Genomic DNA, 181,834 nt, shown 5'->3' on the forward strand with positions numbered 1-181,834 from the left:
GTGACGTAGGCGGGGTGCCGGAAATCGCGGGATTGGCGCGGTCCACCGGGTTTGCGGGCATGCAACAAATCTGCGAATGCAGATGCTTGTTTGAGGAAAGCGCTTACCCGTAGCGTGGGCTACGTCGCTCGGTCTCCTGCTCGAGACCGAGAAGTGCAGATGGGGGCGGCCGGCATGCCGCCCCCATCTTCTTCCGGGGACGGGGTGGATGGCCGAGCTGCTCGCACTGGTCGACCGGGGCAAGCCCTACCCCTTGGCGGTGGCGGGCCCGGCCGACCTGCGCTGCGAACGAGCGGGCTCCGTCGACGCCCGGATCGTGGTGACCGACCCGGCGTACAGCCTGTACTGCCTGGACCACGACAACCGCCGGGCGTTGTTCGTCAGGACCGACACCGAACCCGCCCACGCGCCGTTCTACTTCCTCGCCCAGTACGAGCACGCCACCGGTGCCGTCGCGCTGTCCTACGACGAGCTGCACGCGCTGGAGACGCCGGAGCCGCGCGGGGTGTTCCTCCACTCCACCGGCCGCTGCGGCTCTACCCTGGTCGCCGCCGCGCTGGCAGGGCCGGGCGGCATGGTGGGGGTGTCCGAACCGGACGCGCTCACCCAGCTCGTCACCCTCTCCCCCCGGCTGGCCGAGCGCGAGCTGCGCGAGCTGGCCCGCAGCTGCGTGCGGGTGCTGTCGCGGGGACGCCCCGTGGTGATCAAGCCCCGCAGCTTCGTCATCGAGCTCGCCGCGCTGCTGCACGAGGAGTGCCCCGCGTTCGCCGCCGTCTTCCTCTACCGCGACCCGCTGGCGTGGGCCCGCTCCACCGCGCGGGCGTTCGCCGGATACGACCCGGCGCTGGTCACCGACCCGGCGGCGGTGCAGGACCGGCTCGGCACCCTGATCCCGCTGGTCGCCCGGTGGCGCGCCCGGACGGGACGGCTGCTGTCGCCCGAGGAGGTGATGGCCTGCCAGTGGGTGTCGCAGCTGGAACGTGCGCTGGCCCTGCGCCACCGCGGCGTGGACCTGTTCACCGCGACGTACGAGGACCTGCAGGCTGATCCGCACACGGTGCTGACGGCGCTGTTCGCGCACTGCGGCCTGCCCGCCCCGGACGGGCTGGACGCGATCCTGGCCGAGGACGCGCAGGCCGGGACGGCACTGTCCCGCGCCGCCACGTCCGCCCGCGACGCGGGGTCCGGTGACGGGGCGCTGTTCGACGAGGCCGCGCTGACCAGAGCAGTGGCCGGGCTGTGGGCGGAGGCGCTGCGGTGAGGGCACGGGAGCTGATCGGCCGTGGCACGCGACTGTGCGGCCACATGATCCGGTCCGAGCCCCGGCTGTTCGCCGTCTCGCTGGGCGGGGCGTGCCTGGTGGTGGGCCTGTCCATCGGCAGCGCGTTCGTCATCGGCGCCGTCGTGGCCGATGTGGTGGCGCCGATGCTCGACCGCGGCCGGGTCGACGCCGGGCTGCTGGCCGTGGCCGCCGCCGCGCTGCTGGGGGTGAGCGCGCTGAAGGTGCTGGGCATCTTCAGCCGCCGGCTGGGCGCGGTGCACCTGCAGCAGAGCCTGCAGGCGCGGCAGCGCAAGCAGATCGTGCGCAAGTACCTCAGCCTGCCGCCGGCCTGGCACCGGGACAACCCGACCGGTGCGCTGCTGTCCAACGCGTCGTCGGACGTGGACGCCGCCGCGTCGCCGGCGGGCAGCCTCGCGTACGCCATCGCTACGGTGTTCCTGCTGGCCGGGGCGCTCACCGCGCTGTTCGCCGTCGACTGGACGCTCGGCCTGGTCGGGGTGGTCGTCTTCCCGGGGCTGGTCACGGTGTTCGCCGCGTACTCGCGCCTGGTGGCCCCGCGCCACCGGCGCAGCCAGGCGATCCGCGCCCAGGTCACCGCGCTGGCGCACGAGAGCTTCGACGGCGCGCTGACGGTCAAGGTGATGGGCCGTGAGGAGCACCAGACGGCAAGGTTCGCCGCGCAGGTCGGCGAGCTGCGCGGCACCCTGGTGTCGATCGGCCGGGCCCGCGCCTGGCACGACCCGGTCATCGACGCGCTACCCCAGCTCGGCACGGTCGCGGTGCTCATCGTGGGCGCCTGGCGGTGCGAGCAGGGCGCGCTCGGGCTGAGCGAGCTGACCACGGCGGCGTTCCTGTTCGCGCTGCTGGACATGCCGATCCGGGCCATCGGCTGGCTGCTCGGGGCGCTGCCCCGGGCGGTGGCGGGGGCCGAGCGGGTGGACCGGGTGCTCGTCGCGCCGGACGCGCCGCCGTACGGCTCCGCCGAGGTGAGCGGGCCGGCCGAGCTGCGGTTCGCCCGGGTGGGTGTGCGAAGCCTGGACGACGTGTCGTTCCGGGTGGCGCCCGGCCGGGTGGTCGCGGTGGTCGGCCAGACCGGCGCCGGTAAGTCGAGCGTGGCGGCCGTCGCCGCGCGGCTGCTGCCGCCCGAGTCCGGGGCGGTGCTGCTCGGCGGCGTGGACGTCCGCGAGCTGAGCGCCGCCGCGTACGCGCGCGCGGTGGCCTACCTGCCGCAGGTGCCGTTCCTGTTCCAGGACAGCGTGCGGGCCAACGTGACGCTGGACCGGCCCGGCCTCGACGACGACGCGGTGTGGCAGGCGCTGGCCGTGGCGCAGGCCGACGGCTTCGTACGGGCGCTGCCGGACGGGCTGGACACCACGGTCGGCGAGCGGGGCGCGGCGCTGTCCGGCGGACAGCGGCAGCGGCTCGCGCTGGCCCGCGCGCTGGCCGGGCGGCCCCGGCTGCTCGTGCTCGACGACGCCACCAGCGCCGTCGACCCGGTGGTGGAGGCGGACATCCTGGCCGGGCTGCGGGCCGCGCACGGCCCGGCGATGCTCGTGGTCGCCACCCGCCGGCCCGCGATCGCGCTGGCCGACGAGGTCGTCTACCTGGAGGGCGGCCGGGTCGCGGCGACCGGCACGCATCAGGAGCTGATGGCGGGCGAGCCGGGCTACCGGGAACTGCTGGCGGCGTACGACCGGAGGGTGGCGGCGTGACGGACGGCTCCATGTGGGACACGCTGCGCCGGGCCCTGCGGCTGTCGCCCGAGCTGCGCCGCGGCCTGGCGGTCACGCTGCTGCTGGCGGTGGGCATGACGGCGGGCCGGGCGGCGGTGCCGGTGGCGGTGCAGCGGGCGATCGACGACGGCCTGCGCGGTCCGGGCGGCCCGGACTTCGGCGTGGTCGCCGCGATCGGCGCGGCGGGGCTGGGCGTGCTCGCCGTGTCGATGCTGTGCGGGTACGCGATGATGCTGCGCCTGTTCGACGTGAGCGAGACGGCGCTGGCGGCGGTCCGGGTGAAGGTGTTCCGGCACATCCACGAGCTGTCGGTGCACCACGTCGCGGCGCAGCGGCGCGGCGCGCTGGTTGCCCGGGCGACCTCCGACGTGGACCAGGTCACCTCGTTCCTGCAGTGGAACGGCGTGGTGCTGTTCATCTGCGCCGGGCAGACGCTGGTCACCGGGGCGGTGATGTTCTTCTACTCGTGGCCGCTGGCGCTGGTGGTGCTCGCCGTGTTCGCCCCGGTCGGGTGGGTGGTGCGGGCCTGCATGCGCAACCTCGCCGCGGCGTACGGGACGGTGCGCGAGCGCTCGGCGGAGATGCTCGCGATGGTGTCGGAGAGCGTCACCGGCGCTGACGTGATCCGCTCCTACGACGTCGCCGACCGCGCCGTGGGGCGCCTGGACCGGGCGGTGGACGCGCACCGGCACGCCTCGCAGCGCGCCTCCCGGCTGACCGTCACCGCGTACTCGGTCGGCGAGCTGGCCACCGGGGTCGCGCTGGCCGCCACGGCCGTGCTCGGGGTGGTGCTCGGCGTGGCGGGACGGCTGACGGTCGGCGAGATCGCGGCGTTCCTGTTCCTGGTGGCCCAGTTCGCGCTGCCCGCGCAGGTGGCCGGGGAGATGCTCAACGGGCTGCAGAACGCGGTCGCCGGGTGGCGGCGGGTGCTGGACGTGCTCGACCTCCCGCCGGACGTCACCGAGCACGCCGAGGCGGTCGAGCTGCCGCCGGGCCCGGTGCCGGTGTCGCTGCGGGGCGTGGGGTTCACCTACCCGGGCGGGGCCGAGCCGGTGCTGCGTGAGGTGGATCTCGACATCGCGGCGGGCAGCCGGGTCGCGGTGGTGGGCCGGACCGGGGCCGGCAAGACCACGCTGGCCAAGCTCGTCGCCCGGCTGGCCGACCCGTCGTCCGGCCGGATCCTGCTGGCGGGGGTGCCCGTGGACCGGGTACGCCTGAGCAGCCTGCGCGAGCGGGTGATCCTGGTGCCGCAGGAGGGTTTCCTGTTCCGGGGGACGCTGGCCGACAACATCCGGTTCGGGCGCCCGCTCGACTACGACGACGTGGCAGACGTCCTGCGCGAGCTGGGACTGCTCGACTGGGCGGCTCGCCTGCCGGAGGGGCTGGACACGGTCGTCGGCGAGCGTGGCGAGAGCCTGAGCGTGGGCGAGCGGCAGTTCGTGGCGCTGGCCCGCGCCCACGCGGCCGGCGCGGACCTGCTGATCCTGGACGAGGCGACCAGCGCCGTCGACCCGGCGGCCGAGGTGCGGCTGCGCACCGCGATGGCGCAGGTGGCGCACGGGCGGACCACGATCACCGTCGCGCACCGGCTGGCCACGGCCCGCGAGGCCGACGAGGTGATCGTCATCGACGGGGGCCGGGCGGTGCAGCGCGGCCACCACGACGAACTCGTCGCGGTGGCCGGTTCGGCGTACGCGAAGCTGCACGAGGCCTGGCTCGCCGGGGAGCGGGCGCTGGCCTGAGCTGCGGCTAGCGGGGGTCGCCGCAGGCGATCTTCGCGCCGGGCCGATCGCCCTCGGGCAGCTGCAGCACGGTCACCTGGTCCACCCCGGGCAGCTTCCACAGCGGCGCGAGCTGCTCGCAGTCGAACCAGACGGCCGTGACGACGGCCCGCCAGGACTCGGGCATGTTCGACGCGTCGCCGGTGAGGAGGTCGGGGCGGTCCTTGAGCATCCCCTTGAACTTCGCCCACGCCTGCTCGCGGCTCTCGTAGCCGAGCTCCTCCGGTTCAAGCGCCGCCAGCGCGCGACCCACCGCCTCCCTCTGCTCGGCGGACGGGTCGCGCTTGAGGTAGACCGCCACGTCGAACCGGCCGGCCGGGGCGAACCGCCCCGTGAACACGATCGCCCCGGTGGCCACCAGGGCCCCGGCGAGCACGCCCGCCAGCGCGGCGAACACCACGAGACGTCCTCGCCGGGCAGGCGGGTGCTCGGTGCCCGGCGCGGCGGCCACCTCGCCGGGCTCGGCGGCCGTCACCTCGCCGGGCACGGGGGTGGGCACGGGCTCGGGCACGTCAGGCAGGGATTCATTACTCGGCTCGGACACGAGGAACAGTTCTACCATCATGATCCGCTTCGTGGGGGGCGGCCGGTTCGCCCGTCAGCGCAGGCAGTCCTCGATGACGTCGGCGGCCCGCGCCGCGCCGCCCGCGGTGGCGACCGCGCGGCGCAGGTGGTCCACGCCGTCGCCGATCGCCGGGTCCTTGACCATCAGCTCGACGGTGTCCTTCAGCCCGCCGGGATCGGTCAGGCCGGCCGGCAGCCGTACGCCGAGGCTCAGCTCCTCCACCCGCAGCGCGTTGGCCTCCTGCTCCAGGGTCTGCGGCGCGGCGAGCACCGGCACGCCGTGGCTCATCGCCTCCATGATCCCGCCCATGCCCGCGTGGCAGATCAGCGCGGTGGCGTGGGCGAGCACGTCCAGCTGCGGCACGAAGCGGTGCAGCTCGACGTTGCGCGGCAGGCGGCCGAGCGCGGTCAGGTCGATCCGCTCCCCGACGGCGAGCACCACGTGCCAGTCGCTGCCCGCGAACGCGTCGGCGCAGTAGCGGTAGAAGTCGGGCCGGGCGTTGTAGATCGTGCCGAGGGTGACCAGGATGACGTCCCGGTCGCGGGGCGGCTGCCAGCGCAGCGGCGTACGCCGCAGGCACGGCCCGACGAACCGGTAGCCGGGGCCGAACCGCTCCCCGGCGTACTGGAACGCGCGGGGGTAGAACGCGAGCTGCGCCTCGGGCTGCGGGGTGAGGAACTCCTCCGGGGCCAGGGCCGGGCAGTGCGTGCCGAGGAACCGCTCCAGCTTGGCGAGGTAGGTGTGCAGGACCGGGTCGGCGGGGTCGAACGCGTCCAGCGCCTGCCCCATCGACCAGTGCTCGTTGGAGACGAGCATCGGCCACAGCTGCACCGACGGCAGCTCCATCCGGGCGGCCAGGACCCGCCCGGCGAACGCCATCCGGTCGAACACGACCAGGTCCGGCGGGTCGTTCCGGTAGACGGGCGCGAGCTGCTCGTACGCGGCCTCGGCCTCTTCCAGGAAGCTGAGCAGGCTGTGGCTGATGTAACCGGCGCGGTCGGGCGCCCGTACGGTCGGGTCGCTGTCCGGCGGGCGCAGCGACCGGTACGCGTGCACGGCCGCCCCCGCCTCGGCCAGCGCCGCGCGGCGGCTCTCGGAGGTGCCGTAGGTGACCCGGTGCCCGCGGCGCGTCAGCTCCTGCACCACGGCCAGGGTGGGGAACACGTGCCCGATCGCGGGGATGTTGACGAACGCGATGTGCCTACCCACGGAGTGCCCCCAGCTCGGAGAGGCGGTCCCCCGGCCGGGCGACCGCGGCGGACAGGATCTGCTCGTAGCGTTCGGCCAGCTCCGCGACGGTGTCCGGCCGGAACAGCGCGGTGTCGTAGCGGATCCCGGCGCGCAGTCCCGCCTCGTCCAGCCGCCAGATGTCGAACACCAGGTCGTGCAGCACCTTGGCGTGCCCGTGCGGGAAGCCTTCGATCTCCAGCGGGCCCAGGTGCGAGGCGAGCACCGGGTTGTCGTTGCGCATGCTGAACACGACGTCGAACAGCTGGGTGCGGCCGGGGTCGCGGGGCACGCCCAGCGTCGAGATGATCTTCCCGAGCGGTACGGACTGCCGCTGGAGTCCCCCGATGACGCCGGTCCGGGTGCGCCGGAGCAGGTCGGTGAAGGTCGGGTCGCCGGACAGGTCGGCGCGCAGCGCGAGGGTGTTCGCGAACAGCCCCACCACCGGCTCGAACTCGGCCCGCACCCGCCCGGCGACCGGGGTGCCGACGCAGAAGCCGTCCTGGCCGCTGCGCTCGTGCAGCAGCACCTGCAACGCCGCGAGCAGCACCATGAACGGGGTGCACCGGGCCCTGCGGGACAGCTCGATCACCTGCGTGGCCAGGTCCGGGCCCATCTGGTGGATGTGCTCGGCGCTGTGCGCGGACTTCTCGGCCGGGCGGGGCGAGTCGGTGGGCAGCTCCAGCGAGGTGGCGCCGGCCAGCCGCTCGCACCAGTACGCCAGGTCGGCGGCCTGGTCCTGGGCCGCCTGCCACTGCGCGAAGTCGCCGTACTGCAGCGTCAGCTCCGGCAGGTCGGGTTTGGTGCCGTCGAGGGCGGCGAGGTAGGCGGCGCGGATCTCGCGGCCGACGATGCGCAGCGACGCGCCGTCGGCCAGCAGGTGGTGCATGGTGAAGCAGAAGACGTGGTGGTCGTCGTCCAGCCGCAGCAGGCACGAGCCGACCAGCGGGTCGGCGGTGAGGTCCAGCAACCGGTGGGTACGCGCGCGCAGCAGCTCCCCGGCCCGCGCGTCCCGCTCGTCGCCGGGCAGCTCCCGCAGGTCCACCAGCTCGGTGTCCATGCCGGCCGGCGGCATGACGACCTGCACCGGCTCGCCGTCGCGGAGCACGAAGCCGGTGCGCAGGCTCTCGTGCCGGTCCACGACGGCGTCCACCGCCGCCCGCCAGGCGGCCACGTCCAGCGGGCCGCGCAGCCGCCAGTTGAGCACCAGGATCGGCGACGCGTCGCCGGGGTACGCCGTGCACAGGTACCAGAAGCGCTGTTGCAGCGCCGACAGCGGCAGATGCCTCACAGCCGTTCCTCCACCATCCGGGTGATCGCGTCGAGGGTGTCCGCGCCGGGCCCGTCACCGAGGTCCACCTCGACGCCGAACTCCAGGTCGATGGCGTCGATGAGCCGCAGCGCGCCGAGCGAGTCCAGGCCCAGCGCCCGCAGCGAGCCCCCGGCCAGCGCCTGCTCGGCGGTGACCGTGCCCGTGGTGGCGTCGTGCACCAGCGCGGCTAGGCGGCCGCTCAGCTCCGCGCTCACGGCTGCTCCCGCAGGTACTGCGCGATCTCGGCGATGGTGGGCGTGTCGAAGAAGACGTCCAGCGGCACGTCGCGGCCGAGCTGCTGGGTGATCCGCACACTGATCCGGGTGATGGTCAGCGAGTGACCGCCCAGGTCGAACAGGTCCTCGTCGTCGCCGACGTCCTCGACGGACAGCACCTCCTGCCAGATCGCCCGCAGCGTCTCGACCAGCTCGTCGTCACCGGAGGCGCGCGTGTCGCGGACCGGCGCGGCGGTGCGGGACAGGACCGGCTCGGGCAGCGCGGCGCGGTCGAGCTTGCCGCTCGGGGTGAGCGGCAACCGGTCCAGGACCGTCCAGGAGGTCGGCACGGTGGCGGCGGGCAGCCGCTGGCCAAGGTGGCGGCGCAGCTCGGCGGCGTCGGGGGCGGTGTCCCGGGGCACCAGGTATCCGGCCAGCTCGCCGCCGCGCAGGGTCACGGCCGCCTGGGCCACGCCGGGGTGCTCGCGCAGGTGGGCCTCGATCTCCTCCAGCTCGACCCGGTGCCCGCGTATCTTGACCTGGCCGTCGTCGCGGCCGCCGTAGACGAGCCGCCCGTCCGCCGACCACCGGCACCGGTCCCCGGTGCGGTAGAGGCGGCCGGGTCCGAACGGGTCGGGCACGAAGCGCTCGGCGGTGAGATCCGGGCGGCGCAGATAGCCGTCGGCCACGCCGTCGCCGCCGATGCACAGCTCGCCCCAGACCCCGGCGGGCAGCGGCCGCCCGGCGGGATCCAGCACGTAGGTGCGGGTGTTGGCGATCGGGCGGCCGATGGTGACCGTGTCCGGCTGGTCGGGGATCTCGTCGGCGGTGGACCAGATGGTGGTCTCGGTCGGGCCGTACACGTTGATCAGCCGGGCCGTCCGGGCGCGCAGCCGCCGGGCCAGGTCCGGCGGCAGCGCCTCGCCACCGGCCAGCGCCGTGACCGCCGGGCCGTCGAAGCCCGCCTCCAGCAGCACCTGCCAGCCGGACGGGGTCGCCTGCACATGGGTCACGCCCTCGCGCTCGATCAGCGCGGCGACGGCGCGGCCCTCCAGCGCGCTCAGATCGCTGGCGATCACCAGGCGACCGCCGGTGACCAGCGGCAGGAACAACTCCAAACCGGAGATGTCGAACGACAGCGGGGTCAGCCCGAGCCACCGGTCCCCCGGCCGGCTGCCGACCGCCTCGGCCATGCCGAGCAGCAGGTTGGCCAGCGCGGAGTGCGGCACCACGACACCCTTCGGCCGCCCGGTGGTGCCTGAGGTGTACATGACGTACGCCGTCCCGGCCGGGACCGCGCCGCCGGGACGCGCCTGCGGGACGGCGTCCAGGCCCTCGAGGATCAGCGCCGGGTCGGCGTCGGCGAGGATCAGCTCCTGCCGGGCCTGCGGGTAGGACGGGTCGACGGGCACGTACGCCGCGCCCGCGCGCAGCACCGCGAGCATCGCGACCAGCGCCTGCCAGCCGCGCGGCAGCCGGACCGCGACCAGCGCGCCCTCCCCCGGCAGCCGCGCGGCGAGCGCGGTGACGGCGCGGTCGAGTTCGGCGTAGCTCAGGCGCACGTCGCCGTCGACGACCGCCGTCTCGTCCGGGTGCAGCCCGGTCTGCGTGGCCAGCAGCCGGACCAGGCTCTCGCGCCGGGGGCGGGCGGTGTCGTTCCAGCGGTGCAGCACGGTGTCGGCCTCGGCGGCGGGCATGATCGGCAGCGTCGCGACGTCGGCGTCCGGGTCGGCCGCGACGGCGGTCAGGACCGTGCGCAGGTGCTCGCCGATCCGCCGCGCCGCGGCCACGGGCAGCCGGGCCGGGTCGTGCTGGAGGCTCGCGATGAGCCCGTCCGGGCCATCGACGAACTGCAGGTGCAGCGCGTTGCGGGCACTGCCGCCGAACAGCGCCCACTGCACCTCGGCGGCCAGGCCGGGGAACTCCGGCGCCGGGCCGCGCCGCCGGTAGCCCACCGACACCGCGGTCAGCGAAGGCGCGGCCCGCAGTCCGCCGCTGACCTGCGCCAGCGGCACGGCCCGATGCCGGTACAGGTCACGCAGGCGCGACCGCAGCGCCGTGGCGTAGTCCCGGAACCGCCCGGCGGCCGGTGCGACGGTGACGGGCAGCTCGTTGACGTGCAGGCCGATGTGGCGCGCGGTGTGCTCGGTGCGGGTGGACAGCCCGATCGCGACGGGCAGGCCGGTGTTGCCGTAGCGGGCCAGCAGCACGTGGATCGCGGCGAGCAGCACCTCGAACCGGGTGAAGCCCGCGACGTCCACGGTTGGCAGCTCGACCTCCATGGCATGTCCGGGCTCCGCCGCGATGGGGACACCGGTCAGGTCGGGCAGCACCACCTCGCCGCCGGGGCTGACGGCCTGGTCGGTCCAGTAGGCGCGCGCGGCGGCGACGGCCTGCTCGCCGGGCGCGCCGTCCGTGGCAGCGGGGAGCGGGGCGAGTTCGGTCCCGGCGTACGCGGCGGCTAGGTCGGCCAGCAGCAGGTCCTTGGACATGCCGTCGAAGACCAGGTGGTGGGCGGTGAACAGGAGCAGGTGCCGGGTGGGCGTCTCGCGCAGCAGCAGGAACCGGGCCAGCGGCCCGCGCGCCAGGTCGTACGGGCGGGCGATCTCCTCGCGCACCCGCTGCTCGCTGTACGCCGCGTCGGTCAGCGTGACCTTCTCCGCGGCGGGGACCAGCTCCGGCAGGTCACCGGCGAGCGTCACCGCACTCGACAGCATCGGATGCCGGGCGACGACCGCCGCGCACGCCTCCCCCAGCGCGTGCCGGTCGAGGTCGCCGTCGAGCCGGACTCCGAGCGCCATGTGGTACGCGGTGCCCGCGACCTGTGCCTGCTCGGTGAACCACACGCCGTGCATGATCGGATTCACGCGTCACCTCCGGTGCCGGCGGGGAACAGCGCCACCAGCTGTCGTTTGAGGACCTTGCCCGCGTCGTTGCGCGGGAGTTCGTCGAGCACGAGCAGGTCGCCGGGCAGCTGGTGGTCGGCGAGCCGGGCGGCGAGGAAGGCCCGGACGGCGGGCAGGTCGAGCCGGGCCGCGTCCGGGCGGGGCACGACCACGGCGGCCAGCCGGGTGCCCAGCACCGCGTGCGGCACGCCGAGCACGGCCGCGGCGGCGACGCCAGGGTGCTCGTGCAGCGCGTTCTCGACCTCCAGCGTGGAGATCTTGTAGGCGCCGGATTTGACCACGTCGCCGTCCCGGTCGGACAGGTAGAGGAAGCCCTCGTCGAGGCGGCCCAGGTCGCCCATGCGCACCCAGCCGTCCTGGAAGGTGTCCCGGGTGGCGCGCTCGTCGCCGAGGTAGCGGCGGGCGAACGGCGAGCGCAGCCATACGTGCCCGGTCTCGCCGTCGGGCAGAGGGCTGCCGTCGGCGCCGGTGATGCGTACCGCGCCACCGGTGACGCGGCCGACGGCGTCCGGCCGCCGGGGGTCGAAGATGGTGGTGGTGTGCGCGGGCGCGGCCTCGGTGGACGTGTAGTGGTTGACGATCGCGGCGTTGGGGAAGGCGCGGGCCAGCCGCAACGCGACAGCGGGCGGCAGCGGCGCGGCGGTCGAGCCGACCAGGTGTACGCCGCCCAGGTCGACGCCGTCCAGCGCGCCGGAGTCGAGCAGCTCGATGGCCGTCGCGGGGACCAGGAACACGGTGCCCGCCTCGGGCAGCCGCGCGGCGAATCGGCGCGGGGTGAAGCGGGGCAGGGTCAGCGCGGCGGGCCGGGCGGTGAGCGCGTTGACGAGCATCGTCTGCGCGGCGTTGGTGCCGATCGGAAAGGCGTGCAGGAACCGCCGGGAGTGGGCCAGCGGCATCCGGTTCGGGTGAGTGGGCGCGCCCGAGGTGAGGTTGGCGTGGGTCGCGGCGACCGCCTTGGGCACGCCGGACGTGCCGGAGGTGAACAGGATCTGGGCGGCGTCGGCCGGGCGGGACAGGTCCACGCCGTCGGGCGTCCCGGCCGCGACCAGCGCGTCGACGTCGTCGCGGCCGTTGACGACCAGCTGCGCGCCGCACGCGTCCAGCAGCTGCGCCAGCCGGGCCGGGGGCAGCTGGTCGGGCAGCGGCACGGCGATCCCGCCGGCCAGCTGCACGCCGCAGTACGCGACGGCGAAGGCGGTCCAGTCGCGGCCCGCGAACGCCAGCCCGACGGCGGTGCCCGGCGTGACGCCCCGGTCGCGCAGCGCCGCGGCAAGGGCGGCGGAGCCGTCGGCCCACTGCGCGAAGGTGAGCGTGTCGACGCCCGCGACCTCGATGGCGATCTGGTCCGGGTGCCGGGCACGCCGCGCGGCCAGCAGGCCGGGCACGGTGCACGGTCGCGGGGGGTGCTCGCCGATCCCGGGCATGGGAGAACGTCTCCTAACACGACGGAGAAGCGGGGATCGGCATCTCGCCCGCACATCGACACGAGTCTGCATCCGGGCCGCCGGGCGGGGCATCGTCCGAACGGAGGAAAGCGCTTTCCATCGGCCCCGGCCTACGCTGTCGTGATGTCCATCCACGGTCATCACATCGATGCCGCTCCGGCGGACCTCGCCCGGCGGTGGCGGGCGACGCAGGTGAGCACGCCGTTCGCCGGGCCGCCCGACCCCGGCGCGCCGCTCACCTGGGGCCAGCGGGCACTGTGGATCGCCATCCGCCGGCACGGCGCCGCGCAGGCCATGTTCAGCCTCCGCCGGGTCGTCGCCGCACCCCGCCGCACCCCGCTCGGCGTGCCCGCGGCGCTGCGCGCCGTCGGCGCCCTCGTCACCCGGCACGGCTCGCTGCGCACCCGCGTCCGCGCCGTGGACGGCGAGCTGCGCCAGGTCGTCGCCGCGTCAGGCGAGCACCCGGTGCTGATCGTGCCGATCGGCGACGCCCCGGCCGACGACGGCGCGGCGCTGGCGCAGCAGCTCGCCGCCGACCTCGCCGCGACCCCGTTCGACCACGCCGAGGAGTGGCCCCAGCGTTTCGCGCTGCTGGTCGCGGGCGAGCGGGTATGCCAGGTGGCCGTCGTGCTCAGCCACACCACCGTCGACTTCCGCGCAGCCGAGCTGGTCCTGCGCGACCTGCGCCTGCTGCTGGTACGCGGCGGCGTGCCCGCCCCCGCCCCGCCCCAGTCGGCCGACATCGCCCGCCTCGAACAGAGCGAGCGGCACCGGCGGCGCTGCGAGCGCGCCGTACGCCACTGGATCGACAGCACGCGGCGGCTGCCCGCCGAGACGCTGCCGGCCGTCGGGCCGGCGCTGGTCCCGCGCTTCCGCCGGTGCGTGCTCACCTCGTCGGCGGCAGGCGCCGCGGCCCGGCTGATCGCCCGCCGCGAGCAGGTGTCCAGCTCCACCGTGCTGCTCGCTGCGGTCGCCGGGGTGATCACCGCCTGGTCGGGCGAGCCGGTCTGCGGCGTGTACACGATGGTCAACAACAGGTCGGCCGACGACTACCGCGAGGCGATCTCGAAGCTCAACCAGCTCGGCCTGCTCGTGATCGACCTCGGCGACCGGCCGTCGTTCGCCGCGGCGCTGCCCCGGGTGTGGCACGCGGCCGTCGAGGCGTACCGGCACGCGTACTACGACCCGGAGGAGATGGCGCGGGCGCACGAGGCGGCCGGGCTGCCCTACGCCACCGGCGTCAACCGGCACTGCTACTTCAACGACATCCGCCTCGCGCCGGAGTCCGAGACGGCAGGCGACGCCGTGGACCCGGCGGACCTGCGCGCGGCCATGGCCCGCACGACCTTCGCCCCGGCCGAGGAGCTGGACACCTTCACCTGGCTGATGCGGGTCGAGGTGATCGACGCGCCGGGCGCGCTCGGCCTGGCCGTCACCGGCGACACCGCCCACCTGCCCCCAGCCGTTGCCGAGCGCTTCCTGCGCGCCCTGGAACGGCTGCTGGTCGACGCGGCCCTCGGCGACCTGCCGTGGCCCTGGAGCGCACCGGCGGACGCCACCGGCTGACCGCCCCCACCGAATCCCCGGCCCGGGTCGTCCTACCTGACGGGTTCGCGTGGGGGGCAGCCACTGCCGAGCACGCTCTCTATTGTGGACCGTTGTCGTCGACCAAGGGGAGGACCTATGAGCGGAGTGGGACCGGCCGCGACGAGCCCGGGCGCCAAGGGCGCCAACGGAGGCGGCTGCCTGTCCGGCGTGCCGCTGCTGCTCTGCATCGGCGGAGCGGTCTTCGGCGTGCTGATGATCCTGTGCACGGGCGGCAAGCTCGCCGCCGACCAGTCGGGGCCGGGGGTGTGGGTGATCATCGTGAGCATCAGCCTCGGCACCCTGATCGTCGGCTGGGTGATGCGCGGCAGTCAGGCCGCCGGGAAGACCGGCGCCGGGGTCGCGGCGCTGCTGCTGCTCGCCCTGTCGGTCGGGGTGACGCTGGCGGCGGTCACCGGCCTGCTGGTCCGCTGGCAGGCGCCCGCCTCGTACCACGCGCGGGTCGGCACGCTGGTGACCGCACAGCTGCCCAACGGCTGCGCGGCGGACGTACCCACCAAGATCGGGCGCGGCACCCGGATCGACATCGAGTGCGAGGGCGCCCGCTGGCAGGACGGCGGGCAGGACCGGAGCGGCACGATCGTGATCGCGAGCGCGGACATGGGCAGCGGCTACAAGGCGCCCGCACAGATCGACGCGTACGTGATCGACGACCAGGGCTACAGCATCGCGGAGGCGGGCCGCCAGCCCAGCATCGGCGGCTGGGGTGCGATGCCGCTGTGGCCGCTGCTGCCCGCGCTGCTGGCGGGCGCCGGGGCCGGATACCTGCTGCGCCGCATCCGGTGGAGCGCCGACGCCCCGGCCTGACCGGGCGTCCCTGCCCGCTTCGTGACGGGTGCCGTCGCGGAGCGGGCAGGTCCCGCGGGTGAGCGCGGTCGTCCCCCAGAACGACGGCCGCGTCCGCCCCGAGACCGACGCACGTGTCCGTCGCCGGGCTGACGGCAGGAACCTGCGGCTGGGGCAGCATGGCAGGTGTCCAAAGGGGAGGTTTGATGACCAGAAGAACCGTTCATGCCGCCTTCGGCGCGGCTGTCGCCCTCGTCCTGCTGGCCGGGGCCGTGCCCGCCCAGGCCGCCACCGGCACGCTGCGCCCGCAGCTGGAGGCAATCACCGCCGCCGGGATGCCGGGCGTGTTCGCCCAGGCCGCCGACGGCCGCCGCCGGGAGTCCGCCGCCGCCGGGGTCGCCGACGTCACGACCGGCGCGCCCACCACGCCGGGCATGCGCCACCGCGTCGGCAGCATCACCAAGACCTTCACCGCGACCGTGCTGCTCCAGCTCGTCGGCGAGGGCCGGCTGCGGCTGGACGCCCCGATCGGCCGCTACCTGCCCGATCATGCGGCGGCCGGGGTCACCGTGCGGATGCTGCTCAACCACACCAGCGGGATCGCGGACTACGACCACGTCATCTTCGCCACCGACGCGTCGCTGGAGGAGAACCGCCACCGCACCTTCGCCCCGGCCGAGCTGGCCGCGATCGGGCTGCAGCAGCCCCGCACCGGCGAGCCGGGCGCGGCGTGGGCCTACTCGAACACCAACTACGTCCTGGCCGGGATGATCCTCGAGCGGATCACCGGGCGGACCGTGGCGCACGAGATCGACAAGCGGATCATCCGCCCGCTGGACCTGCGCCACACCTACCTGCCCGGCACCGCCATCCGCATCCGCGGCCCGCACGCCGCCGCGTACATCCCTTGGTACGGCGGCGTCCTGCTCGACTTCGCGGACTACAACATGTCCTGGGCGTGGGCCGCCGGGGAGCTGGTGTCCACCACGGGCGACCTGAACACGTTCTACCGGGCGCTGCTGACCGGCCGGCTGCTTCGGCCGGCGCTGCTGGCCCAGATGCAGACCACCGTGCCGTGGGTGCCGGGCGCGCCGGAGTACGGCGGCTACGGCCTCGGCCTGTACTCGAACCTGCTGTCCTGCGGGCTGGTGTGGGGCCACGACGGGCTCGTGCTGGGCCACAGCGCCATCTCCTGGCACACCGCCGACGGCCGCCGCCAGGTCACCGTCGCGCAGAACATGACCCACTACGTCGCCCCGGGGCAGCCCGACCCGATCACCGACGCCACGATCGCGATGCTGAACACGCAGCTGTGCGGCGAGCAGCCCGCCACCGCCCGGGCCGCGGTCCGCCCGCACCTGGCCGACCAGGCGATACTCCGCTGACCCCCGGTGTCCGGGCGGCCGCGTCGGCCGCCCGGACACACGTCTGTGTGATCAGGCGCAGGGAGCCGGGTATGGGAGCGCCATGACTTCCACCCTCGTTCCCGCCGACGTGCCCGCTCCAGGGCTGCCCGGCCCCCCGCAGAACCCGTCCGGCGACGACGCCACCCGCCTTCGCATCGCCATGGTGGCGCCGCCGTATTTCGACATCCCGCCGGCGGGATACGGCGGCATCGAGGCGGTCCTGGCCGATCTGAGCAACGCGCTGGTCGCGGCAGGTCACCGGGTCACCCTGGTCGCCGCGGGCCGCGACGGCACCCGCGCCGACTTCCGCCCGGTGCTGCCCGCCGCCGTCCCGGAGCGGCTCGGCGAGCCCGGCCCGGAGATCATCTACGCGGCGCAGGCGCGGCGCGTGGTCGAGCAGCTGGCCGCCGAGGACGCGATCGACCTGGTACACGACCACACGTTCGCCGGTCCGCTCAACGCCCCGGCGTACGCGAAGCTCGGGCTGCCCACCGTGGCCACCGTGCACGGCCCGGTGAACTCCGAGCTGCGCGACTACTACCGGGCCCTGGGCGCGGACCTGCCGCTCATCGCGATCAGCAACCGGCAGCGCGCGCTGGCCCCGGAGCTGCACTGGATCGACACCGTGCACAACGGCCTCGACCCGGCCGACTGGCCGTTCCAGCTGATGAAGGGCGACTACGCGCTGTTCCTGGGCAGGTTCAGCCCGGACAAGGGCGCGCACACCGCGGTCACCGCCGCGCACGAGGCGGGGCTGCCGATCATCCTCGCCGGCAAGTGCAACGAGCCGCCCGAGCGCCGCTACTTCGCCGAGCAGGTGGAGCCGCTGCTCGGCCCCCGGGACCGCATGTTCGGCCCCGCCGACGCGACGGCCAAGCGCGAGCTGCTCGCCAACGCCCGCTGCCTGCTGTTCCCGGTGCAGTGGGAGGAGCCGTTCGGCATGGTGATGATCGAGTCGATGGTGTGCGGCACGCCGGTGGTGGCGCTGCGCGCCGGTGCGGTGCCGGAGGTGCTGGAAGACCGGGTCACGGGTCTCATCTGCGACGACCCGGGCGAGCTGCCGCAGGCCCTGGCCGACGTCCGGGAGCTCGACCCCGCCGACTGCCGCGCCCACGTGGTGCGCAACTTCAGCGCCAAGCACATGGCGCTGGGGTACGCGCGGGCGTACCGCCGTGCGCTGACCTCGTTCGAGACGCCGCTCTACATCACCACCCCCTGAGCAGAGCTCCCACCATGCTCCTGTACCGGCATGGTGGGAGCTTGCTCCGGTAAGGGAGCCGGTCAGCGGCCGGAGCGACCGCGGTTGGAGCTGAGCCTGGAGCTGAGCTTGGCGCCGAGCTTGTGCTTGGGCTTGGGCTTGGCGCTGGCTTTGGGGCTGGGCTTGGCGCTCGGCTCGGGTGCGTCGCGGCGGCTTTCGAGGCGGCGCTGCTCGCGCTGGGCCTCGGCGTAGGTCTCGCGCTCGCGGGTCAGCCACTCCGGCGGGTCGGCGGCCAGCGCGGCGATCTCCTCGCTGGTGAGCGCCTCGGTGACGCCCGCGCGGGCCAGGCCGCTGTTGGACACGCGCAGCCGCGCGGCCACCACGGAACGCGGGTGTGGGCCGTTGCGGCGCAGGTCGGTGAGCCACTGGGGCGGGTTCTGCTGGAGCTCGTCGAGCTCCTCGCGGGACACCATGCCCTCCTGGAACTCCCGAGGTGTGGCCGGCAGGTACACGTCCAGCTTCTGCGCCGCCGTGGCGGGCTTCATCACCTGGGGCTTCTTAGGCTTGCTCACCGCGTCAGGATAGCGGCCGCCCGATGGGCCGGACATTTCACCCGGGCCGCGGGGTGCCTCCGGTCACCCGCCCCGAGATCGGCGGCCGGTACGCTGGGGCCGTGCCTGCCGAGAATGACCTGCCCAACGTGTTCCGTCTGGTGGTCGTGCCCGGCGTCACCCCCGACAAGTGGGCCCGCGTCTGGTCGGAACGGCTGCCGGACGTCTCGCTGGAGCTGGTGCCCGCCACCGCCGCCGACGCCGCCGCGCTGCTGCGCGAGCAGGCCGACGCCGGGCTGGTCCGGCTGCCGGTGGACCCGGAGGCCTGCCACGCCATCCCGCTCTACACCGAGACCACCGTCGTCGTGGTGCACCGCGAGCACCTGCTCGCCGCCGCGGACGAGGTCACCGTCGCCGAGCTGGCCGACGAGACCGTGGTGTGGCCGCTGGACGACGTGCTCGGCTGGCCCGGCACCCCGGCGGCGCCCGCTCCCGTGGCCGAGTACCGCCCCGAGACCACGGCCGAGGCGGTCGAGCTGGTCGCGGCGAGCGTCGGCGTGCTGCTCGTGCCGCAGTCCCTGGCCCGCGCCCACCACCGCCGCGACCTCACCTACCGCGTGGTCACCGACGCCCCCACCGCCTCGATCGGGCTGGCGTGGGACCGCGACCGGCACACCGACCTGGTCGAGGAGATGATCGGCATCGTCCGCGGCCGGACCGCGAACAGCACCCGGGGTCGCGGCCCCGCCCCGGCGGACAAACCGGCGGCCGCGAAGGCTCCCGTCAAAGCCGCCGGCCGCGCCACGCCCGGCCGGGACGGTGGACGCCGCGGCGCCGCCGCCCCGCGCACCCCGGCCAAGAAGCGGCGCGGCCGCTGACCACGGCTCAGCCCCGGCCCACGCCGGTGAGCAGGTAGTCGTCGGTCTCGGTGTCCCAGCGCAGGTCCACCGCCCCGGCCGTCGCCGCGGCCTTGCAGAACTGCAGGAAGCTCCGGTAGCCGAGCTTCTTCTCGCTGAAGTCCGGCTGCACCCGGCGCAGCTGGTTCTTCAGCCCCGACAGCGCCACCGGGCCGGCGTTGCGGTCCAGGTCGGCCACGACCGAGCGGAGCAGGCCGAACGCGGTCTCCCGCTCGCCGTGCTCGGGCAGCGTCACCTCGGGGTCGCCCTTGGCGGGCCCCTCCCCCAGCTCGACGACGTTGCGCTCGGCGAGGTGGCGCAGCAGCTCACCGAACGTCCGGAAGCCGAAGTCGCCCTCGTTGAAGGTCGGGTCCTTGCGCAGCAGGGTGCGCTTGAGCGTGGACGCGCTCACCGTGCCGCCGGAGCTGCCCTGCAGGCCCGCGACGGTCTGCGCGACCAGCACCGCGAGGGCGTCCGCGTCGCGGCCCGGCCCTTCCGGAGCGGCCACCGGTTCGAGATCCTGCTCCAGCGGCGGCGGTGCGGTCTCCGGCTGGCGGGCCGCGGCCGTGGGGGTACGCCCACCGCGGCTGCGCGCTGGACGGATCTCCACGCCTTCGAGCCGGTCGTAGTAGAGGAACTCGTCGCACGCGGGCGGCAGCAGAGCCGAGGTGGAGTGTTCCACGCCGACGCCGATGACCCGCTTGTTCAGCTCGCGGAGCTTGTGGACCAGCGGAGTGAAGTCGCTGTCGCCGGTGCCGAACACGAACGTGGAGATGTAGTCGCGCTCGAAGGCCAGCTGCAGGGCGTCGACGGCCATCTTGATGTCGGCGGCGTTCTTGCGCGAGGCGCCCATCTTCTGCGGAATGTCGATCAGCTCCACATGCGACCTGGTCAGCAGGCGCCGGTCCTCGTCGAAGTACGACCAGTCGGCGTAGGCGCGGCGCACCACGACCCGCCCGCGCTCGGCGAGCGCGTCGGTGATCGGCCTGAGGTCGAAGGTCATGCCGCCGAGATGCTCCCGCGCGCCGATGGCGAGGTTCTCGTAGTCCAGGAACAGGGCGATGCGATCCTCTTGATCCACGCACCCAGCCTACCGAGGTGTGGCGGGCCGGGGTGGCACCCCCGGCCCGCCACGGCCGGTCAGTAGAGCAGGTACGGGCGGCGCTGCTGCTCGAACGCGGCCAGCTCCGCCGACCAGGCGCCGACCACGTCGGCCACGTCGGCCCCGGCGTCGATCATGGTGCGCAGCCGGGTCGAGCCGGTGAGCTTGTCCACCCAGTACGGCCGGACCGGGTCGTAGGAGTCCGCGCGCCACGCGAACGCCGGGTACTTACGCGCCTCGACCAGCATCGCCACGGCGGTGCGGATCGGGTCGTACGCCGCCCGGTCGGTCACCTTGACCTCGACGCCCGCGCACAGCTTGTTGAGCAGCGGCGGGTGGTGCCCGGCGATCGTCGGCACGAAGTACGCCTCCCGGAACCGCACGCCCGGCAGCTCGCGGGCGTTGAGCCGGTCCGCCCAGTGGTGGTCGAAGTCGGTGGCCAGGCCGCCCACCAGCTCGAACGGGCGGGTGGTGCCCCGGCCCTCGCTGATCGAGGAGACGCCCTCGAACAGGCCCGTGCCGGGGTAGACCAGCGCGGTGTCCGGGGTGGGCATGTTGGGGCTGGGCATCACCCACGGCACGTCGGTGTCGGCGGCGAACATGTCCCGCTTCCAGTGGCGGCAGGCCACCACCTCCAGGTCCACCGCGCGCCCGGCCTCGGCGGGCAGGAACACGGCGTTGAAGTAGCGCGCCAGCTCGCCGACGGTCATGCCGTGCTGCTGGATGATCTCCTTGAGGCCTACGCCCGAGGTGAACGGCGTGGTCATCATCGGGCCGTAGGCCTTGCCGCCGATCGGGTTCGGCCGGTCGAGCACGACGTACCGCCTGCCCAGCCGCGCTGCCGCGCACATCGAGACGTACATGGTCCAGATGTAGGTGTAGAAGCGGACGCCGACGTCCTGGATGTCGAACACGACCGTGTCCACCCCGGCCCGGGTGATCAGCTCCTCCCACTTGGCCTGCGAGGCGCCGTACGCGTCGTACACCGTGATGCCGGTGCGGGCGTCCACGCCGGTGCCCTCGCTGCCGCCGGCCTGCGCCGAGCCGCGGAAGCCGTGCTCGGGGCCGAACGCCGCGACCAGGTTCACCCGGCCGGACTCGTGGATGAGGTCGACCAGGTGGCGGTAGTCGGCGTCCACGCCGGTCGGGTTCGACACGACGCCGACCCGCTGCCCGGCGAGCAGCGCGTAGTCACCGGCGACCAGCCGGTCCAGTCCGGTCTGGACGCGGTGGGGCTTGGGCGCGGCGCCGGCGGGCAGCGCCAGCCCCGTCGCCCCGAGCGCGCCCGCCGCGGCGGCTCCGGTGAGCAGATTCCTGCGTTCCAAGGGGTCCTCCTACCAGGTGATGCGGTGACCGATGGGGTAGAGCGCGGTGCCGGGGCCGCCGGCGGTGACGATGGTGACCGGCAGGCGCCCCTGCGGGGACAGCTCGCCGTGCAGCGCCCGGACCAGGGTGTCCATCGCGGCCGGGGTGTAGGTGTACGCCGCCAGGTAGGTGCTCGCGCCCGGCAGGTACGCGATGTCGTACGGGTCGCGCACCGCGACGACGACCACTGGGCGGCCGGTGGCCAGCAGCGCCGCTACCAGCCGCTGCTGGCTGGCGCGCGGATCGCCGACGGCGGTGTCCCAGGCCTTGTTGACCAGCACCACGGTGAGGTCGTGCCCGGCGGCCCGCGTGGCGGCGTTCGCGATCGCCTGGTCGGACGGCAGCGTCGCGGGCAGCGCGGTGGCGCGGGAGCCGCGGTCGGCGAATCCCTTCGCCAGATTGCCGATCGGGTTGAAGGCGGCGTTGTTCCAGCCGGTGACCAGCACGGACCGGTCCGTCCCGGACAGCGGCAGCAGCCCGGCGTCGTTGCGTACTGCCGTCAGCGTCTGGTCGGTGACCTGGGCGACCGCGGCCAGATGCGGGGCGGAGCCGACCAGCGCGACAGCCGCGTCGGCATCGACCGACTGCGGGCGGGCCAGGCCCTGGCGGTACTTGAGCGCCAGGATGCGGCGCACCGACTCGTCGATGCGGCGTTCGGTCAGTTCGCCGTCGCGCACGGCCTGGAGCACCGAGCGGTAGGCCAGGTCGAGGTCCGGCGGCATGAGCAGCTGGTCCGCCCCGGCCTTCAGCGCGAGCACGGGCACGCGGGCGTCGCCGTACTTGGTCCGTACGCCGGCCATGTTGAGCGCGTCGGTGACGACGACGCCCTGGTAGCCGAGCTGCCCGCGCAGCACGCCGTCGAGGATGACCGGCGACAGGGTCGCGGGGTCGCCGGACGGGTCCAGCGCGGGCACCACGATGTGCGCGGTCATGATCGAGTCCACGCCCGCGGCGATGGCGGCCCGGAAGGCCGGGGCGTCGATCTGCTCCCACTGCTCCCGGGTGTGGTGGATGACGGGCAGGCCGGTGTGGCTGTCGGTCGCGGTGTCGCCGTGGCCGGGGAAGTGCTTGGCCACGGCGGTGACCCCGGCGTCCTGCTCGAACCCGGCGACCTGCGCTGCGGTGAGTTCGGCGACCAGCGCCGGGTCCGCGCCGAAGGAGCGCACCCCGATCACCGGGTTGGCCGGGTTGACGTTGACGTCGGCGATCGGGGCGTAGGGCTGCCGGATGCCGACGGCCGCCAGCTCACGGCCGGTGATCTCGGCGGCCAGCCGGGCGGCGGCGTCCGAGCGCGACGCGCCCAGCGCCATCGCGCCCGGGAACTGCGCGGACGGGGTGGGCATCCGCTGGACCACGCCCTGTTCCTGGTCGGTGGAGATGAGCAGCGGCACCTCGCCCTTGGCTCCCGTGCCCACGGCGGCGGTCTGCAGGCCGTTGGACAGGGTCGCGATCTGCCGCACGTTGTCGAGGTTGTGCGACCAGGCGAAGTAGACGACGCCGCCGAGGTGGTAGCGGTCGACGACCTCGGCCGGGGTCTCCACCCCGAACGCCGCCCGGTTGGCCGTGCGGTCGGCGGCGGCCGGGTTCACCGCGTCGTTGCCGTAGACGTAGGTGACGAACAGCTGGCCGACCTTCTGTTCCAGGCTCATGTGCCGCAGCGTCGAGGTCACCCAGCCGTGCTCGGCGTTCGGCGGGCGGGCCGGTTCGGCGTACCCGGCGCTGGGGAGCAGGACCGCCACGGCCGCGACGGCGGCGACTAATTTCCTCATCGTTGAAAGTTAGCTACGACTCAAGGCAAGGTCAAGAAGCTAACTTTCAGTAGCCGGACACGAGAAGGCCGTCTGGATCGGAGTCGCTGAAGGCCGGATCAGCCGGTGCGGCGCGCCAGCCAGAGATCGGTGGTCAGCTTCTGCTCGACCACGCCGCCGTGCGCGTCGACCAGGTCGGCCAGGGCCCCGTGCAGGCGCACGCGCTGCGGCTCGGGCAGCATCCGATGTGGGGAGAACGTCGTCAGCAGGGTCAGGTAGCGGGCGGTGGGATACGGCACCACCGTGACCACCTGCTGCAGCTCGACGTCGGTGAACCACGGTGACCCGCGCAGTTCCTCAGGGCGGAACGCGCCGGGATGGCGGTTGTTGACCGGCCGTCCGGGCTGGTCGGCGATCTCCGGCGCGTGCTCCTGATAGACCGCGTTCATCGCGGAGCGCAGATCCTCGTCGGCGAAGCCGAAGTCGTGCCCGAACACGGCGAGCACCCCGCCCGCAGCGAGCGCGTCGGCGGCCAGCCGGGTGCGCCGGGTGTGGTCGACCCAGTGCCACGCCTGCGCGCTGGCCAGCAGGTCCACGCCGCCGGCCGGGGGCGTCCAGTCCTCGAACCGGCCCACCGTCACCGACACCAGCGGGTCGCCGCCGAAGCGGCGGGACAGCACGGCGGCCATCGCCGGGTCCGGCTCGACGCAGGTCAGCGGTGCGTCGAGGGTACGCAGCAGCGCCGTGCCCTTGCCCGTGCCGGCACCCGACTCGGCCACCGTCCGCGGTGCCCGGCCCGCGTACCCGACGATCAGGTCCAGGATCTCGGCCGGGTAACCCGGCCGCACGTCGTCGTAGTCCTCCGCGACCTCACCGAACACCCGCTGCTGCTCCCGTGGCACAGTCACACGGGAACCCTACCGGCCCGGATGCGTCGGGCCGCCCGCCGCGCTATCGTCCCGAGGGTCGGTGGCGCCGTGACATCCGGTGACGCCCGAAGATGCGCACCGGCCCGTCCTGGTGCTGTCCGTTCGTCTGCTCGCGAGCCTGGTACATGGCGGTGTCCGCGCGGGCGATGAGGTCTTCGACCGTGCCGGGCGTCTGATGGTCGAAGACGGTCGCCCCCACCGTGACGGCGAGCCGCTGCTCCTGCGGAACCGACTCGTTGTGCCGGGCGACCTGCTCCCGCAGCCGTTCCGCCCACAGGTCGGCGTCGGCCAGCGTGCCCGCCTCGGTCAACAGCACGCAGAACTCGTCGCCGCCGATCCGGCCCAGCACGTCCCGGCGGCGGGTGTTGGCGCGCAGCAGCCGGGCGGTGGCGCGCAGCGCCTCGTCGCCGACGCGGTGGCCGTGCGTGTCGTTGATCCGTTTGAGGCCGTCGAGGTCGATGAAGAGCAGCACCCCGGCCCGGTGCGCCTGCCGCGCGGACGCGATCTCGGTACGGGCGGCCAGCAGGAAGCCGCGCCGGTTGTTGACACCGGTCAGCTCGTCGATGACCGAGAGCTGCCGCAGTTCCTCGGCCATCTCCCGCTCGTCGGTGATGTCGGCGAACGCGGTGAGCACGTACTGCACCTGCTCGCCGTCGCGGATCGGGGTGGCGACCACCCGCAGGTGGCGGCGCTGCGCGTCGCGATCGACCGCTATGTCGTCGACGCTCGCGACGTGCCCCTGCCGGGCCTTGTTGATGGGGAAGCGCTCCGGCGGGAACGGCTCCCCCGTGCCGGTGGCATAGAGGTTGGGCAGCTGGTCGAGCGACGTGTACCGGCCGGGGTCGTAACCCAGGATCCGGCGGGCCACGCCGTTGACGTACACCGGCTCGCCGGTGTCGGCCGCGCGCACGTCGACGCCGACGGGTATGGCGTCCAGGAACCGCTGGAGCCGCCCGTGCTCGCGGCGCCCGGCGGCGACGATCTTCGCGAGCAGGTCGCTGACCCGGAGCATGAGCAGGAGGAACATGACCGCCGAGGCGCAGGACAGCACGATCGGCTCGATGCGCTGACCGTGGCGCACGGTCTGCACCACCAGCACGGGGACCGCGAGACCGCACACGGCGAGCGCCATCAGCCTGATCCGCCCGGCGCTGTGCAGCCGCTCCCGCTCCGCGGCGACGTCGCGCATGGTCGGATGCAGCGCGGCCACGCCGACGAACAGGAACGACACCAGGTAGCCGTAGAACGCCAGATCCCCGTCCGCCTCCACACCGCGGACCTGTTCCAGCCCGTAGACGGTGTCCGCGACCAGCAGCGCCGCCGCCCACCCGGCCAGCGGCACCAGTGCGCCCCGGGTGCGCCCGGCGCCGAAGAACAGCCGGGTGGCCAGCATCAGGATGATCATGTCGAGGAACGGGTAGACCCCGGCGAGCACCTGGCCGTACCTGGACAGCCGCGAAGCGTCCAGCAGTGGCGCGACGAGCAGCACGAAGTTGGCACTGGTGACCGCGACGGTCACGATGAGCGCGTCGAGCAGCGCCGACCAGTCCCCACCGGACCGTCTGGCTCGGATGAGCTGGAGCAGGGCTAGCGCGCTGAGCAGGTAGGACAGCAGGAAGATCTCGGCCGCGGGTGAGGGGAAGACGGTCTGCCGCTGGGCGGCGGCGGGCGCGACGTACCAGTACACGTTGCCCACCAGGTACGCGGCCTGACCGGCGGCGAGCAGATACCAGGCGACCGGGCGGGCCGGCCGGTGCACGGCGATGCCGACGAGGATCGCGATGAGGGCGGCGAGATTGGCGCCCGCGAAGATGACCGCCTGGACCAGCTCGTCACCCGCGGCGGCCAGGTACGCCGCGATGAGCGCCAGGACCACCCCCAGGTAGCCCAGCCACATCCTGTCGCTGATGCGCCGGCACCGATCTTTGCTGGTATCGCTCACGGCAGAGCCGGAGCCTACGTCTGTGGACATAAGGTAACGCCTCCGACCACGGCCGTCTTGCCACCAGCATGCCCTACTCACCGCGAGGGGCCAAATGTGACAAAAACGGTCACATTGCCGTTAACGGCGCGGCGGCGGCCGCCGTCCCGCGTGCGGGCGTTGGCTAGCGTGTGTGGCCATGACCGGGTTCCTGATCACCGTCATCGTGCTGCTCGTCTGCGCGCTCGGCGTAGTCCTCGCCCGCCGGGGCCGCGCCGACCCGAAGGACCTGCTCCAGTCGGCGCTGGCCGCCCGCGAGGCCGAGCCCGCCCGCGCCCCCTCCCCGGCACCCGACTCCGAGACCCTCACCCAGCAGGTGTGGGTGCTGATGAGCCAGGGCAGGAAGATCCCCGCGGTGAAGCTGTGGCGGGAGGCCACCGGCGTCTCCCTCGCCGACGCGGTACGAGCCGTCGAGCGGATCGCGGCCGCCGGCACCCCGCCGCGCCGGCTCCCACCGGCCGATCCGCAGATCGCCGCCCTGCTCGGCCCGCAGGTGCTGGCGGATGCGCGGCATCTCAAGGGGCAGGGCCGCGCGATTCAGGCGATCAAGCTGGTCCGCGAGCAGACCGGCCTCACCCTGCGCGAAGCCAAGGACTTCGTCGACCACCTCTGACGGTCGAAGCTCGCGGCTTCGATCACGGCAGGGACGGGACGCCGCTCAGCCGCCGGCGCGCGGCGTCCCACCCTGAGCGGTCCGTCCCAGGCAGGTGGACCCGCGGCGCGGTGTGGGCCCGCAGCAGCGCGCGCAGGTCGGTCAGCGTGCCGTGCAGCGTGCCCAGGGCCCTCGCCTGGACCAGGGCGTTGCCCAGCGCGGTCGCCTCGACCGGCCCGGCCACCACGGGCAGCCCGCACGCGTCGGCGGTGAGCCGGCACAGCAGCTCGTTGCGCGCGCCGCCGCCCACCACGTGCACCACCTCGACGGACCGCCCGGCCAGCTCCTGCGCCTGCTCGACCGCGCGGGCGTGGGCCAATGCGAGGCTCTCGAGAATGCAGCGCACCAGCGCGGGACGCGAGGCGGGCACCGGCTGGCCGGTACGGCGGCAGAACGCCGCGATCCGGCCCGGCATGTCCCCGGGCGGCAGGAACGCCGCGTCGTCGGGATCGACCAGGCTCACGAACCCGGGCTCCCGCGCGGCGGCGGCCAGCAGCTCGCCCAGCTCGGCGGGCTCGCCCTGCTCCTGCCAGCCGCGCAGGCACTCCTGCAGCAGCCACAGGCCCATCACGTTGCGCAGGTAGCGCACCGTGCCGTCCACCCCGGCCTCGTTGGTGAACCCGGCCCGGTGGCTCGCCGCGGTGCGGACCGGCGCATCGAGTTCGAGGCCGACCAGCGACCAGGTGCCGCACGAGATGTACGCGAAGCGCTCGCCCTCGGCCGGGACGCCGACCACCGCCGAAGCGGTGTCGTGCGAGCCGACCGCCAGCACCGGCACCGTCGCGTCCAGGCCGGTCCGGGCCGCCGCGTCCGGCGTCAGCGTGCCGATCAGGTCCCCCGGCCGCCACAGCGGCGGCAGTGCCCCGGGAGCCAGGCCCACAGCGGTGGCCAGCTCTGCCGACCAGGCGCCGGTCCCCGCGTCGAGCAGCCCCGTGGTGGACGCGTTGGTCAGCTCCGCGCCCTGCTGCCCGGTCAGCCAGTAGGCGAGCAGGTCGGGTATCAGCAGCAGGCGGCGCGCCGCCGCAGCAGCGGGGGTGCCGTGCGCGGCGGCTACCTGGTAGATCGTGTTGAACGGCAGCTGCTGCACGCCGGTGACCTCATACAGGCGCTCCGCGCCGAGCCGGGCGTGCACCCGCTCCGGCACGCCCTCGGTGCGCCGGTCGCGGTAGCAGACCGGGTTGCCGATCAGCGCGCCGCTGGCGTCGAGCAGCCCGTAGTCCACCGCCCACGAGTCGATGCCGATGCCGTCCAGACCCCGCTCCGGTCCCCCGGCGGCACGGGCGGCCCGCCCCGCCTCCCGCAGCCCGGCGAGCACGCCCCGATACAGGGCGAGCACGTCCCAGTACAGGGTGAGGCCGAGCTGCACCGGCTCGTTGGCGAACCGGTGCACCTCGGTCAGGTCGAGCAGGTCGCGGCCGACCCTGGCCAGCATCACGCGGCCGCTCGCGGCGCCCAGGTCGGCGGCGGCGACGGTGGCGACGGTCATCGCGGGGTCCCCTCTCCCGGTCAGCGCAGGAACGCCGCGGCGACGCCCCCGTCGACCGGCACGTGCAGGCCGGTGGTGTGCGACAGCTCGCCCGCGGTCAGCACGAACACGGCGTTGGCCACGTGCTCGGGCAGCACCTCGCGTTTGAGCAGGGTGCGCTGGGCGTAGAAGGCACCCAGCTCGGCTTCGGGCACGCCGTAGACGGCGGCGCGCCGGGCGCCCCAGCCCCCGGCGAAGATGCCCGAGCCGCGTACCACGCCGTCGGGGTTGACGCCGTTGACGCGGATGCCGTGCCCGCCCAGCTCGGCGGCCAGCAGCCGGACCTGGTGCGCCTGGTCGGCCTTGGCGGCGCTGTAGGCGACGTTGTCCGGGCCGGCGAAGACCGCGTTCTTGCTGGCGATGTAGACGATGTCGCCGCCCATGCCCTGCGCGGTCATCAACCGGGCGGCCTCGCGGGAGACCAGGAACGAGCCCCGGGCCATCACGTCGTGCTGCACGTCCCAGTCGGCCAAGGTGGTGTCCAGCAGCGGTTTGGACAGCGACAGCCCGGCGTTGTTGACCACCAGGTCCACCCCGCCGAAGGCCAGCGACGCCGCCGCCATCGCCGCGCGGATCTGGTCCTCGTCGGTGACGTCGGCGGTCACCGCGACGGCGTGGTCGGCGGTGCCGATCTCGGCGGCGACCCGTCCCGCGGCCTCGGTGTCGCGGTCGGCGACCACGACGCAGGCACCCTCGGCTGCCAGGCGCAGCGCGATGGCCCGGCCGATGCCCGAGCCGCCACCGGTCACCAGCGCGACCCGCGCGGCCAGCGGTTTCGGCCGGGGCATCCGGGCCAGTTTCGCCTCCTCCAGGGCCCAGTACTCGATGCGGAACTTCTCCGACTCGCCGATGGGCTGGTAGCGGGAGACGGCCTCGGCGCCGCGCATCACGTTGACGGCGTTGACGTAGAACTCCCCGGCCACCCGCGCGGTCTGCTTGTCGCGGCCGAAGCTGAACATGCCGACGCCGGGCACCAGCACGATCGCCGGGTCGGCGCCGCGCATCGGCGGCGAGCCGGGCTCGGCGTGCCGGTGGTAGTAGGCGGCGTACTCCTCCCGGTAGGCCGTGTGCAGCTCCCGCAGCCGGGCGACCGTCTCGTCGAGATCGGCCGCGGGCGGCAGGTCCAGCACCATGGGGCGGACCTTGGTGCGCAGGAAGTGGTCCGGGCAGGAGGTGCCCAGCGCGGCCAGCCTCGGGTGCTCGGCCCGGTGGAGGAAGTCCAGCACCACGTCGGCGTCGGTGAAGTGGCCGACCTGCGGCCCGTCCGTGGAGGCCAGGCCGCGCAGCACCGGGGCGAGCGCCGCGGCGCGGGCCAGCCGTTCCGGGACGGGCAGCGGCGCGAACTGCGGCAGTGCGGGCCCGAACGGCTCCGGCCGGCCGCGCTCGTCGAGGAACTCCTGCGCAGTGTGGATGATCTCCAGGGAGCGCCGCTCGCACTCCTCGCTGGTATCGCCCCAGGCGGTGATGCCGTGCCCGCCCAGGATCACGCCGATCGCCTGCGGATGCGCCCTGCGTACCGCGGCGATGTCCAGGCCGAGCTGGAAGCCGGGCCGCCGCCACGGCACCCAGCACACCCGGTCGCCGAAGCACTCCTTGGTCAGCGCCTCGCCGTCGGCGGCGGCGGCCAGCGCGATCCCGGCGTCGGGGTGCAGGTGGTCGACGTGTTCGGCGTCGAGCAGGCCGTGCATCGCGGTGTCGATGGAGGGCGCGGCACCGCCGCGGCCGTGCAGGCAGTAGTCGAACAGGGCGACCATCTCGTCCTCGCGGTCGGCGCCCGGGTAGACGCCGGCCAGCGCGTGCAGCCGGTCCAGGCGCAGCGCGGCCAGACCCGCCTCGGTCAGCGTGCCCAGATCGCCCCCGGAGCCCTTGACCCACAGCAGGCGCACCGGCTCGCCCGTCACCGGGTCGGTCTCGGTGCCCTTGGCGGAGGTGTTGCCGCCCGCGTAGTTGGTGTAACGCGGGTCGGCGCCCAGCCGCCGCGAGCGGGCGAGCAGCTCGTCCTTCTCCCCCATCAGGCGCCCCACCCGGCGGCCTGGCCGACGGCCCGCTCCTCGCGGATCCGCTCGAAGTAGCCCGAGCCGCGGTAGGCGGCGATCGGGTCCGGGTCCAGGCCCAGGTCCGCGCGCAGGTCACGCAGCAGGGGCCGCACATCGGTGTGGTACGCGTCCATCAGCGCCGCGTTGGCCTCCAGCACGTCGCCGGCCTGCTGCGCGGCACGCAGCGCGGTGTGGTCGACCAGCAGCGCCTTGGCCGTGGCCTCCTGCACGTTCATCACCGAGCGGATCACCGCGGGGATCTTCGGCTCGATGTTGTGGCACTGGTCGAGCATGAACGCGATGCCCTTGTCCAGCTCGTCGGCGAGCACGATCTCGTGCATGATCCGGAACAGCTGGAACGGGTCGGCGGCACCGACCATCAGGTCGTCGTCGGCGTAGAAGCGGGAGTTGAAGTCGAAGCCGCCGAGGCGGCCGGCGCGCAGCAGCATCGCGACGATGAACTCGATGTTGGTGCCCGGCGCGTGGTGGCCGGTGTCGATGACGACCTGGGCGCGCTCGCCGAGCTGGACGCAGTGCAGGTAGGCGGTGCCCCAGTCGGGCACGTCGGTCATGTAGAAGGCCGGTTCGAACAGCTTGTACTCCAGCAGCATCCGCTGGTCCCCGGTGAGCCGGGCATACGTCTCGGCCAGTGCTTCGGCGAGCCGGTCCTGGCGGGTGCGCACGTCGTCCTGGCCGGGGTAGTTGGTGCCGTCGGAGAACCACAGCTTCAGGTCGCGCGAGCCGGTGGCGTCCATGACGTCGACGCATTCGAGCAGGTGATCGGTGGCTTTGCGGCGGACGGCCGGGTCGGCGTTGGTGACGCTGCCGAGCTTGTAGTCGTCGTCCTGGAACACGTTGGCGTTGATCGTGCCGAGCGTGACGCCCAGGTCCTTCGCGTGCCGGGCCAGGTCGGCGTAGTCGTCGACCCTGTCCCAGGGGATGTGCAGGGCGACCGTGGGCGCGACGCCGGTGAACCGGTGCACCGTGGCCGCGTCGGCGACCTTCTCGTACGGGTCACGCGGCACGCCCTGCTGGGCGAACACCTTGAACCGGGTCCCCGAGTTGCCGTAGGCCCAGGATGCCGTCTCGATGCGCTGTGTGCGCAGGCTCGACAGGACGCGCGACCGGGTCTGCGGCGCGAGGTCAGTCATGGCTTTCTCCCAGCTGGTCGTCCAGGTTGAACACTTCGGTGAGCACGTGCATGTGCTGGTCGGGGCGGCCGGTGTCGAAGAACCCGGCCATCTCCGCCTGCCAGCGGGCGTTGACGTCGGTCACGTCCATCGCGGCGAGCGCCGCGTCGAAGTCGTCGGTGTGCAGGTAGCCGACGAGCAGGCCGTCCTCGCGCAGGAAGAGGCTGTAGTCGTGCCAGCCGGTTTCGCGCAGGGCGGCCAGCATCTCCGGCCACACCCGGGCGTGGCGGCGCCGGTACTCCTCCAGCCGGTCGGGTCTGACCTGAAGGGTGAAGCAGATCCGGCGCACGCCATACCTCCCTGGGGAATCGATCAGAAGTCGAACTGGTCGATGTTGGACGCGTTGAACGTGTACGGGTCGCCCAGCAGCACGGTGGCGTCCTTGCCGACCGTGAACTCGCCGAGCTTGCCCGCCTTGAACCTGTCGCCCTCCTTGCCGGTGATCAGCCCGGAGGACAGCGCGCCGCCCGCGTACGCGGCGAGGTAGCCCAGGTCGGCCGGGTTCCACAGGGCGAACGCCTTGACCGTGCCGTCCTTGACGAACGCGCGCATCTGGTTGGGCGTGCCCAGGCCGGTGAGCTGCACCTTGCCCTTGTACGTCGAGCCGGACAGGTAGCGGGCGGCCGCGGCCACGCCGACCGTGGTGGGCGAGATGATGCCCTTCAGATTGGGGTGCTTGGCCAGCAGCGCCTGGGTCTCGGTGAACGACTTCTGGTCCTGGTCGTCGCCGTAGACGGTGTCGACGAGCTTGAGCTTGGCGTACTCGGGCTGGGCCAGCTCGGCCTTCATCAGCTCGATCCAGGCGTTCTGGTTGGTGGCGTTGGCGGTGGCCGACAGGATCGCGATCTCGCCGCCGTCCGGGCCGACCGCCTCGGCGATCAGCTTGACCTGGTTCTGCGCGATGCCCTCGGCGGTGGCCTGGTTGATGAACAGGTCCCGGCAGGACGGGTTGGTGTCGGAGTCGAAGGTGACCACCTTGGCCCCGGCGGTGCGGGCCTCGTTCAGCGCGCCGCAGATGGCGTCCTTGTCGTTGGCGGACACCACGATCACGTCGGTGTTCTGCTGCGACAGCGTGTTGATGTAGCTGACCTGCGCCGACGGGCTCGCCTCGGACGGCCCGGTCTCGCTGTAGACGCCCTTGAACTCCTCGACCGCGGCCTTGCCGCCGTTGTCGGAGGTGGTGAAGTACGGGTTGTTGACCTGCTTGGGCAGGAAGGCGATCTTCAGGCCGGTCTTCATGCCACCGGCGCCGGTCTCGCTGCCGGGGTCGCCGCCGGTGTCCTCCGCGCACGCGGCGGTGCCGAGGGCGAGCGCCGCCAGCACGGCCGCCGCGACCAGGCGGGCCCGTGTATTACCTGCTCTCATCGTTGAGTTCCCTTCGCTCGGAAGCCGCGATCACCTGCGGCATCAGGTGGTGGGCGTAGCGGTTGGTGCGGTGGAGCGCCGCCGGCGCAGCCGCTCGCGCAGCATCCCGGCGACATTCGGTCCGACGACCGAGGCGATCAGCAGTGCCCCCGTGATGACCGTGAGCGTGTTCGCCGGCACGTACGCCAGTTGCAGCGCGTTGCGCAGCACGCCGAGCAGGGCCACGGCGGCGAGCACGCCCAGCAGCGCGCCGCGCCCGCCGAAGATGGACACGCCGCCGAGCAGGACCGCGGCGACCACGGCCAGCTCCAGGCCGCTGCCGTTGTCGGCGCGGGCGCTGGCGAACCGCAGCGTCCAGAAGACCCCGGCCAGCGCGGACATCGTGCCGGTCGCCACGAACAGCCAGAACTTGGTGAGCCGGACGTTCACCCCGGCGAAGCGGGCCGCCTCGGCGTTGTTGCCCATGGCGTAGAGGGCGCGGCCGACGGGGGTGGCGTGCAGCACGACGGCGAACACCACGGCGAGCGCGGCCAGCACCAGGATCATCCAGGGGATGGTGGTGCCGGGGATCGGCGCGATCGCCGAACTCGTCCACTCCCGGGGGTAGTTCGCCACCGCCCGGTCGCCGAGCACCACGTACGCCAGGCCCCGGTACAGGGCCAGCGTGCCGATGGTGACGGCGAGCGAGGGCAGCCCGAAGCCGGTGACGAACAGCCCGTTGACCGCGCCCAGCACGGCGCCCAGCAGCAGGCAGAGCGCGATCAGCAGCGGCAGCGACGTCACCCCGGACACCCACAGCTGCCCCATGACCGTGCAGGTCAGGCCGAGCACGCTGGCGACGGACAGGTCGATCTCGCCGGTGATGACGACCAGCGTCATCGGCAGCGCGATCAGCGCGATCGGCAGCGCCTCCAGCGCCACGAACCGCCAGAAGCGGGGACTGGCGACGCCCTCGATGGTGAACGCGCCGACCGTGGCGACGGCCACCACCGCGAGCAGCACGATCACGTCCCAGGAGCCGAGGACGCGGCGGACCGGGGCGATGCGCTCAGCCATGGGCCTTCCCTTCGCGCAGGCTGCGGCCCACCCGGGCGGACAGGGCCCGGTCGAGGCCGATCGAGGCGAGGATCAGCGCGCCGACGGCGGCGTCCTGCCAGAACGGGTTGACGCCGAGCACCGGCAGGGCGGCGCGGATCGTGGTCAGCAGCACGGCGCCCAGGGCCGCGCCGTACACCGAGCCGCTGCCGCCGAAGATGGCGACACCGCCGACGACCACCGCCGCGACGACGTTCAGCTCGATGCCGAGCCCGGCGTTGGCGTCGATGGTGCCGAACCGGGCGGCGTGCAGCACCCCGGCCAGCCCGGCCAGCGCCCCGCTCGCGACGAACGCGGCGAACACGCGCCGCCCGCCGGGGATGCCGGACAGCCTGGCCGCGGCGGGGTCGGAGCCGATCGCGTACAGCTCCCGCCCGCCCCGGTAGTGGCGCAGGTAGTAGCCGACCGCGACGAGCACGGCCACCGCGAACAGCGCCAGCACCGGCACCCCGAGCACGGTCTCGGTGCCCATCCGCAGGAACGCGGGCGGCATGTCGGCGGCGTTGATCTGCCGCGAGGTGGCCCAGGTGTAGTCCAGGCCCCGGAACATGTACAGCGTGCCGAGCGTGACCACCAGCGCGGGCACCTTCGCCGCCGCGATCAGCCCGCCGTTGACGGCGCCGAGCACCGCGCCCAGCGCCGTGCCGATGACCAGCATCAGCGGGATGGGCAGCCCGGGGGCGGCCACGAACACGGCGCCGGTGGCGAACGCGGACAGGCCCAGCACGGACCCGGCGGACAGGTCGACGTTGCGGGTGATGACGACGACGGCCTGCCCGACCGCGAGGATCGCCAGGATGGTCGAGCCGAGCAGCAGGTCCTTGATGTTCTGCGCGCTGAGAAAACGCGGGTTGACGGCGTAGGTGACCGCGATCAGCAGCACCAGCGCCAGCCCGATGCCCAGCTCGCGGACGAGGAACGCGCGCCGGGCCACCCGGGTGCCCTGGGTCGCCGCCTCGGCGGGCGGGGAGTCGACGAGGGTCATGCGGCGGCCGCCTGCCCGGTGGCGGCGCGCATGACCGTCTCCTGGTCGGCGCGGGCGCGCGGGATGTCGGCGGTCAGCCTGCCTTCGTGCATCACCAGGACGCGGTCTGCCATGCCGAGCACCTCCGGGAGTTCGCTGGAGACCATGAGCACCGCGACGCCGTCGGCGGCCAGCTCGGACAGCAGCCGGTGCACCTCGGCCTTGGTGCCGACGTCGATGCCGCGGGTGGGTTCGTCGACGATGAGGACCTTCGGCTCGGTGGCCAGCCACTTGGCCAGCACGACCTTCTGCTGGTTGCCGCCGGACAGGGTGGACACGGGGTCGGTGAGCCGTCCCGCCTTGACCTGCAGGCGCTGCGCCCAGCCCACGGCCGCGCGCCGCTCGGCGCCGCCGAACAGCAGGCCGCCGCGGGTGAGCCGCCACCGGCGGGGCAGGTTGGTGTTGCGCTCGACCGACAGCTCCATGACCAGGCCCTGCTGGCGGCGGTCCTCGGGCACCAGCGCGAGGCCGGCCCGGATCGCGGCGGCGATGTCGCCGGGCGGCAGGCGTACACCGTCGACCAGCACCTCGCCGGAGTCGTACCGGTCGACGCCGAAGATCGCGCGGCTGACCTCGCTGCGCCCGGCCCCGACCAGCCCGGCCAGCGCGACGATCTCGCCCGCGTGCACCGTGAAGCCGACGTCGGCGAACGCCCCCCGCCGGGTCAGGCCGCGCACCTGGAGCCGGGGCGCCCCGGCGGCGGAGTCCTGCCTCGGGTACATGGCCGAGACCTCCCGGCCGACCATGCGCCGCACCACCTCGTCCACGCCCAGCGCGGACGCGGGATCGGTGGACACCCACCGGCCGTCGCGCATGACGGTGATCCGCTGGCACAGCGCGAAGACCTCGTCGAAGCGGTGCGAGATGAACAGCACCGCGGTGCCCGCGTCGCGCAGCGACCTCGTGACCGCGAACAGCCGCTCCACCTCCACTCCGGACAGCGCGGCGGTCGGCTCGTCCATCACCAGCACCCGCGCGTCGAGCGAGATGGCCTTGGCGATCTCGACGAGCTGCTGGTCGGCGATGGACAGGCCGCGCGCGGGCCGGTCCGGGTCGAGGCGTACGCCGAGGCGGTCGAACAGCTCGGCGGCGCGGGCGCGCATCAGCGCGGTGTCGATGCGGCGCAGGCTGCGCAGGGGCTGGCGGCCCATGAAGATGTTCTCCGAGACGCTGAGGTCGGGGAACAGCGTGGGCTCCTGGTAGATGACGGCGATCCCGGCGGCGCGCGCGTCGGCGGGGCCGGCCGGGCGCAGCGGGCGGCCGTCGAGGGTGATCGTGCCGGTGTCCGGGGCGTGCACCCCGGCGAGGATCTTCACCAGGGTGGACTTGCCGGCGCCGTTCTCCCCCACCAGCCCGTGCGCCTCGTGCGCGTGCAGCTCGAGGTGCACGTCGCGCAGCGCGGCGACGGCGCCGAAGGACTTGCTGACCCCTTCGAGTGCGAGCACCGGTGTCGGCACGGGTTCCCCTTTCGGCGACGTGCCTGAAACGTTTCATCGTGTCGTACGAAGACGTTAGGAGATCGACGGATGTGCCGTCAAGGATTCCGCCCGCGTTACCGAGTTGTTACGTGCCAACGGATTCAGCCGGCCTCGACGGCCGCCTCCCACCAGCGCCGGCCTATGCACAGAAGTTGTGCAAAGGAGATGTGCACAGTTATTGTGCATCCATGGTCGAAGAGTCGAGCAGTCCCACCCACCGCGTCGTGCGGCTGAGCGCGACGCAGATCCGCACCCTGGCCCACCCGCTGCGCGTCCGCCTGCTCGGCATGCTGCGCGTGGACGGCCCCGCCACGGCCACGACCCTCGCCCGGCTGCTCGACACGAACACCGGCGCCACCAGCTACCACCTGCGCCAGCTCGCCGAGGTCGGCCTGGTGACCGAGGAGACCGACCGGGGCACCGCCCGGCAGCGCTTCTGGCGCGCCGCGCACGAGGCCAGCACCTGGCAGCCCACCGACTTCGACGACGATCCCGACGCCCGCGCCGCGGCCGACTGGATCGGCGGCGAGCAGCTGCGCTTCCTCAGCGAGCAGGCCGAGAAGTGGTTCACCGCGCGCGACACCGCCGACCGGGCCTGGCGCGAGGCCGCCACGATCGGCGACGCGCTGCTGACCCTGTCCCCCGCCCGCCTGCGCGCCCTCAACGACGAGATCTGGGATGTGATCGTGAAATACCGCCAGGACGCCGCCTTCGCCGAGGAGGAGGACGCCAGCCAGGTGCACGTGTTCCTGGCGAGCTTCCCCCGGGCGGAGGAGCTGCGATGAGTGCGCTGACCGTGACGCAGGTGCGCCGCCGCTACCTGCTCCTGCACGGCCTCCGCTGGCTGCCCACCGGCCTGATGATCCCCGTGCTGATCCTGTTCATGCAGGAGCGGGGCCTGTCGCTGCCCGAGATCGGCCTCGCGGCGACCGCGCAGGGGCTCCTCGTGCTCGCCCTCGAACTGCCCACCGGCGGCCTCGCCGACGCGATCGGCCGCAAGCCCGTGCTCGTGGCCTCCTGGACAGTGAACCTGCTGTCGCTGGCCGTGCTCCTGACCGCCGGCTCTTTCTGGATGTTCTTCCTCGCCTGGGCGCTGCAGGGTGTGCACCGGGCACTGGACAGCGGCCCGCTGGAGTCCTGGTACGTCGATGCCACCCTGGCCGCCGACCCCGAGGCGAACTACGAATCAGGGCTCGGCCACGCCGGCACCGTCATCGGCGTGGCCATCGCGTCCGGTGCGCTGCTGGCCGGCGGTCTGGTCGCCCTGGGCCCGCTCGGCCCGTTCAGCGCGCTCACCGTCCCCCTGGTCGCGGCGACCGTCCTGCAGGTCGTCGCGCTGATCGTGCTGCTGGTGCTGCTCACCGAGCACCGCCCCGCGCGCGGTGCCGCCGCGCTGCGGGCGTCCGTACGCGAGGCGCCCCGGATGGTGGGGCAGGCGTTCGGCCTGCTGCGCCGGTCGCGGGTGCTGCTGGCGCTGGTCTGCGTGGAGCTGTTCTGGGGCTTCGGCATGGTCACCTTCGAGTCCCTGCTGCCGGTGCGCCTGGCCGAGGTGACCGCCGACGCCGACCGCGCCGCCGCGCTGCTCGGCCCCGCCAGCTCGGCCGCCTGGCTGATGTCCGCGGCGGGCGCGGCGCTGACCCCGCTGCTGCTGCGCTGGCCCGGAGCCGCTCCCGGCGCCGCGCTGCTGCGCATCCTGCAGGGCCTGACCGTGGTCGGCATGGGACTGTTCGCCGGCCCGGCCGGTGTCCTGGTCGCCTACCTGTGCTGCTACGCCGTGCACGGAGCGTCCAATCCGCTGCACACCGGCCTGCTGCACCGCCAGGTGGACGGCCCCTACCGGACCAGCGTGATCTCGCTGAACTCGATGATGGCGCAGCCCGCGGGCGCGCTCGGCGGCGTCGTGCTCACCGCCCTGGCCGCCGGGACCAGCGTCAGCACGGCGATGCTGGTCGGCGCGGTGGTGCTGGCCCTGGCCGCCCCGCTCTACCTGCCCGCCTGGCGCGCGGCCCGGCGCGCCCCGGCGCCCGCCGCGGACCCCGCCGAGCTGGTGGCCGCTCGCTGACCGGGAGGGCGGGGCCGTGGGCACCGCGGAAGCCATTGGCTTGTATCGTTTCAGCAACCGGGGTGTACGGCGAGGAGGGGCGAGCGGTGACCGCGAGCATCAAGGAGGTCGCCCAGCGCGCGGGAGTGTCGCTGGGCACGGTCAGCAACGTGCTCAACCGCCCCGACGCGGTCGCCCCGCAGACGCGGCAGCGGGTGCTCGACGCGATCAGGGAGCTGGGCTACGTCCGCAACGACTCGGCCCGGCAGCTGCGCGCCGGTCGCAGCCGGACGGTGGCGATCGTCGTGCTCGACGTGTCCAACCCGTTCTTCACCGACGTGGTCCGGGGCGCGGAGGCCGTGGTCGAGGCAGCAGGCGGCATGCTCGTGGTGTGCAGCAGCGGCGAGGATCCCGCCCGCGAGCGCCACCACCTGGATCTTCTGGAGGAGCAGCGGGTACGCGGCCTGCTGATCACGCCGGTCGGCGACGACCACCACCGCCGCCTGGAGCGGCTGGTGGCGCGCGGTATCCCGGTGGTGCTGGTGGACCGGGGGTCCGGCCAGTCCAACCGCTGCTCGGTGGCGGTGGACGACCGGCTCGGCGGGCGCCTGGCAGCCGAGCATCTCGCCGCGGCCGGGCACCGCAGGATCGGGTTCGTCGGCGGTCCGCTCGCCATCCCGCAGGTCGCCGACCGGCACGCGGGTGCGTCGGAGGCGCTGGCCGCGCACGGCGACGGGGTCGAGCTGCGGATGTTCGAAACCCGCTCGCTGACCGTCGCGGCGGGGCGGGAGGCCGCCGAGCGCGTCTGCGCGCTGCCCGCCAAGCAGCGGCCGACCGCGCTGTTCTGCGCCAACGACCTGCTGGCGCTGGGCGCGCTGCAGGGCCTCACTGTGGGCGGGCTGCGCGTGCCGCAGGACATCGCGCTGGTCGGCTACGACGACATCGAGTTCGCCGGTGCGGCCGCGGTGCCGCTGACCTCGGTACGCCAGCCGCGCGAGCAGCTCGGCCGCACCGCCGCGCAGATGCTGCTCGAGGAGGCGGAGAACGACGGCGACCACGGCCACCGCCACGTCGTCTTCCAGCCCCAGCTCGTCGTCCGCCAGTCCACCTCGGGTGTGGGCCGGCCGCAAACGACCTGACACCCCTACCCCCTCGGGAAACCGGGCCGGTCACCCGAACGTGCTGTATTCGCTTTTCCCCGGCTCAGCTCTGAAATATGTTCGGCGGGGCTCGTCTCGGGAGGACCAGTGGTGGCGTTCAACGAACAGTTTAGGCACTTCCTTGTGCCGTCCAAAGATGACATTCAACAGGCGTTCTCCTCGGGCCTCGTCGTGCTGGACACCAATGTGCTGTTCAGCGCCTACCGATATACCTCGGAGGCGAGTGAGCAACTGCTGACGGTCATCGAGAAGATGCGCGATCGCGTATGGATCCCGCATCAGGTCGGTCTGGAGTTCTACCGCAACCGGGTCAACGTCGTGTCAGACCTGCGAAACGGCTACTCGTCGCTTCTCGCGCACGTCAATCAGACTAGCGCCAAGGTCACCAAGGAGCTTCAGGAACGGGTGAACGAGCTTTTCAAGCGAGTCTCACTTTCCGAAGAGGAACGAAGCCTGCTCACCTCCTCCCTGAACAGCGCGTTCGATCCTCTGCTCGAGGCGATCGAGACACTCCGAAAGAAGCACGCGCAGGCAGGCTCGCTCGACGACGATCCCATTCTCCGCCGCATCGAGACGATGCTGGAAGGCCGTATCGGCGCACCGTTCGGCGCGGACACGGAAGCCCATATGGCCGAGGCTGCCCGCCGGATCGAGAACTCCGTTCCGCCTGGGTTCCGCGACGCCGAGAAGGTAGAACCCTACGGCGACTACTTCGTGTGGGCCCAGACGCTCAGCAGAGCCAAGGAGATCAATGCGCGCGATCTGCTGTTCATCACCGGCGACGAGAAAGAGGACTGGTACCGCCAGGTCAATCGCAAGAACGTCTCCGCCCGGCCCGAACTGTCCGCCGAAGCCAGGGAGGTGGCCGGTTGCAGTCTCGTCATGATGAACGTCGGGGACTTCCTGAAGAACGCTCGTCGGTACCTGGACGCAACGGTGAGCGAGGAGACGATCCGGCAAGCCGAAATCCATGCCACGGAGATCGGCACGATGTTCCACTACCCATCGCAGATACAGCGGCTCGATGAGGCCGAGGCAGATCTAGGCCACCGGCTCGCCAACGCGCGCGCCAGATTCTTCGAAGCCAGGAACAGGGTGGCCGTGACGAACCGCAAGTATGCCGATGCCCGGGAGCGAGAGGTCGGGTTGAAAGAACTCATGTCTTCCGGCGAAGCCCACGACGCCGACATGCTCCGCCACCTTGCCCACGAGGCCGAGCACGCGCTCGATGCCCGGGAGATCGCACACGCCCAGTTTCGGGAAAGCCAGGTAGAGGTCAACTCGCTGGAGTTGCAGCTCGATCAGCTACGCATGCTTGCGACGCTAGCTCGGTCCGCCAGCGAAGCCACCTGGCGAGATGCGGCAGCTCAGGCTCTATTCCTCAATGGCCACGACGATTCGCTCACGCATCTGGAGGTGCTCCGGCAGGCCCTGGCCAACGTTCACCGAACGTGACCGAAGGCCCGCCAACGGGCAGACCGGCTGCTCGCCTCACCTGGCCGAACCCAGGTGAGGCGAGCAGCCGGCAGACTGCTTCAGCCCTCGACCCGCCGGATCACGCCGGGGCGGTGAACACGTAGCTGCCCGAGGGCAGGTGGTACGCGGCCGCGCCCGAGGCGTAGCCGAACGGCACCGCCTGCGCCGGTGCGGTCACCGCCGCGGCCGAGGCGGCGGGCACGCGTACCGTCGCCGAGGTCCCCGCCGGGACGGTCACCCGCAGCGTGAGCACGCCCCCGGAGACCGACCAGTCGCTGACCGCCTGCCCGTACGGCGTCTGCAGCGCCGTGCGGGCCGAGGTCAGGCCGCCGCCCAGCCGGGGTGCGACCAGCTGCGACTGGTAGCCGGGGCTCGCCGGGCTGAGGCCGCCGACCTGCCGGTAGAGGAAGTCGCCGACCGAGCCGAGCCCGTAGTGGTTGAAGGAGTTCATCGACGGCGTGTTGAACGCGCCGTCGGTCATGATGCCGTCCCAGCGCTCCCAGATGGTGGTGGCGCCCTTGCCCAGCATGTAGCCCCAGCCGGGGAATCCGGGCTGCAGCAGGATCTGGTACGCCAGGTCGGCCCGCCCGTTGTCGGCCAGCACCGGCAGCAGGTTCTCCACGCCGAGGAAGCCGACGGTCAGGTGCCCGCCCGCGGCGGAGACCTCCCCGGCGAGCTTGTTCACGGCCGGGGCCACCAGGTTGGCGGGCAGCAGCCCGAACGACAGCGCGAGCACGTACCCGGTCTGGGTGTTGCCCGCCACCGTGCCGTCGCCGGACACCCAGCGGTTGCGGAACGCCGCCGCGACCTGGTCGGCGAGCGTGCCGTAGCTGCTCGCCTGCGCGGTGCGCCCGGTGGCCGCGGCCATCCGCGACACCAGCCGCGCCGACCAGGAGAAGTACGCCGTGGCGATCAGGTCCCGGGCGGTGTCGTCGTTGACGTTGAGCCAGTCGCCGTAGCCGCCGGTGTTGCGGATCAGGTCCGCGCCGGAGGTGGCGCGCAGGTAGTCCACCCAGCGGGCCATCGCGTCGAAGTGCTCGTCGACCACGCGCAGGTCGCCGTAGCGCTGCCACAGGGTGTACGGCACGATCACGCCCGCGTCGCCCCATCCGGCGGTCCCGGCGCCGCAGCAGGCGTCGGGCGCGGTGTCGGTGAACGCCCCGTCGGCGTGCTGCGCGTCGGTCAGGTCGTCGGCGAACTTGTCCAGGAACGCCTGCATGTCCACGTTGAACGTGGAGGTGCCCGCGAACGCGGCGATGTCGCCGGTCCAGCCCAGCCGCTCGTCGCGGTTGGGGCAGTCGGTGGGGATGGACAGCATGTTGGACCGCTGCCCCCAGACGATCGCCTGCTGGAGCTGGTTGACCAGGCTGTTGGACGTGGTGAGCGTGCCGAGCTGGGCGCCCTTGGTCCAGGCCGCGAGCCCGGTCACGGTGTCCAGGTTCGGCGTGCCCGGGAAGCCGGTCAGCTCGACGTAGCGGTAGCCGTGCACGGTGAACCGCGGCACGTACACCTCCTGCGCGCCGGTGCCGGCCAGGGTGTAGCGGTCGGTGGCCAGGCCGGCCACGCGCAGGTTGTCGGTGTAGAGGGTGCCGTCGGCGTTGAGCACCTCGGCGTGGCGCATGGTGACGGTGGTCCCGGCCGGGCCGGTGACCCGCAGCCGGTTCCAGCCCGCGAAGTTCTGGCCCAGGTCGAGAACCCATACCCCCGGCTTGGGTTGGCTCACCGAGACGGGCCGGATCTCGGCCTGCACGGCGACGCCGTTGTCCACCTGGGACACCAGCCGGGGCGCGGTGCCGGAGCGCACGGCCGCGGCGGGCCAGGCGGAGTCGTTGAAGTCGGGCCCGTCCCAGCCGCTGACGGCCAGCCGGGCGTCGTAGTCCTCCCCGGTGTAGAGGTCCTCGGCCCGGATCGGGCCGGTGACGGTCTTCCAGGTGCCGTCGGTGCGGATCACGGTGCTGGTGCCGTCGGTGTACGAGATGTGCAGCTGCGCCGAGTACCACGGCTGGGTGCCGTAGCGCTGCGAGCCGGCCATGCCGAGGCTGCCGGAGTACCAGCCGTTGCCCAGCCAGGCCCCGAGCGCGTTGGTGCCCTGCCGCAGCTGGCCCGTCACGTCGTGGACGTGGTACTGCACCCGTTTGTTGTAGTCGGTCCAGCCGGGGGCGAGCACGTCGTTGCCGACGCGGGCGCCGTTGAGGCGGGTCTCGTGCAGGCCGAGCGCGGTGGTCAGCAGCCGGGCCGAGGCGACCGGCTTGCTGATGGTGAAGCCTTTGCGCAGCAGCGGGGCCGGTCGGCGGACCACCACGTTGGCGCCCCACGGGCCGGTGCCGTACGCGGTCAGCGCCCGCGCCGCGGCCCAGCCGGAGTCGTTGAAGCCGGTCTGCTGCCAGCCGGACGGGCCGCTCTGGAACGCCTTCCAGCCCGCGTCCGTGACGATGGTCGGGCCGCCGCCGACGGTGAGCTTGGCGATGAGCCCGGCCGGGGACTGGGTGGTGTTCTGCGCCGAGACGGCGATGACGTTGGTGCCGCTCGTCAGCCGTCCGGCGAGGTCGAGCACGGCGGCCTGTTTCCACGAGTCGGTGACCCGCGGCGAGCTGCTGACCTGTGTGCCGTTGACCCACACGTCGGCGGTGTCGTCGCCGGTGACGACCAGGCTCGCCTGCGTGGGCGCGGCCGAGAGGGTGAACGTGCGCCGGTAGTAGCGGGTCATCGGCGGCAGCCCGGCGATCGGGTCGCCCTCGGGATACCAGATCCAGCTCGCGCCGGACAGGCCGTCGGTGACGGCGGGCTGGCCGATGAACGCGCCCTGCCACTCCGTGCCGGGGTTGCGCAGGCCGGTCTCGAAGAACTGCACGGCGCTCCAGCCGCCGGTGCGGCCCTGGGTGTCCCAGACCCGCACCCGCCAGTGGTATCGCCGCAGCGAGGTGAGCGCGGGACCGGCGTACGCGACGTCGACCGCCTGGCGGCTGCCGACCCGGCCGCTGTCCCACACGTCGCCCACCCCGCTGTTCGCGTTGGCCGCGCTGCTCGCCACGATCACCTGGTACGCCGCCTGGTACTGCTGCGCGGTGCCCGAGCTGAGCTTCCAGCCGAACCGGGGCACGGCGGCGTCCACGCCGAGCGGGTTGACGCGCCGTTCCGTGGTGGCCTCGGCGACGGCCAGCGGTGAGACCGCGCCCGTGTCAGGGCCGACCACCTGGCTGTTCCATGGTGCGATGCCGTAGGCGCCGAGGTCGGCGGCGGCCGGCCAGGACCCGTCGCCGAAGCCGGACTGCTCCCATCCGGACGGTGAGCTCTGGAACGCCTTCCAGCTCGCGTCGGTGATCAGGTCGACGGTGCCGCCCGCCGTGGCGACGCGCACCCGGCCGAGCAGGCCCGCCGGTCCGGAGGTCGTGTTACGCGCCGCCACGGCCAGCGTGTTGACGCCCGTGACCAGGGCGGGCGCGAGGTCGACGTAGACGGCGCTCTTCCAGGAGTCGACCGCGCGGGCGGAACCGGCCAGGGGCTTGCCGTTGAGCCAGACGTCCACGGTGTCGTCGCCGGTGACGACGAGCTGGGCGTCGGTGACCGCGCCGGCGGCCACGGTGAAGGTCTTGCGGAAGTAGCGGTTCGCGACCGGGGCTGTGGTGCGCGGATCGCCTTCGGGATACCAGATCCAGTGCGCGCCGCTGACGCTGACCGGGGCCGCGGCCGCGGCGGGGGGCGGCGCGGACAGGGCGGCGGTGGCGCTGAGCAGGACGGTGACCAGCGCGGCGGTGCGGGCGCGGGCACGGGCGAGAGGGACGTGATCGGGCATGGCGACTCCTCGGACGGGATCGCATGGATTAAAACGTTTCAATTGCCCATGGGTGTCCAGACCCTATGACCCGCTTTCAAGACTGTCAATGCATGCCGGAAACCTGCCCGACACATTCCGGCCGCGCCCACCCGGGTGCGCGCCCACCCCGTGCGGGCGGGCGCACCCCCGGGGTCCGCTCAGGAGGCCTGCGCCCGAGCCATGGCGGCGCGTGCCCGCATCATGCCGGGGACCAGCTCACCCTCCGCACGGGCCTTGTCCAGCGCGGTCGACCACCAGGCCAGGTCGTCCAGCAGGACGCCCATGCCGATGTCGGCCGCCGGGTTGACCGGCTGCCCCTGCTCGTCGAACGCCTGCCCGACGAACGGCAGGATCACGGTGTTGCGCAGCGGCACCGACTCGGTCTCGACGAACACGTGCGCCAGGTGCTCGATGGCACGGATGCCGCCGCCGATGCCGTTGCTGTATCCCACGGCGGCGACGGGCTTGTTGCGGAAGCCGAAGGAGAGCCAGACGCTGTCGATGGCGTTCTTCAGGCCGCCGGGGATGCTGTGGTTGTACTCCGGCGTGACGACGATGAAGGCGTCCGACTCCTTGATCTTCTTGTTCCACGCCCGCACGATCGGCTCGGAGTACGTCGGGTCGTTGATGTCGCCGAGGCTGCCCGGGTGTTCGGCGAAGATGGGCAGCGGCCAGTCCCGCAGGTCCGCGACCTCGACCTCGAAGGACCCGTGGGCGCTCGCCCGGGACACGACCCAGGGTGCCACCGTGTCGGCGGCCCGGCCGGGCCGGATGCTGCCGATGATGACCAGAAGTTTCGACATGGCTGTCTCCGTGATCAGGTGCGGTGCCGGGCGGGCGCCCGGCTGATGTTCAGGAAGCGTACTGTACGCGCCGCGTACTATCCGCGACGTGTACAGTAGGCGGCGTGAGTGAGACAGCGCAAGCCGCCACCGGCACGCCGGCCGGGGCAAGGCCGCGCTGCGACTCCGGCCCGGACTTCCTGGCCCACGGCCCCGACCTGGCCGTGACCGCCGGGTTGGTGCAGCTCACCGCTCTGGTGCAGAGCGTCTACACGCGCGTGTCCGAGCGCCACGACCTGACCCCGGTCCAGGCGAAACTGCTGTGCGTGCTGCTCGCCGGCCCCCGGGGCATGGCCGAGCTGGCGCAGATCCTGGGCGTCGAGAAGGCCGCGATGACCGGGCTCATGGACCGGGCCGAGCGGCGCGACCTCGCGCGCCGGCAACCCGTGCCGGGCGACCGGCGCGCGGTTCAGGTCACGCTGACCGGCGACGGCCGCCAGGCCGCCACCGCCTTCCACACCGAGGTCGGCGCGGAGCTGGACGATCTCGTCGCGGCCCTCGGCGCAGCCGGGCGGGAGCAGTTCCGCCAGGCAATGGCGCAGATCCTGGCGAGCTGCCGCGACGGCGGCCGCTGAGGCGCGGTCAGACCGCGGCGAGCACCGCCGGGATCTCGTCGGCCAGTTCCCTGGCCAGGAAGCCGATGCGCCCGAAGCGCGGCGCCAGCCGCTGGGCGCTGCCGGCGTGGGCGTACGCGGCCCAGCACGCCGCCTGTGCGGGGTCCGCGCCGCGCGCCAGCAGCCCGGTCACCAGCCCGGCGCGCACGTCGCCGCTGCCGGAGGTGCCCAGGCCGCTGCCGCCGGTCTGCTCCCACCAGATGCGCCCGCCGGGGTCGGCGACGCGGCCGAACAGCGACACCACCGCCTGGTAGCGCTCGGCGATGCGCAGCGCCGTCGCCGCGAGATCGTCGCCGAGATCGTCCACGCCCAGCAGGTAGCGCGCCTCCTCCAGGTTGGGGGTGAGCAGGTAGCGGCCGGGGCGGCCGGCGAGCACCGACGGATCGCGGCTGAGCGCGCCCAAGGCGTAGGCGTCCAGCACCACGGTCGTGTCGGCGGGCGCGGCGTCGAGCACGTACCGCATGATCTCGGCGGTGTGGTCGATGTCGCCCATGCCCGGCCCGATCGCGATGGACGACGCGTGAGCGGCCAGCTCCGCCAGCCGCTCGGGCAGCCCGCCCGGGGTCTCGGGCAGGTCGAGGACCAGCGCCTCGGGCATCTGGATGCTCAGCGCCGCCGCGGTGGACTCGGCCACGGCCAGCTGCAGCACGCCCGCCCCGGCACGCAGCGCGGCGACCCCGGCCAGCAGCACCGCCCCCGGCGTGTGCCGCGAGCCGCCGACGATCAGCGCGGTGCCCCGGCTGTCCTTGGCCCCCTCCGGTTCGGGCAGCGGCCAGTCGCGCAGCAGCTGCACGGTGACGACCGTGGGTTCAGACGGGTTCGGCACGCACACCCTCCTCGGCGGTGGGCTCGGTGTCCTGCGCGCGCAGGTGCGCGATGTCGTTGAAGGCCCGCGCGGCCAGGCGCCCGCCGCCGTCGCCGGTCCAGGTGCTGACCGAGGCGTTGGCGATGGCCTGCCGCCGGGCGGCCTCCATCAGCTCCTGCTCGGTCATGTCCTCGACGAGGTAGCGCACGAGCTGCACGACGACGTCGTGGGTGACCAGCAGGACGCGCCCGCCGGGATGGTCGCGGCGCAGGTCGGCCAGCAGGGCGCGCAGGCGCAGCGCCACGTCGGCCCAGGACTCGCCGCCGGGCGGGCGGTAGTAGAACTTGCCGAGCCGGGCCCGGCGCTCGGCCTCCTGGGGATAGAGACTGCGTACCCCGTGGGTGGTCAGCAGGTCGAGCTGGCCCAGGTCACGGTCGCGCAGGCGCTCGTCGCAGGAGGTCGGGAGATCAAGCCCGGCGAGCGCGGCGCGGGCCGTCTCGACGGTGCGCAGGTACGGGGAGATCAACACGAGGTCCGGTTGCGGGACGGTGCGCAGCCAGCGCCCCACCGCGGCCGCCTGCTCCCGGCCCAGGGGCGACAGCGGCACGTCCGGGTCGCGCGGGGCGAGGTCGAGCCGTTCGGCGCCCTCCTGCTCGGCGCGCAGCGCGGCCAGGTTGCCGACGCTCTCCCCGTGCCGCACCACACCCAGCCAGCCGAGTTCGTTCATGAGTCCCTTCCCCCACCGTGCCGCAAGCCCGGCATACCCCGTCGTGGCCGCGCGCAATCGGGCGATGTGGGTCCCGCTTGACACCACCTGGCTTGGGACATAGCCTTCCGTCGAACTGGTAAGACACTTTACCGTTCTGCTGGGAGGTCGCCGTGTACCGTCGCGCCCGTCAGATGCGGACCGCCTGCGCGGTCGCCGCCGCCGTCACCGCCTTCGCCGCCACCCTGCTCATCGCGCCGGCATCGGCCCAGGCCGCCCCGTCCGCCCTCGGCAGCGTGGTGCCCGTGCCGGTGTCGGTGCAGCCGGCCGCCGGAGTCGTGCACACCATCGCGTCCGGTGCCGCGATCCAGACCCAGGCGGGCTCGACCGCCGCGACGGACGTCGGCAACCACCTCGCCGCACTGCTGCGCCCCTCCACCGGGTACGCGCTGCCCGTCACCGCCGCGAGCGGCACCCCCACCAGCGGCATCGCGCTGCTGCTGTCCGGCGCCGACCCGAGCGTGGGCAGCGAGGGCTACCAGCTCGACGTGACCGCCGCGCTGATCACCATCCGCGCACAGACCGCGGCGGGGCTGTTCCACGGCGTGCAGACGCTGCGCCAGCTGCTGCCGGCCGCCGTCGAGGCGCGCACCGTCCAGTCCGGACCGTGGGAGGTCGCGGGCGGCCGGATCGTCGATCACCCCCGCTACGGCTACCGCGGGGCGATGCTGGACGTGTCCCGGCACTTCTTCGGCGTGGACGTCGTCAAGCGCTACCTCGACGAGATCGCCCAGTACAAGGTGAACGTGCTGCACCTGCACCTGTCCGACGACCAGGGCTGGCGCATCGTGATCGACGCCTGGCCCCGGCTGGCCACCTACGGCGGCAGCACCCAGGTCGGCGGCGGCGCGGGCGGCTACTACACCAAGGCGCAGTACAGCGACCTCGTCGCGTACGCCGCGGCGCGGCACATCACGATCGTGCCCGAGATCGACATGCCTGGCCACACCAACGCCGCGCTCGCCTCCTACGCCGAGCTGAACTGCAACAACACGGCGCCGGCGCTGTACACCGGCACCGCCGTGGGCTTCAGCTCGCTGTGCGTGGGCAAGGAGGTCACCTACACCTTCGTGCAGCAGGTGCTCGCCGAGCTGGCCGCGCTCACCCCGGGGCCGTACCTGCACATCGGCGGCGACGAGGCCAGCAGCACCTCGGACGCCGACTACCGCACCTTCATGAACCGCATCCAGCCGTACGTCACCGCCAACGGCAAGACCGTCATGGGCTGGCACCAGCTCGGCCAGGCCGACCACTCCCCCGGCCGGATCGCGCAGTACTGGGGCACCTCGACCTCCGACGCCGACCTGAGCGCCGCGGTCAGCAAGGGCGCGAAGGTGCTGATGTCGCCCGCCAACAAGGCCTACCTCGACATGAAGTACACCAGCCAGACCCCGCTCGGGCTCAGCTGGGCGGGCCTGATCGAGGTGCAGACGGCGTACAACTGGGACCCTGCCACGCTCGTGCCGGGCGTCCCGGCGAGCGCGATCATCGGCGTCGAGGCGCCGCTGTGGTCCGAGACGCTCACCAAGCTCGCCGACATCGAGTTCATGGCGTTCCCGCGCCTGCCCGCACTCGCCGAGCTGGGCTGGTCGCCGCAGTCGGCGCGCACCTGGGACACGTTCAAGGTGCGCCTGGGCGCGCAGGGCCCGCGCTGGACCGCACAGGGCATCAACTTCTACCGCTCGCCGCAGGTCCCGTGGGCCACCCCGCCGGTGACCGGCCGGGTCGAGGCGGAGTCGTACACGTCGCAGTCGGGTGTGCAGATCGTGGCCGACGCGGCGGCCAACGGCGGCAACCGCGTCGGCTACATCGACAACGGGGACTGGATCGGGTTCTCCGGCGTCAACGTCTCCGGCAAGACCGGCTTCACCGCCCGGATCTCGTCCGGCGGCACGGGCGGGACGATCCAGATTCGCGCCAACTCGGCCACCGGCACCCTGCTCGGCTCGGTCGCCGTCGCGAGCACCGGCGGCTGGGGCGTCTACGCCGACGTCAGCACCACCGTGAGCGCCGGATCAGGACCGCTGTACCTCGTGTTCACCGGAGCGGGCACCGGCCTGTTCGACGTGGACTCATTCGCCCTCACCCCCTGATCAGACCTGCCTCTGCCCGCAGACTCCGGCCGCTGTGCCGCAGTCGATGAGAACGGACTAGATTCACTCCCGTGATCGAGAAGATCCATAGCGACGATATCGCGTCCCTGCCGGTGCCCCTGTCCCACGCGACGCGGGCCGGAGACTACGTCTTCGTCTCCGGCCAGGTGGCCGTCCGGCCCGACGGCAGCACCGTCACCGGCGACTTCGAGGCCGAGGTCCGCCAGGTCCTCGACAACCTCCAGGCGGTCTGCCGGGCGGCGGGCGGGGACCTCGGCGACGTGTGCAAGGTGACCGCGTTCCTGCTCAGCGCCGCCCTGTTCGCGCCGTTCAACGCGGTGTACCGGGAGTACTTCGCCGAGCCGCTGCCCGCGCGGTCGACGGTGCTCGCCGCGCTGGCCAATCCGGACCTGCGCGTCGAGGTCGAGGCGATCCTCTACCTGCCCCGCGAGGCGTAACCACCGGACGTTCCCGTCGGCGCGGGCCTCGGCCTGCACCGAGTGACCGGCCGCACGCTCTCTACATCGTCCTAGGAGACTGTCCTGGCAGCGCGGCCATGATGGTCACCAGATGGGCCGCCCACGTGCGGTAACCGTCGGCGCCGGGGTGGAAGCCGTCCTCGGCGTAAAGGCCGCTCGTGTCGATGCCGAAGGCGGGCGCGTGCACGGCCCACGGCGTGTCCGCGGCGACCCGGGCCAGGCCCTGGTCCAGGTGCCGGGCGTGCAGGCCCAGCACGGTCCGGGTCGGCTTCGGCAGCGCCGGGAAGCCCGCCATGTCCGGCACTCCCGCCAGGACGACCCGGCCGCCGGGGCGCAGGCGCGGCCGCAGGGCGCCCAGCAGCGCGGCGATGTCGCGCCGCCACCCGCGGCCCGAGCGCATCTCCAGCACGTCGTTGACACCGAGGACGACCACGACCACGTCGTACGTCTCATCGGGCAGCTGCGGGACGAGCCGGCCGAGGACCTTGCGGGCGCTGTACCCGGTGTGTGCCGCGACCCGCCAGGTCACCGGCCGGCCGCTGTGCCCGGACAACCCGGCCGCGAGCGCCGGCGCCAGGCCGTCGGCCTGGGTGGCCACGCCGACCCCGGCCGCGGTCGACTCGCCCAGGACCAGCAGCGACAGCGGGTCACCGGGCGCATCACCCCGCACGCCTTCGCGTGCACCGGCGGCCTCGGGCAGCACCGGGGTCCGGCGGCGTACGCGTGCCCCCTGCACCAGCAGGACCGGTGCGATCGCCAGGGCGAGCGGGCGGCCTGCCCAAGTCATGATCCGGCGCATCCCGCGGATGCTAGCGACGAGGCTCCCCCGCCTGGCCACCGGGTGGCGGGACCGCGTCGCCGCCGTCTTGGCGCGGCACACCTCGACACCCCATCCTGTCAGGATGACGATCACCACGCGTGCCCGCCCACGGCTGCTCCTGCTCCGTGCCGCCCGCCTGTTCGACGGCGAAGCCCTGCTGGACGACCCGGCCGTGCTGGTGGACGGGGCCCGGATCGTATCGGTCACGCAGGGCACGGCCGGAGTGCCGGACGGCGCCGAGGTGGTCGGCCTGCCCGGCGCGACGCTGCTGCCCGGCCTGATCGACACGCACGTGCACCTGGCGTTCGACGCGTCCGCCCAGCCGGTCACGCGGCTGGGCGAGCGCGACGAGGCGGCGGCGTACGAGGCGATGTGCCGCGCGGCGCGCTCGGCCGCGGCCGGTGGCGTCACCACTGTGCGCGACCTCGGCGACCGGGGATACCTCGCGCTCGGCGTCCGGGCCGCGGCGCGCGACGGCGACCACACGCTGCCGGAGATCGTGGCGGCCGGAGTGCCGATCACGACGCCCGGCGGGCACTGCCACTTCCTCGGCGATGCCGCGGGCGACGTGGCGCAGCTGCGCGAGGCGGTGCGGGCGCGGGCCGCGCGCGGCGTGGACGTCATCAAGGTCATGGCCAGCGGCGGCCACATGACCCCGGGCAGCCGTCCGGAGGTGGCGCAGTACACCGTGGCCGAGCTGCGGGCGGTGGTCGAGCAGGCGCACGCGCTGGGGCTGCCGGTCGCCGCGCACGCGCACGGCACGGCGGCGATCGCCGCCGCGGTCGAGGCCGGGGTGGACTGCCTGGAGCACGCCACGTTCATGACCCCGGACTCGGTCGAGGACGTGCCCGCCGAGCTGCTGGACGCGATCGTGGCCCGGCGTGTCGCGCTGAGCCTCACCTTCGGCACCCGCCAGGTCGAGGGGCACGCGGTGCCGCCGAGCATCGCCACCCGGATGACCGGCTTCATCCGCAACGCGGGCCGGATGCACCGGGCGGGCGCGCGGATCGTGATCGGCACCGACGCGGGCATCGCCCCGGTGAAACCCCATTTCGTGCTGCGCCATGCGGTGCCGCAGCTGGCGCCGCTGGGCATGAGCGGCGCGGAGGCGCTGCACGCGGTGACGGCGCGCGCGGCCGAGGTGATCGGGCTGGGCCACCGCAAGGGGCGCATCGCGGCCGGCTACGACGCCGACATCCTGGCGGTCTCGGGAGACCCGGTCGCCGAGCCGGCCGCGATCCACCGGCTGCTGACCGTGTACGTGCGCGGCCGGCAGGTGGTGGGTGGTCCGGCGGCCTAGGCGATGTCGATGGAGAAGTCCGCGACGACGCCGTTGTGGTCGGAGTTGGTGCCGGTGACGATCCGGTAGTCGGTCATCCACATCACCTGGGAGCTCTCGACCCGCTTCCAGAAGTACACGTAGTCGATGTGCCGGTTGCCGTGGGTGCCGGTGCCCTTCTCGCCGTACAGGTTGTAGACCGAGCGCAGGTTGGGCAGCTGGTTGGCCTCGAAGGTCTTCCACGGGAACTTCGCGTACCCGTAGGCGCGGTCGGCGCTGAAGTCGACGTTGAGATCACCGCTGACGATAACCTGGCCCTCGTCCTTCTTCCGGGCGGCCAGGTTCTTGATCTCCTGGAACTGCTGCTCGGCGCACTCCGTGCGCGGGATGTCGATCGGCCGGCCGTTGTCCTCGATGCTCGCGTTGGCGTGGAAGTTGATGTGGAACACCACCCGCCCGCTGGCCTTGTGCCGGTACTTGACCCAGTTGTTGTACCGGGCCGGGGGCACCTCGCCGGGGCCGTTGGTGTCGCACACGAAGATCGAGTCCTTGTCCAGCACGTCGAACATGCTCTTGCGGGCGAGCAGGGCCTCGTTCTCGGCCTGGGACGGCGCGGGGGCGTAGAACCACCAGCCGTTGTTCGCGGCCCAGGTGGTCAGGAAGTCCTTGCGGCCGTTGACCTCGTTCAGGCCGACCAGGTCGGCCTTTGCCGTGATCGACTCCAGGTCCTGCACGAACTGGGCCTGGGTCAGCCCGTAGTAGATGTTGAGCGTGCCGGCCCGGAAGGTCGCGTTGGCGGCCGCGGCCGGGGTCGCCGGGACGAGCGTGGCCAGGAGGGTGGCCGCTGCCGCCAGCGCGACGGCCGGCCGGAATCTGCTGCGCTGCATGGGATGTCTCCTTGAATCCGTCAGAGGAACGCGCCGACGCTCGGGGTGGCGCCGTCCGCGCCCCAGCCGAAGACCGCCGCGTACAGGGCCCGGCGCTTGGCGGCGCCGTTGCTGATCTGGCTCGGGGTGCATGCCTGGGTGCCGGTGCCGCAGACCCAGCCGTGCAGGAACAGCCGCCAGCCGCCGTCCAGCGACGGGGTGACGTCCGCGCCGCCCGGCCCGCAGATGCCGGTGCCCGCCGTGGTCAGCAGGGTGTGCTCGGTCGCGCCCGCGAAGTGCCAGCGGTCCGCCGAGCGCAGCCACACCGTGGCGTAGCTGCAGTTGTCGTAGCCGTAGCGCGACGCGAGCAGGACGAACTGGCTGCCGCGCTGCACCAGCACCGGGTTCTCGATGATGCCGTCGCGCTGCAGCAGCTCGCCGCTGTCGTTACCGAACCAGTGCGTCCCGTCGGCGGTCAGCCGGACCATCCGCAGCGAGGACGGGGTCTGCTGGGTCTTGTACAGCAGGAAGCGCTTGCCGTCGCTGTCGGCGAACGGGGACGGGTCGATCACGCCCGCGTCGGCGACGGGCCGTCCGGGCACCCGGTCCTCACCGCCGTGCCTGCCGCCGGGGCAGACCAGCGGCGCGGCGGTGGGCCGGAACAGCGCGCCGGGGTCGGCGGTGGTGTTGACCGCGACGCCGATGCACCGCTGGCCGCCGAAGTCCTTCGCCGGGGCCGAGAAGTACATGACGAGTCCCGCGCTGGTCCGCCATACGTCGGGCGCCCAGACGTCGTCGGACGCCATCCAGCCCGGCATCGGGTCGAGGTCGAGCCCGGCGCCCTCGGCGTTCCACGGCCCGGCCGCCTCGTCGCCCCGGCTGACGCGGGCGCCGCCGCCGGTCGAGTACGCGTAGAAGTCGCCGTCCTCCCGGAACACGCCCGGGTCGGCGATCGAGTGGGCGGGGGCGTACACAGGCTGCGGCGCGGCCGCGTGTGCCGGCCTTGGAGTGACGAGCAGCAGTGTCGTGAGCAGCATCGTGCCGAGCGCCGCCGATCCGGGCTTCCTCATGCGCCGCACGGTAGGCGGCTTATCTACATGAATCCCACAATTTCATTCCAGAGCCGCGCATCGCGCCTGACCAGTTGCGTATTGGTAAGCAGAGCAAAGCCGACGGGTCAGCGGCTCAAGCCGACCGTGACCTCGCGCAGATACGCCAGACCCGCGGTGGCCAGTTCGTCCTGGCTGGGTGCGAGCGGCCGCCAGATCGCGGCGGCCACGGCGATGGCCTCGTTCTCACCCGTGAACGACTCGATGCAGATCGGCCCCCGGTAACCGGTCCCGGCCAGCGCGCCCAGCCAGCGCGGCCAGTCCAGGTGGTCGCGGCCGGGTGCGCCGCGGTCACTGCCGGACACCTGCACGTGCACGATGCGCGGCCCGGCCAGGGTGACCGCGGCGTACGGATCGGACTCCTCGATGTTCATGTGGTAGCTGTCGAGCATGATGCCGACGTTGCCGGGCAGGCCGTCGAGCGCCTCCATGGTCTGCGCCATGGTGTTGACGACGGAGGTCTCGTAGCGGTTGAGCGCCTCGACGCCGATGGCGACGCCCCGCTCCCCCGCGTACCAGGCGACCGGCTCCAGCGCGGCGCGCAACTGCCGGTAGCAGTCGCGGCGCTCGGCGGCGTCCATTCGCCACAAGCGGCCGACGGCGGCGTAGACAGGCCCGCACACGCTGGGCGCACCCAGCACGGCCGCCGCGTCGACCAGGCCGCGCAGGTACGCCTGCGACCCGGCTACCGTGGCGGCGTCGGTGCACACCAGGTCACGGCCGGGAGGGGTGACCGCGAGCACCGCCGCCGCGGCCAGCCCGTGCTCGGCGAGCAGGTCGCGTACGCCCTCGGCGGACCAGTCGCCGGGCTGCTCGACCGGGATCTCGATCGCGTCGAAGCCCCAGGCCGCGATGCGGGGCACGAGTTCCCGCAGGGCGCGGTCGTCGACGGGCGAGGTCCAGATCCACGGGTTGGCGCCGATGGCGAACATGTCACCTCTCCTGGAGAGCGAAGGGCGGCTGCCCGCGAACGGGGCAGCCGCCGGTTCGAGCCGGTTACTTGCCGCCCCAGTCGCCCGGATAGCCGGGCAGGGTCGAGCAGCCGCACATGGCGTAGTGCAGCGGCGGCATGTCCTTCTGCACGAAGTTGCTCAGGTTGTCCTGGGTGATGGTGGGCTGGGGCAGCTTCCAGGGGCTGGGCACCGGCTGGCCGCCGAGGATCTGCAGCGCGGCGATGACCGGGGTGCGCCACTGGTAGGTGGGGTAGGTCGGGGCGATCGCGGTGAGCTTCTTGTCCTGCCACATCTTGAGGAAGTCCTGCTGGTCCTCACCGACGATGGCCGGGAACGGCTTGCCCGCGTCCTCGAACGCCTCGGCCGCGGCGACGGCGGTGGCGCCGGCGTCCATCCAGATGCCGTCGATGTCGCCGAAGCGCTGGAGGTAGTTGGTGACGATGGTCTTGGTCTTGGCCGCGTCGCCGTCGGTGAACTCGACGCCGACGACGTCCAGGTCGGACTTGTCGAAGACCACCTTGGCCGCGCCCCAGCGGGCTTCGAGCACGTCGACGCCGGGCAGGATGCGCAGCGCCAGGATCTTGCCCTTCGGCTTCACCTTCTCGACGAGGAACTCCGCGCCGGTGGCGCCGAACGCGTACCCGCCGATGGGGTTGATGAAGGTGACCGGGCACTTGGTGTTGACGCCGCGGTCGAAGACGATGACCGGCACCTTGGCGCAGGCCTGCTCGACGGCGGGGGTCAGCGTCGCGGTGGTGTTCGGGGAGACGATGAGCGCGTCGCAGCCCTTGCCGAGCAGGTCGGTGATGTCGGAGATCTGCTTGTCGTCCTTGCTCTCCGCGTCGGCCACGGTGAAGGTCTTGATCTCGGGGTGCAGCTTGACCTCGGCCTGCATGTTCTTGAAGCCGACCTGCCGCCACGGATTGCCGACGCCCGCGTTCGAGAAGCACAGGTGGTACGGCCCGGCCTTCTTGTACTTGGCGGTGTCCACGGTCTTCGGGTCGAGGGCCTGCTCCCACGGCTTGTCGGCGGGGCCGGTGGCTGCCTTGGTGCGCAGGGCCAGCTCGTTGTCGTGGTCGGCCTGGACGAAGAACTTCGACGTCTCGCCGGTGCCGGCGCCGCTGGGCCCGGCGCTGGGCGACGCGCCGGGCACGTCGCTGGTGCAGCCGACCACGCCCACCGCCAAGGCGGTGCACACGGCCAGCAATACGGGGGTGCTTCTCCTCATGTGCGTTCCTCTCTGGTGCGGATCAGGGCGTTTCAGGTACGGCGGCGCAGCGTGCCGACCGCGACCGCGGCGAGGATGATCAGGCCCTGCACGGCGGAGCTGAGCGCTCCGGACACGCCGAGCAGGTTGAGCAGCGTGAGCAGGGTCTGCAGGGTGAGCGCGCCGAGCATGGCCCCGGCGACCGAGCCGCGCCCGCCGCCGAGCACCACCCCGCCGAGCACCACCGCGGTGATCGCGGTGAACTCCAGCCCGGCGCCGACCTGGAAGGACACCCCGCCGAAGCCGCCCAGCAGGATCGCCGCGACGGCGGCGCAGGCGCCGCTGACCAGGAAGGCGATGGTGCGAACGCGCGCCGTCCGCACCCCGGTGAGCCGGGCCGCGCGCGGGTTGTCCCCGACTGCCAGCAGCACCTTGCCGAAGTCCGCCCGCATCGCCAGCACCGCGAGCACGGCCACCCCGGCCAGCACGAGCACCGCGTACGGCAGCTGCCCGAGCACGGGTACGCCGTCGACGCCGCGGCGGCCGAGCATCCGGAACTCCTCCGACAGCGCCCCGCGCGGCGAGCCGCCGGTCCAGGTGTAGACGGCGCCGACGAGCACCAGGTACATGCCGAGCGTGGTGATGAACGACGGCACCTGCAGCAGCGTGGTGACCACGCCGTTGACCAGGCCGACGAGCAGCCCGAAGGCGAGCAGCAGCGCGACGACGGGCCAGGTCGCGGCGGGGTCGCCGTCGATGAGCCGGGCGGCGATGACCACCTCGGCGGTGACCAGCGAGCCGACCGACAGGTCGAAGTCGCCCGCGACGATGACGAAGTACTGCCCGGCGGCGAGGATGATCAGCGGGGCGGCGCGTTTGAGGAACGCCAGCAGCACGGGCGGGTCGTAGAAGTCGGGCTGGCGGATGCCGACCGCGATCAGCAGCAGCACCAGGATGATCAGCACGGGCCGGATGCTGCCCGCGCCCCACCCGCCGCGCCCGCCGCCGCCCAGCCCGGCGGGGACGGCGGGCGCGGAGCCGGTGGGGCTCGCCACGTCGGTGCTCATGCCACGGCCGCCTTCCGCCGGTCGGAGGTGCGGCGCAGGCGCAGCGCGTAGACCGCGACCGCGGCGACGATGACCACGCCGCGCACCATCTGCTTGAAGAAGGAGTCCACTTCGAGCTGGTTGAACACGCCGTCGATCACGGCCAGCAGCAGGACGCCGCCGACCGTGCCCGCCACGCCGCCGCGGCCTCCGGCGAGCACGGTGCCGCCGAGCACGACCGCGGCGATCGACTCCAGGTCGTAGCCGCCCTCGGCGCCGACCCGGGGTGCGCCCGCGCCGAGGCGGCTGGCCAGGTAGAGCCCGGCGATCCCGGCGCACAGCGAGCAGATGACGTGGGTGCGGATGAGAACCCGGTCGGTGCGCACCCCGGACAGCCGGGCCACGTCGAGGTCGCCGCCGGTGGCGATCAGGTGGTGGCCGTAGCGGGTGCTGCGCAGGGTGAACCAGGCCGCGGCGGCGACCGCGGCGAACAGCACGAACGACAGCGGCACCGGTCCGATCCGGTCGTAGCCCAGGTGCTGGAAGGACGTGGGCACGCTGCCGGCCGGTCCGGCGTAGCCCTGTTCGAGGTAGCCCTTGATGAGCAGGCCGACGCCGAGCGTCGCGATGAACGCGTTGATCCGCAGCTTGGTGATGAGCAGGCCGTTGAGCAGCCCGATCGCGGCGGACACGGCGAGGACGGCGGCGATCGCGGGCAGCACCATGCCGTCGGATCCGGCCATGGTCTCGGCGGCGACGAGCGAGGTCAGGCTGATCACGTACGCCACCGACAGGTCCAGCGACCCGGCGAGGATGGCCATGGTCTGCCCGACCGCGACGATGCCGAGCCCGGCCGCCCGCTGCAGCAGGCTGATCGTGCTCGACTCGCTGAACAGCGACCCGCCGTCCAGGGCGACCAGGGTGCCGCCGAGCATCAGCGCGAGGGCGAGCGCGGCCCAGACGCCGCTGGTCGCGTCGAGGGCGGGCAGGCGCAGCCTCGTGCGCGCCCCGTCTGTGCTCATGCGGGCACCTCCGTACTGGTGGCGGCGCCGGTGGCCAGGCCCATCACGGCTTCCTCGCTCGCTCCGGCGGGCAGCTCGCCCGCGATCGCGCCGTCGCGCATGACGACGATGCGGTCGCTCATGCCGATCAGCTCGGGCAGCTCCGACGAGATCATCAGCACCGCCGCACCGTCGGCGGCGAGCCTGCGGATCAGGTCGTGGATCGCGGCCTTCGCGCCGACGTCGATGCCCCGGGTGGGTTCGTCGAACAGCAGCACCCGCGGGGTCATCGCCAGCCAGCGGGCCAGCACGACCTTCTGCTGGTTGCCGCCCGACAGGTAGCGGATCTCCTGCTCGGTGCCCGCGGCGTGCACCTCCACGGCGTCGAGCAGCTCGCGCACGGTGGTGGTGCGGGCAGCGCGGCCGAACCAGCGGGGCCGTACGGCGCGCTGCGCGAGCAGGGCGTTGTCCAGCACCGACTGGCTGAGCGCGAGGCCCTCGCCCTTGCGGTCCTCGGTGACGTACGCGATGCCCGCCCGGACCGCCTGGCGCGGCGAGCGCACCCGCACCGGCTCGCCGTCGAGCAGCACGCGCCCGGTGCGGAAGCCGTCGATGCCGAACACGGCGCGGGCCAGTGCCGAGCGCCCGGAGCCCTGCAGCCCACCGACGCCGAGCACCTCACCGGCGCGCAGCTCCAGGTCGACCGGGTGCAGGCGGCCGTTGCCGGCGGCGGACAGGGTGAGCCGGGCCGCTCCCGCGCTGCCGGGGGCGGCGCGTTCGGGGTAGTAGTGCGACAGCTCGCGGCCGACCATGTGCCGGACCAGGGTGTCGGCGGTTGCCTCGGCGGTGTCGAGGGTGGTGACGCGCCGGCCGTCCTTGAGCACGGTGATCCGGCCGGACAGGTCGAAGACCTCGGTGAGCCGGTGCGACACGTACAGGATGCCGATGCCGCGCTGCTGCAGCCGCCGGACCAGCTGGTAGAGCAGCTCGACCTCGTGCTCGGCCAGCGAGGCGGTGGGCTCGTCCATGATGAGCACCCGCGCGTCCAGCGCGAGCGCCTTGACGATCTCGACGACCTGCTGCTGGGCGACGCTGAGCCGGCCGACCCTGGCCTGCGGCGTGATCGCGTCCTCGCCGATGCCCGCGAGCAGCTCGGCGGTGCGGGCGTGCATGGCCCGGCGGTCGACCAGGCCGCGGCGCATGGGCTCGCGGCCGAGGAAGACGTTCTCGGCGACGGTGCGCTCCGGCAGGAGGTTGAACTCCTGGTGGATGATGCCGATCCCGGCCGCCTGGGCGGCCCGCGGGTCGGGCAGCGTCACCGGCTGCCCGGCCAGCTCCAGGGTCCCGGCGTCGGGCTGGTACACCCCGCTGGCGATCTTCATGAGGGTGGACTTGCCGGCGCCGTTCTCGCCGACGAGGGCGTGCACCTGTCCGGAGTGGAGGTCGAGGTCGACGTCGTCGAGCACGCGTACCCCGAAGAAGGCCTTGCCGACGCCGCGCATCCGCAGCAGGGGGCCGTCGCTGTCTGGCGGCACCGCACCTCCTCGATCGTTCCGGCACACTTTCGCTGACGTCACAAGAACTTTTGCTCTGCGTACCGGAAGTCTTGGCGTCGGACGTTAAACGGCGCCGCTCGATCTAGCAAGCCTGTAACGAGCGGGAAATGATAACGGTTCGGCATTGGTGCATCCACCAGCCGCGATGTGACCGCTCACGGGCTTTCCACCAGAGCGACCCTAGTTTTGCCCGGTCAACAAGAAACTTTCAGTGATTCTTCTAAAACTGGCATCGCCTGAATATTGACGTTGCCCACTTGCACGGGCCATGCTCGGCTTCGCACTCAGGTAACAACACCGACACATTTCGATGTGTCGACGAGTGCTGCACAGTCGTGCGTCGCGGCGGGCGCATGACGGACCGACCGTCCTTTTCCGCGTACCAAGGAGACGGCATGAGCCGCCGCAAACCTGTCCTCGGCGCGTTCCTCGCGCTGGCCACCGCAGTCGCGGTGAGCCTGCTGCCCGCGGGACCCGCCACCGCCGCACCCGCGTTCCGCGCACTGGTGTTCAGCGAGACCGCCGGCTACCGGCACGGATCCATCGCCGCCGGCGTCAGCATGTTCACCCAGCTCGCCGCGGCCAACAACTTCGAGGTCGTGTTCAGCGAGGACTCCAGCGTGCTGAACACCGCCAACCTCAGCACCTTCGACGTGCTGGTCATGTTCCAGACCTCCGGCATGGTGTTCGACAACGACGCCCAGCGCACGGCCACCCAGAACTTCCTGCGCAGCGGCAAGGGCATCGTCGCCATCCACAACGCCACCGACATGGGCATCGAGTCGGCGTTCCCCTGGTGGGACGCGACGATCAACGGCGGCGCACACATGCCCGAGCACTCCCCCGGCTCGCTGCAGGGCTGGGCGCGGGTCGCCGACAAGGTGCACCCGTCCACCTCGCACCTGCCGGACAACTGGCAGCGCACCGAGGAGTGGTACAACTTCGACGTCAACGCGCGCGGCAACGTGCACGTGCTGGTCACCGCCGACGAGCGCACCTACAACCCGGGCGGCGCGGCGATGGGCCCCGACCACCCGATCTCCTGGTGCCGCGAGGCCGAGGGCGGCAAGGTGTGGGCGACCGCGATGGGCCACGACGACGCGTCGTACAGCGAGACGAACTTCCGCAACCACATCCTGGGCGGCGTGCGCTACGCGGCGGGCAACCTGGCCGGCGACTGCGGCGGCACGGTGTGGGGCAACTTCGAGAAGGTCACCCTCGACTCGAACACCGTCGACCCGATGGCCATGGACATCGCCCCCGACGGCCGGGTGTTCTACGTGCAGCGCGGCGGCAAGATCGCCGTCTTCAAGCCCGCCCAGCAGCAGACCGTTACCGCCGGGCAGCTCTCGGTGTACACGGGCGGTGAGGACGGCCTGGTCGGCATGGTGCTCGACCCGAACTTCGCCACCAACGGATGGATCTACCTCTACTACTCGCCGGCGTCCAGCTCGACGGATGTCAACAGGCTGTCCCGGTTCACGGTCAGCGGCGACACCGTCAACCTCTCCAGCGAGCAGGTGCTGCTCAGCGTGCCCGCGTACCGGGACCGGACGTTCAGCGAGCCCGGCCACACCGGCGGCTATCTGGCCTTCGGGCCGGGCGGCAACCTGTTCCTGTCCACGGGTGACGACACCCCGCCCAACCTCGACCCGGCCTGGCAGGGCTACGCCCCGCTGGACTGGCGGTCCGGCAAGAGCTTCCTGGATGCGGCCCGCAGCGCCGGCAACACCAACGACCTGCGGGGCAAGTTGCTGCGCATCCACCCGGAGAGCAACGGCACCTACACCATCCCCAGCGGCAACCTGTTCGCGCCGGGCACGGCGCAGACCAAGCCCGAGATCTACGCGATGGGCTTCCGCAACCCGTTCCGGTTCGAGGTCGACATGCAGACCGGCTGGGTGAACCTGGCCGACTACGGCCCCGACCGCGGCGGCGCGACCACCAACCGCGGCCCGGAGGGCCTGGTCGAGCTGAACGTGATCAAGCAGGCGGGCAACTTCGGCTGGCCGTTCTGCCACGGCAACAACCAGGCGTACGCGCCGTACAACCCGGACACCGGCGTGGTCGGCGCGAAGTTCAACTGCAACGCGCCGGTCAACGACTCCCCGAACAACACCGGCCTGCGCACCCTGCCGCCGCTGGTCCAGCCGCAGATCTGGTACGGCTACGGCGTCTCCCCCACCTTCCCCGAGATGGGCGAGGGCGGCTCGGCGCCGATGGGCGGCCCGGTCTACCGCTACAACGCAGCCAGCACCTCGGCGACGAAGTTCCCCGCGTACTACAACGGCGTGCACTTCTTCTACGAGTGGTCGCGCAACTACATCAAGGAGATCCACTTCGACTCCTCGGGCAACCTGGTGAAGATCAACCCGTTCCTGCCCGGCGGCGGCTACATCAAGCCGATGGCCATGCGCTTCGGCCCGGACGGCTCGCTCTACCTGCTCGAATGGGGCTCCGAGTTCGGCGGCGGCAACAACGACTCCGGGCTCTACCGCATCGACTACATCCACGGCGGGCGCGCTCCGATCGCCAAGGCCACCGCGACCCCGACCAACGGCCTCGCCACGCTCAACGTGACGTTCTCCAGCGCCGGCTCCTACGACCCGGACGCCGGGGACACCATCTCCTACGCGTGGGACTTCGACAGCAACGGCAGCACCGACTCCACCGCCGCGAACCCGACCCGGGCGTACACCAGCAACGGCAACTACGTCGCGAAGCTGACCGTCACCGACAACACCGGCCGGTCGTCGTTCGTCAACGTGCCGATCACCGTCGGCAACAACGCCCCGGTGGTCACGATCAACTCACCGCCCAACGGCGGCATGCTCGACTTCGGGCAGAACGTCGCCTACAACCTCACCGTCACCGACGCGCAGGACGGCACCATCAACTGCTCGCAGGTGTTCACCAACCCGGCACTCGGGCACGACGACCACGCCCACCCGACCACCGACCTGCCCGGCTGCTCCGGCACCGTCAACACCGGCAACCTCGGCGGCCACCCCGACGGCGCCAACCTGTTCTACCTGCTCAACTCCCGCTACCAGGACAACGGCAACGGGACGGTGGCGCGGCTGACCGGATACGCCAACGTGGTCCTGCAGCCCAAGCACAAGCAGGCCGAGTACTTCACCAGTCAGTCCGGCGTGCGGGTGGTCGCCCAGTCCGGGGCCGAGAGCGGCAACCGCATCGGCGACGTCAGCAACAACGACTGGATCATGTTCGACCCGATGAGCCTGCAGGGCATCACCAGCGTCAGCTACCGGGTGTCCTCGCCGAGCGGCGGCGGCAGCATCGAGCTGCGCGCCGACTCGCCGACCGGCACCCTGCTGGCGACCAACCCCGTCGCGGCGACCGGCGGCTGGGACACCTACGTCCAGCAGGCCGCCGTCAACGTCGGGGCCCTGTCCGGCACGCACAAGCTGTACATGGTGTTCAAGTCGAGCGCGAACAACAGCTTCGACGTCGACTCGTTCACCTTCGCCGGGACAGGGGTCGGCACCAACCCGACCGGCGGCATCGCGGGTAAGACGTACACCCTGACCGCGCAGCACAGCGGCAAGCTCGCCGATGTCAGCGGGGTCTCCACCGCGGACAACGCGACGGTCGTGCAGTGGCCCGCCACGGGCGGCAACAACCAGAAGTGGCAGGCCGTGGACGCGGGCGGCGGCTACGTCTACCTCAAGGCGCTGCACAGCGGCAAGTGCCTGGCCGCGAGCGGCGGGTCCACCGCCGACGGGGCGGCGATGGTGCAGCTGACCTGCACCACGAACAACAACATGAAGTGGCAGGCGGTCACCACCTCGACCGCCGGGGTGTACCAGCTCAAGGCCGTGCACAGCGGCAAGTGCCTGGACGTCAACGGCGCCTCCACGGCCGACAACGCCGCACTCATCCAGTGGGCCTGCCACACCGGCAGCAACCAGCTGTGGCGGCTCACGCAGGTGTGAGAACCCGCCGGCCCGGTCACACCTGGGTGATCGGGCCGGCGCGAGCGGCGGGCGGGACTTCCGTGGTCCCGCCCGCCGCCCTGTCCGTGGACGGCCCGACCACGTGTCCGGTGTCGTCCGGCAGACCGGGCTTGGCGGACCCGCCGGACCAGCGCTGCCGGCCCCCGTGGCCGGAGTGTGCCGGAATCGGGCCGTCCACGCCGCACGAACGGGTCTGCTGAGGGGCACACGGCGCGAGCCTCAGCCCATCTCGGGAGGTGAAACATGACCCTGTCCATCAACTGGCGCCAGGCCGCCTACGCGATCCTCACGCTGGCATCGCTGGCACTGCTGCTCTACACGATCGGCGCACCGGCGACCGAGGGCAGCTAGGAGCCCGCATGAGAGTCCGCATTCTGGTGGCGCTCGTCTCGCTGGCCACGCTGCTCTACACGGCAGGCGCGCCATACGAGCACGGAGGCTGATCCGAGCGCTGCCCGGCAACCGGTGCGAGCAGCGATGCCGCTGCTCGCACCGCGGCCGGACCCCGCTCAGCTCCTAGTACCAGCCCGTGTAGGCGTACCCGGCGCCCACGTTGGGGAGCACGATGGTGCCGACCGCTTGGGCGACGTAGCCACCGTCGTACACCATGGGGGTGAAGCAGGTGTACGCGCCGACCACGTCGCTCCACGTGATCTCGTCGATGCAGACCTGCGTACTGGCACTGTCGTTGTACCGGTAGACCGCCGCGTCACCCTCTGACGGGATCGTGTAGACCAGCACGCGGCCCCAGACGGTGCGGCACGTCGAGCTGTAGCGCAGCTCGATCTTGCCGGTCCGCGAGCCGTTGACTTTGATCTCTGCCGATGTCGGCGTCGACACCGCCGAGGAGCCGTCCGACCGCCTCTGGCAGACCGAGGCACGAGAGTCGGTCGGGCTGATGCCGTCCCAGCCCTTGCCGGTCGGCCCGGCGGCGTGCGCCGCGGCCGGGGGCAACACGGCCACGCCGACTACCGCGACGATCACGACGACGGCGGATCGAATCCGTCCACGAATCATTCCGAGTTCCTTTCGACTTGCCGGCCTGTGTGCCGTGAGTCAACCGGCACCGGGCATCGTCGCGGGCCGACGTCGGCCGAGTCCGGATCGGCCCCAGGAACGTCCTGGTGACAGCAGCGCCGACGGGGCCGGAAACCGGACGGCACCGGACGCTCCAGCCGGTCGGGGCGACCTGTGGGCCGACGTGACCCGCGGCTTCCCGGGCGTGAGAACCCGCCGGCCCGGTCACCACCTGGGTGACCGGGCCGGCGCGAGCGGCGGGCGAGGGCTCCGGGCCCCGCCGCTTCGGTGCGGGTACGGTCAGCAGGCCTGCATGGATCCGTACCCGGAGAGGTGATAGTCGGAGACCCAGCCGAAGTATCCGTTGTAGTGGACAGCCGTCCAGGTGGTGACGCCGTTGACCGAGTCGCCGTACCGGTAGCAGTTCATGGGGAGCCAGGCGCCCCACGGCGGCCGGACGAGGATGGAGCAGTTGTGACCCGGCCCGGTCCGCATCGCGGGCCCGACATACCCGCTGACCGAGTTGATTACCTGGGCCGACGTTCCGTCCTTGTCCGGTGCGGGCGGCCCGCACGTCACGGCCGCGGACGCGGGCGAGGCGGCTACGACCAGACCACCGGCGATGGCCAGCAGGACGGCCGCGGATCCGACTCCGATCCTTTGCAGGAACTTGCTCATGGGACCTCCTGAAACATGGATTGGTTTCCCCTGGCCTGAGTCAACCGGGCTGGGCGTCGCCGGAGGGCGGATGCCGACGGATCCCGGATCGATGCCAGCAGATGTGCTGGCGGAAACCCTGTGGGGCGGACCGGAAACCGGACGTCACCGGACGCCGAGAGCTGCGGCGCGGCCGGAGTCAGGCGTGCGCGGTCCGATGTGCTGCGAAGAGCGGGGTAAAGTGACCTATGTGGACGATCGTTTGAATCCGGTCGCGCAGTTCTGTACGGACCTGCGCGTCCACTGGCAGGCGTCGGGAAGGGATCTGCCGAGCATCGCCCGGGATGTGCGCATCAGCCGGACTCAGCTCTACGCGATCCTCAACGGGGAGATCAAACGGCCGCCGGACTTCGCGGCACTGGTGCGCCCGTTCCTGCTCGCCTGCGGCGCGACCGAGGCCGAGCTCGCCGACTGGCGCCGCCGCCACGACGTACTCGTCGGCGTGCACCAGGGGTTGGCGCAACAGTCCCGGCTCCGCCCGGCCCCGCCGAACCTGCTGCCGGCGGTGAGCGGCGGTTTCGTCGGCCGGACATCGCTGCTGGCCGCCCTGGACACCGCGGCGTCACCTGCCGTGGTGACCGGGCCGCCCGGCGTCGGGAAGACCGCGCTGGTCCTGCACTGGGCGTACGGCCGGGCCGCGGCGTTCCCCGACGGCCGCCTCTACGCAGACCTGCGGGGGTATGCCCGTGACGGCGCTCTCGACCCAGCGGACGTGATCCGTGGCTTCCTCGACGCGCTGGGCGTGCCCGCCCGGGAGATCCCGCCGGACCCGGCCGCACAGGCGGCCCGCTTCCGGAGCCTGGCCGCCGACCGGCGCCTGCTGGTGGTCCTCGACAACGCCCGCGACGCGGACCAGGTACGCCCGCTGCTGGCTGGCGGATCCGGCGTGCGCACCGTGGTGACCAGCCGCAACCCGCTGACCGCCCTCGTCGCCGACTACGCCGCCACGCCCGTCGTGGTCGGCCTGCCGACGGAGGCCGAAGCGGTCGAGCTGGTCCGGTCCCGCCTTGCCGGATCTGCCGACGACAGCGCGGCGGCGGACGCCGTCGCCGCCTGCGGGCGCCTGCCCATGGCGCTGGCCCTGATCGCCGCACGGGTACGCCAGACCGGGTTCCCGCTGGCGACGGCCGCCGCCGAGCTGCGCCAGGCCGGTTCGCGCAGTCACCACGACCTGCGCACGGTGTTCTCCTGGTCATACGCGGCGGTGAGCCCGCCCGCCGCGCGGCTGTTCCGCCTGCTCGGCCTCCCCGCCGGAGCCGACATCGCCGCCGATGCGGCCGCCGCGCTCGCCGACGTCCACGACGCCGGCGCGTCACTCGACGAGCTGGTCCAGGCGGGCCTGCTCGTCGAACACCGCCCCCACCGCTACCTCCTGCACGATCTGCTGCGCGACTACGCGCGCGAGCAGGCCCAGGCCACCGACACCGACGCCGAGCGCCGCGCCGCGCTGACCCGCCTGCTCGACCACTACACGAGCACGGCGCACGAAGCCGACCGCGTCCTGAACCCCATACGCCCGCCGATCCCGCTGCCCGTGCCACCGCCGCCGGACAGCCGCCGCCCTGACTATCAGACAGCGCTGACCTGGCTGAAAGCCGAGAGGGCGGTGCTGCTGGCGACCCTGCGCCAGGCCCGCGACGACGGCCTCGACCGGCACGCCTGGCAGCTCGGCTGGGCCTTGGACACCTTCCTTTACGAGGAGCACCGCTGGCACGACGAGGGCGCTGCCTGGGCGGTGGCGCTGCGGGCGGCCACCGCCTCGATGGACGACGCGGCGGCCGCGCACGCCCACCGGTTCCTCGGCGCGGTCGCCGGACGGCTCGACCGGTTCGCCGAGGCGTACGCCCACATGCACGACTCCATGCGGCTGTGCCGGGCCGCAGGCGACCGCCGCGGCGAGGCCGAGACCGAGTTCGTCCTGTCGTACGTGTGCTTCCTCCAGGACGACATCACGACCGCGCTGGCCCACGCCGAACGTTCGCTCGAACTCTGGGCCGGCCTGTCCGACCTCGCCTGGACCGGCCGTGCCGCCAACGGTGTCGGCCTCTACCACGCCTTTCGCGGGGACGCCCCCGCCGCGATCCGCCTCTTCCAGCGTGCCGCCGACCTCCAGCACGAGGCCGGCGACGTCGCCAACGAGGCCGTCAGCCGCGACAACCTCGGCAAGGCGCACCACGCGCTCGGCGCCTACCCCGCCGCCGTCGAACAGTTCGACACCGCCGGTGACCTGGCCCGGCAACTCGGCGACCCCGTTCTTGAGGCGCAGACGGCCCATCATGCGGGCGATGCATACCAGGCGCTCGGCGATCACGCCACCGCCCGCGAACGGTGGGAGCACGCCTACAAGCTCCTCACCGACGCCGGGCACCCGATGGCGAACGACGTCGCCCGCAAACTCGCCGCGCCGCAGCCGGGCGACGCGGCAGGCGCCGCCGGGGAGTGAGGCGGGCGTCACCACGCGGGCACGGGTACGGGCGGCCGGCCGTGGCCGAAGGTTAGGTTGGCTCATGTTCTCGGACAGGTCCCGGGTCGCGGCCGGGCTCGCCGTGGTGTGCGCCGCGGCGGGGACCGGCGCGGTGATGTATGCGCTCGGCGTGCTCCCCGAGCCCTGGACCCGCGGCTACATCAGCGAGGGCGGCGTGGCCACCAGCCCGCGCGACGGGATCTACCGCGCCGGGATCGTCGCCCTGGCCGCCTCGCTGGCCCTGCTCGGCACGGCGCTGCGGCGGCTGGTGCCGTTCGTCTTCGCGATCCTGGCGACGGCGGGCGTCTTCGGCACCGCCTCGGCGGCGGTGTCGTGCACGCCGGGTTGCCCGCTGCCGCCGTACGAGCCGTCCACCCCCGCCGACCTGGTGCATGCCGGGGCGAGCGTGCTCGGCGTGGGGCTGGCGGTGGTCGCGATGACCGCCGTGGCACTGATCTCGCTGCAACCGGTGCTGCGCCGCACCGCGCGGATGTTCGCCGCAGTGACGCTGCCCCTGGCCGTGCTGCTGGTGTTCGGGCTGCTCGCGATCGGGCGCGGCCTGTTCACCAGCGTGCTGGAGCGGGTCGCGCTGGTGCCGGTGGTGCTCTGGATCGCGGTGACCGGGCTGCAGCTGCTGCGCCGCCCGGCCGCCGAGCGGGCTTGACCTCGCCCCAAGGGCACGCCGCAGACTGACCGCGTGGAGAAGAAGTTCCTGCTGGCGGGTGAGTTCGGGGCGGCCGCGCGGCTGTCGCCGAAGGCGCTGCGCCTCTACGCCGAGCTGGGCCTGCTCCCACCGGCCCGGATCGACCCGGGGACCGGATACCGGCAGTACACCGCCGACCAGCTGCCGCGTGCCCGGCTGCTGGCGCGGCTGCGCCGCCTCGGGCTGCCGCTGGCCAGGATCGGGCACCTCGCCGATCTGACGCCGCAGGCCCGCGCGGTCGAGCTGCGCGGCTGGCTGCACGGCCAGCGGGAGCTGCTCGACGAGCGGGCGGCGGTGGTCGAGGCCATGCAGTCACCGGTCGACGGCTCGCTGCTCGCCGCGGTCGCGCTGCGCGAGGTGCCGGTGGCCAAGGTGCTCTGCCGCACCCGCCGGATCGCCTCCGGCGGCCTGGCGGACCTGGTCGCCACCGCCCAGCGCGACATCCGCGCGCACCTGCGGGCCTCGGGGCTGCCCGGCGACGGCACGCTGCTGGTGTTCTTCCAGGACCTGGTGACGCCGGACAGCGAGTCCCCGGTCGAGGTCGCGGTGACGTTCGAGGGCAGCGCCGAACCGGCCGGCGACCTGTACATCCGCCTCGTGCCCGCGCACACCGCGGCCTACCTGCCGGTGCCGGCCGGATACGAGGACCTGCCCGAGATCCTGCGGGTCTACGACGCGGTGGAGGCCTGGACCGAGGCACACGGCCTGGCCTGCACCGGGCATCCGTACGAGAGCTATCCCGGCACCGGGGCGCGGTTCGACGTCGCGTACCCGGTCGCCGCCTGACCGAGAGGTTTCCTGTGCGCCACCTTCCGTACGTGGGCAGCGGCCCCTACTGCTACTCCAACTCGTTCGCGATGCTGCTCGGCGAGCAGGCCCCGTCGACGGCCGTGCTGGAGGTCGCCACCGGCGGCCCGTTCGGCATGCAGCTCGTCGGGGGCACGCTGGTGTTCTTCGACGCCTACGGCTGGGACCCTGAGCAGGGTTTCGACGACGCGCTCGGCGCGCTCGGCTGGACCTCCACGGTCTGCAAGGGCGGCGAGGCGGCCGAGGCGCTGGCCCGGCTGCGGGCCGCCGCCGAGCAGGGCCCCGTCTGGGTCGGGCCGGTGGAGATGGGGCACCTGCACCACCAGCCCGAGATGACCGGCCCGATCGGCGCGGACCACTTCGTGGTGGTGCTGGACGTGAACGACGAGCGGGTGCTGATCCACGACCCGCACGGGTATCCGTACGCCGAGGTGCCGGTCGGGGACTTCATGACGGCGTGGCGCGCGGAGACGGTCAGCTACGGCAGCGCGTACACGATGCGCACCGGTTTCACGAAGGTCGCCGAGGTGAAGGACGCCGACGCGATCCGGTCGGTGACCCCGGCGGCGATCCGGTGGCTGTCCATGTCCCCGGCGCTGGAGATGCCGCCGGGCAGCCTGGGCAACGGCGAGGCCGCGGAGCGGACCGCGCAGCTGATCGAGGCGGGCGCCGGTGACGGCCTGCGCGAGCACCTGATCTACTTCGCGATCCGGGTCGGGGCCCGGCGGCTCAGCGACACCGCCGACTGCCTGCTGCTCGCCGGCTACGGCGAGGCGGCGGAGATCGCGGCGGGGCAGGCGCGGCTGGTCGGCTCGTTGCAGCACCCGATGGTGACCGGGAACCTCCCGGCCGCGGCGGCCGCGCTGCGCGAGCTCGCCCCTACCTACGACCGGCTGCGCGCCGCCCTGGGCTGACGCACCCCGCACACGGAAGCGGCCGGGCGCCGGATCCACCTGTCCGACGCCCGGCCTCACCTCAGCGGGAGGTGGCCTTCAAGTCCCTGGGCTTTGCAAACCCGTCCGGGGCTACGGCGAGATGCTCTCGGCGTAGTCGAACAGGCTCTTGATGTCGTTGTCGTAGTACGGGCCGTCGAACTGGCCGTTGCCCGGGTTGTCGCCGTGGCTGACCGTGCTGTTGATGTAGCCCAGACCGGTCTGGTCGTTGTACTCCTGCAGCCAGGGTCCGCCGCTGGAGCCGTAGGTCATGTTGCACCACATCCGGATGACCTGGTCGTGGGCGTACCAGGTGCCGCTCTGGCAGTACTGCTGGCTCTCGCCGCCGCCGAGGTTGCCCGGGTAGCCCAGTGCGGTGACGTTGACGCTGTAGCCGTAGTTCCACCGCAGGCCGTTGCCGCCGACGACGTCCACGATGCGCTGGCCGGCACCGTTGGTGTTCATGACGGCGATCGCCATGTCCTCGCTGTAGCTGCTGCTGTTGATCCACGCGGTGCGCGCGGACAGCGTGTACGCCGTCCAGGTGCCGAACGGCCGTACCCCGTTGCGGTAGCGCGGGACGAACTGCCAGTTGGTGTACCACTGGCCGCCGGCTCCCTGGTGCACGCAGTGGCCGGCTGTCACGACCAGCCGGCGCTTGCCGCTGGCCACGGTGGCGGCCGAGCAGCTGGCGGACCCGCCGCCGGGGACGGTGAAGTACACCTTGCCGACGGTCTGCGACTCGTTGAGCAGCGTGCCGAAGCCGCTGCCGCCGGCGACCGAGGGCGCGACGGGCGCGATGCTGCCCGCCGGGCCGTCCGGCCGGTTGTCCTTGCCCGCCGTCGCCGTGGCGTCCTTCCCCTTCGGGAAGTCGAGGTCGACGGCCGCGGCCATGCGCTCCGGGGTCCAGTAGGCCGCGACGTCCTTGGCGACGGCCTCGCTGGTCACCGCGCGGCCGTCGCTGGTGCGCGCGACGGTGCTGGTGTTGCCGGAGCGGTCACCGGTGGACGGTGCCGCGTTCGCGGCCGCTGCGGCGCTCACGACCATCGCGAGCGTCACACCGGCCACCACCTGCCAGTGCAGGGTTCGTTTCACGAGGTGCTCCTTGTCTCTCGTGTGCCTTTCAAGGGCATGCGGACGCTATCGACCAATGTGGAGTGATTGGAACCGGTTAGCGCATGTAAATCCACATTGAACTGATGAATGAATCTAAAACACCAGCTAGGGGACCTTTTACGGCTATGAGTGACAACTCGTTCCATCCTGTGTGCCGGTTCAATCCCGTTGCCCGGCCCGCGCCGGATGTGGTGAGGTCGCGGGCATGACGGGTGGAACGGATCATCAGGCTGCGCTGACCACCGCGCAGCGGGCGGCGCTGGCACACGTGCGCGAGCGGGGCATGAAGGCACGTGAGACGGCGCTGGCCCGGCTCGGGGACGTGCCGGACGTCGCCGCGCTGCTCGAACTCGTGGCGGCGCACGGCCGGGTGACCCTGAACTTCCACCCGGACCGGCTGCTGGCCGACGGGCGTACGGTCGCCGAGTCGCTGGCCGCCGACGGCGTGTACCGCAGCCAGTTCGAGACCGGCGTGACCAACGGCAGCCGCACCGCCTTCCTCGACGGCGACCGGGACCGGTGGGAGCGGCAGCTGTTCGGCGGCGCGTACCACGCCCCGGGCGGCCTGCCGGGCGAGCGCCCCCGCTACGGCGGGCTCAACCTGCTGCGCCACCCGGACGGCGCCTGCCCGCGCTTCGGGTCCTGCCACGTTCGGCTACGGCCGCACGTCAACGCCCGCTGCACGGTCACCGTCGGCGACAGCCATCTGGGTCCGGCCGACGCGGGCACCTTCGACGCGTTCGAGGCGGTACTGGCCGGATACGTCGCGCAGGCCCGGCAGACCGGGGTGACGCTCGGCCGCCACGGCGCCGACCCTCTGGCCGTGCTGCGGAGCCTCGCCGACGCGGCGGCCACGGCCGAGCACGGCCGGGCCCTGGACGACTACCTGGAGGTGCAGGTGCACGGCCGGGTCGTGCTGGCCGCCGACGCGGAGGCGCTGGTGCTCGACCCGAGCTTCCGCGGCACCCGCAGCGGCGACCTGTTGGCGGATCTCGCCGGGCGCTGCGGGCTGGCACTGGAGTGGCATGCCGGGTTCGAGCTGACCCCGGCGGAGGTGGGCCCGGACTTCCGCGGCCCGGCGATACCGCCGCTCGCCGCCGAGGTCTGCGCGCGGTACGCCCGCGACTCCTTCGACGCCGCGCTGGTCGGACGGGCCGCCGCCGACATGCTGCGCGACCCGGCGGCGTGGGCCGCCCACGGCACTCCCGACGAGCTGCTCCAGTACGTCAAGCAGCTCTGGCACACGCTCAACCACGCCGGGCGCCCGTGGGGCGGGCCCGTGGCGGTCCACGGGCCCGCCGCACTCAGGACGCGAAGCGCAGGCGCACGATGACGTTGTCGAGCACCGTCGGCGTGCCGCCGTTCATGTCGTTGTTGGTCGAGGTGAGCCAGAGCCCGCCGTCGGGAGTCTTCACCACGGTCCGCAACCGGCCCCAGGAGCCGTTGAAGAAGGCCCGCGGGGTGTCGGTGGTGCTCCCGGTGATCCGCATGACCCACAGCCGGGTGCCGCGTACGGCGGCCATGTAGATCCAGTCGTTGACGATCTCGATCCCGCTCGGTGAGGCCGACGAGGTGCTCCACTGCCGCACCGGGTTGACGAAGCTCGGGTTGCTGCACGTGCCCTCGCACGTGGGCCAGCCGTAGTTGGACCCCGGCGTGATCAGGTTCAGCTCGTCCCAGGTGTTGTCGCCGAACTCCGACGACCACAGCCGCCCCTGCGAGTCCCAGGCCAGGCCCTGCGGGTTGCGGTGGCCCAGGCTGTAGACGCGGGTGCCGAACGGGTTGCCCGGCGCGGCTGCTCCGGTCGTGGTGACCCGCAGGATCTTGCCGTTGAGCGAGCTGAGGTTCTGCGCCCGGCTGCTGTCCTGCGCGTCACCCGTGGTGAGGTAGATGTATCCGTCCGGGCCGAACTTGACCCGGCCGCCGTTGTGGAACCGGTTCTTGGCGATGCCGGTGACCAGCGCCTCGCGCGGCCCGATGGCCCCGTTCTCGAACTTGAACCGCACCAGGCGGTTGTCCGAGGCCGCGGTGTGGAACGCGTACACCCAGTGGTCGGTGGCGAAGTTCGGGCCGACGGCCAGGCCGAGCAGCCCGCCCTCGCCGGTGGTGGTGACCGCCTCGGAGATGGTGCCGACGACGGTCTTCTGCCCGGCCAGGGTGACCCGCACGATCTCGAAGCGGTCCCGTTCGGCGACCAGCGCGCTGCCGTCGGGCAGGAACGCGATGCCCCACGGCAGGTCCAGAGCCGTGTTGACGTTGCGGTCGAAGACCGGGTCGCCGCCACCCGCCTGCGTCGACGTGGTGACCGTGAGCACCGCGCCAGCCGGGGACGTGTTGCCGTTGGCGTCATAGGCCAGCACCGTGTACTGGTACGCGGTGGCGGGCGTCAGGCCGGTGTCGGTCGCGGTCAGGTCGGGCACGTCGGCGATCTGGACGCCGTTGCGCGACACCCGGTAGCCGCGCACGCCGACGTTGTCGGTGGCGGCGTTCCAGGCCAGCGACACCGTGCTCGCGGTGACGCCGGTGCTGCGCAGGTTCGCTGGCGTGGTGGGCGGCTGGGTGTCGGTGCTCGGCGGGGTGGTCACCGGCAGGTTGTTGCTGCCCTGCGACGGGTTGCCCGCCGCGTCGTAGGCCAGCACGCTGAACACGTACGACGTGTTGGGCTGCAGGTTGTTCAGCGTCGCGGCCAGGATGTTGCCGCCGACCTCGGCGACGACGTTGCCGCCGTTGTAGACGACGTAGCGCGACACCCCGACGTTGTCGGTGGCGGCGTTCCAGGCCAGGTCGACGCCGTTCGGCCGGACCACGCCCACCACGCGCAGGCTGCTCGGGGCGGTCGGCGGCTGGCTGTCCGACGGCGCGCTGACCCGCAGCCGGTCCAGGTTGGGCCCGCCGTTGACCGTGGTCGCGGTCGCGCGGACCGTGTTGGTGCCCGCGGCCAGGCTCGCCGTGACCGTCTTCTCGGCCCAGGTGGGCCATGCGCCGGTGCCGGGGAAGGTGAGGCCGGGCGCGGCGGGGGTGCCGTTGACGGTGACGTCCATGGGCCGGTCGACGGTGGTGCCGTTGGCGTAACGCAGCGCCAGCTGGTAGTTGCCGGCCGCGGGCACCGAGACCGTGAACTGCACGTACGAGCCGGTCACGTTGTCGTAGTTGACGAATCCGGTGCCGGTGTAGCCGGCGTGGTTGGACTCGACCAGGCCCTGCGAGATCGTCGCGGCCTCCGCCTGGTAGTCGGTGAACGCGGGCGGCGGGCCGGTGGTCAGGTTCCACTGCTGGCTGGCCAGCCCGGCGATGCAGGACCAGATGTGCAGCTTGGCGGCGTCGGCGGTGCTGCCGCTCACCACGTCGATGCACCTGCCGGTGACCGGGTTGACCAGGGTGCGGGCCGAGCTGCTGTACGTCCACTGCTGGTTGGGGTTGGTCGCCGAGCAGTCCCAGATCTGCACCTTGGTGCCGTTGGCGTTGACGCCGCCCGCGACGTCCAGGCATTTGCCGCCCAGCGCCCGGATGGTGCCGTCGGTGCCGACGGTCCAGGTCTGCGCGGCGGAGCCGTTGCAGGTGTAGATCTGCACCTGGGTGCCGTTGACGGTGCTCGCGGACGGGATGTCGATGCACTTGCCGGACGCGACACCGGTGATCGGCCCGACGGTGTCGGCGGCGGCCGGGGCGGCCACCACGAGCTGGAGCCCGGCGGCGAGGGTCAGCGCCGTGGCGAGAACGGCGAGGCGCCTGATCGGAGGGGAGTTCACGAGTGCTCCGTTCCTGGCGATCGGTGCCGCGCGATGCCGTTCCGGGGGCTCGGGTGGCGGCGGCGCGAGTCCGATCGCGAGTGTTAGTTAACTTAACTGATCGAACCTGAACGATATGAAAGCGCATTCCCGATGGTCAAGGCGAGCGGCCCGGAATGGCACAGATGCCTCGCCGAGCGGTCCGGTGTGTCCCGCCCCGGTGGTACGGTCCATGCCGCACCGCCGGCCCGTACCCACCGGGCGGGGCAACCCCTGAGTTGCGAAGGCAATCCCCGGGTTGCCGACTTCGCGACGCAGAACCGGGAGACCCCATGGACGCCGAGGACACCACGCTGGAGGCGATCCTGGGCGGCGCGCCCTCGCCCGACGCCTGGCAGGCGGTCTGCGGCCTGCTGCCCGGCGTTGCCCGCGAGGCGCTGCCCACCGCGCTCAACCGGCTGGCCGACTGGCCCGCGAGGCTGCGGCCGATGCCCGACGCCTGGTGGGAGGAGAAGGCCCGAGGTGTGCACCGGCCGTGGCATGCGGCGTCGGCGTGGCGCGCCCTCGGCGACGTCTACGACGTCCAGAACGGGCGCCCGCCCGCGCCCGAGGACGACGAGGAGACCGACTTCGCCTGCTTCTCCGAGGGCGCGACCGCGCTCGCCTGCCCCTCGGACGCGAGCTGGCTGCTGCTGTGCGCGGCGGCGGAGTGGCACCACAACGGCGGTGACGTCGTCGTCTGGGCGACCGGCCCGCAGGCGGACCCGGTGAAGCTGCTCGACGGCGCCCACTTCCACGACGAGGCACTCGACGCGCAGCTCAGCCCGGACGAGACCGTCGCGGTGTGCTCCGTCGAGGGCCGCGTGCACGCCTGGTCCACACCCGACGGCAAGCCGCGCTGGCAGGTCGAGCTGGCCGAGAGCAGCGATACCGAGGGCCGCTACGACATGGCTTACTCGGCTGTGCGCATCGGGTTCAGCGGTGACGGGCGCCGGATCGCCGCCGGGTGTGCGGCGCGCGGCGTCCACGTGGTCGACACCGCGAGCGGCGAGCTGGTCGGCCTCATCGCGGCCGACCCGTGCGGGCCGGTGGCCCTCGATCACGACGGCACCCGGCTGGCCCACGCGGGCACGTCCGGCGAGATCGTGGTACGCGACACCGCCTCCGGCGCGATCCTGATGCGCCACGACACCGGCCTGGCCACCGTCAACGCGCTCGCCTTCGCACCCGGCGACGCCGGGCTCGCCGTGGCGGGCGGCGCTCGCGACGTCGGCCGCTCCCCCGGCGTGCGGCCTGCGGCCGTCGTGCTCACGCTGCACGGGAACGCGGTCACGGGCTCGCGGAAGGTCGTGCCGCTCGAAGCCCCGGCTGACCTGGTGGCCGATTCGCCGCTGGCGGCGGTGGCCACCCGCTGCGTGTGGGGCGTGCACGGGCCGCTGGTGTACGCCGAGGACGACGCCGGTGCGGTGCTGTTCGGCGGCGACGGCCGGGTGCTGTGGACCGAGCCGGGGATGACCTGCGGCAACCTCTCCCCCGACGGCCGCGTCCTGGTCACCATGGGCGAGGAGGATGTCACCGCCGTCTTCCTCGACGCGCTGTTCCCCGCGGGCTAGGTGCTGCCTCGCGTGGCAGGGCGCTGGAGCAGTCTCACGCCCGGGCGGTGACCAGGTAGAAGGTGAATCCGGCGAGGAACGGATCCGTTCGGAGGCGGTGAAGCCATCCTCCGGCCTCCGCTTCGGTGAACACGGCAGCCGCGACGGCCCGCGCCGAGTTACGACGTAGCCCCAGGATCTGGTCGGCCGTCTCGAAGTCTCGGAAGACCACCGAAACGGCCTCCACCGAGTTGATCTCGAAACCGGCCACGGTGGACAGCCGCACCAGATCGCGGCCGACTGTCGCGTTTCGCACCCGCCCGGCGACGAAACGCGAGAATCGTCGGCTCGTCGTCACGTCTTCGTCAGCCACCACGAGAGAGTCCCAGTCCGGCTCGGCCATGCCGAACAGGCCGCCGGGCCGAAGCACCCGACGGGCCTGCGCGATCGCCGCCCCAGGGTCGTCCACGTGCTGCAGGACGCGATCCGTCCGTGCCCGGTCGACGCAGGAGTCGGCGAGCGGAAGGTCGTGCACGTCGCCTCTGCGCAACTCGACGTTGGGGCGGTCCGCGAGCCGCCTACCGGCTTCCGCCAGCATCCGCGGTTCACGATCGATGCCGATCACCGAACCGGTCTCGCCGACGGCATCGGCCAACCGGCCGAGGTCGGTGCCAGGTCCGCATCCGATGTCCACCACCGCGTGCCCCGGCGACAGGTCGAGAGCGCCGAGGAACCGCTGCTTGTAGTCCTGGCCTACCGCGGTGCCGGCGGCGGCATCCAGATAGGTGATCGGGTCCGGCGCTGCCATCGCCTCGGCGTGCTGAGTCATTCGTCCACCCAACACGAGGTTCCGCTCGGTTCGGTGAAGCAGTTGTGCAGAAACGTGGTAGTGGTCTGCCGGTGGGGCTCCCGCTGAAGACGGGGTGGGTGGAGGGGTCCTGGCCGTGGCGCCCGGCTACGGCAGCTGAACGTACACCCTGGTCCAGGGCTGGTCGCCGAGCAGCCGCCAGCGGTGCCCGCCGCCCGCGGTGTCCTCGGCCAGCAGCACGTCGCCCGGCCCTAGCCGGCACGTCTCGCCGTCCCGGGTGGTGAACTCCAGGGCGCCGGTCAGGGTGAGCACGTACTGCCGGTGGGGTGCGTCGTGCCACTCCAGCCGCGCGCCCGGCGGGCTCTGCTGGAAGCGCACCGGTCCGGCGGGCAGCCAGCCGGTGGCCAGGTCGATTCCGTGCTGGTCGAGCCGCATGGCGGACTGCTCGATGTGCGACTGCCCGTCCCCGCCGGTGTAGAGGCGGACCAGGCGGATCATATCAGCACCGCCGTCGCCGCGGGGTCGCTGCCCGCCAGCCAGCGACCGCCGATGCGGGCCAGCTCGCCGGAGCGGCGGATCGCCTCCTGGGCGGCGTCGAGCTGTCCGGCCAGCGCGGCGTCGTCGAGGGCGACCGCCATCGCGATCAGCTCGGTGGTGATGCCGGTCTGCGCGATGCGCAGCTTCGGCCGGTCGGCGACGAGCCGGCGCAGCACTGGTTCGAGCTTCATGAAGCCGCCGATGGCGCCCTGTTCGAGGTCGTCGAGGGCGGTGCCTATCTCGCCGTAGGCGTAGACCTTCACCCCGGCGATCCGCCCCGCGGTGTGCAGACCCTCGGCCACGGGCTGGGAGGTGTTGCCGTCCTGCACGCCCAGGATCAGGCCGGTCAGGTCGCCGGTGCCGCGCACACCGGGGGCGGCGGTGGCGTCGACCGCCAGGCTCTGGCCGGAGCGCAGGTACGGCGTACACCAGCGGGCCAGGGTGCGGCGGTGCTCGGTGACCGTCGCCCCGGAAGCGACCAGGTCGATGCTCCGGCCGAGCAGCGCGAAGATTCCCTCGAAGTCGGCGCCTTCGTACCGGTGCAGCTCGACCGGCCGCCCGAGCCCCGCCGCGAGGGCGTGCACGAGGTCGAGGTCGAGGCCCGCCGGGGGCGAGCCCGGCACCTCGAACGGCGGGTCGGGAAAGGCCGACCCCACGCGCAGCGGTGCCCTACCGGCCAACCCTCGACTCCCCTGATCAGCGCCTAGACCTGGGCAAAGGCTAACCTCGCACGCAGCCGCAGCGTGGCCGTTCGGCCCTGCCACCCCGGCCGCCGTCTGGTCGGGGGCGGACCAGCGCGGCTGTCCCGGGGCGGGCGCACCCCGGACGACAGGGGCGGCGGCGCGTGGGAGACTCGACGCGACAGCGGCAGCAGCGGGAGGTGTGCATGTTCGATCATTTCGTGTGGTCCGTGCTCGTCGCTCCCGCGCTGGTCGCCGTCGCGGTGCGAGTGCTGGCCGACCGGCTCGCGCCGGGGCGCGCGGCCCGGGTCGTGGCCTGGTCGGCGGCGGCCACGGCGGTCGGCAGCATGATCAATCTGCTGGTGTTCACGCTGGTGGCGGTCGCCGAGACCCCGGCCGCGGCGGAGGCTTTCGGCTGGTCCGCGCGCACCGTGCACGACGACACCGCGCAGGTCGCCTGGGTGCCCTGGCTCAGCGTGGCGCTGCTGGCCGGGGCGGCCGGCGCCGTCGCGGTGCGGGCGCGGCGCCACCGCCGGACGCTCGCCGAGGCCCGCCGGTACAGCGACGGCACGGCGACCGTGCTGGTGCTGCCCGACGCCCGGCCGCAGGCGTTCGCGGTGCCGGGCCGGCCCGGCCGGGTGGTGGTGACCACCGGGATGCGCGAGCAGCTGTCCGAGCCGCAGTTCGACGCCGTGATCGCACACGAGCGGGCGCACCTGGAGGCCGGGCACCACCGGCTCGTCGCCGTCGCCGACGTGGCCGCGGCATCGCATCCGGCGCTGTGGTGGGTCGCCCGGCACGTCGGTTACCTGGTCGAGCGGGCCGCCGACGAGCAGGCGGCGCGGGCGGTCGGCAGCCGCCGCACGGTCGCGCACGCCATCGGCACGGCGTCCCTGGCCGGTGCGCCGGCAGCGGGGCTGGGCCTGCACGCGGCGGCGCGGCCGGGTGTGGTCCCGCGGCGGGTCGCCAGCCTGCTGCGCCCGCCCCGGCAGGCGGGGTGGCCCTGGTATGTCCTGCCCGCCGCGCTGGCCGCCTCGTCGCTGGTCTGGACCGTGGAGGCGGTCGTCGACTTCTTCGAGCTGCTCGCCTCGGCCAGCCTGCCCGGCTGATCTTCGCCCCGGCGGGGACGCCGGGTAGCGGAGAACGGGACGATAGAGTCGGAACCGATGAGCACTCGCCGACCAGACGCCAGCGCGGACGCGCCCGATCCCGGCCGCCGCCGCTCCGGCGAGCTGGAGTCGCAGATCGTCACGGTGCTGACCGCGGCCGAGACGGCGCTGACCCCCGGCGAGGTGCGCGAGCGGCTGGCCCCGCAGAGCGACCTGGCGTACAGCACGGTCGTCACGATCCTCACCCGGCTGCATGCCAAGGGCGCGGTGATCCGCGAGCGCGACGGGCGGGCGTACCGCTACGCCGCCCTGCGCGACGCCGCCGGGCTGGTCGCCGATCGGATGACCCGGCTGCTGACCGCCGAGTCCGATCACGGCTCGGTGCTGCGGCGCTTCGTGGGCAGCCTCGACGCCGACGACGAGCGTTTCCTGCGCGAGCTGCTGCGCGACGGGGACGAGTAGCCCGTACACCCCCGGCTTGACTTCTACTCACTGTAGAAGTCAGGATGCTTAGGCAATCCTAATTTAGGAAAGGCTCACCTGGCACCGGCTGGGGCGGGCCGATCGATGCTGCCCGCAAGCCGAGGTGCCGCCATGTCCAACGTGTTCCTGCCGACGTACCTCATCGGGCTGCGTGAGGGCCTGGAGGCGACGCTGGTCGTCACCATCCTGGTGGCGTTCCTGGTCAAGACCGACCGCCGGGACCGGCTCCGCTACGTCTGGACCGGGGTCGGCGTCGCTGCGGCGCTGTCGGTCGGCTTCGCCGCGGTGCTGCAGTACACGAGCGCACACCTGGAGTTCGAGCGCCAGGAGCTGTTCGAGGCGGTCACCTCGATCCTGGCCGTGGCCTTCGTCACGTGGATGATCTTCTGGATGCGGCGGGCCGCCCGGTCCATCTCCGGCGACCTGCGCGCCCGGCTCGACGCCGCCATCGCGCTCGGCCCGCTGGCCGTCGTCGTCACCGCCTTCCTCGCCGTCGCGCGCGAGGGCCTGGAGACCGCGCTCATCTTCTTCGCGACCGTGCAGGGCGCCACCTCGACCTGGTCGGTGACCGCGATCCTGGGCGGCATCGCGACCTCGGTCGTGCTCGGCTTCCTGATGTACCGCAGCGCGCTGCGGATCAACCTCACCCGCTTCTTCACCTGGACCGGCGTGCTGCTGGTGCTGGTCGCCGCGGGCATCTTCAAGTACGGCGTGCACGACCTGCTCGAAGCGGGCGTGCTGCCGGGCCTGAACAACCTCGCCTTCGACATCTCCGGCACGCTGCCGCCCACCACCTGGTACGCCGAGCTGCTGCGCGGGACGCTCAACTTCACGCCCGCCCCGACGGTCCTGGAGACCGTCGCGTGGCTCGCGTACGCGATCCCGGTGCTCGTGCTGTTCCTGCTGCCGCACCGGGCGCGCGCCGCCGCGCCCGCCCCGGCCCCCGCTCCCGCGCCGGTCCCCACCGGCAGCGACCGCTGAAACCCTTCAACACAGGAGTCACCCCCATGCGCAAGCTCCCGGCACTCACGGCGGCCGCCGTACTCGGCCTGAGCCTGTCGGCCTGCACCAGCGACCCGGAGCCGGCCGCGCCCGGCGACGCCACCGGCCCGATCGCGGTCAAGGCCACCGACGCGACCTGCGAGGTCGGCCGCGCCGAGACCGCCGCGGGCACGGTCACCTTCACCGTCAGCAACGGCGGCGCGAAGGTCACCGAGTTCTACGTGTACGCCGCCGGGGACCGGGTGATGGGCGAGGTCGAGAACATCGCCCCCGGGCTGACCCGCGAGCTGAAGGTCGAGCTGACCGCCGGCACGTACGAGACCGCCTGCAAGCCGGGCATGATCGGCAAGGGCATCCGCAACGGGTTCAAGGTGACCGGCTCGGCCGCGCCGCTGACCGCCGACGCGAAGCTGGCCGAGGCCACCGCGAACTACCAGCGCTACGTGCGCAGCCAGACCGCCGCGCTGCTGCCCAAGACCGAGGAGTTCGTGGCCGCCGTCAAGGCCGGCGACGCGGAGAAGGCCAAGGCGCTGTTCCCGGTGGCCCGCACCTACTGGGAGCGGATCGAGCCGGTCGCCGAGATCTTCGGCGACCTGGACCCGAAGATCGACGGCCGCGCCGAGGTGATCGAGGAGGGCATGCCCTTCACCGGCTTCCACCGCCTCGAGCAGGACCTCTGGGAGAAGAAGGACATCAGCAAGTCCGGCCCGATCGCCGACCAGCTGCTGGTCGACGTGAAGGAGATCGTGGCCAAGGCGAACGCGGAGCAGCTGTCCCCGCTGCAGCTGGCCAACGGCGCCAAGGAGCTGCTGGACGAGGTCGCCAGCGGCAAGATCACCGGCGAGGAGGACCGCTACTCGCACACCGACCTGTGGGACTTCGCCGCCAACGTCGAGGGCTCCAAGGCCGCCGTGCAGGCGCTGCGCCCGACCCTGGAGGAGCGCGCGCCGGAGCTGGTCACCGCGCTGGACGCGGCGTTCGCCGCCGTCGACACCGCGCTCGGCAAGCACCGCGCCGGTGACGGCTGGAAGCTGCACAACCAGCTGACCCAGGCCGAGCTGAAGGAGCTGAGCGACGTCATCAACGCGCTCGCCGAGCCCATCAGCAAGGTCGCCGCGGTCGTCGCGAAGTAGTCCCCTCGGTGCGGTGGGCCGTCCACGCGGACAGCCCACCGCACCGGCACCGATCCCCGGAGTGTGAGACAGATGGTTTCGCGACGAGCAGCGCTGACCGCCACCGGCATCGGCCTGGTGGGCGTGGCCGCCACCGCCGCCGTGAGCGCGGCGACCGCCGACCCCGAGCCCGCCGCCGCCCCGGCGTTCGACGGCGCGGTCCCCTTCTTCGGCGAGCACCAGGCCGGCATCGTCACGCCCGCACAGGACCGGCTGCACTTCGCCGCCTTCGACGTGATCACCAAGGACCGCGCGAAGCTCGTCGAGATGCTGCGCGAGTGGACCGCGGCCGCCGCCCGGATGACCCAGGGCCGCGACGCGGGCACGCTCGGCGCCGTCGGCGGCCAGCCCGAGGCGCCGCCGGACGACACCGGCGAGGCGCTCGGACTGCCGCCCTCCGGGCTCACCCTCACCATCGGCTTCGGCCGCAGCCTGTTCCGCGACGCCGCGGGCGTCGACCGGTTCGGCATCGCCGACCGGCTGCCCGCCGCGCTGGAGGCGCTCCCCCACTTCCCCGGCGACGCGCTGCGCCCCGAGATCAGCGACGGCGACCTGTGCGTACAGGCCTGCGCCAACGATCCGCAGGTGGCCGTGCACGCGATCCGCAACCTCGCGCGCATCGGGTTCGGCGTGGTCAGCATCCGCTACTCGCAGCTGGGCTTCGGGCGCACGTCGAGCACCTCGCGTACGCAGACCACCCCGCGCAACCTGATGGGCTTCAAGGACGGCACCCGCAACATGAAGCTGGAGGACGCCGAGCTGCTGCGTGAGCAGCTGTGGGCGCGTGCCGAGGACGGCGCGGCCTGGATGGCGGGCGGCAGCTACCTGGTCACCCGGCGGATCCGGATGACGGTCGAGACGTGGGACCGGACGTCGCTGACCGAGCAGGAGGCGATCTTCGGCCGGGACAAGGGCGAGGGCGCGCCGCTTGGCAAGGCCAAGGAATTCGACGAGCCCGACTTCGACGCCAAGGGCGCCGACGGGCAGCCGATGATCGCCAAGGAGGCGCACATCCGGCTCGCCCACCCGGATTTCAACAACGGGGCGCACCTGCTGCGACGCGGATACAACTTCGTGGACGGCACCGATGGGCTCGGACGGCTGGACGCGGGGTTGTTCTTCATGGCGTACCAGCGTGACCCGCGTAAGCAGTTCGTGCCGGTGCAGCGCAGCCTGGCCCGCGCCGACGTGCTCAACGAGTACATCCGGCACGTGTCGAGCGGCCTGTGGGCCTGCCCGGCCGGCGTGACCGGCGACGGCGACCACTGGGGGCGCGCGCTGTTCAGCTGAGTGACGGCTTTCAGCGAGGATGGGTCCGGCTTGCCGAGCTGGACCCGGTAAGTGCAGAGCCCCCAGCCAGACATGTGCCGCGAGATCTACTCGCAGCTAACGTCGATCATCTCGGTCGGGACCGACCGCCAGCCGAGGAACCTGCTGTACAGCACACCTGACTCGGCCGTGGGTATGTCCTGGCACGCCTCGAGGAAGAATCCGGACAGGTGCATCGTCATCGGGGCCTCCCGCAGCTCGGTGGCGTTGGGGGAAGGGCGCCGGCTGCGGGTGACCGCATGACCATGGGAGATACGCCTGCGCCCTTCCCGGCACCCGCCGGTGCAAGGGTGCGATCTCGAACCGGCGGGGCTCTGATGACAGAACCTATGAGCTGGGCGGGGACGCGGGAACGTCCCGGCAGACACTGCCGAGGACACTTTCCTGGTGTCGAAACGTCCCGCGTGTGTCCACTACGGTGAACTACATGAGCCACCGTCTGCGCTCGGCAATGCTGCGCGCTCAACTCGACTCCGCCGCCCTGGCCGTCGCCGTCGGCGTGGACGTCAAGACCGTCAACCGGTGGCTGGCAGGGCGCATCCCGCACCAGCGCACTCGCCTCGCCGTCGCGGTCGTGCTCGGTGAGACCGAAGCCGACCTGTGGCCTCATGCGCGCCCGGATCAGGCGCCGGGCACGAACGCACTGGCCGAGGTCGTCGGGGCCTATGCGCACCGCGCGGACATTCCCCAGCCGCTGTGGACGTCGCTGCTGACGGGCGCGAGCGAGCGCATCGACCTGCTCGGGTATGCCTACCCGTTCATCCTGGAGTTGCTGCCCGACGCGATGGCCCGTATCGCGGACAAATGCGCCTCTGGGGCGAGGGTGCGCATGGCGTTCGCCGACCCTGAATGCGCCCACGTGATCGAGCGCGACGGCCTCGAACAGATGGGCGGCACGCTGCCCGGCCGGATCCGCAACGCCCTGAACTTCCTGGACCCGCTGCACGAGGTGCCCGGCTGCCAGATCGGGCTGCACACGGTGCACCTGTACAACTCGGTGTTCCGATTCGACGATCAGATGATCGTCACGCCGCACCTGTTCCGGGCACGCGGATACCAGCACACGGCGCTGCACCTGCGGCGGCTGTCGCCACACGGGATCTTTGCGTCCTTCGCCGACCAGTTCGAGCAGATCTGGCAGACCGCTACTCCCTACCCGGCCGAGGCAGTCTGATGGGCGGCCGGCACGACTACTACCGGGACCCGAACGCACCCGCCGCGAACTCGATCGCACCAGGCGGCTCCGCGTTGGTGGTCGACGAGCGCGGCCGGGTGCTGATGCAGCGGCGGGCCGACTCGGGCAACTGGTCGTTACCCGGCGGCGTCATGGAGATCGGAGAGACCTTGCAGCAGTGTGTGATCCGGGAGGTCAAGGAGGAGACCGGCCTCGATATCGAGATCACCGGCCTGCTCGGCATCTACACCGACCCGCAGCATGTGATCGCCTATGCAGACGGCGAGGTTCGCCAGGAGTTCAACATCACCTATCACGGCCGGGTCGTCGGCGGCACGATCGCTGTCAGTCACGAGTCGACTGAGGTCCGCTTTCTCGATCCGGCCGAATTCGACCGGCTGCCGATCCATGAAACCGTCCGGCTCCGGTTACGTCACCACGCCGAAGGGCGCCGTACTCCCTACCTCGGCTGACTCCTCGGTGCTTCAGCCGGCGCGGCGGTAGTGCATGGCCACCGCGCCGTTGCTGAGCGGCTCCGCCGAGAGCAGCTCGAGCTTGCGCGTGGCGGGCAGCCCGCCCTGGTACAGCGTCGGGCCGTGGCCGGCGATCATGGGATGGACGAGCAGCCTGTACTCGTCGATCAGGTCCAGCCGGTCGAGCTCGGTCGCGAGGCTGCCGCTTCCGAGCAGGACTCCGGCCGGGGTCGCGTCCTTGAGCTTCTGCACGCTCTCGCGCAGATCACCGCCGATGTGGTGGCTGTTGGTCCACGTATAGTCCGTGCGCGTCGACGACACCACGTACTTGGGTTTGGCGTCCAATTTGACCGCCCACTCGCGGAGGGCCGGCGGCGCCTCCTGGTCGCCGCGGGCGACGGCCGGCCAGTAGCTCTCCATCATCTCGTAGGTGACCCGGCCCCACAGCATCGCCCCGCTCTCGTCCAGGAGACGGGTGTACAAGGCGTGCGTCTCGTCGTCGACGACCCCCTCCTGGTGGTCGACGCAACCGTCCAGGGTGACGTTGAGGCTGAAGATGAGCAGTCCCATGACCGGCCAGTCTAGCGACCACTCGGCAGCGTGGAGGCTTCCCCGCCGCGCCGGGCCGGCCCGCGGATCACTTCGGGGAGAGGAGGCAGAACTCGTTGCCTTCCGGGTCGGCCATGACCGTCCACGGGACGTCGAGGTCGACGGCGGTGGCGCCGAGGCTCCGCAGCCTGGCCGCCTCAGCCGCGGGGTCGTCACCCGGATACGGCCGGACGTCGAGATGGACGCGGTTCCACCCGGTCTTCACGTCCGGTGTGCGGAGGAACTGCAGGTACGGGCCTACGCCCTGAGCGGAGCGCAGCACCGCGCTCTGCTCGGTCACCTTGTGCACGGTCCAGTCCGTGGCCTGACCCCAGAAGCGGGCCATCGCCGCGGGATCGGCGCAGTCGACGATCACCGAGGCGATCGGCCCGGTCTGCTCGTAGAGCGAGTCCAGCACGCAGAACTCGTTGCCCTCCGGGTCGGCCATGACCGTCCACGGCACGTCGCCCTGGCCGACGTCGGCGAGCGTCGCACCCAGCTCCTTCAGACGCGCGACCAGCTCCGCCTGGTGGGCCGGCGACTTCGCGGCGAGGTCGAGGTGCACCCGGTTCTTCACCGTCTTGGGATCCGGGTACTTGACGAGGTCGATGCAGACGGCGGTGGGGTGGGGGTAGGCGAAGCCCGCGGGTTCGAGGTTGGTCACGCCGGGGCCTTCGCTGGAGAGCTCCCAGCCGAGCGCCTCAGCCCAGAAGCCGCCCAGCGCGGAGTCGTCGAGAGCCTTCATGTTGATCTGCACCAGCCGCGTCGCCATACCGCCGATGCTAGCGCTTTTATGATCTTGAATTGACCGCCGGGCCGCCCGCATCCCGCCTGGTGCGGGCGGCCCGTGCCGGTCTCAGTGCATCGCGTACGCGGGCTCCGCCGACTGGCTCGTGTTGACGATCTTCTTGCGCGGCAGGAACAGCGCGGGGACGATGCACAGCGCGACCAGGATCATCGCCACCAGGTAGGTGTTGCCGAACGCACCGGCCAGCCCTTCCCGGCCGGCCTCCAGCACCGGCGCGGGCACCTGGTCGGCGGGGACCATGCCCTGCGCGACGCCGAGGTACGCGGCGGCCGCCTGGTCGGCGAGCACCTTGTTGGTGAGCACCACGGACATGACCGCGGTGCCGATCGAGCCGGCGGTCTGCTGGACGATGTTCATCATCGTCGAGCCGCGCGCGACCTGGCCGTCGGTGAGGCTGCTCATCGCCGCGGACATGATCGGCATCATGGTCAGGCCCATGCCCATGCCCAGCACGAACAGACTGCCCAGCAGCAGCGTGTACGACGTGCCGGCGGCGACCTGGGTGTAGACCGCCAGGGCGGCGGTGATCAGGGCGATGCCGGTGAGCACGAGCTTGCCGGGGCCCATCTTGTCGGTCAGCTTGCCGCCGATGGGCATGGTCAGCATCGCGCCCAGGCCGTTGGGGGCCAGCAGCAGGCCGGCGTCGAGGGTGCCCTCGCCGCGCACCTGGATGAAGTAGCTGGGCAGCAGCAGCATCGAGCCCATGAACGCCACCGAGAACAGGGTCATCGTGATGACCGAGATGGTGAGGTTGCGGTTGCCGAACAGGCTCAGGTCGATGAGCGCGTGCTGCTTGCGCAGCGCGTGCAGCACGAACGCGATCACCAGCGCCAGCCCGACCAGGCCGGGGAGCAGCACCTTCGTCGCGGCGACGGTGCCCGCCTCGGGGATCGAGGAGACGCCGTAGAGGAACAGTGCCAGACCCGGCGACAGCAGCAGCATGCCGAGGAAGTCGAACGACTCCGACGGCTTCGGCTCGTCCTTGGCCAGCACCCGCCAGGCGGCGAACAGCGCGATCAGGCCGATGGGCAGGTTGATCAGGAAGATCCACTGCCAGCTGGCGGCCTCGATGAGCCAGCCGCCCAGGATGGGGCCGCCGATCGGGCCGAGCAGCATCGGCACGCCGAGCACGGCCATGACGCGGCCGATGCGCTCCGGGCCGGCGGCCCGGGTCATGATCGTCATGCCGAGCGGCATGAGCATGCCGCCGCCGAGGCCCTGCAGCGCCCGGAAGGCGATCAGCGGGCCGATGTCCCAGGCGAAGCTGCACAGCACCGAACCGGCCACGAACAGCACGATCGAGGTCAGGTAGAGGCGCTTGGTGCCGAAGCGGTCGGCGGCCCAGCCGGTGATCGGGATGACCGCGGCCAGGGCCAGGGTGTAAGCCGTCATGGTCCAGGCGACGGTCGCGGGGGTCGCGCCGAACTCCTGCTGGAACTTGGGCAGGCCGACGCTCACCACGGTGACGTCGAGGATCGACATGATGGCGCCCAGCACCACCACGGCCGCGACCTTGAGGACAGCGCTGTCCAGCTTCTCGGTGGCGGGTGGTGGGGCCGCGGGTTGGGCCGCGGCCGGCGGGCTGCTGGTGGTGGTCATCCGGGGGTCCTCCTGCTGATCGAACGTTTCGGGCGATGGCGAAGGAATCGGTCTCCTTCTGGCATCGCCGCGTTCCGTCATCGTCGCAGTCGGGTCGCCGCCGGGCGCAGATGAGTCACCCGCCCGTGGCACTCGACACCGGCGCGGCCCGGCCGTAGCCCGTGACCAGGGATTTCGGTTTCGGCCATCCGCGGTGACCGAAGTCCGGCGGATATTCGGTAGTGCGCAGGGCCGGTCTCACGGATGCGGCCTCGGCCGCGAAACGAGGTCGGCCACCGGCGGCAGCACCGCGCAGGTCAGGCCGCCGAGGCTCCGCCGGCCGGGAATCCCGCGGCTCCTACCAGCCTTCGACGGCCCGGTCGTCGGCCAGATCACGCAGTTCGTCGGCGATCCGGTCCAGGTATCCGGCCAGCACGTCGCTGTACACGGGGCAGTCCCGCCAGTGGGCCTGGGCCTGGTCGAGCAGCGAGACCAGCGGGGCGTTACGCCGCCCGAGCCGCCGATCCTGGATGCTCTCCGCGACCACGAGCCACTCCCAGTCGACCTCACCGTCGTAGCGCTCACCGTCGCCGATGGCGCGGGACAGGCCGTAGGTCACGTCGACGTAGGCGTTCCAAGCAGCCTGCTGCAAAGTCGTGCTGTCCACCGCGCGGGGCTCCTGGTTTCCTCGAAGTGGCGGAGCGGTCGCCCTCAACGGTACGTGGTGTCGGCGCGCACGCCACATATATCGATATCCGCAGGCCAGAGCGGCCTCCGGACCGGCCGGCCGCTACGCCGTGACGCCCGCCCGCCGGATAATCGCTGGTGAGCAGATCCGCGTTTCGCGATGATGCGGTCATGGCCACGAGACGACGAGCTGCCCGCGATGCCGCCGCTGCGGGCGGACCGGCCGACGGGGCGCTCGCCGACGACGTGGGAGGCCCCGACGCCACCGTCCGGGCGACGGCCCGCGCCCTGGCCAAGATCGACGAGGCCTCGGCCCTGATGCTGGTCGAAGGCATCCTCGACCAGGTGGCGCTGGAGACGGCCGCCGCGGGTCGCGGACTCGATCTCGAGGCTCAGGGGATCGTGATCACGCCGATCGGCGGAGCGCACGCGATCGGCCGCTTCCTCGCCGACCTGGGCCCGCGCGCCGCACGGGTGCGGCTGACCGGACTGTGCGACCTGCGGGAGGCGGACCTGTTCCGGCGGGCCGTCTCGGACCATTTCGGCTCGGCCCACACCGCGGCCGACATGGAGAGCCGCGGCTTCTTCGTCTGCGACCGGGACCTGGAGGACGAGCTGATCCGCGCCCTGGGCACCACCGGGGTGGAGGCACTCCTCGACGACGAGGGCGACCTGGCGCTGTTCCGCGCGTTCCAGAATCAGCCCGCCTGGCGCGGGCGGCAGCCCGAGGCACAGCTCTACCGCTTCCTGCGCAGCAGCGCGCGCCGCAACCTGCGCTACGCGCGCCTGCTGGTCGACGCGGCGTCCGCCCGGGACGCCCTGCCCCGGCCGCTCGGCGCCCTGCTCACCGCAGCCTCCTGACGCAGCTCCCGCGGTCTGCCGGCGCCGGACCTGGACGCGAGACGTGGCCGAGGTCGCCGACACGCCCCGGCCCTGCCTCGTTCGTCCCGCACACGATCAGCCGATCACCACTGCCGGTCGCACTTTTGCGGGATCGGGCTGGCTGTCCTGCCGACCGGGCCGGGAGAGTCGGGCGGGGCAGCGGTGTGGACGGACACAAAGCGGAGTCGGCACTGGACGGCGCGTGACCGGTGCCGGAAAGGTAAGGGGTGCGCCAAGCCCCACCCGGTTCCACTGTGGCCGGACGCGTGCCACCGCACCCGTCCCACCGCGGCTGGGCCGGACCGTCCGCGCCTATCGGAGATCCCGTGCCTCATCGCCCGACCCTGACCCGTCGTGCCCTCGCCGCGCTCTGCGCGGTGGTCCTCACCGCCGCCGGAGTCGGCGCCGCAACGCCCGCGGCCGCCGCACCCAACCACTCCACGGTGGTCAGAGCGACGCCGTCCGCCGCCTCACCGGACATCAAGAACGGCACAGTCTACGCCATCCACGATGCCGGTACGAAGATCATCGCGGCCGGTGACTTCACCACGGTCCGCAACCGCGGCACCGAAGTGGACATCACCCGGAACTACATCCTGGCCTTCGACAAGGCCACCGGCACGGTCGACACGGCCTTCGTCCCGGTCGTCGACAACGAGGTCTCGGCGGTGATCGCCGGGCCCACCGCCGGCACCGTCTTCATCGCGGGCAAGTTCAACACCGTCAACGGAGTCACCCGCCGCAAGGTGGCCCTGCTCAACGTCAGCACGGGCGCGCTGGTCACCACGTTCGCCGGGCCGGCGTTCAACGGTGCGGTCAAGGACCTGGCCCTGGCCGGCAGCCGCCTGCTGGTCGGCGGCATCTTCACCACCGCCGGCAACACCGTGCCGCGCGGCGGCCTGGCCTCGCTGAGCGCCACCACGGGCGCCGTGGACTCATACCTGACCACCACCCTGACCGAGAACCACAACTACGACGGGGTCAGCGGCGCGAGCGCCGGGGTCGGCGCGAGCAGGCTGGCCCTGTCCCCCGGCGGCCAGCAGCTCGTCGTGGTCGGCAACTTCAAGAAGGCCGACGGTGTGCTGCACGACCAGATCGTGAAGCTGGACCTGGGCGCGAGCGCGGCCACCATCGCGAACTGGAACACCAGCCGGTACACGCCGCGCTGCGCGTGGTGGGCGTTCGACTCGTACATGCGGGACCTGGCGTACGCGCCCGACGGCAGCTACTTCGTGGTGGTGACCACCGGCGCCCCGAACGCGGGCACGCTGTGCGACGCCGCCGCCCGCTGGGAGAACGACGCCACCGGGGCGGACCTGCAGCCCACCTGGGTCGACTACTCGGGCGGTGACACGTACCTGTCCGTCGGCATCAGCGAGCAGGCGGTCTACGTCGGCGGTCACATGCGCTGGCTCAACAACAGCCTCGGCGGTGACAGCCCTGGCGCGGGCGCGGTCGGCCGGGCCAGCATCGCCGCCCTCGACCCGCTCAGCGGCCTGCCCCTGTCCTGGAACCCGGGCCGCCACCCGCGCGGCGTCGGCATCGCCGAGCTGCTGGTCACCTCGGACGGCCTCTGGCTGGGCTCGGACACCGCCTGGATCGGCAACTACCAGTACCGCCGCGAGCGGATCGCGTTCTTCCCGCTGACCGGCGGCACCGCGCCGCACGCGACCACCACGGCCACGCTGCCGGGCAACGTGTACCAGGCCGGGGTGCCGGTGCCGACGAACGTGCTCTACCGGGTCAATGCCGGGGGCGGGGCGGTCGCCGCGACCGACGGCGGGCCGGACTGGGCCGCCGACGACGGCGGCAGCCCGAGCCCTTACCACAACGCGGTGAGCAACACCGCCGGATACGGCACGGTGCCCGGCGTGGACGCCACGGTGCCGGCGGGCACCCCGGCCGCGCTGTTCTCCTCCGAGCGGTGGGATCCGGGTTCGGCGCCGGAGATGAGCTGGCAGTTCCCGGTGAACGTGGGCACCGAGGTCGAGGTCCGGCTCTACCTGGCCAACCGGTACGACGGCACCGCCGGGCCCGGCACCCGGGTCTTCAACGTGACGCTCGACGGCACGACGGTCCTGGCCGGCCTGGACCTGTCCGGCGCGGTCGGGCACAACGTCGGCACGATGCGCTCGTTCACGGTGACCAGTGACGGCTCGGTGGACCTGGAGTTCGGCCACGTGGTCGAGAACCCGCTGATCAACGGCATCGAGATCGTCAAGACCGGGCCGCCGCCGGCCGGCAACGCCGACGACGTGCAGGTGCGCGCGTACGACGGCTCGGCCACGGTCGGCGCGGCGAGCGCGGTGGCCAACCCGGACGGCACCGCCTGGTCGGCGGCCCGCAGCGGCTTCTGGGTGGGCGGCACGCTGTTCTACGGGATGAACGGCGCGCTGTGGCGGCGCACCTTCAACGGCACGGCCTTCGGCACGCCGACGCTGGTCGACCCGTACCACGACGCCTACTGGGACACCGTGGACTCCGACTCCGGCGAGCACACGTACGCCGGGGTGACCACGAACTTCTACGCCGAGATCCCGAACGTGACCGCCATGTTCTACACCGGCGGGCGGCTGTACTACACGCTGTCCGGGCAGAGCGGGCTGTTCTGGCGCTGGTTCACCCCGGACAGCGGGGTGGTCGGCGCGGACAGGTTCACCGTCGCCGGAGTGGGCGGCCTGGCCGACGCGGGCGGGCTGTTCCTGTCCGGCAGCACCCTCTACAAGGTCAACCGGAGCACCGGCGCCCTCGCCACCACGGCCTGGTCCGGCGGGGTGCCGAGCGGCTCGTACACCGTGGTCAGCGGACCGTCGCTGGACGGCGTCGACTGGCGGGCCAAGGTGGTGTTCACCGGCCCGTGAGGCCCGGAGTGACGCTGCCTGCACGAATGCCGAGGCTCCCGGTGGTGACCGGGAGCCTCGGCCGTCGCCACGCCCTGCCGACGTGGCTCCGTTGATCGGCTGCCTGGACGACGATCAGCCTCCAGCGCAGCCGGTCGGGGAGATCAGAGCGTGATCGACCAGGTGTCGAGCACGCCTTAGTCACCCGGGCCGTAGTCGGTCACCCGCAGCTGCCAGGTGCCGGTGGCCTGCGCCGTCACCGGCACGCTGTAGGTGCGCGTGCCGCCGAACGGGGTGCAGATGTAGTTGCCGGTGCCCGAGTACTTCACGGCGTAGACCACGCCGCTGGGGTCGATCAGGCTGATGCCCAGATCCTCGGCACAGGTGTGCTGGATCGTGACCGACAGCTGGACCGGGGACACCGCCAGGCCGGGTGCCGTGGAGACCACCGGACTGAAGATGCGGTTGTCGATGATCTGGTAGTCGGTGCCGTTGGTGAAGGTCCGGCCGCCGGGCGGCGTCGGGGACGGCGACGGCGAGGGCGGGGTGCTCGGCGAGGCCGAAGGCGACGGCGACGGGCCGGGCCCGGTGCTCACCGCGGTCTTCCAGATGGTGTACGCCAGCCCGTCGGCGCTGCGGTTGAGCGCCGTCGCGTTGATGTTGTTCACCGTGTCGCAGGACTGGTGGTAGCAGGGGTCGTAGGACGAGCCCGCGGTGCCGCCCCACTTGCTGGCCTGCGCCGACGTCTTGCTGTTGCCGGCGCCGGTGGCGTAGCCGCTGGTGGGGATGCCCGCGTTCTTGAACGAGGCGTCGTCGGAGCGGCCCTGGCCCTCGACGTTCTCCTCCGGCTGGAGGCTCAGCGAGTCCCAGTACTCCTTCATCGGCGCCGACGTGGCGGAGCTGATGTTGTTGATGAAGTAGCCGCCGTTGGTCGAGGCCACCATGTCGAAGTTGTAGTAGCCCTTGATCGCGGTCTTCTGCGCCGAGGTCAGCGAGTTGACGTAGAAGCGGGAGCCGTTGAGGCCCTGCTCCTCGTCGGTCCACCAGCCGAACCGGACGTGCTTGGCCAGCGTCGGGTTGGCGGCGGCCAGCGCGAGCGCGGACTCCAGCAGGATCGACGAGCCCGAGGCGTTGTCGTTGATGCCGGGTCCGGCCGACACGCCGTCGAGGTGGGCGCCGAACATGACGACCTGGTCGGCGGGGCCGCCCGGCCAGTCGGCGATGAGGTTGTTGGAGCGGTAGGTGCAGCTCGTGCAGTCCTGCAGGGTGACGGCGTAGCCGGCCGCCTCGAGCTTGGCCTTCACGTAGTTCACCGACGCGGTGTAGCCGGCCGAGCCCGCCCGGCGGTTGCCGCCGTTCTGGGAGGCGATGGTGCCGAACTGGCTCAGGTGCGCCTGGACCTTGGCCACGTCGATGTCCGGCGCGGTCGGCGGCGGGTTGGTGCTGCCGACGGTGAGGGTGTACTGCGCCGAGTGGTCGGTGGTGCCGTCGCCGTTGACCGTGATCGTGTAGGTGCCCGGAGCGGTGCCGGCGGTGGTGCTCACGGTCATCGTCGAGCTGTTGCCGGTCTGCACCGACGACGGGCTGAACGACACGCTCACCCCGGACGGGGCGCCCGACGCGCTCAGGGTCACGGTCTGGGCGCTGCCGCTGATGGTGGTCGTCTGCACCGTCGCGGTGACGCCGCTGCCCGGCTGCACCGTGCCCGACGCCGGGTTCAGCGCGATGGACCAGTCGCTGCCCGAGGGCGTGCAGGTGGCCTCACCGGACTGCGCGGGCAGGGTGACGGCGTCCCAGGCGGCCTTGGTCCGGTTGTACAGGTTGCAGGTGGCGTCGAGGTTCTTCGCGGCCTGCAGGGTGGCGATGCGGTACTTCTTGTACGTCATGCCGGACGTCTTGAGCAGCATGGCGTTGTAGAAGATCTTGCCCGCGTTCTGGATGCCGACGCCGGTCACCGACGAGGGCCCGCCGGAGCAGATCGGGCTGTCCGGCTTGCCGTTACCCGGGCTGTTGCCCTCGGCCAGCAGGTAGAACCAGTGGTTCAGCGGCCCGGCCGCGTCGTGGACCTCGGTGTTCGGGATCGACGACGAGTAGCAGTTGGGGCTGCGCCCGTCCAGCGACGGGTTGTACATGTAGCGCAGCGGCTTGCCGTTGCCGGAGAAGTTGACCATCTCGCCGGTCTGGTAGTCCGGCACGTCGACCGGGCTGTTGACGAAGTGCTCGGTCAGCGCGCCGAAGATGTCGCCGGTGCCCTCGCCGAGGCCCGCCTCCTGCGAGGTGCCGCCCGGGGTGTTCTCGTCGATGCCGTGGCCGTTCTCGTGGCCGACGACGTCCATGCCGGTCAGCCACTGGCCGGCGGCGTTGTAACCGAACAGGGTCGCGTTGGGCACGTAGTCCCAGTAGGCGTTGCGGTCGGCGAGGCCGACGTAGGACGGCCACGCGCCGCCGTTGCCGTTGAGGCCGTTGCGGCCGAGCCACTGGTTGACCATGTCGGACTGCTTGGCGCTGGTGTAGAAGACGTCCACGCAGCCGGAAACCTTGTCGGTCTTGCTGCTGCTGCCCCAGACGTCGTCGGCGTCGGTGAAGATCGACCCGGTGCCGTTGCTGTAGTTGGCGCAGCTGATGCCGCGGCCGGTGTCCCGCATCTGGTAGTTGCCGCTCGACCCCGACGTCGGGATCTGCAGGTTCGATCCGCTCCAGACACCCGTGCCGGTGCCCGCCTGGATCTCCTCCTGGGCGTACGCCACCTTGCCGTTCTTCGCGTCGACGTAGAAGTTCTTGCGGCTGGGCTGCGCCTTGGTGGCACCCGAGACCTGCACCTCCCAGGCCAGCACCGGCTTGGGCTGGTCGAGCGTGAGCACCACCAGGCGCGGCTCGCTGGTCCGGTCCACCCGCAGGTAGCCCTTGCGGGCCGCGGCGGCCGCCTGGGCCGGGCTCACCGTGGCGCGGGTGTTCACCGCGATGTCGCCGCTCGCGGCGGACACCGTGCTCACCACCCGGCCCTCGGCGTCGGCGGCCACGACGGCGTCGCCGCCGATGACCGGCAGGCCCTTGAAGGTACGGTCGTAGGAGACGTAGAAAAGGTCCTTACCGGACGGGGTCGTGCTGCGATAGACGGCCCGCCGGTCGAACTCCTCCGCGCTGCTGTGCTTGCGCAGCGCGTCGAGCCCGTTCACGGCGGCGCGATCGGCGGCCGCGACCGCCCGTGCGGCCGGGTCCAGCCGCGGTTCGGGAGCGGGGACCGCCTGGGTGCCGGCGGCCGACGCGGTCAGCCCGGTGGCGGCCACGATGCTGCCGGCAAGGATCAGGCCTGCCGCGGCGGCGGCGAGGCCAGCTCTGTGCTTCATGAGTGACTCCTCCTCTGCCGCACCTCGCGGTGCGGCAGAAGGCAGCCAACTCGATATCCACATGTCTCGAAACCGAGGAAACCCCTGGGATACGCCGGGGACGATCAGGGAAATCCCTTGCCGCAAAAGGGTCCCGGCAACGCCGGCTACTGTCCCTCGCCCGCCAGCAGCAGCGACAGCTGCACGCGCGAGCGCACGCCCAGGATGCGGTAGATCCGGGTCAGCGAGGACTCCACCGTCTTGACGCTGAGGAACAGCGTGTTGGCTATCTCGCGATTGCGCGCGCCTGCGGCGACCAGCTCGACGATGCGGGCGTCGGCGGCGTTCAGGCCCATCCGGTCGGCCACACCGGACTCCGGGGCCCGCGCGGCGGCCCACGGCGTGGCCCCGTGCTCGCGGTAGATCGCCATGGCGCGCCCGGTGGTGTCCCGGGCGGCGGCCCAGCGGCGCTGCCGGCGCTGCGCCGACGCCAGCGCCAGCAGCGAGCGCGCCTGCTCCAGCGGCATGCCCAGGCCCGCGAACGCGTCCACCGACCGCTCCAGCACCTCCAGCGCCGCCGCCGCGCCACCGGTGGCGTACCGCAGCACGCCGTCGGCGCGGTCCAGCGCCGCCGCCACGCCCGCGCCCCGGCCCAGCTGCTCGGCCAGCGCGCGGGCCTGGCCGAGCAGCTGCGCCGCGGCGCCGGTGTCCCCGGCCGCGACGAGGGCCTCGGCGAGGTCACCGTGCCAGCGCAGCATCGATGGATCGCGGGCGTGCTGCTGGCGCTGCAGGTCCTGGACCGCGCGAAGCGAGGCCACGGCGCCCGCCGAGTCCCCCGCGGCCAGCTGGATCAGGCCCCGCGCGTAGGTGGCCCTGACCAGGTAGATCCGGTCGTGCTCCTCGGCCGACGCGCGCACCGCGCCGTCGGCCAGCGTCCGGGCCCGCGCCGGGCTGCCCGCCGCCAGCTCGACCAGGGCGGCGCTGTACCACGTCGGGCCCGGTGACATGCCCGTCCGCTCGGTGATCACCATGGCCCGGCCGACGTGGCCCAGCGCCGACGCGCACCGCCCCATCCGCACCTCGACCTCGGCCAGCGCCCGCAGCACCTCGACCTGGTCCTCCGGCACGCCGGACTGCTCCGCCGCCGGCAGCAGGCCCAGCAGCAGCTGCCGCGCCTCGTCGAGCCGGTCGTCGAAGAACGCGTGCCGGGACGCGGCGTGCCGCGGCGAGTTGGTGATCCGCTCCCCGTACGGAGCCGCAGGCAGGGACAGCGCCTCGGCCAGCGTGCCAGCCGCCTCGGCGTCACCGACCACCCGCTGCATCAGCGCCAGGTAGGCCAGGCTCGCCGCGTGCACGGCCGGATCCTGCGCGGCCACGGCGTACCGCACGGCGTGGCGGGCGTGCACGGCGGCCCGGGCGGGCGCGCCCTCGGTGATGTTGGCCCGCACCGCCAGCCGCAGGTGGGCGGCGGCGAGCAGTCCGGGATGGCCGCTCGCCTCGCCGAGCACGGTGGACAGCAGCTCGTCGCAGTCGTCGAGGTCCTGCCCGGCCGCGTCGAACGCGGCCAGCCGGGCACGGGCGCGGTCGGCGGCCGGGGCGCCGACCCCTTCCAGCCGGCCCAGCATGCGGCGCACCAGCGTCACGTCACCGGCGGTCCCGGCGTCCTCGGCGGCGTCGCACAGCCAGCGCACGACCGTCCCCCGATCCAGCTCCGGCGGCGCGAGGTCCACCGCCCGCAGGCCCAGCTCGGCGGCGCGGCCGGGACGGCCCTGGGCGCGTACCGTGGCCCGCGCCTCGGCCAGGGCGTGCGCCAGTGCGGCGTCGGGGTCCGCCGCCGTCATCGCGGCGTGCCACAGCCGCGTCGGCTCGTCGGGGGCGGCGGCGCTGAGCGTGCGGTGCCCCGCGGTCAGCTCCTCCGGGCCGGCGTCGGCGAGCAGCAGGTCGGCCAGCACCTCCGCGCTCGGCCGCAGCCGGTCGTCGGGGTCGAGCTGAATCACGCCGTTGAGTTCGGCGTACGCGACGTCCCGGGCCGCCACGCCCACGCGGTGCAGCGTGTGGGCCGGCAGCCGCCCGGCCAGCGCGGTCAGCAGCGCCAGCCGGCGCACGCCGGGGGTCATCCCGTCCATCAGGTCCCGGGATGCCTGCTCGACCGCGCGGGACACCGCCCGTGCCGCGCCCGGACGGCGGTCGGCCTGGCGCGGGGTCGCCCCGAGGGCGAGCGCGAGCCGCGGATGCCCGCCCGACGCGGCGTGCACCCGCACGGCGGCCCGGTAGGTCAGGCCGCGGCTGCCGAGCAGCTCCACCATCTGCGGGACGGTCAGCCGGGGCACCGCGATCTCGGTGGCGTCGCGGTCCAGACCCGGCACCGCCTCCGCCGTGGCGTGCCGTGCCATGAGCAGCGGCAGCTCTGCCCTGGCCGCCACGAAGGCGATCACGTCGATGCTGAGCGGGTCGAGCCACTGCACGTCGTCGACGATGAGCAGCGGTGCGGCCGGCAGCCGCCGCAGCAGCGCCAGGGCGCCCAGCCGCAACGCCAGGGCGTCGATGGGACGCCGGTCGCCGCGGCACAGCACGGCGTCGATCGCCTCCGCCTGACGGGACGGCAGGTCGCCGATGTTCTCCGGCGCCATCTGGGTGAGCAGGTCGGCCAGACCGACGTGGACGGTGGACGGGGCCGGCGCGATGGTGACCACCGGCCGCCCGCCGCCGGAAAGCTCCTTGGCCAGCACGTCGAGCAAAGCCGAGCGGCCGATGCCGCGCGGACCGGTCAGGACGACCCGGCCGGTGGCGGCGAGCGCCGCACGCGCCTCGGCCAGCAGCTCCTCCCGCCCGAACAGCATCCGGCCAGGCTAGGCGAAACGCCGGTGCCGCGGAATCCCCGCGACGGCCGAGCCTGCCGGATCGCCGCGGCCGGTGCTCGGCGGCCCGGAACGCCCGGCATACTGCGCCGGTGGACAGCCCTGAGGAGCCGTTGACGGGCGGCAGGATGACCGGCGGCATCGTGCGCCGCGGTGATCGGGTCTACCGGCCGATGGGCTCGTGGTCACCGGCCGTGCACGAGTTTTTGCGACATCTGGACTCGGCCAGGTTCGGCGGCGCACCCCGCGTCCTGGGTGTGGAAGATGGCCGGGAGATGCAGCGCGCCAAGCTGCTCGAAGCCGAGCGCGTCAGGTATGCGCCCGTGGGCCCGGCCGGGGCGGCGATGTCTTTGGAGTACCTCGCCGGGCAGTTGCGGTAGCTCGAAGCCGTCACTCCTGACCTGCGGTCACGCCTCTGACCGCCCCGGCCGGGCCGTCAGTGGTCGGCCGGCTGCCAGCCGGCGGTGGTGGCCTCGGCGATCTGCCGGGCGTTGATCGCCGTCAGGCAGGGAGCCGTCGCGCCGCAGGTCGCGCAGCTGCCCATGGAGTCGGCGAGCGGTTGATGGGCGGCCAGCAGTTCGGCCGCGGTGCTGACCACGATGCTGTCGCGCTCGAACAAGTACATATGAACAATCCTTCGCTAACCGGGCGACGCCTCCCTGGACGAGGATCGCGAGGGCGCAATACCCGTGCCGTCGTATGCGAAACGCGGATGGGCCCGGGATAGATTCGCCACCCCCACGCGTCTGTCATGGAGACGGCTCATGCGAGAGGAACGGGTGTGGATGAAGACGGCAGAGCGAGGTTCGGCGAATTCGCGGCGGCGCGTACGGCGGCGCTGATCCGCACGGCCTACCTGCTGACGGGCGACCAGCATGCCGCCGAGGATCTCGTGCAGTCAGCCCTGGCGAAGACGTTCGCCCGCTGGCGTTCGCTGCGGCACGAGGACCCGGAAGGTTATGTCCGCACCGCCATGTACCGCGAGCAGGTCAGCTGGTGGCGGCGGCTGGGCCGGATCCGGGAACTGGTGACGGCCGCGCCGGCCGACGTGGCAACGCCCGATCCGAGCAACCATGCCGACCTGCGGGTGGCGATGCGAACGGCGTTGCACCGGCTGCCCGCTCCGCAGCGCGCCGTGGTGGTGCTGCGCTATTACGAGGACCTGACGGAGAGCCAGGTCGCCGAGATCCTCGGCTGCTCCGTCGGAACGGTGCGCAGCCGCACCTCCCGGGCCGTCGGCCGGCTGCGGGAGCTGTTGTCCGCCGAGTCCGTGCTGGAGATGACGCCATGAGCACCCCCTTCGAAGACCTCATCCGCAGCTCCCTGTCCGGCATCTCCGAGGAGGCCTCGCCCGTGGAACTGACCACCCGTGCCGTCGCGCTGGCCCGGCGCAGGCGGGTGACCACGGTCGCGCTGGGAGCCGTCGCCGCCGTGGCCGCCGTGTCGGCCATCGCCCCGGTGGCCGTCGGCTCCGGCCGGGGCGGGCCGCCGGTCGCGTCCGTGCCGTCGGACGACAGCTCACCGAGCAGCAACATCGCGCAGCGGCGCGCGGACGCGGTCGTCAGCGGGTTCGGTCCGGTGAGCCCGGCGATGATCTGTGACAACGGCGACGACGGCCTTGGCATCGTCAACCAGACCCCGTGGTACACCGCCTACTTCACCGCCGACGGCGACCGCGTAGACGATGTCGTGGTCGCCGCGGCCGCGCAGGCAGGCTGGAAGCTCGTCCGCGACGAGCAGGCGCTCGCGGTGTACCCGCACATGGACCCGGACGGCACGGTGCGCGGCGACGTACCGTTCAAAGGCGTGGGCCCGCTGGCGGGCGTGCCGTTCGGCGAGTCGACGACCTATCTGGCCGACCGTCGCGACAGCGACCGGTTGCTCGTCGTCGACGTCGTGCGGTCAGGGCCCGTGCGGCTGTTCTGCGGGGGCACGAAGGAGTACGGCCGCCAGACGAGCCCTGCGGACGGCAGGGTCATCATCGTGCTCTCCATGACGGCGGCGAGGATCCTCACCGCACCGTCATGAGCACCCTCGCCCCAGATCACCAGGCGGCATGCCGAGCCGCCCGGCAGGCCGAGACGATCATGTCGCAGCGGAGGTATACGGTCAGCCGGCACTCGACGAAGGTGAGGACTGGCATGGGTTACGGCGTCATGGCGTACGCGGTCGACATCGACAAGCTGGTGGCGCTCTGCGGCAGCGGCGACGACCGGGCGCGCCGGGCCGTGAGCGGGCGGTTCCGGGACCGGATCCAGCGGCTCAACGACGAGCTGGGCTGGTCGAACGAGCGCGGCGAGCCCTCCGTCTTCACCGCGATCAACCACCTCGTGCTGGGTGAGCAGCCCACCCTCGACGGCGCGATGTACGGCTACGCCTTCAAGTTCCTCGTCGAGTTCTCGGGCCGTTTCCTGGACAACCGGCCGTTCTATCCATGCCGGTCGCACTACCTTTCGGACACCGTCGACCCGGAGCTGGCCGCTCTCGGCGCCGGCATCCGGATGAGCGGCCTGATCTTCGGCGGGGCGCCCGTGGCGTTCCCGCCACCGGACGACTTCCCGGCGATCGGGCACTGGACGGCCGCCCAGGTGGCCGCCGATGCCGAGCGGCTGCGTGATGCTTCCACCATCGAGCTGAAGACCATCTCGGGGTGGCTCGACGAGGCCGCGGCGACCGGGCGCGGCGTGGTCGGCTTCTACCACTGAGCCGGACGCCTCGCATCGGGCGCCGTCACCGGGGACCTCGGGCCGGGGTCGGCTCAGTCCCGCGCCTCGGCCCGCAGCCGCTGCTCGAGGCGCTCCTGCTCGTGCAGCGGCTGCCGCTCGGCGGCGATCAGCTCGTCCCGCGCCCCGCTGGTGGCCCGGACCAGTTCGTCGAGCTTGAGCAGCACCGCCCGGGACTCCCGACCGGTGGCGTGCTGCACGAAGAAGACCATGATGAAGGTGAAGACGCCGGTGACGGCATGCAGGACGGCGATCCACTGATGGGTGAACCCACCGACGACGCCGACGACCAGCCACGCGGTGGACAGGACCACCGCCGCCACGGCAGCCCACGCCGAGCCGGTCAGGTCGACGACGCGCCGAGCCGCCGCGGAGATCGCACTACGGGCCCCTGCCTCGTCGGGTTGCACAGCTGACTCCTCCCGCCCGGCCACACCACCGGGAACGCGCCTGCCATACCCGCCGCGACGCGGCGCCAATCACGGCGTCGCCAACCGCCGGGCTCCGGGCGACGTACGCCGGCCGTACACTGCCCGCCGTGAGCCGCAAGAGTTACTACGACCTCGCGTTCGGCGTCGCCGCGGGTGGTTCCCACAAGGACGCCCACTACATCCGGGGCACCCTCGACGAGATCAAGGCCGATCTTGCGGCGGAGCTGGCGGAGGGCATCAACCTGTATCTGCTCTGCTGGTACGGCGCGGATCTGACGCTCGACGTCTACCAGCACGGCGCCCTCGCCACGTCGATCGACCTGCACCCCTTCATAGCCATCGAGGTCGAGGGGTATCCGAGGATCACGTTCACGGGGCCGGGCAAGCCGGTCGGGCACGACTTCGACTCCGACGAGGAGCGCGGAGTCGACGACGGCAGCCTGTCCGACCTCTTCTTCATGGGCGCGGTCGAGGACGTGACCACGGTGACCGTCGACTGGTCCGGCATCGCCGCGCCCGTCCTGCTCGGCGAGGTCGTCCAGCCCGGCGACCTCGTCAGCCTCGGCGCCCGGCCGGGTGACACCGCGACGGACGACGAGGACTACGTGCCATACGGGTTCACCGACTTCGAAGGCTGAAAGCCGGGCTGGACGGTGGGCGCGGACCACCGTCCACATGCGAGGTATCCTGTCGGCCAGTCCGACGGGGTCTTGGGGTGACGATGTTCTTCCGGCGCAGGACCGAGCAGGCACGCGCGCTGCGGTACATGGCGTACGTGTCCGACACGAAGATCGACATGTTGATCAGCCAGATCCAGGAGCCGCTGCGGCGCAGCATCGCCACGGAGCTGAAGCTCGACCTGAAGCTGATCGGCCTCACGCTGAACGCCGACAGCCCGCTGCGCCAGCAGAGCCGCATCGAGAAGGTGGCCCTGGTCGAGGACTACCTCGCCCGCCACCAGCAGGTCGGCGATCTGACCGCGACGCAGGGGTACGTCAGGGCACGGCTCAACATGGACTGGGCGCCGCTGTCGGACATCGAGCCCGGACGCGCGGACGCCGAAAAGATCACCTTCTTCTGCGGGTACACCCCGGACCTGCTCGTGGTGCTCGGCGGCTCGACGGCGCACCTGCTCGGGACCCCGGTGGAGCCGGCGGCCACGCCGGGCTCGCAGCCGTACGCGATCCGGCGGGCCCTGCAGCCGGTCGCGCCGCAGGGCACGGGGCTGGACGAGCAGGCGGAGACCGACACGGTGCGGTCGCTGGCCGACGGGATCGCGGCCACCGCGAAGGCGGTGTTCCAGACGCCGCAGCCGGTGCAGTTCCTCGCGCGCTGCATCAGCCGCGGGCCGCTGCCGGACGGCTCGCAGCGCCCGGCCTACCTGCTGGGCAGCCCGCTGTACGTCGAGATGGTGGACTTCTAACCCGATGAGCGGCGCCGCGCACTCGGCCGCGGCCGGGACCTGGCAGGTCGGCGACGTGATCGCCGGGCTGTACCGGGTGACGAAGGTGCACGAGCACGGCGGCATGGGCCTGGTCTACCGGGTGCGCCACCTGGGCTGGGACACCGATCTGGCGCTGAAGAGCCCCCGGCCGCAGCAGCTGCGCTCCGCCGAGGACCAGCAGCGCTTCGTCGACGAGGCCCAGGCGTGGATCTCGCTGGGCCTGCACCCGAACGTGTGCGCCGCCCACTACGTGCGCGCCGTCGACGGCGTGCCGCGCGTGTTCGCCGAGTACGTGCCCGGGGGCAGCCTGCGGGAGGCCATCGACGACGGGCGGCTGTACGAGGGCACCCCTCACGAGGTGCTCGCGCGGCTGCTCGACGTCGCCGTGCAGCTCGCCTGGGGGCTGGCCCACGCGCACCGCCGGGGCCTGGTGCACCAGGACGTCAAACCGGCCAACGTGCTGCTCGACGAGGCGGGCACGGCGAAGGTGACCGACTTCGGGCTGTCCCGGGTGGGCGCTCCCGCCGCGCGGCCGGGCCCGGCCCGGCCCGGGATCTGGGCCGGGCCCGGGTTGAGCATGCGGGTCAGCGCGGGCGGCCTCACCCCCGACTACGCCTCGCCGGAGCAGGCGGCCGGTGCGCCGCTGAGCCGCCGCACCGACGTGTGGAGCTATGCGGTCTCGGTGTTCGAGCTGTTCACCGGCGGCGTGGTGTGGTCCAGCGGCCCGTCGGCCGACGTCACGCTGGCCGAGTATCTCCAGTACGGCCCGGACGATCCGGCCGCGCCGCGGATGCCCGCGACACTGGCCGGGCTGCTCACGTCCTGCCTGCTCGACGATCCCGCCGCACGGCCCGGCGACCTGGCCGAGGTCGCAGACATCATCGCGGCCGTGTACGCCGCCGAACTGGGCCGGGCATACCCCCGGACCGCCCCGGCCGAGGCCGGCCTGCGGGCCGACGAGCTCAACAACCGGGCGCTGTCGCTGCTCGACCTCGACGACACCGGCGCCGCCGATGCCGCGCTGCGCGCGGCGCTGGAGGCGGACCCGCACCACCTGGAAGCCGTCTTCAACGCCGCGCTGCTCGGCTGGCGGCGCGGCGACCTGACCGACGACGAGGCGGTGGCCGCCGTCGCCGCGGCCCGCGCCACCCGGCCGGACCACTGGCTCGGCGCCTACCTGCTGGCCCAGGTGCACCTGGAGCGCGGCGACCTGGACGCGGCGCTGCCGCCGCTGGCCGAGGCGGCGCAGCGGTCACCCGACGATCCGCAGTTCGCGGAGCTGCTGCGCCGGGCCCGCGCCGGCGAACTGGCGGCCGGCGGCACCGCCTGGACCGTGCCCGGCGAGCGCGGCGGGATGACCGGCCTGGACCTCGGCCCGGACGGCAGGGTGGTGCTGACCGCGCTGGTGGACGAGCCCCCGCCGCAGCGGGGCCTGCGCGCGGCGCTGTTCGGAGGCGAGCACCGGAGGCCGTCGGCGAGCATCGTCAACGTCGACTTCCCGGCCGGCGGGCGAGGCCCGCTGAGCTTGCGGCTGGGCGCCTTCGCCCACCACTTCGCGGTCGGTCCCGACGACCGCCTGGCCGCCGTCGGGGGCAGCGGCGACGACGCGGTGGTATGGGATCTGGAGCGCGGCCTGGCGCTGCGGCGGCTGCCCGGTCACGGGATCTTCGTGACGGCGCTGCGCTTCAGCGCCGACGGCCGGGTGCTGGCGTCCGGGTCTGGCGGCGGCTCGATCCGGTTGTGGGATCCGGTCACCGGCGCGTGCCTGGCCACGCTGACCGGGCACGAGCGGGAGGTCCACGGGCTGGCCTGGCCGGCCGACGGCTCGCTGCTGGCGTCGGTGAGCAGCGACCGGACGCTGCGGCTGTGGGATCCCCGGGCGGGCCGGTGCACGGCCGTGCTGCCGCACGCGGACCGGGTGTCGGCGGTGGACCTGAGCCCGGACGGGCAGTACGCGGTCACCGGCGACTACGGCGGTGTGGTGCGGATCTGGAGGCTGGCGGCCGAGGGCGGCAGCTGCCTGCACGAGCTGCAGGGCCACCAGGGCCGGGTGACGGCCGTGTCGGCGAGCGGCGCCGGGCGGTTCCTGACCGCCGGGCAGGACGGGATCCTGCGGCTGTGGGACGCGGCGAGCGGGCGCTGCCTGCGCACCGTCGAGGCGCACCGCGATGCGGTCTTCCGCGGCCTGTCCACCACCCAGACGGTGTACGTCGCGGCCCGCGCCGGCTCGGACGGGCGTTTCGCGTACTCCATGTCCAACGACCTGCGGCTGCGCTCGTGGGGGCTGCCGACCGGCTACACCGCCGCGCTGCAGGTGTGCCGTCCGCGGCCGGTGTCGCGGCTGCACGAGTTCGACGCGCGCTTCAAGCAGCTGCTGAGCGGTGCGGAACAGGCGATGGGCGAGGAGCGGGTGCCCGCCGCGCTGGAGCTGATGCGGCAGGCGCGGGCGGTGCCGGGCCACGAGAACGCGCCGGAGGCCGTCGCGGCCTGGCAGCGGCTGGCGCGCTCCTGTGGACGGACCGGGCTGCGCGGGGCGCGGCTGGTCCGGCGGATCGCCCTGGACGAGCCGGGGTCCCAGCGGTACTGGACGCCGCGGGTCGCTGTCAGCGCGGACGGGGCCAGGGCACTGACCAGTTCGCCGGACGACGCGATGGTGCTGTGGGATCTGGCGACCGGGCGCGCCGAGCGCCGTCTGCGTACACCGGAGCACCGGATCTCGGTCGAGACGCTGGCGCTGACCGCGGACGCTCGGCTGGCGGTGGCGATCGACGGATACCGCCGCCTGCTGGTCTGGGATCTGCACCGCGACGGCGAGCCGAGGCTGCTGGCCACGCTGCCCTCGACCGGCTCACGGGTGTGCCTGGACCGGGCGGGCGCGTACGCGCTGACCGGCACGGGCTCCTACACCATGCTGCGCCGCTGGGACGTGGCGGCAGGCACCGAGCTGGCCGCGTTCCACGGACGCGAGCGGCTGGTCAGCAGCACCGACGGGTACTCGCGGATGGAGCCCGAGACGCTGCACGGCGTCTGCCTCAGCGGTGACGGGCGGCTGGCGCTGGCGGCCGCGCAGGACGGCGACGTGCTGCGCTGGGATGCGGTCAGCGGGCAGCCGCTGGGCCGCCTGCGCGGCCACGACCAGCGTGCCGAGTGCGTGGCGATCAGCCCTGACGGCCGGTTCGCGCTGTCCGGGGCCTGGGACACCACGGTGCGCTACTGGGACCTGGCGCGGGGACGGTGCGTGCGGGTGCTGGCCGGGCACACCCAGCCGGTCGACGCGGTCGCCTTCACCGGCGACGGGGAGTTCGCGGTCTCGGCCGGGCGCGACCACGCGGTGCGGGTGTGGCGCTTACGCGACGGAGCATGTGTCCAGGTGCTCGACGGGCACGACGGCCCGGTGGCCGGGGTGGGCCTCGGCGACGACGGGTGGCTGGCGGTGTCGGTCACCCGCGAGAGCCTGTCGGTGTGGGAGCTGGACTGGGAGCTGGCGGCCGATCCGGCCACCGGGCCGCAGGGCGGTCGATGGTGGGGCCGGATGCGGACCGGCCGCGGTGGCGGCATCACCACCTGATCCGGCAGCCGAGACTGCTGTTTCCCTACGTGACCTCTCAAATGGGTGACAATGCGGCAATTCTTGCGTGCGACGATTCGGCGATAAGTTGCGTCGAAATCTGCGACGATTAGGCGGAGCGGCGGTTCACGTCCGGGCACAGCGGCCGAGACTGCCGTCTCCACACCTAGATGCGAAAGCAGCGTGGCTTCTCATCAGATCGTTGAGAGGACCGACCCCGATGCGACTGAACAGCAAATTCTCGGCACTGGCAGCGACCTGCTGCGCCGCCGGAGTCATTCTCACGGCAGGACCGGCGGCGGCAGCGGTGCCCGCCGACGGCGAGTTCGGGCCGGCCTGCGCGGCACTGCCGCAGGGCGGCAGCCCCGGAAGCCTGCAGACCATGGCCGGGCAGCCCGTGGCCGACGCCGCGGCGGGCAACCCGCTGCTGTCCACCCTGGTGACCGCGGTGAAGCAGGGCGACCTCGTCGACACGCTCAACAACGCCGAGGACGTCACCGTGTTCGCGCCGACCAACGAGGCCTTCGCGAAGATTCCCAAGGCCCAGCTCGACCAGGTCCTCGCGGACAAGGAGCAGCTGCGCAAGCTGCTGACCTACCACGTGGTGGCCGGGCGGACCGCACCTGACCAGCTGGACGGCTCCCACAAGACGCTGGAGGGACAGGACCTGACCGTGACCGGCAGCGGCGCCGACTTCACCGTCAACGACACCGCCAAGGTGGTCTGCGGCAACGTGCAGACCCGCAACGGCACCGTCTACGTCATCGACAGCGTGCTGATGCCTCCGTCGTGAACCGGCGGCCAGACGCGTGCCGGGTGGACGGCAGACACCACCCGGCACCCCGCGACGAGCTGAAAGCGATCACCAAGCCATGAGCCGATCACACCACGACGACGCCACGCCGAGATCGCCCCGGAAGGTCCTCGTCACCGGGGCCACCGGCTACATCGGCGGGCGGCTGGCACCCCGGCTCATCGAGGCCGGGCACGACGTACGCTGCCTCACCCGCTCCGCCGGCCGCCTTCGCGACGTGCCCTGGGCGGCCGAGGCGGAGATCGTCGAGGGCGACGTGCTCGACTTCGACGAGACCTACCAGGCGCTCAAAGGCGTCCACATCGCCTACTACCTCATCCACTCGCTGGGAACCGCCCACTTCCAGGACGTCGACCGGCGGGCCGCGCAGACGTTCGCCGCCGCCGCGAAGAAGGCAGGCGTCGAACGCATCGTCTACCTCGGCGGTCCCACGCCCCGGCCGTCCCGCGACGGCACGCCTTCGTCGGCGCACCTGCTCTCCCGGGACGAGGTGGCCGCCGTGCTCACCGCGTCCGGAGTGCCGACGGTGACGTTGCGGGCGGCGGTCATCATCGGCTCCGGTTCGGCCTCCTTCGAGATGCTGCGCTACCTGACCGAGCGGCTGCCCGTCATGGTCACCCCGCGCTGGGTGAGCACCCGGATCCAGCCCATCGCCGTACGCGACGTGCTGCACTACCTGACGGCCTGGGCGGATGTGCCGGACCGGGTCAACCGGTCGTTCGACATCGGCGGCCCCGACGTGCTCACCTACCGCGAGATGATGATCCGGTACGCGCGCGTCGCGCACCTGCGCCCCCGGACGATCATCCCGGTCGGGGTGCTCTCGCCCTGGCTCAGCTCGCAATGGGTCAACCTGGTCACCCCCGTGCCCGGCGCCATCGCCAAGCCGCTGGTGGCCAGCCTCATCCACGAGGCGGTATGCCACGATCACGACATCAGGAGGTACGTCCCGGATCCGCCCGGCGGGCTCAAGGGATTCGACGAGGCCGTCGCCCTGGCCCTGGTCAAGATCCGGGATGCCGACGTGGAGACCCGCTGGTCGACCGCCACCTGGACCGGCGCCCCGGCCGAGCCGCTGCCCACGGACCCGGACTGGTCGGGCGGCAGCGCCTACGTAGACCGCAAGACCCGCCGGGTCCACGCCCCGCCCGAGGCACTCTGGGACGTCATCGTGCGCATCGGCGGCGAGACCGGCTGGTACTCCTCCCCCATGGCCTGGGCGCTGCGAGGATGGCTCGACCGGCTCATCGGCGGCGTCGGGCTGCGCCGCGGCCGCCGCGATCCCGTCGAGCTCTACGTCGGCGAGGCCCTCGACTTCTGGCGGGTAGAGGAGATCCAGCACGGCAGGCTGCTGCGGCTGCGGGCGGAGATGCTGCTGCCCGGCCTGGCCTGGCTGGAGCTGAAGGTCGAACCCGACCTGCTCAGCCCCGCCCACGTCAGCCGCTACCAGCAGCGTGCCGTCTTCCTGCCGCGCGGGCTGGCCGGGCATCTGTACTGGTACTGCATCTCCCCGTTCCACCATCTGATCTTCGGGGGGATGGCGCGCAACATCGCCCGGGCCGCCGAGCGCAGCGCCGCCACCGGCGACACGCCCGAGGTCGTCGAGATCACCCCGTCGCGGGTCCGCGCCGAGCCCGTGCCGGAGCCCGCCTCACCGCGCGCAGCAGTCCGCGCCGGGTTTGCCCGGCCGGTACGCGGGTAATGCAGATTGCTTTCACTTCATTGAGGAGTTGGTGATGAGCACGGTTACCGAGTCCGTGGACGTCCACGTTCCGCTGCACACCGCGTACAACCAGTGGACCCAGTTCGAGTCGTTCCCGAACTTCATGGGCGGCGTCGAATCGGTCACGCAGATCGACGCCACCCACAACCACTGGGTCGTCAACGTCGCCGGCGCGCGGCGCGAGTTCGACACCGAGATCACCGAGCAGCACCCCGACGAGCGCGTCGCCTGGAAGAGCACCAGCGGCGACACCCGGCACGCCGGTGTCGTCACCTTCCACCGGCTCGGCGACACCGACACGCGGGTGACCATCCAGCTGGACTGGGAGCCCGAGGGCCTGGTCGAGAACGTGGGCGACGCGGTCGGCGCGGACGGCCGCCAGGTCAAGAAGGACGCCAAGGCGTTCAAGGAGTTCATCGAGCAGCGCGGCCTGGAGACCGGCGGCTGGCGCGGCAACGTCGACACGCCCGGCGCCCGCCCCGACACACGACGATAATCGGTCGCGACCGGGAACCGACAGCGATGAGGTGATCAGCCGCGTCGGCGGCGGCGCATGAACGCACCAGACGACCCTGGCCGGACGGGAGATTTCGGGCTGGGCGGGTCAGCCGATCCAAGGTCGACCGACAGCGCGCTGACCGTAGCCGTCGCCTTCCTGATGAACCTGCTGATCGCGATCGCCAAGACGATCGCCGCAGCGGTGACCAGATCGGCGTCACTGACCGCGGAGGCGGCCCACTCGTGGGCGGACGCGGGCAACGAGATCTTCCTGATCGTGGCCAACCGCCGCGCGGCTCGCCCGCCCGACCCGGCACATCCGCTCGGCCACGGGCGCGAGGCGTACGTCTGGTCGCTGTTCGCCGCGGTCGGCCTGTTCGTCGCCGGTGGCGCCTTCTCGATCACGCACGGCGTCGGCGAGCTGCGTGACCCCACCCCGGCCGAGGACTTCCTGGTGGGGTACGTCGTGCTGGCCGTGTCGTTCGTGCTGGAGGCGGTGTCGTTCCTGCAGTCGCTGCGCCAGGCGCGGGCCGACGCCCGGCTCATGCAGCGCGACGTCATCGAGCACGTGCTGGCGACGTCCGACCCGACGCTGCGGGCGGTGTTCGCCGAGGACGCCGCCGCGCTGATCGGCCTGGTGCTGGCCGGTGCGGGCCTGGCCGCCCATCAGGTGACGGGCTCGGCGGTGCCGGACGCGATCGGCTCGATCCTGGTCGGGGTCCTGCTCGTGGTGGTGGCGGTGGTCCTCATCAACCGCAACCGCCGCTTCCTCGTCGGCGAGGAGGCCGATCCGCGGGTACGGGCCGCCGTGCTGCGCTCGCTGCTCGCCATGCCCGAGATCGACCGGGTGACCTACCTGCGGCTGGAGGTGGTGGGCCCACGGATGATCTCGATCGTGGGTGACGTCGACCTCGCCGGTGACGACGCCGAGTCGCGCATCGCCGTTCGCCTGCGCGCCCTGGAAGCGAAGATCAGCCGTTCCCCCGCGGTGGCCGGGGCCGTGTTCAGCCTGTCCGCGCCGGACGAGCCCGCCCTGTGACCAGCCGGAGCGTGTCGAACCCGCCCGTAACGGCCGTGACCAGGTAAAACTCTTGCCATGGAGTGCACGGTGCTGCGTAGGTCGTCGGCTGGATATCGGGGAAAGCAGGGTGGTTTCTTCTTTCAGGGGATCTCAGCCGAGTCGTGCGGATCCCGGCGGCTGTGCCTGCACGTGGTGACGGTGCCGCCGCACACCGAGGGCACACCGCACGTGCACGCCGGACACGAGTCGGGCATCTACGTCGTCCGGGGCACCCACACCATCCGTTACGGGCAGGCGCTCGAGTTCAGCCAGGTGCTGGAGGCGGGTGACATGGTCTACATCCCGGCGGACGTGCCGCACATGCCGGTGACGGCCGACGAGGAGGTCGTCGCGATCGTCGCCCGCACCGACCCGCACGAGCAGGAGTCGGTCCACCTGCTCGGACAGCGTCCGCCGCTGGAACTCGTGCTGGGCGGCCCGGCCGGCGCCGTGCGCCGCTGACGACGCACGGCCGGCGCCGTTACCGGCCCGCGTCCCGCACCTGGTGGGCGCGGCGGGCCCCGGCTGCGGTGAGCCAGGCGGCCACGTCGTCGGCACCGCTGCGGATCGCCGCGTCGAGCGGGGTGAGCTGGTCGTATCCGATCCAGTCGCGGTCGGCGCCGAGGTCGAGCAGGTACGCGGCCGTCGGCTGCGCGCCGCCGTGGCAGGCCAGCCAGAACGCGGCGGTGATCTCCTCGGCGCCGGGCGGCGGCACGGCGGTGCACTGCTGCCGGACGAGGTCGAGCATGCCGAGCCCGGCGGCCTGCCACAGGTTGGGCCGCGCGCCGCGTTCGACCAGGCGGCGGGCCGCCTGCCACTGGCCGAAGGCGACCGCGTCGGCCAGCGGGGTGCCGTTGCCGATGACGCCGCCGCCCGCCTCGATGTCGGCGCCCGCGTCCAGCAGCGCGTCGAGGACCGCGACGTCGTCGCAGCTGGCGGCCCAGTGCAGCGGCGTCTCGGCGTGCGCGCCGTGGAACGGGGCGCCGACGTCGGCACCGGCGGCGACCAGCACCGCGACGACGGCGGGGCCGTTCGGGAAGTGGCCGGGCCAGTCCGTGGCGACGTGCAGCAGGGTCCGGCTCGCGCCGTCGCCGACCCGAGCGCCGGCCAGCCACGGATCCGCGGCCAGCAGCCGGTCCAGGGTGTCCGTGTCACCGGCCTGAACGGCGCGCACCGCTGCGGCGGCCGGTCCACCGGGGTCGAGGTCCGTCACGTCGCCGAGCCTAACCGCCCGGGGCGACACGGATCGGCGAACCGAGACCCGCCGCTGCCGCTGTGATGATCGCGGTTTCGTGTCACAAAGTGTGGCCAGAGCCCAGGTTTCGACACGAGAACGCGATCAACCGAAAGGGGGTGACGGCGCGGCGGCACCGTCACCTCCCGTTCGTCAGTGCTTGAAGAACTGCTGCGCGGGGCTGCCGTTGCAGTCCCAGAGTTGCAGGCGGGTGCCGTTGCCGTTGGAGCCGTTCGGCGAGTCCAGGCAGCGGCCCGACTGCGGGTTGCGCAGGGTGCCGTTGGCCTGCGGGATCCACTGCTGGGCGCCGCCGCCGTTGCAGTCCCACAGCTGGAGCAGGGTGCCGTTGGCGGTGCCGTTGCCGGTGGCGTCGATGCAGCGGCCGAGGGTGCGCAGCGTGCTCCCCTCCCAGGTCCACTTCTGGTCCACCGCGTAGTACTGGCAGTCCCAGAGCTGGATCACGGCGCCGTTGCCGCCGGTGTCGTCGGCGGCGACGTCGATGCACTTGCCGCCCGGTCCGATGATGTTGGTGGCCGCGGTCGCGCCGCCGCCGACCCGGAACACCTGGGCCGCGCTGTTGTTGCAGTCCCACAGCTGGAGCCGGGCGCCGTTGGCGGTGGAACCGCTGGGCGAGTCGACGCAGCGGCCGGACTGCGGGTTGAGCAGCGAGCCGTTCGGCTGCTGCACCCACTGCTGGGCGCCCCCACCGCTGCAGTCCCACAGCTGGAGCAGGGTGCCGTTGGCGGTGCCGTTGCCGGTCGCGTCCAGGCAGCGGCCGAGGGTGCGCAGCGTGCTGCCGTTCCAGGTCCAGCGCTGGTCCTTGGAGGCGGCCTGGCAGTCCCACAGCTGGACGGCGGAGCCGTTGCCACCGGTGTCGTCGGCGGCGACGTCGACGCACTTGGCGCCGGGGCCGATGATGCGCGGGCCGGGCGCCGGGCCGGTGTTGAGCGCCTTGGACGCGGCGATGACCGACTGGTTGGCGGCCCGGACCCGGTTCAGGTCGAACTTGAGCACCTGCCGGTCGTACGTCCAGAAGCCGTTGACCTCGCCCTCGACGTCGAACGGCTGGGTGTAGACCAGGCCGGCCAGGCCGCGGGTGTTGACCAGGTTCGTCGCGGACGTGATCAGGTGCACGTACCGGTCGGTGATGGTGGTGGTGTTGGGGTGCATCTCGTACGCCCCGAAGCTGCCGTTCGGGCTGTACTCGTGGCCCGGCGTGCGCAGGCCCATGCCGCCGTACTCGCCGAGCACGGAGACACGGGTCGACGTCGGGACCGGCGAGTCCGGGCCGACGTACATGTGCCAGTCCATGATGTCGCCGTTGCCGGGGTCGCCCTTGGACGCGCAGCAGTTGTAGCCGCTGTGCCCGTTGACCAGGCGGGTCGGGTCCTGGTTCTTGATGTTGGTGATGATGCGGCTGGTGTCGGCGAGGTTCCACTCGCCCCAGCCCTCGTTGAACGGCACGTACACCACCACGGCGGGTGAGGAGCGGTGCTCGTCGACGACCTCGCGCAGCTCGGACTCCCACTGCGCCTGCTGCGTGGCGTTGCCGGGGTCGCCCTTGCTCGGCATGTCCTGCCAGACCAGCAGCCCGAGGCGGTCGGCGTGGTAGAACCAGCGCTGCGGCTCGACCTTGATGTGCTTGCGGACCATGTTGAAGCCCAGGTCCTTGATCTTCTGCAGGTCGCCGGCGAGCGCCGCGTCGGTCGGCGCGGTGTACAGGCCGTCGGGCCAGAAGCCCTGGTCCAGGGTGCCGTTGTGCAGCACGAACTGGCCGTTGAGGGTGGGCACCAGGCGTCCGTTGACGACGGCCTTGCCGACCTCGCGCATGCCGAAGTAGTGCGTGGTCTGGTCGACGGTCGTGCCGGAGCTGTTACGCAGCGACAGGCGCAGGTTGTAGAGGAACGGGTCGTCCGGGGACCACCGCCGCGCGCTGGGCACGGGCACGGTGAACTCGGTGAAGCCGCCGGTGGCGGTGCCGACCACGGTGGTCCCGTTCAGGGCCTCGGCGTACACCGTGTGGCCGGTGACGGTGCCCCGGGTGAAGACCCGGATCCGCAGGGTGTTGTTGCTCAGGTTGGGGTAGAGGTCGGCGCTGTAGATCGACGCGGTGGGGGTCGGCTCCAGCCAGACGGTCTGCCAGATGCCCGAGGTGGGGATGTAGAAGATGCCGCCCGGGTTGCGGACCTGCTTGCCGCGCGCGGGGTTGGTGCCCTCGGCGCCGGAGTCGGTCGGGTCGAACACCCGCACGATCAGCTCGTTGGTTCCGCCGTTGAGCTGCGGCGTGATGTCGAACTCGAAGCGGTCGTAGCCGCCGGTGTGCGTGCCGACCTGGGTCCCGTTGACGTAGACCGTGGTACGCCAGTCGACGGCGCCGAAGTGCAGCTGCACCCGGCGGCCGGACCAGCCGGCGGGCACGGTGAAGGTGCGCCGGTAGGTCAGGTAGTAGCGGTTGTCGTTGGCGGGGCGCTTGATGCCCGACAGGGCCGACTCGACCGGGAACGGCACGTTGACCCGCTCGGGCAGGGTCTGGCCGAAGACCGGCGCGGTGTTGGCGGTGGACTGGCTCAGCTGCCACTCGCCGTTGAGGTTGAGCCAGTCGGGGCGGGTCATCTGCGGGCGCGGGTATTCCGGCAGCGGGGTGCCGTTGAGCGCCTGGCTGGTCCACGGTGTGGTCAGCGGGGACGGCTGGGCGGGGGCGGCGGCGGCCGGGGCGGCGCCGGCGGTGAGCCCGCCGAGAACGGTGAGGATGCCCAGCGCGCCGCTGAAGATGGCCTTCAGCGGGCGCCGTCGGGATGTGCGGTGCATGAGGACTCCCAGGATCGTTGCCGGTCCTGATGAGGCACGCCGAAACCTCATCCTGGCGGTGGGCGCGGCGGCGCGCCCGTCCGGTGGGACGCCCCGCCGCCGCTACGGAGCACGAAGCTCTATAACGTTATTTGCAGCTAATTGATACCGGCACAGATACACGGATGTCAAGGTTTCGACATCAACCGGAAACGAGCCGGCGGCTCACTCCGTGCTGATCACCACGATGCTGTCGGCCACGTCCAGGCACACCGGCTGCGACTTGCGCGGGTTCAGCACCACGCCGTACGCGGGCGACACGTCCGCCTCGGCGTGGCTGCGGTAGCCGATCGCCGACTCGCCCCGCCGCCGCGCCGACTCCACCACCGTGGCGAAGGTGACCTCGGCGCCCGGCTGCACGTAGTCGCCGGCGGGCTTGAGGTGGATCTCCGCGCCGGACGCCTCGAACAGGTCCGCGAACACCTCGTACAGGTGCCGGTTCTCGGCCAGCTGGGTCATCAGCAGGCTGATCAGCCGCGCGGACACCACGAAGTCGTCGGCCTTGGTGACCTGGGCGACCTCCCGGTTGCTGTCGTCGTTCATCTCCGTGACGATCGAGTACGGCTCGCCGAGGTTGACCTCGATGTCGCGCAGGTGCAGCAGGGTGACCAGGGTCCGGTCGTCGGCGTGGTCCGGCTCGGCCGCGTCGTCGGACAGCACGATGATGTGCTGGTATCCGCCCAGGTCCAGCGACTCCAGGTCGCGGCGGCTGGTCGGCTGGCAGCGCTTGTAGCCGACGGTGAGGTTGCCCCGCTCGGCGGCCAGCGCCTCCTCCGGCTCGCGCGGCGCGGCGACGTCCAGCTCGGAGCCCGGCTCGGCGAAGCGGTCGAGCAGGTCGAGCACCCGGTCGGCGCGGGAGTTCCAGCCGACCACCAGGGTCCGGTCGGGCACCTGCTTGGTGTCCGGCGTGACCACGATCGCCGTGGCGTCGATCCGGGGCGGTGTCGCGGCGAGCTCGATCAGCAGGTCGTCCTCGGCCACCAGGATGATCTCGTCGGAGGCGTCGAGCACGGTCTCCATCGGCGGGTTCACGGCGATGGTGCCGTCGGCGCGGCGCAGCCCGATCGGCGCGCCCGCCTCGAACGCGCCCAGCACGTCGCCGTACGCACGCCCGGCCAGGGACGGCTCGGTGCGCAGGTAGATCTCGTTGCCGGCGAAGTCGAGCAGGTCGGTGCAGACGGTCGACAGGCCGGACTGGCGGTGGGACTGGACCACCATGCGCACCGCGATGTCGTCGGCGTCGATGACCAGCGCGTGCCGCCCGGCGGCGAGCTTGGCGGCGGCGACGTTGGCCGACTCCTGCACCGCGGCGACCACGTGCGGGCGCACGGCGGGCCAGGGCCGGTTGTTGAGCAGCAGCAGCACCTTGATGACGTCGATGTCGGGGTCGTCGCCGGTGGGCGACAGCACCATCACCGCGCGCGCGGTGTCCAGGCTCACCAGGTCCAGGTCGGCCCGCTTGAGCGGGCTGCCGGAGCGGCACACCACGCGGGTACGGCCGGTGTCGCCGACCCGGTTGCGGATCTGGTCCTCCATATCGATCTTGTCGCGGTCGGCGAGGATGACCACGCTCGTCCGCGTGTTGCCCCGGTTGGCCGCGGCGAGCTCCGCCACCACCGTGAAGACCTGATCAGACCAGCCCAGCACCACGATGTGGCCCTGGGTGATCACCGGCGAGCGGCCCTTGCGCAGGTTGGTGATCGCGTCGTTGAGGCCCGTGGTCAGCACGCCGATGAGCGAGCTGACGATGAAGATGCCGCCGATGGTGACGACGAGCATCAGGCCGAGGTACACCGGGCTGCCGATGTCGCCGCCCATGGTGCCCGGGTCGAGGGTGCGCATCACGCTGTCCCACAGCACGGACGCCCAGCCGCCGCGCTCGCCGGTCTCCTTCGCGGCGAACAGCGCCGACAGTCCCGTCACGACCGTGATCAGGGCCAGCGAGGCCAGCCCCAGCCAGCCGATCAGGGCAGGGGTGCCCCGGTCCATCGTGCCGTCGAACCAGACGCGCACGCGTCGCCGCAGTCCCAGCCGCACCACTGAGGTTCCTCTCCACCGCCGCCCGCCACCGGATGACGACCGGTGGTCCACTTTGCAGAGACATCCTAGGAACCGCGGCCGTCCAACCCGAGCGCGGTGTCCCGCTTTCACGGATGTGAACGCACACATTGGACCAGGGTCGCGACCGAAACATTTTCCGGGGATCAACATGGCCGCGACCAGCAGTCATTACGCTGCGCGCTGCGGCCTGCCGTTGACGGGATCGTATCGACCGTGTTTCATGATGGAACCGAACGATGAGATCGCTAACATGGCGGCCACCGGTCGGCGCCGGCACGCTTTCACCGCAGGACGAGCGGTGCCGGCCGTCCCACCCGGTTCCGGGCGTAACCCTACGACGCCCGCGGACCACCGCACCGGCTTGCCATCGCCCTCATCCTCCCGGAGGAGCCATGCACGACCGACTGCGCGCCGTCCTGCGCGCCGCCAGCCGCCCGACCCCGCACGGCGTCGCCCGCGGCCAGGGCCTGTCCGTCCCAGCCTGATCTCGCCCCGCAGACCGGGGCCGGCCGCCTCCCTACCGGCCGACCGATCACGCGGTCTCTTCACCATCACCGGTCCGCACGCCGCGCCACCGCGCCGGCCCGCGGCCGATGACCCGTGCCCGCGTCCCGACCACCCGCACCCCGGAACCCTCGCACCACCCCGCCCTGCCCTGAACCGGACACCCGGGGCAGCGCGGCCTCACCTCGGAGGTACAACACCATGACCACCAGACGTGAACTGCTCACCGGCCTGCTCTCGGCCGCCACCGTCGGCGCGGCCGGCGGCCTGACCCTCGCCGCGGCCGGTTCGCCCGCCGCTGCGGCGGGGCCGTTCGGCGGCTACGTGATGGGCTACTTCACCGAGTCGCCCAACCGCCTGGCCAACAACTACGGCCTGCACCTGGCCGTCAGCACCGACGGGCTCAACTGGACCCCGCTCAACCAGAACAACCCCGTGGTCACCCCGACCGCGGGCACCGGCGGCCTGCGCGACCCGTTCATCCTGCGCAAGCAGGACGACACCTTCGCCGTCGTGGCCACCGACCTCAACGGCACCGACTTCACCCAGCCCAACCAGTACATCCACGTCTGGGACTCGGTGGACCTGCGCAGCTTCACCGGCTACCGCCGGGTGCGGATGCACACCATGAACACCCACACCTGGGCGCCCGAGGCGTTCTGGGACGCCTCCCGCGGCCAGTACGGGATCATCTACTCCGCCCACAACGGCACCCGCGACGTGTTCATGGTCAACTACACCACCGACTTCGTCACGGTCAGCGCGCCGCAGGTGTTCTTCGACCCCGGCTTCAACGTGCTCGACGCCACCATGCACCTGGGCGGCGGCACGAACTACCTGTACTACAAGAACCTGAGCAACGGCCGCCTCTACGGCGCCCGCTCATCCAGCCTCAACCCGGGCAGCTTCAACAGCGGCACCTACACCGCCGGGGTGGTCAACGGCGGCATCGAGGCGCCGATCGTGGTCAAGGCGTACGACCGCAACGAGTGGTGGCTGTGGGGCGACTCGTTCAGCCCGGTCAACGGCGAGTTCTACGTCTGGCGCAGCGGGAACGTGAACACCGACAGCTGGTCGGCGCTGACCAAGGCGCAGTACACCCAGCCGCTCAACGCCAAGCACGCCACCATCGCGCCGATCACGGCCACCGAGCGGACGAACCTGCTCAGCCGCTGGGGCGCCCCCACCTGGAACCGGATCAAGTCGTACAACTACCCCGACCACCTGATCCGGCACTCGAGCAACGCCGGGCGCATCGACCCGTACCCGTTCGACCCGTACGCCGACGCGCAGTGGCGGCTGCGGCCGGGCCTGGCCGACTCCGCCGGGGTGTCGTTCGAGTCGGTCAACTTCCCCGGCCGCTACCTGCGGCACAGCAACTACGTCATCGGCCTGGCGGCCAACGACGGCAGCGCCCTGTTCGCCGGGGACGCCACGTTCCACCGCACCGCGGGGCTGGCCGACGCCAACTGGACGTCGTGGCGCTCGCACAACTTCCCCACCCGCTACCTGCGCCACGCCGGCTTCGTGCTGCGCATCGACGTGCTCAGCTCCTCGTCGCCCGCGAGCGACAGGGCCGACGCCACCTTCCAGATCGGCTACTGAGCCCGCCTTCACCCCGAGGAGCACACATGTCCGCACTCCGTACCCGGCTGCGCCGCGCGCTCTCGCTCGCCGCGGCCACGATCCTCGGCTTCTCCCTCGCCGTGGTGATCAGCCCCGAGCGCGCGCTGGCCGCGCCCGGCCCGTCGTTCACCAACCCGGCCGTCGACGTTCCCAACAGCGCCGACCCGACGCTGACCTACTACAACGGTTACTACTACTACGTCGCCACGACCTGGTCCTCCGACGTGGTCATGCGCCGCTCGCAGACCATCTCGGGGCTGCGCGGCGCCGCCGAGCAGGTGGTGGTGCGCACCGGCGGCAACACCATGTGGGCACCGCACCTCGAAATGATCAACAACCGGTGGTATCTGTACTACTCCGTCGAGCAGTCCGGCGGCGCGCGGCGCACCCACGTCGCCGAGAGCGCGGGCACCGATCCGCTCGGCCCGTACACCATCCGGGGCATCCTGAACCTGATGCCCAACAACGGCTGGGCCATCGACGCGGCGATCCTGAAACTCAACGGCGCGAACTACGTGATGTTCTCGGCGTTCCACCCCAGCGACAACCTTCAGTCGCTGTACATCTCCCCGCTGACCAACCCGTGGACGGCGGGTGCGTACGGCACCCGGATCTCCGCTCCGACCCTGTCCTGGGAGACCCAGAACGGCGCGGTAAACGAGGGCGCGTTCGCGCTGCAGCGCAACGGCCGCACCTTCATCACGTACTCGGCCAGCCACTGCAACGGACCCAACTACAAGATCGGCATGCTGGAGTACACCGGCAGCAACCCGCTGTCGGCGAGCTCGTGGACGAAGTCCGCCAGCCCGATCTTCCAGCGCAGCGACGCCAACGGCGTCTATGGCCCCGGGCACCACTCCTTCTTCACCTCGCCCGACGGCACCGAGACCTGGATCGCGTACCACGCGAACTCGTCGTCCAGCCAGGGCTGCGGCACCACCCGCACCACCCGGGTGCAGAAGATCTCGTGGAACTCCAACGGCACCCCGAACCTCGGCACGCCGGTGTCGCTGTCCACGGTGCTGCCCGGCCCGTCCGGCGAGCCCAACGCCACCCCCATGGAGATCCGCAACCGGCACAGCAACCTCTGCCTCGACGACTACAACTTCGTGACGACCCCGGGCGCCGAGGTCCGGCAGTGGACCTGCAGCACTGCCGCGGTCCAGGACTGGTATCTCACCCCGCTCGCCGACGGCTGGTACCAGATCAGCAACCGGCACAGCGGGCTCTGCCTGGACAACAAGGACTTCGCCACCGCGCCCGGCTCGGTGGTGCAGCAGTGGACCTGCAACGGCCTGGCCGTGCAGCAGTGGCGCATCACATCCGTGGGCAGCGGCTACTCGACGCTGACCAACCGGCACAGCGGCCTGTGCCTGGACGACTACAACTGGGGCACCTCCCCCGGCGCCGAGGTGCGCCAGTGGACCTGCCTGAACAACAACGCCCAGCACTGGCGTATCGCCTGAACCGCGGCCGGCCCGCTCCCTACCCGGGCGGGCCGGCCGCTCGGCCTTGCCGACCAGTGCGATGCTTCCCCTATCCAATGGGGAGGGTCATGGACGCCTTTGTGCTGCAACTGCCCGCGCTGCTCGGTGTGCTCATCGGCGCGCTCGCGTCGTATCTGGCCGGGCAGGCCGCCGAACGCAGCCGCTGGCGCCGCCAGCAGTCGGTGCGCTGGGACGAGCACCGGATCACGACGTACACGCGGTATGCGCATGCGGTGAAGAAGGTCATCGCGGTTTCCGTACGCCTGGCCGCCGAGCGTGGCCTCGCCTCCGACGACTCCGCCCTCACTCCCGACTACGAGGTGTCCGACCTGGCCGCCGCCGAGGAGGAGCGGACGATCATGTGGGAGGCCGTCCTGATGGTCGGCAGCGAGCGGGTCGTGCTCGCGGGCAGGCAGTGGCACCAGAGCGTGTTCCAGCTCATGCACCTGGCCTGCGGCCGCCCCAGCGACCTGTCCTGGGCCGACGCGGTCGCCGCGACCGGGCGGGCCCGCCAGCGCTTCTACGAGGCGGCCCGCGGCGACATCGGCATCGCCCCGGGCAGCGAGCCCGACGCGTACGAGTGGCAGATGAGCAGGTGGATGCGCGACCGGCCCGCCGAGCCGGCCGACGGCCCGGCTGAGATCGCGCCGCGTCAGAGGCCGGAGTAGCCCTTCGCGAAGTCGGCGGCCAGGTCACGCTGCTCGGCGTGGGTCACGGCCGAGCAGGGTGACGGCTGCCCGCACCCGTCGCACAGGCTCTGGCTCTCGGGCATCGCCGTGTCGGCGGGAGACGGCTGCGGCACGATGCCGAGCCCGGCTGCGTCGGCTTCGAACTGGTACATCCGATCACCTCGATCGACGTGGTCCGGTCGCTGTCGCGATCGCCTGCCGCACCACTTCCCCGCCCGGCGCGAAACAAACGCTCCGGCCCTAAACGGGCTACGCCGTGGCCTCGGCGACGGCGGCGACCAGGCCGCGCATGGTGGGCCAGGTCCAGCGGCCCATGAGGCTGATCTGCAGCCAGTTGCGCCGGCGCAGGTAGCCGCTCTGGTACGCGAGCAGGTACCCGGCTGCCTCCATCCGGGTGCCGACCAGCGCGGCGTCGAGGTGCGGCGGCAGGGCCACGGTGACGACGCCCGGCGCGGCCTCCCCCATCGGAGCCGTCACGGGCAGGCCGAGCCGGGCCAGGCGGGCATGCAGCCACGCCGATGCGCGGCCCAGCTGCGTGTACCGGTCCGGCCAGTCGGTGGCAGACAGCGCCGCGTCCAGCGCCGCGACCAGGTTCGACGACTGGGTGTACGCGACCCCGTCGGCCTCGGCGTAGCACCCGAGGTCCAGGTAGCGCGGGATGCGGCCGGGTGCGGAACACGGCTGCTCCCGCAGGAACACCATGGACAGCCCGGGGTACCCGCCCAGCGCCTTACCGCTGGTGCCGGTGGCCAGGTACGCCCCCGACAGGTCCACCGGAACGGTGCCGATCGAGCTGATCGCGTCGACGCACAGCCGCACCCGGGCGGCGGCACACAGCCGCGTCAGCCGGGGCAGGTCGAGCAGCTGGCCGGTCGACGTCTCGCAGTGCACGGTCCACAGCCAGCCGCCCGGCGGCAGCGCCGCGATCGTGCGCTCGATGTCCGGCCACGGCAGCGGCGCGCCCCAGGGCCCGGCCTGCACCGTGTGATCGAGCCCGGCCCTTGCGGCGTGATCGGCCAGGCGCGCGCCGAACTCGCCGTACGCCAGCACGGCGCCCGGCGTGCCGAGCAGGCCCAGCTGGGCGGCGACGGCGTCGTTGGCGACCGTGCCGGAGCCGAGCAGCAGCTGCGCGTGCCGGGCGCCGGCCATATCCGCCAGGCGCCGGTGCACCTCCCGCACCGACCGCAGGTGCTGCTCGGAGCGGTGATAGACCGGCGGCCGGGCGAACGCGGCGGTGACCTCGGGCGCGACCGTGACCGGGCCGGGCAGCAGGTTGACGGCGGTGCGTGCCGCCGGTGCGGGTGCGGCCGGGGCGAGCCGCCTGCCGTCCTCGATGGTCAGGTACATCGGCTGGAACTGCGCGCCCGGCGCCCCGGTGAGCGGGCCGAACGGCACGCAGCCCATGCGGCGGTACATCGTGAGCGCGCGCGTCGTGCCCGACAGCACCGCGAGGTCGCAGCCCTGCGCGGCGAAGTGCGCGCCGATCAGGCCGAGCAGCCGGGGCAGGATCGCGCCGCGCCGGTAGCGCGGGTCGACGGCGAGCAGCCTGATCTCGACCGGGGTGCGCCCGTCCGGCAGGTAGTCGTCGAGGCCGGTCAGCTTGCCGTCGAGGGAGAACGGGCGGGCGCTGCGCCCGGCGACCATCGCCACCAGCTCCGCGCCGTCGAGGCATACCGCATAGGTGTTCTCGGCGTGGAAGCGGTCGACGAGGCGGCCCTGCGCGTTGGGCGCGTGCTGCGGGATCTCCCCGGCGAACGTGCGGTGGTTCAGCCGGTGGATCGCCTCCTCCTCGGCAGAGGTATCGGCGATCTTGTATGTCAGAGTGCCCGGCATCCGGGCAGGATACCGCCGCGCCGAGGCGCTCGCCGCCGAATACGAATGAGTGTCGCGAACGGACCTCGGACAGCGCCGTCTACCCGGCAGGAACCAGCTGCTGACCGCCGTCGATGTCGTACGTCGCGCCGGTGAGCGCCGTGTTGGCCATCAGGTGCACGGCCAGCGCGGCGACGTCGGCGGGCTCGACCACCCGCCGGATGGGCAGCGTGGCCCGCAGCCGCTCGCGGCGTTCGTCGAGCAGGTCGCCGAGCAGCTCCGCCGACAGCGGGGTGTCGACGAAGCCCGCGGCGATGAGGTTCACCCGGATCGGCGCGAGTTCGAGCGCCAGGTTCGCCGTCATCGCGGGCAGCGCGGCCGTGCCCATCGCGGCCACCACCAGGCCCGGTGCCGGGCGGCGCGCACCGGTGCCGCCCATGAACAGCAGCGAGCCGCCGGGGCGTACGGCGCGCGGGGCGCGGCGGGCGACGTCGATCGGCAGCCACATGTGCTCGTCGAACGAGCGGCGGGCCTGCTCGACGTCCATCCCGGCCAGCGTCCCGTAGTAGGGCCGACCCGCGGTGATCATGATGTGGTCCACCGGCCCGGTCAGCCCGGTGAAGAACCCGTCGAGTGCCGCCGGGTCGGTGGCGTCGAAGGCGGTGCTGCTCAGCGCGCCGAGTTCGGCGGCGGCGTGCGCCAGGCGGTCGGGGTTGCGGCCGGTCAGGATGATCTCGGCGCCCTCGGCGCGGGCCAGGCGGGCCGTTTCGAGCCCGATCCCGGCGCTGCCGCCGAGCACGACGACGATCTGCCCGGACAGGGCCGGCTCACGCCGGGCGGCCGGTGGGGTGACGGCCATGGTTCCTCCCGTCGCCGGTGCCGGACGTGCTCGTCAGCAGGCTCCGAAACACGTGCGGAGCTGCTCTTCGAGCGACTCTAGCCGCAGGACCGGCGCACAGCGGTTGATCGCGGGTTCGTGTCGAAAGTAAGGTCGGGCCACAGGTTTCGACACGAACTCGCGATCAACGCCGTCCGGCGCGGATCCGGGTGGGGCCAGGGGTTAAGAAGGTGCCCTTCCTCTACGCAAAGCGTTAAGAAGGTGCCCTTCCTTTCAGCGGTGGCGGACGGCGAAGCGCTCGACGGCGAGGGTGCCTCCGTCGAGGCGGACGCCGAAGCCGTAGCGGTACTGGGCGCGTACAGCGGGGTCGTCCAGCCGGACGTGCCTGCCCACGTCGGCGGTGAACAGGTACTGCCAGGCGCCGCCGGAGGCGATCGCGTACGCGGTGATCTCGTCGCGGTGCAGCACGCAGGCGAGCCGGGCGTTCGGGCCCGGGTAGGAGATCTTCCCGTCGAGCTGGGTGACCCGGTTGCCGGTCAGCACCCCGCCGATCCGCACGTCCCAGCCGACCCGCTTGAGCCTGTGGTTGTACCAGGCCAGCACGTAGTTGCCCGCGTCCTTGACGAGCCCGGAGAACAGGGTGTCCTGGTCGGTCGCGGCCGAGTTCGCGTAGTAGCGCTGGCTCACGATGGCCGCCACGTCGGTATGGGTGACCGCCACGTCCGAGCGCAGCAGCGCGAACGCCGGTGCGCCGCCGGCTGCCACGGTCAGCAGGCCGCCGGACGTCTGCACGGTGCCCGCGCGCGCCTCGGGTGCCGGTGCGAGCACGGTGAAGCCGCCCAGCCCGGTGTCGAACTCGCGCTCGGCCACGAGTGTGGGCAGGTTGGCCGGGGACGGCTCCGGCGGGAGGAAGTCGACGTCGCGCAGGTGCGCGTCGAGCGCGGCCGACAGCTCCGCCGCCTTGTCCGGCAGGGACGCGGCGAGGTTCGTCGCCTCGGCCTGGTCGGCGACGAGGTCGTACAGCTCGGTGCGGTTGTCGTGCAGGTAGCGCATCATCTTGTAGCGGCCGCGGCGCACCGAGGCGGTGGGCGCGCCGGGGTTGTGCCAGTGCGGGTACACCCAGAACAGGGTGTCGCGTGACGGGGCTGCCCCGCCGGTGAGCAGTCCCGCGAAGCTGACGCCGTCCAAGCGCGTGCCCGCCGGTGCGGCGACGCCGGTCGTGCCGAGCACCGTCGGCATGATGTCCACGGTGCTGAACGGCGCGTCCACGACCCGGCCGCGCGGCCCGGCCGGGTGGTGGGCGATCACCGGCACCCGCACGCCGCCCTCGTACAGCGTCGCCTTGGCGCCGCGCAGCGGCGCGTTCGTGGTGACGCCGCCGTCGCCGCCGTTGTCCGACAGCAGCAGGATCACCGTGTTGCCGGCGATGCCGAGCCCGTCCAGCGTGGCCCGGATCGCACCGACGCCGTCGTCGATGACCTCCAGCATCGCGGCGAGCACCGGGCTGGTGCCCTTGGCGCCGGCGCCGGGCTTGGCCGCGTACTTGTCGACCAGCGCCTGCGGCGCGGCCAGGGCGGTGTGCGTGGCGTAGTGGGCGAGCTGGAGGTAGAACGGCGTGCCCTGCTGGTGGGCGGCGGTGATGAAGTCGACCGCCTCCAGGTTGAGCCGGTCGGTGAGGTACTCGTTCGCCTTGCGGGCGGGCAGGTCGGGCAGCATGAAGTACGGGTGGAAGTAGTCGCCGTCGGCGATGTACTTCTGCTCCGAGGCGATGACGTCGGTGAACCCGTGTGACCAGGGGTTGCCGGGCCGCTCCCGGACCGGGCCGGTGTAGGTCTCGGTCAGGTGCCACTTGCCGATGAGGCCGGTGCGGTAGCCGGCGTCGCGCAGCGTGGCGGGCAGCGTGCGGAGGCTCGTGGGCAGGAAGTCGTCGCCGGACGGGCCGAGGAACTCGGTGATGCGCACCCGGGCCGGATACTGCCCGGTCATGATGCTGGCCCGGGTCGGCGAGCAGACGGGCGCGGCCACGTATCCGGCGGTGAACCGGGTGCCGTCGGCGGCGAGCCGGTCGATGTGCGGGGTCTCGTTGAACGTGTTGCCGTAGCAGCCCAGCTCGCGGCGGGCCAGGTCGTCGATGAGCACGACGATGACGTTCGGTGGCGCGGCGGCTCCGGCGGCAGCCGGTCCGAGGGCCCAGCCGGTGGCGGCGCCGAGCCCGGCCGCGCCCAGTCCGCGCAGGACGCCCCGGCGGTCGATCAGCTGCTCGGCCATGGCGGTGTACCCCGTTTCCGCGGCGGTTCGGCGATGCCGCGGACGCGACGCTACCGCCGCACCATTCGTCCGGCAATGAGCGATGAATAGAAATATGTTACCTGTTTATGAACAGCCCCCGGACCCGCGCGCGGGCCAGAGGTTAAGAAGGTGCCCTTCCTCTACGGATAGCGTTAAGAAGGTGCCCTTCCTTGCCTGCGGCGGTGCATTGTGCGCTGAAACATTCGCATGTGACGATGTAGCTCCCCCACCGAAGGGAGTCCCCCACCATGCGACGTGTCCTGCGAACAGCCGGCGTCGTGGCAGGCCTGCTCGCCCTGACCCTGTCCGCCACCGCCTCCTGGGCCCACGATCCGAACTCACCGGAGGGCAAGGAGGAGTTCCGGCGGATCATGGAGAACTACGAGCCCGCCTGGCGGGCCGCCGACCAGGTGAGCACGCTGGCCGCCACGGCCTGCTCCGGCGGCATGGCGGGCACCTACCCGTGCCGCAACGTCGACCTGCTCAGCGTGCTGCCGCTGGGCAGCATCGGCGGCGGCAACGGCAACAGCATGTGGGGCTGGACCGACTCGTCCACCGGCAAGGAGTACATCATCTTCGGCCGGACCACCGGCGCCTCCTTCGTCGACGTCAGCGTGCCGACGGCGCCGGTCTACCTGGGCAACCTGCCGTCCTACAACGGCACCTCCAGCTCGTGGCGCGACGTGAAGGTGTACGCCAACCACGCGTTCATCGGCGCGGACAGCATCAGCAGCCACGGCATGCAGGTGTTCGACCTGACCCGGCTGCGCGGGGTGACCACGCCGCAGACGTTCACCGCCGACGCCCGCTACACCGGGTTCGGCAACTCGCACACCCTGGCGGTCAACGAGCAGACCGGGTTCATCTACGCCGTGGGCACCAACACGTGCAGCGGCGGCGTGCACATGGTCAACGTGCAGAATCCGAAGTCGCCGGTCAACGCGGGCTGCGTCAGCAACGACGGGTACGTCCACGAGAACCAGTGCGTGGTCTACCACGGCCCGGACACCGCCTACAGCGGCCGCGAGATCTGCTTCAACTACAACACCGACACGCTGACCATCGTCGACGTCACCAACAAGGCCGCGCCGGTGCAGCTGTCGCGCACCACCTACAGCGGCGTCGGGTACACCCACCAGGGCTGGCTCACCGAGGACCACAGCCGCCTGCTGATGGACGACGAGCTGGACTCGGACCTGCCCGGCACGAAGACGTTCATCTGGAACGTGTCGGACCTCAACGCCCCGGTCAACACCGGCGTCTACACCTCGCCGACGATCCAGGCCACCGACCACAACCTGTACATCATCGGCGACAAGGCCTACCAGGCCAGCTACCGCGCCGGGCTGCGGATCTTCGACATCAGCGGGATCGCGCAGAACAACCTGCAGGAGATCGCCTACTTCGACATCTACCCGGCGGCGAACAACACCGGCTTCAACGGCGCGTGGAACGTGTACCCGTTCTTCGCCAGCGGGACGATCGCCATCAGCGGCATCGAGCAGGGGCTGGTCCTGGTCAAGCACAACCCGGTGGTGGAGCCGCCGACCACCACGGTGTGGAGCGACACGTTCGAGACCGCCACGGGCTGGACGGTCAACCCGAACGGCACCGACACCGCGACCTCCGGCGTGTGGGAGCGCGGTGACCCGGAGGCGACCACGTCCAGCGGCACCAAGCAGGTCGGCACCACCGTCAGCGGCACGAACGACCTCGTCACGGGACGCCTCGCCGGGTCCAGCGCGGGCACGTACGACCTCGACGGCGGCGTCAGCAGCATCCGCTCCCCCGCGGTGACCCTGCCCGGCAGCGGCGCGCTCAAGGTGTCCCTGTCGTGGTACCTGGCGCACGGCAACAACGCGTCCAGCGCCGACTACTTCCGGGTCAGCATCGTGCACAACGGCGGCACCACGCAGCTGTTCCAGCAGACCGCCGGGGCGACCGACCGGGACGGGGCCTGGGCTACCGGCACCTGGGACATCTCCGCGTACGCGGGGCAGTCGGTGCGCATCCTGATCACGGCGGCCGACGCCTCCGGAGCGAGCCTGGTCGAGGCCGGCGTGGACGATGTCAAGATTACGCAGCAGTAGTCCCTACCTGGTGCTGGGCGTGGCGTTCCTGGCCACGGTCGCGTACGTGCTGACCGTCCTGCCCGGACGGTCGGTGCCCGTGCCGACGGCGGCGGCCCCCGTGCCGTCGCCGTCGCCCAGCCTGCACGGCGACGGCCTGTCCGACAGCCACGATGGCTACCTGATCCAGGCCGTAACGCTGCCGGCCAGGCGCGGGAAGGCGGTGCCGGTCGCGTTCCGCATCCACGGGCCGGACGGCACCCCGCAGACCGAGTACGAGCTGCTGCAGACGAAGCTGCTGCACCTGTACCTGGTCCGCGACGACATGAGCGGCTACCAGCACCTGCACCCCGAGCTGAGCGGCGACACGTGGACCGCGAAGGTCGACATCACCGACGGCGGCGCGTACCGGTTCTACGCCGAGTTCGTGCCGAAAGGACGCGACGTCGCGGGGCACCCGACGACGCTGGGGCTGCCGTTCGTCATCCCCGGCGACACGAAGGTCGCGCCGCTGCCCGGTCCCGCGCCGTCGGCGGTCGCGGGACGGTACGTGGTCAACCGGCTCGACGGCACGGCGCACCTGCGGGTGGGCCGGTCCGGCCTGCTGAGCTTCGACGTCCCGGGGGTGCGGCTGGAGCCGTATCTCGGGGCGCTGGCGCACATGTCGGCGTTCGAGGTGCGCACGCAGGCGCTCACCCACCTGCACCCGGCCGCCGAGGAGCTGACCTTCCACGTGCAGTTCGCCAACCGGGGCGAGTACCGGCTGTTCATGGACTTCCAGGTGGCCGGCAAGCCGCAGCGCGCCGCGTTCACCGTGTTCGTGACGTGACCGCACCGGGCGGGGCGAGCGCGCGGAGTTCCGCCCGGTTGCCCCGCCCGCCCCGTCGTGATAGGACGATCACCGTCCGCCGTTGCCGCGACGACGGCGCGCCAGAAGGAGCACGACATGACCGCCACCCAGACCGCGACCGGCGAGCCGGCCACGGAACGCCCGCGCGTGGAGCCGTACTCGGCGATCGTCGTCGCGCTGCTGGTCGCCGGGTTCGACGTGTGGATGCTGGCCACCATCCCGGTGCAGCCGGCCGCGATCCTGGTGGCCGCCTCGACGGTGTCGTACGTCGCCTGGCTGGCCACGACGTACCGGCATCCGGTGCGCTCGCGGCGCATCGTCGCGCTGTACCTGTGCTGCGTGGCGTTCCAGCTGGTGCACATGGCCGAGGAGTACACCGGCGGCTTCCCGCACGAGGTGGTCGAGCTGTTCTCCTCGCCGCGCGGCTGGAGCGAGCGGGACTTCCTGCTCACGTTCGTGTTCGGGTTCGGTGCGCTGTGGTGCCTGGCCGGGGCGGGCGCGCTGTTCCAGGTGCGGGTGGCCAACTACATGCTGTGGTTCTACGCGCTGGGCGCGGGCCTGATCAACGCGATCTCGCACTTCGTCTTCCCGGTCCTCAGCGGGTGGGAGTACTTCCCCGGCCTCTACACCGCCACCGGCCACCTGATCCTCAGCGTCGCGCTGATCGTCCTCCTGGTGCGGGAGTACCGGCAGGTACGCGCCGCCGCCGTCGCTTAGCGCAGGTTTACAAACCCGGCATTTCCGGCCCGTAGTGCCGCCAGACCGCGGTGACCACCGCCCAGTACGGGACGGCCACCAGAGGCGTCGTGATCTCCTTGGGCCAGCCCATCCGCTGCTCCAGCCAGAAGGTGCCGAGCGCGAGCAGCACGAACAGACCGATCGACACGGTCCGCCACAGCACGCGCCGTCCCCGCTGCTCGGCAGGGTATGCATCGCGGCCGTGCCTTGGCACGTGCGCGGGAGGTGCGTCGGTCACCTGGTCTCCGAAGGCGCTGTTCCGGGGTCGGACGCCGAGGTTAGCACCGCCCGTCTGCCCAGCTCACAGCCGCGACCTGGGCAGACATGGCGGGCGCGGCAACCGCGCCCGGCCCGAGCCGCCGGGCAAGATCATCGCGACGGCTCGGGCTCGCGCGTCAGCGGGTCAGAGGCCGAGGAAGGCGGCGATGCCGCGGGCGTGACCCCGGGCGGTCGCCGTGATGAAGTCGGCGCGCTTGAGCAGGTTGGCGTTGGCCAGCGTGTCGATGAACAGGTTCTCGGTGAGCACGGCGGGCATGTTCGACTCGCGCAGCACGTGCAGGTTGGACTCCTTCTTGCCGCGGTCGGTCACCGAGGCGATCGTGCGCATCTGGCTGAGCACGTTGCTGTGCACGGTGCTCTGCAGGCGCTGGGTGGTCGCGCCGACGCCCGGGTAGCGGTAGCTCTCGAAGCCGTTGCCGCCGCCGGCGTTGATGTGGATGCTGACGAAGATCGCGGCGCCCCACGCGTTGGCGTCGTCGGTGCGGTAGGCGAGGCTGCGGGTGATGTCGCTGGTCCGTGACATCCGCACGTCGACGGCCCAGTTGGCCTTGAGGATGTCGCGGGTCTGCAGCGCGATGTTGAGGGTGAGGGTCTTCTCCTGCAGGCCGTTGGCGACCGCACCGGGGTCGGTGCCGCCGTGTCCGGGGTCCAGGTAGACCTTCGGCGCGGCCGCGAAGGCAGGTCCGGCGGCGAAGGGGGCCGCGGCCACACCCGCGGCCGCGGCCAGCAGCGTGCGGCGGCGCAGGCCGTTGTTTCCGATCATGTGTACACCTCTGGGGGGCGAGGAGGACGGGGACCGGAGGAATCTAGCGCATGTACATTCCTCTATGAAGATGGTTTACGGAAGTTTTTAGATTGGAGACGTTTTCCTTCACCTTCCTTGAGGGATGATCGCCGTCTCGTGTCCCGAAGTGGGGTCGGACCACACCTTCTGACCCGAGACGGCGATCATCCGCGGGGGACGGGGGATGTCGGTGAACGCCATGCGGCCACTATCGGCGTGGCCGAGCGAGTAGTGCATCTGTAGCCGGGCTATAGCCGCCCGTGGTCCGATGAGGACCGCCCTCGCGGCGTGACACGGAGGCTCGGACACGTTGTGGCACTTCACACATATTGTTTAGTACGTTTGTACGAAGTGCTCAAGGTCAGCGTCCGGTCGTGGCGGACCGGCCGGAAACGACGATTCCGGTAACGAGCGGCGCGGGGGTACGCTCCCCATCACCAGATGCCCATGCATGGATGCGGCTGCCTTACCGGGCGGCGGCTTCCGTGTGCCGTGAACAGGGGAGACTGCATGTCGGAGCGCATCCACGTCGCGTTCGAGCAACAGGCCGGGACAGCACCGGACCGGGTGGCGGTGATCGCGGGGAGGGTGCGGACGTCATACGGCGACCTCGACGCGCGGGCCGATCGCGTCGCGGCCCGCCTGCGCCGTGCGGGTGCCGCACCTGGCTCGCTGGTCGGGGTGTGCGTGCCCCGCGACGAGCACCTGCTGCCGGCGCTGCTGGGCGTGCTGAAGAGCGGCGCGGCGTACGTGCCGCTCGACCCGGCGTACCCGGCCGAGCGGTTGGCCTTCATCGCCGCCGACACGAACATGTCCCTGGTCGTCACGACCCGCGCCACCCGGCACGCCGCCGCGAGCCTGGCCGCCACCGCGATCGACGTCGACGGCGAGCCGGACGGCGAGGTCGCGGACCGGCCTGCCGACACCGGCAGCCCGGCGGACGCGGCGTACGTCATCTACACGTCCGGCTCCACCGGCCGCCCCAAAGGGGTCGTCGTGGAGCACCGGCAGACCATGAACCTGCTGCGCTGGGAGCAGTCGGCGTACCCCGCCGAGGAGCTGCGCGGCATGCTGGCCACCGCCTCGATCTGCTTCGACCCGTCGATCAGCCAGCTGTTCCTGCCACTGCTCGCGGGCGGCACGGTGATCCTCGCCGACAACGTGCTGGCGCTGCCGTCGCTGCCCGCCCGCGACGAGGTGACAACCGTGTACGGCGTGCCGTCCGCGCTGGCGGCGCTGCTGCGCGAACCGCTGCCGGACGGGGTGCGGGCGGTGTTCGCCGGCGGCGAGCCGCTGACCCGGGCGCTGGTCGACCGCATCTACGCCAACCCCGGCGTCCGCCGGGTGCGCAACCTCTACGGCCCGGCCGAGTGCACCACCACCTGCGCGATCGCCGACGTGGGCCGCGACGAGCCGGGCGAGCCGTCGCTCGGCCACCCGATCGCCGGCGCGGTGTTCACCGTGCGGGACGCGGCGGGCCGCCCGGTGCCCGACGGCGAGCTGGGCGAGCTGTGGATCGGCGGCCCGGTGGTGGCGCGCGGTTACCTCGGGCGGGAGTCGGACGCGTTCGCCGCCGAGCCGGACGGCACGCGTGTCTACCGCTCGGGCGACCTGGTCCGCCGTGACGGCGACGTGCTGCGTTTCGCGGGCCGGGCCGACGACCAGGTCAAGGTCCGCGGTTACCGGGTGGAGCCGGGCGAGGTCGAGGCCGTGCTGGTACGCCATCCCGCGGTGCGCCGGGCCTGCGTGGTCGCCCGGTCCGACGCGGACGGCGCCGCGTACCTGGTCGGGCACGTCGAGGCGGACGGGCTGGACGAGCGTGCGCTGCGCGGCTGGCTGGCGGAGCGGGTGCCCGAACACCTGGTGCCGACCCGGTTCCGGGTGACCGGGCGGCTGCCGCTCAATCCGAACGGCAAGATCGACAAGGCGGCGCTGCCGGAGGTGGCCGCCCGCCGGGACATCGCGGTGCCGTATGTCGCGCCGCGCACCCCCGCCGAGGCGAGGGTCGCCGAGCTGGCCGGTGAGGTGCTCGCCCTGCCGCCGGTCGGCGTGCTGGACCGCTTCGGCGATCTGGGCGGGCACTCGCTCACCGCCGCCCGGCTGTGCGCGCTGGCCGGGCGCGAGTTCGGCGTCACGGTGCCGCTGGCCGCCTTCCTCGCCGAACCCACTGCCGCCGCGCTGGCCGCCCTGGTCACCGTGGGCGCGGGTGGCGCCGGAGGCACGGACGGCCAGGCGAACCCTGGTGGCCTGGCAGGCACGGGCGCGTTCGCAGGGAAGGCCGGGACTTCCGGAACGGCCGGGCCACGGTCCGGCGCGGCCGCGCTCGCACCCGTCGGTACCGCTGAGCACCCGGTGCGGCGCACCGGCATGAACCGTTACCCGCTCACCCCGACCCAGCGGGAGCTGTGGACGCTGCGGCAGGTCAGCGGTGTGCCGCAGGTGACCACGGTCGCGTTCCGGGTCCGGCTGACCGGGCCGGTCTCCGCGGACGGGCTGCGCCGGGCGCTGGACGCGCTGGCCGGGCAGCACGAGGTGCTGCGCAGCCGGGTGGTGGAGCGGGACGGCGAGCCGGTCGCGGTCGTGGGCGGGTACGCCGGCGTCCCGGTCACCGAGCACGACCTGCGCGAGCTGCCCCGGGCGCAGCGCGACCAGCGCGCCGCCGAGATCGCGGACGAGGCGACCCGGCACGCGTTCGACCTGGCCGCGCCGGTGCCGCTGCTGCGCGCGGACCTGATCCGGCACACCGCCGAGACGGCTGAGCTGGTGCTGGTCAGCGACCACCTGGCCTGCGACGGGTGGTCGGTAGGCGTGCTGCTCACCGGCCTGGCCGCCGAGCTGGCCGCGCCGGGTTCGGCCGCCGGGCCCGCGGTGCAGGTCGGCGACCTCGCCCTGCGCGCCGGAGCGCAGGCCGGTCAGGCGGCGGCGCAGTGGGCGCAGGAGCTGGCCGGGGCCTCCCCGCCGGGCGACCTGTTCACCGGGCAGGGCGGGTTCCGGGGCGGGCGGCTGACCCGCGCCCTGCCGCAGCCGCTGGTCACCGGTCTCGCCGAGCTGGCCGCGAGCTGCGGCACGAGCCCGTTCACGGCGTACCTCACCGGCCTGGGCCTGCTGCTGACCGGGCTCACCGCCCGTGCGGACGTGCTGGTGGGCGCGGTCGCGGCCCGGCGTGCCGAGCCGGAGCTGGACCGGGTGGTCGGCCCGCTGGTCGACGTGCTGCCGGTGCGGCTGCGGCTGGACGGCGACGCGAGCCTGCGCGACGCGCTGGTCATGGCCGCGGCGACCACGGCCCGCGCGCTGGACCTGCCCCGGCCGTCCACGGAGGACCTGTTCGAGGCGATCGGCACCCAGCCACGCGGCGCGATGCTCACCCCGGTGGTGCTGTCGGCGCAGCCGTCCGGGATGCCGGTGCGCGCCCTGGCCGGGGCGGTGACGCTGGAGCTGCTGGGCGAGCTGGGCTGCGGCGGGGCGCAGAGTCCGCTGACGGTGTACGTCAACGAGACCGTGGACGGCACCGAGCTGCAGTTCGGGTACGACCTCGGCCTGCTCGACGCTGCCGCCGCGGACGCGTTCGCCGACCGGCTGCTGCTGGTGCTCGGCGGGCTGGCCGGCGACCCGGACCGGCCGCTGTCGCAGCTGCCGCTGGTCGGCGACGCCGAGCGGGAGCAGCTGCTGCGCCGTGCCGCCGGACCGGCCCTGGACGCACCGCCGACGGTGGTCGACGCGATCGAGCGCCAGGTCGCGGCGCGGCCGGACGAGATGGCCGTCGCCGGGGCGGCGGGGCAGCTGACGTTTCGGGAGCTGTGGGACCTGTCGACCGAGGTCGCCGGGGTGCTGCGCGGCGCCGGCACCGGCCGGGGCGACGTGGTGGGCGTCTGCCTGCCCCGTGACCACCGGCTGCCCTCGACGCTGCTGGGGGTGTGGCGCGCGGGCGCGGCGTACCTGCCGCTGGAGCCGGAGCTGCCCGCCGAGCGGCTGGCGTGGCTGGCCGCCGACGGCGGCGCGCGGATCGTGCTGTGCCGCAAGTCCACCGCGGAAGCGGCGGCGGCCGTGGCCGGGACACGGGCGCTCGACCTGGACACCGCTCCCCCGGCCGAGCAGGTGGAGCTGGAGCCGGTGCTCGGCGCGGACCTGACCTACCTGCTGTACACGTCCGGCTCGACCGGCACCCCGAAGGGTGTCGCGGTGGCGCAGTCGGGGCTGGCGGCGCTGGCCGCCTCGCTCGGCCGCGAGCCGGGCATCGGCCCCGGCGACCGGATGCTGGCGGTGGCGACGCTCAGCTTCGACACCTCGTGCGCGGAGATCTGGTCCACCCTGTCGGCGGGCGCGTGCTGCGTGGTCGTCGAGCGTGACGCGGCCGTGGACGGGCACCGGCTGGCCGAGCGCATCGGCGCGCACAGGATCACGGTGATGAACGTGCCGCCGACGATGCTGCGTACGCTGCTGGCCGCATGCTGGGCCGGGGCTCCGGGCCTGCGCATCTGGAGCGGCGGCGAGACCCTCGACCCGGCCCTGGCCCGGGACCTGCTCGGCCGGGTCGGCGAGCTGTGGAACGTGTACGGCCCCACCGAGGCGACCGTACTGTCGGCGGCGTTCCGGGTGCACGCGGTGGACGAGACCGTCCCGATCGGGCACGCGATGCCCGGCGAGCGGCTCTACGTGATGGACCCGCTGGGCCGCCTCGCCCCGCCGGGCGCGGCCGGTGAGCTGTGGATCGGCGGCGCGGGACCGGCGCTGGGCTACCACCGCCGCCCGGAGCTGACCGCGGCCGCGTTCGTGCCGGACCCGTACGTGCCGGGTGGGCGCTGCTACCGCACCGGCGACCTGGTGCGCCTGCGCGCCGACGGCGAGCTGGCGTTCTGCGGCCGCCGCGACCACCAGCTGAAGATCCGCGGCTACCGGGTGGAGCTGGGCGAGATCGAGTCGGCGCTGCGGGACCATCCGCTGGTCGCGCACGCGGTCGTGGTCGCGCACGGCCAGGGGGCCGAGGCGCACCTGGTCGGCTACCTGGTGGGCCGGTCGGCGATCACGGGCGAGGAGGCCGCCGCGCACCTGCGCGCCCGGCTGCCCGAGTATCTGGTGCCGCACCGCTGGGTGGTGCTGGACGCGTTCCCGGTCATGCCCAGCGGAAAGGTGGACCTGGCCGCGTTGCCACGGCCGGGAGCCGACCGGCCGCACACACCGCCCGGGTCGGTGATGGAGCAGCTCGTCGCGGAGATCTGGGCGCAGACGCTGAGCGCCGAGCGGATCGGCGCGTTGGACAGCTTCTTCGGCCTGGGCGGCCACTCGCTGGCCGCAACGCGGGTGGCGGGGCGGCTGCGGGACACGCTCGGCTGTGCCGTGCCGGTGCGCCTGCTGTTCGACCATCCGGTGCTGTCGGAGTTCGCCCGGCAGCTGGAGAACCTTGTCATCGCCGAGATCGCGGCCGAGTCCGGCCTCCGGGGGAACTGATATGACCATGACCGACGACACCCTGCGCGCCCTGATGGAGAAGCGGGTGGCCGCGGCGCAGGCCGCCGCCCGCACCACGCCCGGCACCACGATCCCGGCCCGCCGCGATCCGCATGCCCCGCAGCCGCTGTCGGCGGCGCAGCGGCGGCTGTGGTTCAACAGCCAGTTCGAGCACGACCCGGCTATCTACCACGTGCCGCTGGTGCTGCGCCTGTCCGGGCCGCTGGACGGCGACGCGCTGCTCGGAGCGTTGCGCGAGGTCGTGCAGCGGCACGAGGTGCTGCGCAGCGTCATCGCGCACCACGGCGACGAGCCCGTGGCCGTGGCCGGGCCTGCCGGCCGGGTGAGCCTGACCCGCGCGGAGGTCACCGCCGCCGCGCTGGACGCCGCGATCGCCGCCGAGGTCGCCCGGCCGTTCCGGCTGGACGCGGAGCCGCCGCTGCGGGCGCTGCTGCTGCGGCTGTCCGAGCAGGAGCACGTGCTGGTGCTGACGGCGCACCACATCGCCACCGACGCCTGGTCCCAAGACCTGATCATGGACGAGCTGGCGGCGGGGTATGCCGCCGCGCGCGGGCAGGGTGCTCCCCCGGCTCCGGTGCGGCTGCAGTACGCCGACGTAACCGAGTGGGCGCGGGACCGCCCCGGCGGCGATGCAGGGTGGTGGGCCGAACGTCTGGCCGGGCTCGACCCGGTGCTGGCCCTGCCGACGGACCGGCCCTACCCGCCGGTCGCCGAGTGGCGCGCGGGCTACGTGCCGCTCACGCTGCCGCCGGAGCTGTCCCGGCGGGTGCGGGAGGCCGCCCGCGAGGCCGGGGCCACCCCGTTCATGGTGCTGCTGGCCGCCTGGCAGGCGCTGCTGGGCCGGCTGTGCCGCACCGCCGACGTGCCGGTCGGCGTACCCGAGTCGGGGCGGCGGCACCGCGACACCGAGGGCGTCGTCGGCTGCTTCATCAACACCCTGGTCCTGCGCACCGACCTGTCCGGCGACCCGACCGGCCGCGAGCTGCTGGCCCGGGTGCGCGAGACCACCCTGGACGCGTTCGCCCACGCCGACGTGCCGTTCGAGCACGTGGTGGAGGCCGTCGCGCCGCAGCGCAGCACCGCCACCACGCCGCTGTTCCAGTCGATGCTGCTCCTGCTGGACGAGCCGCTGCGCGACCCGGCGCTGCCCGGCGCCGCGGTGACCCGGCTGGACTCGCCGCTGGACACCAACAAGTTCGACCTGTGCCTGTCGCTGACCGGCGGCCCGGACGGCTACACCGGCTTCGTCAGCCACCGGGCGGACCTGCTGGACCGGGCCACCGTGACCCGGTGGGCGCGCTGGTTCACCCGCCTGCTCGACGGCCTGCTGTCCGCCCCGGACCGTCGGGTGTCCGAGCTGGACCTGCTCGACCCGGCCGAGCGGGCCGAGCTGATCGCCTGGGGCACCGGCCCCGAGCTGCCCGCCGGGACGCCCGCCACCGTGCTGGAGGCGGTGCTGGCGCAGGCGGCGGCCCGGCCCGACGCGGTCGCGGTGGACGCCCGCGACGGCAAGCTCAGCTACGGCGAGCTGGCCCGTGACTCGGCGGCCGTCGCGGCGGCGCTGCTGGCGCACGGGGTCGGGCGGGGCACGCCGGTCGGGCTCTGCCTGCGCCGGCACCGGCACCTGCCCGCCGCGCTGGTGGGGGTGATGCGCGCCGGTGCGGCGTACCTGCCGCTGGAGCCGGACCAGCCGGTGGCCCGGCTGCGGCACCAGCTCACCGACGCGGGCGCGGGCGTGGTGCTGGCCGCGGCCGACACCTGGGAGCTGGCGCGGGAGCTGGCCGAGGGCACCGGCGCGGTGCTGCTGGACCTCGCCGACGCGTTGTCGGCCGAGCCCGCCGCGCTGCCCGAGGTCGGCGCTGGCGATCTCGTGTACGTGCTCTACACGTCCGGTTCGACCGGGCGGCCCAAGGGCGTGGAGCTGACCCACGGCAACCTCGCCGCGTACGTCGCCGCCAACTGCGAGCTGCTCCCGGTCACCCCCGATGACGTGATGCTCGGGCTGACCGCGCTGTCGTTCGACGTGGCCGGGCTGGAGCTGTGGGTGGCGCTGACCCGGGGGCTGCGGCTGGCGCTGGTGGAGCGGTGCGACGCCGTGGACGGTCACCTGGTGGCGCGGCGGATCGCCGAGGCCGGGGTGACGGTGCTGACGGCGACGCCGACGACGTTCCGGATGCTGGTCGCGGCGGACTGGCGGGCCCCGGACGTGCGGCTGGTCGCCATCGGCGAGGCCGTCGACCCGGGCCTGGCCCGCGAGCTGCTGGCCCGCACCGGCGAGGTGTGGAACGGCTACGGCCCTACCGAGACCGCGGTGACCTCGACGATGTACCGCGTGACGGCCCCGGTCGGCCCGACCGTGCCGATCGGCACGCCGATGGCCGGGGAACGGGTGTACGTGATGGACGCGGCCGGCCGCCTGGCCCTGCCGGGCACGGTCGGCGAGCTGTGGATCGGCGGGGCCGGGGTGGCGCGCGGCTACCGGGGGCGGCCCGATCTGACCGGGGCGGCGTTCACCGCCGATCCGCTGCGCCCGGACGAGCGCTGCTACCGCACCGGTGATCTGGTGCGCTGGCGCGCCGACGGGCTGCTCGACTTCGTCGGCCGCGACGACGGGCAGGTGAAGGTGCGCGGGCACCGCATCGAGCTGGGCGAGATCGAGGCGCAGCTGCGGGCGGTGCCGGGCGTGGCGCAGGCGGCCGTGACGGTCACCGCCGCGGGTGGGGACGCGCACCTGGTCGGGTACCTGGTGGCGGGGCCGGGGGCGGCCGTGTCCGCGGCGGAGCTGGAGATGCGGCTGCACGCGGTGCTGCCCGATCACATGGTGCCGCGCCGCTGGGCGCTGCTGGACGCGCTGCCGGTCAACGCCTCCGGCAAGCTGGACCGCCGGGCGCTGCCCGAACCGCAGCAGGCGGCGCGTGAGCACGTGCCGCCGCGCACCGAGGCCGAGGAGCTGGTGGCCGACGTGTGGGGCGCGGTGCTGCGCCGCGACGGCCTGTCGGTGCACGACGACTTCTTCGCCCTGGGCGGGCACTCGCTGGCGGCGACGCTGGTGGCCGGGCGGCTGCGCGAGGCGCTGGACCTGCCGGTGCCGGTGCGGCTGCTGTTCGAGCAGCCGGTGCTGGCCGGGTTCGCGGCCGCGCTGGAGGCGCTGCTGCTGGCGGAGGTGGTCCGGTGACGGTCACCGACACCCAGCGCAGCCTGCTGAAGTCGCGCCTGGCCCAGGCCCGGCGCACGGTCGCGGCCCCGGCGGGCATCCCCGCCGGTGACCCGGACCAGCCCGCGCCGCTGTCGCGGGCGCAGGCGCGGCTGTGGTTCCTGCACCAGCTGGAGCCGGACAGCCCCGCCTACCACGTGCCCGCGGCGGTGCGGCTGCGCGGCCCGCTGGACACCGAGGCGCTGACCGCGGCGGTACGCGAACTCGCCGCCCGGCACCACGTGCTGCGTACGACCTTCGCCGACCACGACGGCGAGCCGCTGGCGGTGCTCGGCGACGCGGACCGGGTGCCGGTCGCGGTCGTCGACGCCGACCCGGCCCGGCTGACCGAGCTGCTGCTGGCCTGCCGGGACCGGCTGTTCCGGCTGGACCGGGAGCCGCCGCTGCGGGCCGAGATCTTCCGCCTGGCCCCCGACGAGCATGTGCTGCTGCTGGTCGTGCACCACATCGCCTGCGACGCGTGGTCGCTGGACCTGATGCTGGGCGAGCTGGGCGAGCTCTACGCCGCCCGGGTCACCGGCGGCCCCGCACCGGCCGCGCCGCCGCTGCAGTACGCCGACTTCGCCCGCTGGCAGGCGACCCGCCCCGCGCCGGAGTCCGACCTGGACTGGTGGGCCGGGCAGCTGTCCGGTCTGGAGCCGGTGCTGGACCTGCCGGTGGACCGGCCCAGGCCCGCACTCGCCGACTGGTCGGCCGGGCAGATCCCGGTGGAGCTGCCCGCCGCGCTCGCCGAACGGATCGGCGCGCTGGCCGCGGCGAGTGCGGCGACGCCGTTCATGGTGCTGCTGGCGGCGTGGCAGGCGACGCTGGCCCGGGTGTGCGGCACCGACGACGTCGCCGTGGGGGTGCCGCACGCGGGCCGCCACCATCCCGGCGTGGAGCGGATGGTCGGCTGCTTCATCGGCACGCTGGTGCTGCGCGGCGACCTGTCCGGCGACCCGACCGGCCGTGAGCTGCTGATCCGGGTACGCGAGCGGGCGCTGGACGCGTTCGGGCATGCCGAGACGCCGTTCGAGCGCATCGTGGACCGGCTCCAGCCGGAGCGCAACCTGGCCACCACACCGATCTTCCAGGTGCTGCTGAACGTGCTGGACACCCCGGCCACGCCGCCGAGCCTGCCCGGCGCGGCCGAGCTGGAGCTGCCGATCCGCACCACCAAGTACGACCTGAACCTGGCGCTGTCCAGGACGGACGGCGGCTACCGGGGCGGCCTGCTCTACCGCGCCGACCTGTTCGACGAGGTCACCGCCCGGCGGCTGGCCGGCTGGTTCCGCACGCTGCTGGACGGGCTGGCCGCCGACCCGGACCGGCCGGTCGGCGAGCTGCCGCTGGAGGCGGACCCGGCGGGCGGCCCGGACGGCCCGGAGGCCGGGTACGCCCTGGACCGGCCGCTGCACGAGCTGATCACGCAGCACGCGGTCACCAGCCCGCACGCCGTGGCGGTGGTCGCCGCCGACGGGACGCTGGACTACGCCGAGCTGGACCGGCGCGCCTCGGTCGTCGCCGGGCGGCTGCTGGCGGCCGGGATGCGGCCGGAGGAGCCGGTCGCGGTGCTCACCGAACGCGGCGTCAGCCTGCCGGTCGCGATGCTGGGCGTGCTCCGGGCGGGCGGCGTTTACCTGCCCGTGGACCCGGGCTACCCCGACGGGCGGCTGTCGGGCATCCTCGACACGGCCGGGGTCCGGTTCGTGCTGACCGAGGCCGAGCACGCCGGGCGGGTCCCGGGCCGCGAGGCCCTGGTGGTCGCCGGGCTGACCGGGGAACCCGCCGCGCCCGTGCCGGTGTCCCCGGACCGGCTCGCCTACCTGATCTTCACGTCGGGCTCGACCGGGCAGCCCAAGGGCGTCACCGTCGAGCACCGGCACATCACCCACTACCTGCACGCGGTCCGGGACCGGATCGGGCGGCCGGGCTCGTACGCCCTGGTGTCCACGCACGCCGCCGACCTCGGCCTGACGAACCTGCTCGGCGCGCTCACCACGGGCGCGACGGCGTACCTGGTGGACCGGGAGACCGCCACCGACCCGGGCGCGTTCGCGGCGTACCTGGCCGCGCACCCGGTCGACGCGGTCAAGATGGTGCCCAGCCACCTGGAGCTGCTGGCCGCGCACGGCGACCTCGCCGCGCTGCTCCCGCGGCGGCTGCTGGTCCTGGCCGGCGAGCCGGTCCCGTGGGAGCTGGTGGAGCGGGTCGAGCGGGCCCGGCCGGACCTGGACGTCCAGGTCCACTACGGACCGACGGAGACCACGGTCTCGGTGCTGGGCTGCCGCACCGCCGACATCCCGGCTGCTCAGCGGCACGGCATCGTGCCTATCGGGCTGCCGTTCGCGAACGTGCGCTGCCGGGTGACCGACCCGGCCGGGCGCGAGGTGCCCGCCGGGGTGCCCGGCGAGCTGCGCCTGGGCGGGCCGAGCGTGGCGCGCGGCTACCTGGGCCTGGCCGACGGCCGCTTCGACGGCGGCTGGTACCGCTCCGGCGACCGGGTGCGGGTGAACGCGGCCGGGCTGGTCGAGATCCTGGGCCGGGTCGACGACCAGGTGAAGATCCGCGGCTTCCGGGTGGAGCTCACCGAGGTCGCCACCGCCCTGCGGGAGGTGGCCGGGGTCGGCGAGGCCGTGGTGCTGCCGGTCGGGCAGGCGCACACCCGGCGGCTGGCCGCCTGGATCACGCCCGAGAGTGCCGATCCGGTGCTCGTCCGCGCCGCGCTGCGCGACCGGCTGCCCGACTACATGGTCCCGGCCGCGATCACGCCGCTGGCGGCGCTGCCGCTGACCGCCAACGGCAAGGTGGACCGGGCCGCGCTGCCCGAGCCCGCCCCGCCCGCGGCTGCCAACGGGGTGCCGCCGTCGACCCCGATGGAGCAGCGGGTCGCGGCCGCCTGGGCGCAGGTGCTGGAGTGCGGCGAGTTCGGTGTGGACGACGACTTCTTCGCCCTGGGCGGGGACTCGTTCAAGGCCGTACGGGCGGTGCGCGCCATCGACCCGCAGCTGCGCGTCATCGACCTGTTCACCCGGCCCACCGTGCGTGAGCTGGCGGCGCACCTGGACGGCGGCGCCCGCCCCGGCGGGCTGCTGCACCGGCTGGCCGGTCCGGCCACGGCCGCGCTGACCGTGGTGTGCGTGCCGTACGGTGGTGGCTCGGCGGCCGCGTACGGTCCCTTCGCGACCGAATTGGCGCAACGTATGCCGGACACGGCCGTGCTGGCCGTCGAGCTGCCCGGTCACGACCCGGCCCGCCCGGACGAGCCGCAGCTCCCGCTGCCGGAGCTGATCGACCGCATCGCCGCCGAACTGCCCGCAGGTCCCGTGCTCGTCTACGGGCACTGCGTCGGCTCGGCCGCGGCCACCGAGCTGGCACTACGGCTGGAGGCGGACGGCCGCGAGGTCGCCGGGCTGGTCGTCGGCGGCAGCTTCCCCGCGGCCCGGCTGCCCGGGCGCCTGTCGGCCTGGCTGCACCGGCGCTTCCCGGCGACCTGGTGGACGTCGGACCGGGCGTACCGGGACTTCCTGCGTTCGCTGGGCGGCCTGGACGACGACGAAGGCCTCGACGCGGACGTGATCCTGCGCGGCCTGCGCCACGACGTGGACCAGGCGCAGTCCTGGTTCACGCGCGAGCTGACCCGGCCCGACCGGCGGCGGCTGCGGGCCCCGGTGCTGTGCGCCATCGGCGCCCGCGACCGCTCCACCGAACTCTACGAGGAGCGCTACGCCGAGTGGGGCGCCTTCGCCGACCGGGTCGAGCTGGCCGTGGTGCCCCGCGCGGGCCACTACTTCCTCAAGCACCAGGCGTCGTGGCTGGCCGAACGGGTCGCCGCCGCGGTCGCGGGCTGGCGCGCGGGCAGCCTGCCGCCGCCGGCCGCGGACTCGGTGACCGGCGGCGCGGCCCGCCGTGACCTGCGCGAGTTCTACCTGATGGCGGCCGGTCAGTCGATCTCGCTGATCGGGGCGGCGCTCAGCTCGTTCGCGCTGGGCGTGTGGGCGTATCAGCGAAGCGGCCGGGTGGCCGACTACGCGCTGGTCACCATGCTGGCGCTGCTGCCCGCGATCCTGCTGCTGCCGCTGGGCGGCGCGGTCGCCGACCGGGTGGACCGGCGGCGCGTCATGCTGGCCTGCAACGGGATGGGCGCGCTGATCATGTCCACGATGGTCGCGCTGCTGGCCGTGGACCGGCTCAGCATCGCCGGGGTCGGGGTGCTGGTCGGGCTGCTGTCGGCGGTGACCGCGTTCCACCGGCCGGCATACCTGGCGGCGGTGGCGCAGCTGGTGCCCAAGCCGTATCTGGGTCAGGCCAACGCGCTGGCGAATCTGGGGCCCGGCATCGGCCAGCTGATCGCCCCGCTGGCCGGTGGGGCGCTGATCACGGCGCTGGGCCTGCCCGGGGTCGTGGTGGTGGACGTGCTGTCGCTGCTGGCCGGGTTCGCCACGCTGCTCGCGGTGCGGCTGCCGGACCGGCTGTTCCGGCGGCAGGAGGAGACGTTCACCAGGGCGATCGCGGGCGGCTGGCGCTTCCTGGTCCGGCGGCGGCCGTTCCTGATCATGATCGGGTTCTTCGTGGTGGAGAACTACCTGGCCATGCTCGCCCTCGCGGTCACCGTGCCCACGGTGTACGCCTTCAGCGACGCCACCGGCGTCAGCGTCGTCACCGCCTGCAGCGGCCTCGGCGCGGGACTCGGCGCGCTGGCGATGGTGTTGTGGGGCGGCTCGCAGCGCCGCGCCCTCGGCATGGTCGGCTTCGTCTCCGGTGTCGGCCTCGGCGCGCTGCTGGTGGGCCTGCGCCCGTCGCTGGCGGTGGCGGCCGCAGGCAGCCTCGTCTGGTACGCGTCGCTGACCGTCCTCAACGCCCACTGGCTGGCCCTGATCCAGGTCAAGGTCGGCCTCGACCTGCAGGGCCGGGTCCTGGCCACCAACCAGATGCTCGCCGTCGCCATGACCCCGCTGGCGTTCCTCACCGCACCGCCACTGGCCGAAGCGGTCCAGCCACTGCTGATGCCGGGCGGGGCGCTCGCCACGACGGTCGGGCGGGTGGTCGGCGTGGGTGACGGCCGCGGCAACGCCCTCATCCTGATCGCCTGCGGGCTGGCCCTGGCGATCTGGGGCCTGCTCGGCCTGGCCTACCGGCCGCTGCGCCGGATGGAGGACGACCTGCCCGACGCCGTGACCGGTGCGGAGATCGCCGACAGCCTCGACGAGGTCCAGGCCGCCGCCGACCGCCTGGCGACCGCGAGCGCCCGCTGACCCCACCCCGCCGCCGTCGGGACCGCGGCGCGGCCGGGCCGCCCGGAGAGCACGTCCGGGCGGCCCGGTGCCGCTCACGCCGGGTAGGGGGACGCTTCGCGAGCTGCCCGGAGCGCGCCCGACCACCAGGCGAGCTGGTCGAGCATGGTCTTGGCGTACCCGGCGGGCTCGTCGGACAGCGGGCGCCCGTCCCGCCAAGCGGTGAAGTAGTTCGGGAAGGCCAGCCCGTCGCGGATGGTGACCGCGTGCAGTTCGCTGAACACGTTCTCCAGGTGCAGCACCGCGTGCCGGCCCCCGGCCCCGCCGCCGTAGCTGACGAACGCCACCGGCTTGGCCGCCCACTGGGTGAAGTGCCAGTCGATGGCGGCCTTCAGCGCGGCCGGGTAGCTGTGGTTGTACTCCGGGGTCACCACGATGAACCCGTCGGCGGCCTCCAGCGCCGCGGTCAGGGCGGCCATCCCGGCCGGGCGCGGGTAGTCGGCACCGGCCAGCTTCGGCGGCATCGCGGGTAGCGCCAGCGGCAGCTCCACCTCCGCGAGGTCGACGACCTCCACCTCGAAGCCGCCGTGTGATCGGGCCTGCTCGGCGACCCATGATGCGACGACGGGCCCGAACCGGCCCTCCCGGACGCTTCCGACGATGACGGCCAGCCTGTGCTTGCTCTCGTTTTCCATGAGCACCACCCTGCGCGCCCGCCGCGGCCGCAACCAGACCGCGCTCAGGCTGGCCCCAGCAGGGCCAGGCTGTGCCCGCCGCCCCGCCATAGACTTCCCCGCGTGGGATCACCGTTGGGAGACTTCGTCCGGGCCAGGCGCGACAGCATCCAGCCGGAGCAGCTCGGACTGCCCGACCACGGCCGCCGCCGCGCGCCGGGGCTGCGCCGCTCGGACCTGGCCACCCGCGCCGGCATCAGCGTGGAGTACCTGACCCGCATCGAGCAGGGCCGCGACCGCAACCCGTCGCTGTCCGTGGTCAACGCGATCGCCGACGCGCTCAGCCTCAGCATCGCCGACCGCACCCACCTGCACCACCTCGCGAAAATCACCGGCGGCGCGTGTGCGGGGATGCGCCGACCCGCCCCGCCGGACCGGACCGTGCGGCCCGGCGCCCTCGCGGCGCTGCGCCTGCTGGAGCCCGGCATCGCCGTCCTCACCAACGGCCTGGGCGACGTGCTCGCCCACACCACCGGCTTCGCCCTGCTCACCGCCGGATCGGGCCTGCTCGACGCGGACGCGCCGAACCTCACCCGCTACGTCTTCACCGACCCGCGAGCGCGCTCGTTCTTCCCCGACTGGGACGCCGTCGCCGACGAGCAGGCCTTCGCCCTGTGGACCGGCCCGTCCCGGGACGCCGTCGAGTGGTTCTCCACCGACCTTGCCCACACCGCCGGACCGGAGTTCACCCGGCGCCTGCACCTGCACACCCCGCCACCCGCCGGAACCCTGCGTATCCACCATCCCTCGGGCCACGACCTACGCCTGGACCGCGAGAACCTGGACCTGTCCGCCGACGCCCAGCGCGTCACCCTCTACCTGCCCGCCGACGAAGCCACCGCCGACACTCTCGCCCGGCTGCAGGCCGACGAACCCCGCACTCCGCATCTGCGCCTCGTCGCCTAGTAGGCGGTGTCCCGAAGCCGTGGTCCGGGTGGCGACTCGTCGGCGGTGAGGTCGGGGCGGGTACGAGACGAGGTGCTACCGTCGCCGTTCACCCGGGAACCTGGAGCGCACCGCCATGAAGTACACCGTCTCGATCGAGATCGCGCTGCCGCGGGAGCGGGTGGCCCAGCTGCTCGCCGACCCGGCACACCTGCCCATGTGGCTGCGGGGCCTGGTGCTGCACGAGCCGCTGAACGGGGCGCACGGACAGGTCGGCACCAGGTCACGGGTCGTGCTCCAGATGGGGCAGCAGAGGATCGAGGCCACCGAGACCATCACCCGCCGCGAACCGGCCGACCTGCACGGGATCCCGAAGGACAGCGTCGTTCACTTCGAGCGCGAGATCGTCAGCCAGGGCATGTGGAGCGCCGCACGCGAACGGCTGACCGAGACCGGTCCGGAGACGACGCTCTGGACGAGCGAGAACGAGTACCGGTTCAGCGGCCTGCTCATGCGGCTGGTCGGCCTGCTGATGCCCGGCTCCTTCCGCAAGCAGTCGCTACAGCACATGCAGGACTTCAAAGCATTCGCCGAACACGGCAAGGACGTCCGCCGAGCGAAGATCTGATCCCGCGCCCGCCCCGCCCCGCCCCGCCACCAAGGCGCGCCGATCTTGCGCGAACTGTGGGTGCGACACGCCCACATCGCCCATAAGGGCAACACTTCGCGCAAGATCGACACGATCATGGAGGGCGCAGCTCAGCGGGCGCGGCGATGATCGCCGTCTCGTGTCACATCCTGCGGCCCAGCCCCACAATCCGACACGAAACCGCGATCATGGCGCGGGGTGCGGGGACGCGCAGGGTGGGCACCGTGGCGCGGCGGCGCGGGGATCGTGCGGCGGCTGGTCAGCGGGGCGCGGGGTCGAAGAGGCAGAGGGCGACGGTGGCGTCGTCGTGGCGCTTGTGGCGGGGGCGGGAGTAGCCGTCGGCATCGGCGGTCTCCGCCTGGCGGACCTGGCGGATCAGCTCCACCGGCCCGTCGGCGGTGAGGACGTCCAGCAGCCCGGCCCAGTCGTAGAGGCCGAACAGGTCGACCGCGCACGAGGCGCCGTCGGTCAGCAGCGCCGCGCGCCGTATGGCCCGGGGGCCGCGCAGGGGCAGCCGCCCGGTCACCGCCTGTGCCGCCGCGGCGGGATCGGCCGCGGCGACCCAGTAACCGCCGGGCGTGTTGGTGAGCTCCTGCTTGCGGAGGGCGGCCGTGAGCTGCCGGGCACGGTGCACGGCGGAGCCGACGGACACGTCGCCCGCGAGCGCCTCCCTGCGGATCTGCTCGTACACCCGGTCGAACCGGTCGTCGACGACCGCGAACGTCTCGGCTCCGACGTCGGCCACGAGCGGGCTGTCACACAGGACCAGGTATTCCAGCTCGGTGCCGGTGTCGCGGACGAGGCAGGCGGTCGCGGCAGGCGTGCTCGGGTTGGCCAGGTCGCACCCGGGATGCTCGCGGGCGACCCGTTCGATGGCGGTGGCCAGCAGGTCCGGCAGCGTGGCGGCGAGCGCCGCGTCGGCGGCCTCGCTGAGCCGCGCCACGAGCCGGCGGGTGTACCAGGCCGGGCCGTGCGCGCAGCCGGTGTCCAGGTCCGGGTGGGCCGAGACGCCGTCGAGCACGCCGACCAGGGCACCGTGGTGGAAGACCTGGTCCTCGTTGGGGCGGCCGGGTGCGGCCTCCGTCGCCGTGATGACCCGCATCAGCTCCACCTCGCCTGTTCCGTCGCCGCGGACCCACCTTAGCGATCAAGGCCGAACATGCGCGGCGGCGTACCCATCGGGAAACGCAACCAAAGGTTGCACGTGCCAGGGGACCGCGGTAACGTGATACGCAACCAAAGGTTGCGAAAGGCTGTGCAGCATGGAGTACGGAACCATCGAGCGCGACATCCACGTCGACGCCAAGCCCGAAGTGGTCTTCGAGGTCATCAGCCGCCCCGAGCACATGCGCGAGTGGTGGCCCGACGACGCCCGCTACGAGCCCGTCGCGGGCGCGGAGGGCGAGCTGGTCTGGCACAACGCGGAGACCGGCGAGACGTCGACCGTCGAGTTCGCCGTCGAGGAGGTGGACCCGCCGAAGCGGTTCTCCTTCCGGTGGTGCTTCGCCGAGCCCGCGCGGCAGGGACCGTCGCTGCTGGTCACGTTCGACCTGGTCCCGGCCGGGGCGGGCACGCTGGTCCGGATGACCGAGTCCGGCTTCCGCGAGATGGGCTGGGAGATCGCGGTCCTGGAGGAGAACTACCGCGACCACGTCAGCGGGTGGGACCACTACGTCCCGCGCCTGGCCGCCTACATAGGCCGGCTGGTCGGCACCCCATGAGCACCGCGGTCGACGACGAGCTGTGGTCGGCCATCGGCGACCCGATCCGCCGCACGATGATCGACCTGCTGCTGGCGGGCGGGCCGGGCACGGCCACGTCGCTGAGCGAGCGGCTGCCGGTGACCCGGCAGGCCGTGGCCAAGCACCTGGCGGTGCTGGACCGGGTCGGGCTGGTGCACGCCACGCCCGCCGGGCGCGAGCGCCACTTCCAGGTGGACGAGGCGCAGCTGGCCCGTGCCGTCGCGCAGCTGTCGGCGGTCGGCGCGAGCTGGGACGCCCGCCTGCGCCGGATCAAGCGGATCGCCGAGGCGATCCAGCGCAACCTCGATGAGAACACGGGAGGAGATTGAGATGGTGGACATCCTGCACCAGGTCGGCGTGACCGCGCCGCTGGACGAGGTGTACCGGGCGGTCAGCACGCCGGAGGGCCTGGCCGGCTGGTGGACGGTCGACACGACCGGCAAGAGCGAGGTCGGCGAGCAGCTGGCCTTCCGCTTCGGCGAGCTGGGCGGCTTCGACATGGAGGTGCTCGCCCTCGACCCGGCCGGGCACGTGCGGTGGAAGGTCGTCGACGGCCCGCCGGAGTGGATCGGCACCGAGGTCGACTGGCGGCTCAAGCAGCGCGGCGCGTACACGAACGTGCTGTTCAAGCATGAGGGCTGGCGGGAGCCGGTCGAGTTCATGCACCACTGCAGCACCAAGTGGGCGACGTTCCTGCTCAGCCTGAAGGAGCTGGTGGAGACGGGCCGCGGCCGTCCCTCGCCGGACGACGTGAAGATCGACGACTGGAACTGACGGCTCCGCCGGATCGTCCGGCCCGTCGGCACACGGGGAGCGCGCGCTTCACGGAACGCGCGGGTGCCGAGCGGGTCGGGCGATGTTCAGCGGTGCACGATCTGGATGACCTCCTGGCCGAGGTTGACGACCTCGATCTCCTCGACCTGGGGCGAGGTGTCCACGGTCTCGACCAGCTCCGACGGCTCGACGCGCGCCGGCAGGGTGCGCCACTTGTCGGTGGGGACGCGCTGCTCTGTCGCTTCCATGACTGGATCCTACCGACCGCGGCAAGGGTCCGGTCAGTGTGCGAGGCGGGTGTACGCCCCCATGTGGTACAGCAGCGGCTCGCCGGGCCGGTGCTCGGCGCTGACCGGGCGTCCGATCACGACGATGTGGTCGCCGACGGGGATGCGCTCGACGATCTCGCAGGTCAGCGTGGCGAGGACGCCGTGCAGCAGCGGCACGCCGTAGGGGCCCTGCCGCCAGGTGCGGGTGTCGGCGAAGCGGTCGGCGCCGCGGGTGGCGAACGTGCGCGCGAGCTGCTCCTGCTCGGCGGCGAGCACGTGCACGGCGACGTGGCGCGCCCGCTCGACGGCCGGGCCGCTGCTGGCGTCCCGGTCGATGCAGAACGAGACGAGCTGCGGCCGCAGCGACACCGAGGTGAAGGTGGTCGCAGTGAACCCGGCGGGGCCGGGGGCGGTGACCACCGTGACGCTGGTGGCGTGGTGGCGCAGCGTGCCGAGGTAGTGGTGCAGCTCGATGCCGGTGACGGCGGACGCCGCGGGCTGGGCGGTGAGCGTCATGGCGGCGCCTCTCGGGTCGGGGTGGGCGAGGGCGTCGCCGGTGAGGTCGGCCCGGCACTCGTCACCTGACGCTAGCAGCCCGGGTGCGCGCAGTCACCATATCCTACTGAACTTGTAGGCTATATCACTGGTGGCTGGACCAGGTCGCGAACATGCCCGCGTAGCGGCCCTCCGCGGCCAGCAGCTCGGTGTGCGATCCGATCTCGACGATGCCGGTCTCGTCGAGCACCACGATCCGGTCCGCGCGCATCGCGGTGGACAGCCGGTGCGCGATCAGCAGCGCGGTCCGCCCCTCCAGCAGCTGGTCCAGTGCCTGCTCGACCCGCAGCTCCGAGCGCAGGTCCAGGTTGGACGTGGCCTCGTCGAGCACCACGACGCGGGGCCGGGCCAGGAACGCCCGTGCCAGCGCCAGCAGCTGCCGCTGGCCCGACGACACGGACTGGCCGCGCTCGTGCAGCGGCGCGTCGAGCCCCGCCGGGGTGCGCTCGACCAGCTCACGCAGCCCCACCGCGTCGACGGCCGCCCAGATCTCCGCGTCGTCGGCGTCCGGCCGGGCGAAGGCGATGTTGTCGCGGATCGACCCGGCGAACATGAACGGCTCCTGGGGCACCACCCCGATCTGGCGGCGCAGCGACGTCAGGCTCACCTCCCGCAGGTCGTAGCCGTCGATGAGGACCCGACCGGAGTCCGGGTCGTGCAGCCGGGTGACGAGCTTGGCCAGCGTCGATTTGCCCGCCCCGGTCGGCCCCACGCACGCGATGGTCTCCCCCGGCTCGATACGCAGGGTGATGTCGCGCAGCACCGGCCGGGCCGGGTCGTAGCCGAACGTGACGTGCTCGAACGTGATCCCGCCCGCGACCGGCGGCAGGGTGAGCGGATCGGCGCGCTCGGGCACCGCGGGCGCGAGCGCCAGCAGCCCGCGCAGCTTGCTCACCGCCGCGCGGCTCTGCTGGTAGTTGGTGTAGAGCTGCACCAGCTGCTGCACCGGGGCGAAGAACGCGTTGAGGTACAGCACGAACGCCGTCAGCACGCCCACGGTCAGCTCCCCGCGCAGCACTATGTGCCCGCCCACCAGCAGCAGCGCGGCCATGCCGAGCATGCCGATGACCGAGGTGCCCGGCCCGTAGATCGCGCTGATGTGGCCGGTGAAGTCGTTGGCGTCGCGGTAGCGGCCGACGACGGTGCGGTGCTGGGCGATGTTGCGGTCCTGGCGGTGGTACGCGGTGACCACGCGGACGCCGTGCAGGCTCTCGGCGAGGTCGGTGAACATGGCCGCGATGGTGTCGCGCTGGCGGGCGTAGCCGACGTCGGAGGCGCGCCGGAACCACAGCGACGCGGCGAACAGCGCGGGCACGACCAGCAGCAGCGTGATCGCGGCCAGCCCGGCGTCGTAGTGGATCAGCACGGCGGTGACCACGACCATGGTCAGGCCCTGCACCGCGAACTGGGCCAGGCCCTCCTGGAGCAGCTGCTGCAGCGACTCCACGTCCGACGACATCCGGGTCATGATGACGCCGGCCTTCTCGTTGGTGTAGTAGTCCATGGACAGCCGCTGCAGGTGGGTGAAGACGCGGACCCGCAGGTCGCGCATGCCGTCGGCGGCCAGGCGGCCGGTCTGGCGCATGCGCGCGGTGGTGGCCGCCCAGCCCGCGAGCACGGCCGCCACGAACGCCCCCGCCGACCACAGCAGCACCGGCAGGTCGCGGGCGACGATGCCGTGGTCGATGCCGACCTGCACCAGGTACGGCCCCGCCTGCAGCAGCAGGGTCTCGGCCAGCACCGTGGCGCACGCGGCGGCGAACAGCCCGCGGCGGCGGGTGAGCAGCCCGAGCATGCTCAGCTGCGGCTCGCCGCCGGGCCCGTGGCCGAAGCGGTCGGGCGGGGTGCCGTGGTCGGGTTCGCTGTCCTCCAGCCGCCGTACACCCGCCGCCAGCTCGTCCGGGATGCCCGCGAACGGCAACCCTGTGGCGCCGTCGCGGCGCGCGCCCCGCCCCGCGCCCACGGCCGACAGCCCGCCCATCGGCCCCGACCCGGGACCGCCGCCCGGCCCGCCGAACCCGCCGCCGAACATGCTCATGCGGCCACCCCCTGGTCGATGCCACTGTCCACGCGGTCACGGCCGGACTGCATGGTGGCCAGCACCTCGGTGTAGCGGGGCTCGCCGGCCACCAGCTCGGCATGGGCGCCCTGCGCCGCGACGCGGCCGTCCTCGATCAGCACCACCGTGTCGGCCAGGGCGATCGTGGACAGCCGGTGCGCGACGATGATCGTGGTCCGCCCGTGCAGCAGGCCGCGCAGGGCGTCGTGGATGCGCTGCTCGACGTGGACGTCCACCGCGCTGGTGGCGTCGTCGAGCACCAGCACCGGCGGGTTGACCAGCAGCGCGCGGGCGATCGCGACGCGCTGGCGCTGCCCGCCGGACAGGGTGTAGCCGCGCTCGCCGATGACGGTGTCGTAGCCGTCGGGCAGGGCGCGAACGAATCCGTCGGCCCCGGCGGCCTCGGCGGCGGCCATCACCTCGGCCAGGCTCGCGTCGGGGCGGCCGAAGGCGATGTTGTCGCGGATGGACACCGAGAACAGGAACGGCTCGTCTGGCACGATCCCGACCTGGTCGCGCAGCGTGTCCAGGGCGTAGTCGCGCACGTCGCGGCCGTCCAGGCGCACCGCGCCGGCGGTGGCGTCGTAGTAGCGGGCCAGCAGCTTGGCGACGGTCGACTTGCCGCTGCCGGTGCGGCCCACCACCGCGACCGTGGTGCCCGCGGGGATGCGCAGGTCCAGCCCGCGCAGCGCGACGGTGCCGTCGGGGTACGCGAAGTCGACCCCCGCGAACTCGATGTCCCCGCGGATGCCGGTGCGGACCGGGTCGGCGCGTTCGGCGATCTCGCTGCCGGTGTCGAGCACCTCGTAGATGCGCTGGGCGGAGGCGGCGGCCCGCTGGCCCATCATGATCATCATGCCGAGCATGCGGAACGGCGGCTGGAGCATGAGCACGTACGAGTTGAACGCGACGATCGCGCCGACGGAGGCGTGCCCCTCGATCGCCATCCAGCCCCCGCACAGCAGCACCATCGCCAGGCCCAGCCGGGGCAGGTTCTCCAGGGTGGGCGACCATCGGCTGCGGATGAACGCGTCGCGCCGGTAGGCCCAGCGCACCCGGTCGGCCGCCGACGCCAGCGCCGTCACCTGCCGCTGCTCCCCAGCGAACGCCTTGACGATGCGCACCCCGTTGATCGCTTCATCGACGACCGTGGCGACCTGAGCCAGCCGGGACTGGATCAGCCACGACACCGGGAAGATGGCCTTGCGCATCCATACGCCCATCAGCGCGATCACCGGCATGGTGGCCATCGCGACCACCGCCAGCAGCGGGTCGATCGACACCATCAGGGCGAACGCGAACACCGCGATCAGGCACTGCACCAGGATCGACGGCCCGAACGCCAGGTACATCTGCACTGCCCGGATGTCCGAACTGGACCGCGACATCAGCTCGCCGGTCTGCACCCGGTCGTAGAAGCCGTACGGCATCCGGATCAGGTGCGCGTACATGATGTTGCGCAGGTCGTACTCGATCTCGTAGGCGGTGCGCAGCAGGTAGCGCCGGGCCAGGTAGTTGACGAAGCCCTGCGCCACGGCCAGCCCCGCCAGCCACCACACGTACCGGTCCAGCCCGGCGGTCCGGGCGACGAGCGCGTCGTCGATGCCCAGGCGCAGCACGTTGGGGATCTGCACCTGCACCAGCAGGCCGACCAGCGACAGGGCCAGCGACGTCAGCAGCAGCCCTTTGTGCGCCAGCACCACCGGCAGCGCGCGCCGCAGCCATGACCTGCTGCTCTGGTCGGGATCGATCGTCGACTTGGGGGCGCGGTAGAGCGGTGGCGCGGACATCACACTCCAGGGATGAGCGGATGGACGGGCGGACATCCACGATGGCACGCCGCCCGGCCCGCGGTAACCGTAGCGGCTGTTCAGTCACGAAGTAGCCCCCTCGGCGCACTTTTTCTTTAATTCCCATAGGCTTAATATGAAATAGTCGCTCGATGGATTGTGGCGGGCCGGACGGCCGTGCCAGCATCCGAAGCAGCAACCCCCAGCAGCGGAGACAGCCCGATGAGCCTGACGTTCCACTGGTTCCTGCCCACCTACGGCGACAGCCGCTTCATCGTCGGCGGCGGCCACGGCGTGCCCACCGGCGTCGCGGGCGGCGCGCGCCCGGCCACCCTGGCCTACCTCGGCCAGATCGCCCGCACCGCCGAGCAGCTGGGCTTCGTCGGCGCGCTCACCCCCACCGGCGCGTGGTGCGAGGACGCCTGGCTGTCCACCGCGATGCTCACCGAGGTCACCGAGCGGCTGAAGTTCCTCGTCGCGTTCCGCCCCGGCCTGCTGTCGCCGACCCTGGCCGCGCAGATGGCCGCCACCTTCCAGCGCCACTCCGACGGCCGCCTGCTGCTCAACGTCGTGACCGGCGGCGAGGCCCACGAGCAGCGCGCCTACGGCGACCACCTGGACAAGGACGCCCGCTACGCCCGCGCCGACGAGTTCCTGCACATCACCCGCTCGCTGTGGCGCGGCGAAACGGTCGACCACTTCGGCGAGCACCTGCGTGTCGAGGGCGCGTCGCTGCCGCGCGTGCCCGACCCGGTCCCGCCGGTCTACTTCGGCGGGTCGTCAGCGGCCGCCGGGCCGGTCGCCGCGCGCCACGCCGACGTGTACCTCACCTGGGGCGAGCCGCCCGCGCAGGTCGCGGGCAAGCTCGACTGGATCCGCAAGCTCGCCGCCGACGCGGGCCGCGAGCTGCGCTTCGGCATCCGGCTGCACGTCATCTCCCGCGATACCACCGAGGAGGCCTGGGCGCAGGCCCGCAAGCTGCTGGAAGGCATCAGCGACGCCGACATCGCGGCGGTGCAGGCCGGGCTGGCCCGCAGCGAGTCCGAGGGGCAGAAGCGCATGCTCGCCCTGCACGGCGGCCGGCGGGACAGCCTGGAGATCGCGCCGAACCTGTGGGCCGGGGTGGGCCTGGTGCGCGGCGGCGCGGGCACCGCGCTGGTCGGCAGCCACACCGAGGTCGCCGACCGCATCGCCGAGTACGCCGAGCTGGGCATCAGCGAGTTCATCCTGTCCGGGCACCCGCACGTGGAGGAGGCGTACTGGTTCGGCGAGGGTGTGCTGCCGATCCTGCGCGCCCGTGGCCTGTGGACCCACCCAGCGGGTGATCCGGCGCACGAGAAGCCGGAGATCCCGTTCGCCGCCGCCGGCTCGCGCTAGGCGACGGCCTGTGAACGGATCGGCGAACCCCTCGGGCACGGCTACCCACACCTGCCCACCGGTGCCGTCGACGGGCCTGTCCGGCGGGCTGATCCCCCACGCCGTACGGCCCGACCGCTGGTGCTGGGCGCCTGACCTCGGGTTCCACCACAGGTCGGCCCCGCACCGGCGGGTCCAGCTCAGACCCGCCGCGGGTCTGCTCACGCGCGGGCACACCATCGGCGTCCGGCGTGCGGTGGCGCTGGGTGCCGGTGGGGCGCCCGCCGATGTGGCCCACGCCTTCAGCGAGCTGGAGGCGTGGGCCGCCTTCACCGACGCCGACGTCTTCGCCGAGCTCGGCCACGCCCTGTCCGGCCTGCCCGGACCGGACGCCGCCGAGCACGCCGCGCGGGCGGTGGTGCTGCGCGCCCTGGACCGCATCGACGTGACGATGCTCCCGACGTCCTGGCAGGGGCCGCTGGCCCTGGCCGCGTCCGGGCAGGGCGCGTCGCCGCAGGAGGCGGCCCGGTTGCGTGCGGTCTGCGACGCGGCGTACCGCAGGCTCACCCGGTTCGAGACCGGCTGGCCGCCGGCCCGCACCGACCGGCAGGCGTGGTGGGACTACGCCGCCGCGCGGGCCTGCACCGCACTGCGCGACGAGGACTGGACCGCCGCGGCCCACGCCGTCACCGACCTCTACGGGCTGACCGGCCCCGCCGAGGAGCAGGCCACCGCCTGGCTGCGGCAGGTCGCCGCGACCGCGCTCCCCCGCGTGGCGGGCTGACTCAGATCCGGGGCAGGCCCAGCAGCCGGCGCAGCGTGCCCTTCAGCGCCTCCAGCTCCGCGTCGACCGTGTAGACGTGGTCCTGGTCGAGCGTGACGGCGACCAGGTGCCGGGCGGGCTCGCGGCTGACCTCGTAGTAGTAGATCGCGCCCTGCTCGACGTCGAGCACTACCCGGACGAGCCGTCCGGTGTGCAGCCTGCCCAGGCGGCCCTCCAGGGAGCGGCGCAGCTCGATCAGCGCGAGCCCCTCCTGCTCGTACAGGCCGCGCCGCTGGTGCGCGCTCAGCTGGCGCAGCCGGTAGCGGGGCTGCTCGAACACGTCCACGCTGAACACCCGCTGCGGCGCGCCCTGGGGGTCGTCGTCCGGCGGCTCGTACAGGGCGACGTAGTGCAGCCGCTCCACGGTGAGCGCGTCGCGGCACGCCTCCAGCAGCACCCGGTCGGAGGAGTCGGCCTGGTAGTGGCCGGGCACCGTCGACACGGCGATCTCCTCGGCCGGCGGGCGGGTCGTGTCCGGGTTCTCGATGACCTCCTGCACGTCCTCGACGCGGAAGTAGAAGCAGCCGATCGCGAACGTGGTCACGCCGAGCACCAGCGTGATCATGCCGACGACGTCCTGGACGATCTCCTCCTCGAACAGGCGGTGGGCCGCCGCGACGAGGAAGCCGTGGATGGCGGTGCCCAGCCCGGCCAGGATCAGGAACGCGCCCCGGGCCCGCTGCACGTTGAGCCAGCCGGGCCGGGCCAGGTAGAGGGCGCCCGCGGTGAGTCCGACCACGACCACCGCCACGCCCGCCCGGCCGAAGTTGAACGGCTCGTCGCCGAGCAGCGCCAGCAGGATCTCGAAGATCAGTGGCAGGGCGATGGTGCTGGCCAGGATCCCGGCCATCCGCTGGGACCAGTTCACCCTGGTGGCGGGTGTGGACTCGGCAGCCGACATTCGCTTACCTCCGCGGGGGTGGGGAAGATGGCGCGATCATCGTACGGGCGCATGCGAACACCTTTCAGACCACATTGGACGGCGAACGTGCACGCGGCGGCTAACCTTGCTCCCGGTGTGGGTGCCGACCTCGGGGCCCGCGTCACCGGATCGGGAAGGAACGTGGAGCTGGTGCGCCGGATCGGCCTGCTGGGACTGTTCGTGCTCGCCGGGCTGGCCGCCGCGTGGGCCCTCGACGTCGACGTGGCGGCGGTGTCGCACTCCCCCGTCTACCGCCTCGGCGCGTACGCGCTGCTGGCCGTCGGCCTGTACGGCGCGACCTTCGGCATCGACCTGCGGCAGGCGCAGGCCGACGGGCGGGTCATCGGGCTCGCGGTGACCGTCGGGGTCGTCGTCAAGGCCCTGCTCATCGGCGTGAGCCTCGCGCTGGCCTGGCAGGATCCGCTGTTCCTGCTGCTCGGCGTGGCGGTGGCGCAGATCGATCCGCTGTCGGTGGCCGCGCTGCTGAACGACACCCGGATGAGCGAACGCGCCCGGACCGTGCTGGCCGCGTGGTCCTCCTTCGACGATCCGGTCACCGTGCTGCTGGCGATCTACGCCGCCGGGGTGGCCGCGACCGTCTTCGGGCTCGGCGGCGCCGTGTCCGACGGCAATCCGCTGCTCACCTACGGTGCCGACCTGGCCGGCAACGCCGCGCTGGCCGGTGCCGCCTGGGCGCTGTGGCGCCTGGCGCGGACGCGGGTATGGCTCCAGTACGTGCTGCTCGCGGTGGTGCTGTGCGTTGCGGTGGCCACGGGCTGGATGCTCGCGGTCGCGATCGCGGGCCTGTTCGCCCGGCCCGCGGCGCTGGAGCCGTGGATCCCGCGGATCACCCAGACCGCGCTCTACGCCGCCGCGACCGGGCTCGGCGTGCTGCTCGTCGACGGGATCGCCCCGGTGCGGGGCGTGACGCTGGGGGTCGCCGCGTTCGCCGCGCAGGCCGTCGCGGCCTGGCTGCTGACCCGCGGCATGCCCCGCGCCGACCGCTGGCACCTGGCCGCCGCGCAGCAGAACGGCATCACCGCGATCATCCTGGCGCTCACCCTGCAGATCGACTTCGACGGCGTGGTGGCCGTGGTAGCCCCCGCGATCCTCACCGCCAACCTCCTGCACGCGGCGGTCAACCGCCGCCTCGACCGCCACCTGGCCACTCCCGCGCCAACCCCCACCCCGCCTAGCCCCGACCCCGGCCTCACCGGGCGATGATCGCGGACTCGTGTCGGAAGGTGGGGCTGGGCCCAGGTTTGGCATCCGCTGGCGATCATGGGGAAGGTGGTGGGTCAGCGGGGCCAGGGCCAGGTGAGGGCCGCGGCGGGGAAGCGGCTCAGGTACTCGCCGTCCAGTTCGGCCAGGCGCAACGCGAGCATGTCCCGGTCGCGGGGCATGCCCGCACGGATGACCAGCTCGCCCAGCGCGTGCGCGTTGGCGAGTTCGCGCCGCAGCGCACCGTCGTCGAGATCCGCGGCCGGCTCACACCGCAAGGTAGGCCAGCCGATCGCCGCCGCCGCGCGACGGATCGCCACCCAGCACAGCGCCACCGCATCCTCCCGAACGCATCCGCGAACAACGGTGAAGTCCTGGGAAGTTCCCCGGCCGGGCACGGTCCAAACAGTCAGCCGGACCGGTGCGGGCCGTAGACCAGGCGGTGTCCGGTGCCGATGACCGTGCGGTAGAGGCCACCGGTGACCGGCCGGGCGCGCGCGATCGCGGCCAGCGCCGCGTTGGCCCCCGGCCCGCCGTGCACACCGGGCCCCGGATGCGCCGACGCCCCCGCCAGGTAGAGCCGGTCGACGACCGTGTCCGAGCGGCCCAGGCCGGGCACGGGGCGCAGCATCAGCTGCTGCGCGATCGCCGCGGTGCCACCGCCCAGCGCACCGCCGACCATGTTCGCGTTCTCGTTGGCGAGGTCCGCCGGGCCCTGCACGGACCGGCCGATGACGAGGTCGGCGAAGCCCGGCGCGGCCCCCGCGAGCAGCTGCTCGATGCGGTGCGCGTAGGCGGCGATCTCAGCGCTGTCCCGGTCGCACCCCGACAGGCGGCGCGGCAGATGCGTGTAGGCCCAGTACGTCTCCGTGCCCGGCGGTGACCGCGTCGGGTCCACCCGGCTCATCTGGCCCGTGAGCAGGAACGGCACCTCGGGATCGTCCTCCACGGCCAGCGCCGCCGCCGAGCGGCTCAACCCGGCCAGGTCACCGCCCAGGTGCACGGTGCCGGCCAGCTCGGCGCCCCCGGCGGCCCACGGCACCGGCTCCCGCAGCGCCCAGTCCACCTTCACGGTGGGCCGGTCGTAGCGGAACACCTCCAGATCCGCCAGCAGGCGCGGCGGCAGGTATGCGGCGCCGACCAGGTCCCGGTACAGGCTGGGGGCGTCGACATCGGCCAGCACCGCCCGCCGCGCCCGCCACGCGCGCCCGTCGTCGGTCAGCACGCCCAGCGCCCGCCCGTGCCCGACCACCACCCGGGTCACCCGCGCGCCGCACACCAGCTCGCCCCCGCGCGAGCGCAGCCGCCGCGCGAGCGCGTCGGTCAGCGCCTGCGCCCCGCCCTCCGGCGCCGGGAACCCGAACTGCTGGCCCAGCATGGCGAGCAGCCACCCGTACGCGCCCGAACCGGCCCCGTCGGGCCCGACGTCGGCGTGCATCGCGCAGCCGGTCAGCAGCAGCCTGGCCCCCTCCCCGCGGAACAGTTCCTGCCCCAGCTCGGTGACCGAGAGCGTCATCAGCCGGCCCAGGCGCAGCAGCCCGGCGGACCCGGCGCGCCGCAGCAGGCCGCCTGCCGCGCGCACCGGCGGGAACGGCGTGAACATCGTCTCGATGACGGCGTCGGCGAGCCGCCGCCAGTGGGCGTACGCCACCAGCCACCGCTCGCCGTCACCGGCGGAGAACTGCTCCACCGACTCGGCCGTGCGCAGGGGGTCCCGGTGCAGCAGCACGGACCGGCCGTCGGGCAGCACGTGCGCCAGCACCGCCGGGGCGTGCCGCCACACCAGGCCGTGCCGCTCCAGCTCCAGCCCGGACAGGATCGGCGAGCACGCGGCGAACGGGTAGAAGGCACTGCACAGGTCGGCACGGAAGCCGGGTGCGGCGATGTCGGCGCTGCGTACCCCGCCGCCCGGGACGGCCGCCGCCTCCAGCAGCACCACGTCCCAGCCCGCGTCCGCCAGCACATTGGCCGCGACGAGCCCGTTCGGGCCCGCGCCCACCACTACGGCGTCGGCGTCCACCGGTGTTCCGTACCCAGGAACGAGCCCGGGGATGCCTGTCCGTTTGGGGGCGGGTCGCGGACGGGTAGTGGTGCGGGATGCAGTGCACGCCTTGGAGGGGGTTGAACATCATGGGACTGTGCAAGCGCATGTTCGTGCTGCTCGCGGCGCTGGCCGTGACGATGGTCGGCGGCGCCGGCGCCGCGACGGCCGCGGTGCAGCCGTCGGAACAGGACAACTCGTGGATCGTCGCGGCGCACCAGGCGAACCTGGCGGAGATCGCCACGGGCAAGATGGCGCAGGACAAAGGCACCTCGGCGGTGGTCAAGGACCTCGGTGAACGGTTCGTGACCGACCACACCAAACTCGACGACTCGCTCAAGACGCTGGCAGGCGATCTCAACGTGACGCTGCCGAACGAGCCGAACGCCGAGCAGAAGGCCGTCGCGCAGAAGCTCTCCGACACCGCGGCCGGGGCGGACTTCGACAAGATGTGGATCCAGCAGCAGCTGGCCGGGCACGCGAAGGTCATGACGGCCACCCAGCAGGAGATCGACAAGGGCGAGGCGGCCCAGGTCAAGCAGGCGGCCGAGCAGGCGCTGCCGATCATCAAGGCACACCACGAGGCGCTGATGAAGGCCGCGCCGAACTTCGGCGTCCAGCCCAGCCAGTAGCGCGAACGATCGAAGCTCCCGTCCTGGTCACCAGGCGGGAGCTTCAGCTGTGGGTTCCGGCGCCGTTGAGGTGGTGGCGTACCTTCGCCAGCGCCGCGCTCGGGAGGGTGGCCAGCGTGGCCGGGGTGAGCCGCCACCCGCCCTCGACCTCACGCGGGACCTCGACGGGCTCGAACAGGTTGCCGTCGGACGGCGGCTCGGGGCGGCCGAACTGGGCGAGCTGCCCGTACAGCGAGAGCAGGCGCTCGGCCAGCGCCGGAGCCAGCCGCCACTGCCACATCACGGTCGAGGCCGCCCGGCCGACGAAGCTCTGCCGCCGGGGGTGCTCCAGCAGCCGCACGATCCGGTCGGCCACCTCCTGCGGCGGGCTCAGCGGCCGCGGCGGCAGGACCTGGCGGCCCATCTGGTTCGCGGCCCACGCGAACAGGGGCGTGTCCAGCGAGCCCGGCAGCACCGTGCACACGGACACCTCGTCCACGCCGTCGGCCCGCAGCTCCTGCCGCAGGCTGTCGGCCATGCCCTGCACCGCGTGCTTGGCCATGATGTACGCCCCCAGGTAAGGCAGCGACACCTCGGACAGCACCGAGCCGACGACGACCAGCACCCCTCCCCCGGCGGCGCGCAGCCGCGGCACCGCGGCCCTGGCCCCGTGCAGGTAGCCGAACACGTCCACGTCGATGGTGCGGCGCACCTGGTCCAGCGGCAGGTCGAGCAGGCGGCCGTACAGGGCCACCCCGGCGTTGTTGATCCAGGCGTCGATGTGGCCGAAGCGCTCCTGGGCGGCCTCGGCCAGCCGCTCCACGGCGTCGGGGTCGGAGGTGTCGGTCGGCACCTCCAGCACGTCGGCGCCCAGCTGCCGGCACTGCTCGCCGATCTGGGCCAGGCCGCGCGGGCTGCGGGCGGCCAAGACGAGTTGCGCACCCCGGCAGGCCAGGGTCAGGGACGTGGCGGCGCCGACCCCGCTGGAGGCGCCGGTGATCACGACGGTGGACTCGATGATCGATCTGGTCAGCGGCATCCGCTACCAGTACCCGTCCGAGCTGCGGCTACACGGCCGGGGCGGGGTGATCAGGCGGTGGCGGGCACGGGCCGGCCGAGCGTGGCGCGCAGGGTGAGCCGCAGCTGGCGGCCGCGCAGCGGCAGCCCGGCCCGCCGGGCCATGGCCGCCCCGGCCGCCGCCGAGGCCAGCACGGTGGCCACTCCGGCGAGCACCAGCGCGGTGCGGGCTCCGGCCTGCTCGGACAGCAGGCCGAGCAGCGGCGCTCCGGCCGCGCCCGCCACGGAGCTGGTCATGGCGAGCGCGGCGAGCACCCGCCCGCGCATGTCGGCGCGGGTGTCCAGCTGCACCCGGGTGGCCACGGTGGTGTCGATGAGCACCGCGCCCGCCGCGATGGGCAGCATGGCCAGGGCGAAGCTCCAGGTGTGCGGGGCGAGGCCGGCCAGCACCTGCAGCACGCTGGTGACCAGGCCCGCGCCGATGAGGGTGCGGTAGCCCAGGGCCGGGCGGCGGGCGGCGAGGAAGCCGCCGACGACGGTGCCGGCGGCGAAGACGGTGGAGAGCATGGCGTAGCCGCCCGCGCCCGCGTGCAGCGGGCCGTCGCTCATCGCGGCCATGGTGACCTGGTAGTTGCGGCCGAGGCTGCCCAGCACCAGGGCCAGCCCGAGGGTGATCAGGACCATCGGCTGGCGCAGCAGGTACGCGAGCGCGCCGCCGCGCGCCTTCGGGGCCGTGTCCACGGCCGGGGCCTGGAGCGGGTGCAGGTCGCGGGGGCGGATGGCGAGCACCGCGAGGACCACGGCGGCGAAGCTGAGCGCGTTCGCGCCGAACAGCACGGCGGGGCCCGCGGCGGCGACGACCACGCCGCCCAGGCTCATGCCGAGGATCCGGCCGAGCGAGCTGACCAGGGAGCCCAGGGACAGCGCGTTGCCGAGCGCGGACTGCGGCACGGTGGTGGCGGCGAAGCGGCCCATGACCGGGCCCTCCAGCGCGGCCACCGCGCCGCCGAGCACCGAGACGGCGTACACGAGCGCGAGGTCGCCGCCGGACGGGCTCCAGGCGATCAGCGCGAGGGCTGCGGCTAGCCCGGCGTGGGCGAGCTGGGTGGCGATGAGCAGCGGCCGCACCGGCAGCCGGTCGGCGAGCATGCCGCCCAGGCCGCCGAGGACCAGCACGGGCAGGGTCTGCAGCATGATCGCGGCGCCCATGCGGGCGGCCGAGCCGGTCTCCTGCAGGACGTACCAGTTGACGCCGAGCACCTGCATCCAGGTGCCGACGACGGAGACCAGACACGCGCCGGTCCAGACGCGGAAGCCGCGGTGGCGCAGCGCGGCGAAGGTCGACTGCACAGCTTTGTGCCCTTCTCACCGGGGGTGGGCGGAAGGGCAAGTGTGCAAGTGCGTCAGTGTGCACGGGCCCGACAGTGACCCGGTTCACGCCCCGCGGGAGGTTTAAACGCGCTGGTCAGGACGTTCGGACGAGTCCCGGTGAGCTGCGCGGCGGGCGCCGGTGACCATACGGGCGCCGCGGGCGGCGAACCAGCCGCGCAGCCAGTGGTAGGTGGCCACGGGCGGGATGAGCACGCTGGTGGCGATCATGGTGAGGCGCTCGGCGGCCTGCGGCGGCCCGGGACGGATACGCGCGAGCGCGAACTCCCCCGTGCCCGCCGCCCAGCCCAGGGTGCTCGCCGCGCAGGTCGCGGCGGCGGCGCGCCGGATCGCCGGGCGGCGGGTCAGCGCGGTCACCGCCCCGCAGGCCACGGCCAGCACACCGAGTGCGGTGATGGCGGTGTGCCGGGTGCGGCGGCCGCGCGGCACTTCCAGCAGCTGCCGCCAGCGCGGGCCGTACAGGCGGCGCAGCAGCGCGTCGTCGGCGTTGCCGCGCTGGGTGCGCACGCTGACCCAGCGGTCCTCGGGGCGCACCGGGTGGCGCACCCGGCGCATCCCGTGGCGCAGCTGCCAGCCCGCGGCGCGGACCCGGAACGCCAGCTCGGCGTCCTCCCGGTAGGCGCGCGGGAAGCGCTCGTCGAAGCCGCCGGCGGCGGCCAGCGCGTCGCGGCGGTAGGCCATGTCGGCGGTGATCCAGCGGCCGGTCTCCAGGCCGGCGGTGCAGCGCTCCCAGTCGGTGGGCCGCCGGTCGTGCGGCAGCGGCACCTCGATCCGCCCCAGCACCCCGCCGATCAGGTCAGGTGCGGTCAGGTCGTGCAGCAGCGCGCGCAGCCAGCCGGGGCGCGGCAGCACGTCGTCGTCGAGGAAGGCCACCCACGGGTGGCGTGCGTTCCGCCAGCCGACGTTGCGGGCGGCGGCCGGGCCCGCGCCCCTGCCTGCCAGCACGCGGGTGCGCGCCCGCAGCGCCGGGGGCACGGTGACCTCGACCGGCCGGTCCCGCACGATCACCAGCTCGACGGGCGCACCGTCGCCGACCTCCCGGGCCAGGATGCGCAGCAGCGCGTCGAGGCTCGGCCGCCCGACGGTCGGGATCACGATGCTGACCCCGCCGCCGGGCGGCGACCACGGCAGGCCGCCGCCGCTGACCGGGCGCACCAGGTGCGGATGCACGGTGTTCACCCCCCGCCGAACGCCGCGGCGCGGCGCACCGTGTACGGGCCGAGCACGAGCAGGGCCACCGGCGCCGCCCCGAACAGCTCCATGGCCTGGCGGGGCGTGTCGACGATGGGCTGCCCGGCGATGTTGAGCGACGTGTTGACCAGCACCGGCAGCCCGGTGCGGCGGTCGAACTCGGCCAGCACCGAGGCCATGCGCGGCTCGGCGGCCGGGTCGACCGTCTGCACCCGGGCGGTGCCGTCGACGTGCACCACGGCCGGGATGCGCTCCCGCCAGCCGTCCCGGACCCGGTGCGTGAACAGCATGTACGGGCTGGGCAGCTGCCCCTCGAAGATCTCCGCGGCGCGTCCGGCCAGCACCATCGGGGCCACCGGGCGGAAGTGCTCGCGGCCCTTGATGTCGTTGAGCCGGGCGGTGGTGGCCGGGTCGCCCGGGTTGGCCAGCAGCGAGCGGTGGCCCAGCGCCCGGGGGCCGTACTCGGCGCGCCCGTCGTACCAGGCGACCACGCCGTTGCCCGCCAGCACCTGTGCCACGACGGCGGCCAGGTCGGCGGGGCGGTCGTAGGGCAGCGCGGCGCGGATCAGCTCCGCCTCCAGCTCGGCGTCGGGGAAGCCCCGGCCGAGGTCCGCGCCGGGCATGGGCTCGGGCAGCACGTCGGTCTCTGCGCTCAGGTGCAGGGCGGCGCCCAGCGCGGTGCCCGCGTCGCCCGCGGCGGGCTGGACCCATACCCGCTGATAGGGCCCTTGCTCGGCGAGGCGGGCGTTGGCGACGCAGTTGAGGGCGACGCCGCCCGCCATCGCGAGCCGGGCCGGGCCGCCGGCCGCGTCGTGCAGCCAGGCGGCCAGTTCCAGGAGGACCTCCTCCAGGCGGCGCTGGACGCTGGCGGCGAGGTCGGCGTGCTCGGGGTCGAGCCGGTCGTCCTCGCCGTGCCGTGGCTTGGCCAGCGCGGCCCAGTCCACGGCCGCGACCCGGAAGCCGCCGTCGGCCGTGGTCTGCACCAGCTCGCGGAACAGCGGCAGGAAGCGCGGCTGGCCGTAGGAGGCCAGGGCCATCACCTTGTACTCGTCGCTGGAGCGCAGGAAGCCCAGGTGGGCGGTCAGGTCCTCGTAGAGCAGGCCGAGCGAGTGGGGCAGCCGCTGCCCGGCCAGCACCTCCAGCCGCCCATGCCGGTAGCGCCCGGCCAGGTGGCTGGCGGCCTCGCCGCGCCCGTCGAGGACCAGCACGGCGATGTCCTCGTCCGGCGGGTACGGCGCGGCCAGCGCGGCCGAGGCGGCATGCGCGACGTGGTGGGGCACGAACCGGACGGCGGCCGGGTCGAGGCCCGGCAGCGCCTCGGCGAGGAACGCCGGGGCGCGGCGGGCGTAGTCCTGGCGCAGCCAGTCCCAGGGGTCGTCCAGGCCCAGCTCGTCCGCGGGCGCGCACCGGCCCGGGTCGAAGGAGTAGCCGACCGCGTCCAGCTCGTCCGCGCCGATGCCCGCCTCGTCGAGGCACCAGCGGGCCGACAGCACCGGCAGCTCCCAGGCGGAGAACGGCACCGGCCGCTTTCCGTGCTTGCGGCGGCTGAAGCGCTCCTCCTCGGCGGCCGCGACGGTCGTCCCGTCCACCACCAGGGCCGCCGCCGGGTCGTGGAACACCGCGTTGATCCCGAGCACCTTCATGAGGCCACCCGTTCCCCGGCAGAAGTCCGGCCAATCCGACTTCTTACGCGAATCTCCTGCCAGGAGATCTTTCTCCTCGTCGGAGTGCGGCAATCTCCAGCGAGGAGTTTCCGGCCTTTCCGGCGCACCACGTGATCTTCGCGTTTGGGAAGATCCGGACAGGGTACGGCCACCGGGTGCTCGACACAGTTGACGACAGCAGCGTGACCAGGGTCTTCGACGCGGTCCTCTGCGACCGGGACGACACCCTGATCCGCGACGTGCCGCGCATCAGCGACCCCGGCCTGGTCGTGCCGATGCCGGGCGCACGGCGGGCGCTGGACCGGCTGCGCGCCGCGGGCCTGCGCATCGGCGTCGTGTCGAACCAGGCGGCGATCGGCGACGGATACACCACCCGGGCACAGGCCGACGCCGTCGACGCCCGCGTCGAGCAGCTGCTCGGGCCGTTCGGCAGCTGGCAGCTGTGCTGCCACACCCGCGACGGCGGCTGCGGCTGCCGCAAGCCCGCACCGGGACTGATCCAGGCAGCCGCCCGTGAGCTGGGGGTGCTTCCCCACCGCTGTGTCGTGATCGGAGACGTGGGCACCGACATGGCCGCCGCTGCCGCCGCGGGCGCGACCGGCCTGCTCGTGCCCACCGCCCGGACCAGGGCCGAGGAGATCAGCGCCGCCGCGTACCGCGCGGGCGACCTCACGGCCGCGGCGGACTGGATCCTGGCCCGCCAGGAGGTTCTGCGGCCCGGTCCGGCCGGGCCGGGTGGTCACGTGCTGGCCGTGCGCACCGATTCGGCCGGTGACGTGCTGCTGATGGGACCTGCGATCCGCGCCCTGGCGTCCCGCGCCCGCGAGCTGACCCTGCTGACCGGCCCGCTGGGCGAGGCCGCGGGGCGGCTGCTGCCGGGCGTGACCCGCGTGCTCACCTGGCGTACGCCGTGGATCGAGCGCGATCCGGCGCCGGTCCTGCCGTCCGAGGTGGACGCTCTGGTCAGGACCGTGCGCGAGCTGCGTGCCGACGAGGCCGTGGTGTTCACCTCGTTCCACCAGTCGCCGCTGCCGATGGCGCTGCTGCTGCGGCTGGCCGGGGTCGGGCGGATCAGCGCGATCAGCGAGGACTACCCCGGCGCGCTGCTCGACGTGCGCCACCACGTGCCCGACGACCTGCCGGAGGCCCAGCGCGCACTGTCGCTGGCGGCCGCGGCGGGACACCTCCTGCCTGACGGCGACGACGGCCGGTTGCGTACGAACCTTCCAGCTGCGGATACACGCGGCCAGCTCGTCGTCGTCCACCCCGGTGCCAACGCGGGCGCGCGCGGCATCCCGCGCAAACGGGCGGTGGGGATCGTGCGGGCGCTGGCGCAGGCCGGATACGACGTCGCCGTCACCGGCGGGCCGGGCGAGGCCGAGCTGACCGCCGAGGTCGCCGGGGACGTCGCGGCGGACCTCGGCGGGCAGACCGACTGGGCCGCGCTCGGCCGGCTGCTGGCGCGCTCGGCGTGCCTGGTCGTCGGCAACACCGGACCGGCCCACCTGGCCGCCGCCGTCGGCACGCCGGTGGTCAGCCTGTACGCGCCCACGGTGCCGTTCGCGCGCTGGGGCCCGTACGCCGTGCCGCACGTGCGCCTCGGCGACCCCGACGCGCCCTGCCGCGACAGCCGCGCGGTCACCTGCACCCTGCCCGGCCATCCCTGCCTCGGCGCGATCGACCCGGGTGAGGTCGCCGCCGCCGTCGCACGTCTCATCGGGAGCGCGTCATGAGAATCCTGCTGTGGCATGTGCACGCCGCCTGGACCACCGCGTTCCTGCAGGGACCGCACACCTACCTGGTGCCGGTCACCGCCGAGCGCGGCCCGTACGGGCGGGGCCGCGCCCAGACCTACGACTGGCCGGCCTCCTGTGTGGAGCTGACCCCGGCCGAGCTGGCCGGCGCCGACGTGGACCTGGTGGTGCTCCAGCGGCCCGAGGAGTGGGCGCTTGCCGCGCGCTGGCTGCGCCGCATCCCCGGCCGCGACGTGCCCGTGGTGTACGTCGAGCACAACACCCCGCGCCGCGACGTGCCCGACAGCCCGCATCCGATGGCCGACCGCGACGACGTGACCCTGGTGCACGTCAGCCACTTCAACGACCTGTTCTGGAACGCGGGCGGCACCCGCACGGTCGTGATCGAGCACGGCATCTGCCCGCCCGCGGCCGAGTACACCGGTGAGCTGGACCGGGTCGGCGTGGCGATCAACGAGCCGCTGCGGCGCTGGCGCGTCACCGGCACCGACCTGCTGCCCCGGTTCTGCGAGGTGGCCGGGCTGGACGTGTTCGGCATCGGCGCCGGGCGGCTGCGCGGCCTGCTGCCGCCCGGCACCGGGCTGTACGACGATCCCCCGCAGCACGAGCTGCACCGGCAGCTGGCCCGCCGTCGCGTCTACCTGCACCCGATGCGGTGGACGTCGCTGGGCCTGAGCCTGCTGGAGGCCATGATGATCGGCATCCCGGTGGTCGCGCTGGCCACCACGGAGGCCGTGGAAGCCGTGCCGCCGCAGTCCGGCGTGCTGTCCACCCGAGTGGACACGCTGGTCGAGGCGGTGCGCTGGCTGATCAAGGATCCCGAGACCGCCACCGAGGTCGGCTCGCGGGGCCAGGCAGCGGTCCGCGCCCGCTACGGGCTCGACCGGTTCCTCGCCGCCTGGGAGCGGCTGTTCAAGGAGGTGGCGCCATGTATGTCGACTCCATCGACGGCAAGGTGATCCGCAGTCACCTGCGCCGGCTGCAGCAGACCGCGAGCGCGTTCGAGCCGGAGGCGGGCAAACTCGCCCGGTGGGGGCTGGTGCTGGCCCGTACCCTGATCGGCGGCGGGCGGCTGCTGATCGCCGGGAACGGCGGCTCCGCCGCCCAGGCGCAGCATCTGGCCGCCGAGTTCGTCGGCAAGCTGCGCGAGGACCGCATCCCGCTCTCGGCGATCGCGCTGACCGCCGACACCTGCGGGGTCACCGCGATCGCCAACGACTACGGATACGGCCACGTGTTCGCCCGGCAGGTGCGGGCGCACGGGCAGCCGGGCGACGTGCTGCTGCTCATCTCGACCAGCGGCCGCAGCCCGAACCTGCTGGAGGCCGCCGACACCGGCCGGGCGCTGGGCATGCGCACCTGGGCGTTCTCCGGCGACCGGCCCAACCCGCTGGCCGAGCGGTGCGCCGAGGCGCTGGCCGTACCCAGCAACGACACCCAGATCGTGCAGGAGCTGCACCTGGCCGCCGCCCACCTGCTGTGCGAGTACGTCGACGCCGCGCTGCCCCGCGCGCACGGCGCGCCGCCGTCCCCGGTCGAGCTGCGGGTCATGGCGGGAGCCCCGCGATGACCCCGCAGCTGCTGGTGGTGGGCGACTCGCTGCTCGACCTCGACGTGGCGGGCAGCGTGGACCGGATCAGCCCGGACGCGCCGGTGCCCGTGTTCGAGGAGGGTGACGCGACGGCCCGGCCCGGCGGCGCCGCCCTGGCCGCGACGCTGCTGGCACTGCACGGGCACCGGGTGCGGCTGCTGACCGCCATCGGCGCCGACGAGGCCGGGCAGCGCCTGCGCGGCCTGCTCAACGAACACGGCGTGGAGGTGCTGGCGCTGCCGTACCGGGGACACACGCCGGAGAAGATCCGGCTGCTCAGCGGGCGGCAGGTGGTGCTGCGGCTGGACCGCTCGGCGGTCACCGAGCCGGTCGGTGAACCGGCGGAGACCGCGCTGGTGGCGCTGGCCCAGGCCGACGGTGTACTCGTCGCCGACTACGGGCGCGGGGTCACCAGCGTCAACGAGCTGCGCCGGGTGCTGGCCACGGTCGCGGGCAGCCGGCCGGTGGTGTGGGACCCGCACCCGCGCAGCTGCGGACCGGTGCATGGGATGCGCCTGATCACCCCGAACGAGCACGAGCTGCCCGCCGACGACGACGGGACGGCCCCGTACGCAGACCGGCTCGGCGCGCTGGCCCGCCGTGCCGCGACCGCGCGGCTGCTCTGGCGGGCCGGCGGCGTCGCGCTGACCCTGGGCGCACAGGGGGCGCTGCTGGCCGACGGCAGCCCGGTGCCGCTGGTCGTCGCCCCGCCGCTGGTCGGCGAGGGCGACACCTGCGGCGCCGGGGACCGGTTCGCGGGCGCGGCCACCGCCGCCCTGGCCGAGGGTGCGCTGGCGTCCGAGGCGGTGCAGCTCGCCGTCACGGCGGCGGCAAGGTTCGTGGCGTGCGGCGGCGCGTCGCACTACCGCCAGGACAGCCCGGCAACGCCCGCGCCCGGCGCGTTCGGGCTGGCGGCCGCCCGCGAGGTGGTCGCCCGGACCCGCGCCGCGGGCGGGCGGGTGGTCGCCACCGGCGGCTGCTTCGACCTGCTGCACGCCGGGCACGTCGCCACCCTGCGCGCCGCCCGCGAGCTGGGCGACTGCCTGGTGGTCTGCGTCAACTCCGACCGCAGCGTACGCGGGCTCAAGGGCGCGGGCCGGCCGCTGGTGGGCCAGGACGACCGCGCGCAGACGCTGGCCGCGCTCGGCTGCGTCGACGCGGTGGTGGTGTTCGACGACGCGACGCCGCTCGGCGTCCTGGAGCACCTGCGCCCGGACGTGTGGGTCAAGGGCGGCGACTACAACCTGCAGGAGCCCGGCGCGGCCCGGCCCTCCGGCGGCGTGATGCCGGAGGCCGACCGGGTCCGGGACTGGGGCGGGCAGTGCGTGCTGGTGCCGTACGTCGCCGGGCACTCCACCACCGCCCTGATCCACAGCGCCCGGCGCACGGCACCCGCCGCGCCGGAGGAGGCACGAAGGAGCACGCCATGAACGTCAACCCGGGACGGGTGCTGGTCAGCGGCGGGGCGAGCGGCCTGGGCGCCGCGGTGGTGCGGGCCGTCGCCGACGCGGGCGGCAAGCCCTACACCGTGGACCGGCAGCCGGTCGACGGCGACGGCGTGGTCGCCGACGTGGCAGACACCACGGCGGTGACCGCGGCCGTCACCGAGCTGGCGCAGCGGACCGGCGGGTTCGACGCGGTGGTCACCGCGGCGGGCTGGGACCGGCCCGGCCGCCTGGCCGACGTGCCCGCCGACGAGTGGGACCGGGTGGTGCGGATCGACCTGCTCGGCACCGCGGCGGTGGTCCGCGCCGTGCTGCCGCACCTGCCGGTGACCGGCGGGCACGTCGTCACCATCGCCTCGACGCTGGGCCTGCGCGCGCTGTCGGACGCCACGGCGTACTGCGCCGCCAAGTTCGGCGTGGTCGGATTCACCCGGGCGCTGGCCGTGGAGCTGGCCGGGCAGGTGGACGTGACCCTGCTGATCCCCGGCGGGATGCGCACCGCGTTCTTCGACGGGCGCACCGAGCAGTACAGGCCCGGCGCCGACGCCGCGCTCAACGACCCGGCGTACGTGGCGAACGCGGTCCTGTTCGCGCTGAGCCAGCCGCCCGGCTGCGCGGTCCGGGAGCTGATCGTGTGCCCGGACCGGGAGCCGTCCTACCCGTGACCGGCCCACCGGCGGACGTCCTGGTGCTGCGCGCGCTGGGCATCGGGGACCTGGCGACGGGCGTCCCGGCGCTGCGCGGCCTGCGAGTGGCGTACCCGGCGGCGCGGATCACCCTCGCCGCCCCGGCCTGGCTCGCACCGCTGGTGGAACTCATCGGTGCCGTCGACCGGCTCGACCCGGTCGACGGCCTGCACTCGGGACCGCGCCGGGGCCGGTACGACCTCGCGGTCAACCTGCACGGCCGGGGGCCGCAGTCACACCGCGTGCTGGCCCCGCTCGGCGCGCCGCTGTGGGCGTTCCGCAATCCCGACGCGGGCTGCCCGACCGGCCCCGAGTGGCGGCCCGACGAGCACGAGACGGCCCGCTGGTGCCGCCTGCTCGCCTGGTACGGCGCGCCGGCCGATCCGGGTGACCTGGCGCTGTCCACCCCGCCTTCGGTGCCTGCCGAGGCCGGGGCGACGCTGGTGCATCCCGGCGCCAAGGCCCCGGCCCGGCGCTGGCCGCCGGAGCGGTTCGCCGCCGTGGCCCGCGCCCTGTCTGACGCCGGGCACCGGATCCTGATCACCGGATCCGGCGGTGACGTGGCGCTGGCCCGGCACGTGGCCGACCTTGCCGGTCTGCCCGGTTCGCGGGCGGTGGCCGGGCGCACCGGCGTCGGCGAGCTGGCCGGGCTCGTCGCGCACGCGCGGCTGGTGGTGTGCGGCGACACGGGCATCGGCCACCTGGCCACCGCGTACGGGACCCCGTCGGTGGTCCTGTTCGCCGAGCTGGGCCCGCACCTGTGGGGACCACCACCCGCTCACCCATGGCATCGGGCCCTGTGGCGTGCAGACCTGGCCCACGAACGACAAGCCGGCGACGCGCCGCATCCGGCGCTGGCCGCATTGACCGCCGCAGAGGTCGTCGCGGCGGCTCAGCAGGCCATCGGCGCCAGGAGCCCCGCCTCGCACCGGATGCTGTAACCACGGTTACACTGCAGCGGTGAGCGCTGGTCCGGCCGGAACGTGGGTGCTGCTGGCCTACCGCATCCCCCGTGAGCCGTCGCGACCGCGGATCGCGGTGTGGCGCAAGCTCGAAGCCCTGGGCGTGGCCCGGCTCGGCGACGGACTGGTCGCGCTGCCCGCCGACGCCCGCACCCGCGAGCACCTCGACTGGATCGCCGACGAGGTCACCGACGCCGGCGGCACCGCCACCATCTGGGTGGCCACCCCGGGCAGCCTCACCCAGGAACGCTCCCTCGCCGCAGCGATGCGTGAGGCACGTGCTGCCGAATACGAGCAGATCACCGCCGAGGCTCACGCTGCCGCCTCGAGCGACGACACCGAACGCCGGCGAGTGCTGCGCCGACTGCGCGCCGAACTGCGCCGCATCGGCCGCCGCGACTACTTCCCGCCGCCCCAGCGGCGGGCCGCCCACACGGCCGTGCAGGCACTGGCCGAACCGCAGACCAGCGACCTTCCCGCGGAGCAGCGCGCATGAGCACCTGGGCCACCCGAGCCGGGATCCACATCGACCGGGCCGCATGCGCCTGGCTGATCCGCCGCGCCGTCGACCCGTACGCGATGTTCGTGTTTGTCGCCGATCCCGCCGACGTGCCCGACGGTGCGACCCCGTTCGACATGCGCGGGGTGGACCTGGGCCACCACGGTGACGACTGCTCGTTCGAGACGATCCTGCGCCGTTACGAGGTCACCGACCCGGTGCTGTGGAAGATCGCTGAGATCGTGCACGAGGCCGACCTCGACGACGAACGCTTCGACGCCCCCGAAGCCCCGGGCCTGGACGCGGTCCTGCGCGGACTGTCGATGATCGCCGACGACGAGCAGATCCTCACGATCACCCGGCCGATGTTCGACGGCCTGTACGAGTACTACCGACGCGGCCTGCTGCTGGACCGCACCCCCGCCTGAACCATGGACGAACCACACTGCGGAGCGTCACGATGACCACCACTCACAGGGCCGGCAGCACCGAGACGGGACAGCCGGCGGCCGGCGACGTCGTCCCGCTGCGCCACGCGGTCAAGGCGTGGTTCCTGATCTCGTTGCAGACGTTCGGCGGCCCGGCCGGGCAGATCGCCGTCATGCAGCGCCACCTCGTCGACGAGCGGCGCTGGATCGGCCAGAGGCGCTTCCTGCACGCCCTCAACTACTGCATGCTGCTGCCCGGCCCCGAAGCCCAGCAGCTGGCCATCTACGTCGGGTGGCTGCTCAACGGCGTCCGCGGCGGCCTCATCGCCGGCACCCTGTTCGTTCTGCCCGGCCTCGTCGCGCTGCTGGCCCTGTCCGGGCTGTACGTCGCCTACGGCGACACCACTGCCGTCACCGCCGTCTTCACCGGACTCGCCCCCGCGATCGTCGCCGTCGTCGCCCAGGCCGTATGGCGCGTCGGCACCCGCTCACTGCACAACACCGCACTGGTCGGACTGGCGGTGGCCGCGTTCGCGGCGCTGGCGCTGTTCGCAGTGCCGTTCCCGCTCGTCATCGCCGCCGCGGCACTGGCCGGGTGGACCCTGCACCGGGTGCGCCCTCAGCTGGTCGCGACCGGCAGCGGCCGGCACGGCAACGGCGAGGACGGCCCGCCGCCGCTGATCCCCGACGACGCCCTGCACCACGACCGTCCGTCCACCGGGCGCGCGATCGCCATCCTGACAGCCGGGCTGGCCGCCTGGTTCCTGCCCATCGCGGCCGTCGCGGCCACCACCGGCACCGGCAGCGTGTTCACCCAGCAGGGCCTGTTCTTCTCCGGCGCCGCCGTCGTCACCTTCGGCGGCGCCTACGCCGTCCTGTCCTACGTCGCCCAGCAGGCCGTCGAACGCTACGCCTGGCTGTCCGCAGGCGACATGGTCCGCGGCCTGGCCCTGGCCGAATCCACCCCCGGCCCGCTGATCATGGTCGTGCAGTTCGTCGCGTTCCTCGGCGCCTACCACCACCCCGGCAGCCTCGACCCCTGGACTGCAGGCATCATCGCCTCGCTGCTGACCACCTGGGTCACGTTCGTGCCGTGCTTCCTGTTCATCCTGCTCGGCGCCCCCTACGTCGAGAAGCTGCGCGCCAACCACAGCCTGTCCGCGGCACTGACCGGGATCACCGCAGCGGTCGTCGGCGTCATCGCCAACCTCGGGCTCTACTTCGCCTTTCACACCCTGTTCGCCGGCACCCGCACCGTCACCACCGGGCCGCTGAACATGCTGCTGCCGGATCCGTCCAGTCTGCGCCCGGCCGCAGCGGTCATCGCAGCGGCAGCCGCCGTGATGATCTTCTGGGCGAAGTGGTCCGTGCTGCGGGTGCTCGCCATCTGCACCCTGCTGGGCATCGGCGCCGGGCTGCTCAGCCTGATCTGAGCAGCCCCGCCGCGCGGTCCGGCGACGAGCCGGTGACGGCGGGCTGTGGGCGCCACCTACGAGGACCACACCTGGCATTCGTCGGCGGGGTGAGGTCCGGTGCGGGTCGTGCTCCCACCGGCCCGGCGGCTAATGCGTGGTGTCGGAGCGGCGGTCGGCGAACCAGTTCTTGGCGAAGGTGTTCAGGGCCTGCAGGTCGAACTGCGGGCAGACCAGGGTGTCGCAGCGGTTGACGGCCTTGAACGCCTCCGTCAGGCCCTGCTCGGCGCCGGTCGCCGAGGACGTGCCCGAAGTCCTTCCACGGCGCATCCTGCGCGGGGTTGAAGAAGTCACCACGAGGGTGACCACCGTCGGCCGGGTAGGTCTCTTCATGGGCCGGCAGCAGATCGGTGAACGCGTGCGCCACCGCCCAGCAGCCCGAACGACACCGCGGACAGGGCGAGGCTCGCCCGGGGCCGGGTCAGCATGGCCACTGTCTCGCCTCCTGCCGCGTGTCACAGACATCTCGCGGTAGTGGTCGTGGATCGGCGAGCCCTGGTTCCCGAGACTTTCGTTTCGATGACCCGGCAGCCCGGCCGGTGCCCGCAACCGCCCGGCGGACGCTGCGGGCACCGGCTCCGTCCGGTCGCTCAGGCGACGTCCCGGCGGGTGGTGAACCTGATCGCGGCGGCCGCGAACAGCACCGCGTATCCGGCCAGCAGCGCGGCGGCGCCCCACTGCGGCAGCCCGTCGGCGATCGAGGCGGGAAGCCTGCCGACGGCGGTACCGGCCGAGAACGGCAGGTACCGGGTGACGTCGCGGCCCACGAGCTGCCCGACGACGCCTTCGACCAGCGTCAGCCAGGCCAGCGACCCGGCCACCGCGACGGCGAGGTTGCGCACCAGCGCCCCGATGCCGACACCGATCGCGGCGAACGCCGCGTTCCACACCGCACCGCCTGCCGCGGTGCGCCACAGCTCGGCATCCGACCAGGGCATGCTGTGCCCGGCCGCGGTCAGCCACACGTAGGTCACGGCGAGCGACACCGCCGCGCCCGCGGCGCCGAGCCCGAACCCGGCCAGGGTGGTGAGGGTCAGCTTCGCCGCCACGACCCGGCCGCGGCGGGGGCTGCCGAGGTAGGTGTCGGTGATCGTCTTATGCCGGTACTCCCCCGCGACCGCCACGATCCCTAGCACCAGCGCGATCAGCGAGGTCAGGCCGACGTGCGCGACGGCGCCGATCGCGGTCGCGGCCTGGTCGAGGGGCATGTTGGACAGCGGCCCGGCAGCGCCCGCGGTGATCAGGACGAGCTGGATCACCAGCAGGATGACGAACCCGCGGGTGGTGCGCAGCTTGAGCCATTCGTTTCCGATGAGCTTGAGCACGGTGGTGGTCTCCTCAGCGCGTCGCGGCGGTCGGGTCGTGCCGGTCGGTGGTCAGGCGCAGGAACGCGTCCTCCAGGGAGCCCGCGTGCTCGCGCAGCCGGTCCACCGGCCCGTCGAAGGTGAGCCGCCCACCGGCCAGGATGACCACGTGGTCGGCGGTCTGGGCGACCTCGGACAGGACGTGACTGGACACGATCACCGTGCGGCCGGAAGCGGCCCGGCCGCGCAGCAGTTCCCGCAGCCACGCCATGCCTGCCGGGTCCAGTCCGTTGGCGGGCTCGTCGAGCACGAGCACCTGCGGGTCGCCCAGCAGCGCGGCCGCCAGGCCGAGCCGCTGGCGCATCCCGAGCGAGTACCCGCCGACCGTGCGCCCGGCGGCCTCGGACAGGCCGACCTCGTCGAGGACCTCCTCGACCCGTGCAGTAGGCAGGCCGGCGGAGTGGGCGGCAATGCGCAGGTGGTCGCGGCCCCGGCGGCCCGGGTGGAAGCCGGTGGCCTCCAGCACCGCGCCGACCGTGCGGCGCGGATCCGGCAGCTCGGCGTACGGGCGGCCGCAGATCAGCGCCTGCCCTGCGGTCGGGCGGATCAGTCCGAGCATCATGCGCAACGTCGTGGTCTTCCCCGCGCCGTTCGGGCCGAGGAAACCGGTCACCTGGCCGGCAGGCACGTCGAAGCTCAGCTCCCGCACCGCCTGCACCGGGCCGAAGTGTTTACTCAGCCCGCGGACCGAGATGTCGATGGATGTCACGGAAGACCTTTCGTCGACGGCCGGGCACACCCGTCCCGGCAACAGGCCTCACCATCCCCGCCGGCACCCGGCCGCGTCGTCGCCCGGCCGCGCCATCTTCGGCGTACCACGGATGCGGTACGCCACCTACCACCGCCAGGCGACGCGACCCGCGGCCCCGGGTTCTAACCTGGTGCGATGACCGTGCTGGAACGGCTGCGCGCCGCCGCCGCACGCCGCCCGCACGCCGACATCGCGATCGCCGCCGTGATCTACACGGTCACGCTCGTCACCACGGCCGCCGGACCGGCCGGCGCCCCCATCGACGCCCACGGCCTCACCCTGGCCACCCTCGCCTGCGGCGCACTCGCCGCGCGCACCTGGCAGCCGTTCACGGTCCTGCTGATCTCGACCGTCGCGGCCGAGGCGTACCTGCTGCACTACCACGACCACCGCGGGCAGATGATCCTCGCCGCGCCGCTGATCGCGCTGTACACCGTCGCCGAGACCTCCCGCCGTCAGCGCGCCTTATTCGTGGGCGGCCTGGTCATGGCCGTGTTCGCCGGCGTCCACCTGCTGGCCAGGCCCGGAACCTGGCTCGGCGCCGAGAACCTCGCCCTCGGCGCGCTCGGCGCCCTGGCCGTCGCCGCCGGCACCGCCTCCCGCCACCGGCAGGCCTGGCTCGCCGAAGCCCGGGCCGCCGCCGCCCACGCCCAGGCCGACCGCGAAGCCGAAGCCGCCCGCCGCGTCACCGAGGAACGGCTGCGCATCGCCCGCGAGCTGCACGACGTCCTCGGCCACCATCTGGCCCTCATCCACGTCCAAGCCGGCGTCGCCGCCCACGTCCTGCAGACCGACACCCGACCGCACGACGGTCAGGCACGCAACGCCGTGTCACACATCGCCACCGCCAGCAGGACCGCCCTGGCCGACCTCGCCGACACCGTCGGCCTGCTACGCCAACCCGGCGAGCAGTTCCCGCCTGTGCAGCCCGCAGGCGGCCTGGCCGGGATCGGCGACCTGGTACAGGGCTTCGCACGGCTGGGCCTGGCGATCACCGAGCACACCGACGGACAGCCCCGGCCGGTCCCCGCCGCAACCGACCTGACCGCCTACCGGGTCGTTCAGGAATCACTGACCAACGTCAGCAAACACGCCGGCCCGGTCCCCGTCACCCTGCGCTGGACCTACCAGCCGCAGGCGCTGCAGGTCACCGTCGACAACAGCCCCGGCCGGCCGAACCGGCAGAGCACCGACGCGAGCCAGAGCCACGGGCTGACCGGCATGCGCGAACGCGTCACCGCCCTCGGCGGCATCCTCACCGCGGGCCCGCTACCGGACGGCGGCTACCGCGTCTGCGCCACCCTGCCCCTGACCGCCGGAGCAGCCACATGACGATCACGGTCCTGCTCGCCGACGACCAGCCCCTCGTACGAGCCGGGTTCGCGTACTTCATCGACACCGCACCCGACATGGCCCTGGTCGGTCAGGCCACCGACGGCGCCGAAGCCGTCGCACTGGCCAGCGCCACCACACCAGACGTCGTGGTCATGGACATCCGCATGCCGGGCCTCGACGGCCTGGCCGCCACCGCCCACATCAGCGCCGACCCCGCTCTGGCCGGCACACGCGTGCTCATCCTGACCACGTTCGAACTCGACGAGTACGTCTTCACCGCGCTGCGCGCCGGCGCCGCGGGCTTCCTCGGCAAGAGCACCGAACCCGCCGACCTGCTGCAAGCCATCCGCACCGTCCACCGCGGCGAATCGCTGCTGTCCCCGGCCGCGGTCAAGGCGCTCATCGGCCGTTTCCTCGCCCAGCCGCAGCACAACAGACCAGCGGCCGTCGACCGGCTCACCGCGCTCACCGCGCTCACCGAACGCGAACGCGAAGTCGTGGCCCTGGTCGCCTCCGGCATGAACAACGACGAGATCGCCGCCCACCTCGTCCTAAGCCCGCACACCGCCAAGACCCACGTCAACCGGGCCATGACCAAACTCGGCGCCCGCGACCGCGCCCAGCTGGTCATCACCGCCTACGAAACCGGCCTGGCGTCGGCGCCCCAGCAGCCCCACTGACGGTCGGACACCGGCCTTGTCCTGCGGCATGACCTCGGCGGCGTCGGTGTCGATGTCGGCTTCACCCGCCGGCACCTCCCAGCCGACGTGGCAGCGCAACTGCCGGCTACGTGCGAGCGCCATGGGGCCGCCCAGGCAGCCGAGCCGAATGCCGATTCCGATGCCGGGGTATGGACCTCACGGTACACAGAGAAGGAGACACACCATGACGAACGTGACCATGCCCATGCTCGAGACCTACCCCGCGGAGATCAACCTCGACCGCAGGCAGCTGGCCTCAGCCATCGACACGCTCATCGCCTGCAGCGAAGCCTGCACCGCATGCGCTGACGCCTGCCTGAGCGAGCCGATGATCGCCGAACTGGCCAAGTGCATCCGCACCAACCTCGACTGCGCCGACATCTGCTCGGCGACCGCCCGGGTGCTGTCGCGGCACACCGGCTACGACGCCAACATCAGCCGCACCATGCTGCAGGCCTGCATCATGGCCTGCCGCGCCTGCGCCGAGGAGTGCGAGCGTCACGCCGACATGCACGAGCACTGCCGCATCTGCGCCCAGGCCTGCCGTGACTGCGAGAACGCGTGTCAGCAACTGCTGTCGGCGATGAAATAGGGCTGAGACGGCGCAGTTGCCGCCAACGCGAGGTTTGATGCCTGGGCGCCGAACCCCGGCGCCCAGGCTTCCTGATCCGCACGCTGACCGAACCTCAGTCACCGGAGGCACCATGAACAGCCACGCACCGCCGGCGTTCACTTCCGCAACGAGATCATCTCTGGGCCCGGCGGCCTCCAGACCGTGTTCGACGACCCCGCCGGAAACGCCGTCGAACTGTTCCAGCCAGCCCAGTCCTGAGCCCACCGGCCTACGCCGCCCTACGTAAACACGGCACGCGTGATCGGTTACTTCGGCACCCCCCGGTGCCGATATCCAGCCCCACCTGACGGGCATCCGCCATCGAACGCCGGATGGCAGCTGCGCCGGTGTCGGCGCGTGCTCCGTCGGGCTACGCGCGCGCAGGCGGCACTGGGAGCAGATCGGAGACCGGAAAGCCGCTCCGGGGTACGCGGCACGGTGTGCGCAGAACCGCACCTCGTACACCCATTTGACCGCTGTCCGCGCGGCTGCGGAAACGATGATCGCCCCGAACACCATCCGAGCTGCCTCCGGTGAACGGACGCAACACCCGCCGTCAGCACCACCG

Annotated in this window: 147 protein-coding genes; 75 read left to right on the forward strand and 72 right to left on the reverse strand. The window is 72.9% G+C overall.

Translation table 11 applies throughout. From position 1 onward, the window contains the following. Positions 1–208: 208 nt before the first annotated feature. The 3 genes from Cba03nite_RS20550 to Cba03nite_RS20560 are packed head-to-tail and all read left to right on the forward strand — an operon-like array spanning position 209 to position 4,757. On the forward strand, positions 209–1,261 hold the full coding sequence (locus tag Cba03nite_RS20550; RefSeq protein ID WP_203748593.1) for a sulfotransferase family protein: 1,053 nt from the start codon (positions 209–211) through the stop codon (positions 1,259–1,261). Between the two features lie 44 nt (positions 1,262–1,305). Then, positions 1,306–2,994, forward strand: a complete 1,689-nt coding sequence (locus Cba03nite_RS20555; RefSeq protein WP_239125910.1) for an ABC transporter ATP-binding protein — start codon at positions 1,306–1,308, stop codon at positions 2,992–2,994. An 11-nt stretch (positions 2,995–3,005) separates the two neighbouring features. Next, on the forward strand, positions 3,006–4,757 hold the full coding sequence (locus Cba03nite_RS20560) for an ABC transporter ATP-binding protein (RefSeq protein ID WP_203748935.1): 1,752 nt from the start codon (positions 3,006–3,008) through the stop codon (positions 4,755–4,757). Positions 4,758–4,764: 7 nt separating this feature from the next. On the opposite strand, the gene Cba03nite_RS20565 is transcribed toward Cba03nite_RS20560, so the two are convergent. The 6 genes from Cba03nite_RS20565 to Cba03nite_RS20590 are packed head-to-tail and all read right to left on the reverse strand — an operon-like array spanning position 4,765 to position 12,445. Continuing rightward, positions 4,765–5,361: a permease-like cell division protein FtsX gene (locus tag Cba03nite_RS20565; protein ID WP_203748596.1), complete on the reverse strand. Its 597-nt coding sequence runs from the start codon at positions 5,359–5,361 to the stop codon at positions 4,765–4,767. 33 nt (positions 5,362–5,394) lie between these two features. After that, complete coding sequence (locus Cba03nite_RS20570; RefSeq protein WP_203748598.1) at positions 5,395–6,570, reverse strand: macrolide family glycosyltransferase; 1,176 nt, start codon at positions 6,568–6,570, stop codon at positions 5,395–5,397. Next, positions 6,563–7,879, reverse strand: coding sequence for a condensation domain-containing protein (locus tag Cba03nite_RS20575; protein WP_203748601.1), 1,317 nt, complete (start codon positions 7,877–7,879; stop codon positions 6,563–6,565). The genes Cba03nite_RS20570 and Cba03nite_RS20575 overlap by 8 nt, the downstream gene beginning before the upstream one ends. Then, the gene (locus Cba03nite_RS20580; RefSeq protein ID WP_203748604.1) at positions 7,876–8,115 is read right to left on the reverse strand and encodes an acyl carrier protein; all 240 of its coding nucleotides are present in this window, start codon (positions 8,113–8,115) and stop codon (positions 7,876–7,878) included. The genes Cba03nite_RS20575 and Cba03nite_RS20580 overlap by 4 nt, the downstream gene beginning before the upstream one ends. Continuing rightward, positions 8,112–10,982 carry a non-ribosomal peptide synthetase gene (locus tag Cba03nite_RS20585; protein ID WP_203748607.1) on the reverse strand — a complete coding sequence of 957 codons (2,871 nt, stop codon included), beginning with the start codon at positions 10,980–10,982 and terminating at the stop codon, positions 8,112–8,114. Before Cba03nite_RS20585 ends, Cba03nite_RS20580 begins: the two co-directional genes overlap by 4 nt. Next, positions 10,979–12,445, reverse strand: a complete 1,467-nt coding sequence (locus Cba03nite_RS20590) for a class I adenylate-forming enzyme family protein (RefSeq protein WP_239125911.1) — start codon at positions 12,443–12,445, stop codon at positions 10,979–10,981. The genes Cba03nite_RS20585 and Cba03nite_RS20590 overlap by 4 nt, the downstream gene beginning before the upstream one ends. Before the next feature lie 144 nt (positions 12,446–12,589). On the opposite strand from Cba03nite_RS20590, the gene Cba03nite_RS20595 reads away from it, so the two are divergent. The 4 genes from Cba03nite_RS20595 to Cba03nite_RS20610 all read left to right on the forward strand — a co-directional run bounded on the left by Cba03nite_RS20595 (position 12,590) and on the right by Cba03nite_RS20610 (position 17,482). Then, positions 12,590–14,032, forward strand: coding sequence for a condensation domain-containing protein (locus Cba03nite_RS20595; RefSeq protein ID WP_203748610.1), 1,443 nt, complete (start codon positions 12,590–12,592; stop codon positions 14,030–14,032). Between the two features lie 117 nt (positions 14,033–14,149). Then, the gene (locus Cba03nite_RS20600) at positions 14,150–14,878 is read left to right on the forward strand and encodes a hypothetical protein (protein WP_203748613.1); all 729 of its coding nucleotides are present in this window, start codon (positions 14,150–14,152) and stop codon (positions 14,876–14,878) included. A gap of 185 nt (positions 14,879–15,063) precedes the next feature. Continuing rightward, entirely contained in the window at positions 15,064–16,242 is a 1,179-nt protein-coding gene (locus Cba03nite_RS20605; RefSeq protein WP_203748616.1) for a serine hydrolase domain-containing protein, read from the forward strand. An 82-nt stretch (positions 16,243–16,324) separates the two neighbouring features. Beyond that, entirely contained in the window at positions 16,325–17,482 is a 1,158-nt protein-coding gene (locus tag Cba03nite_RS20610; RefSeq protein WP_239125912.1) for a glycosyltransferase family 4 protein, read from the forward strand. A gap of 62 nt (positions 17,483–17,544) precedes the next feature. Here the strand turns inward: Cba03nite_RS20610 and Cba03nite_RS20615 are convergent, their stop codons facing one another. After that, positions 17,545–18,033 carry a DUF5997 family protein gene (locus tag Cba03nite_RS20615; protein ID WP_239125913.1) on the reverse strand — a complete coding sequence of 163 codons (489 nt, stop codon included), beginning with the start codon at positions 18,031–18,033 and terminating at the stop codon, positions 17,545–17,547. Between the two features lie 101 nt (positions 18,034–18,134). On the opposite strand from Cba03nite_RS20615, the gene Cba03nite_RS20620 reads away from it, so the two are divergent. Next, on the forward strand, positions 18,135–18,890 hold the full coding sequence (locus tag Cba03nite_RS20620) for a LysR family substrate-binding domain-containing protein (protein ID WP_239125914.1): 756 nt from the start codon (positions 18,135–18,137) through the stop codon (positions 18,888–18,890). 7 nt (positions 18,891–18,897) lie between these two features. Here the strand turns inward: Cba03nite_RS20620 and Cba03nite_RS20625 are convergent, their stop codons facing one another. The 5 genes from Cba03nite_RS20625 to Cba03nite_RS20645 all read right to left on the reverse strand — a co-directional run bounded on the left by Cba03nite_RS20625 (position 18,898) and on the right by Cba03nite_RS20645 (position 25,949). Then, on the reverse strand, positions 18,898–19,989 hold the full coding sequence (locus Cba03nite_RS20625) for a PIN domain-containing protein (protein WP_203748622.1): 1,092 nt from the start codon (positions 19,987–19,989) through the stop codon (positions 18,898–18,900). 59 nt (positions 19,990–20,048) lie between these two features. Further along, positions 20,049–21,335: an exo-beta-N-acetylmuramidase NamZ family protein gene (locus Cba03nite_RS20630; RefSeq protein ID WP_203748625.1), complete on the reverse strand. Its 1,287-nt coding sequence runs from the start codon at positions 21,333–21,335 to the stop codon at positions 20,049–20,051. A 9-nt stretch (positions 21,336–21,344) separates the two neighbouring features. Then, positions 21,345–23,144, reverse strand: a complete 1,800-nt coding sequence (locus Cba03nite_RS20635) for a glycoside hydrolase family 3 protein (RefSeq protein ID WP_203748628.1) — start codon at positions 23,142–23,144, stop codon at positions 21,345–21,347. A gap of 98 nt (positions 23,145–23,242) precedes the next feature. After that, on the reverse strand, positions 23,243–24,031 hold the full coding sequence (locus Cba03nite_RS20640) for a class I SAM-dependent methyltransferase (RefSeq protein WP_203748631.1): 789 nt from the start codon (positions 24,029–24,031) through the stop codon (positions 23,243–23,245). 43 nt (positions 24,032–24,074) lie between these two features. Beyond that, on the reverse strand, positions 24,075–25,949 hold the full coding sequence (locus Cba03nite_RS20645) for a GGDEF domain-containing protein (RefSeq protein ID WP_203748645.1): 1,875 nt from the start codon (positions 25,947–25,949) through the stop codon (positions 24,075–24,077). 223 nt (positions 25,950–26,172) lie between these two features. Here Cba03nite_RS20645 and Cba03nite_RS20650 point away from each other — a divergent pair, with 223 nt between their 5' ends. Continuing rightward, positions 26,173–26,646 carry a ribosomal protein L7/L12 gene (locus Cba03nite_RS20650; RefSeq protein ID WP_203748647.1) on the forward strand — a complete coding sequence of 158 codons (474 nt, stop codon included), beginning with the start codon at positions 26,173–26,175 and terminating at the stop codon, positions 26,644–26,646. Between the two features lie 22 nt (positions 26,647–26,668). Here the strand turns inward: Cba03nite_RS20650 and Cba03nite_RS20655 are convergent, their stop codons facing one another. From Cba03nite_RS20655 to Cba03nite_RS20690, 8 genes are read right to left on the reverse strand one after another with little or no spacing between them, the layout of a single operon-like run. Next, a complete protein-coding gene (locus tag Cba03nite_RS20655; RefSeq protein ID WP_203748649.1) occupies positions 26,669–28,171 on the reverse strand; it encodes a rhamnulokinase in 1,503 nt (500 codons plus the stop codon). A gap of 20 nt (positions 28,172–28,191) precedes the next feature. Then, entirely contained in the window at positions 28,192–30,222 is a 2,031-nt protein-coding gene (locus tag Cba03nite_RS20660) for a bifunctional aldolase/short-chain dehydrogenase (RefSeq protein WP_203748651.1), read from the reverse strand. Next, the gene (rhaI, locus tag Cba03nite_RS20665; protein ID WP_203748654.1) at positions 30,222–31,397 is read right to left on the reverse strand and encodes an L-rhamnose isomerase; all 1,176 of its coding nucleotides are present in this window, start codon (positions 31,395–31,397) and stop codon (positions 30,222–30,224) included. The genes Cba03nite_RS20660 and rhaI overlap by 1 nt, the downstream gene beginning before the upstream one ends. After that, positions 31,390–31,725, reverse strand: coding sequence for an L-rhamnose mutarotase (locus Cba03nite_RS20670; RefSeq protein WP_203748657.1), 336 nt, complete (start codon positions 31,723–31,725; stop codon positions 31,390–31,392). The genes rhaI and Cba03nite_RS20670 overlap by 8 nt, the downstream gene beginning before the upstream one ends. Before the next feature lie 23 nt (positions 31,726–31,748). Next, positions 31,749–32,801, reverse strand: a complete 1,053-nt coding sequence (gene rhaS, locus Cba03nite_RS20675; RefSeq protein WP_203748659.1) for a rhamnose ABC transporter substrate-binding protein — start codon at positions 32,799–32,801, stop codon at positions 31,749–31,751. Between the two features lie 42 nt (positions 32,802–32,843). Continuing rightward, positions 32,844–33,857: an ABC transporter permease gene (locus tag Cba03nite_RS20680; protein WP_203748661.1), complete on the reverse strand. Its 1,014-nt coding sequence runs from the start codon at positions 33,855–33,857 to the stop codon at positions 32,844–32,846. Next, entirely contained in the window at positions 33,850–34,881 is a 1,032-nt protein-coding gene (locus tag Cba03nite_RS20685) for an ABC transporter permease (protein ID WP_203748663.1), read from the reverse strand. Before Cba03nite_RS20685 ends, Cba03nite_RS20680 begins: the two co-directional genes overlap by 8 nt. Beyond that, positions 34,878–36,377 carry a sugar ABC transporter ATP-binding protein gene (locus tag Cba03nite_RS20690; RefSeq protein WP_203748665.1) on the reverse strand — a complete coding sequence of 500 codons (1,500 nt, stop codon included), beginning with the start codon at positions 36,375–36,377 and terminating at the stop codon, positions 34,878–34,880. Before Cba03nite_RS20690 ends, Cba03nite_RS20685 begins: the two co-directional genes overlap by 4 nt. Positions 36,378–36,586: 209 nt before the next feature. On the opposite strand from Cba03nite_RS20690, the gene Cba03nite_RS20695 reads away from it, so the two are divergent. From Cba03nite_RS20695 to Cba03nite_RS20710, 4 genes are all read left to right on the forward strand, one after another. Further along, positions 36,587–37,183, forward strand: a complete 597-nt coding sequence (locus Cba03nite_RS20695; protein WP_203748667.1) for a winged helix-turn-helix domain-containing protein — start codon at positions 36,587–36,589, stop codon at positions 37,181–37,183. Next, positions 37,180–38,460, forward strand: coding sequence for an MFS transporter (locus tag Cba03nite_RS20700; protein ID WP_203748669.1), 1,281 nt, complete (start codon positions 37,180–37,182; stop codon positions 38,458–38,460). Before Cba03nite_RS20695 ends, Cba03nite_RS20700 begins: the two co-directional genes overlap by 4 nt. A gap of 86 nt (positions 38,461–38,546) precedes the next feature. Further along, positions 38,547–39,578, forward strand: coding sequence for a LacI family DNA-binding transcriptional regulator (locus Cba03nite_RS20705; protein ID WP_239125915.1), 1,032 nt, complete (start codon positions 38,547–38,549; stop codon positions 39,576–39,578). A 111-nt stretch (positions 39,579–39,689) separates the two neighbouring features. Next, positions 39,690–41,054, forward strand: coding sequence for a PIN domain-containing protein (locus tag Cba03nite_RS20710; RefSeq protein WP_203748671.1), 1,365 nt, complete (start codon positions 39,690–39,692; stop codon positions 41,052–41,054). A gap of 100 nt (positions 41,055–41,154) precedes the next feature. Here Cba03nite_RS20710 and Cba03nite_RS20715 read toward each other — a convergent pair whose 3' ends face one another. Next, entirely contained in the window at positions 41,155–44,868 is a 3,714-nt protein-coding gene (locus Cba03nite_RS20715) for a family 78 glycoside hydrolase catalytic domain (protein ID WP_203748674.1), read from the reverse strand. A 179-nt stretch (positions 44,869–45,047) separates the two neighbouring features. Next, entirely contained in the window at positions 45,048–45,692 is a 645-nt protein-coding gene (locus Cba03nite_RS20720; RefSeq protein ID WP_203748677.1) for an NADPH-dependent FMN reductase, read from the reverse strand. A gap of 104 nt (positions 45,693–45,796) precedes the next feature. Here Cba03nite_RS20720 and Cba03nite_RS20725 point away from each other — a divergent pair, with 104 nt between their 5' ends. Beyond that, entirely contained in the window at positions 45,797–46,306 is a 510-nt protein-coding gene (locus Cba03nite_RS20725) for a MarR family winged helix-turn-helix transcriptional regulator (protein WP_203748680.1), read from the forward strand. Positions 46,307–46,313: 7 nt separating this feature from the next. Here the strand turns inward: Cba03nite_RS20725 and Cba03nite_RS20730 are convergent, their stop codons facing one another. Both Cba03nite_RS20730 and Cba03nite_RS20735 read right to left on the reverse strand, forming a co-directional pair. After that, entirely contained in the window at positions 46,314–47,171 is an 858-nt protein-coding gene (locus Cba03nite_RS20730; protein WP_203748682.1) for an NAD(P)H-hydrate dehydratase, read from the reverse strand. Next, positions 47,155–47,877, reverse strand: coding sequence for a histidine phosphatase family protein (locus tag Cba03nite_RS20735; RefSeq protein WP_203748684.1), 723 nt, complete (start codon positions 47,875–47,877; stop codon positions 47,155–47,157). Before Cba03nite_RS20735 ends, Cba03nite_RS20730 begins: the two co-directional genes overlap by 17 nt. Before the next feature lie 152 nt (positions 47,878–48,029). On the opposite strand from Cba03nite_RS20735, the gene Cba03nite_RS20740 reads away from it, so the two are divergent. Together Cba03nite_RS20740 and Cba03nite_RS20745 are read left to right on the forward strand one after the other, a co-directional pair. Then, positions 48,030–50,009 carry a family 20 glycosylhydrolase gene (locus Cba03nite_RS20740; protein WP_275411604.1) on the forward strand — a complete coding sequence of 660 codons (1,980 nt, stop codon included), beginning with the start codon at positions 48,030–48,032 and terminating at the stop codon, positions 50,007–50,009. 71 nt (positions 50,010–50,080) lie between these two features. Beyond that, positions 50,081–50,467 (forward strand): RidA family protein, encoded by a 387-nt coding sequence (locus Cba03nite_RS20745; RefSeq protein WP_203748685.1) that lies wholly within the window; start codon positions 50,081–50,083, stop codon positions 50,465–50,467. Between the two features lie 61 nt (positions 50,468–50,528). Here the strand turns inward: Cba03nite_RS20745 and Cba03nite_RS20750 are convergent, their stop codons facing one another. Next, positions 50,529–51,287 carry an SGNH/GDSL hydrolase family protein gene (locus Cba03nite_RS20750; RefSeq protein WP_203748687.1) on the reverse strand — a complete coding sequence of 253 codons (759 nt, stop codon included), beginning with the start codon at positions 51,285–51,287 and terminating at the stop codon, positions 50,529–50,531. 103 nt (positions 51,288–51,390) lie between these two features. Between Cba03nite_RS20750 and Cba03nite_RS20755 the strand changes: the two genes are divergently transcribed. Continuing rightward, positions 51,391–52,608, forward strand: a complete 1,218-nt coding sequence (locus Cba03nite_RS20755; RefSeq protein WP_203748689.1) for an amidohydrolase family protein — start codon at positions 51,391–51,393, stop codon at positions 52,606–52,608. Here the strand turns inward: Cba03nite_RS20755 and Cba03nite_RS20760 are convergent. From Cba03nite_RS20760 to Cba03nite_RS20790, 7 genes are all read right to left on the reverse strand, one after another. Continuing rightward, positions 52,605–53,474, reverse strand: coding sequence for an endonuclease/exonuclease/phosphatase family protein (locus tag Cba03nite_RS20760; protein WP_203748691.1), 870 nt, complete (start codon positions 53,472–53,474; stop codon positions 52,605–52,607). The two genes, Cba03nite_RS20755 and Cba03nite_RS20760, sit on opposite strands and share 4 nt — an antisense overlap. A 20-nt stretch (positions 53,475–53,494) precedes the next feature. Then, entirely contained in the window at positions 53,495–54,523 is a 1,029-nt protein-coding gene (locus tag Cba03nite_RS20765) for a family 43 glycosylhydrolase (protein WP_203748693.1), read from the reverse strand. Between the two features lie 107 nt (positions 54,524–54,630). Then, complete coding sequence (locus tag Cba03nite_RS20770) at positions 54,631–55,494, reverse strand: sugar phosphate isomerase/epimerase family protein (RefSeq protein WP_203748696.1); 864 nt, start codon at positions 55,492–55,494, stop codon at positions 54,631–54,633. A 64-nt stretch (positions 55,495–55,558) separates the two neighbouring features. Then, on the reverse strand, positions 55,559–56,743 hold the full coding sequence (locus Cba03nite_RS20775) for a substrate-binding domain-containing protein (RefSeq protein WP_203748699.1): 1,185 nt from the start codon (positions 56,741–56,743) through the stop codon (positions 55,559–55,561). Positions 56,744–56,775: 32 nt separating this feature from the next. After that, complete coding sequence (locus Cba03nite_RS20780; protein WP_203748702.1) at positions 56,776–57,789, reverse strand: ABC transporter permease; 1,014 nt, start codon at positions 57,787–57,789, stop codon at positions 56,776–56,778. Then, complete coding sequence (locus Cba03nite_RS20785; RefSeq protein WP_203748705.1) at positions 57,786–58,790, reverse strand: ABC transporter permease; 1,005 nt, start codon at positions 58,788–58,790, stop codon at positions 57,786–57,788. The genes Cba03nite_RS20780 and Cba03nite_RS20785 overlap by 4 nt, the downstream gene beginning before the upstream one ends. Continuing rightward, positions 58,787–60,304, reverse strand: coding sequence for a sugar ABC transporter ATP-binding protein (locus tag Cba03nite_RS20790; RefSeq protein WP_239125916.1), 1,518 nt, complete (start codon positions 60,302–60,304; stop codon positions 58,787–58,789). Before Cba03nite_RS20790 ends, Cba03nite_RS20785 begins: the two co-directional genes overlap by 4 nt. 416 nt (positions 60,305–60,720) lie before the next feature. Between Cba03nite_RS20790 and Cba03nite_RS20795 the strand changes: the two genes are divergently transcribed. Next, a complete protein-coding gene (locus tag Cba03nite_RS20795) occupies positions 60,721–64,281 on the forward strand; it encodes a ThuA domain-containing protein (protein WP_203748708.1) in 3,561 nt (1,186 codons plus the stop codon). Positions 64,282–64,818: 537 nt separating this feature from the next. Here Cba03nite_RS20795 and Cba03nite_RS20800 read toward each other — a convergent pair. Next, entirely contained in the window at positions 64,819–65,319 is a 501-nt protein-coding gene (locus Cba03nite_RS20800; protein ID WP_203748711.1) for a DUF2690 domain-containing protein, read from the reverse strand. 300 nt (positions 65,320–65,619) lie between these two features. Continuing rightward, on the reverse strand, positions 65,620–65,997 hold the full coding sequence (locus tag Cba03nite_RS20805) for an SH3 domain-containing protein (RefSeq protein WP_203748716.1): 378 nt from the start codon (positions 65,995–65,997) through the stop codon (positions 65,620–65,622). Between the two features lie 229 nt (positions 65,998–66,226). Between Cba03nite_RS20805 and Cba03nite_RS20810 the strand changes: the two genes are divergently transcribed. The 4 genes from Cba03nite_RS20810 to Cba03nite_RS20825 all read left to right on the forward strand — a co-directional run bounded on the left by Cba03nite_RS20810 (position 66,227) and on the right by Cba03nite_RS20825 (position 70,924). Beyond that, positions 66,227–68,479: a tetratricopeptide repeat protein gene (locus Cba03nite_RS20810; protein WP_203748719.1), complete on the forward strand. Its 2,253-nt coding sequence runs from the start codon at positions 66,227–66,229 to the stop codon at positions 68,477–68,479. A gap of 64 nt (positions 68,480–68,543) precedes the next feature. Continuing rightward, complete coding sequence (locus tag Cba03nite_RS20815) at positions 68,544–69,164, forward strand: DUF998 domain-containing protein (RefSeq protein WP_203748721.1); 621 nt, start codon at positions 68,544–68,546, stop codon at positions 69,162–69,164. A 33-nt stretch (positions 69,165–69,197) separates the two neighbouring features. Next, positions 69,198–69,989 carry a MerR family transcriptional regulator gene (locus Cba03nite_RS20820; protein WP_203748723.1) on the forward strand — a complete coding sequence of 264 codons (792 nt, stop codon included), beginning with the start codon at positions 69,198–69,200 and terminating at the stop codon, positions 69,987–69,989. 32 nt (positions 69,990–70,021) lie between these two features. Next, positions 70,022–70,924: a YobF C-terminal domain-containing protein gene (locus tag Cba03nite_RS20825; protein ID WP_239125917.1), complete on the forward strand. Its 903-nt coding sequence runs from the start codon at positions 70,022–70,024 to the stop codon at positions 70,922–70,924. 111 nt (positions 70,925–71,035) lie between these two features. On the opposite strand, the gene Cba03nite_RS20830 is transcribed toward Cba03nite_RS20825, so the two are convergent. Then, positions 71,036–71,989: a trypsin-like serine peptidase gene (locus tag Cba03nite_RS20830; RefSeq protein WP_308442758.1), complete on the reverse strand. Its 954-nt coding sequence runs from the start codon at positions 71,987–71,989 to the stop codon at positions 71,036–71,038. A gap of 274 nt (positions 71,990–72,263) precedes the next feature. Here Cba03nite_RS20830 and Cba03nite_RS20835 point away from each other — a divergent pair, with 274 nt between their 5' ends. Beyond that, positions 72,264–73,391 (forward strand): DUF3626 domain-containing protein, encoded by a 1,128-nt coding sequence (locus Cba03nite_RS20835; protein WP_203748727.1) that lies wholly within the window; start codon positions 72,264–72,266, stop codon positions 73,389–73,391. Here the strand turns inward: Cba03nite_RS20835 and Cba03nite_RS20840 are convergent. Continuing rightward, on the reverse strand, positions 73,363–75,807 hold the full coding sequence (locus tag Cba03nite_RS20840) for a PQQ-dependent sugar dehydrogenase (RefSeq protein WP_203748729.1): 2,445 nt from the start codon (positions 75,805–75,807) through the stop codon (positions 73,363–73,365). The genes Cba03nite_RS20835 and Cba03nite_RS20840 overlap by 29 nt on opposite strands. Positions 75,808–76,118: 311 nt before the next feature. Here Cba03nite_RS20840 and Cba03nite_RS20845 point away from each other — a divergent pair, with 311 nt between their 5' ends. After that, positions 76,119–77,399, forward strand: a complete 1,281-nt coding sequence (locus Cba03nite_RS20845) for a WD40 repeat domain-containing protein (protein WP_203748731.1) — start codon at positions 76,119–76,121, stop codon at positions 77,397–77,399. A 34-nt stretch (positions 77,400–77,433) separates the two neighbouring features. Here Cba03nite_RS20845 and Cba03nite_RS20850 read toward each other — a convergent pair whose 3' ends face one another. The 3 genes from Cba03nite_RS20850 to Cba03nite_RS20860 form a co-directional block, all read right to left on the reverse strand. Next, complete coding sequence (locus Cba03nite_RS20850; protein ID WP_239125918.1) at positions 77,434–78,207, reverse strand: methyltransferase domain-containing protein; 774 nt, start codon at positions 78,205–78,207, stop codon at positions 77,434–77,436. A gap of 126 nt (positions 78,208–78,333) precedes the next feature. Next, a complete protein-coding gene (locus Cba03nite_RS20855; protein WP_203748733.1) occupies positions 78,334–78,684 on the reverse strand; it encodes a cupin domain-containing protein in 351 nt (116 codons plus the stop codon). Continuing rightward, entirely contained in the window at positions 78,681–79,403 is a 723-nt protein-coding gene (locus tag Cba03nite_RS20860) for a transporter substrate-binding domain-containing protein (RefSeq protein WP_203748736.1), read from the reverse strand. The genes Cba03nite_RS20855 and Cba03nite_RS20860 overlap by 4 nt, the downstream gene beginning before the upstream one ends. Before the next feature lie 206 nt (positions 79,404–79,609). Here Cba03nite_RS20860 and Cba03nite_RS20865 point away from each other — a divergent pair, with 206 nt between their 5' ends. The 7 genes from Cba03nite_RS20865 to Cba03nite_RS20895 all read left to right on the forward strand — a co-directional run bounded on the left by Cba03nite_RS20865 (position 79,610) and on the right by Cba03nite_RS20895 (position 86,145). Further along, positions 79,610–80,512, forward strand: coding sequence for a M56 family metallopeptidase (locus Cba03nite_RS20865; RefSeq protein ID WP_203748739.1), 903 nt, complete (start codon positions 79,610–79,612; stop codon positions 80,510–80,512). A 57-nt stretch (positions 80,513–80,569) separates the two neighbouring features. Further along, positions 80,570–80,974, forward strand: coding sequence for a BlaI/MecI/CopY family transcriptional regulator (locus tag Cba03nite_RS20870; protein WP_203748742.1), 405 nt, complete (start codon positions 80,570–80,572; stop codon positions 80,972–80,974). A 132-nt stretch (positions 80,975–81,106) separates the two neighbouring features. After that, complete coding sequence (efeU, locus tag Cba03nite_RS20875; protein WP_203748745.1) at positions 81,107–81,976, forward strand: iron uptake transporter permease EfeU; 870 nt, start codon at positions 81,107–81,109, stop codon at positions 81,974–81,976. Positions 81,977–82,002: 26 nt separating this feature from the next. After that, positions 82,003–83,130, forward strand: a complete 1,128-nt coding sequence (gene efeO, locus Cba03nite_RS20880; RefSeq protein WP_203748748.1) for an iron uptake system protein EfeO — start codon at positions 82,003–82,005, stop codon at positions 83,128–83,130. A 72-nt stretch (positions 83,131–83,202) separates the two neighbouring features. Next, positions 83,203–84,459, forward strand: coding sequence for an iron uptake transporter deferrochelatase/peroxidase subunit (gene efeB / locus Cba03nite_RS20885; protein WP_203748751.1), 1,257 nt, complete (start codon positions 83,203–83,205; stop codon positions 84,457–84,459). Positions 84,460–84,949: 490 nt separating this feature from the next. Further along, complete coding sequence (locus tag Cba03nite_RS20890) at positions 84,950–85,672, forward strand: XRE family transcriptional regulator (RefSeq protein WP_373315763.1); 723 nt, start codon at positions 84,950–84,952, stop codon at positions 85,670–85,672. Beyond that, positions 85,672–86,145 (forward strand): NUDIX domain-containing protein, encoded by a 474-nt coding sequence (locus tag Cba03nite_RS20895; protein ID WP_203748755.1) that lies wholly within the window; start codon positions 85,672–85,674, stop codon positions 86,143–86,145. Before Cba03nite_RS20890 ends, Cba03nite_RS20895 begins: the two co-directional genes overlap by 1 nt. A 12-nt stretch (positions 86,146–86,157) precedes the next feature. On the opposite strand, the gene Cba03nite_RS20900 is transcribed toward Cba03nite_RS20895, so the two are convergent. The 4 genes from Cba03nite_RS20900 to Cba03nite_RS20915 all read right to left on the reverse strand — a co-directional run bounded on the left by Cba03nite_RS20900 (position 86,158) and on the right by Cba03nite_RS20915 (position 89,786). Next, on the reverse strand, positions 86,158–86,715 hold the full coding sequence (locus tag Cba03nite_RS20900; RefSeq protein WP_203748757.1) for a dihydrofolate reductase family protein: 558 nt from the start codon (positions 86,713–86,715) through the stop codon (positions 86,158–86,160). A 67-nt stretch (positions 86,716–86,782) separates the two neighbouring features. Then, the gene (locus tag Cba03nite_RS20905) at positions 86,783–87,505 is read right to left on the reverse strand and encodes a VOC family protein (protein ID WP_203748760.1); all 723 of its coding nucleotides are present in this window, start codon (positions 87,503–87,505) and stop codon (positions 86,783–86,785) included. Between the two features lie 84 nt (positions 87,506–87,589). After that, a complete protein-coding gene (locus tag Cba03nite_RS20910; RefSeq protein ID WP_203748761.1) occupies positions 87,590–89,140 on the reverse strand; it encodes a DHA2 family efflux MFS transporter permease subunit in 1,551 nt (516 codons plus the stop codon). A gap of 337 nt (positions 89,141–89,477) precedes the next feature. Next, positions 89,478–89,786 (reverse strand): hypothetical protein, encoded by a 309-nt coding sequence (locus tag Cba03nite_RS20915; protein ID WP_203748762.1) that lies wholly within the window; start codon positions 89,784–89,786, stop codon positions 89,478–89,480. Positions 89,787–89,977: 191 nt separating this feature from the next. Between Cba03nite_RS20915 and Cba03nite_RS20920 the strand changes: the two genes are divergently transcribed. Then, positions 89,978–90,667: a TOPRIM nucleotidyl transferase/hydrolase domain-containing protein gene (locus Cba03nite_RS20920; protein ID WP_203748764.1), complete on the forward strand. Its 690-nt coding sequence runs from the start codon at positions 89,978–89,980 to the stop codon at positions 90,665–90,667. 347 nt (positions 90,668–91,014) lie between these two features. Further along, entirely contained in the window at positions 91,015–93,549 is a 2,535-nt protein-coding gene (locus tag Cba03nite_RS20925) for a malectin domain-containing carbohydrate-binding protein (RefSeq protein ID WP_203748766.1), read from the forward strand. Between the two features lie 176 nt (positions 93,550–93,725). Here Cba03nite_RS20925 and Cba03nite_RS20930 read toward each other — a convergent pair whose 3' ends face one another. After that, a complete protein-coding gene (locus tag Cba03nite_RS20930) occupies positions 93,726–96,875 on the reverse strand; it encodes a M28 family peptidase (RefSeq protein WP_203748768.1) in 3,150 nt (1,049 codons plus the stop codon). A gap of 146 nt (positions 96,876–97,021) precedes the next feature. Beyond that, on the reverse strand, positions 97,022–99,694 hold the full coding sequence (locus Cba03nite_RS20935; RefSeq protein ID WP_203748770.1) for an AAA family ATPase: 2,673 nt from the start codon (positions 99,692–99,694) through the stop codon (positions 97,022–97,024). A 110-nt stretch (positions 99,695–99,804) separates the two neighbouring features. Here Cba03nite_RS20935 and Cba03nite_RS20940 point away from each other — a divergent pair, with 110 nt between their 5' ends. Further along, positions 99,805–100,092: a hypothetical protein gene (locus Cba03nite_RS20940; protein WP_203748772.1), complete on the forward strand. Its 288-nt coding sequence runs from the start codon at positions 99,805–99,807 to the stop codon at positions 100,090–100,092. Between the two features lie 56 nt (positions 100,093–100,148). On the opposite strand, the gene Cba03nite_RS20945 is transcribed toward Cba03nite_RS20940, so the two are convergent. Further along, complete coding sequence (locus tag Cba03nite_RS20945; protein ID WP_203748774.1) at positions 100,149–100,337, reverse strand: hypothetical protein; 189 nt, start codon at positions 100,335–100,337, stop codon at positions 100,149–100,151. 156 nt (positions 100,338–100,493) lie between these two features. Between Cba03nite_RS20945 and Cba03nite_RS20950 the strand changes: the two genes are divergently transcribed. The 3 genes from Cba03nite_RS20950 (at position 100,494) to Cba03nite_RS20960 (ending at position 102,417) form a co-directional block, all read left to right on the forward strand. Further along, complete coding sequence (locus Cba03nite_RS20950) at positions 100,494–101,003, forward strand: SigE family RNA polymerase sigma factor (RefSeq protein ID WP_203748953.1); 510 nt, start codon at positions 100,494–100,496, stop codon at positions 101,001–101,003. Continuing rightward, the gene (locus Cba03nite_RS20955) at positions 101,000–101,740 is read left to right on the forward strand and encodes a hypothetical protein (RefSeq protein WP_203748776.1); all 741 of its coding nucleotides are present in this window, start codon (positions 101,000–101,002) and stop codon (positions 101,738–101,740) included. The genes Cba03nite_RS20950 and Cba03nite_RS20955 overlap by 4 nt, the downstream gene beginning before the upstream one ends. Before the next feature lie 113 nt (positions 101,741–101,853). Beyond that, complete coding sequence (locus tag Cba03nite_RS20960) at positions 101,854–102,417, forward strand: DUF7691 family protein (RefSeq protein WP_203748778.1); 564 nt, start codon at positions 101,854–101,856, stop codon at positions 102,415–102,417. Positions 102,418–102,470: 53 nt separating this feature from the next. On the opposite strand, the gene Cba03nite_RS20965 is transcribed toward Cba03nite_RS20960, so the two are convergent. Beyond that, complete coding sequence (locus Cba03nite_RS20965) at positions 102,471–102,845, reverse strand: low affinity iron permease family protein (RefSeq protein ID WP_203748781.1); 375 nt, start codon at positions 102,843–102,845, stop codon at positions 102,471–102,473. 128 nt (positions 102,846–102,973) lie between these two features. On the opposite strand from Cba03nite_RS20965, the gene Cba03nite_RS20970 reads away from it, so the two are divergent. The 8 genes from Cba03nite_RS20970 to Cba03nite_RS21005 all read left to right on the forward strand — a co-directional run bounded on the left by Cba03nite_RS20970 (position 102,974) and on the right by Cba03nite_RS21005 (position 112,435). Continuing rightward, complete coding sequence (locus tag Cba03nite_RS20970; protein ID WP_203748784.1) at positions 102,974–103,504, forward strand: hypothetical protein; 531 nt, start codon at positions 102,974–102,976, stop codon at positions 103,502–103,504. An 83-nt stretch (positions 103,505–103,587) separates the two neighbouring features. Further along, entirely contained in the window at positions 103,588–104,289 is a 702-nt protein-coding gene (locus Cba03nite_RS20975) for a DUF7019 family protein (RefSeq protein WP_275411606.1), read from the forward strand. 4 nt (positions 104,290–104,293) lie between these two features. Further along, the gene (locus tag Cba03nite_RS20980) at positions 104,294–107,878 is read left to right on the forward strand and encodes a WD40 repeat domain-containing serine/threonine protein kinase (protein WP_203748790.1); all 3,585 of its coding nucleotides are present in this window, start codon (positions 104,294–104,296) and stop codon (positions 107,876–107,878) included. A 220-nt stretch (positions 107,879–108,098) separates the two neighbouring features. Then, complete coding sequence (locus tag Cba03nite_RS20985) at positions 108,099–108,671, forward strand: fasciclin domain-containing protein (RefSeq protein WP_203748793.1); 573 nt, start codon at positions 108,099–108,101, stop codon at positions 108,669–108,671. A 79-nt stretch (positions 108,672–108,750) separates the two neighbouring features. Continuing rightward, positions 108,751–110,394 (forward strand): SDR family oxidoreductase, encoded by a 1,644-nt coding sequence (locus Cba03nite_RS20990; protein ID WP_203748796.1) that lies wholly within the window; start codon positions 108,751–108,753, stop codon positions 110,392–110,394. 34 nt (positions 110,395–110,428) lie between these two features. Continuing rightward, complete coding sequence (locus Cba03nite_RS20995) at positions 110,429–110,911, forward strand: SRPBCC family protein (RefSeq protein WP_203748800.1); 483 nt, start codon at positions 110,429–110,431, stop codon at positions 110,909–110,911. Positions 110,912–110,968: 57 nt separating this feature from the next. Beyond that, entirely contained in the window at positions 110,969–111,952 is a 984-nt protein-coding gene (locus tag Cba03nite_RS21000) for a cation diffusion facilitator family transporter (protein WP_203748803.1), read from the forward strand. A gap of 174 nt (positions 111,953–112,126) precedes the next feature. Then, a complete protein-coding gene (locus Cba03nite_RS21005; protein WP_203748806.1) occupies positions 112,127–112,435 on the forward strand; it encodes a cupin domain-containing protein in 309 nt (102 codons plus the stop codon). 19 nt (positions 112,436–112,454) lie between these two features. Here the strand turns inward: Cba03nite_RS21005 and Cba03nite_RS21010 are convergent, their stop codons facing one another. From Cba03nite_RS21010 to Cba03nite_RS21020, 3 genes are all read right to left on the reverse strand, one after another. Further along, on the reverse strand, positions 112,455–113,186 hold the full coding sequence (locus Cba03nite_RS21010; RefSeq protein WP_203748809.1) for an ankyrin repeat domain-containing protein: 732 nt from the start codon (positions 113,184–113,186) through the stop codon (positions 112,455–112,457). A gap of 174 nt (positions 113,187–113,360) precedes the next feature. Continuing rightward, positions 113,361–116,015 carry a ricin-type beta-trefoil lectin domain protein gene (locus Cba03nite_RS21015; RefSeq protein WP_239125920.1) on the reverse strand — a complete coding sequence of 885 codons (2,655 nt, stop codon included), beginning with the start codon at positions 116,013–116,015 and terminating at the stop codon, positions 113,361–113,363. A gap of 204 nt (positions 116,016–116,219) precedes the next feature. Next, the gene (locus tag Cba03nite_RS21020) at positions 116,220–118,094 is read right to left on the reverse strand and encodes a CASTOR/POLLUX-related putative ion channel (RefSeq protein WP_203748812.1); all 1,875 of its coding nucleotides are present in this window, start codon (positions 118,092–118,094) and stop codon (positions 116,220–116,222) included. A 726-nt stretch (positions 118,095–118,820) separates the two neighbouring features. On the opposite strand from Cba03nite_RS21020, the gene Cba03nite_RS21025 reads away from it, so the two are divergent. The 3 genes from Cba03nite_RS21025 (at position 118,821) to Cba03nite_RS21035 (ending at position 122,400) form a co-directional block, all read left to right on the forward strand. Next, entirely contained in the window at positions 118,821–120,224 is a 1,404-nt protein-coding gene (locus Cba03nite_RS21025; RefSeq protein ID WP_203748815.1) for a glycoside hydrolase family 43 protein, read from the forward strand. A 26-nt stretch (positions 120,225–120,250) separates the two neighbouring features. Beyond that, entirely contained in the window at positions 120,251–121,711 is a 1,461-nt protein-coding gene (locus Cba03nite_RS21030) for a family 43 glycosylhydrolase (protein ID WP_203748818.1), read from the forward strand. An 89-nt stretch (positions 121,712–121,800) separates the two neighbouring features. After that, complete coding sequence (locus Cba03nite_RS21035) at positions 121,801–122,400, forward strand: hypothetical protein (RefSeq protein ID WP_203748820.1); 600 nt, start codon at positions 121,801–121,803, stop codon at positions 122,398–122,400. Here the strand turns inward: Cba03nite_RS21035 and Cba03nite_RS21040 are convergent. The 4 genes from Cba03nite_RS21040 to Cba03nite_RS21055 form a co-directional block, all read right to left on the reverse strand. Continuing rightward, positions 122,385–122,573: a hypothetical protein gene (locus Cba03nite_RS21040; protein ID WP_203748823.1), complete on the reverse strand. Its 189-nt coding sequence runs from the start codon at positions 122,571–122,573 to the stop codon at positions 122,385–122,387. The two genes, Cba03nite_RS21035 and Cba03nite_RS21040, sit on opposite strands and share 16 nt — an antisense overlap. A gap of 97 nt (positions 122,574–122,670) precedes the next feature. Next, the gene (locus Cba03nite_RS21045) at positions 122,671–124,254 is read right to left on the reverse strand and encodes an N-acyl amino acid synthase FeeM domain-containing protein (protein ID WP_203748826.1); all 1,584 of its coding nucleotides are present in this window, start codon (positions 124,252–124,254) and stop codon (positions 122,671–122,673) included. 79 nt (positions 124,255–124,333) lie between these two features. Continuing rightward, complete coding sequence (locus Cba03nite_RS21050) at positions 124,334–125,092, reverse strand: SDR family oxidoreductase (RefSeq protein ID WP_203748829.1); 759 nt, start codon at positions 125,090–125,092, stop codon at positions 124,334–124,336. A gap of 252 nt (positions 125,093–125,344) precedes the next feature. Then, positions 125,345–127,339 (reverse strand): sulfatase, encoded by a 1,995-nt coding sequence (locus Cba03nite_RS21055; protein ID WP_203748832.1) that lies wholly within the window; start codon positions 127,337–127,339, stop codon positions 125,345–125,347. A 269-nt stretch (positions 127,340–127,608) separates the two neighbouring features. Here Cba03nite_RS21055 and Cba03nite_RS21060 point away from each other — a divergent pair, with 269 nt between their 5' ends. The 3 genes from Cba03nite_RS21060 to Cba03nite_RS21070 all read left to right on the forward strand — a co-directional run bounded on the left by Cba03nite_RS21060 (position 127,609) and on the right by Cba03nite_RS21070 (position 130,996). Continuing rightward, the gene (locus tag Cba03nite_RS21060; RefSeq protein WP_203748834.1) at positions 127,609–129,450 is read left to right on the forward strand and encodes a choice-of-anchor B family protein; all 1,842 of its coding nucleotides are present in this window, start codon (positions 127,609–127,611) and stop codon (positions 129,448–129,450) included. After that, on the forward strand, positions 129,428–130,258 hold the full coding sequence (locus Cba03nite_RS21065) for a DUF8832 domain-containing protein (protein WP_203748836.1): 831 nt from the start codon (positions 129,428–129,430) through the stop codon (positions 130,256–130,258). The genes Cba03nite_RS21060 and Cba03nite_RS21065 overlap by 23 nt, the downstream gene beginning before the upstream one ends. 117 nt (positions 130,259–130,375) lie before the next feature. Next, a complete protein-coding gene (locus tag Cba03nite_RS21070; protein ID WP_203748839.1) occupies positions 130,376–130,996 on the forward strand; it encodes an HXXEE domain-containing protein in 621 nt (206 codons plus the stop codon). A gap of 7 nt (positions 130,997–131,003) precedes the next feature. Here the strand turns inward: Cba03nite_RS21070 and Cba03nite_RS21075 are convergent, their stop codons facing one another. Both Cba03nite_RS21075 and Cba03nite_RS21080 read right to left on the reverse strand, forming a co-directional pair. Beyond that, positions 131,004–131,255: a hypothetical protein gene (locus tag Cba03nite_RS21075; RefSeq protein ID WP_203748841.1), complete on the reverse strand. Its 252-nt coding sequence runs from the start codon at positions 131,253–131,255 to the stop codon at positions 131,004–131,006. 165 nt (positions 131,256–131,420) lie between these two features. Beyond that, complete coding sequence (locus tag Cba03nite_RS21080) at positions 131,421–132,059, reverse strand: N-acetylmuramoyl-L-alanine amidase (RefSeq protein ID WP_203748843.1); 639 nt, start codon at positions 132,057–132,059, stop codon at positions 131,421–131,423. 531 nt (positions 132,060–132,590) lie between these two features. Here Cba03nite_RS21080 and Cba03nite_RS21085 point away from each other — a divergent pair. From Cba03nite_RS21085 to Cba03nite_RS21095, 3 genes are read left to right on the forward strand one after another with little or no spacing between them, the layout of a single operon-like run. After that, positions 132,591–137,525: a non-ribosomal peptide synthetase gene (locus Cba03nite_RS21085; RefSeq protein ID WP_203748846.1), complete on the forward strand. Its 4,935-nt coding sequence runs from the start codon at positions 132,591–132,593 to the stop codon at positions 137,523–137,525. A gap of 1 nt (position 137,526) precedes the next feature. Continuing rightward, positions 137,527–140,721 carry a non-ribosomal peptide synthetase gene (locus Cba03nite_RS21090; RefSeq protein WP_203748849.1) on the forward strand — a complete coding sequence of 1,065 codons (3,195 nt, stop codon included), beginning with the start codon at positions 137,527–137,529 and terminating at the stop codon, positions 140,719–140,721. Next, entirely contained in the window at positions 140,718–145,994 is a 5,277-nt protein-coding gene (locus Cba03nite_RS21095) for a non-ribosomal peptide synthetase/MFS transporter (RefSeq protein ID WP_203748852.1), read from the forward strand. Before Cba03nite_RS21090 ends, Cba03nite_RS21095 begins: the two co-directional genes overlap by 4 nt. A gap of 74 nt (positions 145,995–146,068) precedes the next feature. On the opposite strand, the gene Cba03nite_RS21100 is transcribed toward Cba03nite_RS21095, so the two are convergent. Next, on the reverse strand, positions 146,069–146,668 hold the full coding sequence (locus Cba03nite_RS21100) for an NADPH-dependent FMN reductase (RefSeq protein WP_203748854.1): 600 nt from the start codon (positions 146,666–146,668) through the stop codon (positions 146,069–146,071). Positions 146,669–146,770: 102 nt separating this feature from the next. Here Cba03nite_RS21100 and Cba03nite_RS21105 point away from each other — a divergent pair, with 102 nt between their 5' ends. Beyond that, positions 146,771–147,613, forward strand: a complete 843-nt coding sequence (locus tag Cba03nite_RS21105; RefSeq protein WP_203748856.1) for a helix-turn-helix domain-containing protein — start codon at positions 146,771–146,773, stop codon at positions 147,611–147,613. Positions 147,614–147,728: 115 nt separating this feature from the next. After that, a complete protein-coding gene (locus Cba03nite_RS21110; RefSeq protein ID WP_203748858.1) occupies positions 147,729–148,220 on the forward strand; it encodes an SRPBCC family protein in 492 nt (163 codons plus the stop codon). Positions 148,221–148,500: 280 nt separating this feature from the next. On the opposite strand, the gene Cba03nite_RS21115 is transcribed toward Cba03nite_RS21110, so the two are convergent. Further along, on the reverse strand, positions 148,501–149,343 hold the full coding sequence (locus Cba03nite_RS21115) for a hypothetical protein (protein ID WP_203748860.1): 843 nt from the start codon (positions 149,341–149,343) through the stop codon (positions 148,501–148,503). A gap of 160 nt (positions 149,344–149,503) precedes the next feature. Between Cba03nite_RS21115 and Cba03nite_RS21120 the strand changes: the two genes are divergently transcribed. From Cba03nite_RS21120 to Cba03nite_RS21130, 3 genes are read left to right on the forward strand one after another with little or no spacing between them, the layout of a single operon-like run. Next, positions 149,504–149,962 carry an SRPBCC family protein gene (locus tag Cba03nite_RS21120; protein ID WP_203748862.1) on the forward strand — a complete coding sequence of 153 codons (459 nt, stop codon included), beginning with the start codon at positions 149,504–149,506 and terminating at the stop codon, positions 149,960–149,962. Then, on the forward strand, positions 149,959–150,312 hold the full coding sequence (locus tag Cba03nite_RS21125) for an ArsR/SmtB family transcription factor (protein WP_203748864.1): 354 nt from the start codon (positions 149,959–149,961) through the stop codon (positions 150,310–150,312). Before Cba03nite_RS21120 ends, Cba03nite_RS21125 begins: the two co-directional genes overlap by 4 nt. Before the next feature lies 1 nt (position 150,313). Then, positions 150,314–150,757, forward strand: a complete 444-nt coding sequence (locus Cba03nite_RS21130) for an SRPBCC family protein (RefSeq protein ID WP_203748866.1) — start codon at positions 150,314–150,316, stop codon at positions 150,755–150,757. An 86-nt stretch (positions 150,758–150,843) separates the two neighbouring features. Here Cba03nite_RS21130 and Cba03nite_RS21135 read toward each other — a convergent pair whose 3' ends face one another. The 4 genes from Cba03nite_RS21135 to Cba03nite_RS21150 form a co-directional block, all read right to left on the reverse strand. Then, complete coding sequence (locus Cba03nite_RS21135; protein ID WP_203748868.1) at positions 150,844–151,005, reverse strand: hypothetical protein; 162 nt, start codon at positions 151,003–151,005, stop codon at positions 150,844–150,846. Between the two features lie 33 nt (positions 151,006–151,038). Continuing rightward, complete coding sequence (locus Cba03nite_RS21140) at positions 151,039–151,542, reverse strand: flavin reductase family protein (RefSeq protein ID WP_203748870.1); 504 nt, start codon at positions 151,540–151,542, stop codon at positions 151,039–151,041. 124 nt (positions 151,543–151,666) lie between these two features. Further along, the gene (locus tag Cba03nite_RS21145; protein ID WP_203748872.1) at positions 151,667–153,619 is read right to left on the reverse strand and encodes an ABC transporter ATP-binding protein; all 1,953 of its coding nucleotides are present in this window, start codon (positions 153,617–153,619) and stop codon (positions 151,667–151,669) included. Next, entirely contained in the window at positions 153,616–155,430 is a 1,815-nt protein-coding gene (locus tag Cba03nite_RS21150; protein ID WP_203748874.1) for an ABC transporter ATP-binding protein, read from the reverse strand. The genes Cba03nite_RS21145 and Cba03nite_RS21150 overlap by 4 nt, the downstream gene beginning before the upstream one ends. 222 nt (positions 155,431–155,652) lie before the next feature. On the opposite strand from Cba03nite_RS21150, the gene Cba03nite_RS21155 reads away from it, so the two are divergent. Together Cba03nite_RS21155 and Cba03nite_RS21160 are read left to right on the forward strand one after the other, a co-directional pair. Beyond that, positions 155,653–156,807 carry an LLM class flavin-dependent oxidoreductase gene (locus Cba03nite_RS21155; protein WP_203748876.1) on the forward strand — a complete coding sequence of 385 codons (1,155 nt, stop codon included), beginning with the start codon at positions 155,653–155,655 and terminating at the stop codon, positions 156,805–156,807. Positions 156,808–156,868: 61 nt separating this feature from the next. Further along, complete coding sequence (locus tag Cba03nite_RS21160) at positions 156,869–157,570, forward strand: hypothetical protein (protein WP_203748878.1); 702 nt, start codon at positions 156,869–156,871, stop codon at positions 157,568–157,570. 1 nt (position 157,571) lies between these two features. Here Cba03nite_RS21160 and Cba03nite_RS21165 read toward each other — a convergent pair whose 3' ends face one another. Next, entirely contained in the window at positions 157,572–158,510 is a 939-nt protein-coding gene (locus tag Cba03nite_RS21165; RefSeq protein ID WP_203748881.1) for a hypothetical protein, read from the reverse strand. Between the two features lie 117 nt (positions 158,511–158,627). On the opposite strand from Cba03nite_RS21165, the gene Cba03nite_RS21170 reads away from it, so the two are divergent. Next, the gene (locus Cba03nite_RS21170) at positions 158,628–159,755 is read left to right on the forward strand and encodes a cation:proton antiporter (protein WP_203748883.1); all 1,128 of its coding nucleotides are present in this window, start codon (positions 158,628–158,630) and stop codon (positions 159,753–159,755) included. Positions 159,756–159,829: 74 nt separating this feature from the next. Here the strand turns inward: Cba03nite_RS21170 and Cba03nite_RS21175 are convergent, their stop codons facing one another. Both Cba03nite_RS21175 and Cba03nite_RS21180 read right to left on the reverse strand, forming a co-directional pair. Continuing rightward, positions 159,830–160,072 carry a hypothetical protein gene (locus tag Cba03nite_RS21175; protein ID WP_203748887.1) on the reverse strand — a complete coding sequence of 81 codons (243 nt, stop codon included), beginning with the start codon at positions 160,070–160,072 and terminating at the stop codon, positions 159,830–159,832. 89 nt (positions 160,073–160,161) lie between these two features. Further along, the gene (locus Cba03nite_RS21180; protein WP_203748890.1) at positions 160,162–161,772 is read right to left on the reverse strand and encodes a phytoene desaturase family protein; all 1,611 of its coding nucleotides are present in this window, start codon (positions 161,770–161,772) and stop codon (positions 160,162–160,164) included. A gap of 110 nt (positions 161,773–161,882) precedes the next feature. On the opposite strand from Cba03nite_RS21180, the gene Cba03nite_RS21185 reads away from it, so the two are divergent. Beyond that, a complete protein-coding gene (locus tag Cba03nite_RS21185; protein WP_203748893.1) occupies positions 161,883–162,425 on the forward strand; it encodes a DUF4142 domain-containing protein in 543 nt (180 codons plus the stop codon). A gap of 43 nt (positions 162,426–162,468) precedes the next feature. Here the strand turns inward: Cba03nite_RS21185 and Cba03nite_RS21190 are convergent, their stop codons facing one another. The 4 genes from Cba03nite_RS21190 to Cba03nite_RS21205 all read right to left on the reverse strand — a co-directional run bounded on the left by Cba03nite_RS21190 (position 162,469) and on the right by Cba03nite_RS21205 (position 167,644). Next, positions 162,469–163,443: an SDR family oxidoreductase gene (locus Cba03nite_RS21190; RefSeq protein WP_203748895.1), complete on the reverse strand. Its 975-nt coding sequence runs from the start codon at positions 163,441–163,443 to the stop codon at positions 162,469–162,471. A 50-nt stretch (positions 163,444–163,493) separates the two neighbouring features. Then, positions 163,494–164,771 carry an MFS transporter gene (locus tag Cba03nite_RS21195; RefSeq protein ID WP_203748897.1) on the reverse strand — a complete coding sequence of 426 codons (1,278 nt, stop codon included), beginning with the start codon at positions 164,769–164,771 and terminating at the stop codon, positions 163,494–163,496. Positions 164,772–164,873: 102 nt separating this feature from the next. Beyond that, positions 164,874–165,980 (reverse strand): glycosyltransferase family 2 protein, encoded by a 1,107-nt coding sequence (locus Cba03nite_RS21200; RefSeq protein WP_239125921.1) that lies wholly within the window; start codon positions 165,978–165,980, stop codon positions 164,874–164,876. 5 nt (positions 165,981–165,985) lie between these two features. Next, positions 165,986–167,644 (reverse strand): carbamoyltransferase family protein, encoded by a 1,659-nt coding sequence (locus Cba03nite_RS21205; RefSeq protein ID WP_203748899.1) that lies wholly within the window; start codon positions 167,642–167,644, stop codon positions 165,986–165,988. A 176-nt stretch (positions 167,645–167,820) separates the two neighbouring features. On the opposite strand from Cba03nite_RS21205, the gene Cba03nite_RS21210 reads away from it, so the two are divergent. From Cba03nite_RS21210 to chrA, 9 genes are read left to right on the forward strand one after another with little or no spacing between them, the layout of a single operon-like run. Then, positions 167,821–169,398 (forward strand): HAD-IIIA family hydrolase, encoded by a 1,578-nt coding sequence (locus Cba03nite_RS21210; protein WP_239125922.1) that lies wholly within the window; start codon positions 167,821–167,823, stop codon positions 169,396–169,398. Then, positions 169,395–170,378, forward strand: coding sequence for a glycosyltransferase family 4 protein (locus Cba03nite_RS21215; protein ID WP_203748902.1), 984 nt, complete (start codon positions 169,395–169,397; stop codon positions 170,376–170,378). Before Cba03nite_RS21210 ends, Cba03nite_RS21215 begins: the two co-directional genes overlap by 4 nt. Then, positions 170,348–170,989, forward strand: coding sequence for a D-sedoheptulose-7-phosphate isomerase (locus Cba03nite_RS21220; RefSeq protein ID WP_203748905.1), 642 nt, complete (start codon positions 170,348–170,350; stop codon positions 170,987–170,989). The genes Cba03nite_RS21215 and Cba03nite_RS21220 overlap by 31 nt, the downstream gene beginning before the upstream one ends. After that, positions 170,986–172,440 carry a PfkB family carbohydrate kinase gene (locus Cba03nite_RS21225; RefSeq protein WP_239125923.1) on the forward strand — a complete coding sequence of 485 codons (1,455 nt, stop codon included), beginning with the start codon at positions 170,986–170,988 and terminating at the stop codon, positions 172,438–172,440. Before Cba03nite_RS21220 ends, Cba03nite_RS21225 begins: the two co-directional genes overlap by 4 nt. Further along, positions 172,437–173,120 carry an SDR family oxidoreductase gene (locus Cba03nite_RS21230; protein WP_203748908.1) on the forward strand — a complete coding sequence of 228 codons (684 nt, stop codon included), beginning with the start codon at positions 172,437–172,439 and terminating at the stop codon, positions 173,118–173,120. The genes Cba03nite_RS21225 and Cba03nite_RS21230 overlap by 4 nt, the downstream gene beginning before the upstream one ends. After that, positions 173,117–174,082, forward strand: a complete 966-nt coding sequence (locus tag Cba03nite_RS21235) for a glycosyltransferase family 9 protein (protein WP_203748911.1) — start codon at positions 173,117–173,119, stop codon at positions 174,080–174,082. The genes Cba03nite_RS21230 and Cba03nite_RS21235 overlap by 4 nt, the downstream gene beginning before the upstream one ends. Positions 174,083–174,101: 19 nt before the next feature. Beyond that, on the forward strand, positions 174,102–174,599 hold the full coding sequence (locus Cba03nite_RS21240) for a Chromate resistance protein ChrB (RefSeq protein WP_203748914.1): 498 nt from the start codon (positions 174,102–174,104) through the stop codon (positions 174,597–174,599). Further along, positions 174,596–175,030, forward strand: a complete 435-nt coding sequence (locus tag Cba03nite_RS21245) for a chromate resistance protein ChrB domain-containing protein (RefSeq protein ID WP_203748917.1) — start codon at positions 174,596–174,598, stop codon at positions 175,028–175,030. The genes Cba03nite_RS21240 and Cba03nite_RS21245 overlap by 4 nt, the downstream gene beginning before the upstream one ends. 32 nt (positions 175,031–175,062) lie before the next feature. After that, positions 175,063–176,463 (forward strand): chromate efflux transporter, encoded by a 1,401-nt coding sequence (gene chrA / locus Cba03nite_RS21250; RefSeq protein WP_203748919.1) that lies wholly within the window; start codon positions 175,063–175,065, stop codon positions 176,461–176,463. A gap of 129 nt (positions 176,464–176,592) precedes the next feature. Here chrA and Cba03nite_RS21255 read toward each other — a convergent pair whose 3' ends face one another. From Cba03nite_RS21255 to Cba03nite_RS21265, 3 genes are all read right to left on the reverse strand, one after another. Beyond that, a complete protein-coding gene (locus tag Cba03nite_RS21255; protein WP_203748921.1) occupies positions 176,593–176,835 on the reverse strand; it encodes a hypothetical protein in 243 nt (80 codons plus the stop codon). 257 nt (positions 176,836–177,092) lie between these two features. Continuing rightward, positions 177,093–177,827 (reverse strand): ABC transporter permease, encoded by a 735-nt coding sequence (locus Cba03nite_RS21260; protein WP_203748923.1) that lies wholly within the window; start codon positions 177,825–177,827, stop codon positions 177,093–177,095. A 13-nt stretch (positions 177,828–177,840) separates the two neighbouring features. Next, entirely contained in the window at positions 177,841–178,575 is a 735-nt protein-coding gene (locus Cba03nite_RS21265) for an ABC transporter ATP-binding protein (protein ID WP_373315762.1), read from the reverse strand. Between the two features lie 177 nt (positions 178,576–178,752). Here Cba03nite_RS21265 and Cba03nite_RS40375 point away from each other — a divergent pair, with 177 nt between their 5' ends. The 3 genes from Cba03nite_RS40375 (at position 178,753) to Cba03nite_RS21280 (ending at position 181,245) form a co-directional block, all read left to right on the forward strand. Then, positions 178,753–179,949 (forward strand): sensor histidine kinase, encoded by a 1,197-nt coding sequence (locus Cba03nite_RS40375; protein ID WP_203748925.1) that lies wholly within the window; start codon positions 178,753–178,755, stop codon positions 179,947–179,949. Further along, positions 179,946–180,632, forward strand: a complete 687-nt coding sequence (locus tag Cba03nite_RS21275; protein WP_203748927.1) for a response regulator transcription factor — start codon at positions 179,946–179,948, stop codon at positions 180,630–180,632. The genes Cba03nite_RS40375 and Cba03nite_RS21275 overlap by 4 nt, the downstream gene beginning before the upstream one ends. A gap of 205 nt (positions 180,633–180,837) precedes the next feature. After that, positions 180,838–181,245, forward strand: a complete 408-nt coding sequence (locus Cba03nite_RS21280) for a four-helix bundle copper-binding protein (RefSeq protein WP_203748929.1) — start codon at positions 180,838–180,840, stop codon at positions 181,243–181,245. Positions 181,246–181,834: the final 589 nt, after the last annotated feature.

Origin of the sequence: Catellatospora bangladeshensis, from assembly GCF_016862575.1 — a bacterium.
GTDB lineage: Bacteria > Actinomycetota > Actinomycetes > Mycobacteriales > Micromonosporaceae > Catellatospora > Catellatospora bangladeshensis.

Excerpts from the sequence above, each read along its gene's own strand:
- Cba03nite_RS20990 (WP_203748796.1), top strand. The coding sequence starts at position 108,751 with ATGAGCCGATCACACCACGACGACGCCACGCCGAGATCGCCCCGGAAG.
- Cba03nite_RS20805 (WP_203748716.1), bottom strand. The coding sequence starts at position 65,997 with ATGAGCAAGTTCCTGCAAAGGATCGGAGTCGGATCCGCGGCCGTCCTG.
- Cba03nite_RS20685 (WP_203748663.1), bottom strand. The coding sequence starts at position 34,881 with ATGACCCTCGTCGACTCCCCGCCCGCCGAGGCGGCGACCCAGGGCACC.
- Cba03nite_RS21145 (WP_203748872.1), bottom strand. The coding sequence starts at position 153,619 with ATGAGCATGTTCGGCGGCGGGTTCGGCGGGCCGGGCGGCGGTCCCGGG.
- Cba03nite_RS20565 (WP_203748596.1), bottom strand. The coding sequence starts at position 5,361 with ATGATGGTAGAACTGTTCCTCGTGTCCGAGCCGAGTAATGAATCCCTG.
- Cba03nite_RS21040 (WP_203748823.1), bottom strand. The coding sequence starts at position 122,573 with ATGTACCAGTTCGAAGCCGACGCAGCCGGGCTCGGCATCGTGCCGCAG.
- Cba03nite_RS20720 (WP_203748677.1), bottom strand. The coding sequence starts at position 45,692 with ATGTCGAAACTTCTGGTCATCATCGGCAGCATCCGGCCCGGCCGGGCC.
- Cba03nite_RS20735 (WP_203748684.1), bottom strand. The coding sequence starts at position 47,877 with ATGAACGAACTCGGCTGGCTGGGTGTGGTGCGGCACGGGGAGAGCGTC.
- Cba03nite_RS20855 (WP_203748733.1), bottom strand. The coding sequence starts at position 78,684 with ATGATCCGCCTGGTCCGCCTCTACACCGGCGGGGACGGGCAGTCGCAC.
- Cba03nite_RS20920 (WP_203748764.1), top strand. The coding sequence starts at position 89,978 with ATGGCCACGAGACGACGAGCTGCCCGCGATGCCGCCGCTGCGGGCGGA.
- Cba03nite_RS20975 (WP_275411606.1), top strand. The coding sequence starts at position 103,588 with ATGTTCTTCCGGCGCAGGACCGAGCAGGCACGCGCGCTGCGGTACATG.
- Cba03nite_RS20645 (WP_203748645.1), bottom strand. The coding sequence starts at position 25,949 with ATGTGGCTGGGCTACCTGGGGGTGGTCCTGGCGCTCATCGCGGCGTAC.
- Cba03nite_RS20765 (WP_203748693.1), bottom strand. The coding sequence starts at position 54,523 with ATGAGGAAGCCCGGATCGGCGGCGCTCGGCACGATGCTGCTCACGACA.
- Cba03nite_RS20680 (WP_203748661.1), bottom strand. The coding sequence starts at position 33,857 with ATGGCTGAGCGCATCGCCCCGGTCCGCCGCGTCCTCGGCTCCTGGGAC.
- Cba03nite_RS21090 (WP_203748849.1), top strand. The coding sequence starts at position 137,527 with ATGACCATGACCGACGACACCCTGCGCGCCCTGATGGAGAAGCGGGTG.
- Cba03nite_RS21255 (WP_203748921.1), bottom strand. The coding sequence starts at position 176,835 with ATGAAGAGACCTACCCGGCCGACGGTGGTCACCCTCGTGGTGACTTCT.
- Cba03nite_RS21030 (WP_203748818.1), top strand. The coding sequence starts at position 120,251 with ATGTCCGCACTCCGTACCCGGCTGCGCCGCGCGCTCTCGCTCGCCGCG.
- Cba03nite_RS20650 (WP_203748647.1), top strand. The coding sequence starts at position 26,173 with ATGACCGGGTTCCTGATCACCGTCATCGTGCTGCTCGTCTGCGCGCTC.
- Cba03nite_RS20930 (WP_203748768.1), bottom strand. The coding sequence starts at position 96,875 with ATGAAGCACAGAGCTGGCCTCGCCGCCGCCGCGGCAGGCCTGATCCTT.
- Cba03nite_RS21035 (WP_203748820.1), top strand. The coding sequence starts at position 121,801 with ATGGACGCCTTTGTGCTGCAACTGCCCGCGCTGCTCGGTGTGCTCATC.
- Cba03nite_RS21150 (WP_203748874.1), bottom strand. The coding sequence starts at position 155,430 with ATGTCCGCGCCACCGCTCTACCGCGCCCCCAAGTCGACGATCGATCCC.
- Cba03nite_RS21065 (WP_203748836.1), top strand. The coding sequence starts at position 129,428 with ATGTCAAGATTACGCAGCAGTAGTCCCTACCTGGTGCTGGGCGTGGCG.
- Cba03nite_RS20980 (WP_203748790.1), top strand. The coding sequence starts at position 104,294 with ATGAGCGGCGCCGCGCACTCGGCCGCGGCCGGGACCTGGCAGGTCGGC.
- Cba03nite_RS21220 (WP_203748905.1), top strand. The coding sequence starts at position 170,348 with ATGTATGTCGACTCCATCGACGGCAAGGTGATCCGCAGTCACCTGCGC.
- Cba03nite_RS20955 (WP_203748776.1), top strand. The coding sequence starts at position 101,000 with ATGAGCACCCCCTTCGAAGACCTCATCCGCAGCTCCCTGTCCGGCATC.
- Cba03nite_RS20600 (WP_203748613.1), top strand. The coding sequence starts at position 14,150 with ATGAGCGGAGTGGGACCGGCCGCGACGAGCCCGGGCGCCAAGGGCGCC.
- Cba03nite_RS20560 (WP_203748935.1), top strand. The coding sequence starts at position 3,006 with ATGTGGGACACGCTGCGCCGGGCCCTGCGGCTGTCGCCCGAGCTGCGC.
- Cba03nite_RS21080 (WP_203748843.1), bottom strand. The coding sequence starts at position 132,059 with ATGATCGGAAACAACGGCCTGCGCCGCCGCACGCTGCTGGCCGCGGCC.
- Cba03nite_RS21045 (WP_203748826.1), bottom strand. The coding sequence starts at position 124,254 with ATGCCGGGCACTCTGACATACAAGATCGCCGATACCTCTGCCGAGGAG.
- Cba03nite_RS20610 (WP_239125912.1), top strand. The coding sequence starts at position 16,325 with ATGACTTCCACCCTCGTTCCCGCCGACGTGCCCGCTCCAGGGCTGCCC.
- Cba03nite_RS20900 (WP_203748757.1), bottom strand. The coding sequence starts at position 86,715 with ATGGGACTGCTCATCTTCAGCCTCAACGTCACCCTGGACGGTTGCGTC.
- Cba03nite_RS21025 (WP_203748815.1), top strand. The coding sequence starts at position 118,821 with ATGACCACCAGACGTGAACTGCTCACCGGCCTGCTCTCGGCCGCCACC.
- Cba03nite_RS20865 (WP_203748739.1), top strand. The coding sequence starts at position 79,610 with ATGTTCGATCATTTCGTGTGGTCCGTGCTCGTCGCTCCCGCGCTGGTC.
- Cba03nite_RS21225 (WP_239125923.1), top strand. The coding sequence starts at position 170,986 with ATGACCCCGCAGCTGCTGGTGGTGGGCGACTCGCTGCTCGACCTCGAC.
- Cba03nite_RS20770 (WP_203748696.1), bottom strand. The coding sequence starts at position 55,494 with ATGTTCGCCATCGGCGCCAACCCGTGGATCTGGACCTCGCCCGTCGAC.
- Cba03nite_RS20985 (WP_203748793.1), top strand. The coding sequence starts at position 108,099 with ATGCGACTGAACAGCAAATTCTCGGCACTGGCAGCGACCTGCTGCGCC.
- Cba03nite_RS20750 (WP_203748687.1), bottom strand. The coding sequence starts at position 51,287 with ATGCGCCGGATCATGACTTGGGCAGGCCGCCCGCTCGCCCTGGCGATC.
- Cba03nite_RS20595 (WP_203748610.1), top strand. The coding sequence starts at position 12,590 with ATGTCCATCCACGGTCATCACATCGATGCCGCTCCGGCGGACCTCGCC.
- efeU (WP_203748745.1), top strand. The coding sequence starts at position 81,107 with ATGTCCAACGTGTTCCTGCCGACGTACCTCATCGGGCTGCGTGAGGGC.
- Cba03nite_RS21050 (WP_203748829.1), bottom strand. The coding sequence starts at position 125,092 with ATGGCCGTCACCCCACCGGCCGCCCGGCGTGAGCCGGCCCTGTCCGGG.
- Cba03nite_RS21085 (WP_203748846.1), top strand. The coding sequence starts at position 132,591 with ATGTCGGAGCGCATCCACGTCGCGTTCGAGCAACAGGCCGGGACAGCA.
- chrA (WP_203748919.1), top strand. The coding sequence starts at position 175,063 with ATGACCACCACTCACAGGGCCGGCAGCACCGAGACGGGACAGCCGGCG.
- Cba03nite_RS21055 (WP_203748832.1), bottom strand. The coding sequence starts at position 127,339 with ATGGCCGAGCAGCTGATCGACCGCCGGGGCGTCCTGCGCGGACTGGGC.
- Cba03nite_RS20995 (WP_203748800.1), top strand. The coding sequence starts at position 110,429 with ATGAGCACGGTTACCGAGTCCGTGGACGTCCACGTTCCGCTGCACACC.
- Cba03nite_RS20775 (WP_203748699.1), bottom strand. The coding sequence starts at position 56,743 with ATGAGGAGAAGCACCCCCGTATTGCTGGCCGTGTGCACCGCCTTGGCG.
- Cba03nite_RS20845 (WP_203748731.1), top strand. The coding sequence starts at position 76,119 with ATGGACGCCGAGGACACCACGCTGGAGGCGATCCTGGGCGGCGCGCCC.
- Cba03nite_RS20715 (WP_203748674.1), bottom strand. The coding sequence starts at position 44,868 with ATGCCCGATCACGTCCCTCTCGCCCGTGCCCGCGCCCGCACCGCCGCG.
- Cba03nite_RS20910 (WP_203748761.1), bottom strand. The coding sequence starts at position 89,140 with ATGACCACCACCAGCAGCCCGCCGGCCGCGGCCCAACCCGCGGCCCCA.
- Cba03nite_RS20870 (WP_203748742.1), top strand. The coding sequence starts at position 80,570 with ATGAGCACTCGCCGACCAGACGCCAGCGCGGACGCGCCCGATCCCGGC.
- Cba03nite_RS20800 (WP_203748711.1), bottom strand. The coding sequence starts at position 65,319 with ATGATTCGTGGACGGATTCGATCCGCCGTCGTCGTGATCGTCGCGGTA.
- Cba03nite_RS20850 (WP_239125918.1), bottom strand. The coding sequence starts at position 78,207 with ATGACTCAGCACGCCGAGGCGATGGCAGCGCCGGACCCGATCACCTAT.
- rhaS (WP_203748659.1), bottom strand. The coding sequence starts at position 32,801 with ATGAGAGCAGGTAATACACGGGCCCGCCTGGTCGCGGCGGCCGTGCTG.
- Cba03nite_RS20895 (WP_203748755.1), top strand. The coding sequence starts at position 85,672 with ATGGGCGGCCGGCACGACTACTACCGGGACCCGAACGCACCCGCCGCG.
- Cba03nite_RS20590 (WP_239125911.1), bottom strand. The coding sequence starts at position 12,445 with ATGCCCGGGATCGGCGAGCACCCCCCGCGACCGTGCACCGTGCCCGGC.
- Cba03nite_RS20890 (WP_373315763.1), top strand. The coding sequence starts at position 84,950 with ATGCTGCGCGCTCAACTCGACTCCGCCGCCCTGGCCGTCGCCGTCGGC.
- Cba03nite_RS20635 (WP_203748628.1), bottom strand. The coding sequence starts at position 23,144 with ATGAGGAAATTAGTCGCCGCCGTCGCGGCCGTGGCGGTCCTGCTCCCC.
- Cba03nite_RS20780 (WP_203748702.1), bottom strand. The coding sequence starts at position 57,789 with ATGAGCACCGACGTGGCGAGCCCCACCGGCTCCGCGCCCGCCGTCCCC.
- Cba03nite_RS20655 (WP_203748649.1), bottom strand. The coding sequence starts at position 28,171 with ATGACCGTCGCCACCGTCGCCGCCGCCGACCTGGGCGCCGCGAGCGGC.
- Cba03nite_RS21100 (WP_203748854.1), bottom strand. The coding sequence starts at position 146,668 with ATGGAAAACGAGAGCAAGCACAGGCTGGCCGTCATCGTCGGAAGCGTC.
- efeO (WP_203748748.1), top strand. The coding sequence starts at position 82,003 with ATGCGCAAGCTCCCGGCACTCACGGCGGCCGCCGTACTCGGCCTGAGC.
- Cba03nite_RS20935 (WP_203748770.1), bottom strand. The coding sequence starts at position 99,694 with ATGCTGTTCGGGCGGGAGGAGCTGCTGGCCGAGGCGCGTGCGGCGCTC.
- Cba03nite_RS20550 (WP_203748593.1), top strand. The coding sequence starts at position 209 with ATGGCCGAGCTGCTCGCACTGGTCGACCGGGGCAAGCCCTACCCCTTG.
- Cba03nite_RS20960 (WP_203748778.1), top strand. The coding sequence starts at position 101,854 with ATGGGTTACGGCGTCATGGCGTACGCGGTCGACATCGACAAGCTGGTG.
- Cba03nite_RS21215 (WP_203748902.1), top strand. The coding sequence starts at position 169,395 with ATGAGAATCCTGCTGTGGCATGTGCACGCCGCCTGGACCACCGCGTTC.
- Cba03nite_RS21115 (WP_203748860.1), bottom strand. The coding sequence starts at position 149,343 with ATGCGGGTCATCACGGCGACGGAGGCCGCACCCGGCCGCCCCAACGAG.
- Cba03nite_RS21245 (WP_203748917.1), top strand. The coding sequence starts at position 174,596 with ATGAGCACCTGGGCCACCCGAGCCGGGATCCACATCGACCGGGCCGCA.
- Cba03nite_RS21130 (WP_203748866.1), top strand. The coding sequence starts at position 150,314 with ATGGTGGACATCCTGCACCAGGTCGGCGTGACCGCGCCGCTGGACGAG.
- Cba03nite_RS20755 (WP_203748689.1), top strand. The coding sequence starts at position 51,391 with ATGACGATCACCACGCGTGCCCGCCCACGGCTGCTCCTGCTCCGTGCC.
- Cba03nite_RS21275 (WP_203748927.1), top strand. The coding sequence starts at position 179,946 with ATGACGATCACGGTCCTGCTCGCCGACGACCAGCCCCTCGTACGAGCC.
- Cba03nite_RS20785 (WP_203748705.1), bottom strand. The coding sequence starts at position 58,790 with ATGAGCACAGACGGGGCGCGCACGAGGCTGCGCCTGCCCGCCCTCGAC.
- Cba03nite_RS20830 (WP_308442758.1), bottom strand. The coding sequence starts at position 71,989 with ATGGTCGTGAGCGCCGCAGCGGCCGCGAACGCGGCACCGTCCACCGGT.
- Cba03nite_RS20760 (WP_203748691.1), bottom strand. The coding sequence starts at position 53,474 with ATGCAGCGCAGCAGATTCCGGCCGGCCGTCGCGCTGGCGGCAGCGGCC.
- Cba03nite_RS21120 (WP_203748862.1), top strand. The coding sequence starts at position 149,504 with ATGGAGTACGGAACCATCGAGCGCGACATCCACGTCGACGCCAAGCCC.
- Cba03nite_RS21185 (WP_203748893.1), top strand. The coding sequence starts at position 161,883 with ATGGGACTGTGCAAGCGCATGTTCGTGCTGCTCGCGGCGCTGGCCGTG.
- Cba03nite_RS20660 (WP_203748651.1), bottom strand. The coding sequence starts at position 30,222 with ATGGGGGAGAAGGACGAGCTGCTCGCCCGCTCGCGGCGGCTGGGCGCC.
- Cba03nite_RS21165 (WP_203748881.1), bottom strand. The coding sequence starts at position 158,510 with ATGTCGGCTGCCGAGTCCACACCCGCCACCAGGGTGAACTGGTCCCAG.
- Cba03nite_RS21125 (WP_203748864.1), top strand. The coding sequence starts at position 149,959 with ATGAGCACCGCGGTCGACGACGAGCTGTGGTCGGCCATCGGCGACCCG.
- Cba03nite_RS21135 (WP_203748868.1), bottom strand. The coding sequence starts at position 151,005 with ATGGAAGCGACAGAGCAGCGCGTCCCCACCGACAAGTGGCGCACCCTG.
- Cba03nite_RS40375 (WP_203748925.1), top strand. The coding sequence starts at position 178,753 with ATGACCGTGCTGGAACGGCTGCGCGCCGCCGCCGCACGCCGCCCGCAC.
- Cba03nite_RS21070 (WP_203748839.1), top strand. The coding sequence starts at position 130,376 with ATGACCGCCACCCAGACCGCGACCGGCGAGCCGGCCACGGAACGCCCG.
- Cba03nite_RS21190 (WP_203748895.1), bottom strand. The coding sequence starts at position 163,443 with ATGCCGCTGACCAGATCGATCATCGAGTCCACCGTCGTGATCACCGGC.
- Cba03nite_RS20695 (WP_203748667.1), top strand. The coding sequence starts at position 36,587 with ATGGTCGAAGAGTCGAGCAGTCCCACCCACCGCGTCGTGCGGCTGAGC.
- Cba03nite_RS20605 (WP_203748616.1), top strand. The coding sequence starts at position 15,064 with ATGACCAGAAGAACCGTTCATGCCGCCTTCGGCGCGGCTGTCGCCCTC.
- Cba03nite_RS21015 (WP_239125920.1), bottom strand. The coding sequence starts at position 116,015 with ATGCACCGCACATCCCGACGGCGCCCGCTGAAGGCCATCTTCAGCGGC.
- Cba03nite_RS21155 (WP_203748876.1), top strand. The coding sequence starts at position 155,653 with ATGAGCCTGACGTTCCACTGGTTCCTGCCCACCTACGGCGACAGCCGC.
- Cba03nite_RS21140 (WP_203748870.1), bottom strand. The coding sequence starts at position 151,542 with ATGACGCTCACCGCCCAGCCCGCGGCGTCCGCCGTCACCGGCATCGAG.
- Cba03nite_RS21000 (WP_203748803.1), top strand. The coding sequence starts at position 110,969 with ATGAACGCACCAGACGACCCTGGCCGGACGGGAGATTTCGGGCTGGGC.
- Cba03nite_RS20835 (WP_203748727.1), top strand. The coding sequence starts at position 72,264 with ATGACGGGTGGAACGGATCATCAGGCTGCGCTGACCACCGCGCAGCGG.
- Cba03nite_RS20700 (WP_203748669.1), top strand. The coding sequence starts at position 37,180 with ATGAGTGCGCTGACCGTGACGCAGGTGCGCCGCCGCTACCTGCTCCTG.
- Cba03nite_RS21230 (WP_203748908.1), top strand. The coding sequence starts at position 172,437 with ATGAACGTCAACCCGGGACGGGTGCTGGTCAGCGGCGGGGCGAGCGGC.
- Cba03nite_RS21280 (WP_203748929.1), top strand. The coding sequence starts at position 180,838 with ATGACGAACGTGACCATGCCCATGCTCGAGACCTACCCCGCGGAGATC.
- Cba03nite_RS21205 (WP_203748899.1), bottom strand. The coding sequence starts at position 167,644 with ATGAAGGTGCTCGGGATCAACGCGGTGTTCCACGACCCGGCGGCGGCC.
- efeB (WP_203748751.1), top strand. The coding sequence starts at position 83,203 with ATGGTTTCGCGACGAGCAGCGCTGACCGCCACCGGCATCGGCCTGGTG.
- Cba03nite_RS20945 (WP_203748774.1), bottom strand. The coding sequence starts at position 100,337 with ATGTACTTGTTCGAGCGCGACAGCATCGTGGTCAGCACCGCGGCCGAA.
- Cba03nite_RS20905 (WP_203748760.1), bottom strand. The coding sequence starts at position 87,505 with ATGGCGACGCGGCTGGTGCAGATCAACATGAAGGCTCTCGACGACTCC.
- Cba03nite_RS21110 (WP_203748858.1), top strand. The coding sequence starts at position 147,729 with ATGAAGTACACCGTCTCGATCGAGATCGCGCTGCCGCGGGAGCGGGTG.
- Cba03nite_RS20815 (WP_203748721.1), top strand. The coding sequence starts at position 68,544 with ATGTTCTCGGACAGGTCCCGGGTCGCGGCCGGGCTCGCCGTGGTGTGC.
- Cba03nite_RS20795 (WP_203748708.1), top strand. The coding sequence starts at position 60,721 with ATGAGCCGCCGCAAACCTGTCCTCGGCGCGTTCCTCGCGCTGGCCACC.
- rhaI (WP_203748654.1), bottom strand. The coding sequence starts at position 31,397 with ATGACTGACCTCGCGCCGCAGACCCGGTCGCGCGTCCTGTCGAGCCTG.
- Cba03nite_RS21060 (WP_203748834.1), top strand. The coding sequence starts at position 127,609 with ATGCGACGTGTCCTGCGAACAGCCGGCGTCGTGGCAGGCCTGCTCGCC.
- Cba03nite_RS20555 (WP_239125910.1), top strand. The coding sequence starts at position 1,306 with ATGATCCGGTCCGAGCCCCGGCTGTTCGCCGTCTCGCTGGGCGGGGCG.